The organism is Streptomyces venetus, from assembly GCF_039540295.1.
Lineage (GTDB): Bacteria > Actinomycetota > Actinomycetes > Streptomycetales > Streptomycetaceae > Streptomyces > Streptomyces venetus.
On record NZ_BAABET010000002.1, the window covers coordinates 788,347 to 1,015,493 of the forward strand.

The window sequence follows — 227,147 nt, forward strand, 5'->3', positions numbered from 1 at the left end:
TGGGCGTGCCCAGCCCGGCCGTGACACCCACGAACCTGCTCTACAACGTCGTTGCCGGCCCCGGTGCCCTCCTGCGCTACTGGCGGGCCGGACGGCTGGGTGGGGCACTGACCCGGCTACTGATCGCGGGCACCGTTCCCGGCGTCGTCGTCGGCGCAGTGATTCGCGTCTTCGCGGTTCCCGGCCCGCGTATCTTCCGCCTTCTCATAGCGGCGCTGCTCCTGCCGCTCGGGCTGTGGCTATGGCTGCGGACCGTACGCCCTGTCCCACCGCGCGCCCCCGCCCGGCCTTCGTCCCGCGCGACGACGTCGCTGGCCCTGGCCGTCGGCGTGGCCGGCGGCATCTACGGCATCGGGGGCGGCTCCCTTCTCGGGCCCATCCTCGTAGGTCGCGGCGCACCGGTCGCCACCGTCGCACCCGCCGCTCTGGCCTCCACCTTCGTGACCTCCATCGTCGGCGCGGCCACCTACGCGCTGCTCTCGCTCGCAGCTACCGGCGACGTCGCCCCCGACTGGCCGCTGGGCCTGTCCTGCGGCGCCGGCGGCCTCCTCGGCGGATACCTCGGCGCCCGCCTCCAGTCGCACCTGCCCGAGACGGCCCTCCGGCTCCTGCTCGGCACCCTCGCCACCGGAATCGGCGCGCTCTACGCAGTCGAGATCCTTCGCTGAGATGTCGAGATGCTTTCCGTTCTCGCGGACAGTGCCGCAGAGTTGAAGGCATGCGCCTGCTCCTCATTCGTCATGGCCAGACCCCTTCCAATCTCAAGCACCTCCTGGACACGGCAGAGCCAGGGCCGGCACTGACCCCGCTGGGGCAGCAGCAGGCAGCCGCCCTTCCGGATGCGCTGGCCGGCGAGGAGATCGGCGCCCTCTACGCCTCCACCCTCCTCCGCACCCAGCTCACCGCCGCGCCGCTGGCGAGCCGTACGGGGCTGGAGGTCCGCGTACGGGACGGCATCCGGGAGCTGTCCGCCGGCGACCTGGAGATGCGCGGCGACGACCTCGCCATCGAGACGTACCTGAGCACGGCCTTCGCCTGGTCCGCGGGGAACACCGAGCTGCGCATGCCGGGCGGGGAGAACGGAGTGGAGGCCCTACGACGTTTCGACGCCGTGGTCGAGGAGGCCTGGGGTACGGGTGCCGAGACAGTGGCCCTGGTCAGCCATGGTGCCGTCATCCGTATGTGGGTGGCGGCACGGGCCGGGAACATCGACGTCGACTTCGCGTCCACCCACGCACTGCAGAACACCGGAGTCGTCATTCTCACCGGCAGCCCCACCGAGGGCTGGCGAGTGCAGGAGTGGGCCGGTCGCTCCGTCGGCCCCGAGGCCGGTACCCCGGAAGAGAGCGGGCCTGCGGGGGAAGCAGTCGACTGACGTCCCAGTTCCGGCACGCCGGACACGAATCCCGCCCACGCGGTGAGGGAGAGTGCCAGTCGGGGGCCCTGCTCCTGCTTCGAGTCGCGGACGTGGATGGTGCGGGGGGCTATCGCGACCTCGATGCAGGAGTCGCCATCAGGGCCGCTGCTGTAGCTGCTCTTGAACCACGCCAGTTCAGCGTTGCGGATCATGTCTCTCCCAGCAGTTGCTCGATGAAGGCCAGCGACTCCCGTGGGGGAAGGGCCTGAGCTCGGATGGTGCCATAGCGCAGTTCGAGGATCCGGATGGCTTCGGCTCAGTGGTCGGCCTGCCGGTGAAAGCGCCGTCGGAGCGCCCCACCGCGGCACCGTCCCCGAATTTCAGCACCTCGATCCTCCCGTTCAGACCGGGATGGGCCGATCGACCTCTGAGGCCGACCCCGGCACCGACCTCCTTAACACCGCCTTAAGCGCGCTTTAAGCGAACCAAAGGTCAGCCGGTCGGCTCCAACTCCGCCCAGTTCAGCGGGGGTTGACCGACCAATCGGGCAGTTGGTTGTGCGGTGAACCGTTCGTAACATCCCTCCACGGCCGACAGCGTCGGCCCACTCCCCCATCCCCCACAGACAAGGTGTGTTCAGCCATGGCTGCTCATCGCACACGCCGGCGCACGCTCGGCGGGCTCGTCCCGCTGGCCTGCGCCTCCGTCGCCGCCGCGTTCACCCTGACGACCCTCGGCCCGTCCGCCGCACAGGCCGATGCCGCCGCACAGGCGGGGACCGCTACCACCGCCGCGGCCGCCGCCGTGACCTGGTCCGACGAGTTCAACGGCGCCGCCGGCAGCGCCCCGGACCCGGGCAAGTGGACCGTGGAGAGCGGCGGCTCCGGCAACGGCAACAACGAGCTGCAGTACTACACGAACAGCAGAGACAACGTTGCCCACGACGGCAACGGCAACCTGGTCATCACCGCCCGCAAGAACACCGACTCCGGACTCCAGTGCTGGTACGGCACCTGTCAGTACACGTCCGCCCGGCTCAACACGGCCAGGACCTTCACGCAGGCGTACGGCCACTTCGAGGCCCGGATCAAGGTGCCGCGCGGCCAGGGCATGTGGCCGGCGTTCTGGATGCTCGGCAACGACCTGGGCAGCGTCGGATGGCCCACCAGCGGCGAGATCGACATCATGGAGAACGTCGGCTACGAGCCCGGCACCGTCCACGGCACCCTGCACGGCCCCGGCTACTCCGGCAGCGGCGGCATCGGCGCGGCGTACACGCTCCCGGGCGGCCGGGCCTTCGCCGACGACTTCCACGTCTTCGCCGTCGACTGGACGCCGGGGAAGATCACGTGGTCCGTCGACGGGCAGACGTACCAGACGCGCACCACGGCCGACCTGGGCGGCAGGAAGTGGGTCTACGACCACCCGTTCTTCCTGATCCTCAACCTCGCCGTGGGCGGCAACTGGCCCGGCAGCCCGGACGGGAACACGCAGTTCCCGCAGACGATGACCGTGGACTACGTCCGTGTCTCCACCTCCGACGGCGGCGGCTCCGGCGGCACCACCGGCGCCATCAAGGGCATCGGCGGCATGTGCGCCGACGTCGCCGGCGCCTCTTCCGCCGACGGGACGCCCATCCAGCTCCACAACTGCACCGGAGTCGACGCCCAGAAGTGGACCCTCGGCGGCGACGGCACCGTCCGCGCCCTCGGCAAGTGCCTCGACGTGCGCGGCGGCTCCACGGCCGACGGAGCCGCGGTCCAGCTCTACACCTGCAACGGCACCAAGGCCCAGCAGTGGGTCCACACCGCGGCGCGCGACCTGGTCAACGTCGGCGCGGACAAGTGCCTGGACGCCAAGGGCAACTCCTCGGCCGATGCCACCCCGCTGCAGATCTGGACGTGCACCGGCGCCGCCAACCAGAAGTGGACGGTCGGCTGACCCCCTGAGCCCCACCGGCACCCCACGGCCACCCCCCACACAGACGCCCCCGGCTCCCTCGCGAGCCGGGGGCGTCGCCGTTCCACCCCGCATCGGACCGCAGGTGCGGCCGGACACGGCCGGACACCGCCGGACACGGCAAAGGGGCCCGCACGACCGAAGTCGTACGGGCCCCTTCGAGCCACTCAGGTCAGCAGACCCTCAAGCCAGTCCGAAGACTCACTTGTTGATCTTGGTGACCTGGCCGGCGCCCACGGTCCGGCCACCCTCACGGATGGCGAACTTCAGGCCCTCCTCCATGGCGACGGGCTGGATGAGCTCCACCTTCATCTCGGTGTTGTCACCCGGCATGACCATCTCGGTGCCCTCGGGGAGGGTCACCACGCCGGTCACGTCCGTCGTACGGAAGTAGAACTGCGGACGGTAGTTGTTGAAGAACGGCGTGTGGCGGCCACCCTCGTCCTTGGACAGGATGTAGGCCTGCGCCTCGAACTCGGTGTGCGGGGTGACCGAGCCCGGCTTGATGATGACCTGGCCGCGCTCGACGTCCTCGCGCTTGATGCCGCGGAGCAGCAGACCGACGTTCTCACCGGCCTGGCCCTCGTCGAGGAGCTTCCGGAACATCTCGATGCCGGTGACCGTGGTGGTGGTCTTCTCCGGCTTGATGCCGATGATGTCGACGGTCTCGTTGACCTTCAGGACACCACGCTCGATACGGCCGGTGACGACCGTACCGCGACCGGTGATCGTGAAGACGTCCTCGATCGGCATCAGGAACGGCTTGTCGACGTCACGCTCGGGCTCCGGGATCGCCGTGTCGACGGCGTTCATGAGCTCGAGAACCGAGTTGCCCCACTCCTTGTCGCCCTCAAGGGCCTTCAGAGCGGAGACCTTGACGACGGGAACGTCGTCGCCCGGGAACTCGTACTCGGAGAGGAGCTCACGGACCTCGAGCTCGACGAGCTCCAGGATCTCCTCGTCGTCCACCATGTCGGCCTTGTTCAGGGCGACGACGATGTACGGAACGCCGACCTGGCGGGCCAGGAGCACGTGCTCCTTGGTCTGCGGCATCGGGCCGTCGGTGGCGGCGACCACGAGGATGGCGCCGTCCATCTGCGCCGCACCCGTGATCATGTTCTTGATGTAGTCCGCGTGACCGGGGCAGTCGACGTGGGCGTAGTGACGCGTCTCCGTCTGGTACTCGACGTGCGCGATGGAGATGGTGATACCGCGCTGGCGCTCTTCGGGAGCCTTGTCGATCTGGTCGAAGGCCGAGGCCTCGTTCAGGTCCGGGTACGCGTCGTGCAGCACCTTGGTAATGGCGGCCGTGAGGGTCGTCTTACCGTGGTCGATGTGACCGATGGTGCCGATGTTGACGTGCGGCTTAGTCCGCTCGAACTTCGCCTTCGCCACTGGGGTCCTCCTGTGGAGTGGTTCTGGTACGCCTTACTCATCGGCGCCAGGTGATCTTTGCTGGAAAGCCCGGGCCCCGGGGCACTCTCACCACGATTGCGGCGGAATGCCCCTCAAGGCTCCGGAGTCAAGCCTACGGCGTGTAGACGCGGTGCGTTACTCGCCCTTGGCCTTCGCGATGATCTCCTCGGCGACGTTCCGCGGAACCTCGGCGTAGGAGTCGAACTGCATGGAGTAGCTCGCACGGCCGGACGTCTTGCTGCGCAGGTCGCCGACGTAACCGAACATCTCCGAGAGGGGCACGAGGCCCTTCACGACGCGGGCTCCGGCCCGCTCCTCCATGGCCTGAATCTGACCACGGCGGGAGTTGATGTCGCCGATGACCTCACCCATGTAGTCCTCGGGCGTGGTGACCTCGACGGCCATCATCGGCTCGAGCAGCACGGGGCTGGCCTTGCGCGCGGCCTCCTTGAAGGCCTGCGAACCGGCGATCTTGAACGCGAGCTCGGAGGAGTCGACCTCGTGGTAGGCACCGTCGAGCAGCGTCACGCGCACACCGGTCATCTCGTAACCGGCGAGGATGCCGAACTGCATGGCCTCCTGCGCACCGGCGTCCACCGAAGGGATGTACTCCTTCGGCACACGGCCACCGGTCACCTTGTTGATGAACTCGTAGGAGGCGTCGCCACCCTCGATCGGCTCGACCGCGATGATGACGCGGGCGAACTGGCCCGTACCACCGGTCTGCTTCTTGTGGGTGAACTCGACCTTCTCGACCGCCTTGCGGATGGTCTCGCGGTACGCGACCTGCGGCTTGCCGACGTTGGCCTCGACCTTGAACTCACGCTTCATGCGGTCCACGAGCACCTCGAGGTGAAGCTCGCCCATACCGCCGATGACGGTCTGGCCGGTCTCCTCGTTGGTGTGCACCTGGAAGGAGGGGTCCTCCTCGGCCAGGCGCTGGATCGCGACGCCGAGCTTCTCCTGGTCGCCCTTCGACTTGGGCTCGATGGCGACCTCGATGACCGGCGCCGGGAAGTCCATGGACTCCAGGATCACCGGGTTCTTCTCGTCCGAGAGCGTCTCACCGGTGGTGGTCTGCTTCAGGCCCATGACGGCGACGATGTCGCCGGCGCCCACCGACTCGATCTCCTCACGCTTGTTCGCGTGCATGCGGTAGATCTTGCCGATGCGCTCCTTGCGGCCCTTGACCGAGTTGAGCACGGCGGTGCCCGACTGCAGACGGCCGGAGTACACGCGGACGAAGGTGAGCTTGCCGAGGTGCGGGTCGCTCATGATCTTGAACGCGAGCGCGGCGAGGGGCTCCTCGTCCGACGGCTTGCGCACGATGACCTGCTCCGGGTCCTTGACGTCGTGGCCCTCGATGGCCTCGACGTCCAGGGGGGTGGGCAGGTAGCGCACGACCGCGTCGAGCAGGGGCTGAACGCCCTTGTTCTTGAACGCGGTGCCGCAGAACACGGGGGTGACGGTGGTGCCGCCGCCCTTGCCGGACGCGATGGTGATGCGACGGATCGCGGCGTAGAGCTGCTCCACGGTGGGCTCGGTGCCCTCCAGGTACAGCTCCATCAGCTCTTCGTCGTTCTCGGCGACGGCCTCGAGCAGCTTGCCGCGGTACTCCTCGGCAGCCTCGACGTGGGTGTCCGGGATGTCGACGGTGTCGTACATCTCGCCCTTGGTCGCCTCGGCCGACCAGACCAGGGCCTTCATCGTCACGAGGTCGATGACGCCCTTGAAGTCGGCCTCCGCGCCGATCGGCAGCTGCATGACCAGCGGCTGCGCGCCCAGGCGGTCGGAGATCATGTCGACGCAACGGTGGAACTCGGCACCGGTGCGGTCGAGCTTGTTGACGAAGCAGATCCGCGGAACGCCGTAGCGGTCCGCCTGACGCCACACGGTCTCGGACTGCGGCTCAACGCCGGCGACACCGTCGAACACCGTCACGGCACCGTCGAGCACGCGCAGGGAGCGCTCCACCTCGACGGTGAAGTCGACGTGACCCGGGGTGTCGATGATGTTGATGGTGTAGTCGTTGTCCTCGAGCGGCCAGTGACAGGTGGTCGCAGCAGACGTGATCGTGATGCCACGCTCCTGCTCCTGCTCCATCCAGTCCATGGTGGCGGCGCCGTCGTGGACCTCACCGATCTTGTACGACACGCCGGTGTAGAACAGGATCCGCTCGGTGGTGGTCGTCTTGCCCGCGTCGATGTGGGCCATGATCCCGATGTTGCGGACCTTGGCCAGGTCAAGTGAAGTGGTAGCCATAAGGCTTCAGTCTTCTCTCGGTCTCGATGTGGGTAGCGACTACCAGCGGTAGTGCGCGAAGGCCTTGTTGGACTCGGCCATCTTGTGGGTGTCCTCGCGCTTCTTCACGGCCGCACCGAGGCCGTTCGAGGCATCGAGAAGCTCGTTGAGGAGACGCTCGGTCATGGTCTTCTCGCGACGGGCGCGGGAGTAACCGACCAGCCAGCGCAGCGCCAGGGTGTTGGCACGGCCGGGCTTGACCTCGACCGGGACCTGGTAGGTGGCGCCACCGACACGGCGGGACTTGACCTCGAGGGTCGGCTTGATGTTCTCGAGAGCGCGCTTCAGCGTGATGACCGGGTCGTTGCCGGTCTTCTCGCGCAGGCCCTCCATGGCGCCGTAGACGATGCGCTCGGCGGTGGAGCGCTTGCCGTTCAGCAGCACCTTGTTGATCAGGGAGGTCACCAGAGGAGAACCGTAGACCGGGTCGATGATGACCGGGCGCTTCGGGGCGGGGCCCTTACGAGGCATTCTTACTTCTCCTTCTTGGCGCCGTAGCGGCTGCGGGCCTGCTTGCGGTTCTTCACACCCTGGGTGTCAAGCGAACCGCGGATGATCTTGTAGCGAACACCAGGCAGGTCCTTCACACGGCCGCCGCGCACGAGCACGATGGAGTGCTCCTGCAGGTTGTGCCCCTCACCCGGAATGTAAGCGGTGACCTCGATCCCGCTGGTCAGACGCACACGCGCGACCTTACGCAGGGCCGAGTTCGGCTTCTTCGGGGTGGTCGTGAACACACGCGTGCAGACGCCACGACGCTGAGGGGAACCCTCGAGTGCGGGCGTCTTGTTCTTCTCGACCTTGTCCTGCCGGCCCTTACGGACCAGCTGCTGGATCGTAGGCACTACTTCTCCGGTTTCTGTGTGCCGATAGGTGAAGCTAACCTGGAACGTCGCCGACCCACGCGGTCGGGTGTGTCGAATCCCGCGGACTCCCGCCGCCAGGCAGAATTAAGCGCAGATTGCGGTGGCCGGTATCAGCTCGCCTTGCGGTTGATGGCACGCACGGGAGCCAGGGCACACCCCAGGCACAAGGTCTGAGCGTACCTATCGCATTCGCTGCGGTCAAAACAAATGGGTGACGCCCACGTCGCCATGCGGGACATGTCAAGTCCCTGGCCCGTTCTCGATCTTCAATTCGACGGCGAGTGTCCGTTTCGCGCACCTTCAGGATGCTACGACGGACACCACCGAGAGCAACACCAGTACGAGTGCCCAGGCGGCCGTGGACAACCACCCGAGCACGAGGCCGGTCAGCGCGAGCCCGTCCCCCAGCTCCCCCCGGCTGCGGATCTCGCCACGCGCCACGTGCCCGAGCACGACGGCCGGAATCCCGGTCACCCCCATCGTCGGCACGCACAGCAGCCCGCACACCGCCGCGGCGACCGCCTTGCCGTTCGTCTGCGGCCGCGGCCCGGGCAGGAACGTCCGCGGCACGGTCGGCACGGGGACGTACGAGGCCGACTGCGGTACGGGCCCCTGCGGCAGATCTGCGACGAGCAGCCCCAGCTCCCCCACGGTCCGCGCCGCGTACGCCCGCGCCACCCGCCGCTCGAACTCGTCCTGCTCCATCCGGCCCTCGCCGTACCCGGCTCTGAGGACGTCCACGGCCCGCTCCCGGTCGGCATGCGAGGCGAGCATCGACGGAGCGCTGTGGCCCTGCCAGGGTTGCCAGGACGGATAGGGCGGCTGCGACACGGAGCACCTCCCCGGGAGCCGGAGTCCTTCCATCATGCGCCGAAGCCGGGTTTCCGGCACGGGTACGTCCGCGACCAGGGGCCTCACATCAGCCAGCCGGCCGATTCTCGCCCATTTCCTCCATGGTCGTTTCCCACGAGCCGTCGGCCCACGTCCGGCTGCCGCAGGGCCGGACCAAGGTCACGGCGATCGCGGCCACGGCTGCGAGGCCCTGCTCGCCCTGCGCGGCCCCGGCGACATCATCGGCGAGGGCGCGGCGCTCAGCGGCCGCCACCGCTCGGCGACCGTGACGGCCCTGGACCCGGTCGACGCGGCCGTGCTCGATCAGGCCCGCTTCACCCTGTTCACCGGCCGTGCGGCTCCACCACTTGCAGACCCATCTGGAGAGCCGGCGCTGACGCGCCGAAGGGCGGCCATCCCGAAGGATGACCGCCCTCCAACTCAAGCGACTCGCTTACTGGTTGTACGGACCGTAGTCGTAGTCCTCCAGCGGAACGGCCTGGCCGGAGCCCGTGCCGAACGGCGAGTAGTCGATGTCGTCGTAGCCGACGGCCGAGTACATCGCGGCCTTGGCCTCCTCGGTCGGCTCGACCCGGATGTTGCGGTAGCGGGACAGACCCGTACCGGCCGGGATGAGCTTACCGATGATGACGTTCTCCTTGAGGCCGATGAGCGAGTCGGACTTGGCGTTGATCGCCGCGTCCGTGAGGACTCGCGTCGTCTCCTGGAAGGACGCCGCCGACAGCCAGGACTCCGTGGCCAGCGAGGCCTTGGTGATACCCATGAGCTGCGGACGACCGGAGGCCGGGTGACCGCCCTCCTGGACCACACGACGGTTCTCGTGCTCGAACTTCGAGCGCTCGACCAGCTCACCGGGCAGCAGCTCGGCGTCGCCGGACTCGATGATCGTCACGCGGCGGAGCATCTGCCGGATGATGATCTCGATGTGCTTGTCGTGGATCGACACACCCTGCGAGTTGTAGACCTTCTGGACCTCGCCGACCAGGTGGACCTGGACGGCACGCTGGCCCAGGATGCGCAGCACGTCGTGCGGGTTGGTGGCACCCACGGTGAGCTTCTGGCCCACCTCGACGTGCTCGCCCTCGCTGACCAGGAGCCGGGCACGCTTCGAGATCGGGAACGCCGTCTCGTCGCTGCCGTCGTCCGGGGTGACGACGATCTTCTTGGTCTTCTCGGTCTCCTCGATCCGCACGCGGCCCTGGGCCTCGGAGATCGGGGCGACACCCTTCGGGGTACGGGCCTCGAAGAGCTCGACGACACGCGGCAGACCCTGGGTGATGTCGTCACCGGCCACACCACCGGTGTGGAAGGTACGCATCGTCAGCTGGGTACCGGGCTCACCGATGGACTGGGCGGCGATGATGCCGACCGCCTCACCGATGTCGACCAGCTTGCCCGTGGCCAGCGAACGGCCGTAGCACATCGCGCAGGTGCCGACGGCGGACTCGCAGGTCAGGACCGAGCGGGTCTTGACCTCCTCGACGCCGCGCTGCACGAGCTCCTCGATGAGGACGTCGCCCAGGTCGGTGCCGGCCGGGGCCAGCACCTGACCGTCGACCACGATGTCCTCGGCGAGGCAGCGCGCGTACACGGACGTCTCGACGTCCTCCGTCTTGACCAGACCGGCCTCGGTGCGGTCGGCGATCTTCAGACGCAGACCGCGCTCGGTGCCGCAGTCCTCCTCGCGAATGATGACGTCCTGGGAGACGTCGACCAGACGACGGGTGAGGTAACCAGAGTCGGCGGTACGGAGGGCCGTGTCCGCCAGACCCTTACGGGCACCGTGCGTGGAGATGAAGTACTCCAGCACGGACAGGCCCTCACGGAAGGACGCCTTGATGGGACGCGGGATCGTCTCGTTCTTCGCGTTCGACACCAGACCACGCATACCGGCGATCTGACGCATCTGCATCATGTTGCCTCGTGCACCCGAGTTCACCATCATGAAGATCGGGTTGGTCTTCGGGAAGTTGTCGTTCATCGCCTCGGCGACCTCGTTGGTCGCCTTGGTCCAGATCGCGATGAGCTCCTGCGTGCGCTCGTCCTTGGTGATCAGACCGCGCTCGTACTGCTTCTGGACCTTCTCGTCCTGCGCCTCGTACCCGCGGACGATCTCCTTCTTCGCCTCGGGAACGACGACGTCGGAGATGGCCACGGTGACGCCGGAACGGGTCGCCCAGAAGAAGCCGGCCGCCTTCAGGTTGTCGAGCGTCGCCGCCACGATGACCTTCGGGTAGCGCTCGGCGAGGTCGTTGACGATCTCGGAGAGCTGCTTCTTGCCGACCTCGTAGTCGACGAACGGGTAGTCCTCGGGCAGCAGCTCGTTGAAGAGCGCACGGCCCAGGGTGGTGTTCAGCCGGAAGCTGTCACCCTGCTGCCACTCGGGCTCGCCCTCCTCACGCGCCGGCGGGGTCCAGCCACGCGGCGGGATGGTGCCGACCGGGAAGCGGACGTCGATCTTCGACTGGAGCGAGAGCTCGCCCGCGTCGAAGGCCATGATCGCCTCGGCGACCGAGGCGAAGGAACGGCCCTCGCCCTTGAGGTCGCGCATCTCGCCGTCGGTGGTGAGGAAGAACAGACCGAGGACCATGTCCTGGGTCGGCATCGTCACCGGACGGCCGTCGGCGGGCTTGAGGATGTTGTTCGAGGACAGCATCAGGATGCGGGCCTCGGCCTGCGCCTCCGCGGAGAGCGGCAGGTGCACGGCCATCTGGTCACCGTCGAAGTCCGCGTTGAACGCGGTGCAGACGAGCGGGTGGATCTGGATGGCCTTGCCCTCGACCAGCTGCGGCTCGAAGGCCTGGATGCCGAGGCGGTGCAGCGTGGGCGCACGGTTCAGCAGAACCGGGTGCTCCGCGATGACCTCTTCCAGCACGTCGTACACGACCGTGCGGCCGCGCTCGACCATGCGCTTGGCGCTCTTGATGTTCTGCGCGTGGTTCAGGTCGACCAGGCGCTTCATCACGAACGGCTTGAAGAGCTCCAGCGCCATCGCCTTCGGCAGACCGCACTGGTGCAGCTTCAGCTGCGGACCGACGACGATCACGGAACGCGCGGAGTAGTCCACACGCTTACCGAGCAGGTTCTGACGGAAGCGACCCTGCTTACCCTTCAGCATGTCGCTGAGGGACTTCAGCGGGCGGTTACCGGGACCGGTGACCGGACGGCCACGACGGCCGTTGTCGAACAGCGCGTCCACGGCCTCCTGGAGCATGCGCTTCTCGTTGTTCACGATGATCTCGGGCGCACCGAGGTCGAGAAGGCGCTTCAGGCGGTTGTTCCGGTTGATCACACGGCGGTACAGGTCGTTCAGGTCGGAGGTCGCGAAGCGGCCACCGTCCAGCTGCACCATCGGGCGAAGGTCCGGCGGGATGACCGGCACGCAGTCGAGCACCATGCCCTTGGGGCTGTTGCTGGTCTGCAGGAACGCGGAGACGACCTTCAGGCGCTTGAGCGCACGGGTCTTCTTCTGGCCCTTGCCGGTGCGGATGATCTCGCGGAGCTTCTCGGCCTCCTCGTCGAGGTCGAAGGACTCCAGGCGCTTCTGCAGCGCCGCGGCACCCATCGAGCCGTCGAAGTACGTGCCGAAGCGGTCACGCAGCTCGCGGTAGAGCAGCTCGTCGCCCTCGAGGTCCTGGACCTTGAGGTTCTTGAAGCGGTTCCACACCTCGTCGAGACGGTCGATCTCGCGCTGCGCACGGTCGCGCAGCTGCTTCATCTCGCGCTCGGCACCCTCGCGCACCTTGCGGCGCACGTCGGCCTTGGCGCCCTCGGCCTCCAGCTCGGCCAGGTCGGTCTCGAGCTTCTTGGCGCGGGCCTCCAGGTCGGCGTCGCGGCGCTGCTCGATCTGCTGGCGCTCGACGGAGACGTGGGCCTCCAGCGAGGGCAGGTCGCGCGTACGGCGCTCCTCGTCGACGTACGTGATCATGTACGCCGCGAAGTAGATGACCTTCTCGAGGTCCTTGGGAGCCAGGTCGAGCAGGTAGCCCAGACGGCTCGGGACACCCTTGAAGTACCAGATGTGCGTGACGGGCGCGGCCAGTTCGATGTGGCCCATCCGCTCACGGCGCACCTTGGCGCGGGTCACCTCGACGCCGCAGCGCTCACAGATGATGCCCTTGAAGCGGACGCGCTTGTACTTGCCGCAGTAGCACTCCCAGTCCCGGGTCGGACCGAAGATCTTCTCGCAGAAGAGTCCGTCCTTTTCGGGCTTGAGGGTGCGGTAGTTGATGGTCTCGGGCTTCTTGACCTCGCCGTGGCTCCACTGACGGATGTCGTCAGCGGTGGCCAGACCGATCCGGAGCTCGTCGAAGAAGTTGACGTCGAGCACTATGCGTCAATCCCTCTCAGGGTTGTAAGTCATGGGGTCTGATACGGGGGTCCTGGGGCCGGCGGCCTTCATGACGAAGGCCGCCGGACTCCCGTCAGACCTCTTCGACGCTGCTCGGCTCGCGCCGGGACAGGTCGATGCCAAGCTCCTCCGCAGCGCGGAAGACGTCCTCGTCGGTGTCGCGCATCTCGATGGACATGCCGTCCGAGGACAGCACCTCCACGTTGAGGCACAGGGACTGCATCTCCTTGATGAGCACCTTGAAGGACTCGGGGATGCCGGGCTCGGGAATGTTCTCGCCCTTGACGATGGCCTCGTAGACCTTCACGCGGCCGGTGACGTCGTCGGACTTGATGGTCAGCAGCTCCTGGAGGGCGTACGCGGCGCCGTAAGCCTCCAGCGCCCACACCTCCATCTCACCGAAGCGCTGGCCACCGAACTGGGCCTTACCACCCAGCGGCTGCTGGGTGATCATCGAGTACGGACCGGTCGAACGGGCGTGCAGCTTGTCGTCGACCAGGTGGTGCAGCTTGAGGATGTACATGTACCCGATGGAGATCGGGTCCGGGAACGGCTCACCGGAGCGGCCGTCGAACAGCCTCGCCTTACCGGTCGGCTGCACCATGCGCTCGCCGTCGCGGTTCGGGATGGTGTGCTGGAGCAGACCCGCGAGCTCGTCCTCACGCGCACCGTCGAAGACGGGGGTGGCGACGTTGGTGCCCGGGGCGACCTGGTCGGCCTCGATGGCCTGCAGGCGCTGCGCCCACTCCTCGCTCAGCCCGGAGACGTCCCAGCCGCGGCTGGCGAGCCAGCCGAGGTGGATCTCCAGAACCTGACCCGGGTTCATTCGGGACGGCACACCGAGCGGGTTGAGGATGATGTCGACCGGGGTGCCGTCCTCCAGGAACGGCATGTCCTCGATCGGCAGGATCTTCGAGATGACGCCCTTGTTGCCGTGACGGCCGGCGAGCTTGTCACCGTCGGTGATCTTGCGCTTCTGCGCGACGTAGACGCGGACCAGCTGGTTCACGCCCGGGGGAAGCTCGTCGCCCTCCTCGCGGTCGAAGACGCGCACGCCGATGACCTTGCCGGTCTCGCCGTGCGGCACCTTCAGCGAGGTGTCACGGACCTCACGGGCCTTCTCACCGAAGATCGCGCGGAGCAGGCGCTCCTCGGGGGTCAGCTCGGTCTCACCCTTGGGCGTGACCTTGCCGACGAGGATGTCACCGGCGATGACCTCGGCACCGATGCGGATGATGCCGCGCTCGTCGAGGTCGGCGAGGACCTCCTCGGAGACGTTCGGGATGTCCCGGGTGATCTCCTCGGGGCCGAGCTTGGTGTCACGGGCGTCGACCTCGTGCTCCTCGATGTGGATCGAGGAGAGGACGTCGTCCTGCACGAGGCGCTGCGACAGGATGATCGCGTCCTCGTAGTTGTGACCCTCCCACGGCATGAACGCCACGAGCAGGTTCTTGCCCAGCGCCATCTCGCCCTGCTGGGTGGCCGGACCGTCGGCCAGGACCTGGCCCTCGATGATCCGGTCGCCCTCGCTGACGATGACCTTCTGGTTGACCGAGGTGCCCTGGTTGGAGCGGGCGAACTTGGCCAGGCGGTACGTGATGTACGTGCCGTCGTCGTTGGCCGTGGTGATGTAGTCCGCGGAGACCTCCTGGACCACACCGGGCTTCTCGGCCTTGACCACGTCGCCGGCGTCGACGGCGGAGCGGTACTCCATGCCGGTGCCGACGAGCGGGGACTCGGACTTGATCAGCGGAACGGCCTGACGCATCATGTTCGCGCCCATGAGGGCACGGTTGGCGTCGTCGTGCTCCAGGAAGGGGATCATGGCGGTCGCGACCGACACCATCTGGCGCGGCGAGACGTCCATGTAGTCCACGTCCTCGGGGCCGACGTAGTCGACCTCGCCGCCCTTGCGGCGGACCAGCACGCGGGCCTCGGCGAAGCGGAGCTCGTCCGTCAGCGGCGCGTTGGCCTGCGCGATGACGAAGCGGTCCTCCTCGTCGGCGGTCAGGTAGTCCACCTGGTCGGTGACCTGGCCCTCGAAGACCTTGCGGTACGGGGTCTCGACGAAACCGAACGCGTTCACGCGACCGTAGGTGGCGAGCGAGCCGATCAGACCGATGTTCGGGCCTTCGGGCGTCTCGATCGGGCACATGCGGCCGTAGTGCGAGGGGTGCACGTCACGGACCTCGAAGCCGGCCCGCTCACGGGAGAGACCACCCGGGCCGAGCGCGGAAAGACGCCGCTTGTGCGTCAGACCCGACAGCGGGTTGTTCTGGTCCATGAACTGGGACAGCTGGCTGGTGCCGAAGAACTCCTTGATGGAGGCGACGACCGGCCGGATGTTGATCAGGGTCTGCGGCGTGATCGCCTCGACGTCCTGGGTCGTCATGCGCTCACGGACGACGCGCTCCATACGAGCCAGACCCGTGCGGACCTGGTTCTGGATGAGCTCGCCGACGCTGCGCAGGCGACGGTTGCCGAAGTGGTCGATGTCGTCGGTCTCGACGACGATGCTGGTGCCGCTGTCCCCGACCGTCTCGGTCTCGCCGGCGTGCAGCTTCACCAGGTACTTGATCGTCGAGATGACGTCCTCGACGGTCAGGATGCCCGCGTCGAGCGGAGCGTCCGCACCCAGCTTCTTGTTGACCTTGTAGCGGCCGACCTTGGCCAGGTCGTAGCGCTTGGGGTTGAAGTACAGGTTCTCGAGGAGCGTCTGCGCGGCCTCACGCGTGGGGGGCTCGCCCGGACGCAGCTTGCGGTAGATGTCGAGCAGCGCGTCGTCCTGGCCCTGGGTGTGGTCCTTCTCCAGGGTGGCGCGCATGGACTCGTACTCGCCGAACTCCTCGAGGATCTGCTCGGTGGTCCAGCCGAGCGCCTTGAGCAGGACGGTGACGGACTGCTTGCGCTTGCGGTCGATGCGGACACCGACCATGTCGCGCTTGTCGATCTCCATCTCCAGCCAGGCACCCCGGGAGGGGATGATCTTGGCGGAGAAGATGTCCTTGTCGGACGTCTTGTCGATGGAGGAGTCGAAGTAGACACCGGGGGAACGGACCAGCTGCGACACCACGACACGCTCGGTGCCGTTGATGACGAAGGTGCCCTTGTTCGTCATGAGCGGGAAGTCGCCCATGAAGACGGTCTGGGACTTGATCTCGCCGGTCTCGTTGTTGGTGAACTCGGCGGTGACGAAGAGCGGGGCCGCGTACGTGAAGTCGCGCTCCTTGCACTCGTCGATCGAGTTCTTCGGCGGCTCGAAGCGGTGGTCACGGAAGGTCAGCGACATCGACCCGCTGAAGTCCTCGATCGGGGAGATCTCCTCGAAGATCTCCTCGAGCCCGGACTTGGTGGGGACGTCCTGACCGTTGTCCAGAGCCTCCTCGACCCGACTCTGCCAGGCGGTGTTACCGAGCAGCCAGTCGAAGCTCTCGGTCTGCAGCGCGAGCAGGTTCGGAACCTCGAGAGGCTCCTTGATCTTTGCAAAAGAGATGCGCAGCGGGGCAGTGCTGGCGGCGTTGTTCGTATTCGCGGTCGAGGCGTTGCGCGAGGCGGCCAAGAGGGGGTCCTTCCGAGGGCTCGGACTCACTACGCGCGTACCGGCCCCTCTCCCGTACACGGAGACAAGCTGTCCATCCGGCCGAAAGGCCAGGTCGGGCGGGTCTTGTCGTCGATGCTCGGGCGAGGGCAGACCCCTGGTGACGGGCAGGGGACAGCTAACAGGCAGCGCAAAGGGTCAGTGTAGCCACTTGGCACACTGATGTCCAGTGCGGGTTCTGGAACCCGTGTTCACCCTCGTTGTTCCACTCCTGCGACAAGGCGCTGCCCTCAACGCACGTTGATACTGCCCTCTTCGTCGTCGATCCATGCCTCGGATTCGGATCGTTGTGACGACGCGTCCTGAGAATTGCGCGCTGCGTGCGGTTCGTCAAGGCCCCCCTGCCCGAACCGGGGCCTCCCCAGAGACACGACGAAGATCACCATACCCCCCGCCACTGAGGGTGCAAGGCAACCGTGGCCGCACCCCCGGAACGCCGAAGAGCGACCACCCGGATGGATGATCGCTCTTCCGCGCTTACGCGTTACACGTCCAGGGGGACGTGTCGTGGATCCTGACGGATCCGGGAGGTCTTACTTGACCTCGACGGAGGCACCGGCGCCCTCGAGGGACTCCTTCGCCTTGTCGGCGGCCTCCTTGTTGACCTTCTCCAGAACCGGCTTCGGCGCACCGTCGACCAGGTCCTTGGCCTCCTTCAGGCCGAGGGAGGTCAGCTCACGCACGACCTTGATGACCTGGATCTTCTTGTCGCCGGCACCGGTGAGGATGACGTCGAACTCGTCCTTCTCCTCAGCGGCCTCGGCAGCGGCGCCACCAGCGGCACCACCGGCGACGACGACCGGCGCGGCAGCGGCGGCGGTGACGTCGAACTTCTCCTCGAACGCCTTCACGAACTCGGAGAGCTCGATGAGGGTCATCTCCTCGAACTGCGCGAGCAGGTCTTCCTGGCTGAGCTTCGCCATGATGGCGGTCCTTCCACTAATTCGGCAGGTGCCGGATGTACATGTGAGGCGGGCGTACTACTGGCCCGCGACGGCCTCCGCGTTCAGGCAGCGGGGGCCGGGATGCGAGCCGAGTTACTCGGCACCGCCCTGCTCGTCCTGCTTGGCACGGAGCGCGTCCACGGTGCGGACGAGCTTCGACGGCAGCGCCTGGAAGACAGAGGCAGCCTGGGACTGCTTGCCCTTCATGGCACCGGCCAGCTTGGAGAGCAGAACCTCGCGGGACTCGAGGTCCGCAAGCTTCTTGATCTCGTCGGCGGACAACGCCTTGCCGTCAAGGACGCCGCCCTTGATGACGAGGTTGGGGTTGTCCTTGGCGAAGTCACGGAGACCCTTCGCCGCCTCGACCGGGTCACCGGTCACGAAGGCGACGGCCGACGAACCCGTGAACAGGTCGTCGATGGTGTTGATCCCGGCCTCGTTGGCCGCAATCTTGGTCAGCGTGTTCTTCGCCACACGGTAGTGCGCGTTCTCACCGAGTGAACGACGCAGCTGCTGGAGCTGCGAGACGGTGAGACCGGTGTACGCGGTGACGACAGCGCCGTTCGAGTTGCGGAACTTGTCCCGCATCTCCTCGACGGCATCGACCTTGTCAGGCCTCGCCATGAGCCTCGGCCTCCTTCCGGGTGATTCGGACCGCGCGGACCCGAAGGAGGACTGGGGAAAACGAAACGCCCCGGCGCAGGCGCACGGGGCGTAGCTCGACCGGTTGTCCACACGCACAGGGCGGCGGTCTCCGGGAACTCTTCCAGTATCACCTGCGCGGGTCGTCCGCCGTTCAGCGGATCCTTCGGCCACCGCGCCCTCATCCGAGCACGCGGTAACGACCAGCGGTCTTTGGCTTCTGCAAGAGAGTACGGGAACGGGTCGCCGTCAAGCAAATCCGCCCGTACGAGGTCGGTGCGGGGCGGATCAGGCCTGGTCCAGCTCCTTGAACATCTCGGCGAGATCCGCGACGTCCTTGGCCGGCGGGGCCGTGACGGTCACCGGCTTGTTGTAGTCGAGGAAGGTGATGGTCATGTCGAGCGGGCCCTTGTCGGCGTCGCCCTTCATGCGGAACTGCTTGGTGTGGTCGTCGCCGTCGACCCACATGTCCATCGTGAGCTCGTCGACACCGAGCTTCTCGTACTGCTTGATGCTCTTCTCGCGCCGCTCGCGGGTCTGCGCCTTCTCGTCCTCGAGGGAGACGCGCAGGTCCTTGAGGGTGACCGTGCCCGTGTAGTGGGTGGTCTCGACGCCGTCGACCTTCTCGGCGCCGACCTTCTTCACGTCCTTGGCCCCGGTGAGGAAGCCGGACTCCGCCGCCGGGTTCTTCTCGGCCTGGCTCGTGGACCCCATCTGGTCCAGGTCCTTGCCCGCGTCGGAGCCGGACAGGTCGAACTTCAGCCAGGACTTGCCGTCCATCTCCTTGGCCGCGTCGGCTCCCCCACCGAGGTACATGGCCTTGTCGACGACGCGGATCTCCACGGCCTCGCCGGCACCCTTGTCGGGCGTCGTCATCTTCATGCTCATGGCGACCGAGGGCTTCAGGCGCATGGCGGCCTCGCCCTTGACGCGCCCCTCCCCCGGCGCCGTGCCGCTCAGGCGGTACCGGAGGGACGTGATGTCCTCGGTGTTCTTGGCGGCCTTGGCGACGGCGGCCGCGGGCGTCATCTCCGGCGACTCGGTACCGCAGCCGACCGCCCCCGCGGCGAGCAGCAGCGCGCCGAGACCCGCGGCAGGTATGGATGTCCTCATTGATTCCCCCCAAGGAATACATGATTGCTTCACAGCAAGGCCGCGAGCCTATCCCCAGAGGGCACAAGTGATCTATCGGATTTGGCGAAGGGCGGTTCGAACCGGGCCACCGGCATACGTACCGGAAAAGGGAACGGGCCCCGCACCTGTGAGAGGTGCGGGGCCCGTGACCGGTTGGGTGAGCTGTCAGGCTCAGACCGCGGCCGGGTCCTCCTCGACGAGGAGGTTGCGGGTGCGGTTGGAGTCGAGCGGAATGCCGGGGCCCATCGTGGTGCTGATGGCGGCCTTCTTGATGTAGCGACCCTTGGCGGCGGACGGCTTCAGACGGAGGATCTCCTCCAGCGCCGCGCCGTAGTTCTCCACCAGCTTGGTGTCGTCGAACGACGTCTTGCCGATGATGAAGTGCAGGTTCGAGTGCTTGTCGACGCGGAACTCGATCTTGCCGCCCTTGATGTCGTTGACAGCCTTGGTGACATCGGGGGTGACGGTGCCGGTCTTCGGGTTCGGCATCAGACCACGCGGACCGAGCACACGGCCGAGGCGGCCGACCTTGCCCATGAGGTCCGGGGTGGCGACGACGGCGTCGAAGTCCAGACGGCCCTTCGACACCTCGTCGATGAGCTCGTCGGCGCCGACGATGTCGGCGCCCGCGGCACGAGCGGCCTCGGCACGGTCACCGGTCGCGAAGACCAGGACCCGGGCGGTCTTACCGGTGCCGTGCGGGAGGTTCACGGTGCCACGGACCATCTGGTCGGCCTTGCGCGGGTCGACACCCAGGCGGAAGGCGACCTCGACTGTGCCGTCGAACTTGGTCGTGGAGGTCTCCTTGGCGAGACGGACGGCCTCGAGCGGGGCGTAGAGCTTCTCCCGGTCGATCTTGGCGTCCGCAGCGCGGAGAGCCTTGCTGCGCTTGCTCACAACTGCTCCTGTGTGTTCTGAAAGGAGTCGTGGTACGGGCCGAGCAGGCCCTGCCACTTCTGCTTGGTGTACGAGGGGGGTGGGGCTCAGCCCTCGACCGTGACGCCCATGGAACGGGCGGTGCCGGCGATGATCTTCTCGGCGGCGTCCAGGTCGTTGGCGTTGAGGTCGGGCATCTTGGTCGTGGCGATCTCACGGACCTGGTCACGCGTGATCTTCGCGACCTTGGTCTTGTGCGGCTCGCCGGAGCCCTTCTCGATGCCCGCGGCCTTCAGGATCATCTTGGCGGCCGGCGGGGTCTTGGTGATGAAGGTGAAGGAACGGTCCTCGTAGACCGTGATCTCCACCGGGATGACCCAGCCACGCTGCGACTCGGTCGCGGCGTTGTAGGCCTTGCAGAACTCCATGATGTTGACGCCGTGCTGACCCAGCGCGGGGCCGACCGGCGGGGCCGGGTTGGCGGCACCGGCCTGGATCTGGAGCTTGATGAGCCCCGTGACCTTCTTCTTCTTGGGAGGCATAGCTCTCCGGGTCCTTTCGATTCGGGTCCTGCCCGCATTCGGGGACCACCCGGACGCAGGCATACCGCACAACGATAACGGGTATAGATGTGCGGCCAAAAACCGCGCAGGTCAGACGGACGCTGGAGCGATCGCCTGACCTGCGCGGAAGCAGTGAGTCCAGAAGCGGTCAGTTCTTCTGGATCTGGTCGAAGGAGAGCTCGACCGGCGTCTCGCGGCCGAAGATCTCGACGAGACCCTTGACCTTCTTCGAGTCGGGGTTGATCTCGTTGATCGTCGCCTGCAGCGTGGCGAACGGGCCGTCGGTGACGGTGACCGAGTCGCCGACCTCGAAGTCCAGCACCTGGACCTCGACCTTGCGCTGCGGAGCGGGCTTGCCCTCGGCCTCGGCGGCCTCGCGGGCGGCCTTCTCCTCGGCCTCGGGGGCGAGCATCTTGACGATCTCGTCCAGCGTCAGCGGGTACGGGTCGTAGGCGTTGCCCACGAAGCCGGTGACACCGGGGGTGTTGCGGACGACGCCCCAGGACTCGTTCGTCAGGTCCATACGGACCAGGACGTAGCCCGGGAGCTTGTTCTGCTTGATGTTCTTCCGCTCGCCGTTCTTGATCTGGACGATCTCTTCCTCGGGCACCTCGGCCTGGTAGATGAAGTCCTCGACGTTCAGCGAGACGGCGCGCTGCTCCAGGTTGGCCTTCACGCGCTTCTCGTAGCCCGCGTAGGTGTGGATGACGTACCACTCGCCGGGCAGGCCCCGCAGCTCCTCGCGGAGCTTCTCGATCGGGTCGCGGTCGTCCTCGGGCTCTTCCTCGGCCTCTTCGCCGGCCTCGGTCTCCGCCTCGGCGGTGTCGTCCGCGGCGGCGTCGGCAGCCTCGGCCTCGGTGGAGGCGTCGGTGTCCTCGCTGTCCGCGCCCTCGACGGTGTCGAGCTCGTCCTCGACGGACTCGACAGGCTCGATGGCGTCGTTCACGTTCGGGTCAGACACGGTGGCTGCTTCTTCCTGGATACATAGGGGTGGAACATGCGAAAGGAGCGCCGGGTACCTCGGCGCTCTTCGCTGGCTGCTCAGCCGAACACGTACTTGGCGGCGTGGCTGAGACCATAGTCGATCACGGTGACCAGGCCGATCATGATGACGACGAAGATGATCACCACTGTCGTGTACGTCGTCAGCTGGTTGCGGGTCGGCCAGACGACCTTGCGCAGCTCCGCGATGATCTGGCGGTAGAAGAGGGCAAGGCGCTTCAGCGGGCCCTTCTTGCCGCGCTTGCCACCCTTGCGGGCCTTCTTCGACTCCGGCGCCTCGTCCTGGGCATCAGGCATGTCGATGGAGCCCACGGCGTCCGTCACTCGTCCTCACCTGATTCCGGGTCGTGGCCGTGCCGCGCCCGGTCTGAGCCGCACGGCGGTGCATTGCTGTACGTACATGCGCACACATCCTGGCGAAGGAGTGTGTAGCAGGGCCGGAGGGACTTGAACCCCCAACCGCTGGTTTTGGAGACCAGTGCTCTACCAATTGAGCTACGACCCTTTGTGTGTCCCCCAACGTACCGCATACGTCCGGATGCTTGGTGTGCACCCAGTGAGCGCGGGCTGCTGAAGGCCAACGAGGTGAGAGTGTACGTGGTCCACGGCCGGGCGTCGAACAGAAAGGGGCCTCAGGAGGCCTCGTCGACGGAAGATCGCCTGGGAATCACCCGGGAAACGGGCCGCGTGCGGCCGGGATTCGACGGAAGATCGACCTGGCGGTGTGGGCGATCCGCACTGTTGTTCAAGGGTTTGCCCGAGGTTGTTCAGTCTGTGAAACCCCCGTGCCACGCGCGTTTCCGGTCTGAAACGATGGGGCCCATGAGCCCTGCAACCCCTCCCACCGAGCGCCGGGTCTCCGCCCGAGTCGGCGCGATCTCCGAGTCCGCCACCCTCGCCGTGGACGCCAAGGCCAAGGCCCTCAAGGCCGCCGGGCGGCCGGTGATCGGCTTCGGCGCCGGCGAGCCCGACTTCCCGACCCCGGACTACGTCGTCGAGGCCGCGATCGAGGCCTGCAAGAACCCGAAGTTCCACCGCTACACGCCGGCCGGCGGTCTGCCCGAGCTGAAGGCCGCGATCGCCGCGAAGACGCTGCGTGACTCGGGCTACGAGGTCGACGTCTCGCAGATCCTCGTCACCAACGGCGGCAAGCAGGCCATCTACGAGGCCTTCGCCGCGATCCTCGACCCGGGCGACGAGGTCATCGTGCCCGCGCCGTACTGGACGACGTACCCGGAGTCGATCCGGCTGGCCGGCGGTGTCCCGGTGGAGGTCGTCGCCGACGAGACGACCGGCTACCGGGTGACCGTCGAGCAGCTGGAGGCGGCCCGTACGGAGAAGACGAAGGTCGTCCTGTTCGTCTCGCCGTCGAACCCGACCGGTGCGGTCTACGGCGAGACCGAGACCGAGGCGATCGGCCGCTGGGCCGTCGAGCACGGTCTGTGGGTGATGACCGACGAGATCTACGAGCACCTGGTCTACGGCGACGCCTCCGCCGTGTCGCTGCCGGCGGTGCTGCCCGAGCTGCGCGACAAGTGCGTCGTGGTGAACGGTGTCGCGAAGACGTACGCGATGACCGGCTGGCGGGTCGGGTGGATCATCGGCCCGAAGGACGTGGTCAAGGCCGCGACGAACCTCCAGTCGCACGCCACGTCCAACGTGTCCAACGTCGCCCAGGCGGCCGCGCTGGCCGCCGTCTCCGGTGACCTGGACGCCGTCGCGACGATGCGTGAGGCGTTCGACCGGCGCCGCAAGACCATCGTGCGGATGCTGAACGAGATCGACGGCGTGGTGTGCCCGGAGCCGGAGGGCGCGTTCTACGCGTACCCGTCGGTGAAGGCGCTGGTCGGCAAGGAGATCCGGGGGCGGCGGCCCAAGGACACGGTCGAGCTGGCCGCGCTGATCCTGGAGGAGGCCGAGGTCGCGGTGGTGCCGGGTGAGGCGTTCGGTACGCCCGGGTATCTGCGGCTGTCGTACGCGCTGGGTGACGAGGACCTCGTCGAGGGCGTGAGCCGGATCCAGAAGCTGCTGGCGGAGGCCAAGGACTGAGGCTTCCGTTCCGGTCCGGGGCACATACCGATCTCGGTATGTGCCCCATTTGTTTGTGCGAGCAAGACCACTAATGGGGAAACGGCTACCGGGACGGCTGAGACGTACGGCAGGATCCTGGGATGGAGCGTGTACGTGATGTCTCTGAGCTGCCGAAAGCCCATCTGCATCTGCACTTCACCGGGTCGATGCGGCCCTCGACCGTGCTGGAACTGGCCGACAAGCACGGGGTGCGGCTGCCCGAGTCGCTGACCGAGGCGCTGGTCGGCGGGGAACCGCCGAGACTGCGGGCGACGGACGAGCGGGGCTGGTTCCGGTTCCAGCGACTGTACGACGCGGCCCGCTCGTGCCTGCGGGAGCCGGAGGACATCCAGCGGCTGGTGCGGGAGGCGGCGGAGGAGGACGTACGGGACGGCTCGGGGTGGCTGGAGATCCAGGTCGACCCGACGTCGTACGCGCCGCGGCTGGGCGGTCTGATCCCGGCGCTGGAGATCATCCTGGACGCTGTGGAGACGACGTCCCGTGAGACGGGGCTCGGTATGCGGGTGCTGGTCGCGGCGAACCGGATGAAGCATCCGCTGGACGCGCGGACGCTGGCCCGGCTGGCGGTGCGGTTCGGCGACCGGGGGGTCGTCGGCTTCGGTCTGTCGAACGACGAGCGGCGGGGTATGGCGCGGGACTTCGACCGGGCGTTCGCGATCGCGCGGGAGGGCGGGCTGCTGTCGGCGCCGCACGGGGGTGAGCTGACCGGGCCGTCGTCGGTGCGGGACTGCCTGGACGACCTGGGGGCGAACCGGGTGGGGCACGGTGTGCGGGCGGCGGAGGATCCGCGGCTGCTGCGGCGGCTGGCCGAGCGGGGGGTGACGTGCGAGGTGTGCCCGGCGTCGAACGTGGCGCTGGGGGTGTACGAGAAGCCGGAGGACGTGCCGCTGCGGACGCTGTTCGAGGCGGGTGTCCCGATGGCGCTGGGCGCGGACGACCCGCTGCTGTTCGGCTCCCGGCTCGCCGCGCAGTACGAGATCGCGCGGCGGCATCACGGGTTCACGGACGAGGAGCTGGCGGAACTGGCCCGGCAGTCGGTTCGGGGGTCGGCGGCTCCGGAGGATGTGAAGACGAAGCTGCTGTCGGGGGTCGACGACTGGTTGCTGTCGTAGGGCGTGCCGGTGGGGGGGTGGGTCGGGGCCGCGCCGGGGGGTGTCCGTCCTCGGAACGGCGCGACCAGGTCACCTACCGACTCACTGGCGTCACACGCGCCGCCCACTGCGGGCGGACACCCCCCGACACGGCCCCTTACGTGCGTCGGCCGCTGCGGGCGCATCCGCCCCAGCTGCGGGCAGTCGTGCCGCTGGGGCGGCACGGGTGGGCGCAGCGGCACCCCGCCACGCCGGGCTGCGCAACACCCCGCCCCGGGCACCGACGCCGAGCACCTCGCACCGCTGCTGCGGGCAGTCGTGCCGCTGGGGCGATGGGGGTCCTCCCTGCTCGAGCGAAGCCGAGAGCTTGGGGGAGGGTGGGCGCAGCGGCACCCCGCTACGCCGGGCTGCGCAACGCCCCGGCCTCGGCCGGCACGGGCACCACCACTGACGACTCGTCGGGGTCGTCTCAGAGACTGACGCCGACGGTCACCGGCTCGTTGACCAGGGTGATTCCGAAGGCGTCGCGGACGCCTGCCACGACTTCGCGGGCGAGGGTGAGCAGATCCTCGGTGGTCGCGCTGCCCCGGTTGGTGAGGGCCAGGGTGTGCTTGGTGGAGATGCGGGCGGGGCCGTCGCCGTAGCCCTTGGTGAAGCCCGCCTTGTCGATCAGCCAGGCCGCGGAGGTCTTGGTGTGTCCCTCGCCGGCCGGGTACGCGGGAGGCTCGGTCTCGGCGCCGAGGCGCTGCTTGGCGCGCGTGCGGAAGATCTCGAAGTCCGCGTCCGTGAGGATCGGGTTGGTGAAGAAGGAGCCGGCCGACCAGGTGTCGTGGTCCTCGGGGTCGAGCACCATGCCCTTGCCGGCGCGCAGCTTGAGCACGGTTTCGCGCGCCGACGCGAGCGGGACCCGGTCACCGGGTTCCACCCCGAGGGCGCGGGCCGTCTCGGCGTACTTGAGCGGGCCGGAGAGGCCGCCCGCGTCCTCCAGCCGGAAGCGGACGCGCAGCACCACGTACCGCTCGGGGTCGGACTTGAAGCGGCTGTGGCGGTAGGAGAAGGCGCAGTCCGCGTTGGCCACGGTGACCGTCTCGCCCGTGCGGCGGTCGTAGGCCACGACCTCGGTGATCGTGGAGGAGACCTCCTGACCGTACGCGCCGACGTTCTGGATGGGGGTCGCGCCGGCCGAACCGGGGATGCCGGCCAGGCACTCGACGCCAGCCAGGCCCGCCTCCACCGTGCGGGCGACGGCGTCCGTCCATACCTCGCCGGCCGCCAGTTCCAGCGTCGTGCCGTCGAGGGAGAAGCCCTTCGTGGCGATGACGAGGGCGGTGCCGTCGAAGCCCTTGTCGCCGATGACCAGGTTCGAGCCGCCGCCGATGAGCAGCAGCGGCGTGCCCGTCTCGTCTGCTTCGCGTACGGCGGCGATCACCTCGTCGTCGGTCGTCGCGGTGATCAGCCGGGTCGCGGGGCCGCCCAGCCGGAAGGTGGTCAGCGGGGCGAGGGGGGCGTCGTGGAGTTGCTGCACGGGCTCAAGAGTACGAGACGGCTGTGACAGGCCCGGGCAGGCGTGTGTCCTTCAGGGCAGCCGCCGGAACGCCTCGGACCAGGAGAGCGGGAGGTCGTCGCTGCTTGCCCGCCATGTGGTGAAGGTCGCGTCCGCCATCTGCGGGGCGAGGCCCCGGGCGGCGGGTTTGTGCGCGCCCGCGCGGACGAAATCGTCGAGCGCGGCCTTCGACTCCCAGGCGGACAGCGTCCAGAAGGTCCGGCGCAGTGGCTTCGCCTTCAGGCTCGCTCCGTAGGCGCCGGGGCTGCGGCGCACCTGCCGCCAGACGCTGGGCGTTCCGGCGAGGAACTTCACAGCTCCCCACAGGGTGCGGGTCTCGAAGCGGGAGGCGAAGACGAGCACCTCGGTGTCGCGGGGCGGGGGGTTCGGGACGGTCCAGGGGAGGGTGGGCATGGTGGCTGCTCCTTCATGAGTCCTTCGGGGTGAGCCTTCGGGGTGAGCAGAGTTTTCGGGGTCAGTGAGAGGCCGTTTCCAGAACCGGCTCAGGGGCGGGCGGGGTCGCCTGCCGCTCCGTACGGCGGCGCGTCGGAATCAGCAGGGCCGCGATGCCCGCGAGGGCGACCACCGCGGAGCCCACCACGAGCGCGGGCCGCATGCCGTCGACGAAGGTCTGGCCGGTCTCGTATCCGCCCTGGGCCGCGAAGATCGACGCCATGACGGCGATGCCGAGCGCTCCGCCCACCTCGCGCAGGGCGTTGTTGGCACCGGAGGCGATGCCCTGCTCCTGGGGCCGGACGCTGGACATCACCAGGTGTGAGGCGGGGGCGAAGAACAGCGCCATGCCGACGCCGCTGATGATCAGGGCGGGCAGCTGGGAGACGTAGGAGGCGTCTGCCGTGGCGACGACCGACATGTAGCCGAGTCCCAGGGCCTGGAGGAACAGGCCGGTGGCGACGACCGGGCGGCCGCCGACTCGGTCGGCGAGGATGCCGGCGATCGGCGCGACCAGCATCGGCATGCCGGTCCAGGGCAGCATCCTGAGGCCCGCCTCGGTGGGCGAGTAGCCGAGGACGCCCTGCATGTACTGGCTGAGCAGGAAGATCGAGCCGAACATGCCGAGGAACATCAGCAGGCTCGCCGCGTTGATGCCGGAGAAGGCCCGGGAGCGGAAGAGCCGCATCGGGAGCATGGGGTTGGCGGCGCGGGTGCTGTAGAGGACGAAGCCGGCGAGCAGCGCGGAGCCCGCGAACAGGCCCGTCAGGACCAGCGAGCCGGTCCAGCCGTCGGCGGGGCCGCGGACCAGGCCGTAGACGATGCCGAAGAGGCCGCCGCTGGCGAGCAGGGTGCCGGGGACGTCGAGCGGGGCTCCGGTGCCGTGCGACTCGGCGAGGCGGAGGCGGGCGAGCGGTATCAGGGCCAGGCCCAGCGGGACGTTCAGCCAGAAGATCCACTGCCAGGAGAGGTGTTCGGTGAGGGTGCCGCCGACGAGCGGGCCGGACGCGACGGCGAGTCCGTTGACGGCTCCCCAGATGCCGTACGCCATACCCCGCTTGGCCACGGGCACGGCCGCGGTCAGCAGGGTGAGGGTCAGCGGCATCATCACCGCGGCGCCGGCGCCCTGGACCGCGCGGGCGGCGATCAGGGAGTCGATGCCGGGTGCCATGGCCGCCGCGGCGGAGGCTCCCGTGAAGACGGCGAGTCCGGCGACGAAGAGCCGGCGGCGGCCGAAGCGGTCGCCGAGGGCGGCGCCGAACATCAGCAGGACGGCGAAGGTGAGCGTGTAGGCGCTCACGGTCCATTCCAGGTCGTGCAGGGCCCCGCCGAGGTCCTCGCGGATGGAGGGCAGGGCGGTGGTGACGACGAGGTTGTCGAGGGCCGCCATGAATCCGGCGACGCTGGTGATGACGAGGGCCCAGGCGGCTCCTCCGCGACGTGCGGTCTGCTCTGACATCGCTCCTCCAGGAGTGATTCCCGTGATCGATTAGTTATTGATTACTAACTTTCGAGGTCATACAAAGGCCCGGCACCTTCAACCATGCTCGTCAGCTCTCGGGCGCCGACGGGTTGAACCCCGCCCAGACCCGGTGATCGGCCGGGAAGCCCATGGCCACCAGGCAGTTGATGAGCATGCCCTGGGCCATGAAGGCCGTCGTCTCATTGGCGTCGGCACCCAGCGGCAGGTGGACGGTGTCCCACAGCCGCATCCAGCCCGTGCGCACGGCCTCGCCGAACTCGCGGTCACCCTCCTGCTCGGCGGCCGCCACCGCGAGGTACATCTGCATCTGCATCATCAGCCGCTCGGGCTGTTCGGAGACGGTCTTGATGTACGCACCGCCCATGGCGTGCAGGGCCTCCTCGCCCTCCAGCCCCTCGGCGGCCTCCGCGAACATCCGGATGGTGTCCTCGACGCACCGCTCGGCCGCCGCCAGGAAGATCGCCTTCTTGCCCGGGAAGAGCCGGAAGAGGTACGGCTGCGAGACGCCGACCCGGCGGGCGATCGCCTCGGTCGACGTGCCGTGATAGCCGCCACGGGCGAACTCGGCCGTCGCCGCGCGGATGACGCTCTCGCGCCTCTCCTCTGCACTCATCCTGGCCATGAAATTAAGTTAGTACTCAATCACTAACTATGTCAACAGGGCACTCGCCCCTGTGTACGCGTAAGGGGCGCTCGCCATGGCGTGCGCCCCTTACCGCGTGTCCTCGCCGTCTCAGGCCAGCCGTACGACCGCTCGTGACATGCCCAGCACCTTCTGTCCGGCACTGGTCGCCGTCAGGTCGACGCGGACGGTGTTGTCGTCGAGCTTCGCCGCGACCTTGCCGGCGACCTCGATCACGGCGCCCTGGTCGTCGTTCGGGACGACGACGGGCTTGGTGAAGCGGACGCCGTACTCGACGACCGCGCCCGGGTCGCCGGTCCAGTCGGTGACCACCCGGATCGCCTCGGCCATGGTGAACATGCCGTGCGCGATGACGTCCGGCAGGCCGACTTCCTTGGCGAACTTCTCGTTCCAGTGGATCGGGTTGAAGTCGCCGGAGGCACCCGCGTACTGGACGAGTGTCGCGCGGGTCACGGGGAAGGTCTGCGCGGGCAGTTCGGTGCCGACCTCGACGTCGGCGTAGGAGATCTTCGCGGTCATGGGGTCGCTCACGCCTCCTCGGCCGCGCGGGCCACGAGCTTGGTCCAGGCGGTCACGACGTGCTCGCCGGCCTCGTCGTGCACCTCGCCGCGGATGTCGACGATGTCGTTGCCCGCGAGGGACTTGATCGCCTCGATGGTCGAGGTGACCGAGAGCCGGTCGCCGGCGCGGACCGGGCGGCGGTAGGCGAACTTCTGGTCGCCGTGCACGACGCGGCTGTAGTCCAGGCCGAGCTGGGGGTCCCGGACGACCTCGCCGGCGGCCTTGAAGGTGATCGAGAAGACGAAGGTCGGCGGGGCGATGACGTCGGGGTGGCCGAGCTCCTTGGCGGCCTCCGCGTCCGTGTACGCCGGGTTGGCGTCCCCGACCGCCTCGGCGAACTCCCGGATCTTCTCCCGGCCCACCTCGTAGGGCGCGGTGGGCGGGTACGTCCGCCCCACGAAGGACTGGTCGAGCGCCATGCCCGGCACCTCCTGTTGCTCTACTGAACGGTACGGGTGGCTCAACGACGCGAGGCCGCCCCCGATTACTCGGGAACGGCCTCGCGTACGAGCCTGTTTTATCGCGTCTCGCGGTGCGCGGTGTGCGCGTTGCAACGCGGGCAGTGCTTCTTCATCTCAAGACGGTCCGGGTTGTTACGCCGGTTCTTCTTGGTGATGTAGTTCCGCTCCTTGCACTCCACGCAGGCCAGCGTGATCTTCGGGCGGACGTCGGTGGCAGCCACGTGAGTGCTCCTTGACGAACGGATGGGAATGGTTTAACGCAAGAAAGAGTAGCCGATCGAAGGACCGACCCCGCAATCGGCTACTGTCAGTAGCGGTGACCGGACTTGAACCGGTGACACAGCGATTATGAGCCGCTTGCTCTACCGACTGAGCTACACCGCTGCGATGCGATCGAGCCCCGCCTCGCGACGGGAACCGTTCACACCAGAGCCCCAAAACGGAATCGAACCGTTGACCTTCTCCTTACCATGGAGACGCTCTGCCGACTGAGCTATTGGGGCGAGCGATGAAGACATTACACGCTCGGCAGCCGTTCGCCCAAATCCGTTTCGGGGGTCCCGGCCGGGACGTTCGCATCGTCCTCCCAGCCGCCTCGCGCGTGCCTCCCGTTCCGCACAGCGGGCCACACCGGTACGACTATTGCGCTCCTCCCCGCGACGGGCGGGGGGCCGTCCTAGGCTCGACTCACTCTGAGTGATCATGCGTCCTGAGTGATCATGCGTCCCCGCGTGCGCAGCCCGAGCCCCTGGAGCGCGATGCCCGACAGCCAGCCGCAGCCACCGCAGCCCTCGTCGTCCTCACCGGGTCCGGCCGACCCCTCGCCGCTGCTGCTGTGCGGGGCGCGGCTCACCGACGGCCGGACGGTGGACGTCCGGCTGGGCGGCGGACGCATCGAGGCGGTCGGTACGGCCGGCAGCCTGGCGGCGGGCGGCACGCGCGCGTGCGGGGCGCGGGTGGATCTCGGCGGCTATCTGCTGCTGCCGGCCCCGGCCGAGCCGCACACCCACGCCGACACGGCCCTGTCGGCCGACACCGAGGGACCGGTCTCGTACGAGCCCCGGGACGTGCAGCGCCGGGCCACCGAGGCCGCGCTGCTCCAGCTCGGGCACGGAACGACGGCGGTGCGGGCCCACGTGCGCGTGGGGGACGTCCAGGGGCTGGGCGCGCTGGCGGCAGTGCTGCAGGCGCGGCGGGCGCTGCGGGGGCTGGCCGAGCTGACCACGGTGGCGATGCCCCGGGTGCTGACCGGGGCGGCCGGGGCGGACGGTCTGGCCATGCTCCGGGACGCGGTGAAGATGGGCGCCTCGGTGGTGGGCGGCCGGCCGGACCTCGACCCGGATCCGGCGGGGTACGTGGAGGCGGTCCTGGAGGTGGCCTCCGAGCACGGCTGCCCGGTCGACCTGCACACGGACGCAGGGGATCCCGCCCGGCTGGCCCGGCTCGCGGCGATGGCGGGCGGGCTGCGCCCCGGGGTGTCCCTCAGCCCGTGCGGCGATCTCGGCCGGCTGCCCTCCGAGGTGGCCTCGCGGACCGCGGACCAGCTCGCGGCGGCCGGGGTGTCGGTGGTGTGCCTGCCGCAGGGCGGCTGCGGCGGTGTGGACCGGCGGGGCGCGGCTCCCGTACGGCTGCTGCGCGCGGCCGGGGTCCGGGTGGCCGCCGGGAGCGGGGCGCTGCGGGACGTGTCGAACCCCGTGGGGCGCGGCGACCCGCTGGAGGCGGCGTTCCTGCTGGCCTCCCGCTACGGTCTGGCCCCCGAGGAGGCGTACGACGCGGTGAGCGGTTCGGCGCGTGCGGTGCTGGGGCTCCCGGAGGTGCGGGTGGAGGCGGGCTTCCCGGCCGAGCTGCTCGCGGTGCGCGGGGACCGGCTGGCCGGGGCGTTGTCGCTGGGGTACAGCCGGGTGGTGGTGCATCAGGGGCGTGTGGTGGCGCGGACCAGCGCGGTGCGGGAGTACTGCAGTTCGGCGGCCTCGGTGGAGCTGGGCCTGCCGCGGCAGGGGCGAGGGGACGTGTCGTAGAGCCCGGGCGGGTGGGGCGGCGGGGGCGTGGCCGAAGTCGTGCGGCGGACGGGGCCGTCCGGGCGTACGGTCGAAAGCATGCGCATTGTCATCGCTGGTGGTCATGGTCAGATCGCGTTGCGGCTGGAGCGGCTGCTCGCCGCGCGCGGAGACGAGGTAGCGGGGATCATCCGCAAGGCCGAACAGGCCGACGATCTGCGGGAGGCCGGTGCCGAACCGATCGTGCTCGACCTGGAGTCGGCGTCCGTGGACGAGGTCGCGGAGCGGCTGCGGGGTGCCGACGCGGCGGTGTTCGCGGCGGGCGCGGGCCCGGGCAGCGGGACGGCCCGCAAGGAGACCGTGGACAAGGCCGCGGCGATCCTCTTCGCGGACGCTGCGGTGAAGGCGGGTGTACGGCGTCTCGTGGTCGTGTCGTCCATGGGCGCCGACCCGCAGCACGAGGGCGACGAGATCTTCGACGTGTACCTGCGCGCCAAGGGCGAGGCGGACGCGTACGTGCGCGGCCTGGACGCCCTGGACTGGACGATCCTGCGCCCCGGTCAGCTCACCGACGACGCCGGCACCGGTCTCGTACGCCTGGAGGCCCACACGGGCCGCGGGCCGATCCCGCGCGACGACGTGGCCGCCGTACTGGCCGAGCTGGTGGACACTCCCGCGACGGCCGGGCTCACGCTGGAGCTGATCAGCGGTCCGGCGCCGGTGTCCGTGGCCGTGAAGTCGGTGGCGGGCAACTGAGCTTGCCGGAGGGCGCGCCTGAGGGTGGAACGGGGGTTGCGGGCTCGCGTGCGGCGTTGCTCCGGGCGGGGTGAGGGGGGTGGGTCGGCCCTGGCCGGGCGAAGGTGGTTGAGCGGCCCGGGTTGGGGCGAAGGTGGTTTCGGCCCTGGTCGGGCGAAGGTGGCTGGGCGGCCCGAGTTGGGCGAAGGTGGGGGCTGGCTGGTCGGCCGCCGGGTCGGCCATGTGCTCGACCGCCGGGTCGGCCGTCTGCTCGGCCGTCAGGTCGGCCATCTGTTCGCGCTCAGAACAAGGGGAGTTGGCCGGGGAAGTCCGGTACCGCGTAGCCGTCGAGGGAGGGCTGTTCCGGGCCGGGGCGGGCCTGGCGGCGGGAGCCCGGGCACGAGGTGAGTTCGCCGTGCTCCCGGGCGCCGGGCGGGTCGTGGCGCGCGTACCGCCCGGCGACGACGGCGATCTCGCGACGGCACTCGGGGCAGGTTCTGCGACGGGAGGACATGGGGTCAGTGTGCCGCGTGCGCGGGCCGCGTATGCCTCTCCCCTGACCGCAGGCCCTCCCTGCCGCTTGCTCCTTCCCTGCCCGCCCGCCTCGGCCTGAGGGCGCGTCTCCCCCGTGTCAGCCGTCCGCCCACCGGGCCCTCACCTCATCAGGTTGCTTAAGTCAATCAATCGGCCTAGCTTTGACGCGTCGCGTTGTCCCTGACGGCCCATACGGAGGCCCGACCATGCCCCAAGCCCTTCCCCGACCAGCCGGCGACGGGAGGTCCGTGGCGCCGCGGGCCAACGCCGTCGTGGCGGTCCTGGCCTTCGGCGGGATCGTGGTCTCGCTGATGCAGACTCTGGTGATCCCGATCGTCCCGGAGCTCCCCCGGCTGCTCGACGCTCCGGCCTCGGACACCGCCTGGGCCGTCACCGCCACGCTGCTCGCCGCCGCCGTCGCCACCCCGATGACGGGCCGGCTCGGCGACATGTACGGCAAGCGGCGGATGCTCCTGGTCAGCCTCCTCATGCTGGTGGCCGGCTCGGTGACCGCCGCGCTCAGCGACACGCTCGCCCCGATGATCGTCGGACGGGCGCTCCAGGGACTCGCGTCCGGCGTGATCCCGCTCGGCATCAGCATCATGCGGGACGAACTGCCCGCCGAACGGCTCGGGTCGGCGACCGCGCTGATGAGCGCCTCCCTCGGTGTCGGCGGCGCCCTCGGGCTGCCCGCCGCCGCCCTGATCGCGGACAACTTCGACTGGCACGTGCTGTTCTGGGCCTCGGCCGCTCTGGGGGCGGTCGCCCTCGTGCTGGTGCCGGCCATGGTGCCGGAGTCGGAGGTGCGGACCGGCGGCCGCTTCGACCTGGTCGGCGGCATCGGTATGGCGGCGGGGCTGGTCTCCCTGCTGCTGGCGATCTCCAAGGGCGCCGACTGGGGGTGGAGCAGCGGCACCACGCTGGGCCTGTTCGCGGCTGCCGTCGTCGTACTGCTGGTGTGGGGCTGGTGGGAACTCCGCGTGAAGGAGCCGCTGGTCGACCTCCGCACCACCGCCCGCCGTCAGGTGCTGGTCACCAACCTCGCCTCGATCGCCGTCGGGTTCGCGATGTTCGCGATGTCGCTCGTCATTCCGCAGCTCTTGCAGTTGCCCGAGGCGACCGGCTACGGCCTCGGCGAGTCGCTGCTCGTCGCCGGTCTGACGATGGCCCCGTCCGGCCTGGTCATGATGGCCACGGCGCCCGTCTCCGCCGCCCTGTCCAAGGCCAAGGGGCCGAAGATCACCCTGATGGTCGGTGCCCTCGTCGTGGCCGCCGGATACGGGCTGAACATCGCGCTGATGTCCGAGCTCTGGCACTTCGTGCTGGTCACCTGCGTCATCGGCGCCGGTATCGGCTTCACCTACGGTGCGATGCCCGCACTCATCATGAGCGCCGTGCCGGCCTCGGAGACGGGTGCGGCGAACAGCCTCAACACGCTGATGCGGTCCATCGGCACGTCGACGGCCAGTGCGGTGGCCGGCGTGATCCTGGCGCAGATGACGACGGCCTTCGGGCAGACGGCCCTGCCGTCCAAGAACGGGTTCAAGGTCGTCCTGGCCATCGGGGCCGGGGCCGCGCTGCTCGCCTTCGTGGTCGCCTCGTTCATTCCGAAGCAGCGGGTCGCGGGGGCGGCTGTCGCGATGCCGGCCAGTGAGGAACCGGGTGCTGACGGGGCGGCGGTCGGTGATGCTCTGACAGGTGAGGTGGAACCGGCTGCGGTTGAGGGATCGCCCCTCGTCGCGGAGGCCGAGGCGGGCGGGTCCGCCCCGGGCGGGACCCCCGTACGGGGCCGTGTGCTCGGGGCCGAGCGGGCCCCGGTCGCCGGGGCGGCGGTGACGTTGATCTCGCTCGGCGGGAAGCAGCTCGGGCGGGCGGTCTCGCGGGACGACGGATCGTACGGCGTGGACGCGCCGGGCGCCGGTTCCTACGTCCTGATCGCCTCGTCGGAGGGCTACCAGCCGCAGGCCTCCACGATCGTCGTGGCCGGTGAGCCGCTGGCGTACGAGGTGCTGCTGAGCGGCACCAGCGGTCTCGCCGGTGTGGTGCGCTGCGCGGACAGCGGGACGCCGGTCGCCGAGGCCGTGGTCATCGTGACGGATGTTCGGGGGGAGGTGCTGGCCACCGGACGGACTGATGTGCTGGGCGAGTTCACCGTCACCGACCTGGTGCCGGGCCCGGTGACCCTCGCGGTCAGCTCCCCCAAGCACCGGCCGCTGGCCCAGGTCGTGGAGGTCGGCGGGGCCGGGACCACGCGGGTCGAACTGGAGCTGCGCCCCGGCGCGCAGGTGCGGGGCACGGTGCGCGGAGGGGGCGCGCCGTTGAGCGACGCGCGGGTGACCCTGGTGGACGCGGCGGGCAACGTGGTCGCCACGACCCGTACCGGCCTCGACGGGGCGTACGCCTTCTCCGACCTGGACACCGGCGCGTACACGGTCATCGCCACCGGCTACCCGCCGCAGGCGGCGTCGGTGACGGTCCCGGGCGCCGGCGTGGACGGTCACGACATCGAACTCGCCCACGCAGGCGAGTAGTCCGGGGCCACCTCCCGACCGGGGCCGTGCCCCGAGTCCTCGCCGGGGCCCTGCCGCTTTCCTCCTGGGCCCCGGCTGGAACGCGCTCAGCCGGTTGCCGTCCCGAACCACCTGGGCAGCCGGCTGAGCAGCTCCCGCTGGTCCTCGCCGACCCACGCGACGTGGCCGTCGGGGCGCAGGAGCACTGCGGGGACGTCGAGTTCCTCACTGACGTCGACGACGTGGTCGACCCGGTCGGCCCAGCCGGCCACCGACAGCCGCCCGGTCTGGTCGAGCAGCAGGCCCCGGCCACCGCGCATCAGCTCGTAGAGGCGCCCCCGCTTCAGGGGGACGTCCCGCAGCCGCCGGCCCAGCAGTTCGTGACCCTCGCCGACGTCGTAGCCGAAGTCGTAGCGGAGCGCGATCGCGGTGATCTTCTCGATCAGGTACCGGTTCACGTCCTCCCTCTCCATCAGCTCCCCGAGCAGGCGGCGCACGGCCTGCGGCCCCGGCTCGGAGCGCAGCAGCTCGGTCTGTGCGCGGGTGTTGTCCAGCACCGCGGCGGCCACCGGGTGCCGCTCGGTGTGGTAGCTGTCCAGCAGTCCCTCCGGTGCCCAGCCGCGCACTTCGGCGGCGAGTTTCCAGCCGAGGTTGAACGCGTCCTGGATGCCGAGGTTGAGACCCTGCCCGCCGGTCGGCGGGTGGATGTGCGCCGCGTCACCCGCCAACAGGACCCGGCCGACGCGGTAGCGCTCGGCCAGCCGGGTGGCGTCGCCGAAACGGGACAGCCAACGCGGCGAGTGCACACCGAGGTCGGTGCCGCCGAAGTGCCGCAGCCGCTCCTTGAATTCGTCGAGGGTCGGCGGGACCGAGCGGTCCTCGACCACTCCCTTGGCGGGCACCGTGACGCGGTACCGCCCCTCCCCGAGAGGCATGGCGCCGAACCGCCACACGGTCTTGCGCACCTCGGCCGTGACAGCCGCCAGCTCCTCCGGCGACGCGGTCAGCTCCATCTCGCCCAGCAGCGTCTCGATCCTGGTGGGTTCACCGGGGAAGTCCACGCCGAGCAGCCTGCGCACGGTACTGCGGCCGCCGTCGCAGCCCACGAGGTAGCGCGAGCGCAGCCGCGTGCCGTCCGCCAGCTCGGCGGTCACGCCGTCGTCCTCCTGACTCAGCCCGACCAGCTCGCTGTCTCGCCGGATCTCGGTGCCGAGCTCGACGGCGTGCTCGGTCAGCAGGCGTTCGGTCACGCTCTGCGGGATGCCGAGGACGTACGAATGGGCGGTGTCCATCCGGGCGGGCCACGACGTGCCCAGGCCGCCGAAGAAACCGCCGGTCTCGAACTTCCGACCGAGCGAGAGGAACCGCTCCAGCAGACCGCGCTGGTCCATCAGCTCGATGCTGCGCACATGGATGCCGAGCGCACGGGACTGCCCGGTCGGCTCCGCCAGCTTCTCCAGCACGGCCACGCGCACGTCACGCAGGCGGAGCTCACCGGCCAGCATCATGCCGGTGGGTCCCCCGCCGACCACGATCACGTCCAACATCCCGGCCCCCAATTTCCCCGATTTCACCTTCGGCCGGAGATTCTGCGGGACTACGGGGGCCTTGCCGCAAGGCCCCCCTCGTGTTATAAGTTGAGAGTGGCAAGGAGATAGCTCCTTGCCTTTCTTTTTTGCTCGGGCAGGCCGGGAGCGCGTGCCGCCATGGGGCGGCGACAGGGGCCCGCCTCGATCAACATGCCCAGGCGGTAGGGGGCTTGGAGGGGGTACGTCGTGCCGCCCTCGGGCGCCAGGGAGGGCCGGGCGCCGACAGGGCGTCCGTCTTCCTGCGCCATTTCTCCACGACCTGAGAATTGCTACACGCAGCATTTCGGAATTCCGGCGAATTGCAGCATGGTTCGATATCGGTCACTCGATATCGATCACCGGGGAACGGCTTTCCCCGGCCCGGACGCCGTCCTCACCTAACACCCGGCTTCGCCGGCGGGTGCCACGACCGTCGGGCTCCACACGCCGCCGACGTCTGCCACCCTGGGCCGTGACGCACGTCACCCACCCCTGGATGCTTCGGACCCGCACGACGAAGACCCCCTCTCGTCTGCGTCTCCGCAGAAGAGAGGGGGTCTTCCCCAGTGTGGCGGCGCCAGGATTCGAACCTGGGAAGGCTGAGCCGGCAGATTTACAGTCTCATCACGTCCAGCAGGCCGCCTAGCCTCTGACCTCCGATGATGCCCGTCGCGTGATCCTGATGACCTTTCACCGTCCACGCCTCGTCCACTACCGAAGCCCTCATCGGCTCATTCCGTCATGAAGCGATGCGCGGCCAGGCCGAGACTCGCCGTACCCATGAACGCTGCACCGCTGGCCCCGACTACCGCGGGCCCTGCGGCCCCAGCCATCTGGAAGAGCACACCCGCGGCAACAGCTCCAACCACGCTGGCCAGAAGAATGATCGCCAGCCAGACGGCCTTCTGCGAAGGGTTGTTCCCGTTCACCTGTTCTCCTCCCCTCAGCGCTTCTGCGCCGAGACGACCTTGTTCGCCAACGCCTCCCCTGGCGGGCAATCCCAAGGTGACAGAGGCAAAACCACAGGTCAAAGGGCATAGTGAGCGTTACTGGAGGAGACTACCTGCCGTCCTGATGTACCACATGAGAGCCTGCGGAGTAGCAAAATGGCCTTTTAGCAGAAGCGCTTGTCCGCTCTCAGGGGAAGGTATAAGGAGGAACCCCCGGAACCCCTGGTACCCCTGGGACCCCTGTATCCCCGGTTTCTCCTTCAGGAAGGTCGATGACTTTGCCCAACCCCCTCTACCCCTCTGCGGTCAGGAAGCTCGAGCAGGCGGCCGACCGGGCTGCGCGGCGCGGGAAGGTCCCATTTCCGCCATCGTTCGTCAGGTCCCAAATCGACGGAGTACGACCGCCCCTTGCCCGACTCATCCAGGGGGGCCGGGGAGGAGAAGTCCGCCTCAAGCTCTATCTATGCATCACGATGATGGCTACGGCTAAGCCGTACGACCTTCGACAGCCACCGGCTCCGCATGCGTGGGCGCGCATGCTCGCCTTACCTTCGGATACAGGGCCAAGGCGGGTAAACAGCAACCTCAAGTGGTTGAGTCAGAACGGGTTCATTGAATTGGAACCTAGGCGTGGCAATACCCCAGCCATCAAGCTGATCTCCACCGAGCAGCCGGGAGGTGTATACGTCCGCGCAAGTACTCAGGGACGATACGTGGGTATCCCCATCGAGTTCTGGCGGCACGGCTGGATTCTCCATCTGAGTGCAACTGGGATCGCACTACTCTTTGCACTAATAGAAGCTCAGGGCGGCTACAAAAAGCCACGTTACGTCACCAAGGAGCGGCGCGATTCCTATGGCCTTTCTCATAACACATGGACCGCGGCAAGGAAGGAGCTTGAGAAACAGGGGTTCCTGATGGTCAAGCAGACTCCACAAGGGAGCGATTTCGACTATCGCAGGTTGCGGAATTCATACTGGGTAGATGAAGGCAGGTTTCTAGACCCACCGGGTTCCATCCTGCCTCCGGGGTCCACAGTTCTCCAGGGCCCTGGTTAAAATACACATTCTCCACGTACAGGGTCGGGAAGAATAATGCGACAGTCGAGTGAGCCAGAAGAAGCTAGAGCACGCGCTAATTTCAGCGCAAGGAGCCGTACCATCCTCGCCCAACGAGCCGCATATCGATGCTCCAATCCAAATTGCGGAGCGTTGACAATTGGCCCCGGCGATAAGGGGGACGATGTTGCCATTAGCGGAACGGGCGCGCATATCTACGCAGCAGCGAGCGGCGGGCCGCGCGGAACAGGCGGTTTGCCACCTGTCGAGAGGAGCGCTCTCACTAACGGCATATGGCTCTGTGCTACATGCGGAAGACTAGTCGATACGAATGATGGGAATGCATACCCTGCCCCTCTGCTGCGAAGCTGGAAAGACTGGCATGAGACACGAACTCGACTCGAAATGGGAGGGTACGCCAGACCAATAGGGTGGATCCAATCGCTGGATATAATCGATCACTTTCTCTTGGCGCCGTCAGTTGTGCGGTTCTCACGCTGCAATCTCATCATAGGAAACAACGGGTCAGGAAAGACAGTTCTTCTGTCACTGCTACAGTCAATGTCGGATCCCGACACTCTTACCGGGATGAGACTTGAACCTTCACCGCGCATAAACGCTAGAGTCAACTGGTACGACCCCCAACCGAGGATCGCCGAAATTTTAGCGGAAGAACACTCACTAGCTTTTCGAGTTGATGGCGTTGAGGCGTTTTTCCCGCCGCGGCCATTTCGAACAATCTCTGTACGCGAGCCGGTATCGACCCGAAGTGGGAATTTGACAATCCTGGCCCGCAGTCTAGGAATTCCTAAGTGGGTAGTGCGTAACGCAGTGGAACGAATGCCGGACGTCCTGACGGAAGCCATAATGGAGACTGCGACAGATGGAGAACAAGTAGCTTTTCGTGCCCCCGGCGACTCGATTTTGCGGCCTTTCGAATATCACTCTGGTGGGCGTCAGAATGCGTTCACCGTGCAGCTAATCGCGACAATCGGGGAGGTGCAAGCGCGCAGCGAACCTACGATTCTTCTTCTTGATGCTGCTACAGCGGCCGTGGATTTCGAGACAAGAAAGCGGATGTTTGACCTACTTAGCTCACCAGCCCGGTCCTTCCAGACGATCGTCACGTCTTCAGCACCATTTCAGGTGGGCCATGAGTGGACGGTTTCCCTATTGCGACGAAAGGCGAACGGTTTGACTCACGTCATCCAAGATCTTCCCGAATCGGTGGCTCAGCTCGTACACCACGAGGCGTGAGGGAACCCGCAGTCTGCACAAGATCGCTACTCCGCACCCCCTGTGACCTGCTGCTCAGCCGCATACGGGTGCCAGGACAGGCAAAGCCGTCCGCGTCTCGCTCCTGATCTTGAAACCGTCCGTGCGCACCGCTGTGCGCGACCCCTCCGCGACGGCCGGCAGTCGTGGGAGGCTTACCGGTGGTGTCGACTGCCCGGCGGAGAGGGAGAGCGAGTGTCGCAGCAGGCCAACCCTCGGGGGACTTTCCTGAAGATTGCCGACTCAGTGAAGAGGCAGATCGAGGATGACCCGACCATGACAGAGCTGCCGTCGCTGGCTGAACTCATGCGCGATCACAAGGTCTCGCGCGGGGTCGCCCTGCGCGCGTTCAGCGTGCTGCGCCAGGAAGGCGTGGCCGAACCGGTGCGGGGGGAACGGTGGCGAGTCGTACGCGCGGGGGCGCCAGTCGACCGGCGCCCACTCGATCAGCGAATCGCAGAGATCATCGCGACTGAGGGACTCGAAGTAGGGGAAGCGTTTCCGAGCGCTTCCGCACTGGCCGAACGGTTCGGGGTGTCACGTCCGACCGTGACGAAGGCGCTGGAGAAGTTGGAGGCCGTCGGCGTGCTGGCGGGTGGAGGACAGGGCAAGGTGCGGACGGTCCGCGCCGTGCCGGCGCGAGAGGGGCGTTCGTAGCTTGTCGACGTTGACGGAGTGGGCCTATCCCCTGGCTGAGTCCCTGCTCGCTGAGCCGCTACCGCGACGCTGGAAACACTGCCTCGGGGTCGCTGAGAGAGCGCGCACCATCGCGCTCATCCTCGATCAGGACGCGGACCTGTTGGAGGCTGCTGCGGTCCTGCACGACATCGGCTACGCGCCGGATCTCGCCAAGACGGGCTTTCACCCCTTGGACGGTGCGCGGTACCTCCGGGACGTGGCCGCTGCTGACGAGCAGGTCGTCAACCTGGTCGCCCATCACTCGTGCTCATGGCTTGAGGCGGATGCGCGCGGCCTGCGTGCTGAGCTTGACAGCGAGTTCCCCCGTGAGAGCGAGCACCTGAACGACGCGCTCTGCTACTGCGACATGAACACCACCCCGGACGGCACCCCGACCAACCCCGTGGACCGGATCAACGAAATCACCGGGCGCTACGGGCCGGACAGCCTGATCGGCAAGTTCATCCGGCGCGCCGAACCCGAGATCCTCGCGTGCACATGCCGCGTCCTCGAACGGGTCGCCGCCGCCAAGCGTCAGCCGATGTAAGGCGCCGTGCGCGTCCGGTCCATGGCGTGCTCAATCCGGAGCCGCATCGTGGGGTGCACGTCCAGCGTCGCCAGGTCCGCCGGGGCAACCCAGCGGACCTGAGTCGTCTCGCTGCTCGTACGGAGGTCACCGCCGACCGGCCGGGCCCGGAAGCAAATGCTGAACTGCTGTCGTACTTCGCCATCGTCGTACTGCATGACGTGCCCGGGGTCTGTGTAGAGGCCGGACACGTCGACCACTTCCGCCCTGATGCCGGTCTCTTCCCAGACCTCACGCACCACCGTGTCGCTGATGGACTCCCCCACGTCGTGACCACCGCCGGGCAGTGCCCACCTACCGTTGTCAGAACGCTGGATCATCAACACCTGCCCCGCGTCGTTCTGGACTAAAGCAACGACGGACGGCACAACCGAGTTGGCCGGCGGAGCGTCCGGGTCGTGCAGGTAGTCGATACGTCCCATGGTCAGGCTCCCGTGATGCTCTTGACGTCCTGGTCAGTGATCGGACGCGCGTTCTCCCAGGTGTGATCGATGCTATTCGCGTACGTGTCGAAGAGGCTTCCGCCGGGGAGTCGCCGCAGGTGCAGTACGGGCGCCATGTAGGCGCCAATGCCGTAGACGTGGGGATTGACGAGCATCTCGTCATCGGCCCGGTAAATCGAGTTGTACAGGGTCGAGTCGTGCAGCCGGAAACCGACGTCCGGGTGGCTGCGCATGAGGGGCCGATACAGCACGAGTGCGTTGCGAATCTTGCCGTCCATGATGTGGTGCCCCTCGTCAACGCCGCGTTGCCGGACAGCCGCACACTCCGGGTCCCCGAGCAGGATGCGCACCCGCGCCCCGGCTTCCACCTTCGCCTTTACAAGGTCATGGAAGAGCGGGTCTTCGGACAGGAAAAGGCCGGAGTACACGAGGACGTCAAGGTTGCGCTCAGCACGTCCGTACAGCTCTCGCCAGAACCCGGAAGGCACCGCGTGTCGATGCGGGTAGACAGTCGCTATCTCGGCTTTGGTCAGGTCGGCCGCACTGTCGACGGTCCGCTCGTCCTCCCACAGCGTGGTCACGTCGACATTGAGGGCCGCCGCCGTCGCGTACTGGTGACGCAGGTACGGCACCTTGCCCTGAGTGATCCAGCGTTCGACCGTCTTGGGGCTCACCCCGATCGCCTCAGCGAGGCTCTGCACGGTCATGCCACGGGCGAGGAGAGCGGTTCGTAAGCGCTCGTTCGACATCTGCACCCCCGGTGGGACGTCTAGGGACTTCTTGACCGTAGCCAGAAGTCCCAGAGCTGTCCATGAGCGGGGTAACCAACTCCCCTGATCTGCGGGGATTCTGAAGATACGCCAAGACATCCCGGCGCGAGACGAAGAGATTGCGTCGCTGTACTTGACGGCCTCCTATGCAGTACCTGTAAAACAGGTACTACACCGCACGGAGGAAAGCCCCCCGCTCTCGCTGGGGGTGAGTACGAAGGAAGCGGCCGTTGGTTGACAACTGAACAAGTGGGCCACGTCTCCCCGAGTCGAAAAGACGGACCGCGCGGCATCAAGTCGCGCCCAATGTCCCTGCGAACGCGGGAGGTCGGTGTGAACCGACGCCATATCCAGGCGCCGCCGGTACGGACCGGCTGGCGGCGCCGTACCGACAGTTCGGTCCGTTCTGGTTCGCGGCGCTGATGCTGCGGCCGGCTGCCTCTCCCGCCCGTCCGTTCCGCGCTCTGCGTGAGGACGTACGGGCGGGAGCGCGGGGAGCCGGAACCGACTCCAACGGCAAGCGGCTCCCGGGTGGCACCCCGGGAGCCGCATCGGGCCGTTCCACGCTGAGAGGAACACGACCCAATGAACCACATCGTCACTGTTCAGGACGCTGTTACCGCGTTCGCTCCCTGGATGGAGCCGACAGACGCTGAGCTGGACGCGATCGAGTCGGAGATGCCCGCGATCCTGGCGGACGTCGACCTGCTCGACGCGCAGATCGTCACCCTGGACCGCACGCCGACCGAGCTGGACGAGCGCCGCATCCGCCGGGCCCGCCGCCGGGTGCTCGCCGCCCGGCGGGACCTGGTCAACCGCACGGCCGGCGCGAGCCTCCCGGGTGGTGCCGCATGAGTGCCACCGAGCAGAACCTGACCGCCGCGCACGCTGAGGTGAAGGCGGAGATCACGCGGACCGACACGAAGACCGGTCTGCTGCTGGCGTTCGTCGGTGCGGTACTCGCCGGCGCCTGGACGGTCGCCCGTGACCTGCCGATGAACCTGCCCGCCTACGTCGTTGGCGGTCTCGGTATGACGGTGCTGGTCGCAGCGGCTGGTCTGCTGCTGCGGTCGGTGCGGCCGAACATGCGCGGCCGTCACGGCTTCCCGCTGTGGGCCACCCTCACGGCGGACGAGATCAGCGAGGCCGTCGCCCGGGACCTGGCCGCCGACATCGCCGGACTGTCCCGGCTCGCGGTCACCAAGTTCACCTGCCTGCGCCGTGCGGTCGACCTGACCTGCGCTGGCGGGGCACTGCTCGTCCTCGCCGCCGTATTCACCCTGTGGGGTGGGGCGTGAACGAGCTGCTGACGCTGGACGCTCTGGCCGCGCCCCTGCGCGTGCTGCGGCTGCTCGCCGCTGACTTCGGGCACCTGCCCGCCCCGGACGTCGACCTGTCCCGCATCTACCCCGAACGGCTGACCCTGCGCTTCCACGAGGGTCTGCACGCGTTCGAGGCGTGGCGGGAAGCCCTGGCCGTGCCGCCGGAACAGGTGACCCACGGGCTGCAGGCCGCCGGCACCACGCGCGTGCTGAAGGCGTCGACCGACTACGCGGGCGCCGAGGTGCACCTGACCGGCTACACCGACGTACCCGCGGCGGACGGGGGTGCGGCGTGAACGCCAAGACCGTTCTGCCCGCCGTCGCGATGACGGCGGTGTCCATGGTGCTCACCCTCGCCGTGGTCGTGATGTGGCTGGGCACGGCAATGCCGTGGCCCGTCGCCCTGGTCGTCGGTCTCGGCATCGACGGCGGATGGCTCGCCACCCTCGCCTACGAACGCCGGTTGGCCGCGCAGGGCGACCACAGCCACACCGTGACCGCCGTCGGCTGGGGCTTCGGACTGATCGCCACGGGCGTCCTGGTCACCCACGCGCTCACGGCTGAGGAGTCGGCCGGCGCGTGGCTGGCCGTGGCGTGGCTGCCGGTCGCGGCCAAGGCGCTGTGGCTGGTGCACGGGCTGTGGGAGCGAACCGCCCTCACCCCGGGCGCCCTCGGAGCGATCCGCGGGATTCAGCAAGAGGCCCGCGACGAGGCGGCCGTGGCCCGCGCCCGGCTGCTCGCCGAGGCGCGCACGGAGGAGACGCGGCTGACAGCCGTGACGGCCGCCGGGGCGCGCGTCGCACGCGTCCAAGCACGGACCGCCGCCACCCTGGCCGGGGCGTGGTCGACGCTGGAGACGGCGCGCGACGGCGAGGACACCGGCAGGGCGCTGACCAGCGTGACGACCCGCGTCACACCCGGCGTCACGCCCCCGTGGGAGCTTCCGGTGTGGGGTCCCACTCAGCCCGTTCCCGCGCTGGAGACGGGACCCGCGCTCACGGATGAGGCGCTTGACGCGCTGGTCGACGAGATCCGCCACAGCGAGACACCCGCACTGTCGTACCGGGAGATGTCAGCCCGCTTCCGCGCGGCCGGCCACGCCGCGTCCGAAGTCCGGTTGCGGGCCGCCTGGAAGCGCGTCGTCGCCTGATGGGGACGCTACCGGTCTACCGGTGGCACGTCGCCCCGGACGGCTACGCCACCCGCCGCCAACTCAGGGCGCGCGGCCTGCGCCCGGGCGGTCAGGGCGTGGCCGCGCAGCTCGAACGCCCTCGCCGCCGGCGGGGGCCGCTGGTCGCCTACCTGTACCGCGTCGACCTGGCCAAGCCCGTCCGGCCGATGACCCCGGGCCGGTGGGCGGCGCTCGCCGCAGCGAACACCGCCCGCCGCATCTGCCCCGCCTGCCGGCGTGACGCCGGATACGTCATCCCCGCCTCGCTCGGCACCTGCGTGCCCTGCGCCTACCCCGACCCGCACGGGTCCGAAGGGAGTACCTGATGGGCAACTCCGACATCCGCCGTCTGGACCGCGAGATCCGGGCGACCACAAAGAAGCTGGAAGCCGTGCGGCGGGGCGAGTGGTGGCCGCTGACCAGCCGTGAACGGCTCGCCATGACTCGCGCGATGGCCAGCGGCGCCCGCAGCATCCACCGGGGCCGCAGCACGACCGGCGCCGAGAACCGGATGGACTCCATCGGATCGGCCGCCGAGATGCGGCTGAACGCGGAACTGACCGCCCTGCACGGCGAGCGTCAGCGCCTCATCACCGAGGCCGCCCGCGACAAGGCCAAGAAGAAGTCATCCGGCTGGTTCTGACCAGCCATCACGCCGGGGTGGCCGCCTCTTTCCACGGACACGGCCACCCCGGCCCTCCCTTACTCCCGCCCTCGAAGGGGCAGTCAGGAGAACTCCCAGCATGTCTGAGAACGTCGTCCACCTCCACAAGCCCACCGACCAGACCCCCGACACCACCCCCACGGTCCTGACCGTGGTCCCTGACGCGCCGCCCGCCCGGCCCGTGCCCCTGTGGCTCCGCTCCGGACGCGCGGTGAAGACGGCCGCCACGCACGAGACGACCAGGGCCACCGTCCGCGCGGTCGCCCGGCATGGGTCCTACACGTTCAACGGCGGCCGGATCGTGGCCCGTCGAGCCTGGGACGGCCGTACCGGCTCCCGCTACGAGCGGATGATCCGGGCGGCGGAAGCCGCGGGGAACCTGGAAGCGGCCGAAGAGTGGGAGGAGCGGTTGCAGCGCTTCCGCGCCGCCCGCCATCACCGCCGCATGGACCTGCTGCACTCGCCCGTGGAGGCCGCCAAGGGCGTAGCCGTCGGCGCCGGCATGAGCGTCGGAGTCCTGGTCGCCCTCGGCATCGTCATGGCCCTCAACACCGGCCACGCCGCCGACGTCATCACCCCCCTGACCGCGACCATCGACTTCATCGCCCTCCTGATCCGGATCGTCCAGATCGTGTGGGGTCCGGCGCTCACGATCGGCCCGTTCCTCGCCCTGCTCGCCCTGTGGTCGGTCGGCCGCAAGCAGCACGCCGCCCCGAACTGGGCACTCCCGGCGAACATCCGCAACGGCGAGGGTGAGCCGATCACGCCGTCCATCGTGGTCAAGGCCCTGCGCGACCTCGGAGTCCCCGCCCTGGCCCGCGCCATCAAGGAAATGGGCGACGCCGGCGCGAGCATGCTCGGACCGATCACCATCGCCGGATGCGGTGTCGAGGTCGACGTGACCCTGCCTTCTGGGGTGTCGACCAACGAGGTGCAGAACAAGCGCCGCAAGCTCGCCGAGAACCTGACCCGGCACGAACACGAAGTGTTCATCACCATCCCGCAGGCCGCGCGGACGGTGCGGCTGTGGATCGCAGACTCGGGAGCGCTGGATGAGCCGATCGGCCCGTCCCCGCTGGTCACCGACGACACGCTGACCGCCGACTACACCAAGGGCCGCGCTCCCTGGGGACAGGACCTGCGCGGGGACGCCGCCGCGCTGAGCCTCTACCAGCGCCACCTGCTCATCACGGGCCTGTCGAACCAGGGCAAGACCGTGGCCCTGCGCTCCCTCGCACTGTGGCTGTCGCTGGACAAGTCGGTGCAGTTCCTCATGGGTGACCTCAAGGGCGTGGGTGACTGGGCCATGTTCGACGGGCTCGCCTCGACCCTGATCCAGGGTCCGACGGATGAGCACGTGATCCAGGTGACCGAGATGGTCGAGGGCGCCGTCGACGAGATGAACCGCCGTATCCAGGCGCCGCCCGGCACCACCTTCCCGCCGCTGATCGTGCTGGTCGACGAGGCGCAGGTGGCGTTCATGTGCCCGGCCAAGGACGAGGAGAAGCGGCCGTATGGCGGGTCCAAGGCCAACTCCCGGTACTTCATGGCCGTCCGCAAGATCCACAACCAGGGGCGGGCCGTGAACGTCCTGATGTGGCAGGGCACCCAGGACCCGACCAACGAGAACCTTCCCAAGCTGGTCCGCGAGGGCGCCCACACGCGCGCCTCCCTCGCCCTGGGCACCGAGTCGCAGGCCCGCATGGCTCTGGGAGACAAGGCGGTCGACGGGGGCGCGGCGCCGAACCTGCTGCGTCCGGGCCTGGACCGGGGAACCCTGGTCGTCGCTTCCGACGGGATCACCATCCCGGCCGGACAGTCGTCCATCACGGTGCGCACGCACTACATCGACGACGACGCCGCCGAAGCCATCACCGAGCGGGCCAAGGCCCTGCGCGACGGCGTCACCACCCTGCACGCCATCGACCGGGGCGAGGACCACGACCCGCTGATCGACATCTTCGACGTCATCGGCACCGCTTCGCGGGTGCGGACGAAGGACGTGTTGGCGCGGCTCGCCACTCTGAACGCGGACGCTTACGGCGGCTGGTCGTTCATCGATCTCAAGCGCGTCTTGGACGACGCCGGCGCCGAGCCGTACAAGTCCGACGGCGTGATGGTCGTCGCCCGCGACCGGGTCGCCCGCGCCCTCGCCAACCGCGACAACGAGGGTTCCGCTTCCGTCGATGGATGACAGGGAGCCGACCCCCGCACGGGTCAGGGAGGCAGGGAGAACTCCCTGACCGCCTCCCTGACCCGCCTCCCTGGCCCTGACCTGCACGAATGATCGTTCAGGGAGTCAGGGAGGCACGCAGGTCAGACCCCCGAAACACCCCTCCACACGACACCCCGAAGGGGGTGTCTCTGCCTCCCTGACCAACGTTCGGAAGGGATTCCGCATGTACCCCGAACACCCGCGCAACGTGCCCGTACAGCGGTCCGTGGAAGTCCACCAGCCCGCCCCGATCACGCCCACCGTGGACCCGTACGCGGCGCCCCTCGCCCCCGTCCAGCCGCACCCCGTCCCGGCGGTCGCGAGCGTCGTCCTGCCGGACGGCCGCGTCGTCACCGGCTACGCCGTGAGCCCCGTGCAGCCCGAACCGGTCGCGGCCAAACCGGCCGTCTCCCGCGCGGCGGTGAACGTCGCCCTCGGGGGCTTCGGGTTTCTCTCTGTGTGCGGCGGGCTGCTGCTGCTCACGTCGTTCATCACGGCCCTGGCCGCGCTGATCACCCAGCTCATCACACTCGCCGCCGTCATCTTCGGCGGATGGATCGCCGTGCAGGTGTTCAGCACGAGCGGCCACCGAGGCGGGACCACGGTCAACATCCGCAAAGCCGTCTTCAAGCGCAACCACTTCCACGGCTGAAGCCCAAGTGTGCGTGGCTGGACCAGCTAGGACTCCGGTCGATGGAGACGCCAGTGCCTACCAAGCCAAGTGCGGTGTTCCCGTTGCAGCGGGACTGCCACCGGCCTCCCCTGCAGACTCGCATACAGCGGATACGTGAGCATCTCCGCGCTTATGTCGAGCGTTCCTGTCGTGGGATTCACCGCGATCTCGCCCAGGTCGAAGAGACGGTGGATATCGCGGCGCAGCAGCAGCCCGCCGTGCTCGTGGTGCTCTCCGCTCTGGGCGTAGCTGTAGAGGTGGGCAGCTTCCAAGGCTGTAGCGGGTGCAGGGCCTGTGAAAGCACACAGCTCGCCTTGGTCGGCCAGCAGCCGCTTACGGAAGGCGCCTTGTCCTATGCGGACCCGTACGACCGACTCCCGGTGTCCTCCGGGAATGGCCAAGCGCGTCTCTTCCAGCACGTCGAGTTCAGCGACGTCGCCCGTGACAGCGGTCAGGGCGTTACGTAGCTTCTCCCATCGCGCGGGTCGCATGCTGTGCTGTGATCGCGGCGAGTCACACAGGGCCCGCAGTTCCGCCCCGGAAAGTAGCCCTCGCGCGTCCATCCAGGCCTTGCCATGGCGTGACTGGTAAGTCGTCACCTGCTTGGTCGTGCGGCCCGGGACATCGAATGACGCTCCGCAGTCATAACACCGGTACTGGGGCGCCTTCTGCTGTCTCCGCTTGATAGCTGCCTTGTCACAATGCGGGCAGTAATACAGCGGTTTCTTGCGAGTGTCCGTCTCGATGGTCTCGATGACAGAGACGCCGATCAGTTCCTTCCTGTCCCAGAGGGCGATCACGTCTCCCTCTGCCAGACGCGCGTGATTGGGAACCGTGCTGTCCCAGCTGTAGTGCTCCGCCGGATTGTCGTCGTACCCGTCGTTTCCGGCGTGCTCTCGCCTGTCCCCCAGAGCCAGCACCAGCCACGCAGTAGTCATTTCACCCCCAAGTTGTCATGACTCGGGGCGGTCGCCTCTCGCCAAAGATCGCGACCGCCCCGTCAACCAGCACCCAACAAGAGAACTGGAGACACCCCAGCATGACCCAACCCACCGACATTCGGCGAGCATCTGACCCGCCGCACATCCTGGCCCTGTGCGCCGGCTACGGCGGCTTAGAGGCCGCGATCCGGGCCCGCATCGGCGGCCAGGTCGCCGCCTACGCCGAGAACGACCCGCACGCCGCGACCGTGTTCGCCCACCGGCACCCCGGAGTGCCCAACCTCGGCGACATCCGCACCGTCGACTGGGACCAAGTCCGGGACGTGTTCCGGCCGGACGTGATCGGCGCCGGTTTCCCCTGCCGCAACACCTCCAACGCTGGACGAAGGGACGGGATCAATGGCCAGTGGTCGCGGGTCTGGAAAAATGTCGCTGAGGCTGTGGGCCACCTTCGACCGCGCCTCGTCTTCCTGGAAAACGTGGCGGCGCTCCGCTCGCGGGGGCTGGACGTCGTCGCCGCGGACCTGGCCGCGCTCGGGTATGACGTCCGGTGGACATGCGTACGCGCTGGTGACCCCGAAACCGGGGCCCCGCACGAGCGCGACCGCTGGTTCGCAGTTGCCCATCCCGCTGATGCCGACCCCCACCAGCTCGGACGGCACTGGCGGCCCGGGAACCTCACCGAAGCGCAAGGGCGGGATGAACCTGCGCACGGCGGTGACGAAGCTGCCGGCGCCCCCGGAGTCGTGAGCCTGCTGCCTACGCCGGCCGCCCGGGACTGGAAGTCCGGCGCGTCGAACCTGCTCGAACGCAACGCCCGGCCCCTCAACGAGGTCGCCGTGAATCTGCTCGCCGGCGTGGACACCACTCCCACCGGGCCGGTGCCGCTGGACAAACGGTGGGTGGCGAGCGACGGCACCGACTTCGGCCCCGCGATCCGCCGTTGGGAGCACATCACCGGGCGGCCGGCGCCGTGCCCGACCGAACCCGGCACCCGCGGCAACCGTCGCCTGTCCCCGCTGTTCACGGAGTGGATGATGGGCCTGCCCGAAGGATGGGTCACCGCCGTCCCCGGCATCCCCCGCAAGGAACAGTTGAAGATCCTCGGCAACGGCGTGGTGCCTCGCCAGGCCCACTACGCCCACGGATGGTTGCTCGGTACCGCCACGGCCAGGTCGTCGTGGGGGGTGGCCGCATGAGCACGCTGCCCGAACCGTTGGGGACCGCGCTGGAGCTGGCGGCTACCGGTGTGCCGGTGCTGCCGCTGCGTGCGAGGAAGGTGCCGTTCGGCAACTGCCACCGGTGCGCGCGGAACGCGTGCGGTGGCCGGCCGAACATGAAGACCCCCGGCCCCTGCGCCTGCCCGCAGCCGTGCCATAGCTGGGCCGCCGCGACCACCGACCCTGACGTCCTCAACTCCGTGGCGTGGGCGCCAGCGTGGCGGCACGCGGCGACGGTCGCCTACCATCCCGGGGGCGCCGGCGTGACCGTGGTCGACCTGGACGACCCCGCAGCCGTCCAGTGGGCCCGCGCCACCTTGCCCGCGACCCGGACCGTAACCACCACCCGGGGCGAGCACTGGATCTACCGGGGCACCATGACGTCATCGAACGCCGTACGGCCCGGCGTCGACATCAAGTCCCTTATGCAGTACGCCCGTTGGCTCGGTTCAGGCATGGGCGTCACAGCCGCTCTCCCGGACGCTGTGCGCGCGCTGGCCGTAAAGGAGCCGTCCCCGGCCCGCAGGGCGCCACAGAGCCTCACAGCGCCTGTGAGGGGCCATGGGGGCGAGTGCAGGCACCGCACGCCCGCCTACCTGGAGCGCGGGATCGCCATGGCCGAGCAGCGCATCACCGAGGCCCGCAGCGCCGTCCACGCGACCGTGTACCGCACGTTCCTCGCCGTGCTGTCCACGCACGGCCGGTGCGGCTGCCTCACCGACACCCACGTCAACCGGCTGTTCACCGCCGCGCAGGCCAAGGGCGAGACCCCCCGGCACTGCACGGACGCGTGGACCAACGCCCTGACCACGTTGGGACTGTGACCGTGTCCGACGACGACAAGAACCCCGCCCGGCAGGTCATCACCGACTACGCGCAGTCCCACTTCCGGTACTTCCGCACCGTTGACGGGACCGTGTATGCGCAGCGCACCGGCCACCCCGTGGCCCGCCCGATCCGCTCTCAGGGCACGACCGGCAGCCACCGCCAGGAACTCATGGTCGGCCTCTTCCGTGACGGGGTCGGCGTCTTCAATGGAACCGCCCTCAAGGAGGCACTGGACTTGATCGAGGCACTCGCCCTCACCGAGCAGGTACAGCCCACTCACATCCGCGTGGCTCCCGGCTTCGACGGGGCCACCTGGCTCGACCTCGGCCGCGACGACGGCCAGTCCGTCCGCATCCACCCCAGCGGCTGGGACATCCGCATCCCCGACCCCGAAGAGGTGTGCTGGCGGCGCACCCAGCTCACCGGCGAACTCCCCCTGCCCGCCCAGGACACAGGCGGCAAGGGCATCGACCTGCTGATGCGGCTGTGCAACTTCGCCGACGCCAAGACCGAGGCACTGGCCATCGCGTGGCTCATCGGCTGCCTGGAGCCGTCCGTGCCCGTCCCGGCCCCGTTCCTGACCGGCCCGCAGGGCGCCGGCAAGTCGACCGGCGGGCGGATGCTCGTACGGATCATCGAGGGCATGACCGGCGACCTGCGCAGGGCACCCAAGGACGAAGAGAACATGATCACGGCGGTCGCGGCCGGATGGATCACCGCCCTGGACAACCTCTCCCACCTGCCCCCGGACCTGTCCGACCTCATGTGCTGCGTCATCACCGGGGCCGAGAGCATCAAGCGCGCGCTGTTCACCGACGGCGACGTCGTGCGCTCCCGCTACCGGCGGCCCATGCTGCTGACCGGCATCGACGTCGGCGTGATCCGCCCCGACCTCGCCGAACGGCTCCTCACCCTGCGCCTGGAACGCCCCCGGGTGCGGCGCACCGAAGCGGAGCTGTGGGCGGAGTACGCCGAGATCCTGCCCGTCGTCCTCGGCTCCCTGCTCGACCTGACCGTCAAGGTCCGCGCGGTACAGGCCGAGACCCCCACCGATCTGCGCATGGCCGACTTCGCCCACCTGTGCGCGCAGCTCGACGCCGCCACCGGCTTCGGGACGCTGGACGCATACAGGGCCAGCCTGGACGACCTCAACGACGACGTGATCGAAGGCGACCTGCTCGCGCAGACGGTCCTCAAGCGCGCGGAGGAACTGGCCCCGGGCGAGGACGTGCGGATGACGTCGGCGGAGTGGCTGCACGCCCTCAGCACCCTCTACAGCGGCGAGGAATGCCGCCCCCTGCCCAAGGGCTGGCCCACCACCGGCAAGGTGCTCTCCGACCGGCTGCGGCGCATCCAGCCCACCCTTGCCGCGCGGGGCGTCCTGGTCGACTGGGGGCGCACCAGCGCCGCCCGCTACATCGAGATCACCCGCCAGGTCCCGCCCCCGCCGCCCGAGCAACAGCCCGCGTTCTGACCGCCCCGCCCGGACGGGCGGACAAGCAAGAGGAGCACGCCTCGCCGCGGGGTGCTCCTCTTGCTGTTCGGCGGCGACAGCCGCCCTGCACGGGTCGCGCCGCGAAGCGGCCCGTTCTTCAAGCCCTGAGAGACGACGCAACACCACAGAAACCACCCCCCCTCCTTTTCCTAAGTAGGGAAGATCTGCGTCACTGCGTCACCAAGGGCCCCACAGACGGCCGCTCACCTGCGGCGACAGCGGTGACGCAGACGGCGAATCCTGCGTCATCCCGCGTCATCGGCGTCACCCCGTGACGAGCGCCCGTGTCATCGGTGACACAGGATCGACCCCGCTGCGTCACCCGAACGCGCAGGTCAGAAGCCTGATTGACGCACGTGACGCGATGACGCAGAAATCCCCGCTTCGGACACAGCCACACCCAGCCGCACAGGTATGGAGACCTCAGCATGACCACGCCCACCCGGCGCCGCCGTACTCCGAAAGACGAACTGATCCCATTGCCAGAAGTGCTGGAAGAACTCGGCATCAGCCGCCCGACTTGGTACCGCTGGCGCGACCGTGGCCTTACTCCCGAGGCTCGCCGCACGCCGTCCGGCCGCATCTGCGTACGCCGCAGCGTTCTGGACGCCTTCAAGGACGAGCTGGAGGCCGCGTGACCGACTGGAGCTACACGGTCAAGTTCTGGGCCATCCGGAAACGCAACTACCGGAAGCCGTACCAACTGCGTTGGATGGTGGGCACCCGCGAACACGCGGAATCGTTCCTCACCCAGGGCCTGGCCGACAGCCGCCGTTCGGAACTCATGACGGCGGCCCGGAAGGGTGAGCCGTTCGACGTGGAGAGCGGCCTCCCAAAGTCCATGGTCGACCAGAACCGAGACATCTCCTGGTACGAGCACGCGCGCAACTACATCGCGATGAAGTGGGACGACTCCCCCGGCAACACCCGGCGGACGTTGGCCGAAGCCATGGCGACCGTGACGCCGGCGTTCGTGAAGGACACCAAGGGCATGCCCGACGCGCGGACCGTACGGAGCGCTCTGTACGGGTGGGCGTTCAACAAGAACCGGTGGGAAGAAGAACCGCCGGCCGAGGTGGCGCAAGTACTCGCCTGGTTCCAGCGGAAGTCGCTGCCTACGTCGGCCCTCACGGACCGGCTCTTGGTGAAAGCCGCGCTCAGGGCCCTGTCCAAGCGGTTGGACGGGAAGACGGCGGCCCCAGGAACGATCAGCCGCAAGCGTGCGATCTTCTACAACTCCCTTGAGTACGCGGTCGACGCCGAGTTGCTGACGGACAACCCCTTGGACCGCGTCAAGTGGAAAGCACCCGAGCAGGTCACGGAGGAAGTTGACCCGGCGTGCGTCCCAAATCCGGCGCAAGCCGCCAAGCTGCTGACCGCCGTGCGCGACCAGAGCAAACGGGGGCGCCGGCTCGCCGCGTTCTTCGGGTGCATGTACTACGCCGCCGCGCGGCCGGCGGAAGTGATCGGCCTACGGGTCACGGACTGCGACCTGCCGCGGCGCGGGTGGGGCGTGCTCCGGCTGCATGAAACCCGCCCCCGATCCGGCACCGCGTGGACGGACAGCGGTGAGGCACACGAGAAGCGGGGCCTGAAGCACCGCCCCCGGAAGGCAGTGCGGCCCGTGCCGATCCCGCCGGAACTGGTCGCGCTGCTGCGGTGGCACCTCACCGCGTACGGCACCGCGCCGGACGGCCGCGTCTTCCAGACGCTGCGGGGTGGACTCGTGCAGGACACCGGATACGGGGAGGTGTGGGCTGAAGCGCGGTCGCGTGCTCTCACGCCAGCCGAGTTCCACTCTGCACTGGCGAAGCGACCTTATGACCTTCGTCACGCCGCAGTGTCTACCTGGCTCAGCTCGGGCGTGGAACCACAGCTCGTGGCTGAGCGGGCGGGCCACAGTGTGGCGGTCCTGTTTCGCGTGTACGCCAAGTTCCTGAAGGACGGTGACGACGCGGCCAACGCCAAGATCTCCGCCCGATTGGAACGGAGCGTCTGACGCGGCGGAAATCCCGTCCGCGCTCCGTCCGCAGAGTCCGAGACGGGGCGTTCGAACGCGAGACAGGGTGAGACACCCCGCCCCTCGGGGCGACGAATGGCAAGAGGCCCGTGACCTGCCGATATCGCAGGTCACGGGCCTCATGTTCCCGTGTGGCGGCGCCAGGATTCGAACCTGGGAAGGCTGAGCCGGCAGATTTACAGTCTGCTCCCTTTGGCCGCTCGGGCACACCGCCGGGGTGGCCGCCCGTCGTACCGCCTTTCGGCGGTGCTCCGTGGCAACGACGTAAACAATACCTGATGCGGAGGGGTGCTCCGCCACCCGATTGATCGGCGCTCGGAGTGCCGGGGGTGGCTAGGCTTGTCCGGATGCGGCCAAGGACCTGAACGGGCCGGGTAGCCGCCACGTACGCCGGTACGCACGATACGCACCCCGATACAAGGAGCCACAGGACATGGCCGACTCCAGTTTCGACATCGTCTCGAAGGTCGAGCGGCAGGAGGTCGACAACGCACTCAACCAGGCCGCCAAGGAGATCTCACAGCGCTACGACTTCAAGGGCGTGGGCGCCTCGATCGCGTGGTCCGGTGAGAAGATCCTCATGGAGGCCAACTCCGAGGACCGGGTGAAGGCGATCCTCGACGTCTTCCAGTCCAAGCTGATCAAGCGCGGCATCTCGCTGAAGGCTCTGGACGCGGGCGAGCCCCAGCTCTCCGGCAAGGAGTACAAGATCTTCGCCTCCATCCAGGAGGGCATCTCCCAGGAGAACGCGAAGAAGGTCGCCAAGACCATCCGCGACGAGGGCCCCAAGGGCGTGAAGGCCCAGGTGCAGGGCGAGGAGCTGCGCGTCAGCTCGAAGAGCCGTGACGATCTGCAGGCCGTCATCACCCTGCTGAAGGGCAAGGACTACGACTTCGCGATGCAGTTCGTGAACTACCGCTAGGTTCGTCGGCCTTCGGGCCGCCGGTCGGGACCGGTACGGGGAAGGGCGGGCACCTGCCGGGTGCCCGCCCTTCTCGTGTTCCGGCTGCGGTCGGCGGGCCTGCCGGCCGTGCTCACCGGCGCCGTCAGTCGCGCGAGTTGCCGAACAGGAGGCGGTAGGCGATCAGGAGGACGAGCGATCCGCCGATCGCCGCGGCCCAGGTCGCGCCGTCGTAGAAGTCCTTGGTGATCGGGTGGTCCATCCAGCGGGACGAGATCCAGCCACCGATGAACGCGCCCGCGATGCCGATCAAAGTCGTGCCGATGAGGCCGCCCGGGTCACGCCCCGGCAGCAGGAACTTCGCGATGGCTCCGGCCAACAGTCCCGGGATGATCCAGCTGATGATGGTCATGCCGTGAACCTGCCCTTTCACGCTGTGCCCGCACTGTCCCGGCCATGTGATCTTGCTCCCGGCGAGGCCGGCTCGTGCGTCGTACGTCAGGCGTCGCGCGTGTGTCGTCCTTGCCGCACGCGTTCATGCCGTCTTGGTGGGGAGGACGTTCCGGCCACATCGGCCGGTTGCACTGATCAGTAGGGTGCTAGGCATGACAGCCTCCGGTTCCGGACTGCGCCGCACCCTCGGTGTGCGGGACGCCGTCGTCGTCGGACTCGGCTCGATGCTGGGAGCGGGGATCTTCGCCGCCCTCGCACCGGCGGCGCACGCGGCCGGGTCCGGGCTGCTGCTCGGGCTGGCCGTCGCCGCACTGGTCGCGTACTGCAACGCCATGTCGTCGGCTCGCCTCGCCGCCCTGTATCCGGCCTCGGGCGGTACGTACGTGTACGGGCGGGAGCGGCTCGGCGAGTTCTGGGGGTATCTCGCGGGCTGGTCGTTCGTGGTCGGGAAGACGGCCTCCTGTGCGGCGATGGCGCTCACCGTGGGCACGTACGTCTGGCCGGGGCAGGCGCACGCGGTGGCGGTCGCGGCCGTGGTGGCGCTGACCGCGGTGAACTACGGCGGTATCCAGAAGTCCGCGTGGCTGACGCGGGTGATCGTGGCGGTGGTCCTGGCTGTCCTCGCTTTCGTGGTCGTCGCGTGTCTGGTGTCCGGTGAGGCCGATGTCGGGCGGTCGGCCGTCGGGATCTCGGACGGTGCGGGCGGAGTCCTTCAGGCGGCCGGGCTGTTGTTCTTCGCGTTCGCGGGGTACGCCCGGATCGCGACGCTCGGCGAGGAGGTGCGGGATCCGGCGCACACGATTCCGCGCGCCATCCCGGTGGCGTTGGGCATCACGCTGATCGTGTACGCGTGTGTGGCGGTGGCTGTCCTCTCGGTGCTGGGGCCGGACGCTCTCGGGGACGCCTCGGCACCCCTGGCCGACGCGGTGCGCGAGGCCGGGTCGCCCTGGCTCGTGCCGGTGGTGCGGGTCGGTGCGGCCGTGGCCGCGCTGGGGTCGCTGCTCGCGCTGATCCTGGGTGTCTCGCGGACCACACTGGCCATGGCCCGGGATCGGCATCTGCCGGGCGCGCTGGCGGCCGTGCATCCCCGGTTCCAGGTGCCGCACCGGGCGGAGCTGGCCGTGGGCACGGTGGTCGCGATCCTGGCCGCCACGGTGGACGTCCGGGGCGCGATCGGGTTCTCCTCCTTCGGTGTACTGGCGTACTACGCCGTGGCCAACGCGTCGGCCTGGACGCTGGATTCGGCACCGGCGACGCGTGTGGTGCCGGTGGTGGGGCTGGCCGGGTGTGCGGTGCTGGCGTTCTCGCTGCCCGGGGTTTCAGTGGTCGTGGGCGCGGGTGTGCTGGTGGTGGGCGCGGTGGCGTACGGAGCGCGGCGGTGGGTGCGGGCGGGGGCCGGGCGGATGTAGCGGGCTTTCGGCTCCCGCTGGTCAGGGGCCTCTCATCGTGTCGGCCAGAACGGTAGGGGAAGACCGGCCTGTGGGGCGGGTGTTGTGGGTCCGGGCCGTCACTCGTATCGGCAACTGCTCGATCGCGGTCATGGGTTCATCATGCAGGCGGCCACCGACATCCGGGCCGGCCTGTGGACAACCCGTGGCCTGTGGAGACTCGGGTCTGTCGTCCCTGTGGAAAACGGGGGCGCGGCGCGTGGCCGTCAGCGCACCTCGAACGGCTCGTTCGTCCGCACGATGTCGCGGCCCAGCGGCAGCAACGAGACCGGGATGAGCTTGAAGTTGGCGATGCCGAGCGGGATGCCGATGATCGTGATGCACAGGGCGAGGCCGGTGGCGATGTGGCCGAGGGCCAGCCACCACCCCGCCAGCACCAGCCACAGCACGTTGCCGACGCAGGACGGCGCTCCCGCGTCACGGCGCTCGACGGTGGTGTACCCGAAGGGCCACAGCGCGTAGACGCCGATGCGGAAGGCCGCGACGCCGAACGGGATACCGATGATGGTGATGCAGAGGAGCAGGCCCGCGGCCATGTAGGCGAGGAACAGCCAGAAGCCGCTCAGGACGAGCCATATGACGTTCAGTACAGTCCTCACTGGTTCCCACCTGCCATCTTCTCGAGCCGGGCGATGCGATCTGCCATCGGCGGGTGTGTGGAGAACATCTTCGAGAGGCCCTGGCCGGGCCGGAACGGGTTCGCGATCATCATGTGGCTGGCCGTCTCGATGCGCGGCTCGGGCGGCAGCGGGAGCTGTTTGGTGCCGAGTTCGAGCTTGCGCAGCGCTCCGGCCAGCGCGAGTGGGTCACCGGTGAGCTGGGCGCCGGAGGCGTCCGCCTGGTACTCCCGGGAGCGGCTGATGGCCAGTTGGATGATTGAGGCGGCGAGCGGGCCCAGGATCATGATCAGCAGCATGCCGAGCAGGCCGGGGCCTTCGTCGTCGTCCGAGCGGCCGATCGGGATCAGCCAGGCGAAGTTGACCAGGAACATGATCACGGAGGCGAGGGCACCGGCGACCGACGAGATGAGGATGTCGCGGTTGTAGACGTGGCTGAGTTCGTGGCCGATGACGCCGCGCAGTTCGCGCTCGTCCAGGAGGCGCAGGATGCCTTCGGTGCAGCACACGGCGGCGTTGCGCGGGTTGCGGCCCGTGGCGAAGGCGTTGGGGGCCTCCGTCGGGGAGATGTACAGGCGCGGCATGGGCTGGCGGGCCTGGGTGGAGAGCTCCCGGACCATGCGGTAGAGCCCCGGGGCCTCGAACTCGCTCACCGGGCGGGCCCGCATCGCGCGCAGTGCCAGCTTGTCGCTGTTCCAGTACGCGTACGCGTTGGTGGCCAGCGCTACCAGGACGGCGATGACGAGCCCCATGCGGCCGAAGAAGCTGCCGATGACGATGATGATGGCGGACAGTCCCCCGAGGAGGACTGCGGTCCTGAGCCCGTTGTGCCGGCGGTGCACGGTACGCCCTCCAAGTGGTGCGGCAGGGGGACCCTTGCTTGCTGTTTCTGCGGTGCCACTGGTGCCGCTGTCCTACGTCCAGTGGACCCTCCCGTACTGGTCAACGCCAGGCGGGAGGCACTAGTTCCCTTGTGCGTGCGACGCCGGGTGTGAACCGTACGGGTGACGATGTCGGAAAACGGCACGCGCGCGTGGAGGCGAGTGCCCCACGCGCGCGTGGTCAAAGCGGCCGGTGCGGCGGCTCAGGCGCGGCTGGTGTTCAGAACAGTCCGGTGTCCGTGAAGCGCAGGACCAGCTGCGGTGCCCCGGACAGGACGATGCCCAGGACGCCGGTGAGGGCGATCGCGGCGGTGAGGGGGGCCGGGACTCGGTGTTTCTCCGGCTCGCCCTCGGGGGCGCGGAAGAGCAGGCCCGTCCACTGGAGGTAGTAGAACAGCGCGATGACGACGTTCACGGCCATGATCACGGCCAGCCAGCCGAGGCCGGCGTCGACGGCCGCGGAGAAGACGGTGACCTTGGCGAAGAGGCCGATGACGCCCGGCGGCAGCCCGGCGAGACACAGCAGGAAGAACGCCAGGAGCAGCGCGGACACCGGGCTCGACGCGTACAGGCCACGGTAGTCGGCGACGCGGTTGCGGGTCTTCGTCCGGCCGACGAGCGCGGCCACGGCGAAGGCACCGAGGTTCACGGCGCCGTACATCAGGGCGTAGGCGACGGTGGAGCCGATCGACTTCTCGGCGTCCCCTGAGTACGCGGCGGCGGCGATCGGTACCAGGAGGTAGCCGGCCTGGCCTACGGACGACCAGGCGAGCAGGCGTACCGCGCTGTACGCGCGCGTGGCCTGCTGGCGGAGCGCTCCGACATTGCCGATGGTCATGGTGAGCGCGGCCAGGGCCGCCAGGGCCGGGCCCCAGACGTCGGCGTACGACGGCAGGGCGACCACCGTGACGAGGATCAGGCCGCTGAAGCCGACCGCCTTGCCGATGACCGACAGGTAGGCGGCGATGGGCAGGGGCGCCCCCACGTAGGTGTCGGGCACCCAGAAGTGGAAGGGCACGGCGGCCGTCTTGAAGGCGAAGCCGACGAGGGTGAGGACGACACCGGTCTGGGCGAGCGTGCCGAGCTGCCCGTCGACGTTCTGGATGCGGTCGGCGACCTGGGTGAGGTAGAGGGTGCCCGTGGAGGCGTACACGAAGCTGATGCCCATGAGGCTGACCGCGGTCGCGGTGACCGAGGACAGGAAGAACTTCAGGGCCGCCTCGGAGGACTTCCGGTCGCCGTGCCTGAGGCCGACCAGGGCGAAGGCGGGCAGGGAGGCGACCTCCAGCGCGACGATCAGGGTCGCGAGGTCGCGGGAGGCGGGCAGCAGGGCGGCGCCGGCCGCGGAGGACAGCAGGAGGAACCAGTACTCCCCTTCGGGCAGCTCCTTGCGGGCGTCCTTCAGCGCGGTGACCGACAGCAGGGCGGCGAGGAGGGCGCCGCCGAGGACCAGGAACTGGATGACCAGGGTGAAGCGGTCGGCCGTGTAGCTGCAGACGGTGGCGTCGCCGGTCAGGCAGAAGGTGCTGCGGTCGCCGTCCAGGAGGGGCAGCAGCATCAGCGCGGCGGCGGCCAGGCCCGCGACCGACGTCCAGCCGAGGAGCGCCTTGCGGTGCTCGGCGACGAAGAGGTCGGCGACCAGGACGGCGAGTCCGACGACCGCCGCGAGGGTGGGCGGCGCGATCGCGAGCCAGTCGACGGACTGGACCAGCGAGGCGGCCAGGGGCTGGGCCGGGGAGCTCATCGGTTGCCTCCTGCGAGGAGCTGCTGGACGGCCGGGTCGCTCAGGCCGAGGAGGGCCTTGGGCCAGAGGCCCGCGACGACGGTGAGGGCGACGAGCGGGGTCCAGGCCGCGAACTCGTAGGAGCGGACGTCGGGCAGCTTCGGGGCGTCCTGGGGCAGGGCGCCCATGCAGACGCGGCGGACCACGACCAGCAGGTACGCGGCCGTCAGCAGCGTCCCGAACGCGGCGATCGCCATGAAGGTGAGGAAGGCGGGGCGGCTGAGCCCGGCGGCGGGCCGGAAGGCGCCGAAGAGGGCCAGCATCTCTCCCCAGAACCCGGCCAGGCCCGGCAGGCCGAGCGAGGCGACCGCACCGAAGGCGAGCAGGCCGCCGAGGCGCGGGGCCTTGCCGTAGAGCGCGGCGCCGGTCTCCTCGGCGAGGGTGTCCAGATCGGTGCTGCCGGTGCGGTCCTTCAGCGCTCCGACGAGGAAGAAGAGCAGGCCGGTGATGAGGCCGTGGGCGATGTTGGCGAACAGGGCGCCGTTCACGCCGGTCGGGGTCATCGTGGCGATGCCGAGCAGGACGAAGCCCATGTGGCCGACGGAGGAGTAGGCGATGAGGCGCTTCAGGTCGCCCTTCGCACCCTGTTTGGCGAGGGCCAGGCAGGCCAGGGATCCGTAGATGATGCCGACGACGGCCAGGGCGGCGAGGTAGGGCGCGAAGGTGCGGAACCCGTCCGGCGCGATGGGCAGCAGGATCCGGACGAACCCGTACGTACCCATCTTCAGCAGGACGCCGGCCAGCAGGACCGAGCCGACGGTCGGGGCGGCGGTGTGGGCGTCGGGCAGCCAGCTGTGCAGCGGCCACATCGGCGTCTTGACCGCGAGGCCGATCCCGATCGACAGAACGGCGATGACCTGCACGGATGTGGTCAGCGACCCGCCGTTGTCAGTGGCGAGTGCCATCATGTCGAACGTGCCCGCCTTGATCCCGATCAGGAGCAGGCCGAGCAGCATGACCACGGAGCCGAGCAGCGTGTAGAGGATGAACCGCCAGGCGGCCTGGCTCCGGCCCTCGCCGCCCCAGCGGGCGATGAGGAAGTACATCGGGATGAGGACCGTCTCGAAGGCGAGGAAGAACAGCAGCAGGTCGAGGACGGCGAAGGTCGCGAGCGTGCCGGTCTCGAGGACGAGCAGCAGCGCGACGAAGGCCTTCGGGGTCGGGCCTTCGGCCCGCGGCGGCAGCTGCTGATGTTGCTGCTTGAAGTACGAGTAGAGCGCGCAGAGGAAGGTCAGCAGCGCGGTCAGGACCAGAAGGGGGAGGGAGATGCCGTCGATGCCGAGGTGGATGCGTACGTCGAGCGCGGGGATCCAGCTGATGTCGGTGCTGGCCTGCATCTTCGACGGCTGGTCGTGGTCGAAGCCGAGCGCGAGGACGATCGCGGCGGCGAGGACCGCGCCGGTGACGGTGACGCCGTGCCGGAGCACGGCCTGCTCGGGTGACTTCCCCTTCAGCCCGGGCGGGGCCGGCAGGAGAGCCGCGGCGGCGCCGAGAAGCGGACCCACGACGATGAACGCCAGAAGGAACTGCATCACGGACTCGTTGATATCGATCACGCCTGCTCACGCTCCCGTGGCGACGAGGACGGCGGCGACCGCGAGGACGACGGTGCCGGCGAGCAGCGCGCTCACATAGGTCTGGACGTTGCCGGTCTGGGCGCGCCGTACGGCCGCGCCGAGCCAGCGGGGCAGCGCACCCGCACCCCGTACGTAGGTCTCGACGACCTCGCGGTCGAGGAACCGGACGAGACTCGCCCCGGCCTGCACCGGGCGGACGAAGAGGACCGTGTACACGGCGTCCAGGTGGAAGCCGGCGGCAGCGGGCCGGTGCAGCGGGCCGAGCAGGAGCCGTCCGGGGTCGGCGGGGTCGGGCGCGTAGGCGATGTCGCCGTAGGCCGGCTCGTGGGTGGCGATGGCTTCCGCCTCGACCTGGGCGGCGTCGCCCTCGGGATGGGCGGCGACCGCGCCCAGCGGGACGCGTGCGGCGAGTGCGGTGGTGTGCCGCCAGGCGCCGTAGGTGACGATGCCGCCGGCCAGGGCCAGGCCCGTGCCGAGTACGGAGGTGGTCAGGGTCGGGGCGAGGTCGCGGCCGTCGAACCAGTCGGGCAGCAGGCGGAACACGAACCCGCCGAGGGCCAGGGACGGCACGGCCAGCACCCACAGCACCACGGTCATCGTCAGCGGCTGCCTGCCGTGGTCGGGGGCTTCGGCGCCCCGGCCCCGGAAGGCGAGCAGCCACAGGCGCATCGCGTAGGCGGCGGTGAGCACGGCCGTGACCAGGCCGGCGATCAGGACGATCCAGCCCGCCGCGGCGGGGACGTGCTCGGTGTGCCCGGTGGCGGCGTGCTCGGCGACACCGAGGACGGCCTCCTTGGAGAAGAAACCGCTGAAGGGCGGGATCGCGGCGAGAGCGAGCAGCGCCACGGTCATCGTCCAGTAGGCGTCCGGGACGCGGTCGCGCAGGTTCCGCATGCGGGACATGGCGGCGAGCGAGTTGGTGCCGGCGGCGTGGATGATCACGCCGGCCGCGAGGAACAGCAGCGCCTTGAAGGCGCCGTGGGACAGGAGGTGGAAGACGGCGGCCCCGCGGTCGCCGACGGCGAGGGCTCCGGTCATGTAGCCGAGCTGGCCGATCGTCGAGTAGGCGAGGACGCGCTTGATGTCGTCCTGGGCGAGCGCGGCGAGGCCCGAGCCGGCCATCGTGACCGCGGCCATCACGGCGAGCACGGCCATCGCGGCCTGCGAGGCCTCGAAGACCGGGAGGAGACGGGCGATGAAGTAGACACCGGCGGCGACCATCGTCGCGGCGTGGATCAGCGCGGAGACGGGGGTCGGGCCCGCCATCGCGTCGGGGAGCCAGGTGTGCAGCGGGAACTGCGCGGACTTCCCCGCCACGCCCGCGAGGAGGAGCAGGGCGATCAGCGTGGGGTGGTCGAGTCCGCCGCTCGCGACGGCGCCGAGGACCTTGGTGATGCGGAAGGAACCGGCGTCGGTGGCGAGGGCGAACAGACCGATGAGGAAGGGGACGTCGCCGAGCTTGGTGACCAGGAAGGCCTTGAGGGAGGCGGACCGGGCCTCCGGGGTCTCCCAGTAGTGGCCGACCAGGAAGTAGGAGCAGATGCCCATGACTTCCCAGCCGACCAGCAGCACGATCAGGTCGCCGGAGTAGACGACCAGGAACATCGCGGAGGTGAACAGGGAGACGAGGGCGGCGTAGGACGGGTAGCGCGGGTCGTCGCGCAGATAGCCCGTCGAGTAGATCTGCACGCAGGAGGCGACGAGGCCGACGAGGACGGCGACGAGGGCGGCGAAGCCGTCGATGTGCAGGGCGAGTTCGATCGGCACCGAGCCGGTGGGCGTGAGTTCGGTGGCCGAGTCGATGGCCTGGTCACCGCCCTGGCGTGCGGCGACCAGCGCGGCGAGTACCAGGGAGGTGAGCGTCGGGAGGATGGCGAGGGGGCGGACGAAGCCGGGCGCCGTGCGGCCCAGGAGCAGGCCGGCGGCGGCGCCGAGGAACGGCAGGAGCGGGACGAGGACGGCGAGGGTGGTCGTGGTCACGCGGTGGCCTCAGCCTTCTCGGCCTCGTCGGACTGCTCGGCGGTGAGGGCGTCGTGGTCGGTGCCGTCGTGGCCGTCACCGTCGGGGTCGTGCCGTTCGGCGGTGTCGCGGAGCTTGTCGATGTCCGCGGTACCGCGGTTGCGGTGGACGGCGAGGACGATCGCCAGGCCGATGCCGATCTCGGCGGCCGCGATGGCGATGGTGAACAGGGTGAGGGCCTGGCCGGAGTGCAGGGTCTCCTCGGCGGTCCTGCTGAGCCAGACGTCGAACGCGACCAGGTTGAGGTTGACGGCGTTGAGCATCAGCTCGACCGACATCAGGACCAGGATCGCGTTGCGGCGGGCGAGGACGCCGTAGAGGCCCGTGCAGAAGAGGAGGGCGGAGAGCACGGCGGGATAGGCGAGGTGCATCAGCGGGTCCCTTCCTTCTCGCTCCGGGTGACCGGGGTGCTCCCGGCCGGTGCGCTCCCGGACGCGGTCGCCGCCTCGGCCTTCGCCTTGCGGGACAGGACGATCGCGCCGACCAGGGCGGCGAGGAGGAGGACGGAGAGGGCTTCGAAGGGGAGGACCCAGTTCTGGAAGAGGCTGGCGCCGGTGGCCTCGGTGGAGCCTGCGGCGGGGCCGTCGAGGTCGATCCAGGTCGCACGGAAGGCGTCGACGACGACCCAGACCAGGGCGGCGGCCGCGGCGACGGCCACGGTGAGGGCGGCCCAGCGGTTGCCGGAGTCGGCGTCCGGGGAGCGGCCGATGGGGGCCCTGGTGAGCATCAGCCCGAACAGGAGGAGGACGACGACGGAACCGACGTAGATGAGGACCTGCACCCAGGCGATGAACTCGGCGGTGAGCAGGAGGTACTCGACGGCCAGGCCGCCGAGGGTCACGACCAGCCAGAGGGCGGCGTGCACCAGCTGCCGGGTGGTGACCGTGACGATCGCGGCGCCGAAGGTGACCAGGCCGACGAGGAGGAAGGCGATCTCGACACCCGTCGGGGAGAGGAAGCCGTGGGTTGCGGCGGCGAGGCTCACGACTCTCCCTCCTGCGGTTCCGCCTGCGCTGCCGCGAGCTTCTCGGCGGCCTTGCGTGCGGTGGCGAGTTCCTTGGGTTCCTCCGCGCCGGGGTCGAGGGCCGGCGGGGCCGGGACGGTCCACATCCACTCGCGGAGCTTGTCGCGCTCGTGGGTGAGGTCGCGGATGTCGGTCTCGGCGTACTCGAACTCCGGGGACCAGAACAGCGCGTCGAAAGGACAGACCTCGATGCAGATACCGCAGTACATGCACAGCGAGAAGTCGATGGCGAAGCGGTCGAGGACGTTGCGGCTGCGTTCGCGGCCGCCGGGGGTCGCCGCCGGGACCGTCTCCTTGTGGGAGTCGATGTAGATGCACCAGTCCGGGCACTCGCGGGCGCACAGCATGCAGACCGTGCAGTTCTCCTCGAACAAGCCGATCACACCGCGGGTGCGGGGCGGGAGGTCGGGCTGGGCGTCCGGGTACTGCGCGGTGACGGACTTCTTCGTCATCGTGCGGAGGGTGACGGCCAGGCCCTTGGCCAGGCCGGAGCCGGGGATGGGGGCCATGGTTACGAGATCACCACCTTGACGACGCCGGTGAGGGCGATCTGGGCGAGGGAGAGGGGGACGAGAAGGGTCCAGGACAGTTTCTGGAGCTGGTCCTCGCGCAGGCGGGGGTAGGTCACGCGCAGCCAGATGACGAGGAAGGCGAGGACGGCGGTCTTCAGCAGGGTCCAGACCCAGCCGAGGCCGTCGGCGCCCCACGGGCCGTGCCAGCCGCCCAGGAAGAGGACGGTGGTCAGGCCGCACAGGACGACGATTCCGGCGTACTCGGCGAGGAGGAAGAGAGCGAAGCGCAGGCCCGTGTACTCGGTGTACGCGCCGAAGATGATTTCCGAGTCGGCGACGGGCATGTCGAAGGGCGGACGCTGGAGTTCGGCGAGGCCGGCCACGAAGAAGACGATCGCGCCGACGATCTGCCAGGGCAGCCACCACCACTCGAAGGCGTCGAGGATGCCGGGGAGCGAGACGGTGCCGGCCGCCATCGCCACCGAGGCGGCGGTCAGGAGCATCGGCAGTTCGTAGGCGAGGAGCTGGGCGGCGGTGCGGAGGCCGCCGAGGAGGGAGAACTTGTTCGCGGAGGCCCAGCCGGCCATGAGCGAACCGAGGACGCCGACACCCATGACGGCGAGGACGAAGAAGACACCCGCGTCGATGACCTGGCCGACGGCTCCCTCGTCGGGGCCGATGGGGATGGCGAGCAGGACGAGGAGGTAGGGCAGGAGGGCGACGGCGGGAGCGAGTTGGAAGATGCGGCGGTCCGCGCCCGCGGGGACGACGTCCTCCTTCTGCGCGAACTTCACGCCGTCGGCGATCAGCTGGGCCCAGCCGTGAAAGCCGCCCGCGTACATGGGGCCGAGGCGGCCCTGCATGTGGGCCATCACCTTGTGTTCGGTCTGGCCGATGATCAGGGGGAAGGTGAGGAAGACGACGAAGACGATCAGGAGTCGCAGGGTGACGTCGAGCGCGTCGTTCACCGCGGGCCTCCCGAGGGGTTGTCGCTGTCGCTGGGGTCTTCGGGGTCGCCAGGGTTGTCCGTGGGATTCGGTTCCCCCGAGGGCTTCGAAGTGTTCGCCGACTCCGGGGTGTCCGCGTCCTTCGAGGTGTCCGCGTCCTTCGGGGTGTCCGAATCCCTCGGGGTGCCCGGGACTTCCTCGGATTCCGAGGGCTCACGGGCCTCCGTGGACTCAGGCGCCTCAGGACCAACCGAGTCGGGCGAGGGCTCGGGGGTCGGCGGCTGGGCGGCCTCGGGGGACGGGTCGGGCTGCGGTTCGGCGAAGGCCGGGCGGGCGTGGTGCCAGGGGGCGTCCGAGCTGCGCGGGGTGCGCGAAGGGCTCCCCGACGGGCTGTCGCTTCCGCTCCCGCTCCCGCTCTCGCCGGGGCCCGCCGTGGCACGTTGGCTCGCGCTGCCCCCCGAGGCGCTGCGTGCCCGGCGCGGACCCGCAGTGGTCTCCGACGGCGTCGACGGCGTCGATGACGTCGATGCAGTCCGCTGCGACGCCGAGCCCTCGTTCGCGCTCCGCGCGCGGCTCGGCCCTGGCGACGAGGCCGGGGCTCCTGCCTCGGCGGCCGAGGATCCCGCCTCAGCGGCCGTCGGCTCCGGCTCGGCTGCCCCGGCAGGGGCCTGGCTCGCCGAGCCTTCCGCCGCCGTACGCGCACGCCGCGGAGTAGTCGGGGACGGAGTTCCCGCGTCACCCGCAGCGGCCTGGCTGGCCGAGCCCTCCGACGCCGAACGGGCCCGCCGCACCGGCCGTTCCGCCGCAGGGCGAGCTGCCCCGCGGGCCGGGCGTTCGCCTGCCGCGCGGGCCGCGCCACGGGCCGGACGGGCGGGTGCCGGAGGGAGCTGGCCCTTCAGGGGGCCCCATTCGTTCGGGTCGGGGACTCCGGGTGGGAGCATCTGGCGGCGCTTGGGGCCGCCGTGTTCGGACTCGCCGGGTTCCTTCGCGCCGGGCCAGGCCTTGGCGACGCGTGCGGCCAGGACGAAGTCCTTGCGCAGGGGGTGGCCCTCGAAGGTGTCGGGCAGGAGGAGGTGGTCCAGCCCGGGGTGGCCTTCGAAGGTGACGCCGAACATCTCGTGCGTCTCGCGTTCGTGCCAGGCGGCGCCCGCGTAGACACCGACGGCCGAGGGCAGGACGGAGGCCGCGTGCGGGACCGTCGTACGGAGCAGGAGACGTCGTACCGGGGACAGGGCCGCGACGTGGGCCGTGACGCGGAAGCCCGTGCCCGGTTCGTCGACCGCGCTCAGCCAGTCGAAGTAGGTGCAGCCCAGCCGGTCGCGGGCCGTCTCGAGGGCGGAGATCCAGGTCGCCGGGGGGACGTCGACGGTCAGGACCTCGTACGACTCCTCGGCCGTGGTGTCGGGGCCGAAGAGTTCCTCGACGCCGGCGGGCAGCCAGCCGACCGTGGTCATCGTCCCTCCCCCGACGCGCCCGTGTCCGGGTCCGAGGACGGGTCCGAGGACGGGGCCGGGGACTGAGACGGGGCCGGCGGCCGCACCAAGTCGCTCTGCAATGCCGCCGTCGAGGGACGCGCCGCGCCGGTGCCGTACCGCTCCCCCAGCGACTCGCGGGCGATCTTCTCCTGGAGCTTGAGGATGCCCTGGAGCAGCGCCTCGGGCCGGGGCGGGCAGCCGGGGACGTAGACGTCGACGGGGATGATCTGGTCGACGCCCTTGGTGACGGAGTACGAGTCCCAGTAGGGGCCGCCGCAGTTGCTGCACGCGCCGAAGGAGATGACGTACTTGGGCTCCGGCATCTGCTCGTAGAGGCGCTTCACCGCCGGTGCCATCTTGTCGGTGACCGTGCCGGACACCACCATCAGGTCGGCCTGGCGCGGACCCGGCGCGAAGGGGATGACGCCGAGGCGGATGAAGTCGTGACGGGCCATCGACGCGGCGATGAACTCGATCGCGCAGCACGCGAGGCCGAAGTTGAAGACCCAGAGCGAGTAGCGGCGTCCCCAGTTGAGGATCACCTTCATCGGCTCGGGCGCGAGGCGCGCGAGGGCGCCGAGCCGCTTCGGCTCCGGAAGCAGTACGGGTTCAGGGCCGGCGGGGGTCACGTCGGGGGTCACGTCCATGCCAGGACGCCCTTCTTGTATGCGTAGAGCAGGCCAACGGCCAGGAAGCCGAGGAAGATGAACATCTCCACCAGGGTCGCCGCGCCGTAGCCGGGTGCGGCGAAGACGGTCGCCCAGGGGAACAGGAAGATCGAGTCGACGGCGAAGATCACGTAGAGGAAGGCGTAGACGTAGTAGCGGACCTGGGTGTGGGCCCAGCCCTCGCCGACGGGGTCGACCCCGCACTCGTACGTCAGGAGCTTCTCGGGTGTGGGGACCACGGGCCGCAGCAGGCGGCCGGCCCCGAAGGCGACGGCGACGAACAGCACACCGACGGCGGTGAGCAGCCCGACGACCGAATAGGACTGGAAGTAGTCCGCCGCGACGACGGTCGTGGTGACGACGGTCGGTTCCGGCACGTCCGTCCCTCGCTCCCTGGAAACTCGGACTGTTCGACGATCTGTACGCACGGGAGTCTAGGCCCTGATAAAGGCAGGGTAAGCAGCCCGTCATGCCCTGGCATCAGGGGGTGGGGTTTACCTCAGTCGATCCTGGCGGTCTGCCTCATGGCGCCGCCGCCCCCCGCCGGGCACGCTGACGCCTATGACCGAACGCATCCCCTCCCCCGGCGCGAGCCGGGCCGCGACGGCGGCTGGGCCGGACGACCGTCCGCCGCCGCCCCGCCTCGCCTACGACCGGCGCACCTGGAAGGAGATCACGCATCTGCTGGCCAACCTTCCGGTCGCGCTGCTCGGTTTCACCTATGTCGTGACGATGCTGTCCATCGGGCTCGGCCTGACCGTCACGGTGATCGGGTTCCCGCTCCTCGCGGTCGGACTCATGGGGGCGCGGCAGCTGGGCAGGTTGGAGCGGGCGAGGGCCAGGGCGCTGCTCGGGGTGCGGGTGGACGAGCCGAGCCGGCTGCGGCTGCGCGGCGGGGGCGGCTTCTTCCAGCGGTTGTGGATGCAGTTGAAGGACCCGGTGGGCTGGCGGACGGTGCTGTACGAGTTCATCCGGCTGCCGTGGGGTGTGCTCACCTTCTCCGTGACGCTGGCCTCGCTGTTCGTGCTGTGGCCGGTGCTGCCGTTCATCGCGCGGGGGCTGACCAACGCCGACCGGGCCATGGTGCGCGGGCTGCTGTCGCCCTCCGACGAGCTGGAGCGGCGCATCGCCGAGCTGGAGTCGGACCGGGGTGTCGTGGTCGACACGGCCGCCGCCGATCTGCGGCGCATCGAACGGGATCTGCACGACGGGGCGCAGGCCCGGCTGGTCAATCTGGCGATGGGGCTGGGTCTGGCCAAGGAGAAGGTGCTGGAGGACCCGGACGCGGCGGCCGAGATGGTCTCGGAGGCGCACGGCGAGGTGAAGCTGGCACTCCAGGAGCTGCGGGACCTCGCGCGCGGCATCCACCCGGCGGTCCTGACCGACCGCGGCCTGGACGCGGCCCTGTCCTCGATCGCCTCGCGCTGCACGGCCCCGGTGAAGGTGACGGTCGAACTGGCGGACCGGCCGGCCGCGGCCATCGAGGGCATCGCCTACTTCACCGTCTCGGAGCTGCTGCAGAACGTCAGCAAGCACAGCGGCGCGAAGGCGGCGTCGGTGGATGTGTGGCGCACGGACGACCGGCTGCTCATACAGGTGTGGGACGACGGCCGCGGGGGCGCTCGCCTCGACCGCGGTACCGGGATGAAGGGCCTGGCCGACCGGCTGGACGCGGTCGACGGCTTGTTCGTCCTGGACTCGCCCGAGGGTGGCCCGACGACGGTCACGGCGGAACTGCCGTGGCGCGACCGGTCCGGGGCCACGGGGTAGGGAAAACCCCCCGTCCAAGAGGCCGACGGACTCCATGGTCCGCCGACCTGCGGCGGAGCAGGGTGGAGGTACGGGGGCACAGCCGCGGGACGAGGAGAAGGACGACGCCGATGGCCACGGAGTACGGACAGGGGTACGGGCTCGACGGCGGTCCCGGGTACCCCGGGAGCACCGAACGGCGGCACCGGCTGCCCGCCGCGCTGCGCGCGCCGGTGGAGGGCCGCACCTGGCGGGAGCTCGGCCACGTGCTGCTCAGCCTGCCGATCAGCATCCTGCTGTTCACGTACGCGGTGACGATGGTGTCGCTGGGGGCGGGGCTGCTGGTGACCTTCCTCGGCGTTCCGGTGCTGGCGGCGGCCCTGGCCGGGTGCCGTGGCTTCGGGGCGCTGGAGCGGATGCGGGCGCGGGCGCTGCTGGGCCTGGAGGTGGCCGAGCCGGAGCCGCTGCGGATGCGGAAGCCGGGCGTCATGGCGTGGATGGGGGCCGTCCTCAAGAGCGGCACCTCGTGGCGGGCCCTGCTGTACGCGGTGCTGCACCTGCCCTGGGCGGTGTTCTCGTTCGCCGTCACGGTGAACGTCTGGGCGCTGGGGTGGGGTCTGCTGACCTACCCGCTGTGGTTCTGGGTGCTCCCGATGTACGCCGGGCAGGACGGGGTCCAGCTGTACGGCGACGAGACGCACCGGGTCTACCTCGACAACCCGTTCGAGATCACGGTGACCGCGTTGGTGGGGCTGCTGTTCACGATCGCCACCCCGTGGATCGTGCGGGCGCTGACGATGGTGGACCGGTTGCTGGTGCACGGGCTGCTCGGGCCGTCGCGGCTGGCCTCGCGGGTGGTGGAGCTGGAGTCGGACCGGGGGGTCGTGGTCGACACGGCCGCCGCGGACCTGCGGCGTATCGAACGGGATCTGCACGACGGGGCGCAGGCCCGGCTGGTGGGTCTCGCCATGGATCTGGGGCTGGCGAAGGAGAAGCTGCGGGAGGATCCGCAGGCGGCCGCGCGGATGGTGGACGAGGCGCACGGTGAGGTGAAGACGGCGCTGCGGGAGCTGCGGGACCTGGCCCGGGGGATCCACCCGGCGGTGCTGACGGACCGGGGGCTGGACGCGGCGCTCTCGGCGGTGGCGTCGCGGTGCACGGTGCCGGTGCGGGTCGAGGTCGACCTGGTGGAGCGGCCGGCGCCGGCGATCGAGGGGATCGCGTACTTCACGGTGTCGGAGCTGTTGCAGAACATCAGCAAGCACGCGCGGGCGACCTGGGCGGGCGTGGAGGTGTGGCGCACGGAGAACCGGCTGATGCTCCAGGTCGTGGACAACGGTGTGGGTGGGGCCGACGCGTCCCGGGGGTCCGGGCTCGCGGGGCTGGCGGACCGGCTCGACGCGGTGGACGGGATCCTGGTGGTGGATTCGCCGGCCGGGGGGCCGACGCGGGTGACCGCCGAGCTGCCCTGGCGTGGGGCTCATGTGCGGTGACCTCCGGGCGGGGGTGTGGCAGGGGCTCCGCCCCTGTGACCCCGCCAGCGGGCTCGGCCCCCTGGACCCCCGGCCTTCGCCCACCACCGCCTGACACGGTCGGGCAAGATGCCCGTCCCTCCCCCATCCACCCCCCGATCCTGAAATGCTGGACCTGTCGCACGGGTGGGCGGGCCGTTGTGGGTCGCGGACGGGCGGCGTCGGGGCTGTGGGGGGCCGGACATCGTGGAGGACAGGGTGCGGGTGGTCATCGCCGAGGATTCAGTGCTGCTCAGGGAGGGCCTGACCCGGCTGCTGACCGACCGCGGGCACGAGGTCGTCGCCGGGGTCGGCGACGGCGAGGCGCTGATCAAGACCATCACGGAGTTCGACGCTCAGGGTGAGCTGCCGGACGTCGTGGTCGCCGATGTGCGGATGCCGCCGACGCACACGGACGAGGGCGTGCGGGCGGCGGTGCAGCTGCGCAAGGCGCACCCGGGGCTCGGCGTGCTGGTGCTGTCGCAGTACGTGGAGGAGCGCTACGCCACGGAGCTGCTCGCGGGCTCCAGCCGGGGCGTCGGCTACCTGCTGAAGGACCGGGTGGCCGAGGTGCGGGAGTTCGTGGACGCGGTGGTGCGGGTGGCCGAGGGCGGTACGGCCCTGGACCCGGAGGTGGTCGCCCAGCTGCTGGGCCGCAGCCGCAAGCAGGACGTGCTCGCGGGGCTCACCCCGCGGGAGCGGGAGGTGCTGGGGCTGATGGCCGAGGGGCGGACGAACTCGGCGATCGCGCGGCAGCTCGTGGTCAGTGACGGGGCGGTCGAGAAGCACGTCAGCAACATCTTCCTGAAGCTGGGGCTGTCCCAGAGCGAGGGGGACCACCGCAGGGTCCTGGCCGTGCTGACCTACCTCAATTCCTGACATGCCGCATTTCTGGCATGGTCGGGGATCAGGCCACATGATCGGCTCAAAGTCGTGTTCCAACATGCGAATGACCCAAATAAGGCGACCCTTGCAGTCGTAGGGTTGATCCGGGAGGGCCTGTGGGAAGGCCTGTCCCGGACAGCCGCCTCAAGGGAGGTCCAGTTCAGTGACCAGCCAGGTCAGTAGCCCAGCGGAGCAAGCCGACGAAACAGTCGTAGGAGAGCAGCGCAAAGCGGCGGGCGCGAAGGACGTCCGCCGGCTCGACCGGGTGATCATCAGGTTCGCGGGGGACTCGGGTGACGGTATGCAGCTCACCGGCGACCGCTTCACCTCGGAGACCGCGTCGTTCGGCAACGACCTGTCGACGCTGCCGAACTTCCCGGCCGAGATCAGGGCGCCCGCCGGGACCCTGCCGGGTGTGTCGTCCTTCCAGCTGCACTTCGCGGACCACGACATCCTCACGCCCGGTGACGCGCCGAACGTGCTGGTGGCGATGAACCCGGCCGCGCTGAAGGCGAACATCGGCGACCTGCCGCGCGGTGCCGAGGTGATCGTCAACACGGACGAGTTCACCAGGCGGGCGATGCAGAAGGTCGGCTACGAGGCCAGTCCGCTGGAGGACGGCTCTCTGGACGGCTACCACGTCCACCCGGTGCCCTTGACCACGCTCACCGTGGAGGCGCTGAAGGAGTTCGACCTCACCCGCAAGGAGGCCGAGCGCAGCAAGAACATGTTCGCGCTGGGCCTGCTGAGCTGGATGTACCACCGGCCCACCGAGGGCACGGAGAAGTTCCTGAAGTCGAAGTTCGCGAAGAAGCCCGACATCGCGGCGGCCAACATCGCCGCGTTCCGGGCCGGCTGGAACTTCGGCGAGACCACCGAGGACTTCGCCGTCTCCTACGAGGTCGCCCCGGCGGCCACGGCGTTCCCGCCCGGTGTCTACCGCAACATCTCCGGCAACCTCGCCCTGTCGTACGGGCTCATCGCCGCGAGCCGGCAGGCGGATCTGCCGCTGTATCTGGGGTCGTACCCGATCACTCCGGCGTCGGACATCCTGCACGAGCTGAGCAGACACAAGAACTTCGGCGTGCGGACGTTCCAGGCCGAGGACGAGATCGCCGGTATCGGGGCCGCGCTGGGCGCGGCCTTCGGTGGTTCGCTGGCCGTGACCACGACAAGTGGTCCCGGTGTGGCGCTGAAGTCGGAGACGATCGGCCTCGCGGTCTCGCTGGAGCTGCCGCTGCTGGTCGTGGACATCCAGCGCGGTGGCCCGTCGACCGGTCTGCCGACGAAGACCGAGCAGGCGGACCTGCTCCAGGCGATGTACGGGCGCAACGGCGAGGCCCCGGTGCCGGTGGTGGCGCCCCGCACTCCGGCGGACTGCTTCGACGCCGCGCTGGAGGCGGCCCGGATCGCGCTGACGTACCGCACGCCGGTGTTCCTGCTCTCCGACGGTTACCTGGCCAACGGCTCCGAGCCCTGGCGGATCCCGGACCTCGAGGAGCTGCCGGACCTGCGGGTGCGGTTCGCGCAGGGCCCGAACCACACGCTCGACGACGGCACCGAGGTGTTCTGGCCGTACAAGCGCGACCCGCAGACCCTGGCCCGTCCGTGGGCGGTCCCGGGCACACCGGGTCTGGAGCACCGGATCGGCGGCATCGAGAAGCAGGACGGCACGGGCAACATCTCGTACGACCCGGCCAACCACGACTTCATGGTGCGCACCCGGCAGGCGAAGATCGACGGCATCGACATCCCGGACCTCGAGGTGGACGACCCGCACAACGCCAGGACGCTGGTCCTGGGGTGGGGTTCGACGTACGGGCCGATCACGGCCGCGGTGCGGCGGCTGCGGCGGGCCGGGGAGTCGATCGCGCAGGCGCATCTGCGGCACCTCAACCCCTTCCCGAAGAACCTCGGCACCGTCCTCGAGCGGTACGACAAGGTGGTGATCCCCGAGATGAACCTCGGGCAGCTCGCCACGCTCATCCGGGCGAAGTACCTGGTCGACGCTCACTCGTACAACCAGGTCAACGGCATGCCGTTCAAGGCGGAGCAGCTCGCAGCGGCTCTGAAGGAGGCCATCGATGGCTGAGACGTCCACGACAGGCACCGGCACCATCGGAGCGCTTTCCCTCGTCCCCAAGGCCGAGGGCAGGCAGTCGATGAAGGACTTCAAGTCCGACCAGGAAGTGCGCTGGTGCCCCGGCTGCGGCGACTACGCCATCCTCGCGGCGGTGCAGGGCTTCATGCCCGAGCTGGGGCTGGCGAAGGAGAACATCGTCTTCGTCTCGGGCATCGGCTGCTCGTCCCGCTTCCCGTACTACATGAACACGTACGGGATGCACTCGATCCACGGCCGTGCCCCCGCCATCGCCACCGGTCTGGCGAGCTCCCGCCGGGATCTGTCGGTGTGGGTCGTCACCGGTGACGGCGACGCGCTGTCCATCGGCGGCAACCACCTGATCCACGCGCTGCGCCGCAACGTGAACCTGAAGATCCTGCTGTTCAACAACCGGATCTATGGCCTGACCAAGGGCCAGTACTCGCCGACCTCCGAGGTCGGGAAGATCACCAAGTCGACGCCGATGGGCTCGCTGGACGCGCCGTTCAACCCGGTGTCGCTGGCGATCGGCGCGGAGGCCTCGTTCGTGGCGCGGACGGTGGACTCCGACCGCAAGCACCTGACGGAGGTGCTGCGCCAGGCCGCCGCCCACCAGGGCACGGCGCTGATCGAGATCTACCAGAACTGCAACATCTTCAACGACGGCGCCTTCGACGCGCTCAAGGACAAGCAGCAGGCCGAGGAGGCCGTGATCCGGTTGGAGCACGGCAAGCCGATCCGGTTCGGCAGCGACCTGGCCAAGGGGGTCGTCAGGGACCGGGCGACCGGTGATCTGAAGGTGGTGGCGGTGACGCCGGAGAACGAGGACCAGGTGCTCGTCCACGACGCGCACTCCGCGTCCCCCACCACGGCGTTCGCGCTGTCCCGCCTCGCGGACCCGGACACCCTGCACCACACGCCGATCGGTGTCCTGCGCTCCGTCGACCGGCCCGTCTACGACACCCAGATGGCCGACCAGCTCGACGACGCGATCGAGCAGCACGGCAAGGGCGACCTGGCGGCGCTGCTGGCGGGCGGCGACACCTGGACGGTCGTCGGCTGACCGGCCGGAGCGCACCCCCGAGGCCCGGGACCGCTAGGAAGCGGCCCGGGTCTCGTCGTACGTCCGCCGCGCCTTCTCCACGTCGTCCATGCGGCGTTGCGTCCACTGCGCGAGGGCGCGCACCTGCTCGGCGGCCTCGCGGCCCAGGTCGGTGAGGGAGTAGTCGACGCGGGGCGGGATCACGGGTTTGGCGTCGCGGTGGACCAGGCCGTCGCGCTCCAGGGTCTGGAGCGTCTGCGTCAGCATCTTCTCGCTGACACCGCGGTCTCCCCAGCGGCTGACCGCCCGGCGCAGCTCGCTGAACCGGTACGAGCGTTCCAGGAGCTCGATCAGGACGAGCACGCCCCAGCGGCTGGTGAGGTGCTCCAGGACCAGGCGGTGCGGGCACAGGGCCTCGACTTCACTTACTGCCATGCCAGTACCTTACTTCAAAGTGGGTACTTTCCCATAGTTAGCGCATCTCCTAGGGTTAGTGGCACACACCCCACAAGGAGAGTCGGCATCATGAGCATCATCGTCACCGGAGCCACCGGAAACCTCGGTCGTCACGTCGTGGAGCAGCTGCTGGAGAAGGTCCCGGCGGAGCAGATCACCGCGGTCGTCCGCGATGCACAGAAGGCCGCCGGCTTCGCGGAGCGCGGCGTGAAGGTCGCGACGGCCGACTACAACACCCCCGCGTCCTTCGACGGCCTGTTCTCCGCCGGCGACAAGGTTCTGCTGATCTCCGGCAACGAGTTCGACAAGGGCCGGGTACAGCAGCACAAGGTCGTCATCGACGCGGCCAAGGCGGCCGGTGTCGCCCTGCTCGCCTACACCAGCGCCCCCGGCTCGCTGACCGCCGCGCTCGCCGACGACCACCGGGGCACCGAGGAGGCGCTGCTGGACTCCGGCGTGCCCTACGCCCTGCTGCGCAACGGCTGGTACCACGAGAACTACACCGAGAACCTCGCCCCGGTGCTGGAGCACAACGCGGTCGTGGCCGCCGCCGGTGAGGGCCGGGTCTCCTCCGCCTCCCGCGCCGACTACGCCGCTGCCGCCGTGGCCGTGCTGACCGGCGAGGGGCACGAGAACAAGACGTACGAGCTGGGCGGCGACACCGCGTGGAGCTTCGCCGAGTACGCGGCCGAGCTGAGCCGGCAGACCGGCGAGGAGATCACCTACAACGCGGTCACGCCCGAGGTCCTCACCGGCATCCTGGCCGGGGCCGGCCTGCCCGAGCAGTTCGCCCAGATCCTGGCCGGGGTCGACGTCTCCATCGAGAAGGGCGAGCTGGTCGTCTCCACCGGCGACCTGTCCCGCCTGGCCGGGCGTCCGACCACCCCGTTCTCGGAGGCCATCGCCGCCGCGCTCAAGGGCTGAACTCCCCCGGCGGGCCCTTGAGCCGCCCCACCCCCGGATGTCATGACCGTATGCCGATACGGGCATGACAGCCGGGGGTGCTCGGCGTTACCGTCGTCCACGCGGACACGACGTGCGAAGGAGGGGCCCGTGAAGCCGAGGGGTGAGCGGCACATAGGACTGCTGAACGGCTTCGCCGCCTATGGGATGTGGGGGCTCGTCCCGCTGTTCTGGCCCCTGCTGAAGCCCGCCGGCGCCGTGGAGATCCTGGCCCACCGGATGGTGTGGTCGCTGGTCTTCGTCGGCGCCGCCCTGCTCGTGCTGCGCCGCTGGGCGTGGGCCGGTGAGCTGCTGCGGCAGCCCCGCAAACTGTCGCTGATCACGGTCGCCGCCGCGGTCATCACCATCAACTGGGGCCTGTACATCTGGTCCGTGAACTCCGGGCACGTCGTCGAGGCCTCGCTCGGGTACTTCATCAACCCGCTGGTCACCATCGCGATAGGCGTGCTGCTGCTGAAGGAGCGGCTGCGGCCGGCGCAGTGGGCGGCGGTCGGGACCGGCTGCGCGGCGGTCGTCGTACTGACCGTCGGCTACGGCAGGCCCCCGTGGATCTCCCTCGCCCTCGCCTTCTCCTTCGCCACCTACGGACTGGTGAAGAAGAAGGTGAACCTCGGCGGTGTGGAGTCGCTGGCCGCCGAGACCGCGATCCAGTTCCTGCCGGCACTCGGCTACCTGGCGTGGCTGACCTCGCAGGGCGGCTCCACCTTCGCCGCCGAGGGCACGGGACACGCGGCGCTGCTGGCCTCGGCGGGCATCGTCACCGCGCTGCCGCTGGTCTGCTTCGGCGCCGCCGCCATCCGCGTGCCCCTGTCCACGATCGGCCTGCTCCAGTACCTGACGCCGGTCTTCCAGTTCCTGCTGGGCGTCCTCTACTTCCATGAGGCCATGCCGCCGGAGCGCTGGGCCGGATTCGCGCTGGTCTGGCTGGCGCTGACGCTGCTGACCTGGGACGCCCTGCGCACCGCGCGCCGGGCCTCCCGTGCGCTCGCCGCCGAGATCGGCGACACCGGCACCAGCAGGACGGCCGGCACCGCCGGTGCCGCGCTGAACACGGGCGTCTCCGGAGGCGAGCCCGGCGCGGCCTCCGAGTCGGGCCCGGTGGACGCCAAGCCGTTGACGGGCGGCGGCCGCTAAGGGTTCGACTTCCAGTTCGGCTTCGGGTTCGGGTTCGGGTTCGGGTTCGCAGGAGTGTGGCGGGCCCGGTGTGTCCGGGCCTTCTCGCGGTTGCCGCAGTGCTCCATCGCGCACCAGCGACGGCGGCCCGGGCGGGAGGTGTCCACGAAGAGCAGGAAGCAGTTGTGGGCGCCGCACTCGCGGACACGGTGCGCGTACCGGCCGGTGAACAGGTCGATCGCGTCCCGGGCGACGGTGGAGATCAGGTGCGTGCCGGTGGCGCCGGGGGCCCAGCCGCGGCTGCCGTCGGGGGCGATGCGGGCGACGAGCGGGGGCCCGGCGGCGGCGGCGTTGACGACGTCCAGGTCGGCGGCCCGCAGCGGGCGGCCGTGGGCCCGGTCCGCGGCGAGCAGGAACAAGGCGTCACGCAGGGCGCGGGCGCGCTCCAGCTCTTCGGCGGAGACCGTGAGGTCCAGCCCCTCCGGCAGCCGGCTGCGCCCGGCCCAGGCGATCAGGTCCGCGGGCTCGTGCAGCACCTCGTAGCGCGCGAAGGCGCCCGGGCCGCCCGTCGCCGTCAGCTCCAGGCACAGGGCGCCGGGGTCGAAGCGGTAGGGCTTCCCCTCGCGTGAGACCAGTGTCAGGCCGGGCGTCTGGTTCGGCGTTTCCCCTGCGGGTCCACTCACATAACCAGTATAAGTGGTTACATGACGCAGACACCGGCAACGCCCGCTCCCGTGCACTGGAAACTCGTCGTCGACGCGAACGACCCGCACGCACAGGCCGACTTCTGGGCCGCCGCCCTCCGGTACGAGGCCGAGGACAACAGCGCCCTCATCGAGAAGCTGCTCGGCTTCGGCGCCGTGACCGAGGACCTCACCGTCGAGTGGCACGGCCGCCGCGCCTTCCGGGACCTGGTCGCGGTACGGCACCCCGAGGACCCGTTCGAGGAGGAGAGCGGAACCGGGCTGGGGCGGCGGCTGCTGTTCCAGCGGGTGCCGGAGGCGAAGACCGTCAAGAACCGGCTCCACCTCGATCTGCACCCGGGCGAGGGGCGGCGCGAGGAGGAGGTCGCACGGCTGGAGAAGCTCGGGGCGCGGGTGCTGCGGCGGGTGGCGGAGCGGGGCGGCGAGTGGGCCGTGATGGCGGACCCGGAGGGGAACGAGTTCTGCGTGCATTGACGGAGGCGGTGCGACTCCGGCACGCCGACGCGCCCGGCGGCTACGGCGTTTCCAACGCCCTGGCCGGATACGTATCTTGACGGAGAGTCAGTCTCAGCTTCACCATCCAGGCACCCCATTCACTGTGGGCTGCCCGTGGCCACCCCACGGGCTTCCCAGAGGAACTCGGAGCCCCCACACATGAAGCTCTCCGTTTCCGCGCGCGCCGCCGCCGCGGCCGCCGTCGCGACCACCATGCTCCTGACGGGCGGTGCCGTGGCGGACGCCGCGTCCGCTCCGGCGAGACCGGCCGCCGCCCCCGACATCCCCCTGGCGGGCGTCAAGGCCCATCTGTCCCAGCTCCAGTCCATAGCCACCGCCAACGGCGGCAACCGCGCGCACGGCCGGGCCGGCTACAAGGCCTCGCTCGACTACGTCAAGGCCAAGCTGGACGCCGCCGGATACACCACCACCGTCCAGCAGTTCACCTCCTCCGGCCGCACCGGCTACAACCTGATCGCCGACTGGCCCGGCGGTGACACGAGCCAGGTCGTGATGGCCGGCTCGCACCTCGACAGCGTCACCTCCGGGCCCGGCATCAACGACAACGGGTCCGGCTCGGCCGCCGTCCTGGAGGCCGCCCTCGCCGTGTCACGGGCGCAGTACAAGCCGACCAAGCACCTGCGGTTCGCCTGGTGGGGCGCGGAGGAACTCGGCCTCGTAGGCTCCCGCTACTACGTCAACCGGCTGGCCACCGGGGACCGTTCGCGGATCAGCGCCTACCTGAACTTCGACATGATCGGCTCCGCGAACCCCGGCTACTTCGTCTACGACGACGACCCGGCGATCGAGAAGACCTTCAAGGACTTCTTCGGCGGCATCGGCGTCCCGACCGAGATCGAGACCGAGGGCGACGGCCGCTCCGACCACGCGCCCTTCAAGAGCGCGGGTGTGCCGGTGGGCGGCCTGTTCACCGGGGCCAGCCGGACGAAGACGGCGGCGCAGGTGGCCAAGTGGGGCGGTACGGCCGGGCAGGCCTTCGACCGCTGCTACCACTCCTCCTGCGACACCACCGCCAACATCAACGACACCGCCCTCGACCGCAACAGCGACGCCCTCGCGTACGCGGTGTGGGAGCTGTCGGAGTAGGCCCTACCGCGTACGGGCGCGTTCGGTGAGGCGGCCCATGCGGGCGCGGGCCGCCTCCAGCCCCTCGGTCTCCTCCGCGGCGGGGCCGCCCTCGGCGGCGAGTTCCGTCCACAGGGAGATGAGGTCGCCGCCCAGCTCCAGGCCGAGCGCCGGGTCGCGGACCGCGCGCCACGCGGTGGCCGCGCTCTCCACGTTGCCGTAGGCGGCCTCTCCGTCGCCCGTGCGGCGGTGGGCAGCCGCCAGGTCGAGCGACAGGCGGAAGGCGCGGACCGGGTCGCCGGCCAGGTAGGCGACGTACGCGGTCAGTTCACCCAGCCGGAGCACCTCCGGGTGCTCCGGCCCCAGCGTTCCCGACGCCTGCGCGACGGTCTGGTCGGCCAGCCCGGCGGCAGCCTCGATCCGGCCCTCCTTGACGGCCTCGCTGATCCGCGCGATCGGCTCCGCGAGGACGGCCGGTGCGGCGGAGTCGCCCGGGGCGCCGAAGGGTTCGTCACCGAGCACGGCCTCCGCGACGGCGTCGAAGCCGCGGACGGGGGTCGGCATCGGGTCGGGATCCGCGGTGAGCAGCTCCGCTTCGGAGAGCGGGTCGGGACCCGGGCGGCGCTTCGGGGTGGACCCCGCCTCGGGGACGGGCAGCGGCCGCGCGTCCATGGGCGGAGGCGGACCGAACTGACCGGTCGGGGGCACGACGGTGCCGGGGGGTGTGGCGGGGCTGGGAGGTGCGGCGGGGCTGGGGGGTGTGGGTGTGCCGGGCGGGGTGGACTCACCCGGAGGCGTGGCCGTACCGGACGGCATGGACGTACCGGACGGCATGGACGTACCGGACGGCGTGGCGTGGGCCGGAGGGGTGTCTTCCGGTGTGGGCTGCGGCGGGTCCTGTACGGCTCGCAGCGTGAACGTCGGCGAGGGCTCGTCGGACGGCTGCTGCTCGGGCACCGCCCGCAGCGGGAACGTCGACGACGCGCCCCGGTCGGGCTCCGGCCTGGGACGCAGGATGTGCGTGGCGCTGTCGCTCCGCGGGTGCTCTTGTTCCTGCGCGGGCGGCATCGGCCCGGGCGCCGGAGCGGGCGGCTCCGTCACCGCACCTGCCGCCCCCGGCTCCGCCAACGCACCCTCCGGAGGTGCCGTGCGGACCGGCTCGGCAGTGAAGCGGCTGGAGCCGTCCGGGTCGACCTGGAGCGGGACGACGTAGCCGATGCGCTCGTCGTGGACCGTGGCGAGTACGGGGTGGCCGGTGGCGAGGGCGATGTGGTGGAGGCGGTTCAGGACGGCCTGCTGGATCTCCTCGCCGGGCGCCGCGAAGACGGGGACACCGCCGACCGACGCCCCGTCGGACCCGCCCACCGCGGCGGCTCCCGGCCCGGCTCCCGGGTCGGCACCGGCTCCGGGGACCCGGACGTCGACCGGCGCCGCCGGACTCGCCACGTGTGCGGCCTGCTTCTGTTCCCGCTTCTTCTCGCGGCTGAGTCGCGACATCGTCCCCTCACTCGGCGTCGTACACCTACGGTCGAGTGTGTCCGCTCGCTCCCGTTTCTCACGTCACCGCGGTGTCACAGGCTCGTCCCAAGGGCCGTATGCCCCGCGCCATCGTTCCGTATGGCATGAAGAGCTGGAGCACGAGGGAGGAGAGGGGCATGCACACAGGCATGCGACAGGGACCCGAGATCTGGATCCGCGGCCCGGTGACCACCCCGGAGCCGGGGCCGCCGCCGGAGCCCGGGCACGCCCATGCCGGGGCACGGCGTTTCTCCTGGGTCGGCACGCACGGCGGCGCGGGTGTCTCCACCCTCGCCACGGTCTACGGCGGCCATGACAGCGGCCGCGCCTGGCCCGGGCCGGGCGGTCCCCCGTCGGTGCTGCTGGTCGCGCGGACGCACGCGGCCGGGCTGGACGCGGTGGCGGGGGCGGTGGAGGTCTTCCGGCGCGGGCAGGCGCCGCCGGGGCTCGACCTCGACGGTGTCGTCCTCGTGGCGGACGCGCCGGGCCGGCTGCCGCGCCCGCTCGCCCAGCGGGTCAAGTCCCTGGAGTCGGCGATCGACGTGTACCGGGTGCCGTGGGTAGCGGCCTGGCGGCTCGGCGAGCTGGGTCGCCCGCCGCGCGAGACCGCGCCCCTGGCACGGCTGACGGGAGCGGTGCGCTGACGGCCGCCGCGGCGCTGTCGGCCGGGGAGATCGCGGCGGGCGTACGGGCCCGGGAGCTGCGTGCGGTCGACGTGGTCACGGCGGCGCTGGAGCGGATCGAGCGGGCCGATCCGACGCTGTGCGCGTTCGTCGAGGTGTGGCGCGAGGAGGCGGTACGGCGGGCGGGCGAGTTGGACGCGCGACTCGACCGGTGCTTCGGGAGTCCCGGGGAGGGCGTGGCGCGTCCCCGCGAGATCACTCGTACGAGCGATGGCGCGAGGGCCGGCAGAGGCGGTTCGCTGCCGCTTGCGGGCGTTCCCCTCGCCGTGAAGGGGCGGCACGGGTTGCGGGCGGCGGGGCCGCTGCTCGCCGCCGGATGTGTCGCCGTGGGCGCGACCTCCGTGCCCGGGCCGGGGACTGCCTGGCAGACCTGGGGACTCGGTGCTCGGGGCCGGACGGTGAACCCGTGGCGGGCCGACCGTACGCCGGGCGGCTCGTCGGCCGGGGCCGCGGCGGCGGTGGCCGCCGGGCTGGTGCCGCTGGCCACGGGCGGCGACGGGGCCGGGTCGGTGCGGATCCCGGCGGCGTGGTGCGGGGTGGTCGGCTTGAAGACGACACGCGGACGGCTGCCCTCCGCCGACCGTACGGGTCTCGCCGTGCCCGGGGTGCTCGCCCGTTCGGCGTCCGACGCGGCGAGCTGGTGGCACGTGATGTCGCGGGAGGCGGCAGCGGCCGGGCCGCCGCTGCCCGTCACCGCCGTCTGGTCCTCCGACCTCGGTTTCGCGGAACCCGACCCGGAGCCCGTCGCGCTCGCCCGGGCGGCGGTGGAACGGCTCGAGGCAGCCGGTGTCGTACGGCTTGTGCGGCCGCGGGTGCCGCCGCGGCTCCTGGACCCCGGGCCCGCCTGGCTCGCCCTGCGCACACCCGGGGCCGATCCGGCCGGGGCCCATCGTGTCCGGGCGGAGAACGACCGGCGGCTGGCCGGGCTGTTCGCCGGGGCCGAACTGCTGCTGACGCCGACGGCACCCACCGCACCGCACGGCCACGAGGGGCCGGGAGACCGCTACTCCACCTCGCTCACCTGGGCGTTCAACCTCAGCGGGCATCCGGCGCTGAGTCTCCCGGCGGGCTTCGGCGGTGACGGCTGCCCGGCCGGGCTGCAGTTGGTGGCGCCGCACGGGCGGGAGGCGTTGCTGCTGGCCGTGGCGCGCGAGGCGGGGACAGAGGCGGGCGTCGGGGGATGAGGGCCGACCCTGGGTGGTTGACGGGCACCCTTGGCTAATTAGATGCGCACGCATATGATGCATACGCGCGTAATTGCTGCACGCCTGTCTTCTGCCGTACGCCTACCTTCTGGGGGGACCCCCATGACCCGCCGCTTCCTTTTCGTCCTGGGCAGCGCCCGCGCCGACGGCAACACCGAGCTGCTGGCCCGCCGGGCCGCCGAGCAGTTGCCGCCGGACGTCGAACAGCAGTGGATCGACCTCGCCGAGCATCCGATCCCCGACTTCGAGGACCTGCGGCACGACAGCGACCACGTCCGCCCGACCGAGGGCAACCTCGCCCTCCTGCTGGACGCCACCCTCGCGGCCACGGACCTCGTGATCGCCTCGCCCCTGTACTGGTACTCCGTCTCCGCGCACACCAAGCGCTACCTCGACCACTGGTCGGGCTGGCTGCGCACGCCCGGCGTCGACTTCAAGGAGACCCTGGCCGGACGCACCCTCTGGGGCGTCACCGCGCTCGCGCACCGGGAGGAGGTGGTGGCCGACCCACTGGTCGGGACGCTCAACAACTCGGCGGCGTACCTGGGGATGCGGTTCGGCGGGGTGCTCTTCGGCAACGGCAGCAAGCCCGGTGACGTGCTGAACGACACCGAGGCGCTGACCCGCGCCAAGACGTTCTTCGCGCAGGAGGCGCCGCTCGCCCGGTACCTGTACGAGGAGTGAGGGCCAGGAGGGGCGAGGGCTAGGCGGTGATGTCCTTCGTCGTGAAGCGCGCCCAGGCGGCCGAGCCGAACACCGCCGCGTACAGGGCCTGGAGACCGAGGTTCTTGGCGAGGTCGTCCCAGTAGACCGGTTCGCGCATGAGGTCGGCGAAGGACAGCCAGTAGTGCGAGAAGAAGTACGGCTGGAGGGCGTGCAGCTGCGGGATCTGGTCGAGGATCTGGACCGTGATCAGCAGTCCCACCGTGGTCGCCATCGCCGCGATGCCGCTGTTGGTCAGCGTCGAGACGAACAGGCCGAGCGCCGCGACGCCGATCAGGGACGCGGCGACGACCAGGGCGATCAGCAGGGCCCTGCCCAGGCCTTCGGCGAAGCTGATGTGCGTGCCGGAGATGGTCGTCAGGTCGCCGAGCGGGAAGAGGAGTGCTCCCACCGTCAGTGCCGAGACGGCGACGACGAGGGTGGCGGCCAGACAGAACAGCACGACCGTCGCGTACTTGGTGAGCAGCAGGCGGCTGCGGCCCGCCGGGGAGACCAGCAGGTAGCGCAGTGTGCCGGCATTCGCCTCGCCGGCGATGGCGTCGCCCGCCACGACGCCGATGGCCATCGGCAGGAAGAACGGGAGGGTGGCCGCCAGGGCGGTGAAGACGAGGAACAGGCCGTTGTTGGTGATCTGGGAGATGAAGGCCGGACCTCCGCCGCCTCCTCCGCCGCCGGCTGACGAACCGTCGCCCGTCTCGATCTTGACGGCGATGCCGACCAGGACCGGCACGCCCGCCAGCACGGCCAGCAGCGCGAGGGTGCGCCAGCGGCGGAAGGTGGTGGTGAGCTCGTTGCGCAGCAGCCCGAAGGTCCACAGCGGACTCACCGGGCGTGCGGTCTCGGCGACGACTTCAGCCCGCGACATCGAATCCCTCCCCCGTCAGCGCGACGAACGCGTCCTCCAGCGAGGCCCGTTCGACCGTGAAGCCGCGTACCCGGACGCCCGCGGTGACCAGCGCGGTGTTCACGTCGGCGAGGTCGCGGTCCGGTGGTTCGCCGGTCACGCGGTCGTCGGTGACGACCAGGTCGCCGACGCCCTGCTCCTTCAGCACGCGGGCCGCCTCCGCCGGGTCCGGTGTGGTCACCACCAGCCGGCCGCGCGCCCCGGCGGCCAGCTCGGCGACCGGGCCCTGGGTGATCAGACGGCCCTGTGCCATCACGGCCGCGTGCGTGCAGACCTGCTCGATCTCGTCGAGCAGGTGGGAGGAGAGGAAGACGGTCGTGCCGTCCGAGGCCAGTTCCCGTACGAGGGTGCGGATCTCGCGCATGCCCTGCGGGTCGAGGCCGTTGGTCGGCTCGTCGAGCACGAGCAGCCGGCGCGGCTGGAGCAGCGCGGCGGCGAGGCCGAGGCGTTGTTTCATACCCAGCGAGTAGGCCTTGGCCTTCTTGCCCGCGGCGGCCGTCAGGCCCACCCGGTCCAGCGCCGCGGCCACCCGGGCACGCCGGGTGCGCGGGTCGGCGGCCGGGTCGGCGGAGTCGTACCGGACGAGGTTGTCGCGGCCGGAGAGGAAGCCGTACAGGGCCGGGCCCTCGATGAGGGCGCCGACGTGCGGCAGCACGGCGCGGGTGGCCCGGGGCATGGGCTGCCCGAGCACTCGTGCCGTGCCGGAGGTGGGCTCGATGAGGCCCATCAGCATGCGGATGGTGGTGGTCTTGCCGGAGCCGTTGGGCCCCAGGAAGCCGAAGACGCTGCCCGCCGGGACGGTCAGGTCGAGCCCGTCGACAGCGAGCTGCCCGCCGCGATAGCGCTTGGTGAGTCCCCGGGTGGCGATGACCGCCTCCCCGTTCCCGTCCCCGCCCCCGCTCCCCACTCCGCGCCGCCCCGGCCCGGAAGCCGGCCCCGGCGTGGCGACCGGCTCCGACACGAGCTCGGAACCGGACGCGGCTCCCGACTCGGCTCCCGACCCGGACGCCGCCCCGGAGCGGGACGTCGCCCCAGAGCCGGACGCGGGTTCCGAACCGGACGGGGGCCTCGACTCGCGTCCCGAACCCGAGCCCCGCTCGGACTCGGGCACACGCCCCGAACCCGAACCCCGCTCGGACTCGGGCACACGCCCCGAACCCGCATCCGGCGCAGACCCCGAGCCGGACACGGACCCCGAACCCACCACGACCCCCGAGCCGGACACGAACCCCGGCCCAACCGCGGGCCCCGGCCCCGACCCCCGCCCCGGGCCCGAGTCCGGCTCGGGCGTCCGATCCGGCCGGGGTTGCGGATCCGGCTCCGCGGCGGGCTGATGGGCCATCGGCTTCCTCGTTCTCTCGGTGTCCCGTGGCGTACGGGACCTACTTGCCGGCGTCGGCCGCCTTCACCAGCGCGTCCTTGGTGACCATGCCGACGTAGACCTTGCCGTCGTCGGTGATCAGGGCGTTGACGAGGCGGGTGGAGAAGACCGTGCCCGAGCCGAACTTGCCGGTGACCTTGTCGCCGAGCGAGTTCATGAAGCCGCCGAGGTCGCCGCCGGCCCCGCCGGAGGGCACGCCCTCGCCGCCGGTGTCGAGGACGGCTATGGCGTTCCAGCCCTCGCCGAGGGTCTTCACGCCGTCCAGACCGCCGGCGCCCTTGCCCAAGTCCTCCCCGGCCTTCGGGGCGTGCCGGGTGTGCTTGCGCGCCCCGGCCTCGGCGGAGGCCTTCTCCTCGATGGCCTTCTTCTCGATGGCCTTCTCCTCGGTGACCTTCGCACCCTTCGGCGGGGTGAAGTCGAAGGTCGACGCGGCCGGCCGGTCGAAGCTCACCTGGGTGAAGCCCGCGTCGACGACGGCGGCACCACCGCTCGCCGGAGTCAGCGTGAACTTCAGCGGCGTACCCGTCTTCGCGTCCACCGCCACGGTGACCGCGCCGACCGTGGAGCCGGACTGCTTCGGCTTGATGAGCAGCTTGTAGGCGTCCCGGCCGGCGACCTGGGCGGTGCCGTCCACCGTCACGGAGGTCGTGTCGTCGACGGCCTTCAGGGCCTCTTCGGCGAAGTCCTTCGGCGTGGCCGGCGGCTGCCCCTTCTCGTGCTCCGGGCTCTGCGCGGCGGTGCCGTGGTAGACCTCGTTCGACTTGCTGTCGTAGCCCCAGACGTCCTTGCCGTTGTGGACGAGGCTGTACTCGGCGGCGTTCTCCAGCAGCGACAGCTTCTGCTTGTCCGGGCCGTCGAGCGCGACGCGCAGGGTGTGCGTGCCGGAGGCGAGTTCCGTGAGCTTGGACGTCGGGTCGGCGGAGGAACCGCCCTCGTCCGGGCTGGCCGCACCGGACATCAGGCTGCTCTCCAGCCCGCCGAGGTCCGGCAGTCCGAGATCCGTGCTGATCTTCACCGTGCCGGACAGCTGCTGCACGTCCGACTTCGCGATCTTCTCGATGAGCTGCTGCGCCGTGATCTTCGGGAGGTCGGGATCGCCCGAGTCGGCGAGTGCGGGGACCAGGCCGATCGTCGCGGCCGCCACCCCCATCACCGTGACCGGGACGACGTAGCGCGCGGCTTTGCGCCGCCCGGAGCGCTGCTCGTCGCCCTCCCCGGCGGTCGTGTTCTCGTCGGATGCGTACGGTGCCATGTGTGCCCTACCTCCGTGGTCGGCGGCGGCTGTCCGTGTCGTCCACGCACTCGTCCCTGAGCCGCCATTCTCACCCGAACAGGTGAGGAGTGGTGTTCTTCCGTGGTCTCCATCTGACCAAATCGGCCGGGGAGATACGTCAGACCGCGGGCTCAACTCCACGTACTGCTGGGGTATGACACGGAGGGGCTGCCTCTCCCCCGACCCGTAAGGGACGGGGGCGGACCAGGACTACCCGGCGCGGTGCACCACGGCGTCGCTCAGCTCCACGAGAGCCGCCTTCGCGGCGCACTCCGGCAGGGGCGCCAGGGCCGAGCGGGCGTCCTGGGCGTAGCGGACGGTGTCCCGCCGGGCCTGTTCCAGCGCGGGGTGGGCCCGCAGCAGGCGCAGGGCCTCGGCGTGCCGGACGTCGTCGGTGAGGTCGGAGTCCAGCAGCTCGCACAGGGCGATGTCGTCCGCGAGCCCGAGCCGGGCCGCCCGCTCGCGCAGCCGCAGCACCGGCATCGTGGGGATGCCCTCGCGCAGATCGGTGCCGGGCGTCTTGCCGGACTCGTGGGAGTCGGAGGCGATGTCCAGGACGTCGTCCGCGAGCTGGAAGGCGACGCCGAGCCGCTCGCCGTACTGGGTCAGCACGTCCACGACCGTCTCGTCGGCGCCGGACATCATCGCGCCGAACCGGCACGACACGGCCACCAGCGAACCGGTCTTGCCGCCCAGCACGTCCAGATAGTGCTCGACGGGGTCGCGGCCGTCCTGCGGTCCGGCCGTCTCCAGGATCTGCCCGGTCACCAGCCGTTCGAACGCCTCGGCCTGCACGCGGACCGCCTCCGGGCCGAGGTCGGCCAGGGTGTGCGAGGCGCGGGCGAAGAGGAAGTCGCCGGTGAGGACCGCGACGGAGTTGCCCCAGCGGGTGTTGGCGCTCGCCACCCCGCGGCGCACCGTCGCCTCGTCCATCACGTCGTCGTGGTACAGCGTGGCGAGGTGGGTCAGCTCGACCACGACGGCCGACGGCACGATACCGGGCGCGTACGGGTCACCGAACTGGGCGGAGAGCATCACGAGCAGCGGACGGAACCGCTTGCCTCCGGCCCGCACCAGGTGCTGGGCGGCCTCCGTGATGAAGGGCACCTCACTCTTGGTGGCCTCGAACAAGCCTTCCTCGACAGCCGCCAACCCGGCCTGGACATCGGCTTCCAGAGCCTGGTCCCGCACGCTCAGCCCGAACGGCCCGACGTCGGTCACGAGGGGTCTCCTGTCTGCTGTGTCTGCCGGTGATTACGCGGATTGTCGATAGGTCGCTGCCCTCACTCGAGTCAGCGTATCCGGTCACGTTTCGATCACTGCCAGCGCCCATGGTTACAGGCCGGGTGGTATCCGATCACGAGCTCCATGTTTTCGATCAGGCCATAAGAACAGACATTTATCGACTTACCGGGAGGTAGCGAGATATACACGATTTGCCAGGTTGCGTAAGCGAATTCCCTTTGCTGGCATTTGCCGCACAGGCTCGTGATCAGTGAGTTCGGTCACGTCGTCCCTTTTTGACACCCCCTCCGACACCAACCCGTACCCCCTTTCGCCAAAAGCCAGTTGAGCCTTGGCTCCCGCAAAGGATCAAGTAGCCCAAACCCCCCAGACCAAGGTCAACCGGCGCGATATGTGACTCCGGTGCTTGTTCCCGGCATGTGCTCTCGCATACGTTCCCGGCTTGTCCGGCGGACCGCCGAATCCTGCCGCCGCCCGGACGCCCCACACACACCGACTCACTCACGCAGGGCAGGAGCGGGGGACCCAGGTAAGTCGCCGGTCCGCACAGCGGACCGGCTCGGGGTGAAGCCGCGTACGGCAGCACGACGCCGTACGCGGCCGGGCACCTCCCGGCCCGAACCCGACAGCTCACCTCGCAGGCGCCGGAGAGGAACATCGTCATGGCCCGACGAGGCAAGCACCGTCGCATCAGAACCAGCCCGCTCACCCGAGGCGTCGTAGCCGTCGGCACCGGCGGAGCGGCACTCACCCTTCCGCTCCTCGGCGCGACGCACGCGAGCGCCGCCGAGCCCCAGAGCGCCCCCGCCGCCGCACAGTCCGTGCGCCAGGCGGCCCAGCCCGCCAAGTCCCTCACCTACACCGTGGTCAAGGGCGACACGCTCTACCGCATCGCGGACAAGTACGACGTGTCGGGCGGCTGGAAGCAGCTCTACAAGGACAACCGCGCCGCCGTCGGCGACAGCCCGAAGCTGATCCACCCGGGCCTGAAGCTGAAGGTGAAGACGGCCAAGGCGGACGCCACCGAGAAGCAGGCGACCAAGTCCTCCGCCCCGGCCAAGCCGGCCACGAAGCCCGCCACGGGCGTCGCCCAGGCCACCCCGGCCTCCGCGAAGACGTACGCGAACAACCTCGACGGGTGGATCCGCGAGGCGCTGGACATCATGGCGCAGAAGGGGATCCCGGGCTCGTACGACGGCATCTACCGCAACATCATGCGTGAGTCGTCCGGCAACCCCCAGGCGATCAACAACTGGGACTCGAACGCCGTCGCGGGCACCCCGTCCAAGGGCCTGCTCCAGGTGATCGACCCGACGTTCGCCGCCTACCACGTGGCCGGCACCTCCTTCGACCCGTACGACCCGGTCGCCAACATCACGGCGGCCTGCAACTACGCGGCTGCCCGCTACGGCTCGATCGACAACGTCAACGGCCCGTACTGATCCGCGCCGCCCAGCAGTCGCTCGAGGACGACGGCGATGCCGTCGTCCTCGTTCGACAGCGTGACCTCGTCGGCCACGGCCTTGAGTTCGGGGTGGGCGTTGGCCATGGCGACGCCGTGGGCGGCCCAGTCGAACATCGGGATGTCGTTGGGCATGTCGCCGAAGGCGATGGTGTCCGCGGGCCGCAGTCCCAGGTGCTCGGCGGCCAGCGCCAGGCCCGTCGCCTTGGTGATGCCGCACGGCTGGAGTTCGACCGTGCCGGGCCCCGACATCGTCACCGTCGCCAGTGAGCCGACCACCGAGCGGGCCGTCGCCGCCAACTCGTCGTCCGACAGCGAGGGATGGCGCAGCAGCACCTTGCTGATCGGCTCGCACCACAGATCCTCCCGCCGCTCGACCCGTACGGCGGGCAGGGTCGGGTGCGGCATGAGATAGCCCGGCTCGATGAGCGTCAGCCCGTCGACCCCGTCCTGGTCGACCGCGGCGTACACCTCCCCCACCTCGGCCTCGATCTTGCCGAGGGCGGTCTCCGCCAGTTCCCGGTCCAGCGTGATGGACCACAGCAGCCGGTCCGCGCCGGCGTCGTACACCTGCGCGCCCTGGCCGCACACCGCGAGCCCCGTGCAGCCGAGGTCGTCGAGGAGCGGCCGCACTCTCGGCGCCGGCCGGCCCGTCACCACGAGGTGCTGGGCGCCGGCGTCCGCCACCCGCGCGAGCACGGCGAGAGACCGGTCCGAGAGGGTGTCGTCGCCGCGCAGCAGCGTCCCGTCCAGGTCGGTGGCGATGAGTGAATATGCGAGGGGTGCGGCCATGATCAGAGAATACGGACAGCGCGCCGGTTCGTTTCATCGCGTGGTGGACACCGATTGCCCGATTGAGGGCCCCTCTGCACCAGTTGGCAACAACATGGTCCGCTACCTACCCGTGAGGCCGTCCCGAGCGGTACCTTCCAAGTGTCCAGGGGGGACTTGATCGGGGGGTCAGGTTGAGCAGAGGGCGCATTCGTGTGGCCGGGGCCGGGGAGCTCGGCGAGGCGGAGAGGGAGCGCTGGCGAGCGCTGCGCGCGGCGTCGGAGGCACCGCGCAACCCTTTCATGGAACCGGAGTTCACCGAGGCCGTGGGCCGGGTGCGGCCACAGGCACGGGTCGCGGTGGTGTACGAGGGTGTGGAGCCGGCCGGCTTCCTGCCCTACGAGCGCGGGCGGTGGGGACAGGGCCGGGCGATCGGACTCGGCGTCTCGGACGCGCAGGGCGCGATCCTGCGGCCGGGGCTGGACCTGGAGACGGGCGAACTGCTGCGGGCCTGCTCGGTGTCCAGCTTCGCCTTCGACAACCTGGAGGCCGAGCAGCGGCTCTTCGTCCGGTACGCGGCGGAGGAGTACGCCACCTTCGTCATCGACGTGGAGAAGGGCTACGAGACCTACGAGTCGGTGCTGCGCGCGCAGTCGCCGAAGTTCCTGAAGACCACCCTGGCCAAGGAGCGCAGGCTGGGGCGGCAGGTCGGCGAGCCGCGGTTCGTGTTCGACGAGCGCGACCCGGCCGCGCTGCGCACGCTCATGGAGTGGAAGTCGGCGCAGTACCGCAGGACGGGCCGCCGGGACCGGTTCGCGCAGGAGTGGATCACCCGGCTCGTGGGCCGGCTGGCCGGGACCCGGGCGCCGGAGTGCAGCGGCACGCTGTCCGTGCTCTACGCGGGTGAGCGGCCCGTCGCCGCGCACTTCGGGCTGCGTTCGGCGTCGGTCCTGGCCTGCTGGTTCCCGGCCTACGACCCGGAGTTCTCGAAGTACTCACCGGGTCTGGTGCTGCATCTGCGCATGGCCGAGGCGGCGGCCGCCGAAGGCATCGGCATGCTCGACCTGGGGCGGGGCGCGGCCGAGTACAAGGACGCGCTGAAGACGGGCGAACTGCCCGTGTACGAGGGCGCGGTGACGCGTCCGGGGGCGGGCGCGGCGCTGCACTGGCTGAGCCGCGAGCCGGCGCGCCGTGCGCACAGCTTCGTGCGCGGCCGGCCGCGGCTCGCGGCGCTGGCGGCGCGGACCCTGAAGGGCGCGGCCCGGCTGCGCCGTACCTGACCCGAGTGAGGCCGTACCGACACGAGTGGGGGGGGGAGGGCGCATGGCTCGTTCGGCGCGTGCGCGGGAGGAAATACGCCGGTTCCTGGACATCGGGGCGGTGCAGGTCGCCGAGCTGGACCTCGATGGTCCGGAGGCGGTGCTCAGACCGGGCCCGGGGAGTCCGCCGGTGACGAGCGGAGAGGTGTTCTTGCTGGTCAGGCGAGGTGGTCGGCCCGTCGGCACGCTGCTCGGGCAGGTACCGGAGGGGGCGGACGCTCCGGCCGTGCTGGCGGAGCGTGCGCGAGTGGAGTTCGCGCCGGCGCCCGCGCCCGCGGAGTGCGCACCGGCCGTCGGTGACGAGCCCGGGGAGCCGCCGTACACGAGTGTCGTCGTGGCCACCCGGGAGCGGGCCGGGCAGCTGGCCCGCGCGCTGGACTCGCTGCTGGCGCAGGACCATCCGCGCTTCGAGATCGTCGTCGTCGACAACGCGCCGGTGACGGGTGAGACGCGGGAGCTCGTCGAGCGGAAGTACGCCGAGCGCGTGCGGTACGTGTGCGAGCCGGTGCCCGGACTGGCGGTCGCGCACAACGCGGGGCTGGCGGCCGTCCGGGGCGAGGTGGTCGCCTTCACCGACGACGACGTGGTCGCCGACCCGCGCTGGCTGACCGAGCTCACCGCGCCCTTCGCCGCCGACGCGGGGCTGGGCTGTGCCACCGGGCTGATCCTTCCCGCGCGGCTGACCACTCCGGCCCAGGTGCTGCTGGAGAGCCACGGCGGTTTCGCGAAAGGCTTCACTCCAAGGACGTACGACCCGGCGGACCCGCCGGTCGACGAGCCGCTGTTCCCGTTCACGGCCGGGCGGTTCGGCTCCGGCGCCAACATGGCCTTCCGGACGGCCGTCCTGCGGTCCGTCGGCGGTTTCGACCCGGCCACCGGGGCCGGGACGGCCGCCCGGGGCGGCGACGACCTCTACGGCTTCGTCCGCGTCCTGGCCCAAGGGCACCGGCTGCGCTACACGCCGTCCGCGCTGGTGTGGCACCACCACCGGGAGACCTGGCGGGACCTGGAGACCCAGGCGTACGGCTACGGCGCCGGGCTCACCGCCTACCTCACCGCGGTGCTCGTCAACCGCCCCGCCCTGCTGCCGGCGTTCCTCGCGCGGCTGCCCCGCGGCCTCGCCCACGCCCGCGCGCTGACCGCCGTGCGCGAGACGGAGGGGACGGGCGGCGGTGGCACGCCGGGCGACCACGACGCGCGCACGCATCCGTGGCCACGGCGGCTGTCGCGGTTGCAGCGCAGGGGGATGGTGTACGGGCCGGTCGGCTATCTGAAGGCGCGGCGGGCGCTGCGCACGGCTGTTCAGGGGGCGAGATGAGGACGGACGGCAGAGGCCGGGACCCGAAGGGTGCCGGCCTCGACGATGGGGAGCGGGGTGCGCGGGACGGAGAGGGCTCGACGGTCCCGGGGGGTGGGACGGTCCCGGGGGGTGCGATGGCCCCGGGGGGCGCGACGGGCCCGGCGGGCGCGATGACCCGGAGGGGTGCGACGGACCCGGCGGGTGCGATGGCCCCGAGGGGCGCGACGGGCCCGGCGAGCGCGATGACCCGGAGGGGTGCGACGGACCCGGCGGGTGCGATGGCCCCGAGGGGCGCGACGGGCCCGGCGAGCGCGATGACCCGGAGGGGTGCGACGGACCCGGCGGGGGCGGTGGCCCCGGGGGGTGCGACGGACGCGGCGGGTGCGACGGACCCGGCGGGGGCGGTCGGCGCCCCGGCCATCCCCGTCTTCCTCTACCACGCCGTGATGGACGACCCGCCCGGCTGGATCGCCGAGTTCACGGTCACTCCGCGGGAGTTCGCGGCCCATCTCGACGCCGTGGTCGACAGCGGCCGTACGCCCGTCACGATCAGCACGATCGCCGATCATCTGGCCGGCCGGGCGCCCCTGCCGCCCCGCCCCGTGCTGCTCACCTTCGACGACGGCTTCGCCGATCTGCCCGGCCCCACCGCGGAGGCCTTGGCCGGGCGCGGCCTGCCGGCCACGGCCTATCTCACCACCGGCGCCATCGCCCCCGGCGGCCGCAGTCTGCTGCCGCCCGCCCCGATGATGACCCTGGACCGGGCGGCGGAGCTGGAACGTTCCGGCATGGAGGTCGGCAGCCACACGGTCACGCACGCCCAGCTCGACACCCTGTCCGGAAAGGACCTGGCGTACGAACTGCGCTCGTCGAAGGCCGTGCTGGAGGACGCCCTCGGCCACGAGATCCGCCATCTCGCCTATCCGCACGGCTACAACAGCCCGCGCGTGCGGGCCATGTCGGCGCGGGCCGGCTACGAGACGGCGACCGCGGTACGGCACGCGCTCAGCTCGGACCGCGACGAGCGCTACCGCATCGCCCGGCTCATCGTGCGGCGCAGCCACACCGTCGCCGACGTCGAGAGCTGGCTGGCGGGGGCGGGCGCCCGGGTCGCGCCGTACCGTGACGGGCCGAAGACGATCGCGTGGCGGTGGTACCGGCGGGCCCGCGCGGTGGTGCGCGGGCCCGAGTTCGCGGGCTGACCCTGTCCTCGTTCACCTGAGCGGCTGGTTGAGGTACGGGTCGGCGACCGCCTTGCGCAGGCTGTTCCAGGCGGCGTCGTTCGCCAGCGCCAGGTCACAGTGCGGTCCGGGGTCGCGGTAGTTCCACTGGAGGGCGGCCTTGACGCCCTCCAGGCCCTTCAGCACCCCGGGCACCTGCGCGTACCACTCGGCCTGCCGCTGCGGGCGGGCCGGGTCCTGCGCGGTGCCGAACTCGGAGAGCATCAGCGGCTTGTCGTCGGAGATGTGCTCGCGGATCCAGTCGTGCACGGAGTCCTGGGTCTGCGCGAAGGTCATCCAGTCCGCGTTGTGGCAGCGGTAGTAGTTGTACTGGTTGTAGCCGATCCAGTCGACGTAGTCGTCGCCGGGGTACATCCGCTTCATCTCGTCGGCGTGGTCGAGGTAGCCGGTGGTGATCCACGTCCACACGACGTTGTCGACGCCCAGCGCGCGGAACCGGTCGTGGATGTGCCGGTACGCCTTCACGTAGTCGGCGGGGGTGCCGTTGGCCGGCGTGCGGGTGTCCATCTCCAGGTCGAAGGAGAGGAAGACCTTCTTGCCGTAGTCCTTGATGCGCTCGGCCTGGACGTCGATGACGGTCCTGTCCAGCTCGCCTGCCGCGATCTGCTGCCACGTGGGCTGCTGCTGCTTCGTGCCGCCCCACCACTTGCTCTCCCAGGACAGCAGCAGCAGGTGGTCCTCGCCGACGCGGCGTTCCTCCGGGGTGAGCAGCTGGCCCTCCCGGCGGGCGCCCTGCGTCAGGGACATGTCGTGGTACGTGTACACGATGTCGAGCTTGCGGCCCACGCGTTCCTCGTAGGCGCGCACCTTCTGCGGGAGGTCGTCCCGGTCGTGCGGCACGAACGCCCCGAACCAGGCGCCGCAGGGCGGTTCCAGGAGCGCGGTGGGGCGGCAGTCCGCGCGGGAACCGGTGGCTCCCGGTTCCGGGCCGGAGGCGTTCCGCAGGGCGAGCAGGGCGACCAGGACGGCGCTGACGACCGTGGCGGACGTGATCAGCAGTCTGCGGCGGCTCGACGCGAAAGGGCGGTGGGAGCGATCGGGACGATCAGGACGATCGGGACGGTGGGAGCGATCGGGACGGTCGCGACGGTGGGAGCGATCGGAACGGTCGCGACGGTGGGAGCGATCGGAACGGCGGGGACGGTGGGAGCGATCGGAACGGTCGTGACGGTGGGGACGGTCGAACCTCACTGAGCGGAACCCTTCGGTGTCCTCGGCGTCGTCCTCGGCGCGGGAGAGGCGCGCAGCGGCGGACAGAACGCGGCGAGCGTGGTCAGCAGGGTCAGCGTCAGCAGCACCCGCTGCGCGCTGAAGGTGTGCGTGGCGATCAGTACGGTCGCGACGAGCATCACGACGCCGATGCTGAGGAACAGCACCAGCATCAGCCGCTCCAGCAGGTCGGAGTGGCGGGCGAAGTCCGCCTCCCGCCGCTCGACGGGCCCTTCGGCGGGCCGTGCCCCCAGCGCGGGGGCGCAGACCCTGACCGCTGCGGCGCCCGGGCCGGCGGCCAGGAAGAGGACGACCGCGGCGCCCCGCAGCGGCGACCCGCCGGGCAGGGCGAGCGCGGCGAGCGCGAGCCAGCCGCCGAACGGCGGCAGCATCCGGACCACGAGTTCCTGCGGTGTCATCGCTCCGCTCCCCCGGTCTGTTTCAGTACGTAGAGCCATCCGGCGCTGTTCTCCGCCACGAGCCGGAACCGTGGTGAGGCGGCGACGGACTTCTGGATGCGGTCCAGCTGCGCCTTGTCGAGCTGTCCGTTCATCTCGGAGTTGGCCGACTGGCCCTGGGTGAGCAGGAAGTAGGCCTGGGCCGGCCGCTCCACCCCGGCCATGTCCCTGGCGAGGGTGGCGGCCGGGCTCTTGACGATCCGGTCGACGTGGCTGCGGCCGTCGTCGAGGAACCAGTAGTGGTCGATGCTCCCGTAGGAGGCGTACGCGAGCGGGTAGTTGCGGTTGGCGGCCACCACGAGCGAGCCGTCGGGCGCCTGGTCGAACAACTGCCGTACCAGGTTCACTTCCTGGGGCGGGAAGTAGTTGATCCGGTCCTTGCCGGAGTAGCTCGGGACGAACGCCAGGGTGCCGAGGAGCAGGGCGGTCAGCGGCACCCAGGTGACGGCCCCCCGTCGGCGGCTCTCGGCAGGGCCGCGGGCCTCCTGCGCGGCGTCGGCGGCCAGCGTACGGACCTTGGGCAGCAGCGCGGCGGCGGCGAAGAAGGCGGCGCCGGGCAGCATGAACAGCAGCACCCGGAAGATCATCTCGCTGCCGTAGCTGCTCGCCGCGAACATCGGCAGCGGGGCCGCCGCGATCAGCAGCAGGGGCAGGGCGCGATGGCGCAGCACCCGCTGCCGCAGCACGCCGATCCCCGCGAGCAGCAGGACGGAGCCGGACAGCAGCCGGGCCGCCCAGGAGGTCGCGATGGCCCCGGTGCCGGTCGGGGTGGCGCCATAGCCGGTCTCGACGTTGGCGCCCACGTCCCCGATGGAACGGATCATGTCCGGCATCGCCGCGGACAGGAACGGCAGCGCGGCCGTGAGGCACCAGGCCAGGAAGATCACCGCGGTGGTGGCCAGCGGGACCCAGTCGCGGCAGCGGCGGGTGAGACACAGGGCGAGCAGACAGACGACCAGCATGCCCGGGGTGAGCTGGTGGGAGATGACGATCGCCACGATCATGACGGTGATCACCACCGTCCACACGGCCTGCCGCGGCCGGCCGTCGCGCACGGCGGACCGGCCGAAGCGGCGCAGGACCACGGCCAGGACGCCGACGTGCAGCGCGTAGGCCACGGACTGGGGGGAGAAGTAGTCCTGCCCCACCCAGTTGGCGACGTAGAAGAGCCAGAGCGCCGTCCAGATCAGCCGCCGGTCCTCGGTGAAGGTGCGGTAGATCAGCAGCAGCGGGAGCATCAGCATCAGGCTGGAGACCAGGGGCCACCAGGCCATGAACATGGCCGCCGAGTCCACGCCCAGCAGCCGCACCAGGGCGGCCTGGGCGGCGAAGAAGCCCGGCCACTGGTCGTACACCGCCATGTCGCCGACCTGGTCGGCCGTCTGGAGGCCGCCCGCCGTCAGCAGGTGGTCGATGACCGCGTCGTGCTTCCACGCCCAGGCGTACAGCGGGGTCGGGTAGACCACGGCCTGGGTGGCCCGCTCCATCACCAGCAGTCCGAGGACGTACCCCGCCGCCCAGCGGCCGGACGGGCGCGGGTCGCGGACCGTGAACCAGAAGCCGGTGGTGAGCACCACGAGGCCGGCCCAGAAGGCCGGGTGCAGCGCGGTGACCAGTCCGTAGTCGTCGAGCCGCGAGACGTCGGTGTGCCGTACGGCGTACGCCCAGAGCGCGAGCGCGACGAGCAGCGGAGCACCGGGCCAGGCGAACGCACGCCGGGCGGTCCAGGCGGGGGCCAGGTCGGACAGGTCCGTCACGGGCTCATGGGCGGGGCTCGACGACTCCGAGGACGAGGGGCTGGAGGACTGGCTGGAGGTCTCGGGGGTGGTCCCGGACAGGTCCGCTTCGCCCCGCGCGGGCGTGGGTTCCGGCGTGGATCTCTCCCGTGGAGTGGCTGGCGGACGCACGGTGTTTCCCCCCTGGCGGTTCGGCTCTGTGTGGCTCTGTTCGGCTCAGTTCGGCCTGTTTCGGCCCATTTCTGCCCTGGTAAACAGTCAGTCGGCGGGTGGTCCGTTCGGTTTTCTGCGGTGCGGCGCCCCCCAAGCCGGCGCGGTGCGGCGGAAGAGCGGCAGGACCCGGACGAGTGCGGCGAGTACGACGAGTGCGAGAAGCAGCGGCGGCGCGACGGGGGCGAGCGCCTCGCGCCACACCCAGCCGCCGACCGCGACGAGATACAGAACCCCCCAGCGCCCCTGCCACGGCAGCCGTCCGCCCGCGCTCGCGAGCAGCAGCCACAGCGGCACGAGGCACAGCAGCTGGCAGACGGGCGGCGCCCAGCGCAGCAGCGGCTCGGGATCGTGCAGGCCCAGCACGTCCGCGAGGAAGCCGGCCGTCTTCCCGTACAACGCCCCGTCCACCGGCCGCGGTTCCCGGCCGAGGGCGACCGGTGCGGCGTACAGGGCGAGCAGTGCGGTGGACAGGGCCGTGCCGGGCAGCCACGGGTCGCGCCGGGTGCACAGCGTGACCGCGGCGACGAACACCACCAGCAGCAGACTTCCCGCGGTGAGCGACGGCAACGGCAGGCCGTCCAGCAGTTGCCGTCCTGTCAGGGCCGCTTCGGTGGGACTGCCGAGCCACGGCAGGTCGGCCAGCGGCGCCCAGAAGAAGACGGTGGCGACACCGAGGAGGCTCCACAGGGCGCCTCTCAGCCGCCGCTCCTGTGGTTCCTGGTCCACGGACGTTCCCCCGGGCTCCTGAGGTGCCGGCTCCCGGGTGGGGCTCTCCGGCCGCACGATCAGCGCCAGGGTGTCCGCCTGCAACGCCTCACGCTCGTATCCCGGGCGGCCGATGAACAACGTGACCGTGTCCTCGTCGCCGTCCTTGGGCTGGTAGGCGGCCCGGCGGGCCCAGGTCGTGCCGTACCCGGCGGTGGCATTCAGTTTCGCCCAGCGGGTGCCGTAGGCCGGGTCGGCGGGCGTACGGGGGGCGGGCGCGCTGTCGTTGGGGCGCAGGGCCGCTCGCAGTCCGGCCGTGGAGACGACCGCGATCACCGTCATGCTCAGCAGCACCGCCCAGCCGGCACCCGCGATCCCGGCCGGGGTGAACAGCACGGCCGCGCTGCCCAGCACCAGGGCGCACATGGCCCCTTGGAGCGCGGCCAGCACACCCGTGCGCCCCTGGACGCGCAGCACGCCGATGTACAGCTCCACCACGACCCGCGGCAGCGCGCCGAGGGCGAGCAGCCGCAGCACCGTCGAGCCGTGCTCGGCGTAGTCCGGGCTGAAGGGCATGAGGATGTACGGGGCGAAGAGGACCAGCACAGCCACGACCGGGACCAGCAGCAGTGTCATGCGGCGCAAGGCGCCCCGGACGCCGTCGGCGAGCTGTCGCGGGTCGTGCGAGGCGTGCGCGGTGAGGGACGAGGCCATGTTGATGGCCATGAACTCCATCGTGCCGCCGACGGTGTACGCCACGTAGAAGTAGCCGTTCTCCGCGGCGCTGAAGCGGACCGCGACCATCACCGGGAGCAGGTTGATCATCGCCAGGCTGAACAGCGCGCCCAGCGAGTCACCGGCGAGGAAGCGGCCCATGTCGCGGAGTTTCGGGGGGTCCTTGTCGCGGTCGAGCTCCGCCTGGCGCGGGATGAGCCGGCGGAAGATCAGCCAGCCCAGCGGCAGGGTGGAGAAGGCGATCGCCACGGCCCAGGAGACGAAGATGCCGAGGACGGGCAGCGTGCCGGCGAAGACGGCCAGCAGGGCGAGCTTCCCGACCGAGAACACCGCGTTCCCGGCGGGCACCCACTCGGCCTTGCGCAGCCCGGTGAGCACTCCGTCCTGGAGGGTGAGCAGCGCCCAGGCCACGCACGCCGCGACGAACACCGCCCCGGCCATGGGTGTGCCGAGCGGGGCGTACGAGGCACCCCACGCGTCGAGCGTGAGCAGGAAGACGGCGGCGGCGAGCGCCACGACCAGCGAACTCGCCGCGTACGTGCCCCACACCAGGCGTCCGGTCTCGCGTCCCGCCCGGGGTACGAAACGGACGACGGCGCCGATCATGGTCGTGGCCGTGATGCTGGCGAGCAGCCGCATCGCGGCGATGGCGGCGGACCCCTGGCCGACGGCCTCCTCGGAGTAGTAGCGGGCGGCCACCAACCAGAATCCCAGGCCCAGTACGGCGGAGACGCCGGTGCTGAGCATGAGGAAGTAGGCGTTCTTGAACAGCGAGTCGTGGGTGTGCGCGCTGTCGGCAGGTTCTGGTCCGCCACCGTCGGAGCGCGTGGTGGCGGGCTCGTGCACCTGAGTCTCAGACAAGGGACTGCCCCAGCCCTCCCGCTGCCGGCCCGCCGCGGGGCGGTTCTCCCGGCGCCTCGGCCGGCCGCGCCCCGGACCGCTCCAGCACCTCGACGACCGTCCGGGCCCGCAGCGGGTCCACGGGCAGCGCGTGCCGCGCGAACCAGCGGGCCCCCTCGGGAGCCGGTGAGGGGTCGGTGAACTCCGCGCCCGCGTAGTCGTCCAGCGGCGGGTCGTAGAGGTAGCCGACGACGATGCCCTGCCGGGCCAGCGCCGCGATCGCCGCGTCCCGGTCCGCCACGAACAGCGGGACGCGGAACAACGGCTGGGTTCCGTGCGTCTCGCGCGGCTTGGCCCAGGGCGTGGACAGCAGCAGCTCCGTACCCGCCCGGCAGGCGTCCAGCACGTCGTCCAGCCGGTCGAGTCTGCGCCCGATGCGCCGCAGCCGCAGCGGGCCGGACTCCTGGCGGTAGTCGTGCATGTCGACCCGGACCCAAGGGTGGTGGGCGTCGAGTCCGGGGGTCCGGTCGGCGGCCAGCGCGAGTTCGTCCGGGCGCAGGGGCATGCGGATCTCCTCGCGGTCCGCCAGCCCCAGCAGCCTGATCGCGGCCCAGGCGGCGCGCCGCAGCCGCAGTCCGCGCACCGTCGCCTCGGCGTACGGCCGGACCGCGTAGGCGAGTTCGGAGCCGATCCGGTTCGGCGTGAGCAGACCCGCGCAGGTCTTCTCCACCGCCTCCCGCAGCCCCGGGTCGGCGAGGGAGAGCATGCCTCCGGCCTTGGCCCCGACGTGCTTGGACAGGCTGAACACCGAGGCCTCGCCCCAGGCGCCGACCGGCCGGCCGCCCACCGCGCTGCCGATGGCGTGCGCCCCGTCCTCGAACAGCGGGATGCCCAGCGCGTCGCACTTCTCCCGCAGTCGCGGTGCCGGGTCCGGGTTCCCGTACAGGTTCGTGGTGAGCACGGCCGACACCGAGCGCCACGTCTCCTCGGGCACGGCATCGAGGTCGATGGACGCGTCCAGCGGGTTCAACGGCGCCTGCACCGGGCGCAGTCCGGCCGCGAGCACGACGAAGAAGATCACGTCGTCGTTGACCGGCGACATCAGTACCCGGCCGCCGGGCGGGCACCAGTGGCGCAGCGCCACGTACAGCCCGAAGCGGCACGACGGTACGTACACACATTCCCGGCCGAGCCGTGCGCGCATGGTCTCTTCCAGCCGTGCCGGCTGTGCACCACGCCGCGTCGAGCCCGGACCGGCCTCCCCAATGGCCATCCGCCCCCCTGGTGTGCCGTCGGAACGCCCCCTCCCCGAGGCCTTCCGGCACCCGCCCAGAGTCGCCCCGTTCGCACCGCTCCGTCAAGATTGCGTCGCGTCCTGTGGATAACTTCCGGCTCGTACGTATGTGCCGTCCCGTCCGCCGCGTCCGGACGTGCCGGAACCGCTCCGCGCGGCATCCCCCGGGCCCACCTGCCCCGTTCGTCCGTGTCCGCCTCCTCGGACTCTGCCCAGGACCGGTGTGCCACCCGTAACGTGTGGCACGACCACGGACACGTGGCGACGACACGGCACACCCGAAAGCGAGGCAGCACCCGATGCCCCCCTTCGATGTCCCCGAGGGCGATCCCTTCGGCCCTCACAACCTGCCGTACGGCGTGTTCTCCCTCCCCGGCTCCGCGCACCGGACCGTGGGCGTCCGGCTCGGTGACCACGTGCTGGACGCGGGCGCGGCGGCCCACGCGCTCGGCTCGCCGTACGCCTCCCTGCTCGCGCGGCCGACCCTCGGCCCGCTGCTGGCCGCGGGCCGCACGGCCTGGTCGGACGTACGCCGCGCGCTGACGGCGTGGGTGACCGTGCCCTCCCACCGCGAGACCGTCGAACCGCTGTTCCACCCCCTGTCCTCGGTGACCCTGCACCTCCCCTTCGAGGTCGCGGACTACGTGGACTTCTACGCCTCCGAGAACCACGCCCGGAACGTCGGCCGGATCTTCCGCCCCGACGCCGAGGACTCCCTCACCCCCAACTGGAAGCACCTGCCGATCGGCTACCACGGCCGCTCCGGCACGGTCGTCGTCTCGGGCACGGAGGTCGCGCGCCCCTCGGGCCAGCGCAAGGCGCCCACGGACCCCGCCCCGGTGTTCGGGCCGTCCGTCCGCCTGGACATCGAGGCGGAGGTCGGCTTCGTCGTGGGTGTGCCGTCCCGGATGGGTGCGCCGGTGGCCCTCGGCGGTTTCCGGGATCACGTCTTCGGGCTGTGCCTCCTGAACGACTGGTCCGCACGCGACATCCAGGCCTGGGAGTACGTGCCGCTCGGCCCGTTCCTCGGCAAGTCCTTCGCCACGTCGGTGTCGGCCTGGATCACTCCGCTGGACGCCCTGGAGGAGGCCCGGGTGGCCCCGCCGGCCCGGACCCACGAGCTGCTGCCGTACCTGGACGACAGCGACGAGGAGCCCAGCGGCTACGACCTGCGGATCACGGTCGCCGTCAACGGCCACGTGGTCTCCGAGCCGCCCTTCTCCACCATGTACTGGACGGCCGCCCAGCAGCTGGCCCACATGACCGTGAACGGGGCGTCCCTGCGCACCGGGGACCTGTACGGCTCGGGCACGGTCAGCGGTCCGGCCGACCGGGAGCGCGGCTCCCTGCTGGAGCTGACCTGGAACGGCCGCGACCCGCTCGAACTCCCGGACGGCAAGCGGACGTTCCTGGAGGACGGCGACGTGGTGACCCTGTCGGCCTGGGCCCCCGGGCCGGACGGCGTGCGGGTGGGGCTGGGCGAGGTGACGGGGCGGGTGGTGCCGGGAGCGGAATGAGGGCCTCCCGGCTCTTCTGTTCGCGTTCGACTTGCGTTCGACCCCTGACTCACACCGCCCGGCCCGTCATACTGGGCATCGGGCGGTGTGCCCGCACCCGGAGGCCGTCGCACGCTCGGCGGCCGCACTCCCCCGCACGACCCCTGTAGGCGCCCTCCCCCGCACGACCCGTAGCCGCCCCCTTCCGACCAGGAACCGGAGCCCGTGGCAATGACCGTCTGCCTGCTCCTGCTGTGCGTTGTCGCCGTGACGGCCGCCGTGCCCGTGCCCCGTGCGCTGACCCGGTCCGCGTGGCCCGAGCGGGAACCGGTGGTCGGGCTGTGGGTGTGGCAGTGCCTGGTCGCCACCGTCCTGCTGTGCTGCGTGACGGCGCTCGCCCTGGGCGCCGCCGCCGTCTTCGGCACGGTCCGCGCCCAGCTCTTCGCCCCGGCGCCGCCCGCCGTGACCGCGGCGTACGACCTGTCCACCGCCCCGCCGTGGGCCGCCGCGCTCACGCTGCTGCTGGCCTGCGGTGCCGCCTGGACGACCGCGATGCTCGCGCGGGAACTCGTCGAGGCGCGCCGGCGTCGCGCCCGGTCCCGAGCCCACCTGCGCGAGCGCGCCCCCGACCTGCCGGCGGGCCTCGGCGCCGCGCGGGGCCCCCTGCTCGTGCTGGAGGACGAGTACCCGGACGCCTGGTGGATGCCGGGCAACCCGCCGCAGCTGATCGTCACCACGGGCGCCCTGCACCGCCTCACCAAGCACCAGCTCGACGCCGTCCTCACCCACGAGCGCGGCCACGCCCGTGCCCGCCACGACTGGCTGCTGCACCTGTCCACCGCCCTGGCCACCGGGTTCCCGCGCATCCCGCTGTTCGCCCACTTCTGCGACCAGACCCACCGCCTGGTCGAACTGGCCGCCGACGACACCGCCTCCCGCCGCTGCGGCCACCTGACCACGGCCCTGGCCCTGATCGAGCTGAACCAGCACCGCGGTGTCCTGTCCTGCGCCTCCAGCCACCGCCTGCTGGGCGAGCGGGTCGACCGGCTCCTGGAACCGCCGCCCCGGCTGGGCCGCCGCCACCGGGCCCTGACCACCACCACGGCCGCGCTGGTACCGCTGCTGCCCCTGCTGATCGCGTTCGCGCCGGGCCTGACGGCGCTGTCGTAGCCGGAGCGGCCGCGGGGGCGGTGGCAGATCTTGCCGCAGGTCCGCCGAAAGGCCAGTTCAGCAGTCGAACCGGTCACATTCCGGGTGGCGCAACACTCCCGCAACACTACTTTTCCTACCTGATAGGTATGGTCCGATCCATGCCTACCGACCGCATTCGGGACCACGCCGGCCAGGGCGCCGCGACGACCGTCGCCGCCCACCGCGCGCGGCGCCGGCTGCGCGCCGACCGGGCACGGCAGTTGGCCGACCTGTTGCGACGCCAGCTGCTCGCCGCCGCCTTCCCCGACGGCACCCTCCCCCACGAGTCGACCCTCGCGACCGACTACGGCGTCAGCCGCAACACGGTCCGTGAGGCCCTCGACCTGCTGCGGGCCGAGGGGCTCGTCGAACGCCAGCCCGGCGTCGGCACCGTGGTCGTGGCCCACAAGTACCCCCACGGCCTCGACTGTCTGATGGGCCTCGCGGAAACCCTCCGCGAGCACGGCCGGGTCACCAACGAGGTCCGCACCATGGGCCCGGCCCCGGCACCCGCGCCCGTCGCCGAGCGGCTCCACCTCCCGCCCGGCACCGACGTCCTCTACATCGAACGGCTGCGCCGCCTGGGCGGCCTGCCCCTGTCCCTCGACCTCACCTACGTGCCCCTCGACATCGGCACCGAACTGCTCGGCGCCGATCTCGAGAACACCGACGTCTTCCGCCTCCTGGAAGCCGTCACCGGCCAGCGTCTCGGCCACGCCGAGATCACCCTGGAAGCGGTCAGCGCGGACACCCACTCGGCCGCCGTGCTCGAGGCTCCGCGCGGCGCCGCTGTCCTCATGCTGGAACGCCTCACCCACCTCGCGGACGGCCGCCCGGTCGACCTGGAGTTCATCCGCTTCCGCGGCGACCGCATCACCATGAGCGGCCTGCTGCACCGGAACCGGTAACCACCCCGCTCGCGCACTCTCCCGGAGACATCCATGCCCTTGGCGCCCCAGCGGGCCGACGTGCCCGTGACCATCGACGAGTCGAAGTGCATCGACGGCTGCACCCTCTGCGTGGACATGTGCCCGCTGGACTCCCTCGCCATCGACGAGCGCAACGGCAAGGCCTACATGCATGTCGACGAGTGCTGGTACTGCGGCCCGTGCGCGGCCCGATGCCCCACCGGAGCCGTCACGGTCAACATGCCCTATCTGCTCCGGTGAGAGGCCCGAACCGCCATGTCCCGAACCACCATGAACCGCACAGCAGTCGCGATATCCGCCGCCGTCCTCCTGCTCCCGCTCAGCGCCTGCGGCGGTGACGCCGAGGCCGGCAGCGGCTCCACGGTCACCGTCACGGTCGGCTACCAGTCCCGGACCATCAACACCGTCACGGCGGGCACCCTGCTCCGCTCGCTCGGCTCCTTCGAGAAGCAGCTGAACTCCCTCCACGACGGCGTCCACTACAAGGTCGACTGGCAGGACTACGCCACCGGCGCGCCCATCACCGCCCAGATGACCGCCGGGAAGATCGACATCGGCTCGATGGGCGACTTCCCGCTGCTCATCAACGCGGCTCGCGGCAAGCAGCTGAACAAGCCCACCCGCCTGGTCTCGGTCACCGGCTACAACCTGCGCGGCGGCCTCAACACCATCGTCACCGCGCCCGGTTCCAAGCTCGCCTCCCTGAAGGACCTGAAGGGCAAGAAGGTCTCCACGAGCGTCGGCTCGGCCGCCGACGGCACCCTCGTGCGGGCCCTGCAGCGCGCCGGCATCGACCCGAACAGCGGCATCCAGAAGCTCAACCAGCAGCCCTCCGTCGGCGCCTCCGCCCTCGCGGCGGGCAGCACGGACGCCCTGTCGCAGTTCGTCGCCTGGCCCGGTCTGCTCGCCTACCAGGACAAGGCGAAGGCGATCTACGACGGAGCCCGGCTGAATCTGCCGACCTTCCACGGCGTCACCGCCCGCGAGGACTTCGCGAAGGAGCGCCCGGCCGTGCTGGACGCCTTCCTGAAGGCCCAGGCGGAGGCGACCGACTACCTCAACGACCACCCGGTGGACGCCGCAGAGAAGGTCGCGAAGGCGACCGGCCTGCCCGCCGAGGTCGTCTACCTCTACAACGGCGCGCACGGCGTCGCCACCTTCGACCCGGCGATCAAGCCCCAGCTCGTCTCCGCCCTGAAGAAGGACGTGTCGATCCTCAAGGCGGCGAAGCTCACCGGCGACGTGGACGTCGACTCCTTCGTCGACGACCAGTACGTGAAGAAGGCCCTGGGGGCGACGGCGTACACCAAGCATCTCGCCACGAAGCCCGCACCGGCCGCGAGCGAGGCCTGGCCCAAGGGCGCCTCGAAGACCGTCCCGTTCACATCCCCCTCCGAACTGCTGCGTTACGTCGCCGGGCACCGGGACACCCTCCGCGCCGCCTACGTCCCCGACACCACCACCGGCACCCTCTGGTTCGCCGACAAGGCGGTGTGGGTGGCCGACGGCTCCAAGCTGCTGCCCTTCGTCGCGCCCGACACCGCGCAGGAGTACGTCGCCGGGCACGGCGGGGCGCGGGTCGTCTCCTACGCCGACGCCTTGGAGCAAGCGTCGTGAGCCGGTATGTGCTCCGGGTCCTTTCGCTGGCCGCCGCCCTCGGCCTGTGGCAGACGCTGACGAGCCTGCACGTCGACCTGTGGCTGCGCTTCTCGCAGTTCCCGACGGTCACCGACGTGGCCCGGGCCTTCGCCGCCCGGCTGTCCGGGCCGGACTACTGGACGGACCTCACCGACAGCCTCACCCGGATCCTCAGCGGCTTCCTGCTGGCCGCGGTCCTGGGCGTGGCCACGGGCGTGCTCGTGGCGCGCTCGCGCCTCGCCGAGGACCTGCTCGGGCCGATCCTGGAAGTGATCCGCCCCATCCCGGCCATCGCCCTGGTCCCCGTCGCGATCCTGCTCTTCCCCTCCAACGAACAGGGCATCGTCTTCATCACCTGCACCGCCGCCTTCTTCCCGGTCCTGGTCTCCACCCGGCACGCGGTGCGCGCCCTGACGCCCGTGTGGGAGGAGGCGGTGCGCACCATGGGCGGCGGCCGGTGGCGGATCCTCGGCTCCGTCGTCCTGCCGGGCGCGCTGCCCGGGGTGTTCGGCGGCCTGTCCGTCGGCATCGGCGTGTCCTGGATCTGTGTGATCTCCGCCGAGATGATCTCCGGCCAGTACGGGGTCGGCTACCGCACCTGGCAGGACTACACCGTCGTCGACTACCCCGGCGTGTTCGTCGGCATGGTCACCATCGGCGTCCTCGGCTGGCTCACCTCCACGGCCGTGGAACTGCTGGGCCGCCGCCTCACCCGCTGGCTGCCCCGCACCGCGTACGTCCCCGCCGCCCGGCCGCCCCGGCCCGCCCGCTCCGTGAAGCCGACGGCGCCGGCCGCTCCCGCCACAGCGCCCGGTGGGTCCCGACCCGAGGAGGCACGCGATGAGCACCTCGTCTGACACCGTCCCCAACCCCTCGCCCGAGACCGTCCCCAACCCCTCGTCCGAGGCCGCCCGGAACACCACCTCCGAGTCCGATGTCACCGCGACGCCGGTGCGCGGCACCCGGCTCACCCTGTCCGGCGCCTCCCTCGGCCGCCCCGGCGCCCCCGCCCTGGACGAGGTCGACCTGGACATCGCCCCCGGCGAGATCCTCACCGTGGTCGGCCCCTCCGGCTGCGGCAAGTCGACCCTGCTGCGCACCCTGGCCGGCCTGCTGCCGCCGCTCGCCGGCGAGATCACCCAGGACGGACAGCCGCTGACCGGTCCCTCGGCCGACCGCGCCCTGGTCTTCCAGGAGGACGCCCTGCTCCCGTGGCGGAGCCTGCGCGCCAACGTCGAACTCCCCCTCGCCATCCGGGGTGTGTCCCGCGCCGAGCGCCGGGAACAGGCCCAGGCCTGGCTGGAGCGGGTCGGACTCGGCACGCAGGCGCGGCAGTTGCCGCACCGGGTCTCCGGCGGGCAGCGCCAGCGCGTCCAGCTGGCCCGCGCCCTGGCCGGACGCCCGCGCGCCGTCCTGATGGACGAGCCGTTCGGCGCCCTCGACGCGCAGACCCGGGCCGGCATGCAGGACCTGCTGGTGGAGGTACTCCAGGGCACCGGCGCCACCGTCGTCTTCGTCACCCACGACGTGGACGAGGCGCTGTTCCTCGGCGACCGCGTGGCCCTGCTCGGCGCGGGCGGACTCGTCGCCGTACGGGACATCCCCCGCCCGCGCGACCGCGGCACGCGCGACGACCAGGCGCGCGTGGCCCTGCGGCGCGACGTCCTCACCTCGCTCGGTACGTGAAAGGCACCCCGGTGACCACCTCCGTGAACTCCCCTGCGGACACCCCCCTGGCCGTCCCCTCCCTCGCCGACGCCGAGGAACTGACCTGCGACGTCCTCGTCATCGGCGGCGGCACCGCCGGCACCATGGCGGCCCTGACCGCCGCCGAGCACGGCGCGAACGTGCTGCTGCTGGAGAAGGCGCATGTGCGGCACTCCGGCGCGCTCGCCATGGGCATGGACGGCGTCAACAACGCGGTCATCCCGGGCCGCGCCGAACCCGACGACTACGTCGCCGAGATCACCCGCGCCAACGACGGCATCGTCGACCAGTCCACCGTCCGCCAGACCGCCACCCGCGGCTTCGGCATGGTGCAGCGGCTGGAGTCGTACGGCGTGAAGTTCGAGAAGGACGAGCACGGCGACTACGCGGTCCGCCAGGTCCACCGCTCCGGCTCGTACGTCCTCCCGATGCCGGAGGGCAAGGACGTCAAGAAGGTCCTGTACCGGCAGCTGCGGCGGCGCGAGATGCGGGAGAGGATCCGCATCGAGAACCGGGTGATGCCGGTGCGCGTGCTCACCGCCGAAGGACGAGCAGTCGGAGCGGCGGGCTTCAACACCCGCACGGGACAGTTCGTGCAGGTCCGCGCGGGCGCGGTGATCCTCGCGACCGGCGCCTGCGGCCGCCTGGGCCTGCCCGCCTCCGGCTACCTCTACGGCACCTACGAGAACCCCACCAACGCGGGCGACGGCTACGCCATGGCCTACCACGCGGGCGCCGAGCTCACCGGCATCGAGTGCTTCCAGATCAACCCGCTGATCAAGGACTACAACGGCCCGGCCTGCGCCTACGTCGCCAACCCCTTCGGCGGCTACCAGGTCAACCGGCACGGCGAACGCTTCGTCGACTCCGACTACTGGTCCGGCCAGATGATGGCCGAGTTCGCGGCCGAGGTGGCCTCCGACCGGGGCCCGGTCTACCTGAAGCTGAGCCACCTCCCCGAGGAGTCGGTCTCCGCCCTGGAGACCATCCTCCACTCCACCGAACGCCCGACCCGCGGCACCTTCCACTCCGGCCGCGGCCACGACTACCGCACCCACGACGTGGAGATGCACATCTCCGAGATCGGCCTGTGCGGCGGCCACTCCGCCTCCGGCGTCCGCGTGGACGACCACGCCCGTACGACCGTGCCCCGGCTGTACGCGGCCGGCGACCTGGCCTGCGTGCCGCACAACTACATGATCGGCGCGTTCGTCTTCGGCGACCTGGCGGGCGCGGACGCGTCCCAGTACCAGGCCTACGCCGGTGAGTTGCCGACGGACCAGCTGCGTCAGGCGCACGAGCTGATCTACCGCCCGCTGCGCAATCCCGAGGGACCGCCGCAGCCCCAGGTCGAGTACAAGCTGCGCCGTTTCGTGAACGACTACGTGGCCCCGCCGAAGTCCGGCGCCCGGCTGTCGCTGGCGCTGGAGGCGTTCGAGCGGATGCGCACCGACATCGCCGAGATGGGCGCCCGCACCGCGCACGAGCTGATGCGCTGCGCGGAGGTCACCTTCATCCGCGACTGCGCGGAGATGGCCGCGCGGTCCTCCCTGGCCCGCACGGAGTCCCGCTGGGGCCTCTACCACGACCGTCTCGACCACCCCGCCCGCGACGACGCGTCCTGGTTCCACCATCTCGATCTGCACAAGTCCCCCTCTGGTGCGATGGAGTTCACGGCCCGTCCCGTGGCTCCCTATCTCGTTCCGGTCGACGGCTTCACCCCCGTCGGGGGCACGTCCCGGCACCTCGGCGAGGTCCACGCCGAGGACGTGGCGACGGCGGGCTCGCGGGATCTGGCGCCGGTGGCGGCCCAGGCCGGGGTGGCGGAACCGGTCGTCCCGGCCGGAGCGACGGAGGGGTCGCAGCCCTCCGCTCCCGCGGGTGAGCGGTCTGCCGCCCGCCTCCTCGAACTCGTCGCCCTCGCCGACGAGGAGCCCGAACTCCAGGCCCTTCAGCCCTACTTGACCGACCCGGAGCCCGCTGTCCGCCGCGAGGCGGTCGCCGTGCTCACCGAGACACTGCCGCCGGGCACCGGCCCCGCCCTCGCCGCCGCCCTGCGCGACACCGCCACCGAGGTGCGTGCCGCCGCGGCCGCGTCACTGCGCGAGCTGGTCGAGACGCTCCCGCCCGAGCCCGAGCTGCGTGACGGCCTCGCGGCCGCCCTGGCCGAGCCCGACCCGGTGGTGCGTGCCGCGGCGCTGGACGTGCTGCGTGCCCTGCGCCTCGGAGACGCCGCGCTGTTCGCGGACGCCCTGGCCGACTCCGACATCGCCGTCCGTATCGAAGCCGTGCGGGCGCTGGTGTCGGTCGACGCCGCCGGCGAACTGGCCGGTGCGGCGCCGGCCGACCCGTCCCGCGAGGTCCGGGTGGCGATCGCCAAGGGCTTGGCGACGGTGGGTGCCGATCGGCTGACGGGCGAGGCCCCGGCCGGCTCCGCCCCCGACCCGGTCGAAGCGGCCCTCACGGGTCTCCTCGACGACCCCGACGCCCTGGTCCGGGCGGCGGCCTACGGGGCGCTGGGCACGACCGGCTGCCCGCCGCCCCTCACCGCGCGTGCCGTGGCCGCCCTGTCCGAGTCGGCCTGGCAGGTGCGGGCGGGGGCCGCCACGGCCCTGTCGGTCGCCGACCCCGAGGTGGCCGTCCCCGCGCTCGCCAAGGTCCTCGCGGACGCCAACGCCGACGTGCGCAAGGCCGCCGTCCTGGCCCTCACCCGGCACAGCGCGACCGAGGAGGCCCGCGCGGCCCTCGCCACGGCGACGACGGACCCCGACGCGGACGTCAGGGCGTACGCGGCACGAGCACTGTGACGGTTGCCCCGGCCGGGCCGACGGGCGACCACCGCCCCGGCCCGGCGCCGGGGCCCGGCCCTATATCCAGTCGGGCTCCGGCTCCGCGTCCGTCTCCGGCCAGTCGTCCGGCCCGCTCGGGCCGGGTGCGGCGGCCGGCCGCGCCCCGGGCCGGTCACCCAGCGAGGCCAGCACCTCCAGCACACCCTCCCCGTACGTCGCGAGCTTCTTCTCGCCGACCCCGCTGATCCCGCCCAGCTCGGCCACCGAGGCCGGCCACAGGGTGGCGATCTCCCGCAGGGTCGCGTCATGGAAGATGACGTACGCCGGGACGCCCTGCTCGCGTGCCTGCTCGGCCCGCCAGGCGCGCAGTGCCTCGAACGCGGGCAGCAGCTCCTCGGGCAGCTCGGGGGCGGCCGCCTTGCCCTTGCGCTCGCCCCTCGCGGAGCCGGACGACCCGGAGGACCCCGACCGGGAGGTCACCGGCTTCTTCGGCTCCTTGCGCAGCGGCACCTCGCGCTCCCGCCGCAGCACCGTCCCGCTGGCCTCGGTCAGCACCAGCGTGCCGTACTCGCCCTCCACCGCGAGCAGTCCCTGGGCCAGCAACTGCCGGATGACGCCCCGCCATTCCGCCTCGGCCAGTTCGTCACCGATGCCGAACACCGACAGCTGGTCGTGGTCGAACTGGATCACCTTGCCGGTCCGCTTGCCCAGCAGGATGTCGACGATCTGCACGGCGCCGAACTTCTGCCCGCGCTCGCGCTGGAGCCGCACCACCGTCGACAGCACCTTCTGCGCCGCGATGGTGCCGTCCCAGGTCTCCGGCGGGGTCAGGCAGGTGTCGCAGTTGCCGCAGCCGGCCGGGTCGGGGTCCTGGCCGAAGTAGGCGAGGAGCTGGCCCCGGCGGCACCGGACCGTCTCGCACAGCGCCAGCATCGAGTCCAGGTGGGCCTGGGCCCGGCGCCGGAAGGCCTCGTCGCCCTCACCGGACTGGATCAGTTTCCGCTGCTGGATGACGTCGTTCAGCCCGTAGGCCATCCAGGCCGTCGACGGCAGCCCGTCACGGCCCGCCCGGCCCGTCTCCTGGTAGTAGCCCTCGACGGACTTGGGCAGATCGAGGTGGGCGACGAAGCGTACGTCCGGCTTGTCGATGCCCATCCCGAAGGCGATGGTCGCCACCACGACCAGGCCGTCCTCGCGCAGGAAGCGGGACTGGTGGGCCGCGCGGGTGCCCGCGTCCAGACCGGCGTGGTAGGGCACCGCCTCCACGCCGTTGCGGCTGAGGAACTCGGCGGTCTTCTCGACCGAGTTGCGCGACAGGCAGTAGACGATGCCCGCGTCTCCCGCGTGCTCCTCGCGCAGGAAGCTCAGCAGCTGCTTCTTCGGGTCGGCCTTGGGCACGATCCGGTACTGGATGTTGGGCCGGTCGAAGCTCGCCACGAAGTGCCGGGCCGCCGGCATGTTCAGCCGCTCGGTGATCTCCTGGTGCGTGGCGCGCGTGGCCGTCGCCGTGAGCGCGATCCGCGGCACGTCGGGCCAGCGCTCGCCGAGCAGCGACAGGGACAGGTAGTCGGGCCGGAAGTCGTGGCCCCACTGGGAGACGCAGTGCGCCTCGTCGATCGCGAAGACGGAGATCTTGCCGCGGGAGAGCAGGTCGAGCGTGTTCTCCAGCCGCAGCCGCTCCGGCGCCAGGTACAGCAGGTCCAGTTCTCCGGCGAGGAACTCGGCCTCCACGACCCGCCGCTCGTCGAAGTCCTGCGTGGAGTTCATGAACCCGGCCCGCACGCCCAGCGCCCGCAGCGCGTCCACCTGGTCCTGCATGAGGGCGATGAGCGGGGAGACGACGACTCCCGTACCGGGTCTGACCAGGGACGGGATCTGGTAGCACAGCGACTTGCCGCCACCGGTCGGCATGAGCACGACGGCGTCGCCGCCCGCCACCACATGCTCGATGACCGCTTCCTGCTCACCGCGGAAGGCCTCGTACCCGAAGACCCGGTCCAGCGCGGCCAGCGCCTCGCTCTGCGTCACTGACATCTCGGCGATACCGCCTGTCCCACCCATCGTCGTGCCCCCCGTACGTCGTCCTTCGACCACTGTGTCCACGATAGGGGTCACCGCCGACAGCCCCCGGAGTTATCCACAGGCTGGGCGGCCGCCCCTCGAAAAAGCCGGCGGCCCGGCCCCCGAAGGGAAGCCGGGCCGCAGCCGCACCGCGAGCGTGGCGTCAGCGGACGAACACCCCCGCATGCCCCGCGAGATCCAGGAAGTACTGCGGCGCCACACCGAGCACCAGCGTGACCACCACACCCAGCCCGATCGCCGTCATCGTCAGCGGCGACGGCACGGCCACCGTCGGGCCCTCCGGTCGCGGCTCGCTGAAGAACATCAGCACGATGACGCGGATGTAGAAGAACGCCGCGATCGCCGACGAGATCACACCGATCACGACCAGCGGGGCGGCCCCGCCCTCCGCCGCCGCCTTGAACACGGCGAACTTCCCGGCGAAGCCGGAGGTCAGCGGAATGCCCGCGAAGGCCAGCAGGAACACCGCGAACACCGCCGCCACCAGCGGTGACCTGCGCCCGAGCCCCGCCCACTTGGACAGGTGCGTCGCCTCACCGCCCGCGTCACGTACGAGCGTGACCACCGCGAAGGCGCCGATCGTCACGAACGAGTAGGCGGCGAGGTAGAACAGCACCGACGAGACACCGTCCGGCGTGGTCGCGATGACACCCGCGAGGATGAACCCGGCGTGCGCGATCGACGAGTAGGCCAGCAGCCGCTTGATGTCGGTCTGCGTGATCGCGACGATCGCACCGCCCAGCATGGTGACGATCGCCACGGCCCACATCACCGGCCGCCAGTCCCAGCGCAGACCGGGCAGGACGACGTAGAGCAGGCGCAGCAGGGCGCCGAACGCCGCCACCTTCGTCGCCGCCGCCATGAAGCCGGTCACCGGCGTGGGCGCGCCCTGGTACACGTCCGGGGTCCACATGTGGAACGGCACCGCGCCGACCTTGAACAGCAGGCCCATCACCAGCAGCGCGGCACCGACCAGCAGCAGCGCGTCGTTGCCCATGGTGCCGGCGAGCGCCGGGTTGACGTCCTGGACCGTGCCGTCGACGACCTGAGCGATCGTCGCGTACGACATGGAGCCCGCGTAGCCGTACAGCAGCGCGATGCCGAACAGGGTGAACGCGGAGGCGAACGCGCCGAGCAGGAAGTACTTGACCGCCGCCTCCTGCGACATCAGCCGCTTGCGGCGGGCCAGCGCGCACAGCAGATACAGCGGGAGCGAGAAGACCTCCAGCGCCACGAACAGCGTCAGCAGGTCGTTGGCCGCCGGGAAGATCAGCATGCCGGCGACGGCGAACAGCAGCAGCGGGAACACCTCGGTGGTGGTGAACCCGGCCTTCACGGCCGCCTTCTCGCTCTCGCTGCCCGGCACGGACGCGGCCTGCGCGGCGAAGGAGTCGACCCGGTTGCCGTGCGCCTCCGGGTCGAGGCGCCGCTCGGCGAAGGTGAACAGACCGACCAGGGCCGCCAGCAGGATGGTGCCCTGGAGGAAGAGCGCCGGTCCGTCGACGGCGATGGCGCCCATCGCCGCGATGCGCGCCTTGGTCGTGCCGTACCCGTCGGCCGCGAGCGCGACGACCGCCGCGAAGGCGGCCGCGATCGCGACGACGGACACGAACATCTGGACGTGGTAACGCGATTTACGCGGTACGAACGCCTCGACCAGGATCCCGAGGATCGCCGCGCCGACGATGATCAGGGTGGGGGCGAGCTGCCCGTACTCGAACTTCGGCGCGTCGATCTTGGTGATCGGTTCGGCCGCGGTTGTCCACAGGCTGTGGACGGCTGTCGCACTCACTTGGCCGCCTCCACCTCGGGCTGGGGGTCCTTCTTGTGTACGTCGGACATGGTCTGCTGGACCGCCGGATCGATGATCTGTGTGACGGGCTTCGGGTAGACGCCCAGGAAGATCAGCAGGACGACCAGCGGGGCGACCACCACGAGCTCGCGCACCCTGAGGTCCGGCATCTTGGCGACCTCCGGTTTCACCGGGCCCGTCATCGTCCGCTGGTAGAGGACGAGGGTGTAGAGCGCGGCGAGGACGATGCCGAAGGTGGCGATGATCCCGATCACCGGGTAGCGCGTGAACGTGCCGACCAGGACCAGGAACTCACTCACGAACGGTGCCAGTCCCGGCAGGGAGAGCGTCGCCAGGCCGCCGATCAGGAAGGTGCCGGCGAGCACCGGGGCGACCTTCTGCACCCCGCCGTAGTCGGCGATGAGCCGCGAGCCTCGCCGGGAGATCAGGAAGCCCGCGACCAGCATCAGCGCGGCCGTCGAGATGCCGTGGTTGACCATGTAGAGCGTCGCCCCGGACTGGCCCTGGCTGGTCATCGCGAAGATGCCCATGATGATGAAGCCGAAGTGGGAGATCGACGCGTAGGCCACCAGCCGCTTGATGTCGCGCTGGCCGACCGCGAGCAGCGCCCCGTAGATGATGCTGATCAGCGCCAGGACGAGGATCGCGGGCGTCGCCCACTTGCTGGCCTCCGGGAACAGCTGGAGGCAGAAGCGGAGCATCGCGAAGGTGCCGACCTTGTCGACGACGGCCGTGATGAGCACGGCGACCGGGGCGGTGGACTCCTGCATGGCGTTGGGCAGCCAGGTGTGCAGCGGCCACAGCGGGGCCTTCACCGCGAAGGCGAAGAAGAAGCCGAGGAAGAGCCAGCGTTCGGTGGTGGTCGCCATGTCGAGCGAGCCGCTGGCGCGGGCCTGGGCGATCTCCGTGAGCGAGAAGCTTCCGGCGACCACGTACAGACCGATCACCGCGGCCAGCATGATCAGACCGCCGACCAGGTTGTAGAGGAGGAACTTCACCGCCGCGTACGAGCGTTGCGTCGCCGCCGCCTTCTCGCCGTGCTCGTGGGCACGGTCCCCGAAGCCGCCGATGAGGAAGTACATCGGGATCAGCATGGCTTCGAAGAAGATGTAGAAGAGGAAGACGTCGGTGGCCTCGAAGGAGAGGATCACCATCGCCTCGACGGCGAGGATCAGGGCGAAGAAGCCCTGTGTGGGCCGCCACCGCTTGCTTCCGGTCTCCAGCGGGTCGGCGTCGTGCCAGCCGGCGAGGATGATGAACGGGATGAGCAGCGCCGTGAGCGCGATGAGCGCCACGCCGATGCCGTCCACGCCCAGTTCGTAGCGGACGCCGAAGTCCGCGATCCAGGCGTGCGACTCGGTGAGCTGGTAGCGGTCGCCGTCCGGGTCGAAGCGGACCAGGACGGTGATCGCCAGGACGAGCGTGGCGAGCGAGAAGAGCAGCGCCAGCCACTTGGCGGCGGTGCGCTTGGCGGCCGGTACGGCGGCCGTGGCGATCGCCCCGACGGCCGGGAGCGCCGCTGTCGCTGTCAGCAGAGGAAAGGACATCGGTATCAGACCGCCCTCATCAGCAGGGTCGCGGCGACGATGAGGGCCGCACCCCCGAACATCGAGACCGCGTAGGAGCGGGCGAAGCCGTTCTGCAGCCTGCGCATCCGCCCGGAGAGGCCGCCGACCGAGGCCGCCGTGCCGTTGACGACGCCGTCGACCAGGGTGTGGTCGACGTAGACCAGGGACCGCGTCAGGTGCTCGCCGCCGCGGACCAGGACGACGTGGTTGAAGTCGTCCTGGAGCAGGTCGCGCCGGGCGGCCCGGGTGAGCAGCGAGCCGCGCGGGGCGACGGCCGGGACCGGGCGGCGGCCGTACTGGGCCCAGGCGAGGGCGACGCCGATGACCATGCACACGACGGTCGCGCCGGTGACCACGCCCGCGCTGATCGGCGAGTCCCCGTGGCTGTGCCCGGTGATGGGCTCCAGCCAGTGCACGAAGCGGTCGCCGATGCTGAAGAACGCACCGCCGAGGACGGACCCGACGGCCAGCACGATCATCGGGATCGTCATGATCTTGGGCGATTCGTGCGGGTGCGGAGGCGCGTACTCACCGCGGGTCTCCGCGGCGGGCTCCACGTCGGGCCGGGCCGGGGACGGGGTCGGGGCGTTGCGCCAGCGCTCCTCGCCGAAGAACGTCATCAGCATCACGCGCGTCATGTAGTACGCCGTGATGGCCGCGCCGAGGAGGGCGCAGGCGCCGAGGATCCAGCCCTCGGTGCCGCCCTTGGCGAACGCCGACTCGATGATCTTGTCCTTGGAGAAGAAGCCGGACAGGCCCGGGAAGCCGATGATGGCCAGGTAGCCGAGGCCGAAGGTGACGAAGGTGATCGGCATGTACTTCCGCAGGCCGCCGTACCTCCTCATGTCCACCTCGTCGTTCATGCCGTGCATGACCGAACCGGCGCCGAGGAACAGCCCGGCCTTGAAGAAGCCGTGCGTCACCAGGTGCATGATCGCGAAGACGTAGCCGATGGGGCCGAGGCCCGCGGCCAGCACCATGTAGCCGATCTGGGACATGGTCGAGCCGGCCAGTGCCTTCTTGATGTCGTCCTTGGCGCAACCGACGATCGCACCGAACAGGAGTGTGACCGCACCGACGATCGTGACGACCAGCTGCGCGTCCGGGGCACCGTTGAAGACGGCCGCGGAGCGGACGATCAGGTAGACACCCGCCGTCACCATGGTCGCGGCGTGGATCAGGGCCGAGACCGGGGTCGGGCCCTCCATCGCGTCCCCGAGCCAGGACTGCAGCGGCACCTGGGCGGACTTGCCGCAGGCGGCGAGCAGCAGCATCAGCGCGATGGCGGTCAGCTTGTCCTCACCGGCGGCACCGGCGAGCCCGGCCTCCGTGTGGCTGCCGAGCACCGGGCCGAAGGCGAAGGTGCCGAACCACAGGAACATCAGCATGATCGCGATGGACAGGCCCATGTCGCCGACGCGGTTGACCAGGAAGGCCTTCTTCGCGGCCGTGGCGGCGCTGGGCTTGTGCTGCCAGAAGCCGATCAGCAGGTAGGAGGCGAGACCGACGCCCTCCCAGCCGACGTACAGCAGCAGGTAGTTGTCGGCGAGGACGAGCAGCAGCATCGCCGCGAGGAACAGGTTCAGGTAGCCGAAGAAGCGGCGGCGCCGCTCGTCGTGCTCCATGTACCCGACGGAGTACAGGTGGATCAGCGATCCGACGCCCGTGATCAGCAGGACGAACGTCATGGACAGCTGGTCGAGCTGGAAGCCGACGTCCGCCTGGAAGCCCTCCACCGGGATCCAGCTCCACAGGTGCTGGCTCATCTCACGGTGCTCGGCGCCCTTGCCCAGCATGTCGGTGAAGAGCACGACGCCGAGGACGAAGGAGACGGCCGCGAGCAGCGTGCCGACCCAGTGGCCCACGGCGTCCAGCCGGCGTCCGCCGCACAGCAGGACCGCCGCTCCGAGCAGGGGCGCCGCCACCAGCAGCGCAATCAGGTTCTCCACGATTCTCCCGACCCCTTACAGCTTCATCAGGCTGGCGTCGTCGACCGAGGCCGAGTGGCGGGCACGGAACAGGGACACGATGATCGCGAGCCCGACCACGACCTCCGCGGCGGCGACGACCATCGTGAAGAAGGCGATGATCTGGCCGTCGAGGTTGCCGTGCATCCGGGAGAAGGCGACGAACGCGAGGTTGCAGGCGTTGAGCATGAGCTCGATGCACATGAACACGACGATCGCGTTGCGCCTGATCAGCACGCCGGTCGCGCCGATCGTGAACAACAGGGCCGCGAGATAGAGGTAGTTGACCGGGTTCATTTCGACGCCTCCTCGGGCCGCTTGAACGTGGCCGGCTCGATGGCCCTGCGCTCCAGGCGCTCCTCGGCACGCTGCTCCAGGGCCTTGAGGTCGTTGAGCGCCTCCTGCGACACGTCCCGGATCTGGCCCCGCTCGCGCAGCGTCTTGCTGACGGTGAGGTCGGACGGGGTGCCGTCGGGCAGCAGGCCCGCGATGTCGACCGCGTTGTGCCGGGCGTACACGCCGGGTGCCGGCAGCGGCGGCATGTACTTGCCCTCGCGGACGCGCTCCTCCGCGAGCTCCCGCTGTGTCTTGGCGCGCTCGGTGCGCTCGCGGTGGGTGAGCACCATGGCGCCGACGGCGGCCGTGATCAGCAGGGCGCCGGTGATCTCGAACGCGAAGACGTACCGGGTGAAGAGGAGGGCGGCGATGCCCTGCACGTTGCCGCCGGCGTTCGCCTGGCCGATGCCGTTGAACTCCTTGAGGGAGGCGTTGCCGATCCCGGCGAACAGCAGGATGCCGAAGCCCAGCCCGCACAGCAGGGCCAGCCAGCGCTGGCCCTTGATGGTCTCCTTCAGGGAGTCCGCCGCGGTGACGCCGACGAGCATCACCACGAACAGGAACAGCATCATGATCGCGCCGGTGTAGACGATGATCTGGACGACGCCCAGGAAGTAGGCGCCGTTGGCGAGGTAGAACACCGCCAGAATGATCATGGTCCCGGCGAGGCAGAGGGCGCTGTGCACGGCCCTCTTCAGGAGGATGGTGCCCAGGGCGCCGATCACCGCGACGGTGCCGAGGATCCAGAACTGGACGGCCTCTCCGGTGGAGGTGGAGTAGGCGGCGAGCTGGGTGGTCATCGGCCGATCACCTTCTCCGACGCCGGTTCGGTCCCGCCGAAGGTCGAGTCGGCCTCCTGCACGACCTCGCCCTTGGAGTGGGCGACCTGCTGCTCGGTGCCGGGCGCGGCCTCGGTGACCAGGCCGCGGTAGTAGTCCTGCTCGTCCATGCCCGGGTAGATGGCGTGGGGCGAGTCGACCATGCCCTCCTCCAGACCGGCGAGCAGCTGCTCCTTGGTGTAGATGAGGTTGGCCCGGCTGGAGTCGGCGAGCTCGAAGTCGTTCGTCATCGTGAGCGCGCGCGTGGGGCAGGCCTCGATGCACAGGCCGCACAGGATGCAGCGGGCGTAGTTGATCTGGTAGACGCGGCCGTACCGCTCGCCCGGCGAGTAGCGCTCCTCGTCGGTGTTGTCCGCGCCCTCCACGTAGATCGCGTCGGCGGGGCAGGCCCACGCGCACAGTTCGCAGCCGACGCACTTCTCCAGGCCGTCCGGATGGCGGTTGAGCTGGTGCCGTCCGTGGAAGCGCGGAGCCGTGGTCTTCTGCTGCTCGGGGTACTGCTCGGTCAGCCGCTTCTTGAACATGGCCTTGAAGGTCACGCCGAAGCCGGCCACCGGGTTCTGGAAACCGGGCTTGGTGTCCTTCGGTTCCTCAGCCATCGGACGCCTCCTTTCCATCCGTAGATCCGCCCAGAGATTCGTCACTCTGAGTATCGGGGCCACCACTGACAATCAGCTCCCGGTCCCGGCGCGAGGGGCGTCGCGGAACCGGCGGGAGCTCCTGTCCGGGCAGCGGCGGTACGGGGAATCCGCCCGCCATCGGGTCGAAGGCGGCCTGGCTCTCGGCCGGCTCGCCGTCCTGCTTCGACTTCTCGCGGAACATGTCCGCGACGAAGGAGAGCACCAGCAGGGCCAGCACGCCGCCGCCGACGTAGAGGGCGATGTCGCCGAAGTCGTAGCCCTCGTTGCGCAGGGCCCGCACGCTGGCGACGAGCATCAGCCACACCAGCGAGACCGGGATGAGGACCTTCCAGCCGAGCTTCATCAGCTGGTCGTAGCGCACGCGCGGCAGGGTGCCGCGGATCCAGATGAACATGAACAGCAGCAGCTGGACCTTGACCGTGAACCAGAGCATCGGCCACCAGCCGTGGTTCGCGCCCTCCCAGAAGGTGCTGATCGGCCACGGGGCCCGCCAGCCGCCGAGGAACAGCGTGGTGGCGACGGCCGAGACGGTCACCATGTTGACGTACTCGGCGAGCATGAACATCGCGAACTTGATCGACGAGTACTCGGTGTTGAAGCCGCCGACCAGGTCGCCCTCGGACTCCGGCATGTCGAAGGGTGCGCGGTTGGTCTCGCCGACCATCGTCACGATGTAGATGACGAAGGAGAGCGGCAGCAGGACGATGTACCAGCGGTCCTGCTGCTGTTCGACGATCGTCGACGTCGACATCGACCCCGAGTAGAGGAACACGGAGGCGAAGGCGGCGCCCATCGCGATCTCGTAGGAGATCATCTGCGCGCAGGACCGCAGGCCGCCCAGCAGCGGGTACGTCGAGCCGGAGCTCCAGCCCGCCAGCACGATGCCGTAGATGCCGACGGAGGCGACCGCGAGGATGTATAGCATCGCGATCGGCAGGTCGGTGAGCTGCATCGTGGTGCGCTGGCCGAAGATCGAGATCTCGTTGCCGGACGGGCCGAAGGGGATCACCGCGATCGCCATGAAGGCCGGGATGGCCGCGACGATCGGCGCGAGGACGTACACCACCTTGTCCGCGCGCTTGACGACGACGTCCTCCTTGAGCATCAGCTTGATGCCGTCGGCGAGCGACTGGAGCATGCCCCAGGGGCCGTGCCGGTTGGGGCCGATGCGCAGTTGCATCCAGGCGACGACCTTGCGCTCCATGACGATGGAGACCAGCACGGTCACCATCAGGAAGGCGAAGCAGAACACCGCCTTGATGACGACCAGCCACCAGGGGTCGGTGCCGAACACCGAGAGGTCTTCTGCGGCGAGGTACGGGCTCATGCCTCCACCTCCTTGGGGGCCTCGCCGGCGAGCGTCGCCGGGCCGATGCGGACGAGGGAGCCGGGCCGCGCCCCGGTGTCGGAGGCGACGCCGCCGCCGGTGGAGTTCAGCGGCAGCCACACCACCCGGTCCGGCATGTCGCTGATCTGGAGCGGGAGTGCCACGACCCCCTCGGGGCCGGTGACCGCGAGCAGGTCGCCGTCCTTGACGCCCGCCTCGGCGGCCGTCGCGGACGACACACGCGCGCGTGCGGCGTGCCTCGTCCCGGCGAGCGCCTCGTCACCCTGCTGGAGGAGGCCCTGGTCGAGCAGCAGCCGGTGCCCGGCGAGAACCGCCTCCCCGGCGGCCGGGCGGGGCAGCGCTCCCGCGGTCTCCAGGGGCTCGGTGGCCCGCGGGCCGTCCCAGGGGCCGAGCCGGTCGATCTCCGCGCGCACGGTGCGCAGATCGGGCAGCCCGAGGTGGACGTCCATGGCGTCGGCGAGCATCTGCAGCACGCGCGCGTCGCTGGGTGCGAGGCGGCGGGTCATCTGGTCGGGCTTGAGCGCGGCCTCGAAGAAGCGGACCCGGCCTTCCCAGTTGAGGAAGGTGCCGGCCTTCTCGGCGACCGCGGCGACCGGCAGGACGACGTCGGCCTTGCGGGTGATCTCGCCGGGCCGCAGTTCGAGCGAGACCAGGAAGCCGACCTCCTCGAGCGCGGCACGCGCGCGTGCCGGGTCGGGCAGGTCGGCCGTCTCCACGCCCGCCACCAGCAGCGCCTGGAGCTCTCCGGTCGCCGCGGCCTCGACGATCTGGCCGGTGTCACGGCCGTAGCGGTGCGGCAGTCCGGCGACGCCCCAGACGGCGGCGACCTCGTCACGCGCGCGCGGGTCGGTGGCCGGACGCCCGCCCGGCAGCAGTGACGGCAGCGCACCCGCCTCGATCGCGCCGCGCTCCCCGGCCCGGCGCGGGATCCACACCAGCCGCGCCCCGGTCGCGGAAGCGGTGCGCACGGCGGCGGTCAGGCCGCCGGCGACCGCCGCCAGCCGCTCGCCGACGACGAGCACGGCGCCCTCGGTGCGCAGCGCCTCGGCGGCGCGAGCTCCGTCGTCCTCCAGACCGACGCCGCTCGCGAGCGCGTCCAGCCACTCGGTCTCGGTGCCGGGAGCCGCCGGCAGCAGCGTGCCACCGGCCTTCTCCAGACCCCGGGTGGCGTGCGTGGCCAGCGAGAAGACCTTCTGTCCGTGCTTCCGCCAGGCCTTGCGGAGCCGCAGGAAGACGCCGGGCGCCTCCTCCTCCGCCTCGAACCCGACCAGCAGGACCGCGGGCGCCTTCTCCAGGGCGGTGTACGTGACGCCCGTGCCGTCGAGGTCGCGGCCGCGCCCGGCGACCTGGGCGGCGAGGAAGTCGGCCTCCTCGCTGCTGTGCACGCGCGCGCGGAAGTCGATGTCGTTGGTGTCGAGCGCCACGCGCGCGAACTTGCTGTACGCGTAGGCGTCCTCGATGGTGAGGCGGCCGCCGGTCAGGACACCGGTGCGGCCCCGGGAGGCCAGCAGCCCCTGGGCGGCGATCTGCAGCGCCTCCGGCCAGGAGGCCGGTTCCAGCTCACCTTCCGCGTTGCGCACCAGGGGCGTCTCGAGCCGGTCGCGCTGCTGCGCGTAACGGAACCCGAACCGTCCCTTGTCGCAGATCCACTCCTCGTTGACCTCGGGGTCGTTCGCCGCGAGCCGCCGCATGACCTTGCCGCGCCGGTGGTCGGTGCGGGTGGCGCAGCCGCCGGAGCAGTGCTCGCAGACCGACGGGGACGAGACGAGGTCGAAGGGGCGGGAGCGGAATCGGTACGCCGCCGAGGTCAGCGCTCCGACCGGGCAGATCTGGATGGTGTTGCCGGAGAAGTACGACTCGAAGGGGTCGCCCTCGCCGGTGCCGACCTGCTGGAGCGCGCCCCGCTCGACGAGTTCGATCATCGGGTCGCCGGCGACCTGGTTGGAGAACCGGGTGCAGCGGGCGCACAGCACGCACCGCTCGCGGTCGAGCAGCACCTGCGTGGAGATCGGGACGGGCTTCTCGTAGGTCCGCTTGCGGCCGTCGAAGCGGGACTCGGCGTCGCCGTGCGACATGGCCTGGTTCTGCAACGGGCACTCGCCGCCCTTGTCGCAGACCGGGCAGTCCAGCGGGTGGTTGATGAGCAGGAGCTCCATCACACCCTTCTGGGCCTTCTCCGCGACCGGCGAGGTGAGATGGGTCTTCACGACCATGCCGTCGGTGCAGGTGATGGTGCAGGAGGCCATGGGCTTGCGCTGGCCCTCGACCTCGACGATGCACTGGCGGCAGGCGCCGGCCGGGTCGAGCAGGGGGTGGTCGCAGAACCGGGGGATCTCGATGCCGAGCTGCTCGGCGGCCCGGATGACCAGGGTGCCCTTGGGCACGCTGATCTCCACGCCGTCGATCGTCAGCGACACGAGGTCCTCCGGCGGGACCGCCGCCTCTCCCCCACCGGAGGGAGAGCTGGTGGTCACGGTCATGCGTTCACCTCCGTGCGGTCGGCCCAGGCCGTCGACTTGGCCGGGTCGAAGGGGCAGCCCCGGCCCGTGATGTGCTGCTCGTACTCCTCGCGGAAGTACTTGAGCGAGGAGAAGATCGGCGAGGCCGCGCCGTCGCCGAGGGCGCAGAAGGACTTGCCGTTGATGTTGTCGGCGATGTCGTTCAACTTGTCGAGATCGGACATCTGTCCCTTGCCGGCCTCGATGTCGCGCAGCAGCTGCACGAGCCAGTAGGTCCCTTCGCGGCAGGGCGTGCACTTGCCGCAGGACTCGTGGGCGTAGAACTCGGTCCAGCGGGTGACGGCACGGACCACGCAGGTCGTCTCGTCGAAGCACTGGAGAGCTTTGGTGCCGAGCATGGAACCCGCGGCGCCCACTCCTTCGTAATCAAGAGGGACGTCGAGATGCTCGTCGGTGAACATCGGGGTCGAGGAGCCGCCCGGCGTCCAGAACTTCAGGCGGTGCCCGGGGCGCATCCCGCCGCTCATGTCGAGGAGCTGGCGGAGCGTGATCCCGAGCGGCGCCTCGTACTGGCCGGGGCTGGCGACGTGGCCGGACAGGGAGTAGAGGGTGAAGCCGGGCGACTTCTCGCTCCCCATCGACCGGAACCATTCCTTGCCCCGGTTCATGATCGCGGGAACCGACGCGATGGATTCGACGTTGTTCACCACAGTCGGGCACGCGTAGAGGCCCGCGACGGCAGGGAAGGGGGGACGAAGCCGCGGTTGGCCCCGGCGGCCTTCGAGCGAGTCCAGCAGTGCGGTCTCCTCACCGCAGATGTACGCGCCCGCCCCCGCGTGCACGGTGATGTCGAGGTCGAGTCCGCTGTCCAGGATGTTCTCGCCGAGGAAGCCCGCCTCGTAGGCCTCGCGCACGGCGGAGTGCAACCGCCGCAGTACGGGGACGACTTCACCCCGCAGATAGATGAAGGCGTGCGACGACCTGATGGCGTAACACGCGATGATCATGCCCTCGATGAGGCTGTGCGGGTTCGCGAAGAGGAGCGGGATGTCCTTGCACGTCCCGGGCTCCGACTCGTCGGCGTTGACAACCAGATAGTGCGGCTTTCCGTCCCCTTGCGGGATGAACTGCCACTTCATCCCGGTGGGGAACCCCGCGCCACCGCGCCCGCGCAGACCGGAGTCCTTGACGTACGCGATCAGGTCGTCCGGCGACATGGCGAGCGCCTTGCGCAGCCCCTCGTAGCCGTCGTGCCGCCGGTACACGTCCAGCGTCCAGGACCTGTCCTCGTCCCAGAAGGCCGACAGCACCGGTGCGAGCAGCTTCTCGGGGCTCATGTCTTTCAGCTCGGGTGCCAAGGTCATCACTCCCCCTCCTCGGCGGCAGGCCCGGCCGGGTGGGCAGGGTCGGAGGCCGACGTGTCCTGCGGCGCGTCGTGCGAGCTCAAGTGCTCCGTCGGTGACGGGTCGTGCGGGGCCCCGGTGCGGGCCGCCTCACCGCGCGGATGCACCACGCGCGCGGAGGCTCCCTCCCCCTTGGCGAGCTTCAGGCCGACCAGGGAAGCGGGTCCCGCGCTCCCCCCGGACTCCACGGCCCCGTCGCGCTCGTCGGGGAAACCGGCGAGGACCCGGGCGGTCTCCTTGAAGGTGCACAGGGGCGCCCCGCGGGTGGGCGTGACCGGCCGTCCGGCGCGCAGGTCGTCGACGAGGCGCCTGGCGCTCGACGGGGTCTGGTTGTCGAAGAACTCCCAGTTGACCATCACGACCGGCGCGAAGTCGCAGGCCGCGTTGCACTCGATGTGCTCCAGGGTGACCTTGCCGTCGTCGGTGGTCTCGCCGTTGCCGACCCCGAGGTGTTCCTGGAGCTCCTCGAAGATCGCGTCCCCGCCCATGACGGCGCACAGGGTGTTGGTGCACACCCCGACCTGGTAGTCACCGCTCGGGCGGCGCCGGTACATGGTGTAGAAGGTGGCGACCGCGGTGACCTCGGCCGTGGTGAGGCCGAGCATCTCCGCGCAGAACCGCATGCCGGTGCGGGTCACGTGCCCTTCTTCGGCCTGCACGAGGTGCAGCAGCGGCAGGAGGGCGGACCGGGAGTCCGGGTAGCGGGCGATGATCTCGCGCGCGTCGGTCTCCAGCCGGGCCCGTACGTCGTCCGGGTAGGCGGGTGCGGGCAGTTCGGGCATGCCCAGGCTGACGCCCCGCTCGGAGGATGAGGTGGTCACCGGTCGACGCCTCCCATCACGGGGTCGATGGACGCGACGGCGACGATGACGTCGGCGACCTGGCCGCCCTCGCACATCGCCGCCATGGCCTGAAGGTTGGTGAAGGACGGGTCGCGGAAGTGGACCCGGTAGGGGCGGGTGCCGCCGTCGGACACGACGTGCACCCCGAGTTCGCCCTTGGGCGACTCGACCGCCGCGTACGCCTGTCCCGGCGGGACGCGGAAGCCCTCGGTGACCAGCTTGAAGTGGTGGATCAGGGCCTCCATGGAGGTGCCCATGATCTTCTTGATGTGGTCGAGGGAGTTGCCGAGGCCGTCGGGGCCGAGGGCCAGCTGGGCCGGCCAGGCGATCTTCTTGTCGGCGACCATGACCGGGCCGGGCTGGAGCCGGTCCAGGCACTGCTCGACGATCCTGAGCGACTGGCGCATCTCCTCCAGCCGGATCAGGAAGCGGCCGTAGGAGTCGCAGGTGTCGGCGGTCGGGATCTCGAAGTCGTACGTCTCGTAGCCGCAGTACGGCTGCGTCTTGCGCAGGTCGTGCGGCAGGCCGGTGGAGCGCAGGATCGGGCCGGTCGCGCCGAGGGCCATGCAGCCGGCCAGGTCCAGGTAGCCCACGTCCTGCATGCGGGCCTTGAAGATGGGGTTCCCGGTGGCGAGCTTGTCGTACTCCGGGAGGTTCCTCTTCATCTTCTTCACGAACTCGCGGATCTGGTCCACCGCGCCGGGCGGCAGGTCCTGGGCGAGTCCGCCGGGGCGGATGTACGCGTGGTTCATCCGCAGGCCGGTGATCAGCTCGTAGATGTCGAGAATGAGTTCACGATCACGGAATCCGTAGATCATGATCGTGGTGGCGCCGAGTTCCATGCCGCCGGTGGCGATGCAGACCAGGTGCGAGGACAGCCGGTTCAGCTCCATCAGGAGCACCCGGATGATCGAGGCCCGGTCCGGGATCTGGTCCTCGATGCCGAGGAGCTTCTCGACGCCGAGGCAGTACGCCGTCTCGTTGAAGAACGGCGTCAGGTAGTCCATGCGCGTCACGAACGTCGTGCCCTGCGTCCAGGTCCGGTACTCGAGGTTCTTCTCGATGCCGGTGTGCAGGTAGCCGATGCCGCAGCGGGCCTCGGTGACGGTCTCGCCCTCGATCTCCAGGATCAGGCGGAGCACGCCGTGCGTGGACGGGTGCTGCGGGCCCATGTTGACGACGATGCGCTCGTCGTCGGCGCGGGCCGCGGACTCGACGACCTCGTCCCAGTCACCGCCGGTGACGGTGTAGACGGTGCCCTCGGTGGTCTCACGAGGGGAGGCGTGGGAAGTGCTCATGAGTACGACCTCCGCTGGTCCGGAGCCGGGATCTGGGCGCCCTTGTACTCGACGGGGATGCCGCCGAGGGGGTAGTCCTTGCGCTGCGGGAAGCCCTGCCAGTCGTCCGGCATCATGATCCGCGTCAGGGCCGGGTGACCGTCGAAGACGATGCCGAAGAAGTCGTACGTCTCGCGCTCGTGCCAGTCGTTCGTCGGGTAGACGGAGAACAGCGACGGGATGTGCGGGTCGCTGTCGGGGGCGCTGACCTCCAGGCGGATCAGCCTGTTGTGGGTGATCGAGCGCAGGTGGTAGACGGCGTGCAGCTCGCGGCCCTTGTCACTCGGGTAGTGGACGCCGCTGACGCCGGTGCACAGCTCGAAGCGCAGGGCCGGGTCGTCGCGCAGGGTGCGGGCGACGAGGAGCAGGTGCTCACGCTCGATGTGGAAGGTCAGCTCGTCGCGGTCGACGACCGTCTTCTCGATGGCGTTGCCGGGGAGCAGGCCCTGTTCCTCCAGGGCGCCCTCCAGCTCGTCGGCGACCTCGTCGAAGTATCCATATGCGCCTCCGGCGCGCGGGCCGCCGTAGGGGCGGGTCGCCGGTCCCGGGAGCCGGACCGAGCGGACCAGGCCGCCGTAGCCGGAGGTATCGCCGCCGTTGTTCGCGCCGAACATGCCGCGCTGGACGCGGATCTCCTCGCCGCCCTCGCCGCGCTGGCCGGGGAGGTTGGAGGCCGACAGGTCCTTCTCGGGGTTCGGGCCGTTGGTGCCGTTCGCGTCGCTCATCGCAGCAGCCCCTTCATCTCGATCGTGGGCAGGGCCTTGAGCGCCGCCTCCTCCGCCTCGCGGGCCGCCTCCTCGGCGTTCACGCCGAGCTTGGAGGACTGGATCTTCTGGTGGAGCTTGAGGATGGCGTCCATGAGCATCTCGGGCCGTGGCGGGCAGCCCGGGAGGTAGATGTCGACCGGGACGATGTGGTCGACGCCCTGGACGATCGCGTAGTTGTTGAACATGCCGCCCGAGGAGGCGCAGACCCCCATGGAGATCACCCACTTGGGGTTCGGCATCTGGTCGTAGACCTGCCGCAGCACCGGCGCCATCTTCTGGCTCACCCGGCCCGCGACGATCATCAGGTCGGCCTGGCGCGGCGATCCCCGGAAGACCTCCATGCCGAAGCGCGCCAGGTCGTAGCGCCCGGCGCCGGTGGTCATCATCTCGATGGCGCAGCAGGCGAGGCCGAACGTGGCGGGGAAGACGGACGACTTGCGCACCCAGCCCGCGGCCTGCTCGACGGTGGTCAGCAGGAAGCCGCTCGGCAGCTTTTCTTCGAGTCCCATGACTTGTGGCCCCTCAGTCCCATTCCAGGCCGCCGCGCCGCCATACGTACGCGTACGCGACGAAGACGGTGAGCACGAAGAGCAGCATCTCCACGAGCCCGAAAATCCCCAGGGCGTCGAAGGTGACGGCCCAGGGATAGAGGAAGACGATCTCGATGTCGAAGACGATGAAGAGCATCGCCGTCAGGTAGTACTTGATGGGGAAGCGCCCGCCGCCGGCCGGCGTGGGGGTCGGCTCGATACCGCACTCGTAGGCCTCGAGCTTGGCCCGGTTGTACCGCTTGGGCCCGATCAACGTGGCCATGACCACGGAGAAGATCGCAAAGCCTGCCCCGAGGGCTCCCAGTACGAGGATGGGCGCATAAGCGTTCACCGCTCCTCGCTCCTCTCAGTCGGCACTGACTGCTGGCGGTTTGCATCGGGCTCACTTCCGCCCCACCAGTCCCGCGAACCCCGCCCGCCCCGGCGAAGATCGGGAACATGTGAAGCAGGTCACAAGCCCAACCGCGTGCATCTTATGCCCGACGCTCTGTGATCTGCGACACGGGGTATTGCACAAGCTTTGTGATCTCTGCCACCTGACGATCGATCATGAAGTCGGATGAGCGGTGATCTTCACACGCGAAGCGTCCGAGTGATCACCAGAGGTGACATTTTGGCCCGTCGTCGCAGGCCGGAGGGCGCGTCTCAATATCAAGAGAGTTCCCTTGCATGCAAATTGGAGATGGACTCGATCTCTTGATAGAGGCGCGTTCACACATCAGGGGGCACACGGGGCGGGGTGTGGACACGTGCACGCGTTCACGATCTTCGCGAGCCCGTGATCCGGTCGTGATCTACGGCGCGCGACGCGTTCGCTCCGGCGACCGTTCCGTGACCTCCGTCACACGCATGAGAGGTTCATGAGAACGGGGCTTGGCCAATCAACCCAACCGGTGGTAGGTGCGGGGCAATTCGGGCGTATTGATCAAAGACCGTGATCACAGCCCCGTAACGGAGCGCCCGCAATGTCCGTTACGGCGTCAATAAAGAGCCCCGAGCGGGGGTTTTGGGGTCCTGTTTGAACAACTGTGGCGCAGCACACGTTTCTTGAAGATATGAAGGAGCCCCTGGTACCGGTTGTTCCCATGTCCCACACCGCTCACATACGCAGCCACCGGAAACCCCGCCGCAGCGCGACCTCTTCGATCGCCCTGCGCGCCGGCGTTGCCGGTGGCGTTCTCAGCATGGCAGCGGCGGGTGCGTCGGCCTCGGCGAACGCCGCCGAGCCGGTGACGCAGACCATCGAACTGCCCACCCTGACGGCCGACCTGTCGGCTCAGGTCGCCCAGTCCGCCGCCGCCACCCAGCAGGCGGCCGCGAACTACGAACTGCGCGCCGAGCGTGACGCAGCCGCCGCCAAGGCCGCCGCGGAGGCCAAGAAGGACCTCGCCGAGGCGAAGAAGAAGGCGGAGGCCAAGAAGAAGGCCGCCGAGGCCGCCCGCAAGGCCGCCGCCGAGCGCGCCACGCGCAGCTCCGAGCGCGCCACGCTCTCCGCCTCCACGTCCGCGTCCGCCTCCACGTCGGTGTCGGCGCCCTCCAGCGGCAGCGTCGCGACCGTCGTCGCGTTCCTCAAGGCCCAGGTGGGCGACGCCTACGTCATGGGCGCCACCGGTCCCAACGCCTGGGACTGCTCCTCCCTCGTGCAGGCCGCGTACAAGCAGGTTGGTGTGGACCTGCCGCGCGTCTCGCAGGACCAGTCGATGGCCGGCACGGACGTCCCGCTGTCCAGCGTCCAGGTCGGCGACATCCTCTACTGGGGCGGCAAGGGCTCCGCGTACCACGTGGGTGTCTACATCGGGAACGGCCAGTACCTGGACGCGGCCAACCCGTCCAAGGGCGTCGTCATCCAGGATCTGTCGGGCTACCCGGCGTCGGGCGCGGTGCGCGTCCTCTGACGTCACGCGTACGGGCTTGAGGGCCGCTGCCGCTACGGGGGCAGCGGCCCTCCCGTCGTGTCCGCCCCCCCCTTCCTGCCGTCCTCGCGGCCGTCTCCCGGCCTTTCGGGGCCGACGGGTGCCCGGGGACGAGCCGATCCGTCGCGCAGGGCCCAGACGGCCTTCTGGCCCCTTCCGGGGACGGCCGGTGTGGCCGGACTCCTCCTGGGACGGCCACCCGGGTTCTGTTGTGATGAGTGCCGGTCACTCACACCGGACACCCGAGGAGAGCAGAATGCCCAGCGTCTTCGTGCAAGGACGGCCCGTCGACTCCTACCCCCGGCATGCGCCCGAGGCCCGGCACGGCAAGGTCCGGCGGATCACCGAGGCCGGTGAGGAGGTCCTGCACAAGCCGTGCCGGGACGTCACCGAGTTCGGCCCGGACCTCGCCGCGCTCATCGACGACATGTTCCTGACGATGTACATCGCGGACGGAGCCGGGCTCGCCGCGAACCAGGTCGGGGTAGATCTGCGGCTGTTCGTCTACGACTGCCCGGACGACGACGGGGTGCGGCACGTCGGGCACGTCGTCAACCCGGTCCTGGAACCGCTCGACGCCTCGCGCAGGAGGCTTCTCGACGACTCGGAGGGCTGCCTCTCCGTCCCCGGCGCCGTGATGGACGTACCGCGCCCGGACCGGGCCGTCGTCCATGGGTTCGACAGGGACGGCGAACCGCTCGTCATAGAGGGCACCGGCTACTTCGCGCGCTGCCTGGCGCACGAGACCGACCATGTGAACGGCCAGGTGTACCTGGACCGGCTGTCCGGGCGGGAACGCAAGGAGGCTCTGCGGCAGATGGCGGACCGGCGCGACGAGGTGCTCGCGCGCCGGGCCGCCCGCATCGGGGCGCTCAGCGCCTGAGAGACCCGGAGTCTGGTCAGGCCTTCGGCGCCACCTTGCTCAGGCCGTTGATGATGCGGTCCATCGCGTCGCCGCCGGTCGGGTCGGTGAGGTTCGCGAGGAGCTTCAGCGTGAACTTCATCAGCAGGGGGTGCGTGAGACCGCGCTGCGTGGCGATCTGCATGACCTTCGGGTTGCCGATGAGCTTCACGAAGGCGCGGCCGAGCGTGTAGTAGCCGCCGTAGGTGTCCTTGAGCACGCGCGGGTAGCGCTGGAGGGCCAGCTCGCGGCCGGCCGGTGTCGACCGCGCGTGGGCCTGGACGATGACGTCGGCGGCGATCTGGCCGGACTCCATGGCGTAGGCGATGCCCTCGCCGTTGAAGGGGTTCACCAGGCCGCCGGCGTCGCCGACCAGCAACAGCCCCTTCGTGTAGTGAGGCTGGCGGTTGAAGGCCATGGGCAGGGCGGCGCCGCGGATGGGGCCGGTCATGTTGTCGGGGGTGTAGCCCCAGTCCTCCGGCATGGACGCGCACCAGGCCTTCAGGACCTCGCGCCAGTCCAGTTCCTTGAAGGAGTCGGAGGTGTTGAGCACGCCCAGGCCGACGTTGGAGGTGCCGTCGCCCATGCCGAAGATCCAGCCGTAGCCGGGCAGCAGACGGTCCTCGGGGCCGCGGCGGTCCCACAGTTCGAGCCAGGACTCCAGGTAGTCGTCCTCGTGCCGCGGGCTGGTGAAGTACGTCCGCACCGCGACACCCATCGGGCGGTCCTCGCGGCGGTGCAGGCCCATCGCGAGGGACAGCCGGGTGGAGTTGCCGTCGGCGGCCACGACGAGCGGCGCGTGGAAGGTGACCTCGCGCTTGTCCTCGCCGAGCTTGGCGTGCACGCCGGTGATGCGGCCCGTGCGGTCGTCGACGACCGGCGCGCCCACGTTGCAGCGCTCGTACAGCCGGGCGCCCGCCTTCTGGGCCTGCCGGGCGAGCTGCTCGTCGAAGTCGTCGCGCTTGCGGACGAGGCCGTAGTCGGGGAAGGAGGCGAGATCCGGCCAGTCGAGCTGGAGCCGCACCCCGCCGCCGATGATCCTGAGGCCCTTGTTGCGCAGCCAGCCGGCCTCTTCCGAGATGTCGATGCCCATGGCCACCAACTGCTTGACGGCACGCGGGGTGAGGCCGTCGCCGCAGACCTTCTCGCGCGGGAACGCGGTCTTCTCCAGGAGGAGGACGTCGAGTCCCGCCTTGGCGAGGTGGTAGGCGGTGGTGGAGCCGGCCGGCCCCGCGCCCACGACGATCACGTCGGCGGTGTTCTCGGAGAGGGGCTCGGTCACGTCGGTCACGGCGGGATCTCCCCAAGGTTCGAAATCTGGTGCCGACCGGCACTGGACATGGGCAGTCTATGCAGCAGCACTCGTCACCCGGCTGAAGGGCTGCCTCCGTGAACCGAGCTCTCCCCGCTGTACGGCTCCGTGTCCCCACCCACGAGGACGCGTTCGACTGGCACCGGATCTTCGACGACCCGGAGGTCATGGAGTTCCACGGCGGCAGGTCCGCCGAGCTGTCGGTCTACGAGGAACTCACCGCCCGTCAGCGGCGGCACGACGCGGAGCTCGGCTTCTGCCTGTGGACCGTGCTCGACGGCTCCGGACAGGTCATCGGCTTCACCGGGGCCCAGCCCTGGGAGCGGAGCTGGGGCCCGGCGGGCGAGATCGAGATCGGCTGGCGGCTCGGCCGGGAGCACTGGGGCAAGGGGTACGTCACCGCCGCCGCGCGGCAGACTCTGGAGCGGATGCGGGGTGCCGGCGTACCGGGCGTGGTGGCGATGATCGACGCCCGCAACACCCGGTCCGTGGCGGTCGCACAGCGGCTGGGCATGCGCCTGGCCGAGACGTTCACGACGCCGGCCTCGGAGCGGACGGGACACTGCTACCGCCTCGACCTCCAGCGACCGTCCGCTGACGCTGCGTAGTCGACTGTCACAGAAAGACACATGTCGCTTCCGGCCGGTCCGGAGCCGGAGTTACCCTTCCAGTACCGCTGGGGGTGACATCTGTGCAGATATCCCGCAATACACCCGAAGTGCATGTACCGCGTCTGGTCGGCCTGATGGCCGTGGACGCGAGGGAGACGGCCCGGGCGCAAGGCCTGTTCCTCAACGCACCGGACCGGCCGGACTTCCATCTCGCCGTCGTCGACTACGTCGTCCGCCAGTACCCGCACCCCGGGGCCGCGGTGCCGCGCGACTCGATGGTCTACGTGTGGTTCGACTTCGGCCCCGGCGAGGGCGGCGGGGGCGTGCACGAGCCGCGGATCCCCCGACCGCCCCGGGGCGGACTCCAGCGAGAGCTGGACGAGCCGTACATGGTCCCCAGCTCGCCGTGAGGGCCCGCGGGGGTCAGCTCTCCTTGAAGCCCCGGTGCAGGGCGACGATCCCGCCGCTCAGGTTGCGCCAGGCCACCCGCGACCAGCCGGCCTTGCCCAGCCGCTCCGCGAGCGCGGGCTGGTCGGGCCAGGCGCGGATGGACTCGGCGAGGTAGACGTAGGCGTCGGGGTTGGAGGACACGGCCCGGGCGACCGGCGGCAGGGCGCGCATCAGGTACTCGGTGTAGACGGTGCGGAAGGGCGCCCAGGTCGGGTGCGAGAACTCGCAGATCACGATCCGCCCGCCGGGCCGGGTCACCCGCTGCATCTCGCGCAGGGCGGCGTCCGTGTCCTGCACGTTGCGCAGCCCGAAGGAGATGGTGACGGCGTCGAAGGTGCCGTCCTTGAAGGGCAGCCGCGTCGCGTCGCCTGCGGTGTAGGGCAGCCAGGGCTGCCGCTGCTTGCCGACCTGGAGCATGCCCTGGGAGAAGTCGCAGGGGACGACGTAGGCGCCGGTCCGGGCGAAGGGCAGCGAGGAGGTGCCCGTGCCCGCCGCCAGGTCGAGGATCTTCTGCGCGGGGCGCGCGTCGACCGCCTTGGCGACCTCCTTGCGCCATCGCCGGTCCTGGCCGAGGGACAGCACGTCGTTGGTCAGGTCGTACCGTTCCGCCACGTCGTCGAACATCGAGGCGACTTCGTGCGGCTGCTTGTCCAGGGATGCGCGGGTCACGGGCCCATTCTTGCAGTACGGCCTCAGGGCAGGAGCCTCGGCTTCCTCCGTGCCGCCACGTCCTCCACCCACCCGCACAGCAGCACGAACAGCGCGATCAGCACCCAGCCCACGCCGAACAGGAACCACTGGCTGTCCAGCGGCAGATACGTCTCGAAGGCGGGCACCTTCCAGAACTGGTCGATCAGCGGCACGGCGAGGACCAGCGCGATCTCGTGCCAGAGGTAGATCGTGACGGCCCGGGCGTTGAACACGGTCACGAGCCGGTCCGGCCCCCGGAAGCGGGCGAGCCCCGCGAAGTCGGTCCGGAAGCGGGCCTTGGCGTACATCAGCAGCGTCACGAACCCCGCCGACCAGAACGCCTGCGCGAGCGGGTTCTCGTCGAGGTCGTACGTGCCGTACTCGGCCTGGTGCGCGAGGGCGTACCAGCCGCCGTACGCCAGGGCGCCCAGCGCGAGCGGGACCAGCGCGGCGGGCTTCAGCCGGGCGAGGACGCCGTCGTGGTGCGCGAAGCCGAGGAGCCAGCAGCACAGGAACGTCGCCAGGTCCGTGAGCGCGCTGCCGAAGCGGCCGTCCGGCGGCTGCCAGGCGTAGGTGAGGGCGACGACCGGGGCGAGGGACGCCAGCAGGACCGGGACCGGCGCGAGCCGGAACGCCCTCAGCAGGAGCGGGGAGAGCAGCACGAACCACAGGTACGTCCGCAGGTACCAGAGGATCTCCCAGGCCTGCTCGCCCCACGCGCTGCCCGGCGGGTCGCCGAGCGGCACCACCCAGTAGACGATCTGCCATCCCGGCATCCAGCCGCGCACCAGCATCGCGCCGACGACGAACACGCCCCAGAACCAGAAGGGCGGCAGCAGCCGGCGGACACGGCTCCTGATCACCGTGGGCGCGGGGCGCTCCAGCGATCTCGCCATCAGGGTGCCGGCCAGGCCGAACATCACCCCCATGGAGGGGAAGACCAGCCCGGCCCAGGCCCACCCGAAGGTGTGATAGGCGACGACTCGGACGAGGGCGACCGCGCGGAGCGTGTCGAAGTAGCGGTCGCGGGTCGCCGGCGCCTGACGGGGCGGGTCCGCGACCGCGACCGCGACCCTGCTGTGCGCCCCCATCAGCTCGCCCCCGCCGGGGTGCCGACCTCGCCGGTCCGCTTCAGCTTCTGCCAGCGCAGCCGGCCGCCGGTGAGGGCGGTGACGCAGGAGTGGATGAGGACGAGGTACATCATCTGCCGGTAGGCCAGCTGCTGGAGCGGCATCATCAGCAGGTAGCGGTACTTCTCGCGGTCCAGGCGGAAGGCGTAGGCCGCGCACAGGAGCTGGACGCCGAGCACCGCGCACCAGGCGAGCAGGGCGGCCTTCAGGTCGATGAAGATCATCGAGTAGAGGGTGAACACGTCGATGAGCGGCGCGAAGACCGGCGTGACGATCTGGAACAGCACCACCAGCGGCATGCCGACCCGTCCGAAGCGCCCCGAAGGCCCCTTGTCCGTGAGGGACTTGCGGTGTTTCCACAGCGCCTGCATGGTGCCGTAGGACCAGCGGTAGCGCTGGGACCACAGCTGCCCCAGCGAACCCGGCGCCTCGGTCCACGCGCGCGCGTGCTCCTGGTAGACGACCCGCCACCCGGCCCGGTGCATGGCGATGGTGATGTCGGTGTCCTCGGCGAGGGTGTCCTCGCTCATGCCGCCGACCTGGAGCACGGCCTCGCGGCGGAACGCGCCGATCGCGCCCGGGATGGTGGGCATGCAGCGCAGCAGGTCGTACATGCGCCGGTCGAGGTTGAAGCCCATCACGTACTCGATGTGCTGCCAGGCGCCGATGACGGTGGTGCGGTTGCCGACCTTGGCGTTGCCCGCGACGGCGCCGACCTCCGGGTCGGCGAAGGGCTGGACGAGCTGCCCCACGGTGTCCGGCTCGAAGACGGTGTCGCCGTCCATCATCACGACGATGTCGTGGGCGGCGTGCCGCACCCCGTTGTTGAGCGCGGCCGGCTTGCCCGCGTTGGCCTGGCGGATCACCCGCACGTTCGGCATGCCCAGCGACTCGGCGATGTCCGCCGTGCCGTCCGTCGAGCCGTCGTCCACGACGATGATCTCGATCGGGTGCGTGCTCCGCGCCAGCGAGTCGAGGGTGTTGGCGATGCACTCCTTCTCGTTGTACGCCGGGACGATCACGCTCACCGGCCGGGTGACCGTCGGCCCCCAGCTGAAGCGGCGCCTGTTGCGATGCCGGTAGTGGCGGCGGGCGAGCACGAGCATCATCCCGAAGCGGCCCATGACGGCCGCGCCGACCACCAGGAGGCCGACGGAGAGCACCGGCACCGCCCACTCGGCGACGGCGACGGCGGCGACCAGGGCCTTGCCCTCGTAGAGGAGGGCGCCGGTGGCCTCGCGGTGGGCGGCCTGGAGGCGGGTCCCCCCGGCCTGAGGCACTCCGGCCGGGGCCTGTCGCTGTTGTTGTTGCTGCTGCTGTCGCTCTTGCTGTTGCTGTTGCTGTTGGACGCCGCTGATCGTGGTGAAGGTGTACCCCTTCGCCCGCATCTTCTCGATGTACTCCGGCAGCGCGGCGATCGTCTGCGCACGCTCCCCGCCCGCGTCGTGGAAGAGGACCGAGGCCCCCTCGTTCTTCTTCGGCGTCGCCCACTGGACGATCTTCGAGACGCCCGGCCGCTTCCAGTCGTCACTGTCGGTGTCGACGAAGACGCTGGTGTAGCCGTCCTGGCCGAGCTTCTTGTAGACGGGCCAGCTGTAGTTGTCGATGGCGTCGGTCTCCGAGGAGTACGGCGCCCGGAACAGGGTGGTCGTGATGCCGGCCGCGCCCGCCAGCGCCAGCTGCGTCTGCTCCATCTCGCGCCGGACGCGGGCGTCGCTCTGGTACGACAGGTCGACGTGCGTGAAGGTGTGGATCCCCACCTCCTCGCCCTGCTCGACCATGTCCCGCACGATCCCCGGGTACCGCGACACCATCGAGCCGACCAGGAAGAACGTGGCGGGCACGTCGTACTTCTCGAGGATCGCCAGGACCTGGGGCGTCCAGGTCGGGTTGGGGCCGTCGTCGAAGGTGAGCGCGATGGTCTTGTCCGGGACGGAGACGGTGGTGGCCTGTCCGCCGCGGAAGGTGAGGATCGGCCCGCCGTCCAGGACGTCGTCGGGGACGTCGCTGGAGCCGGCCCCGGTGCGCACCCGCTGGTCGCCGCCGACCTCGGCGCGCAGATAGCCGTCGAGCAGCATCACGCAGACCAGTGCGAGCAGGAGCAGCAGGGCGAGGATGACGCGCGGTTTCTGCAGCGCGGCGGCCTTGCCGGCGGCCCGCTCCATCCGGGACGGGGCGCGGCGGCGGCCGCGCGAGGGGGTGGTCGTGGCCATCGGACGGCCCCCGCTCAGTCGGCGACCGCGACGGCGGAGGCCGAGGCGGAAGCGGACGGGGCCGTGGCGTCGGCGGGGGCGGACGGGGTCGCGGTGCGACCGGCGGGGCCGTCTCCGGCGACCTGGGGCGGGGCGGACGGGACGCCGCTCGGCGGGGCGCCGCCCGGGCCGCCGGGGCCCCCGCCCTGCGGCCGGCCGCCCACGGGACCGGCGCCCGCGAACGGAAGCAACTGCGAAGGCGTCAGCGAGGTCCCCCACCCCATGAAGGCCGCGCCGAGCACGGCCGCGTAGCCGACGCAGACGGCCCCCAGCAGGAGGCCGCACCGGCGCAGCAGCCTGGCGCGGCGTCCGGAGTTGTCAACGAACACGGGCCCTTCGGCGGATCCGTTGCCGCGTTTGCGGCGGCGACCGCGCGTGGGGCGGCTTTCGATGGCAGGCTCGGAATGCATTCCCCGGACATTAGGATGCCTTTATGTGCTCTAAACTCGGGTTTTCATGTGAGAGACCCATGAGAAAAGAGTCAACCTGTCCTTTCTCTGAGAGTTCTCGCGAACGCCCGCACAACGCGCCGTGATGGCCCAGCATCGTGAGACGTTTGCTGCCGGGAAACGTACTAGGGGTTTACACCCTTGTGGCCTGGACCCTTGTGACCTCACGAGAACGGGAGTGTGCTTCATGCGGAGTTACCGGAAGCCGGTGGCGGTCGGACTGGGCTGCCTGATCGCCCTGGCCACCACCGCGTGCTCCGAACAGGGCGAGGCGGCACGCCCGGCACCCTCGATATCGGCCGCGCCCGGCAGTTCGTCAGCCGCTGCGCCCGGCGCCTCGTCCCCCGCCGCGGCCGGCACGTCGTACGCCCCGTACGTCAGCGCCACGGAAGCCGCCGGTACCGACTCCGCCGGCTCCCCCACCACGTACAACCTGGCCTTCGTCATAGCCGACGGCGGCGACTGCACCCCGCGCTGGAACGGCACGCACGCCATCGGCGACGCGGCGGTGAAGTCCCGTGTCGCCGCGCTCAAGAAGGACGGCGGCCAGGTCCGGGTCTCCTTCGGCGGCGCCTCCGGCGAGGAACTCGCGGCGGCCTGCGACAGCGCGCCGGACCTGGCGGCGGCCTACGGCGCGGCACTCGACGCGGCCGGTGCCACCCGGGCCGACTTCGACGTGGAGGGCGACGACCTCGCCGACTCCGCCTCCATGGAGGTCCGTTCGGAGGCGATCGCGCTGCTCCAGAAGGAACGCGCGGACCTGGAGGTCTCTTTCACGCTCCCGGTCATGCCCTCCGGCCTGGACAAGAACAGCCTGGCGCTGCTCGGCTCCGCCAACAACAACGGCGTCGAGGTCGGCACGGTCAACCTGATGACGATGAACTACGGCGAGTCCTACGACGGTGACATGGGCGGCTACGCCCTCACCGCGGCCAAGGCCGCGCACACCCAGCTGAAGAAGGTCTTCGGCACGTCGGACGCGCAGGCGTGGCGGGGCATGGCGCTCACCTCGATGATCGGCGTCAACGACGTCGCCGGCGAGACCTTCACGCTGGCCGACGCGGCCGAGGTCCGTGCCTTCGCCGAGGAGAAGGGTGTCGGGTGGGTGTCGATGTGGTCGACGGCCCGGGACCGGAGTTGCGCGAAGGGCACCGCGACCGACCGGGCGGCGACCGACTGCAGTGGGGTGAAGCAGAGTTCGGGGGCGTTCGGGGAGGAGTTCGCGGGCTGACCCGCTATCCACTACCCGCCACCTTCCACCTGCCACCCGCTCCCGGAGACCGCCCGCTCAACGGCGCCGCTCCCGGAGACCGCCCGCTCAGCGGCGCCGGTGCACGAGCCGCCCGCTCAACGGCGCCGGTGCACGAGCCGCCCCGCGCACACCGTCGCGACGCACTCCCCCGCCTCGTCGTACACGGCGAGGTCGGCGCGGCCGGTCAGGACGATCGCGGTGTTGCGCGCACGCGACAGCACGACGACGTCGTTGCGCTCGGCGGCGGACCGGAGTTCGGCCGAGTCGACGTACTCCTCCAGGACCGCCGTCGCACCGAGCTTCAGCACCGCGTGGACGCGTTCGCGCGGGCTCGGGGCGTCCGGGAGCGGGCCCTCGTGGACGCGGGCGGGGCCGAGGGTGCCCGGCCAGCGGCGCACCCGTGCCTTCGGGAACGCCTCGCGCACGTCGTCGAGTTTCCCGACAGCACCGATCCGGTCCCGCCCGACGACCACCGCACCGCCCTTGACGGGATCGGAGTCCCAGGTGATGCGGACCGCTTCGGCCGTGTGAATGGTCTCCAACTCTGCTGCGCTGCCGATCGGTTGAGGTGGATCAGTAGGGGCGACTCGGCCGGTGCGGCTCAGTTGGGGGCGAGCAGCTTCAGCTCGGGGTGAGCCGTGCCGCCCTCGATGGCCGTGGACGAGAAGTGCGAGACCACGCGGTCGTCGACGGGGTCGTTCGCCGGGTCGTCGTGGACGACGAGGTGCTCGTACGTGGTCGACCGCTGCGCGGGCACCCGCCCGGCCTTCCGGATCAGGTCGATGATCTCCATCCGGTTGGACCGGTGCTTGGCGCCGGCGGAGGAGACGACGTTCTCCTCCAGCATGATCGAGCCGAGGTCATCGGCGCCGTAGTGCAGGGAGAGCTGCCCGATCTCCTTGCCCGTGGTCAGCCACGAGCCCTGGATGTGGGCGATGTTGTCCATGAACAGGCGGGCGATCGCGATCATCCGCAGGTATTCGAAGAGGGTCGCCTGCGTCCGGCCCTTCAGGTGGTTGTTCTCGGGCTGGTAGGTGTACGGGATGAAGGCGCGGAAGCCGCCCGTGCGGTCCTGGACGTCGCGGATCATCCGCAGGTGCTCGATGCGCTCGGCGTTGGTCTCGCCGGTGCCCATGAGCATGGTCGACGTGGACTCCACGCCCAGGCCGTGCGCGATCTCCATGATCTCCAGCCAGCGCTCGCCGGACTCCTTCAGCGGGGCGATGGCCTTGCGGGGCCGCTCCGGCAGCAGCTCGGCACCGGCGCCGGCGAAGGAGTCGAGCCCGGCGGCGTGGATGCGCCGGATGGCCTCCTCGACCGACACCTTCGAGATCCGGGCCATGTGCTCGACCTCGGACGCTCCCAGGCTGTGGATGACCAGTTGCGGGAAGGCCTGCTTGATGGCGGAGAAGTGCTTCTCGTAGTACTCGACGCCGTAGTCCGGGTGGTGCCCGCCCTGGAACATGATCTGCGTGCCGCCCAGCTCGACCGTCTCGGCGCAGCGGCGCAGGATGTCGTCCAGGTCGCGGGTCCAGCCCTTGTCGGTGTCCTTGGGGGCGGCGTAGAAGGCGCAGAAGCGGCAGGCCGTGACGCAGACGTTCGTGTAGTTGATGTTGCGCTCGATGATGTACGTCGCGATGTGCTCGGTGCCCGCGTACCTGCGGCGGCGTACGGCGTCGGCGGCGGCGCCCAGCGCGTGCAACGGGGCGTCCCGGTACAGCGCGAGCGCCTCGTCGGGGGTGATCCGCCCACCGGCGGCTGCACGGTCGAGGATGGGCTGAAGGTCGGCCTTCTCGGTCACCGGGCGTCCCTTTCGTAAGGGTTGTGGACGGACCAGCCCAGCGTACGCCAGGAGATCGCAGGCCCTGACGTCAGGCCGTGCGGGCGGGGTCGGAGGCGCCCGGGTACGGGGGCGGCGGGTACGGGGGCTGCGGGTACGGGGGGTACGCGGACTGCGGGTACGGCGGGTACGGGTACGGGGCATGGGGGTGCGGGGGATGCTGCGGCATCACCGGGGGTGAGAGCCGCTGTGGTGTGCGGCGGCGGGCGAGCCACAGGACGATCGCCGCGTAGAGCAGATCCGTGGCCATGGCCGCGAGGGCCAGCTGCCAGGGCGCGTCGGCCGCCGTCTCGTCCGAGGCCAGGCCGTCGACGACCGCCGCTGAGACACCGAAGGCCAGCAGGTTGTTCATCACGTGCAGGGCGATGGCCGCTTCCAGCCCGCCCGTGCGGATCGTCAGCAGCCCCGAGACGATTCCGGACACCGTCAGGCCGATGAAGCCCCACCGGGTGCCCCAGCCGTGGGCGGCGGCGAACAGCACGGCCTGCGGGAGCACGGCGAACCAAGCAGAGCGCACGAAGGCACCGACCGCCTGGGTCAGCCAGCCTCGGAAGACGTACTCCTCGGCGGCGGCCTGGAGCGGGACGAGGAGCGCCAGCACGGCCAGGGAGACCAGGAACGAACGCCAGCCCACCCACACGTCGGAGTCACCGCTGCCCGGCAGGAAGAAGGCCGTCACCGTCAGCAGGAGGATGGGGGGCGTGGCGGCCAGCAGACACCACCCCAGCCAGCCGATCCGCAACCGCCCGGTGACCGACGACACGGTGCCGACCGCCCGCCGCCCCGGCCACAGCACGACCAGCAGCACCAGCGGCAGGGCCAGGGCGATGGACACCAGGTCCATCGCCGTGCTGCCGAGAGGCCCCAGGTCGACGCCGTCCGACGTCTCCGGCAATCCGGCCACCATCCCGAGCACCTCGGAGCCGGCCAACAGCACGACGAGCAGCACGAGGTAGGCGCCGAAGAACAGCAGTCCCCCGACCACGGGTCGCCACCAGCGGTGACGACCCGTGGTGCGGTCCAGGCGGTGGTAGGGGACGCCGGTGGGGTCGGGCGGCGGGAACGCGGTTGACATGATCAGCATCATGACAACCGGGGCAGACCTCCGACGTCCGCCCTCAGCATGAGTACGGATTCAGCCCCAGGGGTGATCCGCTGTCCTGAACCGGAGTGGCGACCAGGCCGGGGTCAGGCTGTGTACGCGCCGACGAGCAGCCCCAGGAACGCACCCGCGATCAGGAACGGCCCGAACGCGATCGCCGTCTTGCGTGAGGCTCGCCGTGCCACGACCAGGGCGCCGCCGTACAGCGCGCCCAGCAGGAACCCGGCGAAGGTGCCGAGCATCACCGTCGGCCAGCCGTACCAGCCCAGTACCGCTCCCGTGCCCAGGGCGAGTTTGACGTCGCCGAAGCCCATCCCCGCGGGGTTGATGAGGAACAGGACGAAGTAGCCGCCGCCCAGGGCGAGGGAGCCGAGCAGCGCGGTCGTCCAGTGCCCCGCGTGCTCGGGCACGAGTGCGGTGAGGCCGAGCAGGGCCAGTGCGGCCCCGGCGAACGGGAGGGTGAGCGGGTCGGGCAGCCGCCGTACGCGGAAGTCGACGACCGTGAGCAGGACCCCGACGGGCGCGAGCAGCAGCCAGACGCCGAGCTCGGGCCGGGTGCCGGTGGCGGCGGCGAGAGCGGCGCAGACGAGGGCCGTGACGCTCACCAGTGGTGTCGTACGCGGCCCGTGTCCGCCGCCCTCGCACTCAGCGCACGCGGCACGTCCCAGCCAGCCCTTGAGGGCATGGCCGTCGGGGCAGGCCCGGCGCCACGGCTCCCCCGCGGGGGCCGAGAACCGGTAGGCCGCGCGCGGCAGGAACGCGCCCGCCGCCGCACCCCACAGCGCGGCGGCGAGAACGAGCAGCCCGGTGTTCATCCCACCGCGGCGATCGCGTCACGCCACGTCGGCAGCAGCTCGTCGAGCAGTGCCTCGGTGCGCGGCGGCAGACCACGGGCCCCGCTGCGGCCGATGAGGTCGGTGGCGAGCCCGGTCAGCCGGTCCGTGTCACCGGTGGCGTGGGTGGCGCGCAGCAGCTCGTGCCACAGCCGCTCGTCGGCCGGGGCCGTGCGCAGGGCCGCGTTGAGGGCCTCGATGGCCTTCTCCGCCCGGTTCTTCTCCATGTGGAACTCGCACAACGCGAGCCCGGTGTCCGCGACCAGCAGCGGCAACTGGGCGTCGACGATCTCGTGGCCGAGCCACCGGTAGCGGCCCTCCGGCCGGTCGGCGAGCAGCGGCCCGCGCACCAGCACGAGCGCGTCGGTGAGCAGCCGCCCGCGCACGGCCCGGCTGCCGGCCCCGCTGCCCTGCGTGGCCTCGTGGTAGAGCGACCGCAGCACATCCAGGTCGGAGACGACGGACTTGGCGAGGGTGAGCCGCCCGGTGCCGTCCCTGCCGAGGCGGGGCGTGCCGTCGGGGTCGGCGCCGAGCCAGTCGCGCAGCCGGTCCAGCAGGGCGTCCCGTACGTCGTCGGTGACGCCGCGCGGCCACAGCGCGGAGGACAGCACGCGCGGGTGCACGCCCTCGCGGTGCAGGAGCAGCAGGGCGAGCGCCTCGTGGAGCAGAGCGCTGCGCTCCCCGTCCGGGGTGTCGAGCCCGATGATCTCGTACGGCCCGACGAGCCGGGCGTAGACGGCCGGCCGCCCCTGCTCGCTGATGTCGACGAGGAACGGCGGGGCGGTCGCGGGCCCGTCGGCCTCGCGCTCGGGGTCGGCCTCGACGAACAGCTCGACCACGGCACGCTGTTGGGCGGTGGGCAGCAACTGGGCGTCGAGCTCCAGCCCGAGGAGCGGCGCGAGCAGCTTGCCCTGCCCGGTGATCTCCATCTCCCAGGCGGCGCCCGGCAGGTCGCCGGTCTCGGTGCCGACGAGGTAGCCGATGCCGAGCCGGCCGGCGTCGGCGGCGAGTTCGGCGAGCTTGACGGCGTCCTCGGCGGACGGCTGAGCGGCGAGCAGGACGAGGTGCGGGGCCCAGCGGGTGTGCTGGGCGGGCCCGGTACGGCCGGTGAGGACGGAGTCGTGCCCGGCGGCTCCGAGCGCGCCCCGCCGCTGCCGCGTCTCGGCCTCCATGGTCTCGACGAGCGCCTCGACGTCCTCGAGGTGCCGGATCCGGTTCGGCGCGAGCGGGGTGAGGTCCTCCCCGAAGCCGACGAGCGTGATGGTCATGCGGTCGGACCAGCCGTTGGTCGCCAACTCGGCGGCGACGGACGCGAAGACGGCGGCCCGGTCGGCCTCCCGGCCGGAGAGCGAGACGATGCCGGGCACCGCCTCCAGGTTGAGCAGCAGCCGCGAGTCGTCCATGGTGCCGAGGCTGACGAGCCCCGGGTAGGGCGCGGCCGTGTCGACGTCGTCCTCGTAGCGCTCGGCGTCCGCCCGGGCCAGCATCCAGAAGGTCTGGTCCTGCCCCTGCTGCCAGGGGGCGGGCGGCTTCCCGGCGGGCTGGGCGAGCTGGAGGTGCAGGTCGCCGTTGCTCAGCCAGGCGGCGTACACGACCGGCAGGGCCCGCGACTCCTCGGCGAGGGAGGCGGCGAGACCGCGCAGGCTCCGGTCGAGCAGCCGTACGCCCTCGGGGTCGGCGCCGACGAGCAGCGCGTCCTGGACGTCCTGGGCGTCCCCGGTCGGCGTGGGCGGTTCCATACCGCGCCGTCCGCCGACGGACCCGAACGCCGACTGCCACAGCGCCTGCCGGCGCCGGCGCCCCAGGGCACCGAGGAGGCCGGCGGCGAGCAGGGGGGCGGCGAGGAGGGCTTCGGGGAGGCCGAAGGAGCTGTCCGACTCGGCGTCGACACCGGTGACCTGCTGGTGACCGGAGTCGGGGGCGGGCCGCTGCTGGTCCGGGAGGGACACCTGGGCGGCACCGCCACCGGCCTGCTCGTGTCCGCCGCCGCCCTGGGCACCGCCTCCGCCTTGGGCGTGATCTCCGGTCTGGGCGTAGTCGGAGATCTGCTGCTGCACGTCCGGCGAGACGTTGGGCGCCTCGGCGGGCATCTCGACGAGCTCGCCGCCGCGGGCGTCGCCCGGCATCTCCATGATCCACCCGGGCCGGATGAGGCTGGCCTCGGAGAGCTTGGACCCGTCCGGCTGGATGCGGTCCTTGTTGAGCTCGAAGATCTCCTTGTAGCGACGCCCGTCACCGAGGTGCCGGTCCGCTATCTCCCAGAGGGAGTCGTGGTGACGCCCCTCGGGCGGCTGGATCCGGTAGTACTTCGTGTCGCCCTGCTTGGCGGTGCTGCCGCCGGCGTCGGCGTGGGCGGCGGCGTGCGAGGCCTGCTCGGCGAGGGCGGACGCGGCACCGGCGGCCTGCTCCTGCTGCTGGGCGAAGAGACCCGGCGTCTGCTGGGCCGCGGCGACGGTGGGCCTCTGGTTGGCGTCGTAGCCGCTCTGCCCGAGCTGCGACAGCCCGGGCGTGAAGCTGGCGGCGGTGGCACCGACGAGCAGCAGTGCCGCGACGAGCTGCCGGGCGAGCAGCTGACTGGGCCCGGCCCCCGGAACCCGCCCCGGCACGCCGACGCCGGACAGCGCGGCCTTCATCTCCACGAGCACGCAGGCGGTGAACTGGGCCCACGCGAGCCACACGACGACGGTGAGGATGTTCAGGAACGTGTGGACGGTGATCTCTTGCTGCAACCAGTCGAGGCTGGGCACCCCGTTCGGCAGCGGCCACCCGATCTGCGTGGCCAGCGCGCCCGGCACGCCGACGAGCAGCACGGCGAGCGCGACGAACGCGAGGAACGCCTTGACGAAGTCCCCGAACGACCGCCGCCGGATCCGCACCGGCTGCGGCGTCCGATTCCTCGGGACCGTCGTCCCCGTCGAACTGCCCGGGCTGCTTCCCGTCGTACTTCCCGTCGTACTTCCCGTACTTCCCGTCGAGCTTGACGAGCTTGAGGTGCGGCGTCGTGGCATGGCGGGTGTCCTGGGGTCGTGTGTGGAGTGCCGTGAGGCGAGCTGTGAGCGGAGAGGTGTGCTGAGCCTACAGAGATCTTATGGACTCTTTTTGAGGTCGTCGAAGGATGGAGGGAAGTGACCCCGGTGACGTCCGATTTGCCCCCGTAGCCCCGTGCGCTCACCCGCAAGACCGACCGCCAGGGTCACACCCTTCGCGAGCGCTACGCACACTCCTCACGCTCCCCACACAGTCAACCATGTTCGACCAGGGGGCCAACTCCCGCCCCTGATAGCTTCGTTCCCTGTCGCACACGCCGAACTTCGGGGGAGACGCCGTGGCCCGCCGCGCCCTGACCACCACGACCGCCGCGTTCGCAGCGACGGCGGCCCTTCTGCTCACCGCGTGTGGCGGGGGTGGCGACGACACGTCGCAGGACGACATCAAGGGAGCGGACGGGGGATCGAAGAGCCCCTCCGCGTCCGCCTCCGGCCCCGCCGCGGCCGACCGCCCGGACGTCAGCGTCCCGAAGGACCTCAAGCTGGTCTTCGACTTCGACAAGCCCTCCGACACCAAGCAGGCGGCCGCGCTCGCCGACGCCGAGAACTACATCCGCGCGCTGAAGCACGGCATCGCCGAGCAGGATCCGGAGGATCCGGCGTACCGGTTCTATTCCGGCGCGCAGGCCTCGCAGTACGCCAAGTCGCAGATCGAGTCCTGGGTCGAGGGCGGATGGACCGTCACCGGGACGGACGAGTACTACGACGAAGACGTCACCCCGCTGAAGAACGGCAAGAGCATCCTCGTCTCCTTCTGCAGGAACCAGGCCAAGTTCTACGGCAGGGAGATCAAGTCCAAGAAGGTCCTCCGCACCAAGGAGAGCCTGGACAGTTACCAGTCGTGGAAGCTGCTCATGATCCCGCCGTCCGGCTCCTCGCAGGTCTGGAAGACCGGAAACGTCGAGGTCTTCGGGAAGGCGAAGCAGTGCCGATGACGACACCCGCACTGCGGGCCGCGGGCTGGGGTGCCGCCATGGGTGCCGCCGCGGCCCTGTGGACCGGCGGCATCGCTCACGCCGACGGGCCCGCGCAGGACACCACCTCTCCCTCCGCTCCCCCTCCTTCGGGCAACGCGAACGACCAGGAAGTGTCCGCTGCCGTCTCCAGGATCAGGGTCACCCAGAAGAGCGGCCCTGTCGGCGGCAAGCAGGGCACCCTCTCGTCGACGGACGTGAACTGGGAACCCCCGCCCTGCTGGTACGAGCCCGTCATGACACCGGAGCAGCTCAAGAAGTTCTCGGAGACGAGTGACGCCCTGGGGCATGTCAGCCCCCACGCCTCCTGGGGCGGCAAGAAGCTGTGGACGGACCACTACCGGGACGGCAAGGACGCCTACAACTACGAGGACGAATCCATGGTCACCCGCAAGGGTTACAAGGATTACAACCTCGGCAAGGACGGCTACTTCTGGCGCGGCGTGGCCCGCGACCAGGACTCGTACGACTGCGAACGCGTCATGTTCTGGCAGGACGCCGGCGAGATCCCCGACGTACCGAACGCCCCGACGGCCGAGACGCTCGCCGACTACGCCTACGACAAGGTCAAGGTCCCGGACACGAAGGTCGAACTGAAGCCGCAGACCAAGTCCACGGTCAACCTGCCCACCTGGGTATGGCTGGACAAGGGCACCTTCAAGGACGTCAAGGTCCGGGCCGAACTCCCCAACACGAACCTGTGGGCGGAGACCACCGCCAAGCCCGTCGCCCTCCACCTGGAGCCGGGCACCGAGGACGCCGAGGTCTTCCCCGCCTCCGGCGACTGCGAGATCAACGACGACGGCAGCATCGGCACCCCGTACACCAAGGGCAGCGCCGACCGGACCCCGCCCTGCGGCATCCGCTACCTCCGCGCCACCGACGGCACCCCGTACCACCTCTCCGCCAGCATCACCTGGCAGATCACCTGGGAAGGCTCCGGCGGCACCGGCGGCGACCTCCCCGACGGCACCTTCGAGACGACACAGGACATGAACGTCCAGGAGATCCAGTCGATCAACCGCTGACGCGAGCTGAGAGGCGGGCCGCGACACAAGGCCCACCTCTCTCGCAATCTTTCTTCCGCCCTTTCTTCCGCATACGCCGAACGCACCGAACCTCGGGGGAGACGAACCGTGGCACGCCGCGCTCTGCCCATCACCGCCGCCACGCTGACCGCGACAGCGGCCCTACTGCTGAGCGCCTGCGGTGGGGATGACGACAAGTCGCCGGACGACACCAAGGCAGCGGACGCAGGCTCGAGCCCGTCGGCTTCGGCTTCGGCGACCACCCCGCCCCTCGCCAAGCGCCCTGACATCACCATCCCGAGCAGCTTCCAGTTGACCTTCGAGGACTGGACGAGCAGCGACCCCCGCCGCCAGGCGGTGCTCGACGACGCCGAGGAAGAAGTCCGGGCCGGCTACGCGGCGATCATCGCGAACGACCCCGACAGCGAGTCCGTCGCCTTCTACGACACCGAGGGCGTCCGCGGGCAGACCAAGGAGTGGATCAAGTCCTACACGGACAAGAACCTCACCGTCATCGGCAAGCTCCCCTCCTTCAACCCCCGGGTCGTCCTGGCCGAGAACGGCCAGGGAGCGGCGCTCACCTACTGCACGGACGAGAGCGACGCGAAGACCAGGAACCGCAAGACCGGCAAGGTCGAGGGGAACCCGGCCGGCACGAACCCCTACGTCGTCTACGCGGTCTCCCTGACGAAGAACGAGCAGGGAGTGTGGCAGAACTCGTCGGTGCGTTCCGAGCGGGGGAAATGCTCCAGGTGAGGGGCGCGTACCAGGGGGATGATGGCGCCGATGCCTCAGCCCGTCGACCGCAGTCGGTCCCTTGAACAACTCGAAGGGCGACGCCGGCCGGAACCACCTCAAGACGCGACCTCGAGCGTCAAGACCGTCTACGAGCTGCGCCGACGGTCAGGCTGCCGGCGGGTGGAAGCATGCCGTGCGGTAGGTTCCAACCACGTTCTGATGCAGACGTTGCACGCGCTACGGGGGAGCACACGTGTCGCACAGGCCGACGGACTGGCACATACTCGACCTGGACCATGACCCGACCCCGGGCGATCCACAACGTATCCGCAAACTCGCGGGCGAGTTGCATGACTTCGCCGACGACGTCGCCGACGCCCTGCGTGATCTGAAGGGCATAGCCAAAGAGGACGAGATCCTCTCCTGGGCGGGCAAGACGGCGGACGTGTTCGCGGAGGAGTTCGCGGACGCACCCAAGAAGCTGCGGAAGCTGAAGAAGTCGTACGACCTGGCCGGCGACGCCCTCGCTTCCTTCTGGCCGGACCTGGAGACCGCTCAGGACAAGGCCGACAAGGCGCTGCGTGACGGGCGCAAGGCTCGTGCCGAACTCACCACCGCCCAAACGGCATTGTCCGGCGCCAACGACTGGGTACGGACGGCGACGGAGAAGACCGACTCGTACGACCCGTCGAAGAACGGGGGCAAGGACGTCCCCAAGCCGGACGAGGCCGAGGTCCGCCGCGCCACACGCAACGCGCAGCACGCCAAGGCCCGTCAGACAGCTGCCGAGCAGGACGTCCAGACCGCGCAGAGTGCCCTCGACGCCGCCAAGAAGCTCGCCGGCCAGGCGCAGCGGATGCGCGAGGAGGCCGCCCGCCGCACGGTCACGCAGTTGCAGGAGGCCTCCGACGCCGGGATCCCCAACCGTCACTGGTGGGAGGAGATCGGTGACTGGGTGTCCGACCACTGGGACGAGATCGTCACCGTCTGCAAGTGGGTCGTGACCGTCGTCGGCATCATCGTGATGATCATCGGCGGGCCGCTGGGCTGGCTCGTCTTCGCGGCGGCCCTGGTCGTACTCGCCGACACGATGAGAAAAGTGATCAACGGCCAAGCAGGCTGGGGCGATCTCCTATGGGCGGCACTGGACTGCATACCCGCCACCAAAGGATTCACCAGCCTCGCCAAGCTCGGAAAGCTTTGGAAAGCCGGGGGACTGAAAGCGCTTGGTGCCGGTTTCATGGCTGGCATTGGCGGCGGATTGAAGAACCTCGGCAATAGTGTTCGCGCACTGAAGGACGTCCGGTTCCTGACCTTCAGTATGATGGGAAAGAGTCGTTGGTGGAAGGCCGACTCCCCTCGCGTCAGTTCACCTACCAGAGCGGCTGACGACGCTCTCCCTTCGGATATTCCCGTTTACCACAGGGATGGGGCAACTGCCATTGGGTACGATCCTGCCACCCTCAGGAACTTCGATGTGGCAGAGCGCCTACCCGGCTATCAGGACGTCATCATTCACGGCACGAGGGACGGACGCATGCTCGCAGGGGAGGCAAACCGAGCGGGCCTGCGAGCAGGTGGCCACACCGTTCACCCGAACCATATCCTTGATACGATCAACCGAATACCCGGCTACAGCGGCGAGCCCATCAGGATGCTCACCTGTCATTCTGGGGCTGCCCAGCCGCAGGTCATCCAAGGAATAGCAAACTCTCTGGGAGTTCCAGTCAAAGCTCCTACCAACGCTGTGGGTGTGCCCAGCTTCGGCGAGGGGCCCTTCACACCGCACATCAGGGACGGCGGAGTGTGGCTCACTTTTCTTCCCATGGTCTGACGGTCGCGGCACCACAAGGAGTTTCGATGATTCGCCCCGTAGGATTCTTCTCTGAACTCTCTCCCGGCTGGGGACTGGCCGAGAGCGGCTCGATCAGGGATGCCGTCAGGACCTCAGGCGAGCCGGACGAGAACAGAATCGTCGAGTACCTCAGAAGGGGAACCGGAATCTGGAGTGAGATGAGTGCGGGACCGGACGTCCTGGACCCCGACGCACCCGATCTGACGGGAATCGGATCACTCTTCACTGATGGTACTTGGATCTGGCGCGAGGACCTCCCTCACTATGTGGCCAAGTATCATCTTTCGCTGCCTGACGAGTTCGTTGAGCACATCAGGGCCCTGCGCTACGAGGCGCCGCCAGTGCCCGAATCCAGGCTGGTCGAAATTGCGACACAGGACCTCGGAATCGACATGGGATAGGTTTGCGGTCCGGAAGAGATAGGTTGTACTGATGCCCAGTTTCTCACTGGCAGTTCCAGAATCCTGGTGGGAGTTCGACGTCCGTCCGGAAGGCCGCGAGGCCACTATCAGGGCCCTTGTCGATGAGCGAGTCCGGGAAGTGCCAGAACTCGCTGCATATCGCGCCGACGTGAGTTCCATGCTCCGCAAGATGGCCAAGGACGCGCATGACTCCGGAGCCCTCTACATGGGCTGCATGGCGGAGAACTTCGACGGCATCCCGTTGTCCGCGACGGTCACGGTCTCGGCCCTCGGCGCGAGGAACAAACAGGGTGTAACCCTGTCCACGGATCCGCGTACCATCGCCGAGAGTCTGCGCACCATCACACCTCACCGCGAAGGTGACGCCTGGCGCACGGTCACGACCGTCGAGATTCCCGAAGTGGGTCCGGCCGCTCGCACGTACGGTGTCGAGGACGTACCCGTCGCCGAGGGAGACAGCCGCACGCTGCGCATGGTGCTGACCCAGACGTACGTGCCCGTACCGGGAAACAGCGACCAGGTCGTTCTCGTCTCGGGAGCCAGCCCGGTGCTCGACCTGGCCGAGGCGTTCCATGACATCTTCGACGCCGTGACAAGCACGTTCCGCTTCATCTGAGCCGTCTGAACCTGCTGGGGGACCCACATGAGCAAGGGCAAGAGCGACCTCGCGCTCCCGCTCACGGAGTTGGAGGGCTATGGGCGCCGGCTGCGCTCCATCAAGACCCGTCTGAATCACACCAAGAAGCTTTTCGAGTCCTACAAGGACGACATCGGTGACGGCAGCGTCAATGACGCGCTCGATGATTTCGAGTCCAACTGGGAGGACGGGCGCGAGGACATCACGCAGCAGCTCGATGCGCTGGCGAGTATGTCCGATGCCGTGGTCCGTGAGTTCAAGAAGCTCGATGACGAACTCACCAAGAAGGTCAATGACGCCATGAAGACCGAGGACAAGCGGGGCGGGAAGGGCGACAAGGGGAAGGGTGGGGGCAAGTAGCCCTCAGCCCGGAGGAAATGAGAAGGCCCCGGATCCGGAGATCCGGGGCCTTTCGCACGCGTGGAGTCAGGAAGCGACGCCGGCGTTGAGGTGCAGGTCCGTCGCCACGCCCTGGGGCGAGACGGCGAGGCCCAGGCCGCCGCCGACACCGGTGGTGACGCCGGCGGCCGTCGTCTCGACGTAGAGGCCGGCTGCGGCACCGGCACCCGCGGCGACGCCGCCCGCCTGGCCGCCGGCGATGGTGTCCAGCTCGGCGTCGGACATCTGGGCGGTCTCGATCTGCGGGGTGAAGGCCATGGGAGGCGGTTCCCTTCGTTTCATTAATTCGAAGTGCTCGAGCGTGACCGATCAAAGCACGTCGGAAGAAGGGTCGGCCAGTCAGTGGTGATGAGCGGGCAGCCGGATTCGGTTACTCATTCATGAGTGTGGCCATTCGGTCACCGAATGGCCCACCGCCTTCACATTTCCCGCCGTTGCGCGGTACAGCAGTGCAATGCGCAACGTGCTGAGGGAGCTGCCCCCTGCCCGTGCCCTGCTTTCTCACGGCCTCACGGTGAACGGTGTGCAGATCCGTCGAAGGTTCCGGATCAGCGGTTCACCGACTGGATCTCCCGCACCGTGACGTCCTGGGTCGTGCCGAATGTGCCGTCGGGCAGGTCGCCGCCCTGACCGTTCGTGCTCGTCCAGCTGATCTTCCAGGTCACCGTGGCCCGCAGGGGGAAGGGGCCGTCGTCGCCGGTGGCGCGCAGGTAGCTCACACCGCAGGGCGGGGTCTGGTCGGCCTTGCCCTTCGCGTACGGCTCGCCGATGCTGCCGTCCGCGTTGATCGCGCATTCGCCGGAGGACGGGTACGTCTGGGCGTCGGCCGTGCCCGGTTCGATGTGCAGGGAGACGGGTTCGGCGGTGGTGGTCGCCGACAGGCCCGTACCGGGGAGGCTCGCCGTCACCGACCGCTTCTTGAACTTGGCCTTGTCGAGCCAGATCCAGGTGGGCAGGTTGACCGTCGACTTGTCCGTCGGGGCCATCTCGATCTCGGTGTCGGGGACGGGGAGTTCGTCGTAGGCGTACTCGGCGAGGACCTGCGGGGAGACGGCCAGGGGTTCCTTCGGGGGCTCACCCTCGTCGACCCAGAAGGGCGGCTTGTCACAGGAGTTGGCTTCGGGGTCGTCCTTGCGGTTCGGGTTCACCGCCGCCGCCCAGAACATGCCCTCGCCCTGCTTGTCCAGGTTGTAGTTCTTGTACGGGTGCCCGTCCTTGTACCGGGTGTCCAAAGCGTCCCCGATGAAGTCCCCGATGCCGTCGAGGAGGGAGATGTCGAAGCCCCGCCACGCCTTCACCGTGGCCTGGATCTCCTTGGGCGAGAACGCGGGCTCGTACCAGCAGGCCGGGGGCGTCCAGTTGCCGTCGGCGGACGACAGGGAACCGGTCTTGGCCGTGTGGGAGGCACCGTCGACCGTCGTCCGCACCTTGGTCTGGACGGTGATGTTCTGGCCCTTCCTGCCGCCCTTCGCGTCGCCCAGGCTGGCCCCGTCGCCCGTCTTGCTCCCGGCCTGCGCCATCGTCGGCACGAGGGCCAACGGCAGTGCGAGCAGGATGGCGATCTGCACTCGCATACGCGTGGATGTCACGGTCGGCACTGCTCCGCTCCTCGCTGGGACGTCACCTTCGCGGCCTGCCAGACGCCCTTGGCGTTCTTCTCCATCCGCGCGTTGTAGGAGACGTAGTCGTCCGCGTCGCCGGGCGTACGCTTGACCTCCTTGGTCTTGCGGTCCTTGCTGAACGACTTCGTCTCGTCACCGCAGTACGTCACTGTCGCGGACGTCTTGCCGTCCAGGGTGACTTCGCGGTCGTAGTAGCGCGTCTGGCCGGTCCACGTGGTTCCGGCGTCGGCGAAGGACTGCACGTACGTCGCGGCAGCGAGCAGCGCGTCGTCCTTGCTGTAGAACTTCAGCGCCGGGTGCTTGCCTCCGTCCACGGTGATGGCCTCGTCGATCGAGTTGATCATCCGCTCGTTGTCCGCGAGCACCGCGTCCTTCACCGGATCCCCGGTCGACCCGCCCTCGAAGACGTTCTCCACGTCGGACGGCAGCTTGATCTCCGGCCGGTCGATGTTGTCGGCCGAGGCCGAAGCCGACGGCTTCGACGAACCCGACCCCGAGTCCGCACCCGCGATCTTGTCACCGTCTCCTGAGTTCGACGCGTCGTCCGAGCCACCGCAGCCCGTCAGCAGCAGCGCCACCGCCGCGGTCAGGGCGGCCGCGGCCGCCGTGGTCGTGCGTGTGCGCATGGGGTTGTACCTCCAGTGGGGGAATCGTGCTCAGCGGAGTCGGGGAGAGCGGGAGGCGACGGAGGGCTCGGGCATCAGCCCACCTCGTTCTCCGCCACCGCCTGCCCGTGGACGACCACGTCACCGCCGTAGAACATCCCGGTGAAGACCGGGGAGTACGTGAGCTGCACCTCGACCTCCACCTGCTGGGCGTCGGCCGCCACGCAGTGGGTCGCCGCGATGTCCGCGCCCGTCATGTCCATCTCGCGGGCGAAGGTCTTCACGCGGGCGTTGCAGTTCCCGAAGTTGATCGGCGCCGGGCCGCCCTCGTTCTCGTAGAGGGCGTCCCGGTCGATGTCCTGGGCGGCGTAACGGGCCGCCTGTTCGGCGATGTCGGCGGCGCGTTCCCGCTTGGAGATGGACAGGCCGCCGTCGATGACGAACGCCGACAGGGAGAGGAAGACCAGGGTGAAGATGATGACCGCGCCGGCGCCGGAGCCTCGGTCGTCCAGGTGCGCGCGGCGGGCGGCCCACCAAGACTGGCAGTACCTCACGCCGACCTCCGGAACGGGTCGAGCGGAGAGCTGAAGCTCGCCGTCAGCCTCGTCGGGACGTCGAGGCCGAGCATGGCGAGGCCCCGGACCTGGCAGCTCACCTCGACCGTGAAGATGGTGTCCGGCTCGAAGCCCTGGCTCGTCTGGACGACGGACACGGGGCCCGAGCAGACGTCCGCCAAGTTGGCCTCAGCGGCCTTCTTGGCCTCGGCCATGGCCGTCGCGTGGTTCTTCTGGATGGAGCCGGCGCGGGCGGCATCCCGGGCCGCTCCGTCGAGCGCTCCTCGGCCGTCCACCAACTGGCCGAAGGCCACCAGGACCAGGATGAACAGGATCATCACCGGTGCCAGGATCACCACTTCGACGGTGGACAGGCCCCGGTCGTCCGTCAGCCGGACGTTCTGTGGAGGAGACGGATCCATCAGTTCTCCTCCTGAACGAACCGCTCCACGGGGCCGGCCGACTGCGCGTGCACCGTCAGATCAAGCCCCGGAAACACCGTAGGCACCCGCGCCGCGATCTCCACACCCACCGTGTTCGGCTGCGGCTGCACCATCGTCACGTCCGGCGACAGCACCAGCTGCGGGCCCAGCTGCTGGATGTAGCTGTCCACCACGTCCTGGGCCTCGCCCCGCCACGCGCCGGGGTGTTCGTCGGCGGTGGCGCGGGCCTTGCGGGCTCCGGCCTGGGCCGCCGCCTGGGCCACGTGGTCGGCGAAGAAGTACAGCGCGAACTGCACCGTCGCGAAGATCATGAAGAACAGGACCGGGGTGAGCAGCACGAACTCGATCGCGGTCATGCCGGAGTCACCGCGGGCGGCCGCCGCTCTCCGCGCGGCCCGCACCCTGCGGCGTATCCGTCTGCTCACGTCTGCCGGCATCCCCGTGAACCCCGTTGCTCCTGAGAAGATCAGCAGGTCTTGCCCGCGTCCGCACCCTTGATGCAGTCGCCGACCTTGTTGGCGCCCTCGCTCAGCGCGGCGTTGATGATCGCGGCGACCACACCGACGATCGCCACGACGACCGCCGAGATGATGACCCACTCGACCGCGGAGGCACCGCGGTCGAGCTCGCCGGAGCGGGCCCGCTCGGTACGGGCCTGGAGGAAGGTGACCAGGAAGTCCACGGCGGGAATGCCGGTGTGGAAGTTGCGTCCGTTCATGACGACTTGTCCTTTCGAATTCGGTTCACGGAGGTTCTGGAGTTGTGAAGTTCGCTCACTGCACCTGGAACACCCGCATCGCCGCCGGAAAGATCAGGAACACCAGGAATCCGGCGCACAGCAGCAGCTGCGCGACGAGCATCGACTGGGACTTCTCACCCGCGCTGCCCTCGATCTCCGCGAGTTCGCGGTGCCGCATCGTCTCGGCGCGGGAGGCGAGGGACTCGCGGACCTTCGCACCGTCGTCCGCGACCAGGGCCAGCGAGGCGGAGAGGTCCTTGAGCTCCTCCACACCGATCTCCTCGCCCAGCGCGCCCAGTGCCTGCCACTGGCTGACGCCGGTGATCCGGGCGTCGGACAGGGCGTTGCGGATGCGCTGGTTGGCCCAGCCGTCCGAGACCTCCGCCGCCGCCATCAGGGCCTCCGGCAGACCGCGTCCACCGGCCAGGCTCATCGACACCAGGTCGAGGTACGCGCCGATCACGCGCCGGAGGTCGCGCCGCTTCTCGGCCGCGTCCCGCCGTACCTCGAGGTCCGGCAGGAAGAAGAAGATCAGTGCGAAGAGCAGGGCCAGCCAGACCGGGATGATCGGGCTCCTGCCCACACCCAGCGTCCAGACGATGGCGAACAGGAACGGGCCGAAGAACAGGCCCGCGACACCCAGCAGCACCTTCGTCGCCAGGAACTTCTCCCAGCTGCGCTCCAGGACGGCCAGGTCCGCGCGCAGCGAGCGCTGCTCCCAGCCCTGCTGGAGGTAGAACTCCGAGACCCTCAGGCCGACTTCGGCTCGCAGGGCGCCGAGGCGGCCCTTCTCCCGCTCGGCGCGCGCCGACTCGTAGGCGGCGGAGCTGCGGGCCCGCATCGCGTCGATCCGCGCGACCTGTGAGATCGCGCTCCGCTTGCTCGGCATGAGGGCGCGGACCAGGGCGTAGACGCCCAGGCCGATGATGGCGCCGACGACGAGCGGCATCGTCAGGTTCATCGCCGTACCCCCTCTTCCTGCGGCAGCTGCTGGGACGACTGCGACGGCGTCCTGGGACGGACGAACTGGACGGACGCCTCGTCACGTACCAGGAAGCGCTCCGGAGTCTCGATGGTGGACAGCTTGCGCAGCCACCAGAAGCCGAGCGCGAACAGGCCGCAGACACAGGCCAGGACGAGCTGGCCGGCGGGCGTGCCGTACGGCTCCACGAAGTCGCGGTTGAAGATGGACAGGCCGAGGACGAAGGCGATCGAGACCGCGACGACGATCTGCACCGAGCGCCTGGTCGAGGCCCGCTGCGCCATCACGCGCTGGCGCATGTCGACCTCCTCGCGGGCCGACTTGGCCAGGGCGCCGAGGACTTGGCGCAGACCCGGGCCGCGCAGCCGGGCGTTGAGGATCAGCGCCGCGACGATGATGTCGGCGGAGGCGTCGTCGATCTCGTCGGCGAGGTGCTGGAGCGCCTCGGGCAGCGGGGTGCGGGCGCGCAGGCGGTCGACGAGGGCGTCGAGGTGCGGGCGCAGGACCGGGGCGGCGGCGCGGGCGGAGGCCGGGATGGCCTGCTCCAGGCCCACCGCGCCGGCGATGGTGTCGCGCAGGGACTCCGTCCAGGAGGCCAGGGCCTCGACGCGGCGCATGGCGGCCCGTTCCTCGCCGGCGCCGCCGAACAGGCGGTCCCAGAAGAAGACGAGGATGCCGGCCGCGAGGCCCGCGACGGCCCAGCGGGTGAGGACGAGGACGACCAGGCCGACGATCGCGGCGAGTGAGCCGCGCTGCCCGGCGAAGCGGATGAGTTCACTGGCCCGCTGGGCGGCCTTCTGCTTCTCGTGGTCGGGCTTGGCGGGCAGTCCTCGTACGGCGATGAGCAGCAGGGCTATGCCGCCGCCCACGGCGACGCCGCTGCCGATCGAGTACAGGACGGTGGTGGAGAACAGGCCGCCCATGGAGCCGAGCGAGCCGAGCGCTGCGGGAGTCGTGTTCACCGCCGGCTCACCCCCAGGTCCCGGTCGGCCGGTACCCGTGTGCCATCAGTTCCTCCAGGCAGGCTATGGGGGCGTGCGGCACGATACGGCCGTCGGGAGCCTCGGCGAACACCTCGCTGGACAGGACGCGTCCGTCGACGCCGTTGACCTCGCGGACGGAGGTGACCATGCGCTGGAGGCGGCCGCCGTTGCCGAAGTTGTTGCGCCGCTGGATGAAGACGACGAAGTTGACCGCGCCCGCGATCAGCATCTGGCTGGCCTCGATGGGCAGCCGCTCGGAGGCCTGCAACGCGTAGGTGGAGATACGGTTGAAGACCTCGTGGGAGCTGTTGGCGTGGATCGTGGACAGCGAGCCGTCGTTGCCCTGCGACATCGCGTTGAGCATCGTGACGATCTCGTCGCCGAGGACCTCACCGACGATGACGCGGGAGGGGTTCATACGCAGCGAGCGTCGCACCAGTTCCGCCATCGGAATGGAGCCCTGCCCCTCGGAGTTGGGCAGGCGCTCCTCGAAGGCGACGACGTTCGGGTGCAGGTCGGGGAAGGTGTCGAGGCCGAGCTCCAGGGCCCGCTCGACGGTGATGAGGCGCTCGTGCGGCGGGATCTCGTTGGCGAGGGCGCGCAGGAGCGTGGTCTTACCGGCGTTGGTGGCACCGGCGATCATGATGTTCTTGCGGGCGCGGACCGCGCAGGCCAGGAAGTGGGCGACCTCGGGCGAGAGGGTCCCGTTGCCGACGAGGTCGGAGATGAACACCTTGCCCATGCGCGCCCGGCGGATGGACAGCGCGGGGCGCCGGGCGACGTCCATGACGGCCGACAGACGCGAACCGTCGGGCAGGCGCAGGTCGAGCTGCGGGTTGGCCGAGTCGAAGGGACGGGAGGACAGACCCGAGTAGGCGCCGAGGACCTGGATGAGCTCGATGAGCTCCTCGTCGGTCTCGGCGACCGGGTCGCCCTTCACCTCGCGCCCGTCGGCGTATCCGACGAAGACCTGGTCGCACCCGTTGATGTCGATGTTCTCGACCTCGGGGTTGTCCAGCAGCGGCTGGAGCCGGCCGACGCCGAACAGCGCGGCGTGCACGGCGGCCGCGTACTGCTCCTCGGTCTCGGCGTCCAGCGGCGTACGGCCCGCGTTGATCTCGGCGCGGGCGTACTCCTCCAGGATCTGGGCTATGACGGCACGGGCGTACTGTCGTTCGTCCTCCGTGGACATCGGAGTGACGTTGTTGATCTGGTCCTGCCGTCGCTGCTCGGCGATACGGTCGCCGGCGTCCTGGCGGAACCGCTTGACCAACTGGTGGTCGACAGCGGTCATGTTCCGGCCCCCGCGTGGCCCTGCATCGGGCCCGGGTGCTGGTGCTGGACGTGATGGGCCTGCTGAGCCTGGTGGGCCTGGTTCGCCTGGGCGGAGGCGGCCCAGGCGGCGCCGTACTGCTGGTACAGGTCGGCGGCGACCTTGCGGGCCGAGCGGATCAGCAGCGACTTGTCGAGACGGCCGCGCCTGCGGCCGGCCAGCTGGTCGGCGCCGGCCGGGTCGTCGGCGATGGTGCCGACCACGCGGGCGCCGGTCTGGGCGTGCACGAGCATGTCGTTGACCTGCGAGGCGAGTTTGCCCGCCGTGCCGGTGTCGGCGATCAGCACGACGCCGATCACCGGGTTGGCGAGGGTCGCGGCGCCGCGCGGGCCGCCGTGCAGCTTGCCGGCCAGGGCGGCGGCACGGTCGCGGACGCGGGCGAGGGCCTCCGGCTCGGTGCGCGAGATGAGCAGTACGAGCGAGGCGTGCGGGAACAGCTCGACGGCGGGGGTGTCCCCGCTGATGCGGCCGCAGTCGGCTATGACGTCGGCGGCGGCGTGCGGGGAGTCGGCGAGGGAGGCGAAGGCGTGCCCGAGGGTCGGCCACAGCCCCGCGAGCCCGGCCGCCTGCTCGGAGATGCCGAGCCCGACGAGCACTTCGAGCCCGCCGCTGAGCGGCTGTACGTGGTCCCAGAGCTGGTCCGGCGCGAGTCCGCGGCGCGCGGTGGCGGCGATGGACAGCATGCCGGTGTTGGGGTCGAGCGGTCCGCCGTGCGCGGCGGCACTGCGGTAGACGAGGTCACCGCCCGCCGGGTCCGCCTCGGCGAGCAGGACACGCCGCGGCCAGACCGCCGAGAGAGCGACGGCCGCGGTGGTGACGCCGGGGGAACCCTTGTCGGCGGCGAGAGCGATGAGCGCCATGGGTCGGGTGCCGCCTTCTAGTTGCCGGGGACGTGCACGATGGCGACCTGGTTCGCGGCCGCCGCGGAGGCGAGCGCGGCCGCGTCGGCCTCGTCGACGAGGAGGGTGAGCGAGAGGTTGCCCGTGCTCACGGTGGCGTCGTCGTCCTCGTTGACGCTGTTCACGCGCGCGTTCTCGACGATGGCACCGCTGCCGGAGGTCGAAGTGCCGCCCGAGCCGGTGTTGCTGTCGGAGTTGTTCGAGCTGGAACCGGTGGTGCTGACGCGGTAGGCGGAGACGACGTCACCGGCCTTGATGTCCGCGGGGTACGTGCCCTCCTTGAGGGCGAGGCCCACGGAGGCCTTGCCGGCGGGGAGGCTCGCCGTCTTGGCGAACATCTGGCCCATCACGACCGTGTCCTTGTAGATCGTGGTCCTGGCCTTGAGGGTCTTGAGGGTGCTCAGCTGCTCCCACTTGATGTAGTTGACGCTGTCGTCGGCGGCGACCATCACCGAGGTGACGTTGTCGCCGACGGACTCCCCGGCCTGGATCTCCTTCGTCACCTTGACGACCTCGATCCGGTCACCGGCCTGCAGCACGAGCATCGTCGCGCCCAGCGCGCCCACCAGGATGAGCAGCACCGCGAGCGCGGCCAGGGCCGGTTTGCGCTCGCGAGGTGGTGTGGGAAGCCGGTCGCCGACCGACGGCTGAGCCGGAGCGGCGGAACGACCGGCGCCCGCCCCCGTACGCTCTTGGATCTTCACGCAACCGCTCCCCGTACACCCAAGAAGTTATCTACCAAATAGGACACTTCACACTTCTCGGCCCTCTGAAGCAGTGCCTGAGCTGGCCGAATAGCCAGCGCCGAAGTGAGTGTCAAGCCATGGCACCGTATCAGCCGCACATAAGCCCCTCAAGGCGCGTCCGAACTCAGGGAACGCACCCCGCACGTCGTTACCCATCTGCAACTTCCGGCAGCCGGGGGCCTGTTGGGCAAAGGCCTGAAACGGCAGGTCAGCTGTGCTGAAGCGAATCAACCGCGACCACGTGAACGCGCCCGGCCCGAGGCGTTCACCACCTCTCGGCCATCATGCCTGCACGATTCACTCACGAAGTCGGGGCTCCGTCGCCATGCGCTCTTGCCTCGTGGGGGTGAACACCGATCCGAGCGATGGACCGTCGGGAGCGGACGGTGGGGTTCAGTAAAGTGCGGCGGCGTCCTCATCCAGGTCGTCATCCCCCCACGAGGAGTCCCTCATGAAGCGAGCCGTGCTCGCCGTCTCCGCCCTTTCCCTGCTGTCCCTCACCACGCTCACCGCGTGCGGCGGGAGCACCGGCTCGGAAGCGGCGGCCGACAAGCCCGAGCCGTCCGCCTCCCGGGCGAAGCAGGTGACTCCGGCGGAGCGGCTCGCGAAGTTGATGATCACGAAGGCCGATGTGCCCGGCCTCGATGTGAAGACCCCTTCGAAGCAGGACGACGAGTACGTCTTCGCCAAGTCCGCGGACGACGTGACGGTCGACAAGCCGGCCTGCGCCCAGCTGGCCCTCGCGATGCACCAACTGGCCGTCGGCGAGCCGCAGGCCGACCTGACCCGCCATGTTCCGGAGGGGAGCAAGTTCACGTACATCACGCTCACGACGTACGCCCCGGGCAAGGCGGAGTCGGCGTTCGCCGGGCTGTCCAAGGGAGTTGACGCATGCGGCGATGGCTTCACGGCGAAGGCGAACGGCACGAGCAAGTACGACTCCGTCACCACCGAGAAGCCCGTGGCGCAGGCCGGTGACCAGTCGATCGCGTTCCGCGCCACGACGACCTTCCAGGGCATCACCCACACCATGCACGCCCAGGCCGTCCGTAGCGGCGAGGTCGTCGCCGTCTACTTCTCCGTCGACGGCGGGGCCATGGTCCAGGACCGGCCGGGAGACGCCAAGCTCCCGGCGGCGGTGGTGAAGGCGCAGAACGCGAAGCTCGGCTGAGACTGCCGGTGACAGTCCTCGGCCACCGGGTCAGTACCGCCGGGGACCGGGTCGCGGTAGTCGCGGTTCGACCGGATCCGCCGGGGACCGGTCGCGGCTCGACCGGATCCGCCGGGGACCGGTCGCAGCTCGACCGGATCCGCCGGGAACTCGCCGAGCCGCGGCCCGGGCCCGCTGAGACCCGGCCGAGCCGCGACCCGGTCCGCCGGGGACCCGGCCGAGCCGCGACCCGGTCCGCCGGAGACCCGGCCGAGCCGCGACCGGGTGATCTGTAGCACTCGCGAAGTCCCGAGTAGAGTGCGGCCGGGACAGCGATCGGACGGCGGGGGAACACCGATGAGGGCAGTCGCGGCAAACGGGGCGCACGCAGGGCGCATTCCGGCAAGAAGTAGCGGCCGCACCCGGCTCCTGCGGCTGCTGCTGGCCCTCGGCGCACTGACGGCCCTCTTCGCAACCGCCACCGCCACGGCCCGGGCAGCGGATGCCACGCCGACCCGGGCAGCGGACGCCACGCGGTCCCTGGCAGCGGACGCCCCCACCCCGGGCACCCAGGCCGCCTACCTCGCCGACCGCCTGCGCGAGAACCCGGTCTACGTCACCGACCAGCTCCCCCGCGAGCTCCCCCGGTCCACGGCCCCCGACTTCGCCCGGCTCGCGAAGCGGACGGGCGTCCCGACCTACGTCCTGGTCCTGCCTTCCCAGAGCAGCTTCGACGGCAGGCAGTTGCTCGGCGCCGTGCACGACCGGCTGGGCCGGGACGGACTGTACGTGCTGGTCGACGAGGGGGAGGTCGCGGAAGCCGCGGCCTACGGGGTGCGCGCACCGGCCGACGCCGCCTCGACCGTCTCGCTCTACGAACTCCCCTACGATGCGGGCCCGTTGCTCAGCTTCGAGCGTTTCGTCGACGTCATCGCCCTGGGCGGCGAGAAGGCCACCGCCCGTGCCGAGGAGGCGCGCACGAAGCACGGGAGCGACGAGCCCGCCGAGATGTACATCGGCCCGTCCGACCGCAACAACCAGTCGCTGCACACGGGGACGCTGCTGACCGGCGTCCCGCTGCTGATCATGCTGTCGGCCGGGTACGTGCGGCGCCGCCGCCGGCGTTCCGGGGCCGGACGGCGTCTGCCCCGGTGGGTGGTGCCCGGCACGGCCGCCCTCACGGCCGCCGCGATCGCCCTCACCGCCCCCGTCGTCTTCGACGAGACCAGGTCCAGCGCGGCACCGATCCCCTCCCCCGCCGACCTCTCCGCCCGTGTCGAACGGGTCGCGGCCGGCCTGAAGCAGGACCCCGTGTACGCGGACCCGGAGAGCCCGCGCGTCCTCGACGCCCGCCAACAGGACCGGCTGCACGAGCGGATCCGGGACTTCCGGCGTTCCGACGGCGGCGGCCCGGTGTACGTCTCCCTCGTGCCGCAGACGCCCGAGAGCGAGTCGGCCGGCGACGCGGACCTGTTCGCCGCGGCTGTGCACGCCAAGGTGGGCGTGGACGGGGTGTACGTGGTCGCCGATCCGGCCGACGGCACGATCGACGTCTACAACCACGGCCTGCGCCTGGACTCCAACCACCTCTTCCTGGACCTGCCGGACTCCGTCGCGTACGGCGACAGCAAGGCGGAGGAGGCCGACGACCACCTCATGGGCGAGCGCCTCGACGCGCTGATGACCTTCCTCGACGAGACCCCGCGCACGGACCGGCCCGGGTTCGAGTCCGCACCGGCCCCCGCTCCGAGGGCCGCCGAGGAGAACGCCCTCCCGCCCCTCTTCGCCACCGACTTCTGGCCCGGCCTGTTCGTGGGCGCCTTCCTGGCGCTCCTGCTGTCCGGGATCGCGGCCGGGCTGACATGGCTCGTCGGCCGGCTGCTCCGGCGGAGCCCCGCCTCGCACGAGTCGCCGACGCAGGCGCCGGCCACGGTGTCGGCGTCGGACCTGCGACGTACCGCGCATACCGAACTCACCTCCCTGACCCGGGAGTTCAACGACCAGGGCGAGCACGGGCGTGCCTGGGACTGTCTCGACGCGGCACTGCTCCTCGTCGACGGCGACCCCGGCCGCACCCGGGAACGGAGCGCGGACCCGGCGACCCTGGTCACCGTCATCGTGCTCGCGCGAGCGGGCCGCGCCGCGCTCGCCGGTGAGCCGACGGAGCGGTGCTGCGGCGTCAATCCCCTGCACGGGCCCGCCGTCGGCCGCCGTCACGTGCGCGTCTCCGGGGAACGCAACAACCGCCGCATGCTGCCCGTCTGCGAGCCTTGCCGCGACACTGCGATCGGTTATCCGGGCAGCATCCCGGACCGACTGCTGAAGCTGCCCGGCGCCGAGTCCGGCGGCAGCCGCCTGCCGTACTACGAGGCGACCGACGGCCCGCTGTCGGCCGTACCCGAGGGAATCGCCCGCGTCATCGACAAGGTGAGGGAGACCGCAGGTGTCCACTGACGTCAAGCGCGTGATCACCGCCCTCGCGGCGCTGCTGCTGACGGCCCTCGCCGGCACGCCCGCCCGGGCGGCGGACGGCGACGGGCCGAGCGCCGGGCAGCGCATCGCGAACGCCCTGCGCACCTCCCCCGTCTACGTCGACGAGTCCTACGCCGACGCCGTACCGCCCGCCCGGCAGCGGCAGTTGGCGGACCGGATCCGGCGGACGGGCCTGCCCATCAAGGTCGTGCTCCGGCCCTTCGCCAAGGGTGACGCGTTCGACGGCGACTCCGACGTCCTGGCGGGGACCGTCCGGGACCGGCTTCCGGAGCGGCGGGAGCTCATTCTCATCACGACGGACAGCGACTTTTCGGACTCCCTCAGGGGATACGAGTGGCCGTCCGACACCCACCAGACCCGTGACGCCGTGTCGGCCGCCGGCTTCATGGAGGAGACGCGGGATGCCGGGCTGGCCGATGTGACGGCCAAGGCGGTGGACCTGGTCGCGGAGGGCAAGGGCACGCAGCGGTACGAGGAGGCGACCTCGGACCTGGACGGCGACGGCTCCTCGCCCGCCAAGTCCGACTCCGGATCCGGCTCCGGCTCCGGCGAGTCCGGTTGGCTGCTGTGGTCCCTCGTCGCCGTACCGGCCCTGGCCCTGACCGTCCTAGCGACCCGGACCGTGCTCCGTTCCCGCGCGGCCACTACGGCCGTACCCCAGTTGGTGTTCGCGACGGCCCGCGCGGCCGACGAGGCGGAGCTGCGGCGCCGGGCGGAGGCGGAGGTCCTGGCCCTCGGCGAGACGACCCAGGCCGCCGACGTCTCCACGACACCCGGACTCCAGCACGCCCTCGACGCCTACGCCGCCGCCGGCACGGTCCTCGACGAGGCCCGGGGCCTGCCGGACCTGGCGGGCGTGCTGGCCCTGGCCCAGGAGGGCCGCGACGCCCTGTCCGGCTCCCCCGGCCTGCCCCTCTGCTTCTTCAACCCGCTGCACGGCCGTGCCGCCCGCCGCACCGGCTGGCGTCCCCTGGGCCGGCGCGAGCGGCTCGACGTGGCGGTGTGCGAGGAGTGCGCGGACGCGCTGCGCAGGCGCCGCGCGCCCGAGGTGCTGACCGACACGGCACGGGACGGCCGCACGGTCCCCTACTTCGAGCTGCCGGGCGGGCGAAGCGTGTGGGCCGCGACGGGGTACGGCTCACTGATGTCCCCCTTGGCCGGGTTCAACTCATCCCGCGCAAGGGCCCGTTGACACCGGACGTGCGGGGGTTCACGGTGCAGCCATGACCGCTGGCACCGCACCTCCAACCGACACGGACCTGGTCGAACGCGTGCGCGCGCTCGGGCCCCTCGTCCGCGAGCACGCCCTGCGCGCCGAGCGGGAGCGGCGGGTGACGCGGGAGGTCGTGGACGCCCTGACGGCCACCGGGATCCAGCGGATGAACGTGCCCCGGCGGTACGGCGGTTACCAGAGCTCCCTGCGCACCCAGGTCGACGCGCTGGCCGAGGTCTCCGCCGCGTGCGGTTCGGCCGGGTTCATGTCGCTGATCCAGGCGGGGTGCGCGTACGTCGCCGCGCTCTTCCCCGACGAGGCGCAGGACGAGATCTTCACCGGCCCCGACGTCCGGGTCGGCGGCACCCTGATCCCGGGCGCGACGGCGGTCCTGACGGACGACGGCGGCTACGTGGTGAACGGCACCTCCCCCTTCGCCACCGGATGCCGCGACGCCGACTGGCATCTGCTGACGGCCCGGGTCGAGGGCCGGCCGGACGCGGTGTGGACCGCCGTGCCCGTGGCCGAGCTGGAGATCCTCGACGACTGGCGGGTGACGGGTCTCGCGGGCAGCGGCAGCAACACCGTCGTCGCGCACGACGTCGTCGTACCGCCCCACCGGGTGCTGCCGGTCGGACCGCTGCTCGGCGGCTCGTTCGCGTCGAAGGCCAACGCCGACGACCCGTTCTACCGGGTGCCGGTCCTGCTGATGTTCTGCGCCTGGGCGACCCCGAACGCCCTCGGGCTCGCCCGTTCGGCACTGGCGGAGTTCCGCGAGCGGATCCACCGGCGGGGCATCACGTACACCTTCTACGAGCGGCAGAGCGAAGCGCCCGTCACACATCTTCAGGCGGCCGAGGCGGCGTTGAAGATCTCCTGCGCCGAGCATCTGACCGACGAGATCATCGCGTTGCTTCAGTCGCGGGCGGCGAGCGGGGAGCCGTACACGACCGAGGAACGGGCCGGAGTCCGGGCGCGGAGCGGCTACGTGGCGCGGCTGTGCCTGGAGGCCGCCGAGCTGATCGGCTCGGCCTCGGGCGCGTCCTCCCTGCACGAGGAGGTGCCGATCCAGCGGACCGTACGCGATCTGCGGGCGCTGAACCTGCACGCGTTCGTCCACCCGGCGACCAGTCTGGAGCTGTACGGCAGGGTGCTGGCGGGGCTGGACCCGGGGACGCCGTTCCTCTAGCCGCTCCTCTAGCCGCTCCTCTGGCCGCTCCCTCAGCCGCCCCGGGTGCTGGGTGGTGTGCGGTCCTCCCGCAGTGCGGTGAACAGGGCGCGGGCCCGCCGGTCGTCCCACTTCACCGCGCTGCCCTTGGAGGTGCGCAGGTTCGGGTCGGCCACGGGCACGTTCAGCTGCCGGCCCCCGCCCGAGGCGGCCTTGCGCAGAGCTTCGAAGAGCGACATGAGGTCGGGCAGCTCCGTGCCCTCGTCGACGATGAGCGTGTCGAGGCCGGCGCGCAGGGTCGGGAAGGACTTGGACGGGTCGGCGAGGGTCTGCGGGGTGACGGCCTTGCGGGCGAGGGCGGCGAGGAATCTCTGCTGGTTGCGGGTCCGGCCCAGGTCCCCCTCGGCCTCCTGCTTGCGCTGCCGTACGAAGGCCAGGGCCTCGGCGCCGTCGAGGGTCTGGCAACCGGCGGGCAGGTTCGCGCCGGAGTCCTCGTCCCGGACGGCCTTGTCCAGGCACAGGTCCACGCCGCCGACTGCGTCCACCACGCCCACGAAGCCGGCGAAGCCGATCTCCGCGTAGTGGTCGACGCGCACACCGGTGTTGCGTTCCACGGTCCGCACGAGCAGGTCGGGACCGCCCAGCGAGAACGCCGCGTTGAGTTTGTTCGGCGCGGCGCGGTAGCTCCTGCCGGTGTCGGGATCGACGTACGGCGGCAGCGTCACCCAGGAGTCGCGGGGCAGGCTCAGCATGGTGGTGCCGTTCGCGCCGGTGTGCAGCAGGATCACCGAGTCGGTGCGGCGGCCCTCGGCCGACCCGGTGTTCAGCTGCTTCCTGTCCCGCTGCGACAGTCCCTCGCGGCTGTCGGAGCCCACGACGAGGTAGTTGGTGCCCTCACCGCTCGGCACCCGGCCGCCGAGCGCGCCCAGGTCGACCTCCTGGTTGAGCCGGGTGTCGGCCCAGACGTACGTACCGGCACCGCCGAGCAGCAGCACGGACGACAGGACGGCCGTCGTACGCAGGAACCGGCGGCGCCGCGTGGGCCGCCGCCGGTTCCTGCTGCCCCCGCGGCCACCGTGCCCCTCGCCGCTGCCGTCGTAGCGGCCGGGCGCGGCGGGCGAGGGCATGCCGGGCAGGGGGGCGGTGCGGGTCGAGGGCGGGGGTACCCGGAAGGCCGGAGGCGGGACCCTTCCCAGGTCCTGCCCCGTGCGGTCGCCTCCCGCGGGGTCGGTCCAGTCGCTCATCGGCCCATTCCGCTGCTTCACCTCGAAGATCTGTGGGGGGCGTCGTGGGGTCATCGTGGGGTCAACGCATAGGCACACTCCTATACGGGACGGCCCCACCGATCTGTTCAGCGGCGGTCCCGGACCGCTGCATCCGCTGCCACCGCAGCCGGCTGCCGAGCAGCAGCGCGACCAGCGACTGGATGACGACGAGATACATCAACTGCCGGTAGACGACGATCTGGAACGGCATCGACCACAGGGCACCGACCGGCTCGCCGTCGAGTCTCAGCGCGTAGCCGGAGCAGACGATCTGCACCCCGAGGAACGCGAACCACACCGCGGCGGACTCCCACGGGTCCCGGAACAGCACCCCGTACAGGGCGTAGACGTCGATGACGGGCGCGAGCAGCGGCAGGGCGACCTGGAAGAGCGCGAGGTACGTCAGCCCGCGCCGCCCGAACCGCCCCGCGGGGCCCCTGCCGAGGAGAGCCCCCCGGTGCTTCCACATCGCCTGCAGTGTGCCGTAGCACCACCGGTACCGCTGCCGCCACAACTGCCTGATGCTGGTGGGCACTTCGGTCCAGGCCACGGCGGACTCCTCGTACAGCACCCGCCAGCCGGCCCGCCAGAGGGCCATCGTCAGGTCGGTGTCCTCGGCGAGGGTGTCCTCGCTGACCCCGCCGACCCCGATCACCGCGTCCCGGCGGAACGCCCCGATGGCACCCGGCACGGTCGGCATGCACTCCAGCACCTCGAACATGCGCCGGTCGAGGTTGAAGCCGAAGACGTACTCCAGGTGCTGCCAACGGGCCAGCAGGCTACGCCGGTTGCCGACCTTGGTGTTGCCGCTGACGGCGCCGACGGCCGGGTGCGCGAGCGGCTGCACGATCCGCTCGATGGCGTCGGGTTCGAAGACGGTGTCGGCGTCCACCATCACGACAATGTCGTAACGAGCATGGGCCAACCCGGTGTTGAGAGCGGCGGCCTTCCCGGAGTTGACCTGCCGCACCACCTCCACTCTCGCATCCCCCATGTTCTCGGCGATGTCGGCGGTCCGGTCGGTGGACCCGTCGTCGATGACGACGACCTGGAGCTCGCGGTGGGTGGAGTCGAGCAGCGACCGCAGGGTCGACCCGATCCCGGCCTCCTCGTTGTACGCCGGAACGAGCACGGTCACGGGTCCGGAGGTGTCCCGCATCCACGGCGCCCCGGTCGAGAACCGCTCCAGCCGGCGCACATGGGCCCGGGCGAACAACGCGAGCAGCATCAGCCGCAGCACACCCAGCCCACCGGCCACACCGAGGATCCAGATCATGGCGGTGGAGAAGACCTGCCCGAGGCTCGTGACCCAGATCAGCGCCTGCCCCAGCCAGCGCTCGGTGGGGGAAGGCGACGTGTACGGCACGAGTTCGAGCCCGTCGGACACGGTGGTGAACCGGTCGACGGTCCGGTTGTTCAGGAGCCTGCGCGCCTCCTGATACGCGCTCTCCGTCTGGCTGAGCTGCCGGACGATCCCCTGCGCCGGCTTCCGTGCTCCCTTGTCGGCGGCGACGAGCACGTACCCGTATCCGGTGGCCTTGCGCGCCGCCTGCCACTCCCGCCCGCAGAGGGTGTCCGGGCTGGTGGTACGGGGCATCCGCAGCAGATTCGTACGCTGCCCGGTGGTCCCGGCGAGGGCGCTCTGGGTCAACTCGAGCTCGGCCTGGAAGCGGGGCGCGGAGGACTCGCCCAGCACGGCCCCGGTGTACGTGTTGGACCCGATCTCATGCCCCTCGGCCCGGATCCGCCGGACGAGCTCCGGATGCCGGGCGGCCTGGGCCCCGTGCACGAAGAAGGTGGCCCGTGCGTCGTACCTGCGGAGCAGATCCAGCAGCCGCGGGGTCCACACGGGGTCGGGCCCGCCGTCGAAGGTGAGCGCGACGGTCCGGGCGGGCATCTCCGCGGTCCGGATCCCATCCCGGTTGATCCCGATCACGGGCCCACCCTTCGCGACGGCCTCCGGCACGGGCGAGGTACAGGGCGACCGCGCCTTCGCGGCGTCGACCTCGTGCTGGGTCCAGCCCTCGAAGATCAACAGGGCGAAGACGAGGGGGAGGGTGAGGGCGAGGAGCAGCCAGTGGGCCCGGGGGTCCCGGGACTGCTTGTGCCGGCCTTTGCTGCGGCGGGTGGGGGTGGATGGGGTGGCGGGGGTGTGGGGAGACTCGGCGGAGGTCAGGGGGCGTCACCGCCCCCGGCCACTTCTTCACGGCCTCCTCGTGAGGCGGTGCCTCTTCTCGACTTGCGGTACTTGGTGAGGCTGGGGGTGTGCATGGGGCGCGAGTGTAGTTTCGGAGGTGTGGCCGTAGGGGTGGAACGGTGAGCTTCACAGGGAGATCTGCGGTGCGGGCGAGGGAGCGCAGTAGCGAATCGGGCCCCGACCAGCCCCCGACAGGTGCGGCGTCCGACGCCGGATACGGCGGCACCCGGCACGGTCTCCCGTTTGGGCACGATCAGGACACAACCAGTCCCTTGAGAGCCCCTTACATCCTGAATTGCCCCTGTAATCACGCAAGTTCACTCTGGTGAAACCGGAAACCTCACCGGTAGCGTCAGCGCTCTAACTGAACTTCTGTCTCACGGGGAGTCACTGTGAAGCGCCGCCCATTGCCCGTTGCTGTCGCACTGACGGCGACGGCAGCACTGTTGTTGACGGCCTGCGGTAGCGGGGACGACAAGTCCGGCGGTAACGACAAGATCGCCGGCGCGGACTCTGCAGAGTCCACATCACCGACTCCGCCCAACGCATCCGAAGATGACGTGAAGCGCCCGAGCATGAAACTTCCCAAGGACGTCAAGGAAGCGTTCGAGGGCTGGACCACGGGAGACGCTACCAAGGACGCAGTCCTGGCAGACGCTGGACGAGCGCAATCAGCGGTGACCTATGCGGTCACGCAGGGCGAGCCGGAGTCCTCCGCCCTGAGCTTCTATCAGGCGGGCAGCGCCCTCGCAGCCAGCCAGGACTGGGTCAAGGGCATCGTGGACTCCGGATTGACCTACTACGGGTCGGTCCGCTATTACGCACCTGATATCAGCGTGTTCGACAAGAAGTCCGCGGGCGTCTCGTACTGCGCAGATGAAAGTAAGGCGTTCAACAAGAACCGTAAGACCAACAAGATCGACAGGACGCCCGCCTCCGACGACTCCTTCGTGCTGTACAGCACGCGTCTGGAGAAGAACAGCAACGGCGTGTGGCAGACGACGAAGCTTGAGTCGGAGCGGGGGAACAAGACGTGCCTGCGATAAGAGTTCAACGCCGATGGATCGTTGCCTCGACGACTGCCTGCGTCCTCGCTCTCACACCGGCCACTGCGTTCGCATGGGGCACGCCGGGCAAGTCCAACGGCCAGAAGGCCACCCCCAGCGGTGGTCGAGACGGAACCAGCCTCGTCTCCAAGATCACCTTCAGCGCTTCAACGGCCGGCAAGTCTGGTGGCGGCGCCGGCAGCCTGCAACCCGCGGGCAATTGGTCGCCGCCCGCCTGTTGGTACGAGCCCCGAAGCGCTGAGGAATTCGCGAAGTACGTCGAGGGACAGTACAACGAGACCGTCAACACGCCCGGCCAGCACAGCTACGCCAAGGCCTCGGTCGGCATGTTCCGCAACACCTACAAGGACGGCAAGTACAAGAACTACAACCTCGACAAGAAGGACGAGGGGAATTGGTGGGTGGCCGTCCGCGACGAGGACCGCTGGATGGAGCCAGCGGCCCAGGCGTGCGACCGGCAGCCCTTCTGGGCCGAGACAGGCGATGCTCCGCCCGTCGAAAACGCGGTAACCCCTCAGGTTCTTGCTGAACTCGCCTACAATCGCATCGAGTTGCCGACCACCGAGGTTTCCCTCGCGCCCGAGGCCGCCACCAAGGTCAATCTCCCGACGTGGGCCTGGCTCGACAAGGCCAAGTTCAAGGACGTTTCTGTCACAGCCCAGATCAACGCCGGAGGCCTGAATATCCAGGCCACCACCACTGCCAAGCCGGTCTCCCTCAAGCTGGAGCCCGGTACGCCAGACGCCGAGACCTTCCCCGCCTCCGGCGAGTGCACCATCAACGACGACGGCTCGATCGGCGAGCCCTACGCCAAGGGCAAGTCCGACCAGACCCCGCCGTGCGGCATCAGGTACCTCCGCTCCTCCGGCGACGGCACCTTCAAGCTCCAGGCCACTGTCACATGGGAGATCACCTGGACGGGCACGGGCAACCCCAATCCGACACAGCTCCCCAACGGCACCTTCGGGAACGACCAGGATGTCGCCGTCCAGGAGATCCAAGCCGTCAACAGGTGACGGGGCTGAGGGTTCGAACAGAAAGACTGGAAGGCTCGGCCGAACCCGAACACCGTAATTCACCAGGCTTTCATGGCAGTACGCATCAGGCTGGCCGCGCGGAAGTTCGCACTGGCGAAAGCAGGAGCATCACCTCAATACCGTCAGGTGCTCCTGCCTGACCTCTGCCTGGCGGGGCCCACAGGGAAGCGCCGCCGACAGGCGAACTCCGGCATGTTGGTACCGCGCTCACCGCGATGACGCGCTCCTGCTAGCTTCATTCCCTACCGCACACATGCGACGACAGTCGATCGCTGGGGGAGAGACCCGTGGCCCGTCGAGCTCTGACCACCACTGCCGCCGAACTCACCACCACAGCGGCCCTCCCGTTCACCGCCAGCGGAGGCGGCGACAAATCTTGGTGTGACAGCAAAGGGGGCCATACGGGGGCGAGCAGCCCATCTGCTTCGACTACCATCACACTTGCCGCATAGCTATGCGAATGGGTGTCCACTTTCACAGGGGAAGGCCCAGAGGGCTGCCGCTCTGGAGAGAGCGGAGAGGCGTTTTGCGGTGACTGTGCCCGTGGGTTGAGCCCAGCGGGAGCGTGTTGATCACGTAAGTGCAAACGGAGGAGCCCATGGGGGAGCACGACCGCCTGGTAGCCGACTACACACTTTTGGAGTCTTCGAAGACCAATCTGAAGGACATCAAAAGAGCCCTTAATAATATCGACAAACACCGAGAAGACATCCATGACATCTGGGGCCATGACAGCATCGCGGGCAAAATGGACCAGTTCGTCAGCAACTGGGACAACTATCGACGTGAACTTCTCGAAAACGTCGAGGACTTGGGCAAGCAGGTAGAGACCGCGCTCACGAGCTTCGAGAAGCTGGACCTCGATCTCAAGAACGCCAACAAGAAGAAGAACGGCAAAAACGGGGGAAACTGACCGATGGGTACGCGTAAGGGCAAGCGCCGACCGGTCGACTGGCATCCGCTGGCGGAGAAGGACCCGATCCCCGGCGATCCGGAGGACATCCGCGACGAGGTCCGCAGGATGAAGGATCTCGCCTCGACCCTCCGCGACCAGGCCGGCATCCTGCGCAAGGCCGCCGACGGCGATGTGTTGCAGGGCAAGTACGCCGACAAGATCCGCGAGAAGTCCGGCGACCTTGAGAAGCGCTTCCGTGAGACTGCGAGCCGCTACGAACGCGTGGTCGGCGACCTCGGCAGTTGGGCCAACGAACTGGAGGGCTTCCAGGAACGGGCCGACAGCGTCCTCCGAGCCGCGAAGCAGGCCGACGAAGAACACGCTGCCGAGGTGAAGAAAAAGGAGGCCGAGGACAAGAAGGACGGAAAGGACGGCGACAAGAAGACATCAGAGGAGTCCGACCCTGACAGCCATCTGGCGACGTATCACAAGCAGCTCAACCAGGTCGTCTCCGACCGCGACTCCCGCGCGAGGCATTACGCCGAGAACATCGGCCATGACATCTCTGACATCATCAAGGACAGCAAGTGGGAGAACTTCAAGGACTGGGTCCACACGCATGCGGACACGATCAAAACCGTTATTGAAATCCTAAGTTGGGCAGCGACCATCATCGGGGTTATCGCCCTCCTCTTCACGCCGGTCGGATGGCTGGCGACCCTCATCACGGTGACCACCCTCAGTCTCACGGCGCTCGTCGGCGTCGGGCACACCTTGCTGGCCCTCTCCGGTGACGGGAACTGGGCGGACGTCGCCATGGACGTCTTCGCGCTGGTGACGCTTGGGTTCGGCAGCGTCGCGATGAAGGGCGTGAAGGCCGCAGCGACAACGCTCAAGACCGCCAGTAGGGCCGGACGGTTCCAGCGGTACTCGAATCTGCGCAAGCTGCTCGACAAGAACATCATGCGATACGGCACCGACTCGGCCCGCGGCGCGAAAGCAGTACGCGCGAAGGATGCTCTGCGCCAGATCGGAGCGAAGGAAACCCGGCCCGGGACGACCCGACTGGACCGCCTGCTGAGCGGCGAGGGGGAAGTCGCCAGCGCGAGTAAGTTCGCCAAGGCGATGCGGGCCGAATTCGGCGGGAATCCTGAGGTGGTGAGGGCGGCCAACGCAATGGATAAGGCCGCATTGAAGTTCAAGCTGAACTACGGAGCTGCCACTACGGTGGACGTGGGTGACAAACTCGGAGAAAAGGGACCCTACGGGGACCAGTACGGCGATGCCAAGGATGTTCTGACGCGTGAAGTCGGGAGCCGCTGGTGACCACTCCGAAGTGCAAATTTACCGGCATCAATAAAACGTGGCAAAATTCAAAGCCAGAAATTTGAGGGAGTGGAGACAGTGGCAACAATTCCGGCGAAAAGCCCACAGGAATCGCGAGCCATGAAGTTCCTTGCTGCGTGCACACTGGTACCGATTCTCTGCTTCGCCTTCCAGGACCTCGGCAGCAAGTACGGCGGAATGGACTGGCTCACCTACGGTTACGCAGCATGGCCGTTGATGATCTCGCCTGTGCTGATGCTGGCCCTGTTTTTCAGGAACCGAGAACTCATCCGTAACCCACGGATGGGTTCCAACTTCTCCCAGACGATCAAGATCGTTGCTGCCATGTACCTGTTCTGGAACATCATCGGGGCTCTAGGCTACAGCTGGCTTGCCGTGATTTCGGTGCTCTCCTCCCTGACGATCCTGGTGGCCGACCGACAGCTCAAGAAGGCCCGCGCGTGAGCATGTCCGATACAGAGCAGCAGGCACCCCCCGTCGAGGTGACCGCACCCCGCGGCTACGAGCTCATCCTGCCACCCGGCTGGGTCCGCATCCCCCTGCGCGAGGGCACGAAGGAAGCACTCGAGAGCCTCCTCTTCTCACACATGGGGCAAGTCCCGGAGGGCATTCCCCGGGATGAGGCGATGCGCTTCCGTCTGGACATGCGGCGCCAGTTGGAGAAGCAGGCCCGTGCGGCCAGGAGAAATGGCGGCCTTGACCTCTACCTTCCGGCGCTCCCGCGCGGAGGGATCTTCCTCATGGCCTCTTTCATCGTCGCCGAGATGCCGATCGGCCAAGACCATGCGGTTCCTCCGCAGGCAGTGATCGCTCAACTGGCCAACGAGGATGTCCACGGCGGAGCGGCGACGAAGGTTGACGTGGCAGGGGCACCTGCACTCCGCCGCGCCTACCGCTCCACCCCTGACGCGGAGAAGCTGAACTCCGCCCCTGAAGCCGTACAGCAGGCCGCCCTGCCAACGCGGCGGGTCGAGTATGTGATCCCCGTGGCCGACGATCCCGGTCGGTGGATCAGCATCAACTTCTCCACACCGGGTGACGGCGATATCGACAGTGAATTTACCGGCGTGCTGGTCGAGTTGTTCGACGCGGTGGTCGGCACGTTCAAGTGGAGTTACTGAGTGAGCTGGCTCAACGTCAAGCACGCCATGGATCTGTCCCCTTGGATCCGCATCCCGCTCATGTGGCCGGAACCGGGTCTTGAGGACGTCGAGGAGGCGCAAACGCCTGAGGCGTGGGCACGCTACTTCGCCGAGGGCCTCTGGGAGGATTTCGCGTCGGAGAATCCGAAACCGGGCGAAGTCGACCTGCTGACCAACATCCTGTTGATGTACGCCATCAGGGCCCCTGCGGCCTTTCCGGACTTCGAGGTCTTCCTCCATCTGCCGCACCCGCGGGAGATCCCACTTCCTGCGTATGTCGACTTGGTGGAGATCGAGGCGGGCGAAGAGCGGAAGACGGCACTGCGCGGTCTGACCCACGCCGATGCCAGCTACACCGTCGAGCCTCCCATCGTCGAGGACTTTGACTCCCCGCATCTGGGAGCCGGCTTGCGGGTGCTGCGCTACTACCAGGACGAGGACAGCAACGAGGTGCACGTCGGCCTCCGTTACGCCTGGCGCTACGAGAAGGGCACGGAAGCTGCGGACGTCCTGATCATCTTGGCCGATCCCGACGCCGGCCGTATCCTCCGAGCTCTCGACGATGTCGACGAATTCGCCCGCACCATCCGCATCAGCCCGGATGAGGAAGTGGATACCTGGAAGTCCTCGTGATCCCGGTCGTCGGTGCGACTACGCGGCCCTCCTCGCTCTCGGCCACCGCTGGCGCACTCGTCTTGGCCCCTTACGGCCCGACCCCGTCGGCCTGGCCGTGGCGGCGCTGCCGGCCTTGGTGATCCTGGCGCTGGGGGCTGCCCGAGGTCGCACTCGCACGCCATCTCAGGGAGCCGAACTATCCGCCGCCCGCTCCCTCGCTGTCGGCTCCTCCGAGGCAGCGGTCATACACCGGAGTGACTGGCATCAACTCTGCAACCCAGCTTTGACACCAATCCCGGGGATCCAGGCCGCACCAAACCGTTCAGGAGAAGGAAACACGGCCCGACGCCGCGGCACACAGACCGCACGTACCAACGGCGTCAGCCCTCGCGCCCAACCGCCTCACACAACCCACCGCAGCGACCCCGCAATGGCATCGCACAACTGCTCCATGGGGCCCGGCATCCCGGTCAGCTGAGCCGAGAAGGAGAGCGTCAACCAGCCCACCCCACCCGGCATCAGGACATGGAAATTCAGCGTCGTGGAGCCAAGAAGGCGCACCGCAACGCCTGCGGGCAGCTCCACCACCGACACCTGCCGCCGCCCCGGGCCGTCAGGCTCCCGGAGCTCGAGCAACGCCGCGTATTCCTCCGGATCGGCGGGGGTGTTGCCCAACGGCATCAGGGACACGAGGAGTGAGGCCGGGAGGCCGCCGTTCTGGGAGGTGGTCAGGAGGAAGAGCTCCATGGCACCGCGCGCACGGCCGGCTTCCGTGGTGTTGCGCAGTGTGGCCCACACCTTCTGTGTGAGCTCCGCGGGGACGTTCCGGCCCTCTGCCTGCCGGTCCACGAAGGTCTTGAGTTGGGCGCGCCAGCGGGCCTGCATGAGGTCGATGCGGAACCATTCCCGCGGGACCAGCAGCTTGTAGTCCCGCGGAACAGCCTCCCGCGATGAGGCTTCCGCCTGTGGTGACTCATTCACCCCGGCATCACCAAGGGAGCTCCGTGCGGGTCGAAGAAGCGGACGCTCTTGACGACTCCCGCGAACATGGCGGAGAAGACGTCCCACCCTTCGATCGTCGGTGTGCCCATCTCCAGCAGCAGAACGGTCCCGTTGGTCAGCGGGATCTGGACCTGTATGAAGGACGTCCAGATCGGCTCGTCCCGGCCCGACTGCGTCAGGCTGCCGTCGATGCGGGAAGACCTGTTGCCGACGCAGGTCACTGCGGGGCCGCAGGGCAGCTGCACTTCGCCGACCTGACCGAGTTCCAGGTGCCGCATCGTGGTCGCGATGAAGCCCGCCGGGTCCTTGCCCGCCCGTTCGTCCAGATCCATGAGGCTGACGTTCACCGTGGCCGTGCAGCGGACGTCGTCGACCTCCGTCGTGACGAAGCCGGCGTACTGGACACCCGCCTCGATGAACTCGTCGTAGTTCGCGGCGCACATGGCAGCCCACTCGAGCTGGACTTCCTCATCGGCACGCGGCAGCGTCCGCTTGGCCAACTCGACGAGCTTGTCGGCGAGTTCGTCCAGGTCGTCTGCCTCGAAGGGCAGCTCGAAGAAACCTTCCGGCATGATCCAGCGAACCTCTACGCCGTCGCTTCCCGTAAGACCGCGCTGGGCTTCGCCGACGGTGTCAGTGGTCATCTGAACCTTCACTCTCGGACACATGACGCTGTTCGTCGTCGTCCACCTCGGGGCGGAATGTCGCAGCGAAGGGGTAGGGGCCGTAGTGCGGGTAGTGAGCCGGGATGTCGGCACCGCCCCTTCGCGCGATGTGTGCGATCTCCCGGTAGCTTCGCGCCCGCGCTCGCAGGTTCTGCCGGACCGGATCCCCCCAGTGCGACCGGGCACTTCGCACGAAGAAGAAGAGCTGCGTCACCAGGACGACGGCGGCGACCGCCAGATAGGCCGTGCGCGCAGCGGGGCTCTCCCAGTACAGCGCCACACCGCCCCAGTAGAGCACCGCGCCGAAGCCCACGAGCGCCAAGGGCACTCCGTGCGCGAAGCCGGCCCTGAACATGTCCTGCTCGTCATCGTGACGCCGGCGCAGCAGCGACAGCACGGCCCGGTCGTCCAGGAAGTCGAACCGCAGCTTCCGTCGAGCCTCCTCCGCGGCCCGGTTCGCCTCGGGGACAGCGGCGATCACCGAACCGCTGACCAAGGTGACGACATCACCGCCCCGGCGGCCGATGAACTCCCACTGGCCGAGCTCTTGCTCGTCGTCCATGATGTGCACCTTCCTTGAACAGGCCGTCGATGGGCTACGCCGCCAGGGCCGCGTTGAACGACGTGGGCGAGACACTCGGGGCAGGCCCCGGTGAGGGCGACGGTGACGGTGACGGAGCGGGCTTGGTGGCCTCTGCCGGCTCCTGGTATCCGGTCTTTTCGCCGTTCTCGCCGCTCAGCATCCTGTGCAAGGCGCTCCCGAGGCCCGCGCCCTTGATCAGACCCGTGACCTTCCTGCCGTCCACGAGTTCCTTGCGCGCCACCCGGCCCAGGATCTTGTTGGCCACGGTGACGCCGACCCCGTTCAAAAAGGCGTGGCCGATGCCGTCCATTGCGGCCATGCCCCGGAACGACCCGAAGGTCTTCAGACTTCCGAACGCCTTGACCTTCGCCAGTCCCTTGAGACCGGTGAGGGCCCTGAACCCCTTCAGTGCCCCCATCCCGGGCAGGATTCCCAGCGCGTCGGTGCCCAGCTTCAGCCAGTCGACCTTCCCCCCGCGTACGGCCATGTCGTACGCATGGCCCGCGAGTGCGGCGGCGCTGGACAGTACGGCGAGGGTCGCGAAAATGGGAGTCAGGAACTGCAACGGTGGAACAAACGCGCAGATCACCGCGAGCACGGACAGGACGGCGGAGATGTTCGACAGCATGTCCGCCCAGTCCGCCAGGAAGTTCATGAAGCCGCCGGGATCCCTGACGGCGTCATGGTGCACGACGTTCTTGATGTGACGAGCGGCCTTGTCCCCGGCATCGTCGTAGATCTCCCGGGCGTCCTTCACCGCCTTCCGCGCGTCGCCGATACGGTGCATGGCCTCAGTGCGCTTCTTGACCCAGCGCTCGTACTCGTCCTTCTCCGCAGCGGGAATGGGCTGCGCGGGATACTTGTCGGTGATCTTCTTCACCTCGCGATCCGCGAGGTCATGGTCGCGTTCAGCCTCGCGGTAGTCGCTCAGCGCCTTGTCCGCCTTCCGCTGCGCGCGGCGCATTTCGCTGGCGAACTTGTCCGAGCTCCCCTCGCGCACATCCTCCCCGACGGCTTTGGCTGCTTCGTCGTAGCGCTCGAAGGACTTCTTCAGCTTGTCCGCCGTACCGCCGGCCAGCTCGTGGAAGCCCTTACCGGCCTCACTGTCCCAGCCCTCGACGGACGCGAGCTCCTTGATGACCCTCGACTGCTCGTCGATCATGTCGGCCATCTTGCGCAACTTACGGCCCAGCTCGGCGACTTCCTCCGGGTCGCCCGGCGTCGGGTCGTCGTTCCACAGAGGCGGCCAGTCGGCGTCCGTCCTGCTCACTTCTTCCCCTTGCTGTTCGCCTTGGCGTCCCGGATGGCCTGTGCCAGCTTCTTGTCGACCTCGTCGTACGCCTTGGCGGCGGACGAGGTGAACTCGGCCAGTTGCTCAAGCTCCTTCATCAGTTTCTTCCGCGTCTTCTTCCAGGTGTCGCCGAACTCGGAGAAGGCATCCTTGAGTCCGCCGTGCCCCACAGCCTGGCCGTACTCGTCGGCGGGATTGCCGTTGCGCTCGAATTCACCGTGAATCTTTCCCAGATCCCGTGAACATTGTTTGATGGCGGCAAGATCCGCCTTTATGTGGTCCCCCATGATTTATGCCTTTCTATGAACGTTCTCGGTGGATCCGGCGAGCGCGGCCAGGGATACGGACGCCGTCACTCCTCATGGCCTGCCGTACGAGATACGCTCACGGCGTACCGATCCCGTTTCCGCACCGGCAAGGAGATTCTTGACGTGACACGTAGGGGCAAGCAGCGCTTGTTGGCGGATCGCCTCGGCGTGCACGCCGAGGCTGCGGAATGGTGCACGCTCGACAAGATCCCGCAGCCGCCCGTGGAGGTGCTCCAGGCTGCCGGCCACCCTCGGTTCCGTCCTGCCAGGCTGCGCCCGCTGGGCATGGTGGGTGCGGTGCTCGCCGTGCCGTTCATGCCCGTCCTCATGCTGCTGACCCTGCTGTCCAACGGGGAAGAGGCCGTCAAGCGGTCCCTTGCCACGAAGGACGAGAAGGAACGGCTCCGAGTGCAGGACGAGGACGACAAGCGCCGAGACGCCCTCATCGCTCAGCACGGGCTCGACCGGGTCTTCGACGGGAACTGGGAAGGCGACGCAGGGCAGTTCCTGCTGCGTTGGTACAGCCACTCCACCCACCACCAGCGCATGCTGCTCGCGACCCAGGACGGGATCGTCCTCGCGGCTCCACCGCAGCGCGTGACCGTGGGCCGGGAGAAGCACATGCAGGTCGTCGCCCGCATTCCCGCCTCCGAAGCAACCCTCGTCGACCCCTTCTCCGGCGAGTTCGAGACGAGGATGCTGCTCATACGTTTCCGTGACGGTTCCTGGCTGCGGGTCGACACGGAGGAGCCCCGTAGCGATCTCCACACCTACCTGCTCCGGCAGCCTCTCCCCGACAACTGACGCACCCCCGCTGACCGGGCGTCCGGTGCCGGCAGCGTACGCCGCCGACACCGGACAGGCATCTCGCCCTTACTTGCGAGCCTGCTTCGCCAGCTCGTCATCGATCTGCTCGAACTTGTCCGCAGCCATGGTGAGGTAGTCCCCCATGCCGTCCAGACCGTCGAGCGTGTCCTTCGTGCCGCGCACGAACTCGTCGAAGTTCTCGTCGAACGCCTTCGACGAGCTCTTCGTGACGTAGCCGCCCTGCACGAGGTTGTTGATGTACTTGCGGAGGCCCTCCAGCTTCTCCTGGAGCTTCTCCTTCTCCTTCACGACATGCTTGGCAGCATCCCGCATGTCCTGATATGTGACATCAAGGTCCTTGGCCATGAAGCCGCTCCCTCTCACAACGCCGCAGGGCCAACCCCCGTGGCTCCCTGTTTGCGGACTCACCGGCCTCCAGGCCGAGTTACCGGTCGCGTGGCAACCGGTGTGATCGTCCGCTCTTGCGGTTGCAGCTTACGGGTGTGGCCTGTGATGCAGCATCCCCGGCTTGTGAACGAGCCGTCATGAAGTCGTGTACGACGTTGCCATCGGGAACGTCACGGCGCCTCCCCATTGCCCCATCGCCGTGCCGAACGGATATCGTCCCCTACGACTGTGACCCGCGTGACTGAAGCGAACAGCACAGCGAGCAGCACAGCGGACGCAGCAACGAACCACAGCGGCCGTACCGGCCCAGTGGCAACGGGGAGGACAAGTCGTGCGCCTGACTCTGACCGTCGTCGACCCGTACGGCGGTGCCACCGCCGACGTCGTGCTCGATGCCGATCCTGAGTCCACCGTGGGGGACATCGCCCAGGAGCTGGCCAAGCAGGTCGGGCACAGCGGGGCGCAGGTCATCCCGCTCGGGCAGCACCGGCACGCGCCGGCGAACAACGCGCCCCTCGTGTACGTGGACGGGTACGCCGTCGACCCCAGCGCCAACGTGGTGGGGTCGCCCCTGCGCGAGGGCGCCGTCGTCAGTCTTCAGGATCCGTCCGGGTGTCTGCCGGGTGAGCCCACTGGGCTCGTCGAACTGCGCGTCGTCGGCGGGCCGGCCGCCGGGTTCGTGCACCGGCTCGGCGTCGGGCGGTACGACATCGGCAGCGGGGCGGCGTCGTACGTCCGTATCGACGACCCCGAGGTCGACGCCCGGGCCCTCACCCTCTCCGTCGCCACCGACGGCACCTGCCAGGTCGCCGTGCACATGGACAAGGCGGCCGTCACCCTCGACGGCGCGTCCCTCGACGAGAGCGACCAGGAAGAGAAGAAGGACCAGGGCAAGAAGAGCGGTAAGAAGAACGGCAGGAAGAACGACCGGGAGAAGAAGGAAGAGAAGAAGGGCGGGCCCCTCGAGTGGCCCCTCGGTGGGCAGATCGCTCTCGGTAACACCCTTCTCGAACTCACCCGTTACACGCCTCCGAACGCCGCCCTCAAGTGGTCCGACGACGGCGTCGGCCTCGACTACAACCGGCCCCCGCGGCTGCGTCCGCCCGAGCGGCAGACCAGCTTCCGGCTGCCGGCGCCGCCCCGTGAGTACGAGGCGCGGCCGCTGCCCTGGCTGATGGCGCTGACGCCGCTGGTCGGTGCCCTCGTGTCAGTGATGGTCTTTCAGAAGTGGTACTACCTGATCATGGCCGGGCTGAGCCCGATCATGCTCTTCGCGAACTACTGGAACGACAAGAAGCACGGGCGTAAGTCGCACGCCAAGCAGGTCCAGGAGTACGAGGAGCAGAAGGAGCGGATCGAGAAGGACGCGCAGGACGCGCTCGTCGCCGAGCGGAACGACCGGCGGCACGCGATACCCGACCCGGCGACCGTGCTCGCCCTCGGGACCGGGCCCCGCACCCGGCTCTGGGAGCGGCGGCGCACCGACCGCGATCATCTCCTGCTCCGCGTCGGGACCGGGCAGTTGCCCTCTGAGGTGGTGCTCGACGACCCCGAGCAGGACGACCACCGTCGCCAGGTGACCTGGAAGATCGAGGACGCCCCGGTCGCCCTGCATCTGCGCACCCTCGGGGTCATCGGCATGGCCGGACCCGGCGACTCCGCCCGGGCCCTCGGGCGCTGGGCCGTCGCGCAGACCGCGGCGCTGCACAGCCCGATGGACGTGCAGTTCTACGTGCTGAGCGAGAACGCCGCGCAGGAGTCCTGGGACTGGATGCGCTGGCTGCCGCACGCCCGGCCGACCGGCGGTCAGGACGTCAACGTGCTCATCGGGACCGACGCCGAGACCGTCGGCGCCCGTATCGGCGAGCTGACGCAGATCCTCGACGCACGGAAGAAGGCCGCCGAGCAGAACAAGTCGCAGGGCGGTTCGAGCTTCAGCGATCCCGACATCGTCGTGGTGTGGGACGGGTCGCGGCGGCTGCGGTCCCTCCCCGGCGTCGTGCGGCTGCTGCGTGAAGGACCGGCCGTGTCCATGTTCGCCGTCTGCCTCGACGCCGAGGAGCGGTTCCTGCCCGGCGAGTGCCAGGCCTACGTCGTCGCCGAGCCGAAGGCCGAGGAGTACGAGCCCGCCCAGCAGGTGCAGCAGCAGTCCCAGCAGCAGGCGGCCGGTGGCTTCCCGTCCTTCCAGGCCTGGCACACCACCGCACAGCAGCCCGAACAGGCCGGGCGCAGCGAGCAGTTGCGGCTGCGCGTCGAGGAGGCCGGGGCCGAGCGGCTGAAGGACGTACGGCCCGACTTCGTCTCCGCGGCCTGGTGTCTGCGGCTCGCCCGGTCGCTGTCGCCGCTGCGGGACATCAGCGGCGAGACCGAGGACTCGGCGCTCCCGGGGTCGAGCCGGCTGCTGGACGTGCTCCAGCTGGAGCCGCCGACGAGCGAGGCGATCACGGCGCGGTGGCGGATGGGCGGGCAGTCGACGCTGGCCGTCATCGGTGAGTCGTACGACGGGGCGTTCGGGATCGACATCCGCAAGGACGGCCCGCACGGTCTGATCGCCGGTACGACCGGTTCGGGTAAGTCGGAGCTGCTGCAGACCATCGTGGCGGCGCTGGCGGTGGCGAACACGCCCGAGAACATGACGTTCGTGCTCGTCGACTACAAGGGTGGCGCGGCCTTCAAGGACTGTGTGCATCTGCCGCACACCGTCGGCATGGTGACCGACCTCGACGCCCACCTGGTGGAGCGGGCCCTGGAGTCGCTGGGTGCGGAGCTGCACCGGCGCGAGCACATCCTGGCCGCCGCCGACGCCAAGGACATCGAGGACTACCAGGATCTCGTACGCCGGGACCCCTCGCACCAGCCCGTGCCCCGACTGCTCATCGTCATCGACGAGTTCGCGTCCATGGTGCGCGACCTGCCCGACTTCGTGACGGGGCTCGTGAACATCGCCCAGCGAGGTCGTTCCCTCGGTATCCACCTGCTGCTGGCGACGCAGCGGCCGTCCGGTGTCGTATCGCCCGAGATCCGCGCCAACACCAACCTCCGGATCGCGCTGCGCGTGACGGACGGCGGCGAGTCGAGCGACGTCATCGACTCGCCGGAGGCCGGGCACATCTCCAAGAACACCCCGGGCCGCGCCTACGCCCGGCTCGGGCACGCCTCCCTGGTGCCCTTCCAGTCCGGACGCGTGGGTGGCCGCAGGCCCGGCGCCGCCGACCCGGCGGTGCTCATGCCGTGGGTGGGCCCGCTGGGCTGGGAGGACCTCGGGCGTGCGGCGCTGGTCAAGCCGAAGGCCGAGGCGCGTGAGGAAGAGGAGATCACCGACCTCAAGGTCCTCGTCGACACCATCCGCGAGGCCAACAGCTCGCTCGGTATCCCGCCGCAGCACAGCCCGTGGCTGCCCGCGCTCGACGAGACGCTGCTGCTGGACGACGTGGAGCTGCCCGCGTTCGCCGGTGGCGCCGGCAAGCTGCCGCCGGCTCCGTACGGTATCGAGGACCTGCCGGCCAGCCAGGCCCGCCGCCCGGTCGCCGTGGACTTCTCCACGTTCGGCCATCTGATGATCGGCGGTGCTCCGCGCAGCGGCCGCTCCCAGGTGCTGCGCACCCTGGCGGGTTCGATCGCCCGTACGCATTCGGTCGCCGACGTGCACCTGTACGGCATCGACTGCGGCAACGGCGCGCTGAACGCCCTGACGCGGCTGCCGCACTGCGGCGCGGTCGTCGGACGTAACCAGACCGAGCGGGTCGTGCGGCTCGTCAACCGGCTCAAGGGCGAGATGGGCCGCCGCCAGGACCTGCTGGCGGACAAGGGCTTCGCGGACATCGGCGAGCAGCGGGCCTCGGTCGCCGAGGACGAGCGGCTGCCGCACATCGTGGTGCTGCTGGACCGCTGGGAGGGCTGGGTGCCCACGCTCGGCGAGATCGACCACGGCTCGCTCACGGACGAGTTGCAGACGATGATGCGCGAGGGCGCGAGCGTCGGCATCCACCTGGTGCTCACGGGCGACCGCACCCTGCTGGTCGGCCGGATCGCGACCCTCACCGAGGACAAGTACGGTCTGCGGCTCGCCGACCGCAGCGACTTCTCCGCGCTCGGCATCCCGGCCCGCAAGGTGCCCGAGGAGATCCCGCCGGGGCGTGCCTTCCGCAACGAGTTCGGTACGGAGACGCAGTTCGCGCTGCTCTCCGAGGACACCAGTGGCCAGGGCCAGGCCGCCGCGCTGGCGGCGATCGGCGAGGCGGCTGCCGCCCGGGACGCGGAAGTGCCGCGTGCGCACCGGCCGTTCCGCGTGGACAGCCTGCCCAGCCGGATCTCCTTCCCGGAGGCCTGGGAGATGCGGGACCCGGACGCGTCGCGCTCGCGCCTGTGGGGTCTGGTCGGCATCGGCGGCGACGAGATCGTCGGCTTCGGCCCCGACCTGGCGCAGGGCGTACCGGCGTTCGTCGTCGCGGGCCCGGCCAAGTCGGGCCGCTCGACGGTGCTGATGAACTTCGCGCAGTCGTTCCTGGCGCAGGGCACCCGCCTGGTCGTCGCGGCCCCGCGCCAGTCGCCGCTCCGCCAACTCGATGGTGCGGAAGGCGTCCTGAAGGTCTTCACCGGCGACGACATCGACGAGGACGAGTTCGAGGAGCTCGTCGATCAGGCGTCGCTGGAGGAGCCGATCGCGGTGCTCATCGACGACGGGGAGCTGCTGGAGGACTGCGACGCCGAGAGCCAGCTGAAGAAGCTCTGCTCGCGTGGTGCCGAGCGCGGCCTCGCCCTCGTCATCGCCGGTGACGAGGAGGACGTGTGCAGCGGCTTCTCCGGCTGGCAGGTCGACGCGAAGAAGGCCCGTCGCGGCATCCTCCTCTCCCCCCAGGAGTCCTCCAGCGGCGACCTCGTCGGCGTGCGCCTGAACCGCGGCATGGTCGGCGGCCAGGTCGCCCCGGGCAAGGGCATGCTGCACCTCGGCGACGGGGAGCTGCGGACGGTCGTCATCCCGGGGTGAGGCGGTGAGGCGGCCCCCCTCCCAGGGGGGCGGCCGGGTCTGCGCTACCGCACTCGCGACATCCGCGCCTGCGGCCGCCCCGACTCCGCACTCTCCGACCGGTACTGGAGGTCGTCACCCACCGGCGTGAGGTGGACGGTCGTCTCCGCCGGGTTGCAGCCGCTGTGGTTGGTCTTCGCGCCGACCGACGTGGCGACGATCTCCTTCTTCGTCACCTGCTTCAGGGTCAGTACGTCGACGCAGACGCCGCCGATCTGGTCGGTCTGGCGCAGGCGGCCCAGTTCCTCGCCCACCGCGGCCCGTTCGACGGTGATCCGGAACGTGCCGAGGGGCAGGTTGCCGTCCAGGGCGGTGCCCTGGCCCTCCCAGGTGCCGAGGTAGGCGGCGGGCACCGCGCCGCCGGAAGGGCCGGAAGGGGCGGAGCTCGCGGTCGCCGCGGGTGGGGAACCGGGGTCCGCGGTCGCGGAGGGTGAGGAGCCGGGGTCCGCGGTCGCCGCGGGTGGGGAGCCGGGGCCCGCGCCGGAGTCACTCGTGTCGTCGTCGGAGGTCCGGCCGGGCAGCAGGTCGAACACGAACACCGACCCGATCGTCACGGCCGCCATCGCCCCCGCGACGGCCAGGGCCACCGTGCAGCTGAGCTTCCGCACCCGCCCGCCGCCCTCCGGCGTGGACGTCGCCGTCACGGAGACGGAGACCTTGCCCGGGCGGTGGCGATCGGAGGGCTGTGTGCCGTCGCCGTCACGGGGCTCGGGTACGGCCGGAAGGGGCGTGGGCATGACCGGCGGCGGGCCGAACACCGCGGCGTCGGCCGGTTCCGGCGCCCCCACCGATGGGCTGCTGAACCCCACCGGCCCCGAAGGCCCCCCTGCCCCCGGCCCTGCCCCCGCCCCGGCGGCCTCAAGGTTCAGCAGTCGCACCGCGCTCCGGCTCACCTGCTCCACCAGCGCCCCCGGCAGCCACCCGCCCGCCACCAGCCTGGCCGCACCGTCGGGAGCCAGCCGCCGGGCCACCTCCGCGGGGGCGGGCCGGGCGCCCGGGTCCTTCGTCAGGCAGGCCGCCGTGAGATCCCGCAGCTCTCCCTCCAGCGCCCCCAGCTCCGGCTCCTCGTGGACGACCTTGTAGAGGAGGGCCGCAGTGGAGTCCCCGGGGAACGGCGGTTCGCCGGTCGCCGCGTACGCGAGGACCGCGCCCAGCGAGAAGACGTCCGCGGCGCCCGTGACGCCCTTGCCCAGGATCTGCTCGGGCGACATGTAGCCGGGCGAGCCGATCGAGACGCCCGTGGAGGTGAGGGACGCCGTGCCGTCCGTGGCCCGGGCGATCCCGAAGTCGATCAGGAGCGGGCCGTCCAGGGTCAGCAGTACGTTCGACGGCTTCACGTCCCGGTGCACCAGGCCCAGCTCGTGCACCGCCGCCAGCGCCTCGGCGAGTCCCGCGCCCAGCGCCCGTACGGTGTGGCCCGGCAGCGGGCCGCCCTCGGCGACCGCGGCCGAGAGCGACGGGCCCGCCGCGTACGCCGTCGCCACCCACGGCACCGGCGCGTCCGGGTCCGCGTCCAGGACGGGCGCCGTCCAGGCACCACCCACCCGGCGCGCGGCCTCGACCTCGCGGCGGAATCTCGCCCGGAACTCCTCGTCCAGCGCGAAGTGCGGGTGCACGATCTTCACCGCGACCGTGCGGCCGCCGGCGCTGCGCCCCAGGTAGACCCGGCCCATCCCGCCGGAGCCCAGCCGGCCGAGCAGCCGGTAGGGCCCCACGACGGTGGGTTCGTCGGCTTCGAGCGGCCGCATGGCGTCACCCCTCCCCCGTAGGCGGGCGGGGGTGTCCCCCGTGCGCCCGCACTCCCAGAAGAGTAGTGCCGGGGCCGTGCCCCGCTCAGGGCTGGAGCAGGTCCACCTTCACGTCCGCCGGGAAGCCCGTGGTCGGGCCGACGCGCCGCGCGAACTCGGCGACCGCCTCCAGCTGCGGGCCGCCGAAGCGGAAGTCGAGCGTCGTGAAGTACTGGGCGAGGGTCTCCTCGTCGAAGTCCTCCCAGCGGGCGGCCTGCTCGGCGACCTTGCCGACCTCTTCCAGGGAGAGGTTGCGGGAGGCGAGGAAGGCCTCGTGCACCTTGCGCGTGAGGACCGGCTCCCGCTCCAGGTAGTCGCGGCGCGCCGCCCAGACCGCGAAGACGAACGGCAGTCCCGTCCACTCCTTCCACAGCCGACCCAGGTCGTGCACGTCCAGGCCGAAGCGCGGCCCGTCGAGCATGTTGGCGCGCAGCGCCGCGTCACCGATGAGGACGGCCGCCTCGGCCTCCTGCATCATCAGGCTGAGGTCGGGCGGGCAGGTGTAGTAGTCGGGCCGTACGCCGTAGCGCTCGGCGAGGAGCAGCTGGGCGAGGCGGACGGAGGTGCGGGAGGTCGACCCGAGGGCGACGCGGGCGCCGTCCAGCCGGTCCAGCGGGACCTGCGAGACGATCACGCAGGACATCACCGGGCCGTCGCAGCCGACGGCGATGTCGGGGAAGGCGACCAGTTGGTCCGCGTGCTTGAGGAACTCGACGAGGGTGATCGGGGCGATGTCGAGCTCGCCCTGCACCAGCTTCTCGCTGAGCTTCTCCGGGGTGTCCTTCGTCAGCTCGAAGTCGAGGAGCGTGCCCGTTCTGGCGAGCCCCCAGTACAGGGGCAGGCAGTTCAGGAACTGGATGTGGCCGACGCGCGGCCGGGTGCGAGGATTGTCCACATCGTGAGGCTAGCCCTCACGGCCTAGGGGGCCGTGACCGGCCCCGCGGTCGGCCCGGGATTCGCGGCGGAGGCCTTCACCGCCACTCGGCGGAGGATGTTCAAACATTCGGGTGACGTGATCTTGACCCCTATTGCATTCCGGGGCCTGCGTGCTAGGCTCATCGCAAGTTGCAGTTTGGTTTCCCTTGCAGTACAGAGCCTGCGGAGCATGTGACCGCGGGCTCTCGTCATTCTCAGACGTATGCAGTTGTGCAGAATTCATCTTCACACTTGCTGGTTCTGGAGCAGGGCAACCCTTTTGGGCCCAAGGAGGGCTTATGGCTACCGGAACCGTGAAGTGGTTCAACGCCGAAAAGGGCTTTGGTTTCATCGCCCAGGAGGGCGGCGGCCCCGACGTCTTCGTCCACTACTCCGCGATCAACGCGAGCGGCTTCCGCTCCCTCGAGGAGAACCAGCAGGTGTCTTTCGACGTCACGCAGGGCCCGAAGGGCCCGCAGGCTGAGAACGTCACGCCGGTCTGATCAGTAGTACCCAAGGAGCCCCCCGCCGCCCAGGCGGGGGGCTCCTGCCTTTTCTCCTCTTTCCCTCTGATGAATTTCCGGCGAATTCTGCCCGGGTCGGACGCCTCGATGGCCGGAACGCGTCGGCCCGCGCCGGTCCGCGCCCGGGTCCGGGCCTCGGCTCCGGGCCCCGCAATAGGGTCGGGCCATGACCGACGCCGACTTCCTGATCGAGACCCGCACCTTCTACGACACCGTGGCCGAGGACTACGCCGTCCAGTTCAGCGACCCGCTCGGGGCCCGGCCCCTGGACCGGGGGCTGCTGGACGCTTTCGCGGAGCTCGTGGGCGTGGGCGGGGAGGTCGCCGACCTGGGGTGCGGGCCCGGGCGGGTGACGGCGTACCTGGCGTCCCGGGGGCTGTCCGTGTTCGGCCTGGACCTGTCGGAGTCGATGCTCGCGATCGCCCGCCGTGAGAACCCGGACCTGTGGTTCGAGCAGGGCTCGATGCTGGACCTGGACCTGCCCGACGGCTCGCTCGCCGGGGTCGTGTCCTACTACTCGATCATCCACACCCCGCAGGACCGGCTGCCGGAGGTCTTCGCCGAGTTCGCCCGCGTCCTGCGCCCCGGCGGCCACCTGCTCCTCGCCTTCCAGGCCGGTGACGAGCCCCGCCGCTACGAGGAGGCCTGGGGGCACCGGGTGGCCCTGGACTTCCGGCGGCGCAGCCCGGAGCGGATCGCCCCGCTCCTGGAGACCGCCGGATTCACCGTGCGCTCCCGCACCGTGAGGGAACCGGACGAGGAACTCGGGGAGCCGGTCCCCCAGGCCCTCCTGATGGCCCGCAAGCGGGGGGTGCCGGGGGCGGAGGCCCGCCCGTGACCCCTCCGGCGGCCCGCTCCTCGGCCGCCGCTACAGCGTTCCCCCTATGTCCTTCGCGGCGATGTACCCGAACGTCATCGCGGGACCGATGGTGGAGCCCGCGCCGGCGTAGCTGTGGCCCATGACGGCGGCGCTCGCGTTGCCCGCGGCGTACAGGCCGCGGATCACCGAGCCGTCCTCGCGGAGCACGCGGGCGCGGGCGTCCGTCCGCATCCCGCCCTTCGTGCCGAGGTCGCCGGGGACGATGCGGAAGGCGTGGTACGGCGGCAGCCAGAGTGGGGCGAGGCAGGAGTTCGGCAGGACGTTGGGGTCCGTGTAGTAGTGGTCGTAGGCGCTGTCGCCGCGGTGGAAGTCGGGGTCCTTGCCCTGCCGTGCCTGGGTGTTGAAGCGGTCGACCGTGGTGCGCAGGGCCGCCGGGGGTACGCCGATCGAGGCCGCCAGCGCGTCCAGGGTCCAGGCCTTGTGCGCGGCGCCCGAGTCGTACCAGTCGTCGGGGACGGGAAGGACCGGCAGGACGTCCTTGAAGAGGTAGCGGTTGCGGTAGTTCTGGTCGACGATCAGCCAGCAGGGGATGGCCGGGTCCGTGTCGTGGACGTCGTACATGGTGTGGACGACGTCGCTGTAGGGCGCGGCCTCGTTGACGAAGCGCCTGCCCGCCCCGTTCACCAGCAGGCCGCCGGGCAGGGTGCGTTCGGCGAGGCAGAAGTACGGGTCGCCCGGGATCGGGATCGCCGGGCCCCACCAGGCGTCCTCCATGAGGTCCAGGGCCGCGCCGAGCCGCTCCCCCGCCCGGATGCCGTCGCCGGTGTTCTCCTTCGCGCCGACCGTCCAGTCCGTGCCGATCGGCTGCCGCTGGAAGCGGTCGCGCATCGCCGCGTTGTGCTCGAAGCCGCCCGAGCCGACGATCACGCCCCGGCGGGCCCTGACCAGGCCAGGGGTGCCGTCGCGGGTGACGACGGCTCCGGCGACGGTGCCGTTCTCGACGTGCAGATCGGTCAGGGGCGTGTTCAGCCACACCGGCACCCCGGCGGACCGCAGCCCCGCGCGCAGGCCGGCCGCCAGGGCCTGCCCCATGGTGAGGGGCTTCTCGCCCCGCAGCGCCGCGGCCGTGCCCCGGGCCAGGCACTGTGCGGCCACGGCCGCGCCCTTGGCGTGCACGGCGGCCAGGGCGATCCACTTGTAGTCGGCGCTGAAGACGACCATGCCGGCGGGGACGTCCATGTAGGGCGGGTTCAGGCGGGCCAGCTCGGGGCCCAGGAGATGGCCGTCGATCTGGTCGGGTTCGATGGAGCGGCCGTTCGGGAGGCCGCCGGGCAGCTCCGGGTAGTAGTCGCTGTAGCCCTCCATCCAGCGGAACCGCAGGGGGCTGTGGGCCATGACGTAGGAGATCGTCGCCGGGCCGTGGGTGAGGAAGGCGCGCTGCCGGTCGGCGGGGACGTCCGGGCCGACGACGGCGGCGAGGTAGGCGGCGGCCTTGGCGGGGGTGTCGGGGACGCCGGCCGCCAGGATCACCTCGTTGTTGGGGATCCAGATCCCGGCGCCGGAGCGGGCGGCGGAGCCGCCGAAGGTCGGGGCCTTCTCCACGACCACACAGCTCAGCCCCTGTCCGGCGGCGGTCAGCGCGGCCGTCATCCCGGCCGCGCCGGACCCGATGACGACGACGTCGTACGTGCCGAGCGGGGGCAGGTCGGCGGCGTGGGCGCTCTGTCGCACCCCGGCGGCGACCGCGAGCCCGGCACCGGCCGCACCGGCCGCACCGGCCAGCACTCGTCTTCGGGACGGGGCTCCGGAGGTCCCCGCGGTGTTCGTGCTCGTGGTCATGTCCGCTCCAGCCCGAGAGGAACGCGAAGGGGTGGGGAATGTCGCGCGCGGGCCTTGCGAAGTCAAGAGCCGTGCAGGGGCGGCGAGTTCAGCCCCTTCCGGGCACCCGGCCCCGGACGACCGGATCTATGGGTTCCGCACGACCAGTTCTCCGCCCGCACGACCGGATCTCCGCCCGCACGACCGGATCTCCGGCCTCGCGGCCGCCTCTCGGTGGCCGATGTCCGGCCCGGCGCTCGCGCACGGGCCCTCTCGACATCACCGGCGCACGGCTCCCACGACGGTGTCGCCCCGGGGCCGCCGCCGCGCGGCGGCCCGACCCCCGTCCGGCTCCGGCCCCCACTCCGGGCCGGTGCTGACCGCTACTCCAGGCCGATCGCCGCGCAGTCCGCCTTGTACTTCGGGGTGCAGATGTCGTTCACGGTGTACACGCCGTCCGTGATCACGGTCTCCTTGATGTTGTCCTTGGTGAGGGCGACCACCGGCACCAGCATCGCCGGGATGTTCTTCGCCGTCGGGCTGTCGACCGTCTCCCGGGTCAGCGCGGCGAACTCGATCGCGCGGCCCTGCACCTTGGCCACCGCGATCTTCGCGGCGTTGGTCGCCTCCAGCAGGAAGGACTTGTACACGGTCATGTACTGCTCCCCCGAGACGACCCGCTGCACGGCGTCGAGGTTGGCGTCCTGTCCGGTCACCGGCGGCATCTTGGTGGCGCCGGCCTCCTTGAGCGCCTCGATGACGGCACCCGCCATGCCGTCGTTGGCGGAGTAGACGGCGGCGATGTTGTTCAGCCCGACGGCCTGGATCGCCTTCTCCATGTTCGCCTTGGCGATGGAGGGCTTCCACTCCTTGGTGTCGTACTGCTCGACGATGTCGACCTGGCCCTGGAGTTCGCTCAGGGCGCCGTCCTTGAAGCGTGCGGTGTTCGGGTCGGCGGGGTCGCCGTTCATCATGACGACCTTGCTGTTCTCGGCCTTGCCGCCGAGTTCGCCCATGATGGCGCGGCCCTGCACCTGCCCGACGAGTTCGTTGTCGTGGGACACGTACGCGTCGATGGGGCCCTCGGCGAGCCGGTCGTAGGCGATGACCGGAATGCCGGCGTCCTTGGCCTTGCGCACGTCCGGGGCGATCTTCTTGGAGTCCAGGGCGTCCACCAGGATGACGTCGACCTTGTCCTCGATCATCTTCTGGAACTGCTGACTCTGTCTGGACGCGCTCGCCTCCGCGTTGGCGTAGCTGACCTTGCCCTTGTTCTCGGTGAGGGAGGCGACCTCTTCCTTGATCAGCGGGTAGTCGAACTTCTCGAAGCGTGCCGTGTCCCGGTCGGGCAGCAGCAGCCCCACCGTGATGTCGTTGCTCTTCTTCGCCCCGGCGTCGTCGCTCCCGCCGTCACCGCACGCGGCGAGGGACAGGGCCGACACGGATACCGCCAGGCCTATGGTGAGGGGACGCACGGCGGTCCGACGGGTGTTACGCGCTTTCACTTGTGGTGCCTTCCGATGGGGGGAGCATCGCGACGAGATTGTTCGAAAGCCAAGGGGAGACGGCGTGCGGCGTCAAGGAATCCGTGTGAAGACCTCGCAAAGGCCGCGCGCCCGCCCCGCTCCCGGGCAAGCCCTTCCCTCTCGGAGAGCCGGTCGCCGCGCCCCGTCTCACCGCGCGTACAGCCCCTCCACCTCCGTCGCGAAGGTGCGCATCACCGCCTGGCGGCGGAGCTTCATGGAGGGGGTCAGATGGCCCGCCTCCTCGGTGAAGTCCGCGGGGAGGATGGCGAAGCGGCGGATGGATTCGGGGCGGGAGACCAGTTTGTTGGCCTCGTCGACGGCGCGCTGGAGGACGGAGCGGAGCTCCTCGTCGTCGACGAGGAGGGTGGCCGGCACGGGGTGCTTGCCGTTCATCTGGCGCCAGTGGGTGATGCCGTCGGGGTCGAGGGTGATGAGGGCGGAGACGTAGGGGCGGCCGTCGCCGATGACCATGCACTGGGAGATCAGGGGGTGGGAGCGCAGCCAGTTCTCCAGTGGCGCCGGGGCGACGCTCTTGCCGCCCGCGGTGATCAGGAGCTCCTTCTTGCGGCCGGTGATCGTCAGATAGCCCTCGTCGTCCAGTTCGCCGATGTCACCGGTGGCGAGCCAGCCGTCGGGAGCGGCGGGGACGACGCCCCCGGCCTGGGGGTCCCAGTAGCCGCGCAGCACGTGGTCGCCGGCGAGGAGGATCTCGCCGTCGGCGGCGATGCGGACGCGGGTGCCGGGCAGGGGCCAGCCGACCGTGCCGAGGCGGGGTTTCAGGGGCGGGGTGACGGTCGACGCGCCGGTCGTCTCCGTGAGGCCGTAGCCCTCGAAGATCTCGATGCCGGCTCCGGCGTAGAAGGCGGCCAGGCGCCGGCCGAGCGGTGAGCCGCCGCAGATGGCGTAGCGGACCCTGCCGCCCATGGCGTTGCGGATACGGCGGTAGACGAGCGGGTCGTAGAAGACCCGGGCCGCCTTGAGCGCCCGGGTGGGGCCCGGGCCGGTGCCCGTCTGCCGGGCCTCCATCGCCTCGCCGTAGCGCTGCGCGACCGACACGGCCCGGTCGAACGTCGACAGCCGGCCCCCCGCCTCGGCCTTGGCGCGGGCCGAGTTGAACACCTTCTCCAGCATGTACGGGATGGCCAGCAGACAGGTCGGCCGGAAGCTGGCGAGGTCCGGCAGGAGGTGATCCGCCTTGATGCTGGGCGCGTGGCCCAGCCGTACGCGGGCGCGGACGCACGCGATGGCCACCATGCGGCCGAAGACGTGGGACATGGGCAGGAACAGCAGGACCGAGGCCTCTTCGCTGGTCTTCGTCTTGAAGACGGGGTAGAGGAGCTCGATCGCGTTGTCCACCTCGGCGAAGAAGTTGCCGTGGGTGAGGACGCAGCCCTTGGGGCGGCCGGTGGTGCCGGAGGTGTAGATGAGGGTGGCGAGCGTGTCGGGGCCCGACATGCCGCGCCGCACCTCGACCTCCTGGTCGCTCAGGTGCGCACCGGCTTCGACGAGCCGGTCCAGGTGTCCCTTCTCCAGGACCCACACGTGCTGGAGGTCGGGCAGGCGTTCCCGCTCCGGGCCGAGGGCGGCGGCCTGCCCCGCGGTCTCGGTGACGAGGGCGACGGCGCCGGAGTCCTGGAGGATCCAGCGGGCCTGGAAGACGGAGGACGTGGGGTAGATGGGGACGGTGACCAGTCCGGCCGACCAGGCCGCGAAGTCCAGGACCGTCCACTCGTAGATCGTGCGGGCCATCACCGCGATGCGGTCGCCCGGCATCAGGCCCTCGGCGATGAGCCCCTTCGCCACGGCCAGCACCTGCCCCGCGAACTCGGCCGCCGTGACATCGCTCCAGCGCCCGTCGGCGTCCTTGCGGCTGAGCGCCACGGCCCCCGGGTCCGCACTCGCGTTGTCGAACGGCAGGTCGGCGAGCGACCCGTGCGTCCACGGCGGCGCCAGCGGCGGTACGGACGCCTCCCGCACCGCCCCGTCCAGGCGCCGGGTCTCGGGCTCGACCAGGACCGGTCCGCCGTACACGTCGCCGTAGGCGGAGGAGGGATGGGCAGTGGACACGGGCGGCTCCTGGGGCGTGCAGCAAAGAACTGCTTGCTGCATGACGTACGTGCCTCGCACGCCGAGGCGCTCAATCGGCCGAACCCCCCAGAAAGGGGTTACTGGCGGTAGGAACCGGATCGTACGACCCTCACGTGGCGGGTTCGTGCGGGTTCGGGAATGGTCCGGAGCCGGGCCTGTGCATTCTCGGAGGTTACGTGAGGGTCTTTCAGCTCCGGTACGCCCGCCGCTCCCAGGCCCGTTCCAGGACGGTCGCCCTCAGGCCCGTTCCAGGGCCGTCACCCATCTGCTGGTCGGAAGCGGTGGCGTAGGGGCCGTCGGAGCGGGCGAAGGGGATGCGCGCTCCGCCGATGATCGCCACGCGCCGCACCGGCATCTCCTGGGGGCTCATCTCGACCTGCTCCTCGCCTGTGACGTAGCCTTACCTCCGGTAACCTTACTCCAGAGTAAGCAAGAGTGCGCCTTCAGTGTGAGCCGTCGTCGGGAACTGGGAGTTGGAATGGCCGACCGCTATCTGCGCATCACCGGTACCGCACCCGGCCGCTTCCTCACCCGTCGGCTCGGGCTGCCGCAGCCCGCGGCCCTGGTCCGCTGGTCCGCCGAGCGGCCCGCCCTGGACGGCGGCCTGCTGCACCTCACCGCCGGCAGCTCCGCCCTCGACCTGGCGCCGGTCCTCGCCCGTACGGGAGTCGCCCCGGCCGGCTCCGGCCGGACCGCCGCCGTCGTGCTGGACGCGACCGGGGTGCGGGACGTCGAGGGACTGGCCGGGGTGCACGCGGCCCTGCACCCGGTCGTACGGTCGGTCGCCGACAGCGGGCGCGTGGTGGTGCTCGGCGCACCACTCGACCCCGCCGACCACCATCAGGCCGCCGCCCAGCAGGCCCTGGAGGGCTTCACGCGCTCACTCGGCAAGGAGATCGGCCGGGGCAGGACCGTGAACCTGGTCCGGCTCACGGACGCGTCCGCCGCGGAGTCCACCCTCCGCTTCCTGCTGTCGCCGAAGTCGGCGTACGTGAGCGGGCAGGTGATCGAGGTCGGGCCCGGCGAAGAGGCCAGTGAAGAGCCCGGCGAAGGGCCCGGTGAAGAACCTGGCGAAGAGGCCAGTGAAGAGCCCTCCGCCCTCGTCGACCGGGACCGCCCCCTGACCGGCCGCACCGCCCTGGTCACCGGCGCCGCACGCGGCATCGGTGAAGCGGTCGCCGAGACACTCGCCCGGGACGGTGCCCGGGTCGTCGTCCTCGACGTGCCGCAGGCCGAGCAGGACGCCCGGCGCGTCGCCGACCGGATCGGCGGCACCGCCCTGCTCCTCGACATCACGGCCGCGGACGCCGGTGCCCGGATCGCCGAGGCCCTGCCCGACGGCCTGGACGTGCTGGTCCACAACGCGGGCATCACCCGGGACCGCCGGCTGGTGAACATGCCGGTCGAGCGCTGGGTCCCGGTGCTGGAGGTGAACCTGGCGAGTGTGCTGCGCACGACGGACGCACTGCTCAAGGCCGGGACGCTGAACCGCGGCGGCCGGATCGTGGCGACGGCCTCGATCGCGGGCCTCGCCGGCAACGCCGGGCAGACCAACTACGGTGCGAGCAAGGCGGGCGTCGTCGGTCTGGTCCGCTCCCTCGCGCCCCGCGCGCTCGCGGAGCACGGGGTGACGGTCAACGCGGTCGCGCCCGGCTTCATCGAGACGAAGATGACGGCGGCCGTCCCGCTGTTCATCCGCGAGGCGGGCCGCCGGATGAACTCCCTCGCCCAGGGCGGCCTCCCGGTGGACGTCGCCGAGACCACCGCGTGGCTCGCCGACCCGGGCTCGGGCGCGGTCAACGGCCAGGTCGTCCGCGTCTGCGGCCAGAGCCTGCTGGGGGCGTGATGGCCGACGCCGCTCTCGTCCTCACCCAGCCCCCGTCCCTCGCCCCGCTCCTCGCCCGCGGCGCCCTGCTGTCACCCTTCAAACGGCCCTCCCCCGATTCGGAGTTCCCGCGCACCCGGCTCGTCCTGCCGGGCCTGCGCGTCGACCTCGCGCGACTGGCGGCGTACGAGCGGGTGTGCGGATTCCCGACCGGGGAGGACACGCTGCCGCTGACCTATCCGCACGTGCTGGGATTCCCCCTGGCCATGCGGCTGATGAGCGGCCGGGACTTTCCGCTGCCGCTGCTGGGCCTCGTCCACACGTCGATCACGATCACCCGGCACCGGGGCATGCCGGCCACCGGCGCGTACGAACTCGCGGTGTGGGTCGAGGGACTGGCACCGCACCGGCGCGGCACGGAGGCGACGATCGTCACCGAGGTGCGCGAGGGCGGGGACATGGTGTGGCAGTCGAGCAGCACATACCTCGCCCGCCACGACACGCGCAGGCCGGCCGGGTCGGCCGGACCCCCTGGGACCCCCAGGTCCACCGAGCCCCGCGGCGAGGAGGTGCGTAAGGCGTTGGCCGTCGTCGGCGAGTGGCGGGTCGGCGAGGAGGTCGGGCGGCGGTACGCGGCCGTGTCCGGTGACCGTAATCCGATCCATCTCCATCCGCTCACCGCCCGCCTTTTTGGCTTCCCCCGGGCCATCGCGCACGGCATGTGGACGGTCGCCCGCTGCCTCGCCGCACACGGCACGCCGGACTCCTGCTACCTCCGCGCCGAGTTCCGGGCACCGGTCCCGCTCCCCGCGACGGTGACGTACGGGGCGGAGGACGGCCGGTTCGAACTGCGCGGGCGGGACGACCGGTTGCACGTGGCCGGAGAGGTCCGCCGGACCTGAAGCGGGGCTAGCCGTCCGCAGGCTCCTCCGGGGGCGACCACGGCCGTCCGGCCATGAGGTCGCCCAGGCCGGCCCAGGCGAAGTTCATCAGGGTCGCCGCGGCCTGCCGGGCCGTGACGCCGGGGGTGGCGTTGGCCCAGGCGGCGAGCGACTCGGCGGCGCCGACGAGGGCCTCGGCGAGACCGCCGACCTCGCGCTCCGGCAGGTCGGGGTCGTGGGGGTACCTCCCTGCTCGAGCGCAGCCGAGAGCTTGAGGGAGGGCCTCGCGGGCGGCGTCGAGGATCAGCTGGGTGACGAACGCGACGATCTCCTCGCGCATCGCGGTGACCTCGGCGGCGAACGGCTCGCCGTGGGTACGGGCCTGGAGGTGCAGTACGGCCCAGGCGTCCGGGTTGCGCCCCGTGTGCGTGAAGAACGCGCCGAGCCCTTCCCAGAGTTGCCGGTCAGCGGGCAGATCGCGCCGGACCCCGGCCCGTACCGCCTCGACGAGTGCCGCGGCCTCGCGGCGGATGCAGGCGGTGAAGAGGTCTTCCTTGGAGTTCAGGTACAGGTAGACCAACGGCTTGGACACGCCCGCGAGTTCGGCTATCTCGTCCATCGACGCGGCCCGGTACCCCCGCTGGCCGAAGATCTGCACGGCGGCGTCCAGCATCTGCTGTTCACGGACCGCACGCGGCATCCGCTTGGTCTTCACGGCACCCATGGCGTTCAGCGTACGGTCCCCCTGGCCGGTCCTCGGTCGGGAACCGATGGGACCGGCCAGGGGGACCGGAGGAGCGTAGGCGCGAAAGCCGGTGCCGTCAGGCCGCCGCCGGGACCTGCTCGGGCCGCTCGTCGCGCGGCTCGTCCAGGGAGGAACCGTCGGCCGTGGCGTAGGCGTCACGGTCGAGCAGGTTCTCCCGGGCCGAGACCAGGACCGGGATCAGGGCCTGCCCGGCGACGTTCGTCGCGGTGCGCATCATGTCGAGGATCGGGTCGATCGCGAGGAGCAGACCGACGCCCTCCATCGGCAGGCCGAGGGTGGAGAGGGTGAGGGTCAGCATGACCGTCGCGCCGGTCAGACCGGCCGTGGCGGCCGAGCCGACCACCGAGACGAACGCGATCAGCAGGTAGTCACCGACACCGAGCTGGATACCGAAGATCTGGGCGACGAAGATCGCGGCGATCGCCGGGTAGATCGCGGCGCAGCCGTCCATCTTGGTCGTCGCGCCGAACGGCACCGCGAAGGACGCGTACTCCTTCGGCACGCCGAGCCGCTCGGTGACCTTCTGCGTCAGGGGCATGGTGCCCACGGACGAGCGGGAGACGAAGGCCAGCTGGATGGCGGGCCAGGCACCCTTGAAGAACTGGATCGGGTTGGCCTTGGCGACGGTGGCGAGCAGGATCGGGTAGACCACGAAGAGCACGATCGCGCAGCCGACGTAGATGTCGACGGTGAAGGTGGCGTACTTGCCGATCAGGTCCCAGCCGTAGGTGGCGATGGCGTTGCCGATGAGGCCGACGGTGCCGATCGGGGCGAGCCGGATGACCCACCACAGCGCCTTCTGGAGCAGGCTGAGCACGGACTCGCTGAGGGTGAGGATCGGCTGGGCCTTCTCGCCGAGCTGGAGCGCCGCGATACCGGCGACGGCGGCCATGAAGACGATCTGGAGCACGTTCAGCTCGGTGAACGGCGTGATCACGTCCGTCGGCACGATGCCGGTGAGGAAGTCGATCCAGGAGCCGGTGTCCTCGGGCTTCGCGCCGTCCTTGGGCGTGAGGCCGGTGCCGGCGCCCGGGTTGGTGAGCAGGCCGATGACGAGACCGATGCTCACCGCGATCAGCGACGTGGCCATGAACCAGAGGAGGGTGCGCGAGGCCAGGCGGGCCGCGTTGTTGACCTTCCGCAGGTTGGTGATCGAGACCAGGATCGCGAAGAAGACGAGCGGGGCGACGGCGAGCTTCAGCAGCCCGATGAAGGTGTCGCCGACCTTCTCCAGGGTCGTGACCAGCCAGGACAGGTCCTGACTGCGGGCGAGCCAGCCGAGCAGCACGCCAAGGACGAGACCGGCGATGATCTGGGCCCAGAAGGGCACCTTGAAGGACTTCGTGTGTGAGGACACGGACCGACTCCGTTGGGGGGACGCGTAGGGGAGCTGACGTGGGAGACGACGGGGGGTTGGCGTTACGTCAGGGACGACAGGTAAGCGGACGCGCACCGACAGAGATCCACGTGCAGGCGCGCCACGAGCGAGACGCTCTGGGGCGTGTGGGGCGCGACTGCTGACTTCATGACAATCACCTTAACACCTGAACTTTGAGGACCCCAAAGCCTGGCTTTGACAGGCGAAAACGCGGATGCACCCATACAAGGCAAAGCGCCCCGTTTCCGAGCATGTTCGGAAACGGGGCGCTGGACGCCTGTGAGGGACGTTACGAGGTCTGGGCGCGGGACGTGTCGTCGGCCACGTCCTCCGCGTCCTCCTGGCTGCGGTTGGCCTCCAGGTTGGCCTTCATCCGGTCGACCCGCTGCACGATCTGCACGGACGCCCGGTCGCGCTCCTTGCGCAGCACCACGAAGCTGATCGGCGCGGAGAGCACCAGGGCGAGCAGGACGACCCACAGGCCGTTGCTGTCGCCGAGGCCGCTCGGGGCGAGGCCGGAGTAGACGAGGCCCCAGACGACCACGAGGCAGCCCACGAAGATTCCGAGGCGCATCAGTGTGTAGCGGAGCATCTCAATCCACTCTTCCGATTCCAAAAAGGGCCACTGTTCAGTGAAGCACGCCGCGCGGCCGATCTTGCAGCGGGGTCAGTTCAGCGAGAGAAGAGCGGAAGAGGGGAAGAGGGGTCAGCTCAGCGGCAGAAGCATGATCACGTCGTCCCGGTCGTCACCCGGTGCCACCCGGATGGCGTCCGGGATCCGGCCGACCTCCTTGTAGCCGCAGGACCCGTAGAACCGCTCGAGCCCGAGCCCGCCCCGGCAGGTCAGCCGGATCGCCTCGATGCCGTCGAGCCCCCGGGCCGCGTCCGCCGCGGCGGCCAGCAGATCACGCCCGTACCCCTTGCCCTGGTGACGCGGGTGCACCATCACCGTGTACAGCCACAGCCAGTGCGTCATCAGCTGGTGCGTGTTGAGGGTCAGGAACGCGGTCGCCGCGGCCCGCCCGTCCTCGTCGTGCCCCACGAGCAGCCTCACCTGCCCCTCCGCCATCAAGGCGAAGTGCTTCAGCAGCAGGGGCCGGATGTCCTCCCGCGTCACCGGCGGCACGAACCCGACGGCTCCGCCGGCGTTGGAGACATCGGCCCACAGATCGAGGATGCCGTCGCGCAGCTCCGGAGTGACGGCGGGATCGAGCGTGAAGGTAAGGGGCATGCGGGGATTGTAGCTATTACCCCAGCACGGCTTGTAACTATTACCCCAGTGCCTGCGCCGCCACCTTCAGATCCGACAGCAGCCCCTGGTACGCCGCCTCCCGGTCCTCCGCCCGCAGCACCGAGGACGGATGCACCGTCGGCACCAGCCGCTCCGCCCGCCCGTGGATCTCCTCCTCCAGCACGGTGCCGCGCACCTGCGTCACCCGGAACGAGGACCCGAGCAGCGCCTTCCCGGCGGTGGCCCCCAGCACGACGATCAGCTCCGGCTCCACGACGGCGAGCTCCGCGGCCAGCCAGGGCCCGCACGCGGTCATCTCCCTCAGGCTGGGCGCCTTGTGGATCCGCCGCTTGCGCGGCTCGGCCTGCGTGAACTTGAAGTGCTTCACGGCGTTGGTGACATAGGCCTCGGCGGGATCGATCCCCGCCTCCTCCAACGCCCGGTCCAGCAACCGCCCGGCAGGCCCGACGAACGGCTTCCCCTGCCGATCCTCCTGATCCCCGGGCTGCTCCCCTACGAGCATGACCCGGGCATCCGCATCGCCGGCACCGAAGACGGTCTGCGTGGCATCCCGGTGCAGGGGGCAGCCCCGGCACTCGGCAGCGGCCCGCCGTAGAGCGGCGAGCCCACCGCGTTCTGGAAGGAAGGGTTCAGCCGTATAGGCATCCTCGGACGTCTTGGTCCTGACCATGCCCCCCGGGTACCCACCCCAGGGGCGCGGGGAACTGCGCGCTCAACCCCCACAAACCCGCAGCCGAAGGACGTCACACACGCATCGGCTGCGGCGACTCCCGAAGCTCCGGATCGGGCCCGTCATACTCCCGAATGATCTCGTACCGAGTGTTCCGCTCAACGGGCCGGAACCCGGCATCCCGAATCAGATCCAGCAGATCCTCACGCGTCAGCTTGTTCGGCGTCCCGTAGTTGTCCGCATCATGCGTGATCTTGTACTCGACGACCGACCCGTCCATGTCATCGGCACCGTGCTGCAAGGCCAGCTGCGCCGTCTGCACCCCGTGCATCACCCAGAAGACCTTCACATGCGGCACGTTGTCGAACAGCAGCCGCGACACCGCGAAGGTCTTCAGCGCCTCCGCACCCGTCGCCATCTGCGTCCGCGCCTGAAGGCGATTGCGCACCTTCCCGTCCTGCATGTCGACGAAGTCGTGCTGGTACCGCAGCGGAATGAAGACCTGGAACCCGCCGGTCTCGTCCTGCAACTCCCGCAGCCGCAGCACGTGGTCGACACGGTGGCGCGGCTCCTCGATGTGCCCGTACAGCATCGTGCACGGGGTCTTCAGCCCCTTCTCGTGCGCGAGCCGGTGGATCCGGGACCAGTCCTCCCAGTGGGTGCGGTGGTCGACGACGTGCTGCCGGACCTCCCAGTCGAAGATCTCCGCGCCACCACCCGTCAGCGACTCCAGACCGGCATCGATCAGCTCGTCGAGGATCTCCGACGCGCTCATCCCCGAGATGGTCTCGAAGTGGTGGATCTCGGTCGCCGTGAAGGCCTTCAGCGAGACGTGCGGCAGCGCGGCCTTCAGCTCCCGGAGCGAACGCGGGTAGTACCGCCACGGCAGGTTCGGGTGCAGCCCGTTGACGATGTGCAGTTCGGTGAGGTTCTCCGACTCCATCGCCTTCGCGAGCTTGACGGCCTCCTCGATGCGCATCGTGTACGCGTCCTTCTCCCCCGGCTTGCGCTGGAAGGAGCAGTACGCGCAGGAGGCCGTGCACACGTTCGTCATGTTGAGATGACGGTTGACGTTGAAGTGCACGACGTCGCCGTTCTTGCGGGTGCGCACCTCGTGCGCGAGGCCGCCGAGCCAGGCCAGGTCGTCCGACTCGTACAGCGCGATGCCGTCCTCACGGGTCAGTCGGACGCCCGTCCTGACCTTCTCCTCCAGCTCGCGCTTGAGCCCGAGATCCATGCCCACACCTTTCTACGAAGACGTCCCCACCGTACGACTACTCCTGTTCAGGCAGTTCCCCGACCCGGTTCTCCCACTTGGTGGAGAGCACGATCGTCGTACGCGTCCGGGACACGCCCTTCGTGCCGCTGAGCCGCCGGATGATCTTCTCCAGGCCGTCCACGTCCGTCGCCCGCACCTTGAGCATGTACGAGTCGTCGCCCGCGATGAACCAGCAGTCCTCGATCTCCGAGAGGTCCCTCAGCCGCTGGGCCACGTCCTCATGGTCGGCTGCGTCGGAGAGCGAGATGCCGATCAGGGCGATGACGCCGAGGCCGAGCGAGGCGGCGTCGACGGTGGCCCGGTAGCCGGTGATGACCCCGGCCGCCTCCAGCCGGTTGATGCGGTCGGTGACACTGGGTCCCGACAGTCCGACGAGGCGTCCCAGCTCCGCGTAGGAGGCCCGGCCGTTCTCCCTCAGGGCCTGGATGAGCTGCCTGTCCACCGCGTCCATTGCGATCGAAGCCTTCCGCTGAAGTAGGTCTGTGATTGTGGTGAGGTCTGCACGATGGAGCTCAGCCGGAACGGTCGGATCCGCCGCCGAGCTCACCTTGCCAACGGCGGTAGAGCCGGTGCGGCACGCCCGCCGCGTCGAGTACGCGTCCGGCGACGAAGTCCACCAGGTCCTGGATGTGCGTCGCCCCCGCGTAGAAGGCGGGTGAGGCGGGCACGACGACCGCGCCCGCGTCGTCGAGGGTGACCAGGTGCCGGAGGGTCTGACCGTTCAGCGGGGTCTCGCGTACGGCCACGACCAGCGTGCGGCTCTCCTTCAGGGTCACGCTCGCCGCCCGCTGCAACAGGTCCTTCGACAGCCCGAGCGCCACTCCGGCCACGCTCGCGGTCGAGGCGGGCACGATCAGCATGCCCTTGGCCGGGTACGACCCCGAGGAGGGCCCGGCGGCCAGGTCACCGGCGCTCCAGTGGCGTACGGCACCGACGTCCACGGCGAAGGTGCCCGGCTTGCCGTCGGCGCCCCGGGACAGCCATTCGCGCAGGTCGTCGCGCCAGTGGGCGTCCCGGAAGGAGATCCCGGTCTCGTCGAGCAGGGTGAGGCGGGAGGCTCGGCTGACGACCAGGTCGACGCTCTCCCCCGCTTCCAGGAGCGCACGCAGCACGGCAGCCGCGTACGGCGTACCGGAGGCCCCTGAAACCCCCACGATCCAAGGCGTGCGCTGCGTTTCCCCTGCGTTCACATCTTGAGCGTACCGGTGGACGGACCGGTCAGACGGTCAGCCCCCGCACGAGCAGGTCCAGCAGCGCGCAGACGAACAGGGCGATGCCGATGAAGCCGTTGACGCTGAAGAACGCGCGGTTGAGGCGGGACAGGTCGTGGGGCCGGACGATGGTGTGCTCGTAGAGGAAGGCACCCGCGACGACCAGCAGGCCCAGCCAGAAGAACGCGCCGGCGTCGGTGGCCAGGGCGTACCAGACGAACAGGGCCGTCGTGAGGGCGTGGCAGACGCGGGCGCCCCACACGGCCGCCGGGACGCCGAAGCGGGCCGGGACGGACAGGACGCCGATCTCGCGGTCGGTCTCGACGTCCTGGCAGGCGTAGATCAGGTCGAAGCCGCCGATCCAGATGCCCACGGCGAGACCGAGGATGACGGCGTCCCAGGACCACTCGCCCGTGACCGCCAGCCAGCCGCCGACCGGGCCCATCGCCTGGGCCAGGCCCAGGATGGCCTGCGGGAAGTTCGTGAACCGCTTGCCGTACGGGTAGACCACCATCGGGATCACCGCGATGGGGGCCAGGGCCAGGCACAGGGGGTTCAGCAGGGCCGCCGCGCCCAGGAACACGACCAGGGCGATCAGGGCGCCCGTCCACGCGTGCCGGACCGACATCGCGCCCGTCACCAACTCGCGGTGCGCCGTACGCGGGTTGCGGGCGTCGATCTCCCGGTCGATGATCCGGTTGACCGCCATGGCGAAGGTCCGCAGCCCCACCATGCAGACGGTGACGAGCAGCAGCCGCCCCCAGTGGATGTTCCGGTCCAGCTGGAACATCGCGGTGAGCGCGGCGATGTAGGCGAAGGGCAGCGCGAAGACCGAGTGCTCGATCATCACGAGACGCAGGAACGCCTTGGTGCGTCCCGGCTGGGGGATCGCGGCGGAGGCGCTGGTCACAGGCCGTACTCCTTCCAGCGGCGGTCCACCTTCGCCGCCGTCTCCGGATCCGACTCGACCATGTCGGGCCAGCCGCCGTCGCGCGTGTAGCCCTCCTCGGGCCACTTCTTCGTCGCGTCGATACCGGCCTTGCCGCCCCAGAACTGCTGGTAGGAGGCGTGGTCGAGGTGGTCGACGGGGCCCTCGACGATGCTCAGGTCGCGGGCGTAGTCCGTGTTGCCCAGCGCCCGCCAGGCGACCTCGTGCAGATCGTGCACGTCGCAGTCGGAGTCGACGACGACGATCAGCTTGGTCAGCGACATCATGTGCGCACCCCAGACGGCGTGCATGACCTTCTGCGCGTGCTTCGGGTACTTCTTGTCGATCGAGAGGATCGCGCAGTTGTGGAAGCCGCCCGCCTCCGGCAGGTGGTAGTCCACGATGTCGGGGATGATGATCTTCAGCAGCGGCAGGAAGAAGCGTTCCGTCGCGCGGCCGAGGGGCCCGTCCTCCGTCGGAGGGCGGCCGACCACGATCGACTGGAGCAGCGGCCGCTTCCGCATCGTCACGCAGTCGATCTTCAGGGCCGGGAACGGCTCCTGCGGCGTGTAGAAGCCGGTGTGGTCGCCGAAGGGGCCCTCGGGAAGCATCTCGCCGGGCTCCAGCCAGCCCTCGATCACGACCTCGGCCTGCGCCGGCACCTGGAGCGGCACGGTCTTGCAGTCGACCATCTCGATCCGCTTGCCCGCGAGGAACCCGGCGAACAGGTACTCGTCGATGTCGCCGGGCAGCGGGGCGGTGGAGGCGTACGTCACGGCGGGCGGGCACCCGAAGGCGATCGCGACGGGCAGCCGCTCACCCCGGCGCGCCGCCACCTGGTAGTGGTTCCGGCTGTCCTTGTGGATCTGCCAGTGCATGCCGATGGTGCGCTTGTCGTGCCGCTGGAGCCGGTACAGCCCGAGGTTGCGGATGCCCGTCTCCGGGTCCTTGGTGTGGGTCAGCCCCAGGTTGAAGAAGGAGCCGCCGTCCTTCGGCCAGGTGAAGAGGGCGGGCAGCTGGTCCAGGTCCACGTCGTCGCCGGTGAGGACGACCTCCTGCACCGGCCCGTCCTTGACCTTCTTCGGCGGTACGTGCGTCATCGAGCCGAGCTTGCCGAAGGCCTCGCGCACGCCGACGAACCCGTGCGGCAGCTCGGGCCTCAGCAGCCCGCCGATCTTCTCGGAGATCTCGCCGTACGACTTCAGCCCCAGCGCCTTCAGCAGGCGCCGGTCCGTGCCGAACACGTTCATCGCGAGCGGCATGCTCGCCCCGCGCACGTTCTCGAAGAGCAGCGCGGGCCCGCCGGCCTTCTGCACCCGGTCGACGATCTCCCCGACCTCCAGATACGGGTCGACCTCGGCCTTGATGCGCTTGAGGTCACCCTCGCGCTCCAGCGCCCTGAGCAGGGAGCGAAGATCGTCGTAAGCCATGGGGTCCAGTATCCCCGAGCCGCTACCCTGGCCCTGAACCGCCCACCGCTTTCGCTGAGAGGCCGCATGCTCCGGGTACTGATGTTCCTCGTGCCGCTGGCGCTGAGCGTGTACGCGTTCATCGACTGCATCAGCACCAAGGACGACGACATCCGCCACATGCCCAAGCCGCTTTGGGCGCTGCTCGTCCTGGTGTTCCCCCTCGTCGGTTCCCTCTCCTGGCTCATCGCCGGCAAGAGGCGCAGCCCCGCCGCCGACGGCTGGTCAGGGGTCCGGGGCGGACGCTCCCGGCAGTGGGTGGCCCCCGACGACAACCCCGACTTCCTGAAGTCCCTCGACGAGGACCGGGACAAGGACGACGACCCGAGGCGCGACGAGCCCTGAGGGGGTCCTGCGGGGCTTTCGGGAAACGGGTTGCCTCGGAGACACGTATGGTCGTCAATGGTGTTCACACTGTGACCACCGGCCTTCAGAAGGACGCCATGGAGATCCAGCAGCCCCCGGGGCAGTGGGACGTGCCGCCCCCGCCCTCCACTCCACCGCGCGCCATGACCAACGTCGAACTCCGCGTCCACAAGCGCCTGTTATGGGTCGGCGGCGCGGCCTATCCCCTGCGCAACATCGCCCGGGTGTACACGTTCACCCTCCGCCCCAAGCGCAAGGAGGCGGTCTTCCGCTTCCTGTCCCGGACCGGGATCATCCTGGCCGTGGCCATCGGCCTGTCGATCATCGGCGGCCTGATCTCCCTCGCGAGCAGTTCCAGCGGCCCGTACGAGAGTGAGCAGTCCAGCGGCGGCGGACTGATCGTCCTCGTGTGGATCTGCTCCGGTGCGGCGCTGATCTACTTCTTCGTGGACATGCTCTCCGTCGTCACGGCCCCGTCCCACTACGTCCTCGCCGTCGAGACGGCCGGCCCCTCCACGGCGATGGTGACCAGCCCCGACCCGCAGCACCTGGACCGGCTCGTGGGCTACGTCTCGGGCGCGCTGGAGAATCCTGACACCGAGTTCCAGGTGACGGTGGAGCGCCTGACGATCAACTCACCCACGAACTACCACTTCGGCGACAGCGTGAACATGTACGGCGGCAGCGGGAACACGGGGATCGCAGCATGAGCGGCAACAACTACCACTACGGCGACAACGTCAGCATGTACGGCGGCAGCGGCAACACGGGCATCGTGAAGAACGCGGCCACGGGCGACACGGACCCCGCTCTGCGACTGGCCCTGGCCGAGCTGATCCGCGAAGTACGGGAGTTGCGCGACCAGCTGCCGCAGCCGAGCGCGCAGCTCATCGACGAGTCCCTGCCGGTACTGGCCGCGGACGCCGCACCCGTGCAGGAGCGGCACCGTGCGCTGATGGCTGTCGCCGCGATCGCCGCGGCCGTCGGGGCCGTGGGCCAGCCGGTCGCGGAGGCGGCCAACAGGATCCTGCAGATGGTGAGCGGGCAGTAGTCAGCGCACGGAGCCGACGAATGCCGACCAGGCGGACCGGCTCACGACCAGGACGGGTCCGTCAGGGTTCTTGCTGTCGCGGACGGGGACGGTTTCGGGGAAACCGGGGGCTACTTCGATGCAGTTGCCGCCGTTTTCGCCGCTGTAGCTGCTCTTGATCCAAGTCGCCGCGCAGAGTTCGTGCCTCTTCATGCTGCTCGTACCCCTTCATCGCGTCGCTGATCATGGCGACGGACTCGCGGACCGACAGAGCGTCCGCCCTGAGCACATCATAGGCGTGGCTATGACCTGTGTAGACGGCCGGATCATCGGTGAAATGGCCACGGTCCAGCGACTCCGAGTACACGCATCGACGCCCGTCCGGCAGCTCGATCAGCGACATGGAGACGTTGGGCCGGAGGAGTTCCGAGAAGCTCGCCGGAGCAACCTGGACACGGATGTTGGGGCGCTTCCCGACACTGAGCAGGTGTGCGCACTGGTCCCTCATGATCGCCGGGCTGCCGACCACGTTGCGCAGGCAGCTCTCGTCCAGGACGACGATGTACAGCGGGCCGCCATCGGCCAGGAACCGCCGCTGCCGACTCAGTCGGGCGCGAGCCCGGTCCTCGACCTCGTCGCCACTGGCGACACGTGCGAACAGCGCCCGGACGTAGTCACCTGTTTGCAACAGCCCTGGGATGAGGCGCTCATGGTACTCCCGCAGGGTCACGGCCACCTCATCCATCTCAGCCCTGCGCCGGAACCAATCAGGATGCTCCACCTGCGGATACCAGTCGATCCGCCCCCACAGGCGAGCCAACACCCCACCGGTCCCGAGGAGTTCGTCGCACGCCTTGGCGAACGAGTCCTGGGGCACCCGTGTCCCCGCCTCCACCCGCGCCACATGCGAGCGGTCGCACGGGATCTGTCTCGCCAGAGCCTCCTGCGTGAGCAGCGCCGCCTCACGGAAATGCCGCAGCACCTCCCCGAACACGGCTGCCGTACTCGCCCCCGACTCCGCCCCGCCGTTCCGTCGGCTCACGGCTCCCCCTCCGTGACAGTGCACCGGTGTCACACGCCAAGCATTGAACCGGACCGTTCCCCTGCGCAACGCTCGATACACCCAGAGTTACGGAGGTGCAGGGAAATGGAACCGGGAACGCTCGTCTACGACCCGCAAGCGGGCAAGGTCGGCGAGTACCAGGACAGAACCGGCCCGTACGTGATGCTGCGCCCGGTCGGCGGCGGCCGGGAGTGGCAGGCGGACCCGGCGAGCATCCGCGAGGCGACCCGGGAGGAGCGGCTCCGTGCCGGCGTACGTGCGGCCAACGACCGTTCCAGGGAGGGACTGTCGGCGGATCCGAACCGCCCTCCGGTCCCGGTGCCGGGGTGCGCGACGTGCGAGGAGCTGGCCGTGCGCCGGGACAGGGCGCGGGCGGCGTTCGACGGAAGTGCCGTGACGGACGCGAACGTTCTGCTGCGCCACCATCAACGGCAGGAGCACGGTGGGGAGTCCGCCGGCCGCAGGATCTTCAGGTACGTGCCGTACTCGATCGTGCAGGACGCGTCGGCCCTGCCCGAGTACGAGGCGCGCTGCGTCTCCGGCGAGGACGCGGACTGCGGGGCCGGTTCCGGGCCCTGTTCGGCCCCGGCCGAGGTCGAGGAGTGGCAGCGCAGGCACACCCAGGAGACGAGGCACCTGCGCTACCGCCGCAGCTTCGCCGACTACGCGGTGCTGGAGAGGCGCGGCTGAGCCCGGACGGGTGTCAGGGGCGGTCGGTCAGCTTCCGCAGTTCGGGCGGGAGCTCCTTGACGGTGTCGGCGACGACGAGACGGTACGTGCCGGTGTCCTCGGCCACGGCGATGGCGACGCCGGGGTCCACGCCCCGCACGGCGGACGCGGTCATCAGGACCGGGTCCTCTCCGTCGTCGCCGTCGCCGTCGCCGGGGGTGTCGTCGCAGGCCGCGCGGGTGGCACCGCCGAGTGACTTCCCCACGGGGACGTCGGTCTCCTCCCTCCCCAGGTAGATGCGGTTGTCGTAGTCGACGACGTAGGCACAGGACGTCGCGGGCGCGCCGTCGTCGGAGGAGACCTGCGCGCAGCCGACGGACAGCGAGGCGAGGGTCGCTACCAGGAGCGCCCACGCGGGTGCGCGGTCGATGTGCGGGGGTGACGCCTTCATCGGTGGGCCTCCTCGGGGAGCCTGGGCTCCGGCTCGGTGGATACGCAACGAGGACGTCCGGGGGTGCGGATCGGTTCGGATTCCGGGTTGGGACTTTGGGCCGCCGGCTGCCGTTCTCCTGGCGTAACTTTCTGATCGATGACCGCCGAACGCCGTCTCCGCCCCGTCGATCTGGCCCGGCTGGCCGGGGTCTCGACGCAGCAGATCCGCAACTACGAGGACGCCGGGGTGCTCCCGCCGGCCGCCCGGACCGCGTCCGGCTACCGCGCCTTCACCGACCTGCACCGTCGTGCGCTGCTGGCGTACCGGACGCTGCTGAAGGGGTACGGGCCGGTCACGGCGACGCCGGTCATGCAGGCCGTGCACGCCGGGGACGTCCCGGGCGCGCTCGCGCTGGTCGACGCCGCGCATGCCGCCCTGCACGAGGAGCGGGTGTCGCTGCGGGCGGCGAGCGAGGCCCTGGAGCTGCTGGCGGTGGAGCCGACCGCGCCGCTGCCCCGTTCCGGCGGGCTGCGCATCGGCGAGGTGGCGGCGCTGCTGGGCGTACGGACGTCGGCGCTGCGGGTGTGGGAGGGGGCCGGGCTGCTGACGCCGCGGCGCGAGCGGGGCACGGGGTACCGGGTCTACGAGCCGGCCGATGTGCGCGACGCGCGGCTCGTGCGGACCCTGCGCCGCAGTCACTACCTGTTCGACCAGATCAGGCCGGTGCTGGACGGGTTGAGGAAAGAGGGCAGCAGCGACGCCCTGCGCGTGGCGATCGCGGCACGCGGGCAGGCCCTGACGGTCCGTACCAGGGTGATGCTCGAGGGTGCGGGCGCCCTCCACTCCTACCTCGACCGGCTCACCGAGGCCGGGAACGGGGACATCGGCGTCAACTGAGCGCACCGGTCAGGGTTCGTATCGCCGTTCGAGATGCCATCCGAATCGTTGAAAACCGGCGACACCCGGTGTCGTCGGTGGCGGGTTCGCCATTCCTTTGGTCGGGTCTATCCCACCTGCGAACGGAGACGCCCTGTGCGAATGACCGACATCCAGCGCTGCGAGGTGCGACCTGGGCGACTCGTCGAATGGACGCTCAGCCCCGCGACCGTCGCGACGGCGAAGGCGCTGCCCGAGGACTCCAGACCTCCGGCGTACATCCAGGAGTCGCACATCCGCACGGCACGGTCCGTGCGCGAGGACGGCCTGTTCGTGCCGACCTGGCTGGGCGCGGCGTTCGACATCCCGGGGCGGGCGGATCTGGACGCGCTGGGTGAGGCGCTGCGCGGCTGGACGCTGCGGCACGAGACACTGCGCAGCGGCTTCCGCTGGGCGGGCGGGCCCGGCGACTCGATCCGCCGCTTCACACTCGACGCCGCCGCGGTCTCCCTGCACCGCGAGGAGGTCGGCGACTTCACCGACGCCGTGGCCCTGGCCCAGCACCTCCAGGACCGCTTCGACACCACGGCGGACGCCCTGCGCTGGCCCAACCTCATCTACACGGCGGTCGTCCGGGACGACTGCACCAGCGTGTACATGGCCTTCGACCACAGCAACGTCGACGCCTACTCCATCCACCGCATCCCCGCCGAGATCCACGAGCTGTACCGGGCCGGGCTCGCGGGCGGCGCGGTGGGGCCGGAGCCGGTGAGCAGTTACGTCGACTTCTGCGAGGCCGAGCGGGCGGACGCCGACCGCATCGACGCGGACCACGACATCGTCGCCCGCTGGCGGGAGTTCATCCAGCGCTGCGACGGACGGCTGCCGAGCTTCCCCGTCGACCTGGGCCTGGATCCCGAGGGCGGGCTGCCCACGCAGAAGTTCATGCGCGAGATGATGGCGGACGCGGACGCCGCCGCCGCGTTCGAGGCGTACTGCCGCCCGTACGGCGGGAGCCTGGTCGGTGTCCTCGCGGCCACCGCCCTGATCGTCCACGAGATCGGCGGCGAGCCCGTCTACCGCACGGTCGTGCCGTTCCACACCCGCGTGAAGTCCCAGTGGTCGCAGTCGGTCGGCTGGTACGTGGGCGGCGCCCCGATCGAGGTCCCCATGTCGGAGGCCTACGACTTCCCGAGCGCGCTGCGCACCGTGCGCGCCGCCCTCCAGGCCAACCGCCGGCTGGCCCGCATCCCGCTCGCCCGCGTGCTGCACCTCCTCGGGGCCGACTTCCGCCCCACCTCCCCCGACCTGTACTCGATCGTCTCGTTCGTCGACACCCGCGGTATCCCCGGCTCCGACGCGTGGACGGACCAGAAGGCGTACGGGCTGCTCCGGGTGTCCTACGGCGACCAGGTCTGCGCCTGGATCACCCGCCTCCACGAGGGCCTGTGGTTCGCGAGCCGCTACCCGGACACGGACATCGCGCAGAAGAACCTGCGGCTGTACGTCGAGCGGCTGCGGGACATCGTGACGGGCACGGTCGGGCGGGTCTAGCGGGCCCGGCCGGGAGACAGCGAAGGCCGGTTCCGGTGACTCGGGTCACCGGAACCGGCCTTCGGCGTACGGGGCTTACACGCCCGCGTACGAGTGCTTGCCGGAGACGAAGATGTTCACGCCGTAGTAGTTGAACAGCCAGCAGCCGAAGGCGATCAGGGCCAGGTAGGCGGCCTTGCGGCCCTTCCAGCCGGCGGTGGCGCGGGCGTGCAGGTAGCCGGCGTAGGCGACCCAGGTGATGAAGGCCCAGGTCTCCTTGGGGTCCCAGCCCCAGTAGCGGCCCCAGGCGTCACCGGCCCAGATGGCGCCCGCGATGATCGTGAACGTCCACAGCGGGAACACGGCGGCGTTGACGCGGTAGGCGAACTTGTCGAGGGAGGCGGCGGAGGGCAGCCGCTCCAGGACCGAGGTCGCGAAGGTGCCGGGGGTGCCGCCGCCCGCGAGCTTGGTCTCGTGGGAGTCCTTGAAGAGGTACAGGATCGTGGAGACCGCGCCGACGTAGAAGACCGCGCCGCACAGGATCGCCGTCGAGACGTGGATGTACAGCCAGTACGAGTGCAGGGCGGGGACCAGCTGGTCGCTGGCGGTGTAGAGGACCGTGACCGCGAGCCCCAGGTCCAGCAGGACCGTGGTGATGAGGAACAGGCCGAGCCAGCGGACGTTCTTCCGGAGCGCCAGCAGCGCGAGGTACACGCCGACGGCGACCGTGGAGAACGTGATGTTGAACTCGTACATGTTGCCCCACGGCGCCCGCTCCACCGAGGCCGCGCGGGTGACCACGCCGCCCAGCTCGATCAGGAAGCCGAGCACGGTGAGTGAGACGGCGATCCGGCCGTACAGGTCGCCCTGCTCGTCGCCGCCGTGCGCCCCGGGCCCGTCCGGCACGTCCCGCCGGCCGGACGCGGCCCGCACGGTGACCTTCGGCCGCTCCAGGACGGCGGTGCCACCGGCCTGGTTGACGGTGACGGCGGGCCCCTTCTTCGCCTGAGCCGGCTCGGCGGTGAGCGCGGCGGCGGTCTTGGCGACCTTGCTGCGGCTGCCGAAGAGCCATTCGGCGATGTACGCGAAGAAGGCCAGGGTGTAGACGGCCATCGCCGAGTAGATCAGCACATTGCTGATGTTCGCGAGGTTTTCGTTGGTGGCGGCGGCGAGAGTCACTGCTTCTCAGCCCCTTCGGCAGGTACAGAGGTGTCGGTACCCGGCTCCTGATCGGGGTCGGGGGAATCTGCGGGGTCGGCGGGCTCGGGCGCGGCGGGTGTCTCGTCGTAGAGGATCCCGGCGAGGTCCCCCAGTTCCTCGGGGACCTTGGCGGACTCGCTGCGGCCGAGGCCGGCCATCTCGACGACGGTGACGCCGTCGGCGCCCTTGACCGCGCGCACCCAGACGCGACGGCGCTGGATGAACAGCGAGGCGGCGAGGCCGCCGATGGCGGCGATGGACCCGCCGAGGGCCCAGCCGCTGCCGGGCGCCTGGACGACCTGGAAGCCGGCCCACTCCTTGACGTCCTTGCCGAAGGTGACCGAACCGGCGCCGTTCGGGAGCTTCATGGTCTCGCCGGGCCGCAGCAGCTTCTTGAACAGCTTGCCCTGGGAGTCCTTGAACTCCTTCATGTTGGTCTTGTCCATCTGGTACACGCTCTGCGGGATGCCGGAGTCGGCCCCCAGGTCGCCGTGGTAGGCGGACAGCGCGAGCACCGGAGAGTCCAGCGCGGGGAACTGCGACAGCATCGTGCCGCTGGCGGCGCCGCCGAAGGTGGGCACGAAGAACGCGTTGAAGCCGAGCTGTTCCTTCTTGCCCTGCGGGTTGCGGTAGCCGTCGAGGACCTTGACGGCGCCGGAGGAGGTGACGTTGGCGTCGAGCGGCAGCAGCGGGACGGCGCTGTCGTAGATGACCTTGCCCTTGCCGTCGCGGACCGTGATGACGGGGGCGTAGCCGTGGCTGACCAGGTAGACCTTGGAGTCGCCGATCTCCAGCGGGTGGTTGACCCGGACGGTGGCCTTCTGGTCCTTGCCGTAGGGGCCCGTGCTGTAGTCGAGGGCGGCCTGGTAGGTGCGCGGGGTGCCCTTGTTGGGGCCGGTGCGCTCGTAGGTGCCGGTGAACTTCTTCAGGTTGAAGCTGAAGGGCACCAGGTCGTCGGCGGTGAAGAGGTTGCCGGACTTGAAGTCGTCGTACTGGGTGAGGGTGTTGGAGAAGCCGTCGCCCTCCACGACCAGCTTGTTGCCCTCGGACTTGTACAGCTGGCCCCAGGCGAAGGCGACCAGCATCACGATCAGGGCGACGTGGAAGAGGAGGTTGCCCAGTTCGCGCAGGTAACCCTTCTCGGCGGCGACGGAGCCGCCGGTGAGGTGGGCGCGGAAGCGGCGCTTCTTCAGCAGGGCCAGGGCGGCCGTGTGGACCTGCTCCGGTTCGGCCGTGGTGCGCCAGGTGGTGTGGGCGGGCAGCCGGGTCAGCCGCTTGGGCGCGCCCGGCGGCAGGCCGCGCAGCTGGCCCACGAACTGCCAGGTGCGGGGCACGATGCAGCCGATGAGCGAGACGAACAGCAGGATGTAGATCGCGGAGAACCACACCGAGCTGTAGACGTGGAACAGCCCGAGCTTGTCGTAGACGTCACCGAGGGTGGGGTTGTTCTTGCGGAAGTCGGCGACCTTCGTCTCGTCCTGGCCGGACTGCGGGATGAGGGAGCCGGGGATCGCGCCGAGGGAGAGCAGCAGGAGCAGCAGGAGAGCGACCCGCATGGAGGTCAGCTGCCGCCAGAACCAGCGGGCCCAGCCGATGACGCCCAGGGAGGGCAGGTTGGGCGTGTCTTCGGTGGGGGCGGTGGACAGCTGGGCGCCGGCGGCGCCCAGGTCCTGGTTCTCGGAGGCGCCCAGGTCCTGGTTCTCGGCGGCGGACGGGGCCGGGTCGGAGGCGGTGGTCTTGCTCATGGATCAGATCCCCACAGTGAAGCCGTCGGACCAGACCTGCATCGCCTGCACGATGCGGTCCCACGCGCCGGTCAGCAGCAGCAGACCGGTCACGATCATCATGGTGCCGCCGACCCGCATCACCCAGACGTAGTGGCGCTTGATCCAGCCGAAGGCTCCGAGGGCCTTGCGGAAGGCGACCGCGGCGAGCACGAACGGCACGCCCAGCCCCAGACAGTACGCGAAGGTGAGTATCGCCCCGCGTCCGGCGGTTCCCTGTTCCAGGGCGAGTGTCTGCACGGCGGACAGGGTCGGGCCGATGCAGGGCGTCCAGCCGATGCCGAAGAGGGCGCCGAGCACGGGGGCGCCCGCGAGTCCGGCCGCCGGCTTCTTGTGGAAACGGAACTCGCGCTGGGTGAGCCAGGGCATGAGGCCCATGAAGAAGACGCCCATGAGGATCATGAAGACGCCCAGCACCTTCGTCAGGACGCCGCGCTCCTCCTGGAGCGTCTGGCCGAAGTAGCCGAAGAAGGCACCGCCGGAGACGAAGACCGCCGTGAAGCCGAGCACGAACAGCGAGGCACCGGCGACCATCCGCCCCCGCCTGGCCTCGGCCAGGTCGGTGCCGCTGACGCCGGTGACGTACGACAGGTAGCCCGGCACGAGCGGCAGCACACAGGGCGAGAAGAAGGAGACGAGGCCGCCGAGCAGGGCGAGGGGCAGGGCTGCCAGCAGCGCGCCGTTGAGTACCGTGCCGTTGGGGTCCGCGACCGCGGCGAGGGTGGTGACGTCCGTCACGTCACTTCTCCGCGACGACCGGCTTGACCATCTTCACCAGGCGTTCCTCGCTGAGCGCGGACAGCGAGCGGGCCGCGACCTTCCCGTCCCGGTCGAGGACGAGGGTGGAGGGGATCGCCTGCGGGTTGAGGGTGCCCTTCTTGAAGCGCAGCAGCAGCTTGCCGGTCGGGTCGTAGAGGCTGGGGTAGGTGATGCCCCAGTCCTTCTCGAAGGCGAGCGCGGCGCCGGTGGAGGTGTCCCGGGTGTTGATGCCGACGAACTGCACGCCCTTGCCGGCGTACTCCTTGGAGACCTTCGCGAAGTACTTGGCCTCGGCACGGCAGGGGTTGCACCAGGAGCCCCACACGTTGAGGACGACGACCTTGCCCTTGAAGTCGGCGACGTCGAGCGTCTTGCCGGCGATGGTCTTGCCGGACAGGTCGGGGGCGGGGGTGCGCTCCCCCTTGGCGACCGTGGCGGTGCCGTCGGAGCCGGTGACGAAGTTGGTGTTGCCGCCCCCGCCGGAGGTGCCGCCGGAGCCGCACGCGGAGACGAGCAGCGCGGTCGCGGCGAGACCGGCGGTCAGCGCGGCACTACGGCGGACGCGGCGGGTGCGGTTCGAGCGCAGGGGGGCGCGGCTGGCGGCACTCATGTGAAAAGTTTCGCATGCCCGTTCTGAGGCTCTCGCCCACCCCCCTTGCGGGCGGAAAACCGCATTTCAGGCGGCGTTCCGCGAGGGCGTCCCGGCCCCCTGCGGGGTCTTCTCGACGAACCCCTTCCAGCCGCCCGCGGGTTGCTGCCCGACCTCGAGGGTGCGGAGCTTTTCGAGCACCTCGGGCCGCTGCACGTCCAGCCAGTCGGTGAACTGCCGGAAGGAGACGAGACGCACATCCCCGCCCTGCTCCTTCTCGCGCGCGATGTGCTTGAACGCCTCCTCCACGGCGTCCATGTAGATGCCGCCGTTCCACTGTTCGAAGTGGTTGCCTATGAAGAGAGGTGCCCGGTTTGTCTCGTATGCCCGCTTGAATCCCTGAATGTACGCCTGGGCCGACTGCTCCCGCCAGCCCGGGTAGTTGTGCGCCGGGGCCTTCGTGCTGTTCAGGGACTGGTTGGCCAGCATGTTGTAGTCCATCGAGAGGACCTCGAAGCCACGGCCGGGGAAGGGTATCTGCTGGAGCGGGAGGTCCCAGATGCCCTGCCGCTTCACGGGCCACACCTGGCGGCCGCCGGGCGAGGAGGCGTCGTAGCGCCAGCCGAGCTCGCGGGCGGTGGGCAGCAGGTTGTCCTGGCCGAGCAGACAGGGCGTACGGCCGCCGACGAGCTCCTTGTCGTAGTCGAAGGGCAGCGACGGCAGGTCGGTCCAGCCGGAGTTGGTGCGCCACTCCTTGACGAAGGACTTCGCCTGGTCGATCTCGCTGCGCCACTGCGCCGGCGTCCAGTTCTTGACCGAGCCGTGGGTCTCGCCGCAGAAGTGCCCGTTGAAGTGGGTGCCTATCTCGTGGCCCTCCAGCCAGGCCCGGCGGACGTTCTTCAGGGTCGCCTTGACGTGGTCGTCGGTGAGGTAGCCGATGTCGGAGGCGCCGCGCGGGTTGTTCGGCGGGTCGTAGAGGCGCTTCTTCGACTCGGGCAGCAGGTACAGCCCGGACAGGAAGAAGGTCATGCTCGCGCCGTGCTCCTTGGCCAGGTCCAGGAAGCGCGGGAAGAGACCGTTGCCGACCTCGCCGGCGCCGTCCCAGGAGAACACGACGAACTGCGGCGGGGCCTGACCCGGCTCCAGCGGCTCGGGCTTCGCGGGCTGGTGGGGCTGCTTGCCGGTGTAGGCGGTGGAGCCGTCGCCGATGGGCCGGGCGGCGGGCTTGGGCTTGGGCTCGGAGCCGCCCTGCGGGGAGTCCGCGGAACCATCGGCGTGACTGGAGTCATCCGACCCGGTGAGGCCGCCGCAGCCGGCGAGCGAGACGGCGGCCGCGGCTCCCGCGCCGAGTCCGAGCATTCCCCTGCGGGAGTAAGGGCGCATGGCATCCCCGTTCGTCACGTTCTCTGGTGGTCACCCAGTCAGAGGACGTGACGAACGGGGAGGTTCCTTCGAAACTTGCAGATTCCGTAACGAAGGGATCAGAAGCGAACAGAAAGGGCTTACGCGGCGTGTGTGCTGCTTACGCGCCTCGTGTACGGCTTAGGCGCCTTGTGGGCGGCTTAGGCGCCTCGCGGGCGGCTCACGCGCCGAACGCCTTGGCCTGCCCCTTCACCGGCTTGGCACCGGCGAGGAGATGGGCCGGGACGAGGTCGCGAGCCGGCTCGCTGTAGCCGACGGACACGATCCGGTCGCCCCGGTACGTGAACGTCGTCAGCGACGCGAGCGTGCACTGCCGCTTGCGCGGATCGTGCCACAGCCGTCGGCGCTCGACGTACGACCGGACGATCCAGATCGGCAGCTGGTGGCTGACCACGACCGCCTCGTGCCCCCGGGCCCGGTCCTTCGCCGCGCTCAGCGCGCTCGTCATCCGGACCACCTGGTCGACGTACGGCTCGCCCCAGGACGGCCGGAACGGGTTGACCAGGTGCTTCCAGTTGCCGGGATTGCGCAGCGCCCCGTCGCCGACACCGAACGTCTTCCCCTGGAAGATGTTGTCGGCCTCGATCAGCCGCGCGTCGGTGGCGAGGTCCAGCCCGTGCGCCTTGGCGATCGGCTCCGCCGTCTCCTGGGCCCGCTCCAGCGGGGAGGCGACGACGTACGTCACGTCGCGGGCCGCCAGGTGCTCGGCGACCCGGTCCGCCATGCGCCGGCCCAGCTCGGAGAGGTGGTAGCCGGGCAGCCTCCCGTAGAGGATGCCGTCCGGGTTGGCCACCTCGCCGTGCCGCATGACGTGGACGACGGTGATGTCGTCCTCGGCGCCGGCGCTGCTGCTCTTGTTGCTCAGGTCGCTCATGCCGTGGCCTCCGCGGCCGCTCGGGCCGCCGCCGGGAGGGCGTCGGCGATCCGCTGCACGGCCCGCTCGTCGTGCGCGGTGGACACGAACCAGGACTCGAAGGAGGACGGCGGCAGGTAGACGCCGTCCGCGAGCAGGGAGTGGAAGAAGGCGGTGAAGCGGAACGACTCCTGCGCCTTGGCGTCCTCGTAGTTCCGCACGGGACGGTCGGTGAAGAACACCGAGAACATGTTGGAGGCGTTCTGCAGCGTGTGCGCGACGCCCTCCTTGGTCAGGGCATCGGTGACGAGACCCTGGATCTGCTTCGAGACGGCGTCGACCTTGTCGTACGCGGCGTCGTCCAGCAGCCGCAGCTGGGCGAGCCCGGCGGCGGTGGCGACGGGGTTCCCGGAGAGGGTGCCCGCCTGGTAGACGGGCCCGGCCGGAGCGAGGTGCGCCATCACGTCGGCGCGCCCGCCGAAGGCCGCGGCCGGGAAGCCGCCGCCCATGACCTTGCCGAAGGTCATGAGGTCGGGCACGACACCGTCGACGCCGAACCAGCCGGCGCGGCTGGTGCGGAAGCCGGTCATGACCTCGTCGGAGATGTAGAGGGCGCCGTTCTCGGCGCAGAGGTCCTTCAGCCCCTGGTTGAAGCCGTCCGCGGGCGGCACCACGCCCATGTTGCCCGGGGAGGCCTCGGTGATCACACAGGCGATCTCGCCCGGGTGGGCGGCGAAGGCGGCCCGCACGGCGTCGAGGTCGTTGTAGGGCAGGACGACGGTGTCACCGGCCTGGGCGCCGGTGACGCCCGGGGTGTCGGGCAGCGCGAAGGTCGCGACGCCGCTGCCGGCCGCGGCGAGCAGCGAGTCGACGTGCCCGTGGTAGCACCCGGCGAACTTGATCACCTTGGTGCGCTGCGTGAACCCGCGCGCGAGCCGGATCGCCGACATGGTCGCCTCGGTGCCGCTGGACACCAGCCGCACCTGCTCCAGCGGCGCGACGCGGGCGACCATCTCCTCCGCGAGCGCGACCTCGCCCTCGCCGGGCGTGCCGAAGGACGTGCCGCGGGCGACGGCGTCCTGCACGGCGGCGATGACCTCGGGGTGCGAGTGCCCGAGGATCATGGGCCCCCAGGAACACACGAGGTCGACGTACTCCCGCCCGTCGGCGTCCGTCAGATACGGCCCGCTACCGGACACCATGAACCGCGGTGTGCCGCCGACCGCGCGGAAGGCCCGCACCGGCGAGTTCACGCCACCGGGTGTGACGGCCGCCGCGCGGTCGAACAGAGCCTGCGAGGCCGGTGCTTCGTACGGATATGCCAGTTCGCTCATGACCTGCGACTTCTCCGACCTTCTCCGACGATGTCGGGCTCCGGGGGACGAGGGACCTGTTCAGGGTAGGACAGCGGAGATGACGAAAGGGACGCGCTCGGGTGGACGGGCGAGACGACTGGTCCGAGATCACATCCGCGTTTCCCGGGCGTCTGCGAGACTGGACCTGATACACACAGCTCAAACGGCCCACGGTGGTCGGAGGCTGCGAAGATCCTGCGGGCAGTTGTTTCAGCGCACGTTTCGGCGGGCGGCCGTGGGGGAGGTCACTGACACGATGATCGGGTTGCGCGGCGGGGGCGACGCGTCCTAGAAAAAGCAGTCGGGTGGAGATATGCATCGCGGTGGCGGACTGGGCGAGGGGACTGATGACCTGGGTCCTCGACGTGCCCGGCGGGGAAGGCACCGGCGCGAGGCGGAGGAAGCGCAGGAACGTCGGACACAGAGCCCGTCGAGTGAACCGGAGCGGCTCGACGGCCGTACTGAACGTCCTGAGCGTCTGGTGGACGATCTTCCGTCCGGGAGCAGGAATGGTGGTCGGGTGGGGGTGACGTACAAGTACTTCGGCGCGCCGGACGGCGCGACCGCGGCCCGCGTCCCGATCTCGATGCGCCCGGAGGAGCTCGGCGGCGACGAGCTCGGCATGAACGGCATGTTCACGAAGATAAAGCCGGAGACCATGGCGGCGATGGTCCTGACGGGCATCGAGGGCGTCCCCCTGCACAAGGTGCCGCCGCTGGAACTGGTCGTCCTGCACCCCGACTACGCGGTGGTCAAACTCCCGATGACGGTCGTCGACCCCCTCCGGGGCATCGGTGAGGAAGCCGTGGGCGCGGCGGCGTTCATCTGGTCCACGGTCCCGGACCGGGGCGGCCCGCGGGACGCGTTCAACGTGTACCAACTGCTGCACGAGTGGCAGGACTTCTCGCACCGGCTTCATGAGGCGGGGCATCAGCCTTATTGCCTGGTGTGGCCCTGACTCGTCTTCAGTTGTCTGGGCTTATCTTGGCGCGATGCAGTCATACACGATCGGCCAGGCAGCCCGGCTGCTCGGCGTGAGTCCGGACACCGCGCGGCGGTGGGCGGACGCGGGGCGGATGGCGACCCATCGCGACGAGGGCGGGAAGCGGCTCATCGACGGGAAGGACCTGGCCGCGTTCTCCGTGGAGCTCGCCAAGGGCGGGAGCGGTGAGGAGGACGTCTCCTACACCTCGGTGCGCAACGCCTTCCCCGGCATCGTCACCGCGATCAAACTCGGTGACGTGGCGGCCCAGGTGGAGATCCAGGCCGGTCCGCACCGCCTGGTGTCGCTGCTGACGCGGGAAGCCGTCGAGGAGTTGGGCCTGGAGGTCGGTATGGAGGCCACCGCCCGGGTGAAGTCGACGAACGTGCACATCGACCGCGTCTGAGTCATATCGGCGGTGGCGGCGCCGTCCGGCGTGTCGGGTAGCCGCCGTCGACGCGAATGCCGTCGATGCCGCTGATGTACCGGGCGTCGCAGCGGTCCAGGG

General features: G+C 70.1%; 210 protein-coding genes, 4 tRNA genes, 3 pseudogenes and 1 riboswitch (1 of these 218 running past the window's edge). Of the genes and pseudogenes, 87 read left to right on the top strand and 130 right to left on the bottom strand.

The features are described 5' to 3' along the window. Both ABEA82_RS08510 and ABEA82_RS08515 read left to right on the top strand, forming a co-directional pair. Positions 1-668, top strand: the 3' portion of a protein-coding gene (locus tag ABEA82_RS08510) for a TSUP family transporter (RefSeq protein WP_345660750.1). The gene continues 115 nt to the left of window position 1, outside the view; the window shows 668 of its 783 coding nt (coding positions 116-783); its start codon lies beyond the left edge, outside the window; its stop codon occupies positions 666-668. 50 nt (positions 669-718) lie between these two features. Continuing rightward, positions 719-1,375 carry a histidine phosphatase family protein gene (locus ABEA82_RS08515; protein WP_345660751.1) on the top strand — a complete coding sequence of 219 codons (657 nt, stop codon included), beginning with the start codon at positions 719-721 and terminating at the stop codon, positions 1,373-1,375. A gap of 26 nt (positions 1,376-1,401) precedes the next feature. Here the strand turns inward: ABEA82_RS08515 and ABEA82_RS08520 are convergent. Beyond that, positions 1,402-1,569, bottom strand: a pseudogene (locus ABEA82_RS08520) (DUF397 domain-containing protein); the annotation flags it as partial. After that, positions 1,566-1,774 (bottom strand): annotated as a pseudogene (locus ABEA82_RS08525) (Scr1 family TA system antitoxin-like transcriptional regulator); the annotation flags it as partial. The pseudogenes ABEA82_RS08520 and ABEA82_RS08525, both read right to left, overlap by 4 nt. 225 nt (positions 1,775-1,999) lie before the next feature. On the opposite strand from ABEA82_RS08525, the gene ABEA82_RS08530 reads away from it, so the two are divergent. After that, a complete protein-coding gene (locus ABEA82_RS08530; RefSeq protein WP_345660752.1) occupies positions 2,000-3,298 on the top strand; it encodes a family 16 glycosylhydrolase in 1,299 nt (432 codons plus the stop codon). Positions 3,299-3,517: 219 nt separating this feature from the next. On the opposite strand, the gene tuf is transcribed toward ABEA82_RS08530, so the two are convergent. The 15 genes from tuf to ABEA82_RS08610 form a co-directional block, all read right to left on the bottom strand. Continuing rightward, positions 3,518-4,711 (bottom strand): elongation factor Tu, encoded by a 1,194-nt coding sequence (gene tuf / locus ABEA82_RS08535; protein WP_003992342.1) that lies wholly within the window; start codon positions 4,709-4,711, stop codon positions 3,518-3,520. A gap of 156 nt (positions 4,712-4,867) precedes the next feature. Continuing rightward, the gene (gene fusA, locus ABEA82_RS08540) at positions 4,868-6,994 is read right to left on the bottom strand and encodes an elongation factor G (protein WP_345660753.1); all 2,127 of its coding nucleotides are present in this window, start codon (positions 6,992-6,994) and stop codon (positions 4,868-4,870) included. 39 nt (positions 6,995-7,033) lie between these two features. Further along, on the bottom strand, positions 7,034-7,504 hold the full coding sequence (rpsG, locus tag ABEA82_RS08545) for a 30S ribosomal protein S7 (RefSeq protein WP_003998848.1): 471 nt from the start codon (positions 7,502-7,504) through the stop codon (positions 7,034-7,036). Positions 7,505-7,506: 2 nt separating this feature from the next. Further along, on the bottom strand, positions 7,507-7,878 hold the full coding sequence (gene rpsL, locus ABEA82_RS08550; protein WP_003948652.1) for a 30S ribosomal protein S12: 372 nt from the start codon (positions 7,876-7,878) through the stop codon (positions 7,507-7,509). Between the two features lie 321 nt (positions 7,879-8,199). Then, complete coding sequence (locus ABEA82_RS08555; RefSeq protein ID WP_345660754.1) at positions 8,200-8,730, bottom strand: DUF1707 and DUF4190 domain-containing protein; 531 nt, start codon at positions 8,728-8,730, stop codon at positions 8,200-8,202. Between the two features lie 454 nt (positions 8,731-9,184). Continuing rightward, positions 9,185-13,081 (bottom strand): DNA-directed RNA polymerase subunit beta', encoded by a 3,897-nt coding sequence (locus tag ABEA82_RS08565; protein WP_345660755.1) that lies wholly within the window; start codon positions 13,079-13,081, stop codon positions 9,185-9,187. Between the two features lie 94 nt (positions 13,082-13,175). Next, positions 13,176-16,661: a DNA-directed RNA polymerase subunit beta gene (gene rpoB / locus ABEA82_RS08570; protein WP_345660756.1), complete on the bottom strand. Its 3,486-nt coding sequence runs from the start codon at positions 16,659-16,661 to the stop codon at positions 13,176-13,178. A gap of 572 nt (positions 16,662-17,233) precedes the next feature. Further along, positions 17,234-17,623, bottom strand: coding sequence for a 50S ribosomal protein L7/L12 (gene rplL, locus ABEA82_RS08575; RefSeq protein ID WP_003998852.1), 390 nt, complete (start codon positions 17,621-17,623; stop codon positions 17,234-17,236). 114 nt (positions 17,624-17,737) lie between these two features. After that, positions 17,738-18,268, bottom strand: coding sequence for a 50S ribosomal protein L10 (gene rplJ / locus ABEA82_RS08580; protein ID WP_003992328.1), 531 nt, complete (start codon positions 18,266-18,268; stop codon positions 17,738-17,740). 306 nt (positions 18,269-18,574) lie between these two features. Next, positions 18,575-19,399: an SCO4651 family lipoprotein gene (locus ABEA82_RS08585; RefSeq protein ID WP_345660757.1), complete on the bottom strand. Its 825-nt coding sequence runs from the start codon at positions 19,397-19,399 to the stop codon at positions 18,575-18,577. A 192-nt stretch (positions 19,400-19,591) separates the two neighbouring features. Continuing rightward, a complete protein-coding gene (gene rplA, locus ABEA82_RS08590; protein ID WP_003992326.1) occupies positions 19,592-20,317 on the bottom strand; it encodes a 50S ribosomal protein L1 in 726 nt (241 codons plus the stop codon). A gap of 86 nt (positions 20,318-20,403) precedes the next feature. Beyond that, entirely contained in the window at positions 20,404-20,838 is a 435-nt protein-coding gene (gene rplK / locus ABEA82_RS08595; protein ID WP_003992325.1) for a 50S ribosomal protein L11, read from the bottom strand. A gap of 169 nt (positions 20,839-21,007) precedes the next feature. Then, complete coding sequence (gene nusG / locus ABEA82_RS08600) at positions 21,008-21,820, bottom strand: transcription termination/antitermination protein NusG (protein ID WP_345660758.1); 813 nt, start codon at positions 21,818-21,820, stop codon at positions 21,008-21,010. Between the two features lie 80 nt (positions 21,821-21,900). After that, the gene (gene secE / locus ABEA82_RS08605) at positions 21,901-22,185 is read right to left on the bottom strand and encodes a preprotein translocase subunit SecE (RefSeq protein ID WP_003992323.1); all 285 of its coding nucleotides are present in this window, start codon (positions 22,183-22,185) and stop codon (positions 21,901-21,903) included. Positions 22,186-22,293: 108 nt separating this feature from the next. After that, positions 22,294-22,366, bottom strand: a tRNA-Trp gene (locus ABEA82_RS08610). A 317-nt stretch (positions 22,367-22,683) separates the two neighbouring features. On the opposite strand from ABEA82_RS08610, the gene ABEA82_RS08615 reads away from it, so the two are divergent. Both ABEA82_RS08615 and ABEA82_RS08620 read left to right on the top strand, forming a co-directional pair. Continuing rightward, positions 22,684-23,910: a pyridoxal phosphate-dependent aminotransferase gene (locus tag ABEA82_RS08615; RefSeq protein WP_345660759.1), complete on the top strand. Its 1,227-nt coding sequence runs from the start codon at positions 22,684-22,686 to the stop codon at positions 23,908-23,910. Positions 23,911-24,032: 122 nt separating this feature from the next. Next, entirely contained in the window at positions 24,033-25,064 is a 1,032-nt protein-coding gene (locus ABEA82_RS08620) for an adenosine deaminase (protein ID WP_345660760.1), read from the top strand. A 448-nt stretch (positions 25,065-25,512) separates the two neighbouring features. Here ABEA82_RS08620 and ABEA82_RS08625 read toward each other — a convergent pair whose 3' ends face one another. From ABEA82_RS08625 to ABEA82_RS08665, 9 genes are all read right to left on the bottom strand, one after another. Continuing rightward, positions 25,513-26,598 (bottom strand): UDP-N-acetylmuramate dehydrogenase, encoded by a 1,086-nt coding sequence (locus ABEA82_RS08625; RefSeq protein ID WP_345661003.1) that lies wholly within the window; start codon positions 26,596-26,598, stop codon positions 25,513-25,515. A 21-nt stretch (positions 26,599-26,619) separates the two neighbouring features. Continuing rightward, the gene (locus ABEA82_RS08630; protein ID WP_345660761.1) at positions 26,620-27,000 is read right to left on the bottom strand and encodes a DUF3291 domain-containing protein; all 381 of its coding nucleotides are present in this window, start codon (positions 26,998-27,000) and stop codon (positions 26,620-26,622) included. A 61-nt stretch (positions 27,001-27,061) separates the two neighbouring features. Continuing rightward, entirely contained in the window at positions 27,062-28,498 is a 1,437-nt protein-coding gene (locus tag ABEA82_RS08635; protein WP_345660762.1) for an MFS transporter, read from the bottom strand. A gap of 91 nt (positions 28,499-28,589) precedes the next feature. Further along, positions 28,590-29,144 (bottom strand): TetR/AcrR family transcriptional regulator, encoded by a 555-nt coding sequence (locus ABEA82_RS08640; RefSeq protein WP_345660763.1) that lies wholly within the window; start codon positions 29,142-29,144, stop codon positions 28,590-28,592. Positions 29,145-29,255: 111 nt separating this feature from the next. Next, positions 29,256-29,684 carry a MaoC family dehydratase gene (locus ABEA82_RS08645; RefSeq protein WP_345661004.1) on the bottom strand — a complete coding sequence of 143 codons (429 nt, stop codon included), beginning with the start codon at positions 29,682-29,684 and terminating at the stop codon, positions 29,256-29,258. 8 nt (positions 29,685-29,692) lie between these two features. Continuing rightward, complete coding sequence (locus ABEA82_RS08650; protein WP_345660764.1) at positions 29,693-30,145, bottom strand: FAS1-like dehydratase domain-containing protein; 453 nt, start codon at positions 30,143-30,145, stop codon at positions 29,693-29,695. A gap of 98 nt (positions 30,146-30,243) precedes the next feature. Further along, positions 30,244-30,408: a 50S ribosomal protein L33 gene (gene rpmG / locus ABEA82_RS08655; RefSeq protein WP_003948671.1), complete on the bottom strand. Its 165-nt coding sequence runs from the start codon at positions 30,406-30,408 to the stop codon at positions 30,244-30,246. Positions 30,409-30,498: 90 nt separating this feature from the next. After that, positions 30,499-30,571, bottom strand: a tRNA-Met gene (locus ABEA82_RS08660). A gap of 46 nt (positions 30,572-30,617) precedes the next feature. Beyond that, positions 30,618-30,690 (bottom strand) — tRNA-Thr (locus ABEA82_RS08665). Between the two features lie 255 nt (positions 30,691-30,945). Here ABEA82_RS08665 and ABEA82_RS08670 point away from each other — a divergent pair. Beyond that, positions 30,946-32,205 carry an amidohydrolase family protein gene (locus ABEA82_RS08670; RefSeq protein WP_345661005.1) on the top strand — a complete coding sequence of 420 codons (1,260 nt, stop codon included), beginning with the start codon at positions 30,946-30,948 and terminating at the stop codon, positions 32,203-32,205. 78 nt (positions 32,206-32,283) lie between these two features. After that, positions 32,284-32,940 (top strand): NAD(P)H-binding protein, encoded by a 657-nt coding sequence (locus tag ABEA82_RS08675; protein ID WP_345660765.1) that lies wholly within the window; start codon positions 32,284-32,286, stop codon positions 32,938-32,940. 280 nt (positions 32,941-33,220) lie between these two features. On the opposite strand, the gene ABEA82_RS08680 is transcribed toward ABEA82_RS08675, so the two are convergent. After that, a complete protein-coding gene (locus tag ABEA82_RS08680) occupies positions 33,221-33,433 on the bottom strand; it encodes a hypothetical protein (RefSeq protein ID WP_020275027.1) in 213 nt (70 codons plus the stop codon). Between the two features lie 226 nt (positions 33,434-33,659). Between ABEA82_RS08680 and ABEA82_RS08685 the strand changes: the two genes are divergently transcribed. Further along, complete coding sequence (locus tag ABEA82_RS08685; RefSeq protein ID WP_345660766.1) at positions 33,660-35,984, top strand: MFS transporter; 2,325 nt, start codon at positions 33,660-33,662, stop codon at positions 35,982-35,984. 86 nt (positions 35,985-36,070) lie between these two features. Here ABEA82_RS08685 and rox read toward each other — a convergent pair whose 3' ends face one another. Beyond that, positions 36,071-37,510: a rifampin monooxygenase gene (gene rox / locus ABEA82_RS08690; RefSeq protein ID WP_345660767.1), complete on the bottom strand. Its 1,440-nt coding sequence runs from the start codon at positions 37,508-37,510 to the stop codon at positions 36,071-36,073. A 752-nt stretch (positions 37,511-38,262) separates the two neighbouring features. Next, complete coding sequence (locus ABEA82_RS08695; protein WP_345660768.1) at positions 38,263-38,460, bottom strand: hypothetical protein; 198 nt, start codon at positions 38,458-38,460, stop codon at positions 38,263-38,265. A gap of 1,919 nt (positions 38,461-40,379) precedes the next feature. On the opposite strand from ABEA82_RS08695, the gene ABEA82_RS08700 reads away from it, so the two are divergent. The 3 genes from ABEA82_RS08700 to ABEA82_RS08710 all read left to right on the top strand — a co-directional run bounded on the left by ABEA82_RS08700 (position 40,380) and on the right by ABEA82_RS08710 (position 42,039). Further along, a complete protein-coding gene (locus tag ABEA82_RS08700; protein ID WP_345660769.1) occupies positions 40,380-40,796 on the top strand; it encodes a P-loop NTPase family protein in 417 nt (138 codons plus the stop codon). A 213-nt stretch (positions 40,797-41,009) separates the two neighbouring features. Further along, positions 41,010-41,471 carry a GntR family transcriptional regulator gene (locus ABEA82_RS08705; protein WP_345660770.1) on the top strand — a complete coding sequence of 154 codons (462 nt, stop codon included), beginning with the start codon at positions 41,010-41,012 and terminating at the stop codon, positions 41,469-41,471. A gap of 1 nt (position 41,472) precedes the next feature. Beyond that, entirely contained in the window at positions 41,473-42,039 is a 567-nt protein-coding gene (locus ABEA82_RS08710; RefSeq protein WP_345660771.1) for an HD domain-containing protein, read from the top strand. Here ABEA82_RS08710 and ABEA82_RS08715 read toward each other — a convergent pair. Together ABEA82_RS08715 and ABEA82_RS08720 are read right to left on the bottom strand one after the other, a co-directional pair. After that, positions 42,027-42,500 carry an NUDIX domain-containing protein gene (locus ABEA82_RS08715; RefSeq protein ID WP_345660772.1) on the bottom strand — a complete coding sequence of 158 codons (474 nt, stop codon included), beginning with the start codon at positions 42,498-42,500 and terminating at the stop codon, positions 42,027-42,029. The genes ABEA82_RS08710 and ABEA82_RS08715 overlap by 13 nt on opposite strands. Before the next feature lie 2 nt (positions 42,501-42,502). Further along, positions 42,503-43,270 carry a helix-turn-helix domain-containing protein gene (locus ABEA82_RS08720; RefSeq protein WP_345660773.1) on the bottom strand — a complete coding sequence of 256 codons (768 nt, stop codon included), beginning with the start codon at positions 43,268-43,270 and terminating at the stop codon, positions 42,503-42,505. Positions 43,271-43,876: 606 nt separating this feature from the next. Between ABEA82_RS08720 and ABEA82_RS08725 the strand changes: the two genes are divergently transcribed. From ABEA82_RS08725 to ABEA82_RS08760, 8 genes are all read left to right on the top strand, one after another. Further along, positions 43,877-44,146, top strand: a complete 270-nt coding sequence (locus ABEA82_RS08725; protein ID WP_345660774.1) for a DUF6284 family protein — start codon at positions 43,877-43,879, stop codon at positions 44,144-44,146. Next, positions 44,143-44,589 carry a Pycsar system effector family protein gene (locus ABEA82_RS08730; RefSeq protein ID WP_345660775.1) on the top strand — a complete coding sequence of 149 codons (447 nt, stop codon included), beginning with the start codon at positions 44,143-44,145 and terminating at the stop codon, positions 44,587-44,589. The genes ABEA82_RS08725 and ABEA82_RS08730 overlap by 4 nt, the downstream gene beginning before the upstream one ends. Continuing rightward, positions 44,586-44,909 carry a hypothetical protein gene (locus ABEA82_RS08735; RefSeq protein ID WP_345660776.1) on the top strand — a complete coding sequence of 108 codons (324 nt, stop codon included), beginning with the start codon at positions 44,586-44,588 and terminating at the stop codon, positions 44,907-44,909. Before ABEA82_RS08730 ends, ABEA82_RS08735 begins: the two co-directional genes overlap by 4 nt. Beyond that, the gene (locus tag ABEA82_RS08740) at positions 44,906-45,763 is read left to right on the top strand and encodes a protein spdB (RefSeq protein WP_345660777.1); all 858 of its coding nucleotides are present in this window, start codon (positions 44,906-44,908) and stop codon (positions 45,761-45,763) included. The genes ABEA82_RS08735 and ABEA82_RS08740 overlap by 4 nt, the downstream gene beginning before the upstream one ends. Continuing rightward, positions 45,763-46,110 carry an RRQRL motif-containing zinc-binding protein gene (locus tag ABEA82_RS08745; RefSeq protein WP_345660778.1) on the top strand — a complete coding sequence of 116 codons (348 nt, stop codon included), beginning with the start codon at positions 45,763-45,765 and terminating at the stop codon, positions 46,108-46,110. The genes ABEA82_RS08740 and ABEA82_RS08745 overlap by 1 nt, the downstream gene beginning before the upstream one ends. Further along, positions 46,110-46,427, top strand: a complete 318-nt coding sequence (locus ABEA82_RS08750; RefSeq protein ID WP_345660779.1) for a hypothetical protein — start codon at positions 46,110-46,112, stop codon at positions 46,425-46,427. Before ABEA82_RS08745 ends, ABEA82_RS08750 begins: the two co-directional genes overlap by 1 nt. A gap of 100 nt (positions 46,428-46,527) precedes the next feature. After that, positions 46,528-48,642, top strand: a complete 2,115-nt coding sequence (locus ABEA82_RS08755) for an FtsK/SpoIIIE domain-containing protein (protein ID WP_345660780.1) — start codon at positions 46,528-46,530, stop codon at positions 48,640-48,642. 205 nt (positions 48,643-48,847) lie between these two features. Further along, positions 48,848-49,315 carry a hypothetical protein gene (locus tag ABEA82_RS08760; protein WP_345660781.1) on the top strand — a complete coding sequence of 156 codons (468 nt, stop codon included), beginning with the start codon at positions 48,848-48,850 and terminating at the stop codon, positions 49,313-49,315. Between the two features lie 26 nt (positions 49,316-49,341). Here the strand turns inward: ABEA82_RS08760 and ABEA82_RS08765 are convergent, their stop codons facing one another. After that, complete coding sequence (locus ABEA82_RS08765) at positions 49,342-50,274, bottom strand: HNH endonuclease (protein WP_345660782.1); 933 nt, start codon at positions 50,272-50,274, stop codon at positions 49,342-49,344. Between the two features lie 101 nt (positions 50,275-50,375). On the opposite strand from ABEA82_RS08765, the gene ABEA82_RS08770 reads away from it, so the two are divergent. The 5 genes from ABEA82_RS08770 (at position 50,376) to ABEA82_RS08790 (ending at position 55,819) form a co-directional block, all read left to right on the top strand. Then, the gene (locus ABEA82_RS08770) at positions 50,376-51,476 is read left to right on the top strand and encodes a DNA cytosine methyltransferase (RefSeq protein ID WP_345660783.1); all 1,101 of its coding nucleotides are present in this window, start codon (positions 50,376-50,378) and stop codon (positions 51,474-51,476) included. Next, positions 51,473-52,321 (top strand): bifunctional DNA primase/polymerase, encoded by an 849-nt coding sequence (locus tag ABEA82_RS08775; RefSeq protein ID WP_345660784.1) that lies wholly within the window; start codon positions 51,473-51,475, stop codon positions 52,319-52,321. Before ABEA82_RS08770 ends, ABEA82_RS08775 begins: the two co-directional genes overlap by 4 nt. A 2-nt stretch (positions 52,322-52,323) precedes the next feature. Further along, complete coding sequence (locus tag ABEA82_RS08780) at positions 52,324-53,799, top strand: ATP-binding protein (RefSeq protein ID WP_345661006.1); 1,476 nt, start codon at positions 52,324-52,326, stop codon at positions 53,797-53,799. Positions 53,800-54,248: 449 nt separating this feature from the next. Then, the gene (locus tag ABEA82_RS08785) at positions 54,249-54,458 is read left to right on the top strand and encodes a helix-turn-helix transcriptional regulator (protein ID WP_030671993.1); all 210 of its coding nucleotides are present in this window, start codon (positions 54,249-54,251) and stop codon (positions 54,456-54,458) included. Further along, positions 54,455-55,819, top strand: a complete 1,365-nt coding sequence (locus ABEA82_RS08790) for a tyrosine-type recombinase/integrase (protein WP_345660785.1) — start codon at positions 54,455-54,457, stop codon at positions 55,817-55,819. The genes ABEA82_RS08785 and ABEA82_RS08790 overlap by 4 nt, the downstream gene beginning before the upstream one ends. Positions 55,820-55,972: 153 nt before the next feature. Here the strand turns inward: ABEA82_RS08790 and ABEA82_RS08795 are convergent. Next, positions 55,973-56,054 (bottom strand) — tRNA-Tyr (locus tag ABEA82_RS08795). A 219-nt stretch (positions 56,055-56,273) separates the two neighbouring features. On the opposite strand from ABEA82_RS08795, the gene ABEA82_RS08800 reads away from it, so the two are divergent. Further along, entirely contained in the window at positions 56,274-56,762 is a 489-nt protein-coding gene (locus tag ABEA82_RS08800) for a YajQ family cyclic di-GMP-binding protein (RefSeq protein ID WP_003992309.1), read from the top strand. 124 nt (positions 56,763-56,886) lie between these two features. Here ABEA82_RS08800 and ABEA82_RS08805 read toward each other — a convergent pair whose 3' ends face one another. Next, positions 56,887-57,153, bottom strand: a complete 267-nt coding sequence (locus ABEA82_RS08805) for a GlsB/YeaQ/YmgE family stress response membrane protein (RefSeq protein ID WP_345660786.1) — start codon at positions 57,151-57,153, stop codon at positions 56,887-56,889. Positions 57,154-57,346: 193 nt separating this feature from the next. Between ABEA82_RS08805 and ABEA82_RS08810 the strand changes: the two genes are divergently transcribed. Further along, positions 57,347-58,603, top strand: coding sequence for an APC family permease (locus tag ABEA82_RS08810; RefSeq protein WP_345660787.1), 1,257 nt, complete (start codon positions 57,347-57,349; stop codon positions 58,601-58,603). Positions 58,604-58,848: 245 nt separating this feature from the next. Here the strand turns inward: ABEA82_RS08810 and ABEA82_RS08815 are convergent, their stop codons facing one another. The 12 genes from ABEA82_RS08815 to ABEA82_RS08870 all read right to left on the bottom strand — a co-directional run bounded on the left by ABEA82_RS08815 (position 58,849) and on the right by ABEA82_RS08870 (position 70,522). Then, positions 58,849-59,241 carry a YccF domain-containing protein gene (locus tag ABEA82_RS08815; protein WP_345660788.1) on the bottom strand — a complete coding sequence of 131 codons (393 nt, stop codon included), beginning with the start codon at positions 59,239-59,241 and terminating at the stop codon, positions 58,849-58,851. After that, positions 59,238-60,101, bottom strand: coding sequence for a zinc metalloprotease HtpX (htpX, locus tag ABEA82_RS08820; protein ID WP_345660789.1), 864 nt, complete (start codon positions 60,099-60,101; stop codon positions 59,238-59,240). The genes ABEA82_RS08815 and htpX overlap by 4 nt, the downstream gene beginning before the upstream one ends. A gap of 259 nt (positions 60,102-60,360) precedes the next feature. After that, entirely contained in the window at positions 60,361-61,884 is a 1,524-nt protein-coding gene (locus ABEA82_RS08825) for an NADH-quinone oxidoreductase subunit N (RefSeq protein ID WP_345660790.1), read from the bottom strand. Further along, positions 61,881-63,479, bottom strand: coding sequence for an NADH-quinone oxidoreductase subunit M (locus tag ABEA82_RS08830; RefSeq protein WP_345660791.1), 1,599 nt, complete (start codon positions 63,477-63,479; stop codon positions 61,881-61,883). The genes ABEA82_RS08825 and ABEA82_RS08830 overlap by 4 nt, the downstream gene beginning before the upstream one ends. 6 nt (positions 63,480-63,485) lie before the next feature. Next, on the bottom strand, positions 63,486-65,480 hold the full coding sequence (locus ABEA82_RS08835; protein WP_345660792.1) for an NADH-quinone oxidoreductase subunit 5 family protein: 1,995 nt from the start codon (positions 65,478-65,480) through the stop codon (positions 63,486-63,488). After that, the gene (gene nuoK / locus ABEA82_RS08840) at positions 65,477-65,890 is read right to left on the bottom strand and encodes an NADH-quinone oxidoreductase subunit NuoK (protein WP_345660793.1); all 414 of its coding nucleotides are present in this window, start codon (positions 65,888-65,890) and stop codon (positions 65,477-65,479) included. Before nuoK (ABEA82_RS08840) ends, ABEA82_RS08835 begins: the two co-directional genes overlap by 4 nt. Further along, positions 65,890-66,504 (bottom strand): NADH-quinone oxidoreductase subunit J family protein, encoded by a 615-nt coding sequence (locus tag ABEA82_RS08845; protein WP_345660794.1) that lies wholly within the window; start codon positions 66,502-66,504, stop codon positions 65,890-65,892. The genes nuoK (ABEA82_RS08840) and ABEA82_RS08845 overlap by 1 nt, the downstream gene beginning before the upstream one ends. After that, positions 66,501-67,052, bottom strand: coding sequence for a NuoI/complex I 23 kDa subunit family protein (locus tag ABEA82_RS08850; protein ID WP_345660795.1), 552 nt, complete (start codon positions 67,050-67,052; stop codon positions 66,501-66,503). The genes ABEA82_RS08845 and ABEA82_RS08850 overlap by 4 nt, the downstream gene beginning before the upstream one ends. 2 nt (positions 67,053-67,054) lie before the next feature. Further along, the gene (locus ABEA82_RS08855) at positions 67,055-68,023 is read right to left on the bottom strand and encodes a complex I subunit 1/NuoH family protein (protein WP_345660796.1); all 969 of its coding nucleotides are present in this window, start codon (positions 68,021-68,023) and stop codon (positions 67,055-67,057) included. Beyond that, entirely contained in the window at positions 68,020-69,456 is a 1,437-nt protein-coding gene (locus ABEA82_RS08860) for an NADH-quinone oxidoreductase subunit C (RefSeq protein ID WP_345660797.1), read from the bottom strand. The genes ABEA82_RS08855 and ABEA82_RS08860 overlap by 4 nt, the downstream gene beginning before the upstream one ends. Next, complete coding sequence (locus ABEA82_RS08865) at positions 69,453-70,124, bottom strand: NADH-quinone oxidoreductase subunit B (RefSeq protein ID WP_345660798.1); 672 nt, start codon at positions 70,122-70,124, stop codon at positions 69,453-69,455. Before ABEA82_RS08865 ends, ABEA82_RS08860 begins: the two co-directional genes overlap by 4 nt. Continuing rightward, a complete protein-coding gene (locus tag ABEA82_RS08870; protein ID WP_345660799.1) occupies positions 70,115-70,522 on the bottom strand; it encodes an NADH-quinone oxidoreductase subunit A in 408 nt (135 codons plus the stop codon). Before ABEA82_RS08870 ends, ABEA82_RS08865 begins: the two co-directional genes overlap by 10 nt. A 184-nt stretch (positions 70,523-70,706) precedes the next feature. Between ABEA82_RS08870 and ABEA82_RS08875 the strand changes: the two genes are divergently transcribed. The 5 genes from ABEA82_RS08875 to ABEA82_RS08895 all read left to right on the top strand — a co-directional run bounded on the left by ABEA82_RS08875 (position 70,707) and on the right by ABEA82_RS08895 (position 77,454). After that, on the top strand, positions 70,707-71,915 hold the full coding sequence (locus ABEA82_RS08875) for a sensor histidine kinase (RefSeq protein WP_345660800.1): 1,209 nt from the start codon (positions 70,707-70,709) through the stop codon (positions 71,913-71,915). A gap of 110 nt (positions 71,916-72,025) precedes the next feature. After that, complete coding sequence (locus ABEA82_RS08880; protein ID WP_345660801.1) at positions 72,026-73,387, top strand: sensor histidine kinase; 1,362 nt, start codon at positions 72,026-72,028, stop codon at positions 73,385-73,387. 225 nt (positions 73,388-73,612) lie between these two features. Further along, complete coding sequence (locus ABEA82_RS08885; protein ID WP_003992292.1) at positions 73,613-74,284, top strand: response regulator transcription factor; 672 nt, start codon at positions 73,613-73,615, stop codon at positions 74,282-74,284. Between the two features lie 169 nt (positions 74,285-74,453). Beyond that, complete coding sequence (locus tag ABEA82_RS08890) at positions 74,454-76,382, top strand: 2-oxoacid:acceptor oxidoreductase subunit alpha (protein WP_345660802.1); 1,929 nt, start codon at positions 74,454-74,456, stop codon at positions 76,380-76,382. Further along, positions 76,375-77,454 carry a 2-oxoacid:ferredoxin oxidoreductase subunit beta gene (locus ABEA82_RS08895; RefSeq protein ID WP_345660803.1) on the top strand — a complete coding sequence of 360 codons (1,080 nt, stop codon included), beginning with the start codon at positions 76,375-76,377 and terminating at the stop codon, positions 77,452-77,454. The genes ABEA82_RS08890 and ABEA82_RS08895 overlap by 8 nt, the downstream gene beginning before the upstream one ends. 33 nt (positions 77,455-77,487) lie before the next feature. Here the strand turns inward: ABEA82_RS08895 and ABEA82_RS08900 are convergent, their stop codons facing one another. Beyond that, a complete protein-coding gene (locus tag ABEA82_RS08900; RefSeq protein WP_345660804.1) occupies positions 77,488-77,868 on the bottom strand; it encodes a winged helix-turn-helix transcriptional regulator in 381 nt (126 codons plus the stop codon). A gap of 90 nt (positions 77,869-77,958) precedes the next feature. Between ABEA82_RS08900 and ABEA82_RS08905 the strand changes: the two genes are divergently transcribed. Beyond that, complete coding sequence (locus ABEA82_RS08905; protein ID WP_345660805.1) at positions 77,959-78,813, top strand: SDR family oxidoreductase; 855 nt, start codon at positions 77,959-77,961, stop codon at positions 78,811-78,813. 186 nt (positions 78,814-78,999) lie between these two features. Continuing rightward, the gene (gene rarD, locus ABEA82_RS08910) at positions 79,000-79,986 is read left to right on the top strand and encodes an EamA family transporter RarD (protein WP_345661007.1); all 987 of its coding nucleotides are present in this window, start codon (positions 79,000-79,002) and stop codon (positions 79,984-79,986) included. Here the strand turns inward: rarD and ABEA82_RS08915 are convergent. Further along, a complete protein-coding gene (locus ABEA82_RS08915; RefSeq protein WP_345660806.1) occupies positions 79,983-80,648 on the bottom strand; it encodes a CGNR zinc finger domain-containing protein in 666 nt (221 codons plus the stop codon). The genes rarD and ABEA82_RS08915 overlap by 4 nt on opposite strands. 21 nt (positions 80,649-80,669) lie before the next feature. Between ABEA82_RS08915 and ABEA82_RS08920 the strand changes: the two genes are divergently transcribed. Further along, positions 80,670-81,143, top strand: a complete 474-nt coding sequence (locus ABEA82_RS08920; protein WP_345660807.1) for a VOC family protein — start codon at positions 80,670-80,672, stop codon at positions 81,141-81,143. Between the two features lie 180 nt (positions 81,144-81,323). Then, positions 81,324-82,271, top strand: coding sequence for a M28 family metallopeptidase (locus ABEA82_RS08925; protein WP_345660808.1), 948 nt, complete (start codon positions 81,324-81,326; stop codon positions 82,269-82,271). Between the two features lie 3 nt (positions 82,272-82,274). Here ABEA82_RS08925 and ABEA82_RS08930 read toward each other — a convergent pair whose 3' ends face one another. Then, positions 82,275-83,747: a tetratricopeptide repeat protein gene (locus ABEA82_RS08930; protein ID WP_345660809.1), complete on the bottom strand. Its 1,473-nt coding sequence runs from the start codon at positions 83,745-83,747 to the stop codon at positions 82,275-82,277. Positions 83,748-83,905: 158 nt separating this feature from the next. Between ABEA82_RS08930 and ABEA82_RS08935 the strand changes: the two genes are divergently transcribed. The 3 genes from ABEA82_RS08935 (at position 83,906) to ABEA82_RS08945 (ending at position 86,340) form a co-directional block, all read left to right on the top strand. Next, a complete protein-coding gene (locus ABEA82_RS08935; RefSeq protein WP_345660810.1) occupies positions 83,906-84,412 on the top strand; it encodes a DUF6668 family protein in 507 nt (168 codons plus the stop codon). A gap of 56 nt (positions 84,413-84,468) precedes the next feature. Continuing rightward, positions 84,469-85,635 carry an amidase gene (locus ABEA82_RS08940; protein ID WP_345661008.1) on the top strand — a complete coding sequence of 389 codons (1,167 nt, stop codon included), beginning with the start codon at positions 84,469-84,471 and terminating at the stop codon, positions 85,633-85,635. Between the two features lie 123 nt (positions 85,636-85,758). Further along, on the top strand, positions 85,759-86,340 hold the full coding sequence (locus ABEA82_RS08945) for a flavodoxin family protein (protein ID WP_345660811.1): 582 nt from the start codon (positions 85,759-85,761) through the stop codon (positions 86,338-86,340). A 19-nt stretch (positions 86,341-86,359) separates the two neighbouring features. Here ABEA82_RS08945 and ABEA82_RS08950 read toward each other — a convergent pair whose 3' ends face one another. From ABEA82_RS08950 to ABEA82_RS08965, 4 genes are all read right to left on the bottom strand, one after another. Beyond that, positions 86,360-87,244, bottom strand: coding sequence for an ABC transporter permease (locus tag ABEA82_RS08950; protein ID WP_345660812.1), 885 nt, complete (start codon positions 87,242-87,244; stop codon positions 86,360-86,362). After that, positions 87,231-88,244, bottom strand: a complete 1,014-nt coding sequence (locus ABEA82_RS08955) for an ABC transporter ATP-binding protein (RefSeq protein ID WP_425588495.1) — start codon at positions 88,242-88,244, stop codon at positions 87,231-87,233. The genes ABEA82_RS08950 and ABEA82_RS08955 overlap by 14 nt, the downstream gene beginning before the upstream one ends. Positions 88,245-88,665: 421 nt before the next feature. Beyond that, positions 88,666-89,916 (bottom strand): LolA family protein, encoded by a 1,251-nt coding sequence (locus tag ABEA82_RS08960; RefSeq protein WP_345660813.1) that lies wholly within the window; start codon positions 89,914-89,916, stop codon positions 88,666-88,668. Positions 89,917-90,147: 231 nt separating this feature from the next. Further along, positions 90,148-91,158, bottom strand: a complete 1,011-nt coding sequence (locus tag ABEA82_RS08965; protein WP_345660814.1) for a polyprenyl synthetase family protein — start codon at positions 91,156-91,158, stop codon at positions 90,148-90,150. A 504-nt stretch (positions 91,159-91,662) separates the two neighbouring features. After that, a riboswitch (cyclic di-AMP (ydaO/yuaA leader) is annotated at positions 91,663-91,841 on the top strand. Between the two features lie 3 nt (positions 91,842-91,844). Between ABEA82_RS08965 and ABEA82_RS08970 the strand changes: the two genes are divergently transcribed. Continuing rightward, on the top strand, positions 91,845-92,624 hold the full coding sequence (locus ABEA82_RS08970) for a transglycosylase SLT domain-containing protein (protein WP_345660815.1): 780 nt from the start codon (positions 91,845-91,847) through the stop codon (positions 92,622-92,624). Here the strand turns inward: ABEA82_RS08970 and ABEA82_RS08975 are convergent. Continuing rightward, positions 92,588-93,436 (bottom strand): HAD family hydrolase, encoded by an 849-nt coding sequence (locus tag ABEA82_RS08975; protein WP_345660816.1) that lies wholly within the window; start codon positions 93,434-93,436, stop codon positions 92,588-92,590. The two genes, ABEA82_RS08970 and ABEA82_RS08975, sit on opposite strands and share 37 nt — an antisense overlap. Positions 93,437-93,630: 194 nt before the next feature. Between ABEA82_RS08975 and ABEA82_RS08980 the strand changes: the two genes are divergently transcribed. The 3 genes from ABEA82_RS08980 to ABEA82_RS08990 all read left to right on the top strand — a co-directional run bounded on the left by ABEA82_RS08980 (position 93,631) and on the right by ABEA82_RS08990 (position 97,236). Further along, a complete protein-coding gene (locus tag ABEA82_RS08980) occupies positions 93,631-94,695 on the top strand; it encodes a GNAT family N-acetyltransferase (RefSeq protein WP_345660817.1) in 1,065 nt (354 codons plus the stop codon). 43 nt (positions 94,696-94,738) lie between these two features. After that, positions 94,739-96,052 carry a glycosyltransferase family 2 protein gene (locus ABEA82_RS08985; protein WP_345660818.1) on the top strand — a complete coding sequence of 438 codons (1,314 nt, stop codon included), beginning with the start codon at positions 94,739-94,741 and terminating at the stop codon, positions 96,050-96,052. Positions 96,053-96,480: 428 nt separating this feature from the next. Next, positions 96,481-97,236 (top strand): polysaccharide deacetylase family protein, encoded by a 756-nt coding sequence (locus ABEA82_RS08990; protein ID WP_345661010.1) that lies wholly within the window; start codon positions 96,481-96,483, stop codon positions 97,234-97,236. Positions 97,237-97,248: 12 nt separating this feature from the next. On the opposite strand, the gene ABEA82_RS08995 is transcribed toward ABEA82_RS08990, so the two are convergent. From ABEA82_RS08995 to ABEA82_RS09015, 5 genes are all read right to left on the bottom strand, one after another. Beyond that, entirely contained in the window at positions 97,249-98,115 is an 867-nt protein-coding gene (locus ABEA82_RS08995; RefSeq protein WP_345660819.1) for a glycosyl hydrolase, read from the bottom strand. Between the two features lie 347 nt (positions 98,116-98,462). Continuing rightward, complete coding sequence (locus ABEA82_RS09000) at positions 98,463-98,903, bottom strand: hypothetical protein (protein WP_345660820.1); 441 nt, start codon at positions 98,901-98,903, stop codon at positions 98,463-98,465. Continuing rightward, a complete protein-coding gene (locus ABEA82_RS09005) occupies positions 98,900-100,699 on the bottom strand; it encodes a glycosyltransferase (RefSeq protein ID WP_345660821.1) in 1,800 nt (599 codons plus the stop codon). Before ABEA82_RS09005 ends, ABEA82_RS09000 begins: the two co-directional genes overlap by 4 nt. 237 nt (positions 100,700-100,936) lie before the next feature. Beyond that, positions 100,937-103,192, bottom strand: coding sequence for a lipopolysaccharide biosynthesis protein (locus tag ABEA82_RS09010; protein WP_345660822.1), 2,256 nt, complete (start codon positions 103,190-103,192; stop codon positions 100,937-100,939). After that, positions 103,185-104,444: a DegT/DnrJ/EryC1/StrS family aminotransferase gene (locus ABEA82_RS09015; protein WP_345660823.1), complete on the bottom strand. Its 1,260-nt coding sequence runs from the start codon at positions 104,442-104,444 to the stop codon at positions 103,185-103,187. Before ABEA82_RS09015 ends, ABEA82_RS09010 begins: the two co-directional genes overlap by 8 nt. 320 nt (positions 104,445-104,764) lie before the next feature. Between ABEA82_RS09015 and fahA the strand changes: the two genes are divergently transcribed. The 8 genes from fahA to ABEA82_RS09055 all read left to right on the top strand — a co-directional run bounded on the left by fahA (position 104,765) and on the right by ABEA82_RS09055 (position 114,233). After that, entirely contained in the window at positions 104,765-105,982 is a 1,218-nt protein-coding gene (gene fahA / locus ABEA82_RS09020) for a fumarylacetoacetase (protein ID WP_345660824.1), read from the top strand. Positions 105,983-106,192: 210 nt separating this feature from the next. Next, positions 106,193-107,131 carry a M56 family metallopeptidase gene (locus ABEA82_RS09025; protein WP_345661011.1) on the top strand — a complete coding sequence of 313 codons (939 nt, stop codon included), beginning with the start codon at positions 106,193-106,195 and terminating at the stop codon, positions 107,129-107,131. A 128-nt stretch (positions 107,132-107,259) separates the two neighbouring features. Further along, positions 107,260-108,060 carry a GntR family transcriptional regulator gene (locus ABEA82_RS09030; protein ID WP_425588496.1) on the top strand — a complete coding sequence of 267 codons (801 nt, stop codon included), beginning with the start codon at positions 107,260-107,262 and terminating at the stop codon, positions 108,058-108,060. Positions 108,061-108,093: 33 nt separating this feature from the next. Then, positions 108,094-108,321 carry a 4Fe-4S dicluster domain-containing protein gene (locus ABEA82_RS09035; protein ID WP_003992261.1) on the top strand — a complete coding sequence of 76 codons (228 nt, stop codon included), beginning with the start codon at positions 108,094-108,096 and terminating at the stop codon, positions 108,319-108,321. Positions 108,322-108,351: 30 nt separating this feature from the next. Further along, positions 108,352-109,698, top strand: coding sequence for an ABC transporter substrate-binding protein (locus tag ABEA82_RS09040; protein WP_345660826.1), 1,347 nt, complete (start codon positions 108,352-108,354; stop codon positions 109,696-109,698). Continuing rightward, positions 109,695-110,576: an ABC transporter permease gene (locus ABEA82_RS09045; RefSeq protein ID WP_345660827.1), complete on the top strand. Its 882-nt coding sequence runs from the start codon at positions 109,695-109,697 to the stop codon at positions 110,574-110,576. Before ABEA82_RS09040 ends, ABEA82_RS09045 begins: the two co-directional genes overlap by 4 nt. Further along, positions 110,560-111,405, top strand: a complete 846-nt coding sequence (locus ABEA82_RS09050; protein WP_345660828.1) for an ABC transporter ATP-binding protein — start codon at positions 110,560-110,562, stop codon at positions 111,403-111,405. Before ABEA82_RS09045 ends, ABEA82_RS09050 begins: the two co-directional genes overlap by 17 nt. 11 nt (positions 111,406-111,416) lie before the next feature. Continuing rightward, positions 111,417-114,233: a fumarate reductase/succinate dehydrogenase flavoprotein subunit gene (locus ABEA82_RS09055; protein WP_425588497.1), complete on the top strand. Its 2,817-nt coding sequence runs from the start codon at positions 111,417-111,419 to the stop codon at positions 114,231-114,233. 60 nt (positions 114,234-114,293) lie between these two features. Here the strand turns inward: ABEA82_RS09055 and recQ are convergent, their stop codons facing one another. The 15 genes from recQ to ABEA82_RS09130 form a co-directional block, all read right to left on the bottom strand. Continuing rightward, positions 114,294-116,276, bottom strand: a complete 1,983-nt coding sequence (gene recQ / locus ABEA82_RS09060; protein ID WP_345660829.1) for a DNA helicase RecQ — start codon at positions 116,274-116,276, stop codon at positions 114,294-114,296. A 163-nt stretch (positions 116,277-116,439) separates the two neighbouring features. Then, complete coding sequence (nuoN, locus tag ABEA82_RS09065; RefSeq protein ID WP_345660830.1) at positions 116,440-118,089, bottom strand: NADH-quinone oxidoreductase subunit NuoN; 1,650 nt, start codon at positions 118,087-118,089, stop codon at positions 116,440-116,442. Beyond that, a complete protein-coding gene (locus tag ABEA82_RS09070; protein WP_345660831.1) occupies positions 118,086-119,657 on the bottom strand; it encodes an NADH-quinone oxidoreductase subunit M in 1,572 nt (523 codons plus the stop codon). Before ABEA82_RS09070 ends, nuoN begins: the two co-directional genes overlap by 4 nt. A 5-nt stretch (positions 119,658-119,662) precedes the next feature. Beyond that, positions 119,663-121,627, bottom strand: coding sequence for an NADH-quinone oxidoreductase subunit L (nuoL, locus tag ABEA82_RS09075; protein WP_345660832.1), 1,965 nt, complete (start codon positions 121,625-121,627; stop codon positions 119,663-119,665). Between the two features lie 15 nt (positions 121,628-121,642). Beyond that, positions 121,643-121,942: an NADH-quinone oxidoreductase subunit NuoK gene (gene nuoK / locus ABEA82_RS09080; RefSeq protein ID WP_003992252.1), complete on the bottom strand. Its 300-nt coding sequence runs from the start codon at positions 121,940-121,942 to the stop codon at positions 121,643-121,645. Beyond that, positions 121,939-122,781: an NADH-quinone oxidoreductase subunit J gene (locus tag ABEA82_RS09085; RefSeq protein WP_345660833.1), complete on the bottom strand. Its 843-nt coding sequence runs from the start codon at positions 122,779-122,781 to the stop codon at positions 121,939-121,941. The genes nuoK (ABEA82_RS09080) and ABEA82_RS09085 overlap by 4 nt, the downstream gene beginning before the upstream one ends. Further along, positions 122,778-123,419 carry an NADH-quinone oxidoreductase subunit NuoI gene (gene nuoI, locus ABEA82_RS09090; RefSeq protein WP_039933457.1) on the bottom strand — a complete coding sequence of 214 codons (642 nt, stop codon included), beginning with the start codon at positions 123,417-123,419 and terminating at the stop codon, positions 122,778-122,780. Before nuoI ends, ABEA82_RS09085 begins: the two co-directional genes overlap by 4 nt. Beyond that, positions 123,412-124,788, bottom strand: a complete 1,377-nt coding sequence (gene nuoH / locus ABEA82_RS09095) for an NADH-quinone oxidoreductase subunit NuoH (protein ID WP_345660834.1) — start codon at positions 124,786-124,788, stop codon at positions 123,412-123,414. The genes nuoI and nuoH overlap by 8 nt, the downstream gene beginning before the upstream one ends. After that, positions 124,785-127,289, bottom strand: a complete 2,505-nt coding sequence (locus ABEA82_RS09100) for an NADH-quinone oxidoreductase subunit G (RefSeq protein ID WP_345660835.1) — start codon at positions 127,287-127,289, stop codon at positions 124,785-124,787. The genes nuoH and ABEA82_RS09100 overlap by 4 nt, the downstream gene beginning before the upstream one ends. After that, entirely contained in the window at positions 127,286-128,632 is a 1,347-nt protein-coding gene (nuoF, locus tag ABEA82_RS09105) for an NADH-quinone oxidoreductase subunit NuoF (protein ID WP_423651881.1), read from the bottom strand. Before nuoF ends, ABEA82_RS09100 begins: the two co-directional genes overlap by 4 nt. Beyond that, complete coding sequence (gene nuoE, locus ABEA82_RS09110; RefSeq protein ID WP_345660837.1) at positions 128,632-129,492, bottom strand: NADH-quinone oxidoreductase subunit NuoE; 861 nt, start codon at positions 129,490-129,492, stop codon at positions 128,632-128,634. The genes nuoF and nuoE overlap by 1 nt, the downstream gene beginning before the upstream one ends. Further along, positions 129,489-130,811, bottom strand: coding sequence for an NADH-quinone oxidoreductase subunit D (locus ABEA82_RS09115; protein ID WP_345660838.1), 1,323 nt, complete (start codon positions 130,809-130,811; stop codon positions 129,489-129,491). The genes nuoE and ABEA82_RS09115 overlap by 4 nt, the downstream gene beginning before the upstream one ends. After that, complete coding sequence (locus tag ABEA82_RS09120) at positions 130,808-131,575, bottom strand: NADH-quinone oxidoreductase subunit C (RefSeq protein WP_345660839.1); 768 nt, start codon at positions 131,573-131,575, stop codon at positions 130,808-130,810. Before ABEA82_RS09120 ends, ABEA82_RS09115 begins: the two co-directional genes overlap by 4 nt. Further along, positions 131,572-132,126 (bottom strand): NuoB/complex I 20 kDa subunit family protein, encoded by a 555-nt coding sequence (locus tag ABEA82_RS09125; RefSeq protein ID WP_018528252.1) that lies wholly within the window; start codon positions 132,124-132,126, stop codon positions 131,572-131,574. The genes ABEA82_RS09120 and ABEA82_RS09125 overlap by 4 nt, the downstream gene beginning before the upstream one ends. 13 nt (positions 132,127-132,139) lie before the next feature. Then, entirely contained in the window at positions 132,140-132,499 is a 360-nt protein-coding gene (locus ABEA82_RS09130) for an NADH-quinone oxidoreductase subunit A (protein ID WP_003992243.1), read from the bottom strand. Between the two features lie 724 nt (positions 132,500-133,223). On the opposite strand from ABEA82_RS09130, the gene ABEA82_RS09135 reads away from it, so the two are divergent. Further along, entirely contained in the window at positions 133,224-134,063 is an 840-nt protein-coding gene (locus ABEA82_RS09135; protein WP_345660841.1) for a C40 family peptidase, read from the top strand. Between the two features lie 274 nt (positions 134,064-134,337). Next, a complete protein-coding gene (def, locus tag ABEA82_RS09140) occupies positions 134,338-134,964 on the top strand; it encodes a peptide deformylase (protein ID WP_345660842.1) in 627 nt (208 codons plus the stop codon). 16 nt (positions 134,965-134,980) lie between these two features. Here the strand turns inward: def and ABEA82_RS09145 are convergent, their stop codons facing one another. Next, the gene (locus ABEA82_RS09145; protein WP_345660843.1) at positions 134,981-136,273 is read right to left on the bottom strand and encodes a geranylgeranyl reductase family protein; all 1,293 of its coding nucleotides are present in this window, start codon (positions 136,271-136,273) and stop codon (positions 134,981-134,983) included. Between the two features lie 98 nt (positions 136,274-136,371). On the opposite strand from ABEA82_RS09145, the gene ABEA82_RS09150 reads away from it, so the two are divergent. Both ABEA82_RS09150 and ABEA82_RS09155 read left to right on the top strand, forming a co-directional pair. After that, positions 136,372-136,902 (top strand): GNAT family N-acetyltransferase, encoded by a 531-nt coding sequence (locus tag ABEA82_RS09150; RefSeq protein ID WP_345660844.1) that lies wholly within the window; start codon positions 136,372-136,374, stop codon positions 136,900-136,902. 110 nt (positions 136,903-137,012) lie between these two features. Beyond that, positions 137,013-137,315: a PASTA domain-containing protein gene (locus ABEA82_RS09155; RefSeq protein WP_345660845.1), complete on the top strand. Its 303-nt coding sequence runs from the start codon at positions 137,013-137,015 to the stop codon at positions 137,313-137,315. 13 nt (positions 137,316-137,328) lie between these two features. Here ABEA82_RS09155 and ABEA82_RS09160 read toward each other — a convergent pair whose 3' ends face one another. Genes ABEA82_RS09160 through ABEA82_RS09175 form a run of 4 tightly spaced genes read right to left on the bottom strand, consistent with a single transcriptional unit; the run spans position 137,329 to position 141,837 of the window. Then, on the bottom strand, positions 137,329-138,024 hold the full coding sequence (locus tag ABEA82_RS09160) for a demethylmenaquinone methyltransferase (protein ID WP_345660846.1): 696 nt from the start codon (positions 138,022-138,024) through the stop codon (positions 137,329-137,331). A gap of 23 nt (positions 138,025-138,047) precedes the next feature. After that, positions 138,048-139,136, bottom strand: a complete 1,089-nt coding sequence (locus ABEA82_RS09165; RefSeq protein ID WP_345660847.1) for an acyltransferase family protein — start codon at positions 139,134-139,136, stop codon at positions 138,048-138,050. Then, on the bottom strand, positions 139,136-141,388 hold the full coding sequence (locus ABEA82_RS09170) for a bifunctional polysaccharide deacetylase/glycosyltransferase family 2 protein (RefSeq protein ID WP_345660848.1): 2,253 nt from the start codon (positions 141,386-141,388) through the stop codon (positions 139,136-139,138). The genes ABEA82_RS09165 and ABEA82_RS09170 overlap by 1 nt, the downstream gene beginning before the upstream one ends. A gap of 14 nt (positions 141,389-141,402) precedes the next feature. After that, positions 141,403-141,837 (bottom strand): hypothetical protein, encoded by a 435-nt coding sequence (locus tag ABEA82_RS09175; RefSeq protein WP_345660849.1) that lies wholly within the window; start codon positions 141,835-141,837, stop codon positions 141,403-141,405. A gap of 226 nt (positions 141,838-142,063) precedes the next feature. Between ABEA82_RS09175 and ABEA82_RS09180 the strand changes: the two genes are divergently transcribed. Continuing rightward, positions 142,064-143,107, top strand: a complete 1,044-nt coding sequence (locus ABEA82_RS09180) for a chitinase (RefSeq protein WP_345660850.1) — start codon at positions 142,064-142,066, stop codon at positions 143,105-143,107. Between the two features lie 116 nt (positions 143,108-143,223). Here ABEA82_RS09180 and ABEA82_RS09185 read toward each other — a convergent pair whose 3' ends face one another. The 5 genes from ABEA82_RS09185 to ABEA82_RS09205 form a co-directional block, all read right to left on the bottom strand. Beyond that, positions 143,224-143,670 (bottom strand): hypothetical protein, encoded by a 447-nt coding sequence (locus ABEA82_RS09185; protein ID WP_345660851.1) that lies wholly within the window; start codon positions 143,668-143,670, stop codon positions 143,224-143,226. Positions 143,671-143,729: 59 nt separating this feature from the next. Then, the gene (gene mqnC / locus ABEA82_RS09190; RefSeq protein WP_345660852.1) at positions 143,730-144,929 is read right to left on the bottom strand and encodes a cyclic dehypoxanthinyl futalosine synthase; all 1,200 of its coding nucleotides are present in this window, start codon (positions 144,927-144,929) and stop codon (positions 143,730-143,732) included. 70 nt (positions 144,930-144,999) lie between these two features. Further along, positions 145,000-146,043 carry a CPBP family intramembrane glutamic endopeptidase gene (locus ABEA82_RS09195; protein WP_345660853.1) on the bottom strand — a complete coding sequence of 348 codons (1,044 nt, stop codon included), beginning with the start codon at positions 146,041-146,043 and terminating at the stop codon, positions 145,000-145,002. A gap of 113 nt (positions 146,044-146,156) precedes the next feature. Continuing rightward, entirely contained in the window at positions 146,157-146,885 is a 729-nt protein-coding gene (locus ABEA82_RS09200) for a prepilin peptidase (RefSeq protein WP_345660854.1), read from the bottom strand. Then, on the bottom strand, positions 146,882-149,779 hold the full coding sequence (locus ABEA82_RS09205) for a BTAD domain-containing putative transcriptional regulator (RefSeq protein ID WP_345660855.1): 2,898 nt from the start codon (positions 149,777-149,779) through the stop codon (positions 146,882-146,884). The genes ABEA82_RS09200 and ABEA82_RS09205 overlap by 4 nt, the downstream gene beginning before the upstream one ends. Positions 149,780-150,228: 449 nt before the next feature. Between ABEA82_RS09205 and ABEA82_RS09210 the strand changes: the two genes are divergently transcribed. From ABEA82_RS09210 to ABEA82_RS09240, 7 genes are all read left to right on the top strand, one after another. Beyond that, on the top strand, positions 150,229-150,885 hold the full coding sequence (locus ABEA82_RS09210) for a hypothetical protein (RefSeq protein WP_345660856.1): 657 nt from the start codon (positions 150,229-150,231) through the stop codon (positions 150,883-150,885). Continuing rightward, positions 150,882-151,952: a hypothetical protein gene (locus tag ABEA82_RS09215; protein ID WP_345660857.1), complete on the top strand. Its 1,071-nt coding sequence runs from the start codon at positions 150,882-150,884 to the stop codon at positions 151,950-151,952. The genes ABEA82_RS09210 and ABEA82_RS09215 overlap by 4 nt, the downstream gene beginning before the upstream one ends. Positions 151,953-152,060: 108 nt before the next feature. Next, on the top strand, positions 152,061-152,708 hold the full coding sequence (locus tag ABEA82_RS09220; RefSeq protein WP_345660858.1) for a hypothetical protein: 648 nt from the start codon (positions 152,061-152,063) through the stop codon (positions 152,706-152,708). Positions 152,709-152,943: 235 nt separating this feature from the next. Continuing rightward, positions 152,944-154,524, top strand: a complete 1,581-nt coding sequence (locus ABEA82_RS09225; RefSeq protein WP_345660859.1) for a putative T7SS-secreted protein — start codon at positions 152,944-152,946, stop codon at positions 154,522-154,524. Positions 154,525-154,550: 26 nt separating this feature from the next. After that, the gene (locus ABEA82_RS09230) at positions 154,551-154,946 is read left to right on the top strand and encodes a hypothetical protein (protein WP_345660860.1); all 396 of its coding nucleotides are present in this window, start codon (positions 154,551-154,553) and stop codon (positions 154,944-154,946) included. Positions 154,947-154,977: 31 nt separating this feature from the next. Then, positions 154,978-155,583, top strand: a complete 606-nt coding sequence (locus ABEA82_RS09235; protein WP_345660861.1) for a hypothetical protein — start codon at positions 154,978-154,980, stop codon at positions 155,581-155,583. A gap of 27 nt (positions 155,584-155,610) precedes the next feature. Then, a complete protein-coding gene (locus tag ABEA82_RS09240; RefSeq protein WP_003992223.1) occupies positions 155,611-155,964 on the top strand; it encodes a hypothetical protein in 354 nt (117 codons plus the stop codon). 66 nt (positions 155,965-156,030) lie between these two features. Here the strand turns inward: ABEA82_RS09240 and ABEA82_RS09245 are convergent, their stop codons facing one another. From ABEA82_RS09245 to ABEA82_RS09300, 12 genes are all read right to left on the bottom strand, one after another. Beyond that, the gene (locus tag ABEA82_RS09245; protein ID WP_345660862.1) at positions 156,031-156,261 is read right to left on the bottom strand and encodes a hypothetical protein; all 231 of its coding nucleotides are present in this window, start codon (positions 156,259-156,261) and stop codon (positions 156,031-156,033) included. Between the two features lie 290 nt (positions 156,262-156,551). Next, positions 156,552-157,592: a hypothetical protein gene (locus ABEA82_RS09250; RefSeq protein ID WP_345660863.1), complete on the bottom strand. Its 1,041-nt coding sequence runs from the start codon at positions 157,590-157,592 to the stop codon at positions 156,552-156,554. Further along, complete coding sequence (locus ABEA82_RS09255; RefSeq protein WP_345660864.1) at positions 157,589-158,251, bottom strand: hypothetical protein; 663 nt, start codon at positions 158,249-158,251, stop codon at positions 157,589-157,591. The genes ABEA82_RS09250 and ABEA82_RS09255 overlap by 4 nt, the downstream gene beginning before the upstream one ends. A 74-nt stretch (positions 158,252-158,325) precedes the next feature. Next, a complete protein-coding gene (locus ABEA82_RS09260) occupies positions 158,326-158,784 on the bottom strand; it encodes a TadE/TadG family type IV pilus assembly protein (RefSeq protein WP_345660865.1) in 459 nt (152 codons plus the stop codon). Further along, complete coding sequence (locus ABEA82_RS09265; protein ID WP_345660866.1) at positions 158,781-159,206, bottom strand: TadE/TadG family type IV pilus assembly protein; 426 nt, start codon at positions 159,204-159,206, stop codon at positions 158,781-158,783. Before ABEA82_RS09265 ends, ABEA82_RS09260 begins: the two co-directional genes overlap by 4 nt. Next, positions 159,206-159,664 carry a TadE family protein gene (locus ABEA82_RS09270; RefSeq protein WP_345660867.1) on the bottom strand — a complete coding sequence of 153 codons (459 nt, stop codon included), beginning with the start codon at positions 159,662-159,664 and terminating at the stop codon, positions 159,206-159,208. Before ABEA82_RS09270 ends, ABEA82_RS09265 begins: the two co-directional genes overlap by 1 nt. Before the next feature lie 29 nt (positions 159,665-159,693). Continuing rightward, positions 159,694-159,945, bottom strand: a complete 252-nt coding sequence (locus ABEA82_RS09275; RefSeq protein WP_010041603.1) for a hypothetical protein — start codon at positions 159,943-159,945, stop codon at positions 159,694-159,696. A 55-nt stretch (positions 159,946-160,000) separates the two neighbouring features. After that, positions 160,001-160,927 carry a type II secretion system F family protein gene (locus ABEA82_RS09280; RefSeq protein WP_345660868.1) on the bottom strand — a complete coding sequence of 309 codons (927 nt, stop codon included), beginning with the start codon at positions 160,925-160,927 and terminating at the stop codon, positions 160,001-160,003. Continuing rightward, on the bottom strand, positions 160,924-161,871 hold the full coding sequence (locus ABEA82_RS09285; protein WP_345661013.1) for a type II secretion system F family protein: 948 nt from the start codon (positions 161,869-161,871) through the stop codon (positions 160,924-160,926). Before ABEA82_RS09285 ends, ABEA82_RS09280 begins: the two co-directional genes overlap by 4 nt. A gap of 46 nt (positions 161,872-161,917) precedes the next feature. Then, a complete protein-coding gene (locus ABEA82_RS09290) occupies positions 161,918-163,225 on the bottom strand; it encodes a TadA family conjugal transfer-associated ATPase (RefSeq protein WP_345660869.1) in 1,308 nt (435 codons plus the stop codon). Beyond that, positions 163,222-164,124 (bottom strand): hypothetical protein, encoded by a 903-nt coding sequence (locus tag ABEA82_RS09295; protein WP_345660870.1) that lies wholly within the window; start codon positions 164,122-164,124, stop codon positions 163,222-163,224. Before ABEA82_RS09295 ends, ABEA82_RS09290 begins: the two co-directional genes overlap by 4 nt. A 17-nt stretch (positions 164,125-164,141) precedes the next feature. Next, a complete protein-coding gene (locus ABEA82_RS09300) occupies positions 164,142-164,867 on the bottom strand; it encodes a hypothetical protein (RefSeq protein ID WP_345660871.1) in 726 nt (241 codons plus the stop codon). 493 nt (positions 164,868-165,360) lie between these two features. On the opposite strand from ABEA82_RS09300, the gene ABEA82_RS09305 reads away from it, so the two are divergent. The 4 genes from ABEA82_RS09305 (at position 165,361) to ABEA82_RS09320 (ending at position 170,954) form a co-directional block, all read left to right on the top strand. After that, a complete protein-coding gene (locus tag ABEA82_RS09305) occupies positions 165,361-166,080 on the top strand; it encodes a hypothetical protein (protein WP_345660872.1) in 720 nt (239 codons plus the stop codon). 336 nt (positions 166,081-166,416) lie between these two features. Continuing rightward, positions 166,417-168,513 (top strand): hypothetical protein, encoded by a 2,097-nt coding sequence (locus ABEA82_RS09310; protein ID WP_345660873.1) that lies wholly within the window; start codon positions 166,417-166,419, stop codon positions 168,511-168,513. Then, the gene (locus tag ABEA82_RS09315) at positions 168,503-169,744 is read left to right on the top strand and encodes a hypothetical protein (protein WP_345660874.1); all 1,242 of its coding nucleotides are present in this window, start codon (positions 168,503-168,505) and stop codon (positions 169,742-169,744) included. The genes ABEA82_RS09310 and ABEA82_RS09315 overlap by 11 nt, the downstream gene beginning before the upstream one ends. A gap of 31 nt (positions 169,745-169,775) precedes the next feature. Then, positions 169,776-170,954: an acyl-CoA dehydrogenase family protein gene (locus tag ABEA82_RS09320; RefSeq protein ID WP_345660875.1), complete on the top strand. Its 1,179-nt coding sequence runs from the start codon at positions 169,776-169,778 to the stop codon at positions 170,952-170,954. Between the two features lie 32 nt (positions 170,955-170,986). On the opposite strand, the gene ABEA82_RS09325 is transcribed toward ABEA82_RS09320, so the two are convergent. Together ABEA82_RS09325 and ABEA82_RS09330 are read right to left on the bottom strand one after the other, a co-directional pair. Continuing rightward, positions 170,987-172,177: an LCP family protein gene (locus ABEA82_RS09325; RefSeq protein ID WP_345660876.1), complete on the bottom strand. Its 1,191-nt coding sequence runs from the start codon at positions 172,175-172,177 to the stop codon at positions 170,987-170,989. A gap of 61 nt (positions 172,178-172,238) precedes the next feature. Further along, positions 172,239-174,164 (bottom strand): bifunctional polysaccharide deacetylase/glycosyltransferase family 2 protein, encoded by a 1,926-nt coding sequence (locus ABEA82_RS09330; RefSeq protein ID WP_345661014.1) that lies wholly within the window; start codon positions 174,162-174,164, stop codon positions 172,239-172,241. A 623-nt stretch (positions 174,165-174,787) separates the two neighbouring features. Here ABEA82_RS09330 and ABEA82_RS09335 point away from each other — a divergent pair. From ABEA82_RS09335 to ABEA82_RS09365, 7 genes are all read left to right on the top strand, one after another. After that, complete coding sequence (locus ABEA82_RS09335) at positions 174,788-175,441, top strand: hypothetical protein (protein ID WP_345660877.1); 654 nt, start codon at positions 174,788-174,790, stop codon at positions 175,439-175,441. Beyond that, entirely contained in the window at positions 175,429-176,478 is a 1,050-nt protein-coding gene (locus ABEA82_RS09340; protein ID WP_345660878.1) for a hypothetical protein, read from the top strand. Before ABEA82_RS09335 ends, ABEA82_RS09340 begins: the two co-directional genes overlap by 13 nt. Before the next feature lie 619 nt (positions 176,479-177,097). Then, complete coding sequence (locus tag ABEA82_RS09345; protein ID WP_345660879.1) at positions 177,098-177,412, top strand: hypothetical protein; 315 nt, start codon at positions 177,098-177,100, stop codon at positions 177,410-177,412. A 3-nt stretch (positions 177,413-177,415) separates the two neighbouring features. After that, positions 177,416-178,720 (top strand): putative T7SS-secreted protein, encoded by a 1,305-nt coding sequence (locus tag ABEA82_RS09350; RefSeq protein WP_345660880.1) that lies wholly within the window; start codon positions 177,416-177,418, stop codon positions 178,718-178,720. Between the two features lie 78 nt (positions 178,721-178,798). Then, entirely contained in the window at positions 178,799-179,185 is a 387-nt protein-coding gene (locus ABEA82_RS09355; RefSeq protein WP_345660881.1) for a hypothetical protein, read from the top strand. Then, on the top strand, positions 179,182-179,862 hold the full coding sequence (locus tag ABEA82_RS09360) for a hypothetical protein (RefSeq protein WP_345660882.1): 681 nt from the start codon (positions 179,182-179,184) through the stop codon (positions 179,860-179,862). The genes ABEA82_RS09355 and ABEA82_RS09360 overlap by 4 nt, the downstream gene beginning before the upstream one ends. Next, positions 179,863-180,516: a hypothetical protein gene (locus ABEA82_RS09365; protein WP_345660883.1), complete on the top strand. Its 654-nt coding sequence runs from the start codon at positions 179,863-179,865 to the stop codon at positions 180,514-180,516. It abuts the gene before it with no gap. Between the two features lie 384 nt (positions 180,517-180,900). Here ABEA82_RS09365 and ABEA82_RS09370 read toward each other — a convergent pair whose 3' ends face one another. From ABEA82_RS09370 to ABEA82_RS09390, 5 genes are all read right to left on the bottom strand, one after another. Continuing rightward, the gene (locus ABEA82_RS09370; RefSeq protein ID WP_345660884.1) at positions 180,901-181,383 is read right to left on the bottom strand and encodes a hypothetical protein; all 483 of its coding nucleotides are present in this window, start codon (positions 181,381-181,383) and stop codon (positions 180,901-180,903) included. Positions 181,384-181,475: 92 nt separating this feature from the next. Next, positions 181,476-182,144 (bottom strand): hypothetical protein, encoded by a 669-nt coding sequence (locus tag ABEA82_RS09375; protein WP_345660885.1) that lies wholly within the window; start codon positions 182,142-182,144, stop codon positions 181,476-181,478. Beyond that, entirely contained in the window at positions 182,134-182,727 is a 594-nt protein-coding gene (locus tag ABEA82_RS09380) for a hypothetical protein (RefSeq protein WP_345660886.1), read from the bottom strand. The genes ABEA82_RS09375 and ABEA82_RS09380 overlap by 11 nt, the downstream gene beginning before the upstream one ends. 34 nt (positions 182,728-182,761) lie before the next feature. Next, a complete protein-coding gene (locus tag ABEA82_RS09385) occupies positions 182,762-184,018 on the bottom strand; it encodes a putative T7SS-secreted protein (protein ID WP_345660887.1) in 1,257 nt (418 codons plus the stop codon). Continuing rightward, positions 184,015-184,326, bottom strand: coding sequence for a WXG100 family type VII secretion target (locus ABEA82_RS09390; protein ID WP_345660888.1), 312 nt, complete (start codon positions 184,324-184,326; stop codon positions 184,015-184,017). Before ABEA82_RS09390 ends, ABEA82_RS09385 begins: the two co-directional genes overlap by 4 nt. Positions 184,327-184,470: 144 nt before the next feature. On the opposite strand from ABEA82_RS09390, the gene ABEA82_RS09395 reads away from it, so the two are divergent. Then, positions 184,471-185,151, top strand: coding sequence for a hypothetical protein (locus tag ABEA82_RS09395; RefSeq protein ID WP_345660889.1), 681 nt, complete (start codon positions 184,471-184,473; stop codon positions 185,149-185,151). Between the two features lie 69 nt (positions 185,152-185,220). Here the strand turns inward: ABEA82_RS09395 and ABEA82_RS09400 are convergent, their stop codons facing one another. Further along, entirely contained in the window at positions 185,221-185,520 is a 300-nt protein-coding gene (locus ABEA82_RS09400; protein ID WP_345660890.1) for a WXG100 family type VII secretion target, read from the bottom strand. A 373-nt stretch (positions 185,521-185,893) separates the two neighbouring features. Between ABEA82_RS09400 and ABEA82_RS09405 the strand changes: the two genes are divergently transcribed. Continuing rightward, positions 185,894-190,549 (top strand): FtsK/SpoIIIE domain-containing protein, encoded by a 4,656-nt coding sequence (locus ABEA82_RS09405; protein WP_345660891.1) that lies wholly within the window; start codon positions 185,894-185,896, stop codon positions 190,547-190,549. A gap of 44 nt (positions 190,550-190,593) precedes the next feature. On the opposite strand, the gene ABEA82_RS09410 is transcribed toward ABEA82_RS09405, so the two are convergent. Together ABEA82_RS09410 and ABEA82_RS09415 are read right to left on the bottom strand one after the other, a co-directional pair. Then, positions 190,594-192,336, bottom strand: a complete 1,743-nt coding sequence (locus tag ABEA82_RS09410; protein WP_345660892.1) for a serine/threonine protein kinase — start codon at positions 192,334-192,336, stop codon at positions 190,594-190,596. An 85-nt stretch (positions 192,337-192,421) separates the two neighbouring features. Then, on the bottom strand, positions 192,422-193,270 hold the full coding sequence (locus tag ABEA82_RS09415) for a menaquinone biosynthetic enzyme MqnA/MqnD family protein (RefSeq protein ID WP_345660893.1): 849 nt from the start codon (positions 193,268-193,270) through the stop codon (positions 192,422-192,424). A 319-nt stretch (positions 193,271-193,589) separates the two neighbouring features. Here ABEA82_RS09415 and ABEA82_RS09420 point away from each other — a divergent pair, with 319 nt between their 5' ends. Next, a complete protein-coding gene (locus tag ABEA82_RS09420) occupies positions 193,590-193,793 on the top strand; it encodes a cold-shock protein (protein WP_003992177.1) in 204 nt (67 codons plus the stop codon). Between the two features lie 187 nt (positions 193,794-193,980). Continuing rightward, positions 193,981-194,652 carry a class I SAM-dependent methyltransferase gene (locus ABEA82_RS09425; RefSeq protein ID WP_345660894.1) on the top strand — a complete coding sequence of 224 codons (672 nt, stop codon included), beginning with the start codon at positions 193,981-193,983 and terminating at the stop codon, positions 194,650-194,652. A gap of 30 nt (positions 194,653-194,682) precedes the next feature. Here ABEA82_RS09425 and kstD read toward each other — a convergent pair whose 3' ends face one another. From kstD to ABEA82_RS09445, 4 genes are all read right to left on the bottom strand, one after another. After that, the gene (gene kstD, locus ABEA82_RS09430; protein ID WP_345660895.1) at positions 194,683-196,473 is read right to left on the bottom strand and encodes a 3-oxosteroid 1-dehydrogenase; all 1,791 of its coding nucleotides are present in this window, start codon (positions 196,471-196,473) and stop codon (positions 194,683-194,685) included. Between the two features lie 362 nt (positions 196,474-196,835). After that, positions 196,836-197,927: a sugar ABC transporter substrate-binding protein gene (locus ABEA82_RS09435; RefSeq protein WP_345660896.1), complete on the bottom strand. Its 1,092-nt coding sequence runs from the start codon at positions 197,925-197,927 to the stop codon at positions 196,836-196,838. Positions 197,928-198,125: 198 nt separating this feature from the next. Then, complete coding sequence (locus ABEA82_RS09440; RefSeq protein ID WP_425588498.1) at positions 198,126-200,045, bottom strand: AMP-dependent synthetase/ligase; 1,920 nt, start codon at positions 200,043-200,045, stop codon at positions 198,126-198,128. Between the two features lie 208 nt (positions 200,046-200,253). After that, on the bottom strand, positions 200,254-200,436 hold the full coding sequence (locus ABEA82_RS09445; protein ID WP_345661017.1) for a hypothetical protein: 183 nt from the start codon (positions 200,434-200,436) through the stop codon (positions 200,254-200,256). Positions 200,437-200,544: 108 nt separating this feature from the next. On the opposite strand from ABEA82_RS09445, the gene ABEA82_RS09450 reads away from it, so the two are divergent. Next, a complete protein-coding gene (locus ABEA82_RS09450; protein WP_345660898.1) occupies positions 200,545-201,912 on the top strand; it encodes a 3-oxoacyl-ACP reductase in 1,368 nt (455 codons plus the stop codon). Further along, positions 201,912-202,793, top strand: coding sequence for a MaoC family dehydratase (locus ABEA82_RS09455; protein ID WP_345660899.1), 882 nt, complete (start codon positions 201,912-201,914; stop codon positions 202,791-202,793). Before ABEA82_RS09450 ends, ABEA82_RS09455 begins: the two co-directional genes overlap by 1 nt. 7 nt (positions 202,794-202,800) lie before the next feature. Here ABEA82_RS09455 and ABEA82_RS09460 read toward each other — a convergent pair whose 3' ends face one another. From ABEA82_RS09460 to ABEA82_RS09505, 10 genes are all read right to left on the bottom strand, one after another. Further along, positions 202,801-203,496: a TetR/AcrR family transcriptional regulator gene (locus ABEA82_RS09460; protein ID WP_345660900.1), complete on the bottom strand. Its 696-nt coding sequence runs from the start codon at positions 203,494-203,496 to the stop codon at positions 202,801-202,803. Positions 203,497-203,593: 97 nt separating this feature from the next. Further along, positions 203,594-204,895 carry a dicarboxylate/amino acid:cation symporter gene (locus ABEA82_RS09465; protein ID WP_345660901.1) on the bottom strand — a complete coding sequence of 434 codons (1,302 nt, stop codon included), beginning with the start codon at positions 204,893-204,895 and terminating at the stop codon, positions 203,594-203,596. Positions 204,896-205,205: 310 nt separating this feature from the next. Further along, positions 205,206-205,508 (bottom strand): DUF4229 domain-containing protein, encoded by a 303-nt coding sequence (locus ABEA82_RS09470; RefSeq protein ID WP_345660902.1) that lies wholly within the window; start codon positions 205,506-205,508, stop codon positions 205,206-205,208. A gap of 114 nt (positions 205,509-205,622) precedes the next feature. After that, positions 205,623-206,147, bottom strand: a complete 525-nt coding sequence (locus ABEA82_RS09475) for a GNAT family N-acetyltransferase (protein ID WP_345660903.1) — start codon at positions 206,145-206,147, stop codon at positions 205,623-205,625. A 40-nt stretch (positions 206,148-206,187) separates the two neighbouring features. Then, positions 206,188-206,838: a UdgX family uracil-DNA binding protein gene (locus ABEA82_RS09480; protein ID WP_345660904.1), complete on the bottom strand. Its 651-nt coding sequence runs from the start codon at positions 206,836-206,838 to the stop codon at positions 206,188-206,190. A gap of 73 nt (positions 206,839-206,911) precedes the next feature. Next, positions 206,912-208,075 carry an aminofutalosine synthase MqnE gene (gene mqnE / locus ABEA82_RS09485; RefSeq protein ID WP_345660905.1) on the bottom strand — a complete coding sequence of 388 codons (1,164 nt, stop codon included), beginning with the start codon at positions 208,073-208,075 and terminating at the stop codon, positions 206,912-206,914. Positions 208,076-208,112: 37 nt separating this feature from the next. Next, complete coding sequence (locus tag ABEA82_RS09490; protein ID WP_345660906.1) at positions 208,113-208,568, bottom strand: Lrp/AsnC family transcriptional regulator; 456 nt, start codon at positions 208,566-208,568, stop codon at positions 208,113-208,115. Positions 208,569-208,629: 61 nt separating this feature from the next. Then, complete coding sequence (locus tag ABEA82_RS09495) at positions 208,630-209,307, bottom strand: UbiX family flavin prenyltransferase (RefSeq protein ID WP_345660907.1); 678 nt, start codon at positions 209,305-209,307, stop codon at positions 208,630-208,632. Between the two features lie 28 nt (positions 209,308-209,335). Then, on the bottom strand, positions 209,336-210,238 hold the full coding sequence (gene mqnP / locus ABEA82_RS09500; RefSeq protein ID WP_345660908.1) for a menaquinone biosynthesis prenyltransferase MqnP: 903 nt from the start codon (positions 210,236-210,238) through the stop codon (positions 209,336-209,338). Further along, entirely contained in the window at positions 210,235-211,686 is a 1,452-nt protein-coding gene (locus ABEA82_RS09505) for a menaquinone biosynthesis decarboxylase (RefSeq protein WP_345660909.1), read from the bottom strand. The genes mqnP and ABEA82_RS09505 overlap by 4 nt, the downstream gene beginning before the upstream one ends. A gap of 66 nt (positions 211,687-211,752) precedes the next feature. Here ABEA82_RS09505 and ABEA82_RS09510 point away from each other — a divergent pair, with 66 nt between their 5' ends. The 3 genes from ABEA82_RS09510 to ABEA82_RS09520 all read left to right on the top strand — a co-directional run bounded on the left by ABEA82_RS09510 (position 211,753) and on the right by ABEA82_RS09520 (position 213,142). Next, on the top strand, positions 211,753-212,070 hold the full coding sequence (locus tag ABEA82_RS09510; protein WP_345660910.1) for a PLD nuclease N-terminal domain-containing protein: 318 nt from the start codon (positions 211,753-211,755) through the stop codon (positions 212,068-212,070). Positions 212,071-212,141: 71 nt separating this feature from the next. Then, positions 212,142-212,801 carry a DUF6232 family protein gene (locus tag ABEA82_RS09515; RefSeq protein WP_345660911.1) on the top strand — a complete coding sequence of 220 codons (660 nt, stop codon included), beginning with the start codon at positions 212,142-212,144 and terminating at the stop codon, positions 212,799-212,801. After that, entirely contained in the window at positions 212,798-213,142 is a 345-nt protein-coding gene (locus ABEA82_RS09520) for a hypothetical protein (RefSeq protein WP_345660912.1), read from the top strand. Before ABEA82_RS09515 ends, ABEA82_RS09520 begins: the two co-directional genes overlap by 4 nt. Here ABEA82_RS09520 and ABEA82_RS09525 read toward each other — a convergent pair. Continuing rightward, positions 213,143-213,250, bottom strand: a pseudogene (locus ABEA82_RS09525) (DUF397 domain-containing protein); the annotation flags it as partial. Further along, a complete protein-coding gene (locus tag ABEA82_RS09530; protein ID WP_345660913.1) occupies positions 213,204-214,163 on the bottom strand; it encodes a helix-turn-helix domain-containing protein in 960 nt (319 codons plus the stop codon). The pseudogene ABEA82_RS09525 and the gene ABEA82_RS09530, both read right to left, overlap by 47 nt. Before the next feature lie 105 nt (positions 214,164-214,268). Between ABEA82_RS09530 and ABEA82_RS09535 the strand changes: the two genes are divergently transcribed. Beyond that, entirely contained in the window at positions 214,269-214,874 is a 606-nt protein-coding gene (locus tag ABEA82_RS09535) for a DUF7848 domain-containing protein (RefSeq protein ID WP_345660914.1), read from the top strand. Positions 214,875-214,887: 13 nt separating this feature from the next. Here the strand turns inward: ABEA82_RS09535 and ABEA82_RS09540 are convergent, their stop codons facing one another. Next, positions 214,888-215,304, bottom strand: coding sequence for a DUF6281 family protein (locus tag ABEA82_RS09540; RefSeq protein ID WP_345660915.1), 417 nt, complete (start codon positions 215,302-215,304; stop codon positions 214,888-214,890). Between the two features lie 138 nt (positions 215,305-215,442). On the opposite strand from ABEA82_RS09540, the gene ABEA82_RS09545 reads away from it, so the two are divergent. Both ABEA82_RS09545 and ABEA82_RS09550 read left to right on the top strand, forming a co-directional pair. Beyond that, positions 215,443-216,183 carry a MerR family transcriptional regulator gene (locus ABEA82_RS09545; protein ID WP_345660916.1) on the top strand — a complete coding sequence of 247 codons (741 nt, stop codon included), beginning with the start codon at positions 215,443-215,445 and terminating at the stop codon, positions 216,181-216,183. Positions 216,184-216,318: 135 nt separating this feature from the next. Continuing rightward, positions 216,319-217,716, top strand: coding sequence for a condensation domain-containing protein (locus ABEA82_RS09550; RefSeq protein WP_345660917.1), 1,398 nt, complete (start codon positions 216,319-216,321; stop codon positions 217,714-217,716). A gap of 75 nt (positions 217,717-217,791) precedes the next feature. Here ABEA82_RS09550 and ccsB read toward each other — a convergent pair whose 3' ends face one another. From ccsB to hemL, 7 genes are all read right to left on the bottom strand, one after another. After that, positions 217,792-218,874 carry a c-type cytochrome biogenesis protein CcsB gene (ccsB, locus tag ABEA82_RS09555; RefSeq protein WP_345660918.1) on the bottom strand — a complete coding sequence of 361 codons (1,083 nt, stop codon included), beginning with the start codon at positions 218,872-218,874 and terminating at the stop codon, positions 217,792-217,794. Then, positions 218,871-220,640, bottom strand: coding sequence for a cytochrome c biogenesis protein ResB (gene resB / locus ABEA82_RS09560; RefSeq protein WP_345660919.1), 1,770 nt, complete (start codon positions 220,638-220,640; stop codon positions 218,871-218,873). The genes ccsB and resB overlap by 4 nt, the downstream gene beginning before the upstream one ends. A gap of 3 nt (positions 220,641-220,643) precedes the next feature. Further along, a complete protein-coding gene (locus ABEA82_RS09565; protein WP_345660920.1) occupies positions 220,644-221,417 on the bottom strand; it encodes a cytochrome c biogenesis CcdA family protein in 774 nt (257 codons plus the stop codon). 1 nt (position 221,418) lies between these two features. Then, entirely contained in the window at positions 221,419-222,048 is a 630-nt protein-coding gene (locus tag ABEA82_RS09570) for a TlpA family protein disulfide reductase (RefSeq protein WP_345660921.1), read from the bottom strand. Positions 222,049-222,114: 66 nt separating this feature from the next. Then, on the bottom strand, positions 222,115-223,410 hold the full coding sequence (locus ABEA82_RS09575) for a polysaccharide deacetylase family protein (RefSeq protein ID WP_345660922.1): 1,296 nt from the start codon (positions 223,408-223,410) through the stop codon (positions 222,115-222,117). Positions 223,411-223,609: 199 nt separating this feature from the next. Further along, positions 223,610-224,323, bottom strand: coding sequence for a histidine phosphatase family protein (locus ABEA82_RS09580; RefSeq protein WP_345660923.1), 714 nt, complete (start codon positions 224,321-224,323; stop codon positions 223,610-223,612). Continuing rightward, the gene (gene hemL / locus ABEA82_RS09585; protein ID WP_345660924.1) at positions 224,320-225,636 is read right to left on the bottom strand and encodes a glutamate-1-semialdehyde 2,1-aminomutase; all 1,317 of its coding nucleotides are present in this window, start codon (positions 225,634-225,636) and stop codon (positions 224,320-224,322) included. The genes ABEA82_RS09580 and hemL overlap by 4 nt, the downstream gene beginning before the upstream one ends. A gap of 541 nt (positions 225,637-226,177) precedes the next feature. On the opposite strand from hemL, the gene ABEA82_RS09590 reads away from it, so the two are divergent. Both ABEA82_RS09590 and ABEA82_RS09595 read left to right on the top strand, forming a co-directional pair. Continuing rightward, complete coding sequence (locus ABEA82_RS09590) at positions 226,178-226,615, top strand: hypothetical protein (protein ID WP_003974483.1); 438 nt, start codon at positions 226,178-226,180, stop codon at positions 226,613-226,615. Between the two features lie 34 nt (positions 226,616-226,649). Continuing rightward, positions 226,650-227,045: a TOBE domain-containing protein gene (locus tag ABEA82_RS09595; protein WP_345660925.1), complete on the top strand. Its 396-nt coding sequence runs from the start codon at positions 226,650-226,652 to the stop codon at positions 227,043-227,045. Positions 227,046-227,147: the final 102 nt, after the last annotated feature.

What these genes read in the sequence shown, in the direction of transcription:
- ABEA82_RS09000 (WP_345660820.1), bottom strand. Translation starts at nt 98,903, where the DNA reads ATGACACCGCAGGAACTCGTGGTCCGGATGCTGCCGCCGTTCGGCGGC.
- ABEA82_RS08935 (WP_345660810.1), top strand. Translation starts at nt 83,906, where the DNA reads ATGCACACAGGCATGCGACAGGGACCCGAGATCTGGATCCGCGGCCCG.
- rox (WP_345660767.1), bottom strand. Translation starts at nt 37,510, where the DNA reads ATGTTGGACGTGATCGTGGTCGGCGGGGGACCCACCGGCATGATGCTG.
- ABEA82_RS09215 (WP_345660857.1), top strand. Translation starts at nt 150,882, where the DNA reads ATGACGACACCCGCACTGCGGGCCGCGGGCTGGGGTGCCGCCATGGGT.
- ABEA82_RS08515 (WP_345660751.1), top strand. Translation starts at nt 719, where the DNA reads ATGCGCCTGCTCCTCATTCGTCATGGCCAGACCCCTTCCAATCTCAAG.
- ABEA82_RS08945 (WP_345660811.1), top strand. Translation starts at nt 85,759, where the DNA reads ATGACCCGCCGCTTCCTTTTCGTCCTGGGCAGCGCCCGCGCCGACGGC.
- ABEA82_RS08970 (WP_345660815.1), top strand. Translation starts at nt 91,845, where the DNA reads ATGGCCCGACGAGGCAAGCACCGTCGCATCAGAACCAGCCCGCTCACC.
- ABEA82_RS08585 (WP_345660757.1), bottom strand. Translation starts at nt 19,399, where the DNA reads ATGAGGACATCCATACCTGCCGCGGGTCTCGGCGCGCTGCTGCTCGCC.
- ABEA82_RS09460 (WP_345660900.1), bottom strand. Translation starts at nt 203,496, where the DNA reads ATGGGTGCCGTGAAGACCAAGCGGATGCCGCGTGCGGTCCGTGAACAG.
- ABEA82_RS08900 (WP_345660804.1), bottom strand. Translation starts at nt 77,868, where the DNA reads ATGGCAGTAAGTGAAGTCGAGGCCCTGTGCCCGCACCGCCTGGTCCTG.
- ABEA82_RS09425 (WP_345660894.1), top strand. Translation starts at nt 193,981, where the DNA reads ATGACCGACGCCGACTTCCTGATCGAGACCCGCACCTTCTACGACACC.
- ABEA82_RS09540 (WP_345660915.1), bottom strand. Translation starts at nt 215,304, where the DNA reads ATGAAGGCGTCACCCCCGCACATCGACCGCGCACCCGCGTGGGCGCTC.
- ABEA82_RS09030 (WP_425588496.1), top strand. Translation starts at nt 107,260, where the DNA reads ATGGTCCGATCCATGCCTACCGACCGCATTCGGGACCACGCCGGCCAG.
- ABEA82_RS09180 (WP_345660850.1), top strand. Translation starts at nt 142,064, where the DNA reads ATGCGGAGTTACCGGAAGCCGGTGGCGGTCGGACTGGGCTGCCTGATC.
- ABEA82_RS09235 (WP_345660861.1), top strand. Translation starts at nt 154,978, where the DNA reads ATGCCCAGTTTCTCACTGGCAGTTCCAGAATCCTGGTGGGAGTTCGAC.
- ABEA82_RS08755 (WP_345660780.1), top strand. Translation starts at nt 46,528, where the DNA reads ATGTCTGAGAACGTCGTCCACCTCCACAAGCCCACCGACCAGACCCCC.
- ABEA82_RS08770 (WP_345660783.1), top strand. Translation starts at nt 50,376, where the DNA reads ATGACCCAACCCACCGACATTCGGCGAGCATCTGACCCGCCGCACATC.
- ABEA82_RS09545 (WP_345660916.1), top strand. Translation starts at nt 215,443, where the DNA reads ATGACCGCCGAACGCCGTCTCCGCCCCGTCGATCTGGCCCGGCTGGCC.
- fahA (WP_345660824.1), top strand. Translation starts at nt 104,765, where the DNA reads ATGCCCCCCTTCGATGTCCCCGAGGGCGATCCCTTCGGCCCTCACAAC.
- ABEA82_RS08675 (WP_345660765.1), top strand. Translation starts at nt 32,284, where the DNA reads ATGCGCATTGTCATCGCTGGTGGTCATGGTCAGATCGCGTTGCGGCTG.
- ABEA82_RS08865 (WP_345660798.1), bottom strand. Translation starts at nt 70,124, where the DNA reads ATGGACGTGACCCCCGACGTGACCCCCGCCGGCCCTGAACCCGTACTG.
- ABEA82_RS08785 (WP_030671993.1), top strand. Translation starts at nt 54,249, where the DNA reads ATGACCACGCCCACCCGGCGCCGCCGTACTCCGAAAGACGAACTGATC.
- ABEA82_RS08905 (WP_345660805.1), top strand. Translation starts at nt 77,959, where the DNA reads ATGAGCATCATCGTCACCGGAGCCACCGGAAACCTCGGTCGTCACGTC.
- ABEA82_RS09295 (WP_345660870.1), bottom strand. Translation starts at nt 164,124, where the DNA reads ATGGCGCTCATCGCTCTCGCCGCCGACAAGGGTTCCCCCGGCGTCACC.
- ABEA82_RS08730 (WP_345660775.1), top strand. Translation starts at nt 44,143, where the DNA reads ATGAGTGCCACCGAGCAGAACCTGACCGCCGCGCACGCTGAGGTGAAG.
- ABEA82_RS08960 (WP_345660813.1), bottom strand. Translation starts at nt 89,916, where the DNA reads ATGGCACCGTACGCATCCGACGAGAACACGACCGCCGGGGAGGGCGAC.
- ABEA82_RS08765 (WP_345660782.1), bottom strand. Translation starts at nt 50,274, where the DNA reads ATGACTACTGCGTGGCTGGTGCTGGCTCTGGGGGACAGGCGAGAGCAC.
- ABEA82_RS09450 (WP_345660898.1), top strand. Translation starts at nt 200,545, where the DNA reads ATGGCCGACCGCTATCTGCGCATCACCGGTACCGCACCCGGCCGCTTC.
- ABEA82_RS09125 (WP_018528252.1), bottom strand. Translation starts at nt 132,126, where the DNA reads ATGGGACTCGAAGAAAAGCTGCCGAGCGGCTTCCTGCTGACCACCGTC.
- ABEA82_RS08635 (WP_345660762.1), bottom strand. Translation starts at nt 28,498, where the DNA reads ATGTCAGAGCAGACCGCACGTCGCGGAGGAGCCGCCTGGGCCCTCGTC.
- ABEA82_RS08880 (WP_345660801.1), top strand. Translation starts at nt 72,026, where the DNA reads ATGGCCACGGAGTACGGACAGGGGTACGGGCTCGACGGCGGTCCCGGG.
- ABEA82_RS09275 (WP_010041603.1), bottom strand. Translation starts at nt 159,945, where the DNA reads ATGAACGGACGCAACTTCCACACCGGCATTCCCGCCGTGGACTTCCTG.
- ABEA82_RS08640 (WP_345660763.1), bottom strand. Translation starts at nt 29,144, where the DNA reads ATGGCCAGGATGAGTGCAGAGGAGAGGCGCGAGAGCGTCATCCGCGCG.
- ABEA82_RS09195 (WP_345660853.1), bottom strand. Translation starts at nt 146,043, where the DNA reads ATGTCAACCGCGTTCCCGCCGCCCGACCCCACCGGCGTCCCCTACCAC.
- rplJ (WP_003992328.1), bottom strand. Translation starts at nt 18,268, where the DNA reads ATGGCGAGGCCTGACAAGGTCGATGCCGTCGAGGAGATGCGGGACAAG.
- ABEA82_RS08825 (WP_345660790.1), bottom strand. Translation starts at nt 61,884, where the DNA reads ATGAGCTCCCCGGCCCAGCCCCTGGCCGCCTCGCTGGTCCAGTCCGTC.
- ABEA82_RS09025 (WP_345661011.1), top strand. Translation starts at nt 106,193, where the DNA reads ATGACCGTCTGCCTGCTCCTGCTGTGCGTTGTCGCCGTGACGGCCGCC.
- ABEA82_RS09510 (WP_345660910.1), top strand. Translation starts at nt 211,753, where the DNA reads ATGCTCCGGGTACTGATGTTCCTCGTGCCGCTGGCGCTGAGCGTGTAC.
- rarD (WP_345661007.1), top strand. Translation starts at nt 79,000, where the DNA reads ATGTGGGGGCTCGTCCCGCTGTTCTGGCCCCTGCTGAAGCCCGCCGGC.
- rplL (WP_003998852.1), bottom strand. Translation starts at nt 17,623, where the DNA reads ATGGCGAAGCTCAGCCAGGAAGACCTGCTCGCGCAGTTCGAGGAGATG.
- ABEA82_RS09455 (WP_345660899.1), top strand. Translation starts at nt 201,912, where the DNA reads ATGGCCGACGCCGCTCTCGTCCTCACCCAGCCCCCGTCCCTCGCCCCG.
- ABEA82_RS09255 (WP_345660864.1), bottom strand. Translation starts at nt 158,251, where the DNA reads ATGCGCACACGCACGACCACGGCGGCCGCGGCCGCCCTGACCGCGGCG.
- ABEA82_RS09230 (WP_345660860.1), top strand. Translation starts at nt 154,551, where the DNA reads ATGATTCGCCCCGTAGGATTCTTCTCTGAACTCTCTCCCGGCTGGGGA.
- ABEA82_RS09015 (WP_345660823.1), bottom strand. Translation starts at nt 104,444, where the DNA reads ATGGCCATTGGGGAGGCCGGTCCGGGCTCGACGCGGCGTGGTGCACAG.
- nuoH (WP_345660834.1), bottom strand. Translation starts at nt 124,788, where the DNA reads ATGAGCCCGTACCTCGCCGCAGAAGACCTCTCGGTGTTCGGCACCGAC.
- ABEA82_RS09345 (WP_345660879.1), top strand. Translation starts at nt 177,098, where the DNA reads ATGGGGGAGCACGACCGCCTGGTAGCCGACTACACACTTTTGGAGTCT.
- kstD (WP_345660895.1), bottom strand. Translation starts at nt 196,473, where the DNA reads ATGACCACGAGCACGAACACCGCGGGGACCTCCGGAGCCCCGTCCCGA.
- ABEA82_RS09475 (WP_345660903.1), bottom strand. Translation starts at nt 206,147, where the DNA reads ATGCCCCTTACCTTCACGCTCGATCCCGCCGTCACTCCGGAGCTGCGC.
- ABEA82_RS09085 (WP_345660833.1), bottom strand. Translation starts at nt 122,781, where the DNA reads ATGACCACCCAGCTCGCCGCCTACTCCACCTCCACCGGAGAGGCCGTC.
- ABEA82_RS08685 (WP_345660766.1), top strand. Translation starts at nt 33,660, where the DNA reads ATGCCCCAAGCCCTTCCCCGACCAGCCGGCGACGGGAGGTCCGTGGCG.
- ABEA82_RS08680 (WP_020275027.1), bottom strand. Translation starts at nt 33,433, where the DNA reads ATGTCCTCCCGTCGCAGAACCTGCCCCGAGTGCCGTCGCGAGATCGCC.
- def (WP_345660842.1), top strand. Translation starts at nt 134,338, where the DNA reads ATGCCCAGCGTCTTCGTGCAAGGACGGCCCGTCGACTCCTACCCCCGG.
- ABEA82_RS09410 (WP_345660892.1), bottom strand. Translation starts at nt 192,336, where the DNA reads ATGCGGCCGCTCGAAGCCGACGAACCCACCGTCGTGGGGCCCTACCGG.
- ABEA82_RS09270 (WP_345660867.1), bottom strand. Translation starts at nt 159,664, where the DNA reads ATGCCGGCAGACGTGAGCAGACGGATACGCCGCAGGGTGCGGGCCGCG.
- fusA (WP_345660753.1), bottom strand. Translation starts at nt 6,994, where the DNA reads ATGGCTACCACTTCACTTGACCTGGCCAAGGTCCGCAACATCGGGATC.
- ABEA82_RS09305 (WP_345660872.1), top strand. Translation starts at nt 165,361, where the DNA reads ATGAAGCGAGCCGTGCTCGCCGTCTCCGCCCTTTCCCTGCTGTCCCTC.
- nuoI (WP_039933457.1), bottom strand. Translation starts at nt 123,419, where the DNA reads ATGGCTGAGGAACCGAAGGACACCAAGCCCGGTTTCCAGAACCCGGTG.
- ABEA82_RS08860 (WP_345660797.1), bottom strand. Translation starts at nt 69,456, where the DNA reads ATGACCACGGTCGGCTGGCTGCCCGCCGGCGTCGAGGAACTCTTCGGC.
- ABEA82_RS09200 (WP_345660854.1), bottom strand. Translation starts at nt 146,885, where the DNA reads ATGAACACCGGGCTGCTCGTTCTCGCCGCCGCGCTGTGGGGTGCGGCG.
- ABEA82_RS09580 (WP_345660923.1), bottom strand. Translation starts at nt 224,323, where the DNA reads ATGAGCGACCTGAGCAACAAGAGCAGCAGCGCCGGCGCCGAGGACGAC.
- ABEA82_RS09575 (WP_345660922.1), bottom strand. Translation starts at nt 223,410, where the DNA reads ATGCGCCCTTACTCCCGCAGGGGAATGCTCGGACTCGGCGCGGGAGCC.
- ABEA82_RS09290 (WP_345660869.1), bottom strand. Translation starts at nt 163,225, where the DNA reads ATGACCGCTGTCGACCACCAGTTGGTCAAGCGGTTCCGCCAGGACGCC.
- ABEA82_RS09480 (WP_345660904.1), bottom strand. Translation starts at nt 206,838, where the DNA reads ATGGTCAGGACCAAGACGTCCGAGGATGCCTATACGGCTGAACCCTTC.
- ABEA82_RS09505 (WP_345660909.1), bottom strand. Translation starts at nt 211,686, where the DNA reads ATGGCTTACGACGATCTTCGCTCCCTGCTCAGGGCGCTGGAGCGCGAG.
- ABEA82_RS08975 (WP_345660816.1), bottom strand. Translation starts at nt 93,436, where the DNA reads ATGGCCGCACCCCTCGCATATTCACTCATCGCCACCGACCTGGACGGG.
- ABEA82_RS08805 (WP_345660786.1), bottom strand. Translation starts at nt 57,153, where the DNA reads ATGACCATCATCAGCTGGATCATCCCGGGACTGTTGGCCGGAGCCATC.
- ABEA82_RS09310 (WP_345660873.1), top strand. Translation starts at nt 166,417, where the DNA reads ATGAGGGCAGTCGCGGCAAACGGGGCGCACGCAGGGCGCATTCCGGCA.
- nuoK (WP_345660793.1), bottom strand. Translation starts at nt 65,890, where the DNA reads ATGCACCTCGCCTATCCCGCCGTGCTCTCCGCCCTCCTCTTCTGCACG.
- ABEA82_RS09570 (WP_345660921.1), bottom strand. Translation starts at nt 222,048, where the DNA reads ATGAGTGCCGCCAGCCGCGCCCCCCTGCGCTCGAACCGCACCCGCCGC.
- ABEA82_RS08670 (WP_345661005.1), top strand. Translation starts at nt 30,946, where the DNA reads ATGCCCGACAGCCAGCCGCAGCCACCGCAGCCCTCGTCGTCCTCACCG.
- ABEA82_RS09350 (WP_345660880.1), top strand. Translation starts at nt 177,416, where the DNA reads ATGGGTACGCGTAAGGGCAAGCGCCGACCGGTCGACTGGCATCCGCTG.
- ABEA82_RS08775 (WP_345660784.1), top strand. Translation starts at nt 51,473, where the DNA reads ATGAGCACGCTGCCCGAACCGTTGGGGACCGCGCTGGAGCTGGCGGCT.
- ABEA82_RS08875 (WP_345660800.1), top strand. Translation starts at nt 70,707, where the DNA reads ATGACCGAACGCATCCCCTCCCCCGGCGCGAGCCGGGCCGCGACGGCG.
- ABEA82_RS09420 (WP_003992177.1), top strand. Translation starts at nt 193,590, where the DNA reads ATGGCTACCGGAACCGTGAAGTGGTTCAACGCCGAAAAGGGCTTTGGT.
- ABEA82_RS08750 (WP_345660779.1), top strand. Translation starts at nt 46,110, where the DNA reads ATGGGCAACTCCGACATCCGCCGTCTGGACCGCGAGATCCGGGCGACC.
- ABEA82_RS08950 (WP_345660812.1), bottom strand. Translation starts at nt 87,244, where the DNA reads ATGTCGCGGGCTGAAGTCGTCGCCGAGACCGCACGCCCGGTGAGTCCG.
- ABEA82_RS09595 (WP_345660925.1), top strand. Translation starts at nt 226,650, where the DNA reads ATGCAGTCATACACGATCGGCCAGGCAGCCCGGCTGCTCGGCGTGAGT.
- ABEA82_RS08850 (WP_345660795.1), bottom strand. Translation starts at nt 67,052, where the DNA reads ATGGCCCCCATCCCCGGCTCCGGCCTGGCCAAGGGCCTGGCCGTCACC.
- ABEA82_RS09400 (WP_345660890.1), bottom strand. Translation starts at nt 185,520, where the DNA reads ATGGCCAAGGACCTTGATGTCACATATCAGGACATGCGGGATGCTGCC.
- rplK (WP_003992325.1), bottom strand. Translation starts at nt 20,838, where the DNA reads ATGCCTCCCAAGAAGAAGAAGGTCACGGGGCTCATCAAGCTCCAGATC.
- ABEA82_RS09070 (WP_345660831.1), bottom strand. Translation starts at nt 119,657, where the DNA reads ATGTCCTTTCCTCTGCTGACAGCGACAGCGGCGCTCCCGGCCGTCGGG.
- ABEA82_RS08630 (WP_345660761.1), bottom strand. Translation starts at nt 27,000, where the DNA reads ATGCCCACCCTCCCCTGGACCGTCCCGAACCCCCCGCCCCGCGACACC.
- ABEA82_RS09520 (WP_345660912.1), top strand. Translation starts at nt 212,798, where the DNA reads ATGAGCGGCAACAACTACCACTACGGCGACAACGTCAGCATGTACGGC.
- ABEA82_RS09040 (WP_345660826.1), top strand. Translation starts at nt 108,352, where the DNA reads ATGAACCGCACAGCAGTCGCGATATCCGCCGCCGTCCTCCTGCTCCCG.
- ABEA82_RS08800 (WP_003992309.1), top strand. Translation starts at nt 56,274, where the DNA reads ATGGCCGACTCCAGTTTCGACATCGTCTCGAAGGTCGAGCGGCAGGAG.
- ABEA82_RS08925 (WP_345660808.1), top strand. Translation starts at nt 81,324, where the DNA reads ATGAAGCTCTCCGTTTCCGCGCGCGCCGCCGCCGCGGCCGCCGTCGCG.
- mqnE (WP_345660905.1), bottom strand. Translation starts at nt 208,075, where the DNA reads ATGGATCTCGGGCTCAAGCGCGAGCTGGAGGAGAAGGTCAGGACGGGC.
- ABEA82_RS09135 (WP_345660841.1), top strand. Translation starts at nt 133,224, where the DNA reads ATGAAGGAGCCCCTGGTACCGGTTGTTCCCATGTCCCACACCGCTCAC.
- ABEA82_RS08715 (WP_345660772.1), bottom strand. Translation starts at nt 42,500, where the DNA reads ATGGGACGTATCGACTACCTGCACGACCCGGACGCTCCGCCGGCCAAC.
- ABEA82_RS08650 (WP_345660764.1), bottom strand. Translation starts at nt 30,145, where the DNA reads ATGGCGCTCGACCAGTCCTTCGTGGGGCGGACGTACCCGCCCACCGCG.
- ABEA82_RS08700 (WP_345660769.1), top strand. Translation starts at nt 40,380, where the DNA reads ATGCCGGACGTCCTGACGGAAGCCATAATGGAGACTGCGACAGATGGA.
- ABEA82_RS08760 (WP_345660781.1), top strand. Translation starts at nt 48,848, where the DNA reads ATGTACCCCGAACACCCGCGCAACGTGCCCGTACAGCGGTCCGTGGAA.
- ABEA82_RS08745 (WP_345660778.1), top strand. Translation starts at nt 45,763, where the DNA reads ATGGGGACGCTACCGGTCTACCGGTGGCACGTCGCCCCGGACGGCTAC.
- ABEA82_RS09390 (WP_345660888.1), bottom strand. Translation starts at nt 184,326, where the DNA reads ATGGGGGACCACATAAAGGCGGATCTTGCCGCCATCAAACAATGTTCA.
- ABEA82_RS09170 (WP_345660848.1), bottom strand. Translation starts at nt 141,388, where the DNA reads ATGGCCACGACCACCCCCTCGCGCGGCCGCCGCCGCGCCCCGTCCCGG.
- ABEA82_RS08725 (WP_345660774.1), top strand. Translation starts at nt 43,877, where the DNA reads ATGAACCACATCGTCACTGTTCAGGACGCTGTTACCGCGTTCGCTCCC.
- ABEA82_RS08920 (WP_345660807.1), top strand. Translation starts at nt 80,670, where the DNA reads ATGACGCAGACACCGGCAACGCCCGCTCCCGTGCACTGGAAACTCGTC.
- ABEA82_RS09380 (WP_345660886.1), bottom strand. Translation starts at nt 182,727, where the DNA reads ATGGACGACGAGCAAGAGCTCGGCCAGTGGGAGTTCATCGGCCGCCGG.
- ABEA82_RS08810 (WP_345660787.1), top strand. Translation starts at nt 57,347, where the DNA reads ATGACAGCCTCCGGTTCCGGACTGCGCCGCACCCTCGGTGTGCGGGAC.
- ABEA82_RS09285 (WP_345661013.1), bottom strand. Translation starts at nt 161,871, where the DNA reads ATGGGCGGCCTGTTCTCCACCACCGTCCTGTACTCGATCGGCAGCGGC.
- ABEA82_RS09280 (WP_345660868.1), bottom strand. Translation starts at nt 160,927, where the DNA reads ATGAACCTGACGATGCCGCTCGTCGTCGGCGCCATCATCGGCCTGGGC.
- resB (WP_345660919.1), bottom strand. Translation starts at nt 220,640, where the DNA reads ATGAGCAAGACCACCGCCTCCGACCCGGCCCCGTCCGCCGCCGAGAAC.
- hemL (WP_345660924.1), bottom strand. Translation starts at nt 225,636, where the DNA reads ATGAGCGAACTGGCATATCCGTACGAAGCACCGGCCTCGCAGGCTCTG.
- ABEA82_RS08530 (WP_345660752.1), top strand. Translation starts at nt 2,000, where the DNA reads ATGGCTGCTCATCGCACACGCCGGCGCACGCTCGGCGGGCTCGTCCCG.
- ABEA82_RS09175 (WP_345660849.1), bottom strand. Translation starts at nt 141,837, where the DNA reads ATGCATTCCGAGCCTGCCATCGAAAGCCGCCCCACGCGCGGTCGCCGC.
- ABEA82_RS09165 (WP_345660847.1), bottom strand. Translation starts at nt 139,136, where the DNA reads ATGGGGGCGCACAGCAGGGTCGCGGTCGCGGTCGCGGACCCGCCCCGT.
- recQ (WP_345660829.1), bottom strand. Translation starts at nt 116,276, where the DNA reads ATGGGTGGGACAGGCGGTATCGCCGAGATGTCAGTGACGCAGAGCGAG.
- ABEA82_RS09535 (WP_345660914.1), top strand. Translation starts at nt 214,269, where the DNA reads ATGGAACCGGGAACGCTCGTCTACGACCCGCAAGCGGGCAAGGTCGGC.
- ABEA82_RS09490 (WP_345660906.1), bottom strand. Translation starts at nt 208,568, where the DNA reads ATGGACGCGGTGGACAGGCAGCTCATCCAGGCCCTGAGGGAGAACGGC.
- ABEA82_RS08930 (WP_345660809.1), bottom strand. Translation starts at nt 83,747, where the DNA reads ATGTCGCGACTCAGCCGCGAGAAGAAGCGGGAACAGAAGCAGGCCGCA.
- ABEA82_RS09050 (WP_345660828.1), top strand. Translation starts at nt 110,560, where the DNA reads ATGAGCACCTCGTCTGACACCGTCCCCAACCCCTCGCCCGAGACCGTC.
- nuoK (WP_003992252.1), bottom strand. Translation starts at nt 121,942, where the DNA reads ATGAACCCGGTCAACTACCTCTATCTCGCGGCCCTGTTGTTCACGATC.
- ABEA82_RS08720 (WP_345660773.1), bottom strand. Translation starts at nt 43,270, where the DNA reads ATGTCGAACGAGCGCTTACGAACCGCTCTCCTCGCCCGTGGCATGACC.
- ABEA82_RS09320 (WP_345660875.1), top strand. Translation starts at nt 169,776, where the DNA reads ATGACCGCTGGCACCGCACCTCCAACCGACACGGACCTGGTCGAACGC.
- ABEA82_RS09035 (WP_003992261.1), top strand. Translation starts at nt 108,094, where the DNA reads ATGCCCTTGGCGCCCCAGCGGGCCGACGTGCCCGTGACCATCGACGAG.
- ABEA82_RS09245 (WP_345660862.1), bottom strand. Translation starts at nt 156,261, where the DNA reads ATGGCCTTCACCCCGCAGATCGAGACCGCCCAGATGTCCGACGCCGAG.
- ABEA82_RS09370 (WP_345660884.1), bottom strand. Translation starts at nt 181,383, where the DNA reads ATGCAGGCCCGCTGGCGCGCCCAACTCAAGACCTTCGTGGACCGGCAG.
- ABEA82_RS09445 (WP_345661017.1), bottom strand. Translation starts at nt 200,436, where the DNA reads ATGAGCCCCCAGGAGATGCCGGTGCGGCGCGTGGCGATCATCGGCGGA.
- ABEA82_RS08990 (WP_345661010.1), top strand. Translation starts at nt 96,481, where the DNA reads ATGGACGACCCGCCCGGCTGGATCGCCGAGTTCACGGTCACTCCGCGG.
- ABEA82_RS08620 (WP_345660760.1), top strand. Translation starts at nt 24,033, where the DNA reads ATGGAGCGTGTACGTGATGTCTCTGAGCTGCCGAAAGCCCATCTGCAT.
- ABEA82_RS09115 (WP_345660838.1), bottom strand. Translation starts at nt 130,811, where the DNA reads ATGAGCACTTCCCACGCCTCCCCTCGTGAGACCACCGAGGGCACCGTC.
- ABEA82_RS09240 (WP_003992223.1), top strand. Translation starts at nt 155,611, where the DNA reads ATGAGCAAGGGCAAGAGCGACCTCGCGCTCCCGCTCACGGAGTTGGAG.
- ABEA82_RS09375 (WP_345660885.1), bottom strand. Translation starts at nt 182,144, where the DNA reads ATGACCACTGACACCGTCGGCGAAGCCCAGCGCGGTCTTACGGGAAGC.
- ABEA82_RS09470 (WP_345660902.1), bottom strand. Translation starts at nt 205,508, where the DNA reads ATGCTCCGCTACACACTGATGCGCCTCGGAATCTTCGTGGGCTGCCTC.
- ABEA82_RS08985 (WP_345660818.1), top strand. Translation starts at nt 94,739, where the DNA reads ATGGCTCGTTCGGCGCGTGCGCGGGAGGAAATACGCCGGTTCCTGGAC.
- ABEA82_RS08615 (WP_345660759.1), top strand. Translation starts at nt 22,684, where the DNA reads ATGAGCCCTGCAACCCCTCCCACCGAGCGCCGGGTCTCCGCCCGAGTC.
- ABEA82_RS09325 (WP_345660876.1), bottom strand. Translation starts at nt 172,177, where the DNA reads ATGAGCGACTGGACCGACCCCGCGGGAGGCGACCGCACGGGGCAGGAC.
- rpsG (WP_003998848.1), bottom strand. Translation starts at nt 7,504, where the DNA reads ATGCCTCGTAAGGGCCCCGCCCCGAAGCGCCCGGTCATCATCGACCCG.
- ABEA82_RS08895 (WP_345660803.1), top strand. Translation starts at nt 76,375, where the DNA reads ATGGCTGAGACGTCCACGACAGGCACCGGCACCATCGGAGCGCTTTCC.
- ABEA82_RS08645 (WP_345661004.1), bottom strand. Translation starts at nt 29,684, where the DNA reads ATGACCGCGAAGATCTCCTACGCCGACGTCGAGGTCGGCACCGAACTG.
- ABEA82_RS09265 (WP_345660866.1), bottom strand. Translation starts at nt 159,206, where the DNA reads ATGGATCCGTCTCCTCCACAGAACGTCCGGCTGACGGACGACCGGGGC.
- nuoF (WP_423651881.1), bottom strand. Translation starts at nt 128,632, where the DNA reads ATGACCTTGGCACCCGAGCTGAAAGACATGAGCCCCGAGAAGCTGCTC.
- ABEA82_RS09100 (WP_345660835.1), bottom strand. Translation starts at nt 127,289, where the DNA reads ATGACCGTGACCACCAGCTCTCCCTCCGGTGGGGGAGAGGCGGCGGTC.
- ABEA82_RS09120 (WP_345660839.1), bottom strand. Translation starts at nt 131,575, where the DNA reads ATGAGCGACGCGAACGGCACCAACGGCCCGAACCCCGAGAAGGACCTG.